The organism is Pseudomonas fluorescens, from assembly GCF_001307155.1.
Taxonomy (GTDB): Bacteria; Pseudomonadota; Gammaproteobacteria; order Pseudomonadales; family Pseudomonadaceae; genus Aquipseudomonas; species Aquipseudomonas helvetica.
Genome location: NZ_CP012830.1, coordinates 5,053,694 through 5,284,379, shown reverse-complemented (window position 1 = coordinate 5,284,379; position 230,686 = coordinate 5,053,694). Strand labels below are relative to the sequence as shown.

203 protein-coding genes and 5 pseudogenes (2 of these 208 cut by a window edge) are annotated in these 230,686 nt (G+C 59.3%); 115 read left to right on the top strand and 93 right to left on the bottom strand.

The features are described 5' to 3' along the window. Both AO353_RS24025 and AO353_RS24020 read right to left on the bottom strand, forming a co-directional pair. On the bottom strand, positions 1–1,108 hold the 5' portion of the coding sequence (locus tag AO353_RS24025; RefSeq protein ID WP_054597221.1) for an ABC transporter ATP-binding protein. It extends 683 nt beyond the left edge of the window; 1,108 of the gene's 1,791 nt are visible here — the first part of the coding sequence; the start codon lies at positions 1,106–1,108; the stop codon falls past the left edge of the window. Between the two features lie 160 nt (positions 1,109–1,268). Next, positions 1,269–1,787, bottom strand: a complete 519-nt coding sequence (locus AO353_RS24020) for a sigma-70 family RNA polymerase sigma factor (RefSeq protein ID WP_054597220.1) — start codon at positions 1,785–1,787, stop codon at positions 1,269–1,271. A 228-nt stretch (positions 1,788–2,015) separates the two neighbouring features. Between AO353_RS24020 and AO353_RS24015 the strand changes: the two genes are divergently transcribed. Continuing rightward, positions 2,016–4,184, top strand: a complete 2,169-nt coding sequence (locus AO353_RS24015; protein WP_054597219.1) for a condensation domain-containing protein — start codon at positions 2,016–2,018, stop codon at positions 4,182–4,184. A 58-nt stretch (positions 4,185–4,242) separates the two neighbouring features. On the opposite strand, the gene basC is transcribed toward AO353_RS24015, so the two are convergent. After that, positions 4,243–5,562 (bottom strand): putative histamine N-monooxygenase, encoded by a 1,320-nt coding sequence (basC, locus tag AO353_RS24010; protein ID WP_054597218.1) that lies wholly within the window; start codon positions 5,560–5,562, stop codon positions 4,243–4,245. 92 nt (positions 5,563–5,654) lie between these two features. After that, complete coding sequence (locus AO353_RS24005; RefSeq protein WP_237142921.1) at positions 5,655–9,989, bottom strand: amino acid adenylation domain-containing protein; 4,335 nt, start codon at positions 9,987–9,989, stop codon at positions 5,655–5,657. Positions 9,990–10,120: 131 nt separating this feature from the next. On the opposite strand from AO353_RS24005, the gene AO353_RS24000 reads away from it, so the two are divergent. From AO353_RS24000 to AO353_RS23975, 6 genes are all read left to right on the top strand, one after another. Further along, positions 10,121–11,296: an isochorismate synthase gene (locus tag AO353_RS24000; RefSeq protein WP_054597216.1), complete on the top strand. Its 1,176-nt coding sequence runs from the start codon at positions 10,121–10,123 to the stop codon at positions 11,294–11,296. A gap of 26 nt (positions 11,297–11,322) precedes the next feature. After that, entirely contained in the window at positions 11,323–13,158 is a 1,836-nt protein-coding gene (locus AO353_RS23995) for a (2,3-dihydroxybenzoyl)adenylate synthase (protein WP_054597215.1), read from the top strand. A gap of 27 nt (positions 13,159–13,185) precedes the next feature. Further along, the gene (locus tag AO353_RS23990; protein ID WP_054597214.1) at positions 13,186–14,412 is read left to right on the top strand and encodes a histidine decarboxylase; all 1,227 of its coding nucleotides are present in this window, start codon (positions 13,186–13,188) and stop codon (positions 14,410–14,412) included. 36 nt (positions 14,413–14,448) lie between these two features. Beyond that, positions 14,449–14,772 carry an isochorismate lyase gene (locus AO353_RS23985; RefSeq protein WP_054597213.1) on the top strand — a complete coding sequence of 108 codons (324 nt, stop codon included), beginning with the start codon at positions 14,449–14,451 and terminating at the stop codon, positions 14,770–14,772. Positions 14,773–15,162: 390 nt separating this feature from the next. Beyond that, complete coding sequence (locus tag AO353_RS23980; RefSeq protein ID WP_054598321.1) at positions 15,163–16,182, top strand: substrate-binding domain-containing protein; 1,020 nt, start codon at positions 15,163–15,165, stop codon at positions 16,180–16,182. Next, complete coding sequence (locus AO353_RS23975; RefSeq protein WP_054597212.1) at positions 16,170–19,190, top strand: EAL domain-containing protein; 3,021 nt, start codon at positions 16,170–16,172, stop codon at positions 19,188–19,190. The genes AO353_RS23980 and AO353_RS23975 overlap by 13 nt, the downstream gene beginning before the upstream one ends. A 54-nt stretch (positions 19,191–19,244) precedes the next feature. On the opposite strand, the gene AO353_RS23970 is transcribed toward AO353_RS23975, so the two are convergent. Beyond that, complete coding sequence (locus AO353_RS23970; RefSeq protein WP_054597211.1) at positions 19,245–20,531, bottom strand: MFS transporter; 1,287 nt, start codon at positions 20,529–20,531, stop codon at positions 19,245–19,247. 370 nt (positions 20,532–20,901) lie between these two features. Between AO353_RS23970 and mexE the strand changes: the two genes are divergently transcribed. From mexE to AO353_RS23955, 3 genes are read left to right on the top strand one after another with little or no spacing between them, the layout of a single operon-like run. Then, on the top strand, positions 20,902–22,155 hold the full coding sequence (gene mexE, locus AO353_RS23965; protein ID WP_054597210.1) for a multidrug efflux RND transporter periplasmic adaptor subunit MexE: 1,254 nt from the start codon (positions 20,902–20,904) through the stop codon (positions 22,153–22,155). Between the two features lie 15 nt (positions 22,156–22,170). Continuing rightward, entirely contained in the window at positions 22,171–25,350 is a 3,180-nt protein-coding gene (locus AO353_RS23960; protein ID WP_054597209.1) for an efflux RND transporter permease subunit, read from the top strand. Beyond that, on the top strand, positions 25,347–26,768 hold the full coding sequence (locus tag AO353_RS23955) for an efflux transporter outer membrane subunit (RefSeq protein ID WP_054597208.1): 1,422 nt from the start codon (positions 25,347–25,349) through the stop codon (positions 26,766–26,768). Before AO353_RS23960 ends, AO353_RS23955 begins: the two co-directional genes overlap by 4 nt. Positions 26,769–26,887: 119 nt before the next feature. Here the strand turns inward: AO353_RS23955 and AO353_RS23950 are convergent, their stop codons facing one another. Genes AO353_RS23950 through AO353_RS23940 form a run of 3 tightly spaced genes read right to left on the bottom strand, consistent with a single transcriptional unit; the run spans position 26,888 to position 30,183 of the window. Next, a complete protein-coding gene (locus AO353_RS23950) occupies positions 26,888–27,853 on the bottom strand; it encodes an HlyD family secretion protein (RefSeq protein ID WP_054597207.1) in 966 nt (321 codons plus the stop codon). A gap of 4 nt (positions 27,854–27,857) precedes the next feature. Further along, a complete protein-coding gene (locus tag AO353_RS23945) occupies positions 27,858–28,058 on the bottom strand; it encodes a DUF1656 domain-containing protein (protein ID WP_054597206.1) in 201 nt (66 codons plus the stop codon). After that, entirely contained in the window at positions 28,048–30,183 is a 2,136-nt protein-coding gene (locus tag AO353_RS23940) for an FUSC family protein (RefSeq protein WP_054597205.1), read from the bottom strand. Before AO353_RS23940 ends, AO353_RS23945 begins: the two co-directional genes overlap by 11 nt. Before the next feature lie 175 nt (positions 30,184–30,358). Here AO353_RS23940 and AO353_RS23935 point away from each other — a divergent pair, with 175 nt between their 5' ends. Continuing rightward, positions 30,359–31,414 (top strand): HEAT repeat domain-containing protein, encoded by a 1,056-nt coding sequence (locus AO353_RS23935; protein WP_054597204.1) that lies wholly within the window; start codon positions 30,359–30,361, stop codon positions 31,412–31,414. Positions 31,415–31,437: 23 nt separating this feature from the next. Here AO353_RS23935 and AO353_RS23930 read toward each other — a convergent pair whose 3' ends face one another. The 4 genes from AO353_RS23930 to AO353_RS23915 are packed head-to-tail and all read right to left on the bottom strand — an operon-like array spanning position 31,438 to position 37,353. After that, a complete protein-coding gene (locus AO353_RS23930) occupies positions 31,438–31,815 on the bottom strand; it encodes a response regulator (RefSeq protein WP_054597203.1) in 378 nt (125 codons plus the stop codon). A 44-nt stretch (positions 31,816–31,859) separates the two neighbouring features. Then, positions 31,860–33,074, bottom strand: a complete 1,215-nt coding sequence (locus AO353_RS23925; RefSeq protein ID WP_054597202.1) for a hybrid sensor histidine kinase/response regulator — start codon at positions 33,072–33,074, stop codon at positions 31,860–31,862. Next, positions 33,064–33,885 carry a CheR family methyltransferase gene (locus AO353_RS23920; protein WP_054597201.1) on the bottom strand — a complete coding sequence of 274 codons (822 nt, stop codon included), beginning with the start codon at positions 33,883–33,885 and terminating at the stop codon, positions 33,064–33,066. The genes AO353_RS23925 and AO353_RS23920 overlap by 11 nt, the downstream gene beginning before the upstream one ends. Beyond that, positions 33,886–37,353, bottom strand: coding sequence for a response regulator (locus AO353_RS23915; RefSeq protein WP_054597200.1), 3,468 nt, complete (start codon positions 37,351–37,353; stop codon positions 33,886–33,888). Positions 37,354–37,532: 179 nt separating this feature from the next. Here AO353_RS23915 and AO353_RS23910 point away from each other — a divergent pair, with 179 nt between their 5' ends. After that, positions 37,533–37,895 (top strand): response regulator, encoded by a 363-nt coding sequence (locus AO353_RS23910; protein ID WP_054597199.1) that lies wholly within the window; start codon positions 37,533–37,535, stop codon positions 37,893–37,895. 2 nt (positions 37,896–37,897) lie between these two features. Here AO353_RS23910 and AO353_RS23905 read toward each other — a convergent pair whose 3' ends face one another. Both AO353_RS23905 and AO353_RS31225 read right to left on the bottom strand, forming a co-directional pair. Next, a complete protein-coding gene (locus AO353_RS23905) occupies positions 37,898–38,776 on the bottom strand; it encodes a GntR family transcriptional regulator (RefSeq protein ID WP_054597198.1) in 879 nt (292 codons plus the stop codon). 17 nt (positions 38,777–38,793) lie between these two features. Next, the gene (locus AO353_RS31225; RefSeq protein WP_158246510.1) at positions 38,794–38,958 is read right to left on the bottom strand and encodes a hypothetical protein; all 165 of its coding nucleotides are present in this window, start codon (positions 38,956–38,958) and stop codon (positions 38,794–38,796) included. Between AO353_RS31225 and AO353_RS23900 the strand changes: the two genes are divergently transcribed. Then, positions 38,957–40,252, top strand: coding sequence for a glycosyltransferase (locus tag AO353_RS23900; RefSeq protein ID WP_054597197.1), 1,296 nt, complete (start codon positions 38,957–38,959; stop codon positions 40,250–40,252). The genes AO353_RS31225 and AO353_RS23900 overlap by 2 nt on opposite strands. Before the next feature lie 62 nt (positions 40,253–40,314). Here AO353_RS23900 and AO353_RS23895 read toward each other — a convergent pair whose 3' ends face one another. Continuing rightward, positions 40,315–41,151 (bottom strand): hypothetical protein, encoded by an 837-nt coding sequence (locus AO353_RS23895; RefSeq protein WP_054597196.1) that lies wholly within the window; start codon positions 41,149–41,151, stop codon positions 40,315–40,317. 304 nt (positions 41,152–41,455) lie between these two features. Between AO353_RS23895 and AO353_RS23890 the strand changes: the two genes are divergently transcribed. Further along, the gene (locus AO353_RS23890; RefSeq protein WP_054597195.1) at positions 41,456–42,319 is read left to right on the top strand and encodes a hypothetical protein; all 864 of its coding nucleotides are present in this window, start codon (positions 41,456–41,458) and stop codon (positions 42,317–42,319) included. 89 nt (positions 42,320–42,408) lie between these two features. After that, positions 42,409–43,314, top strand: a complete 906-nt coding sequence (locus tag AO353_RS23885) for an AraC family transcriptional regulator (protein WP_054597194.1) — start codon at positions 42,409–42,411, stop codon at positions 43,312–43,314. Between the two features lie 10 nt (positions 43,315–43,324). On the opposite strand, the gene zapE is transcribed toward AO353_RS23885, so the two are convergent. The 3 genes from zapE to AO353_RS23870 form a co-directional block, all read right to left on the bottom strand. Then, positions 43,325–44,443, bottom strand: coding sequence for a cell division protein ZapE (gene zapE / locus AO353_RS23880; RefSeq protein WP_054598320.1), 1,119 nt, complete (start codon positions 44,441–44,443; stop codon positions 43,325–43,327). 124 nt (positions 44,444–44,567) lie between these two features. Next, positions 44,568–44,909, bottom strand: a complete 342-nt coding sequence (locus tag AO353_RS23875) for a nuclear transport factor 2 family protein (protein ID WP_054597193.1) — start codon at positions 44,907–44,909, stop codon at positions 44,568–44,570. 51 nt (positions 44,910–44,960) lie between these two features. Further along, positions 44,961–45,677, bottom strand: a complete 717-nt coding sequence (locus AO353_RS23870) for a helix-turn-helix transcriptional regulator (RefSeq protein ID WP_054597192.1) — start codon at positions 45,675–45,677, stop codon at positions 44,961–44,963. 449 nt (positions 45,678–46,126) lie between these two features. On the opposite strand from AO353_RS23870, the gene AO353_RS23865 reads away from it, so the two are divergent. The 3 genes from AO353_RS23865 (at position 46,127) to AO353_RS23855 (ending at position 48,842) form a co-directional block, all read left to right on the top strand. After that, positions 46,127–46,501 (top strand): DUF6124 family protein, encoded by a 375-nt coding sequence (locus tag AO353_RS23865; RefSeq protein WP_054597191.1) that lies wholly within the window; start codon positions 46,127–46,129, stop codon positions 46,499–46,501. A gap of 336 nt (positions 46,502–46,837) precedes the next feature. Next, on the top strand, positions 46,838–48,310 hold the full coding sequence (locus AO353_RS23860) for a nucleobase:cation symporter-2 family protein (protein WP_054597190.1): 1,473 nt from the start codon (positions 46,838–46,840) through the stop codon (positions 48,308–48,310). Between the two features lie 58 nt (positions 48,311–48,368). Then, positions 48,369–48,842: an LEA type 2 family protein gene (locus AO353_RS23855; protein ID WP_054597189.1), complete on the top strand. Its 474-nt coding sequence runs from the start codon at positions 48,369–48,371 to the stop codon at positions 48,840–48,842. Between the two features lie 22 nt (positions 48,843–48,864). On the opposite strand, the gene AO353_RS23850 is transcribed toward AO353_RS23855, so the two are convergent. Further along, positions 48,865–49,785 (bottom strand): carbon-nitrogen hydrolase family protein, encoded by a 921-nt coding sequence (locus AO353_RS23850; RefSeq protein ID WP_054597188.1) that lies wholly within the window; start codon positions 49,783–49,785, stop codon positions 48,865–48,867. Positions 49,786–49,869: 84 nt separating this feature from the next. Here AO353_RS23850 and AO353_RS23845 point away from each other — a divergent pair, with 84 nt between their 5' ends. Further along, positions 49,870–50,793, top strand: coding sequence for a LysR family transcriptional regulator (locus AO353_RS23845; protein ID WP_054597187.1), 924 nt, complete (start codon positions 49,870–49,872; stop codon positions 50,791–50,793). 16 nt (positions 50,794–50,809) lie between these two features. On the opposite strand, the gene AO353_RS23840 is transcribed toward AO353_RS23845, so the two are convergent. Further along, on the bottom strand, positions 50,810–51,061 hold the full coding sequence (locus AO353_RS23840) for a hypothetical protein (protein WP_019690567.1): 252 nt from the start codon (positions 51,059–51,061) through the stop codon (positions 50,810–50,812). A 165-nt stretch (positions 51,062–51,226) separates the two neighbouring features. On the opposite strand from AO353_RS23840, the gene AO353_RS23835 reads away from it, so the two are divergent. Beyond that, complete coding sequence (locus tag AO353_RS23835; RefSeq protein ID WP_054597186.1) at positions 51,227–51,544, top strand: DUF883 family protein; 318 nt, start codon at positions 51,227–51,229, stop codon at positions 51,542–51,544. A gap of 111 nt (positions 51,545–51,655) precedes the next feature. Here AO353_RS23835 and AO353_RS23830 read toward each other — a convergent pair whose 3' ends face one another. Beyond that, complete coding sequence (locus tag AO353_RS23830; protein WP_054597185.1) at positions 51,656–52,696, bottom strand: Ldh family oxidoreductase; 1,041 nt, start codon at positions 52,694–52,696, stop codon at positions 51,656–51,658. A 252-nt stretch (positions 52,697–52,948) separates the two neighbouring features. Here AO353_RS23830 and AO353_RS31700 point away from each other — a divergent pair, with 252 nt between their 5' ends. Then, positions 52,949–57,778, top strand: coding sequence for a dermonecrotic toxin domain-containing protein (locus AO353_RS31700; protein ID WP_054597184.1), 4,830 nt, complete (start codon positions 52,949–52,951; stop codon positions 57,776–57,778). Between the two features lie 356 nt (positions 57,779–58,134). Beyond that, a complete protein-coding gene (locus tag AO353_RS23820; RefSeq protein WP_054597183.1) occupies positions 58,135–58,512 on the top strand; it encodes a hypothetical protein in 378 nt (125 codons plus the stop codon). 13 nt (positions 58,513–58,525) lie between these two features. Here the strand turns inward: AO353_RS23820 and AO353_RS23815 are convergent, their stop codons facing one another. Next, on the bottom strand, positions 58,526–58,714 hold the full coding sequence (locus AO353_RS23815) for a hypothetical protein (protein ID WP_019690573.1): 189 nt from the start codon (positions 58,712–58,714) through the stop codon (positions 58,526–58,528). A 157-nt stretch (positions 58,715–58,871) separates the two neighbouring features. Here AO353_RS23815 and AO353_RS31900 point away from each other — a divergent pair, with 157 nt between their 5' ends. Continuing rightward, positions 58,872–59,003, top strand: coding sequence for a hypothetical protein (locus AO353_RS31900; RefSeq protein ID WP_256583727.1), 132 nt, complete (start codon positions 58,872–58,874; stop codon positions 59,001–59,003). 308 nt (positions 59,004–59,311) lie between these two features. Then, a pseudogene (locus AO353_RS31695) lies at positions 59,312–59,686 on the top strand (MFS transporter); the annotation flags it as partial. Here the strand turns inward: AO353_RS31695 and AO353_RS31690 are convergent. Next, positions 59,679–60,605, bottom strand: coding sequence for a LysR family transcriptional regulator (locus tag AO353_RS31690; protein WP_054597182.1), 927 nt, complete (start codon positions 60,603–60,605; stop codon positions 59,679–59,681). The pseudogene AO353_RS31695 and the gene AO353_RS31690 overlap by 8 nt on opposite strands. Before the next feature lie 116 nt (positions 60,606–60,721). On the opposite strand from AO353_RS31690, the gene AO353_RS23805 reads away from it, so the two are divergent. Continuing rightward, positions 60,722–61,717 (top strand): aldo/keto reductase, encoded by a 996-nt coding sequence (locus tag AO353_RS23805; RefSeq protein ID WP_054597181.1) that lies wholly within the window; start codon positions 60,722–60,724, stop codon positions 61,715–61,717. Positions 61,718–61,774: 57 nt separating this feature from the next. Here the strand turns inward: AO353_RS23805 and AO353_RS23800 are convergent, their stop codons facing one another. Continuing rightward, positions 61,775–62,311 carry a hypothetical protein gene (locus AO353_RS23800; protein ID WP_054597180.1) on the bottom strand — a complete coding sequence of 179 codons (537 nt, stop codon included), beginning with the start codon at positions 62,309–62,311 and terminating at the stop codon, positions 61,775–61,777. A gap of 444 nt (positions 62,312–62,755) precedes the next feature. Between AO353_RS23800 and AO353_RS23795 the strand changes: the two genes are divergently transcribed. From AO353_RS23795 to AO353_RS23670, 26 genes are all read left to right on the top strand, one after another. Then, positions 62,756–64,750, top strand: a complete 1,995-nt coding sequence (locus AO353_RS23795; RefSeq protein ID WP_054597179.1) for a methyl-accepting chemotaxis protein — start codon at positions 62,756–62,758, stop codon at positions 64,748–64,750. A gap of 141 nt (positions 64,751–64,891) precedes the next feature. Further along, positions 64,892–65,335, top strand: coding sequence for a DUF411 domain-containing protein (locus AO353_RS23790; RefSeq protein WP_054597178.1), 444 nt, complete (start codon positions 64,892–64,894; stop codon positions 65,333–65,335). Further along, a complete protein-coding gene (locus AO353_RS23785) occupies positions 65,335–65,769 on the top strand; it encodes a YqaA family protein (RefSeq protein ID WP_054597177.1) in 435 nt (144 codons plus the stop codon). The genes AO353_RS23790 and AO353_RS23785 overlap by 1 nt, the downstream gene beginning before the upstream one ends. A 100-nt stretch (positions 65,770–65,869) precedes the next feature. After that, complete coding sequence (locus tag AO353_RS23780; protein ID WP_054598319.1) at positions 65,870–66,823, top strand: D-2-hydroxyacid dehydrogenase family protein; 954 nt, start codon at positions 65,870–65,872, stop codon at positions 66,821–66,823. A gap of 553 nt (positions 66,824–67,376) precedes the next feature. Further along, the gene (glgA, locus tag AO353_RS23775; protein ID WP_054597176.1) at positions 67,377–68,945 is read left to right on the top strand and encodes a glycogen synthase GlgA; all 1,569 of its coding nucleotides are present in this window, start codon (positions 67,377–67,379) and stop codon (positions 68,943–68,945) included. Between the two features lie 13 nt (positions 68,946–68,958). Next, positions 68,959–70,764 carry a malto-oligosyltrehalose trehalohydrolase gene (treZ, locus tag AO353_RS23770; RefSeq protein ID WP_054597175.1) on the top strand — a complete coding sequence of 602 codons (1,806 nt, stop codon included), beginning with the start codon at positions 68,959–68,961 and terminating at the stop codon, positions 70,762–70,764. Further along, positions 70,761–72,842, top strand: a complete 2,082-nt coding sequence (gene malQ, locus AO353_RS23765) for a 4-alpha-glucanotransferase (RefSeq protein ID WP_054597174.1) — start codon at positions 70,761–70,763, stop codon at positions 72,840–72,842. The genes treZ and malQ overlap by 4 nt, the downstream gene beginning before the upstream one ends. Beyond that, a complete protein-coding gene (locus AO353_RS23760; protein WP_054597173.1) occupies positions 72,839–75,625 on the top strand; it encodes a malto-oligosyltrehalose synthase in 2,787 nt (928 codons plus the stop codon). The genes malQ and AO353_RS23760 overlap by 4 nt, the downstream gene beginning before the upstream one ends. 21 nt (positions 75,626–75,646) lie before the next feature. After that, a complete protein-coding gene (locus AO353_RS23755; protein WP_054597172.1) occupies positions 75,647–75,949 on the top strand; it encodes a DUF2934 domain-containing protein in 303 nt (100 codons plus the stop codon). A 116-nt stretch (positions 75,950–76,065) separates the two neighbouring features. Next, complete coding sequence (glgX, locus tag AO353_RS23750) at positions 76,066–78,225, top strand: glycogen debranching protein GlgX (protein WP_054597171.1); 2,160 nt, start codon at positions 76,066–76,068, stop codon at positions 78,223–78,225. Positions 78,226–78,402: 177 nt separating this feature from the next. Then, positions 78,403–79,161, top strand: coding sequence for a PIG-L deacetylase family protein (locus AO353_RS23745; protein WP_054597170.1), 759 nt, complete (start codon positions 78,403–78,405; stop codon positions 79,159–79,161). Between the two features lie 335 nt (positions 79,162–79,496). Next, entirely contained in the window at positions 79,497–80,558 is a 1,062-nt protein-coding gene (locus AO353_RS23740) for an autotransporter outer membrane beta-barrel domain-containing protein (RefSeq protein WP_054597169.1), read from the top strand. Positions 80,559–80,838: 280 nt separating this feature from the next. After that, positions 80,839–81,798, top strand: coding sequence for an AAA family ATPase (locus AO353_RS23735; RefSeq protein WP_019690591.1), 960 nt, complete (start codon positions 80,839–80,841; stop codon positions 81,796–81,798). 5 nt (positions 81,799–81,803) lie between these two features. Further along, complete coding sequence (locus AO353_RS23730; RefSeq protein WP_054597168.1) at positions 81,804–82,748, top strand: DUF58 domain-containing protein; 945 nt, start codon at positions 81,804–81,806, stop codon at positions 82,746–82,748. After that, the gene (locus tag AO353_RS23725) at positions 82,745–83,239 is read left to right on the top strand and encodes a DUF4381 domain-containing protein (RefSeq protein ID WP_054597167.1); all 495 of its coding nucleotides are present in this window, start codon (positions 82,745–82,747) and stop codon (positions 83,237–83,239) included. The genes AO353_RS23730 and AO353_RS23725 overlap by 4 nt, the downstream gene beginning before the upstream one ends. Next, complete coding sequence (locus AO353_RS23720; RefSeq protein WP_054597166.1) at positions 83,232–84,308, top strand: vWA domain-containing protein; 1,077 nt, start codon at positions 83,232–83,234, stop codon at positions 84,306–84,308. Before AO353_RS23725 ends, AO353_RS23720 begins: the two co-directional genes overlap by 8 nt. Further along, positions 84,305–86,056, top strand: coding sequence for a VWA domain-containing protein (locus tag AO353_RS23715; RefSeq protein WP_054597165.1), 1,752 nt, complete (start codon positions 84,305–84,307; stop codon positions 86,054–86,056). Before AO353_RS23720 ends, AO353_RS23715 begins: the two co-directional genes overlap by 4 nt. Further along, complete coding sequence (locus AO353_RS23710) at positions 86,053–87,693, top strand: BatD family protein (protein ID WP_054597164.1); 1,641 nt, start codon at positions 86,053–86,055, stop codon at positions 87,691–87,693. Before AO353_RS23715 ends, AO353_RS23710 begins: the two co-directional genes overlap by 4 nt. A gap of 300 nt (positions 87,694–87,993) precedes the next feature. Then, on the top strand, positions 87,994–89,994 hold the full coding sequence (locus AO353_RS23705; protein ID WP_054597163.1) for a type VI secretion system tip protein VgrG: 2,001 nt from the start codon (positions 87,994–87,996) through the stop codon (positions 89,992–89,994). Beyond that, entirely contained in the window at positions 89,991–90,857 is an 867-nt protein-coding gene (locus AO353_RS23700) for a DUF4123 domain-containing protein (protein ID WP_054597162.1), read from the top strand. Before AO353_RS23705 ends, AO353_RS23700 begins: the two co-directional genes overlap by 4 nt. After that, entirely contained in the window at positions 90,854–94,480 is a 3,627-nt protein-coding gene (locus AO353_RS23695; RefSeq protein WP_054597161.1) for a toxin VasX, read from the top strand. The genes AO353_RS23700 and AO353_RS23695 overlap by 4 nt, the downstream gene beginning before the upstream one ends. Next, positions 94,464–95,594, top strand: coding sequence for a SoxR reducing system RseC family protein (locus AO353_RS23690; RefSeq protein WP_081013805.1), 1,131 nt, complete (start codon positions 94,464–94,466; stop codon positions 95,592–95,594). Before AO353_RS23695 ends, AO353_RS23690 begins: the two co-directional genes overlap by 17 nt. Before the next feature lie 558 nt (positions 95,595–96,152). Further along, the gene (locus AO353_RS23685) at positions 96,153–96,956 is read left to right on the top strand and encodes a hypothetical protein (protein ID WP_237142920.1); all 804 of its coding nucleotides are present in this window, start codon (positions 96,153–96,155) and stop codon (positions 96,954–96,956) included. A 200-nt stretch (positions 96,957–97,156) separates the two neighbouring features. Then, positions 97,157–98,401 (top strand): exonuclease SbcCD subunit D C-terminal domain-containing protein, encoded by a 1,245-nt coding sequence (locus AO353_RS23680; RefSeq protein ID WP_054597158.1) that lies wholly within the window; start codon positions 97,157–97,159, stop codon positions 98,399–98,401. Further along, positions 98,398–102,039 carry an AAA family ATPase gene (locus AO353_RS23675; protein WP_054597157.1) on the top strand — a complete coding sequence of 1,214 codons (3,642 nt, stop codon included), beginning with the start codon at positions 98,398–98,400 and terminating at the stop codon, positions 102,037–102,039. Before AO353_RS23680 ends, AO353_RS23675 begins: the two co-directional genes overlap by 4 nt. Further along, positions 102,036–102,647 carry a glutathione S-transferase gene (locus tag AO353_RS23670; protein WP_054597156.1) on the top strand — a complete coding sequence of 204 codons (612 nt, stop codon included), beginning with the start codon at positions 102,036–102,038 and terminating at the stop codon, positions 102,645–102,647. Before AO353_RS23675 ends, AO353_RS23670 begins: the two co-directional genes overlap by 4 nt. Positions 102,648–102,651: 4 nt before the next feature. Here the strand turns inward: AO353_RS23670 and AO353_RS23665 are convergent, their stop codons facing one another. The 14 genes from AO353_RS23665 to AO353_RS23605 form a co-directional block, all read right to left on the bottom strand. After that, positions 102,652–102,909 carry a hypothetical protein gene (locus AO353_RS23665; RefSeq protein WP_054597155.1) on the bottom strand — a complete coding sequence of 86 codons (258 nt, stop codon included), beginning with the start codon at positions 102,907–102,909 and terminating at the stop codon, positions 102,652–102,654. Then, positions 102,906–103,115, bottom strand: a complete 210-nt coding sequence (locus AO353_RS23660) for a hypothetical protein (RefSeq protein WP_054597154.1) — start codon at positions 103,113–103,115, stop codon at positions 102,906–102,908. Before AO353_RS23660 ends, AO353_RS23665 begins: the two co-directional genes overlap by 4 nt. A 115-nt stretch (positions 103,116–103,230) precedes the next feature. Beyond that, positions 103,231–103,356, bottom strand: coding sequence for a hypothetical protein (locus AO353_RS31895; RefSeq protein WP_019690602.1), 126 nt, complete (start codon positions 103,354–103,356; stop codon positions 103,231–103,233). Positions 103,357–103,567: 211 nt separating this feature from the next. Further along, the gene (locus tag AO353_RS23655) at positions 103,568–103,747 is read right to left on the bottom strand and encodes a hypothetical protein (protein ID WP_054597153.1); all 180 of its coding nucleotides are present in this window, start codon (positions 103,745–103,747) and stop codon (positions 103,568–103,570) included. Positions 103,748–103,905: 158 nt separating this feature from the next. Next, positions 103,906–105,081, bottom strand: a complete 1,176-nt coding sequence (locus AO353_RS23650; protein ID WP_054597152.1) for a lactonase family protein — start codon at positions 105,079–105,081, stop codon at positions 103,906–103,908. Continuing rightward, positions 105,068–105,358: a DUF5629 family protein gene (locus AO353_RS23645; RefSeq protein ID WP_054598318.1), complete on the bottom strand. Its 291-nt coding sequence runs from the start codon at positions 105,356–105,358 to the stop codon at positions 105,068–105,070. The genes AO353_RS23650 and AO353_RS23645 overlap by 14 nt, the downstream gene beginning before the upstream one ends. Before the next feature lie 156 nt (positions 105,359–105,514). Continuing rightward, the gene (locus AO353_RS23640) at positions 105,515–107,890 is read right to left on the bottom strand and encodes an efflux RND transporter permease subunit (protein ID WP_054598317.1); all 2,376 of its coding nucleotides are present in this window, start codon (positions 107,888–107,890) and stop codon (positions 105,515–105,517) included. 24 nt (positions 107,891–107,914) lie between these two features. Next, positions 107,915–108,967 (bottom strand): WD40/YVTN/BNR-like repeat-containing protein, encoded by a 1,053-nt coding sequence (locus tag AO353_RS23635; protein WP_054597151.1) that lies wholly within the window; start codon positions 108,965–108,967, stop codon positions 107,915–107,917. A gap of 693 nt (positions 108,968–109,660) precedes the next feature. Then, positions 109,661–112,318, bottom strand: coding sequence for an aminopeptidase N (pepN, locus tag AO353_RS23630; RefSeq protein ID WP_054597150.1), 2,658 nt, complete (start codon positions 112,316–112,318; stop codon positions 109,661–109,663). A 12-nt stretch (positions 112,319–112,330) separates the two neighbouring features. Further along, positions 112,331–113,161 (bottom strand): DUF2797 domain-containing protein, encoded by an 831-nt coding sequence (locus AO353_RS23625; protein WP_054597149.1) that lies wholly within the window; start codon positions 113,159–113,161, stop codon positions 112,331–112,333. Next, entirely contained in the window at positions 113,158–113,418 is a 261-nt protein-coding gene (locus AO353_RS23620; protein WP_019690610.1) for a YeaC family protein, read from the bottom strand. Before AO353_RS23620 ends, AO353_RS23625 begins: the two co-directional genes overlap by 4 nt. 44 nt (positions 113,419–113,462) lie before the next feature. Further along, positions 113,463–114,338 (bottom strand): rhomboid family intramembrane serine protease, encoded by an 876-nt coding sequence (locus AO353_RS23615; protein ID WP_054597148.1) that lies wholly within the window; start codon positions 114,336–114,338, stop codon positions 113,463–113,465. Next, entirely contained in the window at positions 114,335–115,309 is a 975-nt protein-coding gene (locus AO353_RS23610; RefSeq protein WP_173859957.1) for a metallophosphoesterase, read from the bottom strand. The genes AO353_RS23615 and AO353_RS23610 overlap by 4 nt, the downstream gene beginning before the upstream one ends. Then, positions 115,306–116,196, bottom strand: a complete 891-nt coding sequence (locus AO353_RS23605) for an NAD(+) kinase (RefSeq protein WP_054597146.1) — start codon at positions 116,194–116,196, stop codon at positions 115,306–115,308. The genes AO353_RS23610 and AO353_RS23605 overlap by 4 nt, the downstream gene beginning before the upstream one ends. 101 nt (positions 116,197–116,297) lie before the next feature. Here AO353_RS23605 and AO353_RS23600 point away from each other — a divergent pair, with 101 nt between their 5' ends. Beyond that, the gene (locus AO353_RS23600) at positions 116,298–117,248 is read left to right on the top strand and encodes a DUF1853 family protein (RefSeq protein WP_054597145.1); all 951 of its coding nucleotides are present in this window, start codon (positions 116,298–116,300) and stop codon (positions 117,246–117,248) included. A gap of 138 nt (positions 117,249–117,386) precedes the next feature. Here the strand turns inward: AO353_RS23600 and AO353_RS23595 are convergent, their stop codons facing one another. The 4 genes from AO353_RS23595 to AO353_RS23580 form a co-directional block, all read right to left on the bottom strand. Beyond that, the gene (locus AO353_RS23595) at positions 117,387–118,670 is read right to left on the bottom strand and encodes an arsenic transporter (RefSeq protein WP_054597144.1); all 1,284 of its coding nucleotides are present in this window, start codon (positions 118,668–118,670) and stop codon (positions 117,387–117,389) included. 34 nt (positions 118,671–118,704) lie between these two features. Continuing rightward, on the bottom strand, positions 118,705–119,052 hold the full coding sequence (locus AO353_RS23590; RefSeq protein WP_054597143.1) for a metalloregulator ArsR/SmtB family transcription factor: 348 nt from the start codon (positions 119,050–119,052) through the stop codon (positions 118,705–118,707). 96 nt (positions 119,053–119,148) lie between these two features. Further along, a complete protein-coding gene (locus AO353_RS23585) occupies positions 119,149–120,252 on the bottom strand; it encodes a DUF2855 family protein (RefSeq protein WP_054597142.1) in 1,104 nt (367 codons plus the stop codon). 98 nt (positions 120,253–120,350) lie between these two features. Next, positions 120,351–120,908 (bottom strand): NADPH-dependent FMN reductase, encoded by a 558-nt coding sequence (locus AO353_RS23580; RefSeq protein ID WP_054597141.1) that lies wholly within the window; start codon positions 120,906–120,908, stop codon positions 120,351–120,353. Between the two features lie 184 nt (positions 120,909–121,092). On the opposite strand from AO353_RS23580, the gene AO353_RS23575 reads away from it, so the two are divergent. Beyond that, entirely contained in the window at positions 121,093–121,329 is a 237-nt protein-coding gene (locus AO353_RS23575) for a hypothetical protein (protein ID WP_054597140.1), read from the top strand. An 89-nt stretch (positions 121,330–121,418) separates the two neighbouring features. Next, on the top strand, positions 121,419–122,312 hold the full coding sequence (locus tag AO353_RS23570; RefSeq protein WP_054597139.1) for a LysR substrate-binding domain-containing protein: 894 nt from the start codon (positions 121,419–121,421) through the stop codon (positions 122,310–122,312). Here AO353_RS23570 and AO353_RS23565 read toward each other — a convergent pair. The 11 genes from AO353_RS23565 to AO353_RS23515 form a co-directional block, all read right to left on the bottom strand. Continuing rightward, positions 122,278–122,892, bottom strand: coding sequence for a GNAT family N-acetyltransferase (locus AO353_RS23565; protein ID WP_054597138.1), 615 nt, complete (start codon positions 122,890–122,892; stop codon positions 122,278–122,280). The two genes, AO353_RS23570 and AO353_RS23565, sit on opposite strands and share 35 nt — an antisense overlap. A gap of 14 nt (positions 122,893–122,906) precedes the next feature. Continuing rightward, positions 122,907–125,162, bottom strand: a complete 2,256-nt coding sequence (locus AO353_RS23560; protein WP_054597137.1) for an Orn/Lys/Arg decarboxylase N-terminal domain-containing protein — start codon at positions 125,160–125,162, stop codon at positions 122,907–122,909. A gap of 334 nt (positions 125,163–125,496) precedes the next feature. Next, the gene (gene dnaQ / locus AO353_RS23555; protein WP_054597136.1) at positions 125,497–126,255 is read right to left on the bottom strand and encodes a DNA polymerase III subunit epsilon; all 759 of its coding nucleotides are present in this window, start codon (positions 126,253–126,255) and stop codon (positions 125,497–125,499) included. Positions 126,256–126,374: 119 nt separating this feature from the next. Further along, the gene (locus AO353_RS23550) at positions 126,375–127,148 is read right to left on the bottom strand and encodes a 1,6-dihydroxycyclohexa-2,4-diene-1-carboxylate dehydrogenase (RefSeq protein WP_054597135.1); all 774 of its coding nucleotides are present in this window, start codon (positions 127,146–127,148) and stop codon (positions 126,375–126,377) included. Between the two features lie 15 nt (positions 127,149–127,163). Beyond that, positions 127,164–128,177, bottom strand: a complete 1,014-nt coding sequence (gene benC, locus AO353_RS23545) for a benzoate 1,2-dioxygenase electron transfer component BenC (protein WP_054597134.1) — start codon at positions 128,175–128,177, stop codon at positions 127,164–127,166. Positions 128,178–128,187: 10 nt separating this feature from the next. Continuing rightward, positions 128,188–128,676 carry a benzoate 1,2-dioxygenase small subunit gene (gene benB / locus AO353_RS23540; protein WP_054597133.1) on the bottom strand — a complete coding sequence of 163 codons (489 nt, stop codon included), beginning with the start codon at positions 128,674–128,676 and terminating at the stop codon, positions 128,188–128,190. Beyond that, positions 128,673–130,037 carry a benzoate 1,2-dioxygenase large subunit gene (gene benA / locus AO353_RS23535; RefSeq protein WP_054597132.1) on the bottom strand — a complete coding sequence of 455 codons (1,365 nt, stop codon included), beginning with the start codon at positions 130,035–130,037 and terminating at the stop codon, positions 128,673–128,675. Before benA ends, benB begins: the two co-directional genes overlap by 4 nt. Before the next feature lie 218 nt (positions 130,038–130,255). Further along, positions 130,256–131,212 carry an AraC family transcriptional regulator gene (locus AO353_RS23530; RefSeq protein ID WP_054597131.1) on the bottom strand — a complete coding sequence of 319 codons (957 nt, stop codon included), beginning with the start codon at positions 131,210–131,212 and terminating at the stop codon, positions 130,256–130,258. 154 nt (positions 131,213–131,366) lie between these two features. Next, positions 131,367–132,296 carry a catechol 1,2-dioxygenase gene (gene catA / locus AO353_RS23525; protein WP_054597130.1) on the bottom strand — a complete coding sequence of 310 codons (930 nt, stop codon included), beginning with the start codon at positions 132,294–132,296 and terminating at the stop codon, positions 131,367–131,369. 51 nt (positions 132,297–132,347) lie between these two features. Next, complete coding sequence (gene catC / locus AO353_RS23520; protein ID WP_054597129.1) at positions 132,348–132,638, bottom strand: muconolactone Delta-isomerase; 291 nt, start codon at positions 132,636–132,638, stop codon at positions 132,348–132,350. A gap of 10 nt (positions 132,639–132,648) precedes the next feature. After that, the gene (locus AO353_RS23515; protein WP_054597128.1) at positions 132,649–133,797 is read right to left on the bottom strand and encodes a muconate cycloisomerase family protein; all 1,149 of its coding nucleotides are present in this window, start codon (positions 133,795–133,797) and stop codon (positions 132,649–132,651) included. A 127-nt stretch (positions 133,798–133,924) separates the two neighbouring features. Between AO353_RS23515 and AO353_RS23510 the strand changes: the two genes are divergently transcribed. Further along, on the top strand, positions 133,925–134,815 hold the full coding sequence (locus AO353_RS23510; protein ID WP_054597127.1) for a LysR family transcriptional regulator: 891 nt from the start codon (positions 133,925–133,927) through the stop codon (positions 134,813–134,815). Between the two features lie 107 nt (positions 134,816–134,922). Next, positions 134,923–135,237, top strand: a complete 315-nt coding sequence (locus AO353_RS23505) for a DUF2388 domain-containing protein (RefSeq protein ID WP_054597126.1) — start codon at positions 134,923–134,925, stop codon at positions 135,235–135,237. Positions 135,238–135,246: 9 nt separating this feature from the next. On the opposite strand, the gene rnhA is transcribed toward AO353_RS23505, so the two are convergent. After that, a complete protein-coding gene (gene rnhA, locus AO353_RS23500; RefSeq protein ID WP_019690633.1) occupies positions 135,247–135,699 on the bottom strand; it encodes a ribonuclease HI in 453 nt (150 codons plus the stop codon). Between the two features lie 91 nt (positions 135,700–135,790). Continuing rightward, entirely contained in the window at positions 135,791–136,549 is a 759-nt protein-coding gene (locus tag AO353_RS23495; RefSeq protein WP_054597125.1) for a class I SAM-dependent methyltransferase, read from the bottom strand. A gap of 65 nt (positions 136,550–136,614) precedes the next feature. Here AO353_RS23495 and gloB point away from each other — a divergent pair, with 65 nt between their 5' ends. The 8 genes from gloB (at position 136,615) to fabI (ending at position 147,358) form a co-directional block, all read left to right on the top strand. Beyond that, positions 136,615–137,382 (top strand): hydroxyacylglutathione hydrolase, encoded by a 768-nt coding sequence (gene gloB, locus AO353_RS23490; RefSeq protein WP_054597124.1) that lies wholly within the window; start codon positions 136,615–136,617, stop codon positions 137,380–137,382. Positions 137,383–137,481: 99 nt separating this feature from the next. Continuing rightward, on the top strand, positions 137,482–138,915 hold the full coding sequence (locus tag AO353_RS23485) for a transglycosylase SLT domain-containing protein (protein WP_054597123.1): 1,434 nt from the start codon (positions 137,482–137,484) through the stop codon (positions 138,913–138,915). Positions 138,916–139,171: 256 nt separating this feature from the next. Further along, positions 139,172–140,998, top strand: a complete 1,827-nt coding sequence (locus tag AO353_RS23480; protein WP_054598316.1) for an extracellular solute-binding protein — start codon at positions 139,172–139,174, stop codon at positions 140,996–140,998. Beyond that, positions 140,995–142,836, top strand: a complete 1,842-nt coding sequence (locus tag AO353_RS23475; RefSeq protein ID WP_054597122.1) for an extracellular solute-binding protein — start codon at positions 140,995–140,997, stop codon at positions 142,834–142,836. Before AO353_RS23480 ends, AO353_RS23475 begins: the two co-directional genes overlap by 4 nt. Before the next feature lies 1 nt (position 142,837). Next, on the top strand, positions 142,838–143,911 hold the full coding sequence (locus tag AO353_RS23470; RefSeq protein ID WP_054597121.1) for a microcin C ABC transporter permease YejB: 1,074 nt from the start codon (positions 142,838–142,840) through the stop codon (positions 143,909–143,911). 1 nt (position 143,912) lies between these two features. Next, positions 143,913–144,932 (top strand): ABC transporter permease, encoded by a 1,020-nt coding sequence (locus AO353_RS23465; protein WP_054597120.1) that lies wholly within the window; start codon positions 143,913–143,915, stop codon positions 144,930–144,932. Position 144,933: 1 nt separating this feature from the next. Then, positions 144,934–146,544, top strand: coding sequence for an ABC transporter ATP-binding protein (locus AO353_RS23460; protein WP_054597119.1), 1,611 nt, complete (start codon positions 144,934–144,936; stop codon positions 146,542–146,544). 19 nt (positions 146,545–146,563) lie between these two features. Further along, positions 146,564–147,358: an enoyl-ACP reductase FabI gene (gene fabI / locus AO353_RS23455; RefSeq protein WP_054597118.1), complete on the top strand. Its 795-nt coding sequence runs from the start codon at positions 146,564–146,566 to the stop codon at positions 147,356–147,358. Between the two features lie 131 nt (positions 147,359–147,489). Here the strand turns inward: fabI and AO353_RS23450 are convergent, their stop codons facing one another. Continuing rightward, positions 147,490–148,344, bottom strand: a complete 855-nt coding sequence (locus AO353_RS23450; protein WP_054597117.1) for a LysR family transcriptional regulator — start codon at positions 148,342–148,344, stop codon at positions 147,490–147,492. Between the two features lie 114 nt (positions 148,345–148,458). Here AO353_RS23450 and AO353_RS23445 point away from each other — a divergent pair, with 114 nt between their 5' ends. Then, on the top strand, positions 148,459–148,884 hold the full coding sequence (locus tag AO353_RS23445) for a VOC family protein (RefSeq protein ID WP_054597116.1): 426 nt from the start codon (positions 148,459–148,461) through the stop codon (positions 148,882–148,884). 36 nt (positions 148,885–148,920) lie between these two features. Here the strand turns inward: AO353_RS23445 and AO353_RS23440 are convergent, their stop codons facing one another. From AO353_RS23440 to AO353_RS23430, 3 genes are read right to left on the bottom strand one after another with little or no spacing between them, the layout of a single operon-like run. Next, entirely contained in the window at positions 148,921–149,499 is a 579-nt protein-coding gene (locus AO353_RS23440; protein ID WP_054597115.1) for a hypothetical protein, read from the bottom strand. Between the two features lies 1 nt (position 149,500). Then, the gene (locus tag AO353_RS23435) at positions 149,501–151,669 is read right to left on the bottom strand and encodes a xanthine dehydrogenase family protein molybdopterin-binding subunit (RefSeq protein ID WP_054597114.1); all 2,169 of its coding nucleotides are present in this window, start codon (positions 151,667–151,669) and stop codon (positions 149,501–149,503) included. A gap of 2 nt (positions 151,670–151,671) precedes the next feature. After that, on the bottom strand, positions 151,672–152,133 hold the full coding sequence (locus AO353_RS23430) for a (2Fe-2S)-binding protein (protein WP_054598315.1): 462 nt from the start codon (positions 152,131–152,133) through the stop codon (positions 151,672–151,674). Between the two features lie 281 nt (positions 152,134–152,414). Between AO353_RS23430 and AO353_RS23425 the strand changes: the two genes are divergently transcribed. After that, a complete protein-coding gene (locus tag AO353_RS23425) occupies positions 152,415–152,918 on the top strand; it encodes a VOC family protein (RefSeq protein ID WP_054597113.1) in 504 nt (167 codons plus the stop codon). 37 nt (positions 152,919–152,955) lie between these two features. Continuing rightward, a complete protein-coding gene (locus tag AO353_RS23420) occupies positions 152,956–153,789 on the top strand; it encodes an AraC family transcriptional regulator (protein ID WP_054597112.1) in 834 nt (277 codons plus the stop codon). 10 nt (positions 153,790–153,799) lie between these two features. Here the strand turns inward: AO353_RS23420 and AO353_RS23415 are convergent, their stop codons facing one another. Further along, a complete protein-coding gene (locus AO353_RS23415) occupies positions 153,800–154,387 on the bottom strand; it encodes a LysE family translocator (RefSeq protein ID WP_054597111.1) in 588 nt (195 codons plus the stop codon). 276 nt (positions 154,388–154,663) lie between these two features. Between AO353_RS23415 and AO353_RS23410 the strand changes: the two genes are divergently transcribed. Beyond that, positions 154,664–154,948, top strand: a complete 285-nt coding sequence (locus tag AO353_RS23410; RefSeq protein ID WP_054597110.1) for a hypothetical protein — start codon at positions 154,664–154,666, stop codon at positions 154,946–154,948. A 69-nt stretch (positions 154,949–155,017) separates the two neighbouring features. On the opposite strand, the gene AO353_RS23405 is transcribed toward AO353_RS23410, so the two are convergent. Continuing rightward, positions 155,018–155,218, bottom strand: coding sequence for a hypothetical protein (locus tag AO353_RS23405; protein WP_054597109.1), 201 nt, complete (start codon positions 155,216–155,218; stop codon positions 155,018–155,020). Between the two features lie 194 nt (positions 155,219–155,412). Between AO353_RS23405 and AO353_RS23400 the strand changes: the two genes are divergently transcribed. The 3 genes from AO353_RS23400 (at position 155,413) to AO353_RS23390 (ending at position 157,200) form a co-directional block, all read left to right on the top strand. Continuing rightward, positions 155,413–155,742, top strand: a complete 330-nt coding sequence (locus tag AO353_RS23400) for a DHCW motif cupin fold protein (protein ID WP_054597108.1) — start codon at positions 155,413–155,415, stop codon at positions 155,740–155,742. A 143-nt stretch (positions 155,743–155,885) separates the two neighbouring features. After that, positions 155,886–156,515, top strand: a complete 630-nt coding sequence (locus tag AO353_RS23395; RefSeq protein ID WP_054597107.1) for a hypothetical protein — start codon at positions 155,886–155,888, stop codon at positions 156,513–156,515. A gap of 19 nt (positions 156,516–156,534) precedes the next feature. After that, complete coding sequence (locus AO353_RS23390; RefSeq protein WP_054597106.1) at positions 156,535–157,200, top strand: helix-turn-helix transcriptional regulator; 666 nt, start codon at positions 156,535–156,537, stop codon at positions 157,198–157,200. 59 nt (positions 157,201–157,259) lie between these two features. On the opposite strand, the gene fabV is transcribed toward AO353_RS23390, so the two are convergent. Further along, positions 157,260–158,456, bottom strand: a complete 1,197-nt coding sequence (fabV, locus tag AO353_RS23385) for an enoyl-ACP reductase FabV (protein WP_054597105.1) — start codon at positions 158,454–158,456, stop codon at positions 157,260–157,262. A gap of 281 nt (positions 158,457–158,737) precedes the next feature. Here fabV and AO353_RS23380 point away from each other — a divergent pair, with 281 nt between their 5' ends. Further along, positions 158,738–160,105 (top strand): hypothetical protein, encoded by a 1,368-nt coding sequence (locus tag AO353_RS23380; RefSeq protein ID WP_203226130.1) that lies wholly within the window; start codon positions 158,738–158,740, stop codon positions 160,103–160,105. 14 nt (positions 160,106–160,119) lie between these two features. Here AO353_RS23380 and AO353_RS23375 read toward each other — a convergent pair whose 3' ends face one another. The 6 genes and pseudogenes from AO353_RS23375 to AO353_RS23355 all read right to left on the bottom strand — a co-directional run bounded on the left by AO353_RS23375 (position 160,120) and on the right by AO353_RS23355 (position 163,860). Then, positions 160,120–160,455: a hypothetical protein gene (locus AO353_RS23375; protein ID WP_102667264.1), complete on the bottom strand. Its 336-nt coding sequence runs from the start codon at positions 160,453–160,455 to the stop codon at positions 160,120–160,122. A gap of 111 nt (positions 160,456–160,566) precedes the next feature. Further along, a complete protein-coding gene (locus tag AO353_RS23370; protein WP_054597104.1) occupies positions 160,567–160,956 on the bottom strand; it encodes a c-type cytochrome in 390 nt (129 codons plus the stop codon). Positions 160,957–161,020: 64 nt separating this feature from the next. Next, positions 161,021–162,019: a LacI family DNA-binding transcriptional regulator gene (locus tag AO353_RS23365; protein ID WP_054597103.1), complete on the bottom strand. Its 999-nt coding sequence runs from the start codon at positions 162,017–162,019 to the stop codon at positions 161,021–161,023. A gap of 172 nt (positions 162,020–162,191) precedes the next feature. Beyond that, positions 162,192–162,347: pseudogene (locus AO353_RS31685) on the bottom strand (acyl-CoA thioesterase); the annotation flags it as partial. A gap of 22 nt (positions 162,348–162,369) precedes the next feature. Continuing rightward, positions 162,370–163,140, bottom strand: coding sequence for a phytanoyl-CoA dioxygenase family protein (locus AO353_RS23360; protein ID WP_054597102.1), 771 nt, complete (start codon positions 163,138–163,140; stop codon positions 162,370–162,372). Between the two features lie 99 nt (positions 163,141–163,239). Next, positions 163,240–163,860: a cell wall hydrolase gene (locus AO353_RS23355; RefSeq protein ID WP_054597101.1), complete on the bottom strand. Its 621-nt coding sequence runs from the start codon at positions 163,858–163,860 to the stop codon at positions 163,240–163,242. Positions 163,861–164,098: 238 nt separating this feature from the next. Between AO353_RS23355 and AO353_RS23350 the strand changes: the two genes are divergently transcribed. The 3 genes from AO353_RS23350 to AO353_RS23340 all read left to right on the top strand — a co-directional run bounded on the left by AO353_RS23350 (position 164,099) and on the right by AO353_RS23340 (position 166,811). Further along, the gene (locus tag AO353_RS23350) at positions 164,099–164,416 is read left to right on the top strand and encodes a DUF2388 domain-containing protein (RefSeq protein ID WP_054597100.1); all 318 of its coding nucleotides are present in this window, start codon (positions 164,099–164,101) and stop codon (positions 164,414–164,416) included. Between the two features lie 178 nt (positions 164,417–164,594). Next, on the top strand, positions 164,595–164,930 hold the full coding sequence (locus tag AO353_RS23345; protein WP_054597099.1) for a DUF2388 domain-containing protein: 336 nt from the start codon (positions 164,595–164,597) through the stop codon (positions 164,928–164,930). Positions 164,931–165,047: 117 nt separating this feature from the next. Then, positions 165,048–166,811 carry an L-lactate permease gene (locus AO353_RS23340; protein WP_054597098.1) on the top strand — a complete coding sequence of 588 codons (1,764 nt, stop codon included), beginning with the start codon at positions 165,048–165,050 and terminating at the stop codon, positions 166,809–166,811. 87 nt (positions 166,812–166,898) lie between these two features. Here AO353_RS23340 and AO353_RS23335 read toward each other — a convergent pair whose 3' ends face one another. Beyond that, on the bottom strand, positions 166,899–168,257 hold the full coding sequence (locus AO353_RS23335) for an MATE family efflux transporter (protein WP_054597097.1): 1,359 nt from the start codon (positions 168,255–168,257) through the stop codon (positions 166,899–166,901). Positions 168,258–168,454: 197 nt separating this feature from the next. Here AO353_RS23335 and AO353_RS23330 point away from each other — a divergent pair, with 197 nt between their 5' ends. Then, a complete protein-coding gene (locus AO353_RS23330; RefSeq protein WP_054597096.1) occupies positions 168,455–169,516 on the top strand; it encodes a beta family protein in 1,062 nt (353 codons plus the stop codon). Here the strand turns inward: AO353_RS23330 and AO353_RS23325 are convergent. Further along, complete coding sequence (locus AO353_RS23325) at positions 169,468–170,064, bottom strand: sce7726 family protein (protein WP_054597095.1); 597 nt, start codon at positions 170,062–170,064, stop codon at positions 169,468–169,470. The genes AO353_RS23330 and AO353_RS23325 overlap by 49 nt on opposite strands. A 231-nt stretch (positions 170,065–170,295) precedes the next feature. On the opposite strand from AO353_RS23325, the gene AO353_RS23320 reads away from it, so the two are divergent. Then, complete coding sequence (locus AO353_RS23320) at positions 170,296–170,568, top strand: hypothetical protein (RefSeq protein ID WP_054597094.1); 273 nt, start codon at positions 170,296–170,298, stop codon at positions 170,566–170,568. Positions 170,569–170,718: 150 nt separating this feature from the next. Here the strand turns inward: AO353_RS23320 and AO353_RS23315 are convergent, their stop codons facing one another. From AO353_RS23315 to AO353_RS23290, 6 genes and pseudogenes are all read right to left on the bottom strand, one after another. Next, entirely contained in the window at positions 170,719–171,009 is a 291-nt protein-coding gene (locus AO353_RS23315) for a hypothetical protein (RefSeq protein WP_054597093.1), read from the bottom strand. A 98-nt stretch (positions 171,010–171,107) separates the two neighbouring features. Beyond that, a complete protein-coding gene (locus tag AO353_RS23310) occupies positions 171,108–171,293 on the bottom strand; it encodes a TSUP family transporter (protein WP_237142919.1) in 186 nt (61 codons plus the stop codon). 133 nt (positions 171,294–171,426) lie between these two features. Next, complete coding sequence (locus tag AO353_RS23305; protein ID WP_054597092.1) at positions 171,427–171,954, bottom strand: hypothetical protein; 528 nt, start codon at positions 171,952–171,954, stop codon at positions 171,427–171,429. 44 nt (positions 171,955–171,998) lie between these two features. Beyond that, positions 171,999–173,759: pseudogene (gene arsA, locus AO353_RS32260) on the bottom strand (arsenical pump-driving ATPase). Between the two features lie 142 nt (positions 173,760–173,901). Beyond that, a complete protein-coding gene (locus AO353_RS23295; protein ID WP_054597091.1) occupies positions 173,902–175,080 on the bottom strand; it encodes a cystathionine gamma-synthase in 1,179 nt (392 codons plus the stop codon). After that, the gene (locus tag AO353_RS23290; protein WP_054597090.1) at positions 175,077–176,453 is read right to left on the bottom strand and encodes a pyridoxal-phosphate dependent enzyme; all 1,377 of its coding nucleotides are present in this window, start codon (positions 176,451–176,453) and stop codon (positions 175,077–175,079) included. The genes AO353_RS23295 and AO353_RS23290 overlap by 4 nt, the downstream gene beginning before the upstream one ends. Positions 176,454–176,751: 298 nt before the next feature. Here AO353_RS23290 and AO353_RS23285 point away from each other — a divergent pair, with 298 nt between their 5' ends. Continuing rightward, positions 176,752–177,111 carry a YciI family protein gene (locus AO353_RS23285; RefSeq protein ID WP_054597089.1) on the top strand — a complete coding sequence of 120 codons (360 nt, stop codon included), beginning with the start codon at positions 176,752–176,754 and terminating at the stop codon, positions 177,109–177,111. Positions 177,112–177,477: 366 nt separating this feature from the next. Here AO353_RS23285 and AO353_RS23280 read toward each other — a convergent pair whose 3' ends face one another. Further along, a complete protein-coding gene (locus tag AO353_RS23280) occupies positions 177,478–177,813 on the bottom strand; it encodes a hypothetical protein (RefSeq protein ID WP_054597088.1) in 336 nt (111 codons plus the stop codon). 149 nt (positions 177,814–177,962) lie between these two features. On the opposite strand from AO353_RS23280, the gene AO353_RS23275 reads away from it, so the two are divergent. From AO353_RS23275 to AO353_RS30105, 8 genes and pseudogenes are all read left to right on the top strand, one after another. Continuing rightward, on the top strand, positions 177,963–178,583 hold the full coding sequence (locus AO353_RS23275; protein WP_054597087.1) for a LysE family translocator: 621 nt from the start codon (positions 177,963–177,965) through the stop codon (positions 178,581–178,583). A gap of 271 nt (positions 178,584–178,854) precedes the next feature. Beyond that, complete coding sequence (locus AO353_RS23270; RefSeq protein WP_054597086.1) at positions 178,855–179,895, top strand: DMT family transporter; 1,041 nt, start codon at positions 178,855–178,857, stop codon at positions 179,893–179,895. A gap of 293 nt (positions 179,896–180,188) precedes the next feature. Then, positions 180,189–181,130, top strand: coding sequence for a chromate resistance protein ChrB domain-containing protein (locus AO353_RS23265; RefSeq protein ID WP_054598312.1), 942 nt, complete (start codon positions 180,189–180,191; stop codon positions 181,128–181,130). Next, positions 181,127–182,485, top strand: a complete 1,359-nt coding sequence (gene chrA, locus AO353_RS23260; RefSeq protein ID WP_054597085.1) for a chromate efflux transporter — start codon at positions 181,127–181,129, stop codon at positions 182,483–182,485. Before AO353_RS23265 ends, chrA begins: the two co-directional genes overlap by 4 nt. 84 nt (positions 182,486–182,569) lie before the next feature. Then, positions 182,570–183,022 (top strand): chromate resistance protein ChrB domain-containing protein, encoded by a 453-nt coding sequence (locus tag AO353_RS23255; RefSeq protein WP_054597084.1) that lies wholly within the window; start codon positions 182,570–182,572, stop codon positions 183,020–183,022. 46 nt (positions 183,023–183,068) lie between these two features. Next, positions 183,069–184,109 carry a YncE family protein gene (locus tag AO353_RS23250; RefSeq protein WP_054597083.1) on the top strand — a complete coding sequence of 347 codons (1,041 nt, stop codon included), beginning with the start codon at positions 183,069–183,071 and terminating at the stop codon, positions 184,107–184,109. A gap of 144 nt (positions 184,110–184,253) precedes the next feature. Beyond that, complete coding sequence (locus tag AO353_RS23245; RefSeq protein ID WP_054597082.1) at positions 184,254–184,865, top strand: DNA-3-methyladenine glycosylase family protein; 612 nt, start codon at positions 184,254–184,256, stop codon at positions 184,863–184,865. After that, a pseudogene (locus AO353_RS30105) lies at positions 184,862–185,110 on the top strand (Ada metal-binding domain-containing protein); the annotation flags it as partial. The gene AO353_RS23245 and the pseudogene AO353_RS30105, both read left to right, overlap by 4 nt. A 34-nt stretch (positions 185,111–185,144) precedes the next feature. On the opposite strand, the gene AO353_RS23240 reads toward AO353_RS30105, so the two are convergent. After that, entirely contained in the window at positions 185,145–186,038 is an 894-nt protein-coding gene (locus AO353_RS23240; protein ID WP_054598311.1) for a LysR family transcriptional regulator, read from the bottom strand. A gap of 103 nt (positions 186,039–186,141) precedes the next feature. On the opposite strand from AO353_RS23240, the gene AO353_RS23235 reads away from it, so the two are divergent. Next, entirely contained in the window at positions 186,142–186,804 is a 663-nt protein-coding gene (locus AO353_RS23235) for an NADPH-dependent F420 reductase (protein ID WP_054597081.1), read from the top strand. 55 nt (positions 186,805–186,859) lie between these two features. Here the strand turns inward: AO353_RS23235 and AO353_RS23230 are convergent, their stop codons facing one another. After that, a complete protein-coding gene (locus AO353_RS23230; RefSeq protein WP_305886840.1) occupies positions 186,860–187,555 on the bottom strand; it encodes a tRNA (adenine(22)-N(1))-methyltransferase in 696 nt (231 codons plus the stop codon). A 415-nt stretch (positions 187,556–187,970) separates the two neighbouring features. Here AO353_RS23230 and AO353_RS23225 point away from each other — a divergent pair, with 415 nt between their 5' ends. The 3 genes from AO353_RS23225 (at position 187,971) to AO353_RS23215 (ending at position 190,039) form a co-directional block, all read left to right on the top strand. Further along, positions 187,971–189,038, top strand: a complete 1,068-nt coding sequence (locus tag AO353_RS23225) for an alpha/beta fold hydrolase (protein ID WP_054597079.1) — start codon at positions 187,971–187,973, stop codon at positions 189,036–189,038. 235 nt (positions 189,039–189,273) lie between these two features. After that, the gene (locus AO353_RS23220; protein WP_054597078.1) at positions 189,274–189,573 is read left to right on the top strand and encodes a DUF4189 domain-containing protein; all 300 of its coding nucleotides are present in this window, start codon (positions 189,274–189,276) and stop codon (positions 189,571–189,573) included. Between the two features lie 40 nt (positions 189,574–189,613). After that, positions 189,614–190,039 carry a DUF1810 domain-containing protein gene (locus tag AO353_RS23215; protein WP_054597077.1) on the top strand — a complete coding sequence of 142 codons (426 nt, stop codon included), beginning with the start codon at positions 189,614–189,616 and terminating at the stop codon, positions 190,037–190,039. A gap of 187 nt (positions 190,040–190,226) precedes the next feature. Here AO353_RS23215 and katG read toward each other — a convergent pair whose 3' ends face one another. Further along, positions 190,227–192,461: a catalase/peroxidase HPI gene (katG, locus tag AO353_RS23210; RefSeq protein ID WP_081013803.1), complete on the bottom strand. Its 2,235-nt coding sequence runs from the start codon at positions 192,459–192,461 to the stop codon at positions 190,227–190,229. A gap of 358 nt (positions 192,462–192,819) precedes the next feature. Between katG and AO353_RS23205 the strand changes: the two genes are divergently transcribed. Further along, the gene (locus tag AO353_RS23205) at positions 192,820–193,500 is read left to right on the top strand and encodes a hypothetical protein (protein WP_054597076.1); all 681 of its coding nucleotides are present in this window, start codon (positions 192,820–192,822) and stop codon (positions 193,498–193,500) included. A 78-nt stretch (positions 193,501–193,578) separates the two neighbouring features. Here AO353_RS23205 and AO353_RS23200 read toward each other — a convergent pair whose 3' ends face one another. After that, positions 193,579–194,748 (bottom strand): Gfo/Idh/MocA family protein, encoded by a 1,170-nt coding sequence (locus AO353_RS23200; protein WP_054597075.1) that lies wholly within the window; start codon positions 194,746–194,748, stop codon positions 193,579–193,581. A gap of 25 nt (positions 194,749–194,773) precedes the next feature. Continuing rightward, a complete protein-coding gene (locus AO353_RS23195; RefSeq protein ID WP_054597074.1) occupies positions 194,774–195,697 on the bottom strand; it encodes a TIM barrel protein in 924 nt (307 codons plus the stop codon). 138 nt (positions 195,698–195,835) lie between these two features. Here AO353_RS23195 and AO353_RS23190 point away from each other — a divergent pair, with 138 nt between their 5' ends. The 18 genes from AO353_RS23190 (at position 195,836) to yghX (ending at position 213,830) form a co-directional block, all read left to right on the top strand. Beyond that, positions 195,836–196,894: a LacI family DNA-binding transcriptional regulator gene (locus AO353_RS23190; protein WP_054597073.1), complete on the top strand. Its 1,059-nt coding sequence runs from the start codon at positions 195,836–195,838 to the stop codon at positions 196,892–196,894. A gap of 350 nt (positions 196,895–197,244) precedes the next feature. Next, a complete protein-coding gene (locus AO353_RS23185) occupies positions 197,245–198,081 on the top strand; it encodes an ABC transporter ATP-binding protein (protein WP_054598309.1) in 837 nt (278 codons plus the stop codon). Positions 198,082–198,120: 39 nt separating this feature from the next. Continuing rightward, positions 198,121–199,122 (top strand): ABC transporter substrate-binding protein, encoded by a 1,002-nt coding sequence (locus AO353_RS23180; RefSeq protein WP_054597072.1) that lies wholly within the window; start codon positions 198,121–198,123, stop codon positions 199,120–199,122. A gap of 28 nt (positions 199,123–199,150) precedes the next feature. Continuing rightward, entirely contained in the window at positions 199,151–199,927 is a 777-nt protein-coding gene (locus tag AO353_RS23175) for an ABC transporter permease (RefSeq protein ID WP_054597071.1), read from the top strand. Continuing rightward, positions 199,924–200,691: an SDR family oxidoreductase gene (locus AO353_RS23170; RefSeq protein ID WP_173859995.1), complete on the top strand. Its 768-nt coding sequence runs from the start codon at positions 199,924–199,926 to the stop codon at positions 200,689–200,691. Before AO353_RS23175 ends, AO353_RS23170 begins: the two co-directional genes overlap by 4 nt. Positions 200,692–200,704: 13 nt before the next feature. Continuing rightward, complete coding sequence (locus AO353_RS23165; protein WP_054597070.1) at positions 200,705–201,268, top strand: cupin domain-containing protein; 564 nt, start codon at positions 200,705–200,707, stop codon at positions 201,266–201,268. Positions 201,269–201,272: 4 nt separating this feature from the next. Further along, complete coding sequence (locus AO353_RS23160; RefSeq protein ID WP_054597069.1) at positions 201,273–202,157, top strand: alpha/beta fold hydrolase; 885 nt, start codon at positions 201,273–201,275, stop codon at positions 202,155–202,157. Further along, the gene (locus tag AO353_RS23155) at positions 202,154–202,990 is read left to right on the top strand and encodes an IclR family transcriptional regulator (RefSeq protein WP_081013801.1); all 837 of its coding nucleotides are present in this window, start codon (positions 202,154–202,156) and stop codon (positions 202,988–202,990) included. The genes AO353_RS23160 and AO353_RS23155 overlap by 4 nt, the downstream gene beginning before the upstream one ends. A gap of 1 nt (position 202,991) precedes the next feature. After that, positions 202,992–203,789, top strand: coding sequence for an SDR family oxidoreductase (locus AO353_RS23150; RefSeq protein ID WP_054597068.1), 798 nt, complete (start codon positions 202,992–202,994; stop codon positions 203,787–203,789). Beyond that, a complete protein-coding gene (locus AO353_RS23145) occupies positions 203,782–205,464 on the top strand; it encodes a thiamine pyrophosphate-binding protein (protein ID WP_054597067.1) in 1,683 nt (560 codons plus the stop codon). The genes AO353_RS23150 and AO353_RS23145 overlap by 8 nt, the downstream gene beginning before the upstream one ends. Positions 205,465–205,474: 10 nt before the next feature. Beyond that, a complete protein-coding gene (locus tag AO353_RS23140) occupies positions 205,475–206,278 on the top strand; it encodes an aspartate dehydrogenase (protein WP_054597066.1) in 804 nt (267 codons plus the stop codon). A gap of 10 nt (positions 206,279–206,288) precedes the next feature. Then, positions 206,289–207,785 (top strand): aldehyde dehydrogenase, encoded by a 1,497-nt coding sequence (locus AO353_RS23135; RefSeq protein WP_054597065.1) that lies wholly within the window; start codon positions 206,289–206,291, stop codon positions 207,783–207,785. Continuing rightward, positions 207,782–208,747, top strand: coding sequence for a VOC family protein (locus AO353_RS23130; protein WP_054597064.1), 966 nt, complete (start codon positions 207,782–207,784; stop codon positions 208,745–208,747). Before AO353_RS23135 ends, AO353_RS23130 begins: the two co-directional genes overlap by 4 nt. Before the next feature lie 16 nt (positions 208,748–208,763). Further along, entirely contained in the window at positions 208,764–208,991 is a 228-nt protein-coding gene (locus tag AO353_RS23125) for a recombinase-like helix-turn-helix domain-containing protein (RefSeq protein ID WP_054597063.1), read from the top strand. A gap of 21 nt (positions 208,992–209,012) precedes the next feature. Continuing rightward, a complete protein-coding gene (locus AO353_RS23120; protein WP_054597062.1) occupies positions 209,013–210,047 on the top strand; it encodes an aromatic ring-hydroxylating oxygenase subunit alpha in 1,035 nt (344 codons plus the stop codon). 29 nt (positions 210,048–210,076) lie between these two features. After that, positions 210,077–211,036, top strand: coding sequence for a PDR/VanB family oxidoreductase (locus AO353_RS23115; RefSeq protein ID WP_054597061.1), 960 nt, complete (start codon positions 210,077–210,079; stop codon positions 211,034–211,036). A 389-nt stretch (positions 211,037–211,425) separates the two neighbouring features. Beyond that, entirely contained in the window at positions 211,426–212,655 is a 1,230-nt protein-coding gene (locus AO353_RS23110; RefSeq protein ID WP_054597060.1) for a hypothetical protein, read from the top strand. A 287-nt stretch (positions 212,656–212,942) separates the two neighbouring features. Then, positions 212,943–213,830: a YghX family hydrolase gene (gene yghX / locus AO353_RS23105; RefSeq protein WP_054597059.1), complete on the top strand. Its 888-nt coding sequence runs from the start codon at positions 212,943–212,945 to the stop codon at positions 213,828–213,830. 70 nt (positions 213,831–213,900) lie between these two features. Here yghX and AO353_RS23100 read toward each other — a convergent pair whose 3' ends face one another. Then, entirely contained in the window at positions 213,901–214,476 is a 576-nt protein-coding gene (locus tag AO353_RS23100) for an antibiotic biosynthesis monooxygenase (protein WP_054597058.1), read from the bottom strand. A gap of 77 nt (positions 214,477–214,553) precedes the next feature. Beyond that, positions 214,554–215,198: a hydrolase gene (locus AO353_RS23095; RefSeq protein WP_054597057.1), complete on the bottom strand. Its 645-nt coding sequence runs from the start codon at positions 215,196–215,198 to the stop codon at positions 214,554–214,556. 176 nt (positions 215,199–215,374) lie between these two features. Here AO353_RS23095 and AO353_RS23090 point away from each other — a divergent pair, with 176 nt between their 5' ends. Continuing rightward, a complete protein-coding gene (locus AO353_RS23090; RefSeq protein WP_054597056.1) occupies positions 215,375–216,268 on the top strand; it encodes a LysR family transcriptional regulator in 894 nt (297 codons plus the stop codon). A 236-nt stretch (positions 216,269–216,504) separates the two neighbouring features. On the opposite strand, the gene AO353_RS23085 is transcribed toward AO353_RS23090, so the two are convergent. Further along, entirely contained in the window at positions 216,505–217,119 is a 615-nt protein-coding gene (locus tag AO353_RS23085; protein WP_054597055.1) for a DJ-1/PfpI family protein, read from the bottom strand. Positions 217,120–217,231: 112 nt separating this feature from the next. Here AO353_RS23085 and AO353_RS23080 point away from each other — a divergent pair, with 112 nt between their 5' ends. Further along, positions 217,232–218,566 (top strand): PLP-dependent aminotransferase family protein, encoded by a 1,335-nt coding sequence (locus tag AO353_RS23080; RefSeq protein WP_054597054.1) that lies wholly within the window; start codon positions 217,232–217,234, stop codon positions 218,564–218,566. A 40-nt stretch (positions 218,567–218,606) separates the two neighbouring features. On the opposite strand, the pseudogene AO353_RS30100 reads toward AO353_RS23080, so the two are convergent. The 3 genes and pseudogenes from AO353_RS30100 to AO353_RS23070 form a co-directional block, all read right to left on the bottom strand. Beyond that, positions 218,607–218,774 (bottom strand): annotated as a pseudogene (locus AO353_RS30100) (IS66 family transposase); the annotation flags it as partial. A gap of 95 nt (positions 218,775–218,869) precedes the next feature. Then, positions 218,870–219,496, bottom strand: a complete 627-nt coding sequence (locus tag AO353_RS23075; protein WP_054598306.1) for a LysE family translocator — start codon at positions 219,494–219,496, stop codon at positions 218,870–218,872. Between the two features lie 207 nt (positions 219,497–219,703). Then, positions 219,704–220,636, bottom strand: coding sequence for a LysR substrate-binding domain-containing protein (locus AO353_RS23070; protein ID WP_237142918.1), 933 nt, complete (start codon positions 220,634–220,636; stop codon positions 219,704–219,706). A gap of 163 nt (positions 220,637–220,799) precedes the next feature. On the opposite strand from AO353_RS23070, the gene AO353_RS23065 reads away from it, so the two are divergent. Genes AO353_RS23065 through scpB form a run of 3 tightly spaced genes read left to right on the top strand, consistent with a single transcriptional unit; the run spans position 220,800 to position 224,210 of the window. Beyond that, positions 220,800–222,122 (top strand): MFS transporter, encoded by a 1,323-nt coding sequence (locus AO353_RS23065; protein ID WP_054597052.1) that lies wholly within the window; start codon positions 220,800–220,802, stop codon positions 222,120–222,122. Positions 222,123–222,156: 34 nt separating this feature from the next. After that, positions 222,157–223,413, top strand: a complete 1,257-nt coding sequence (locus AO353_RS23060; RefSeq protein WP_054597051.1) for a CaiB/BaiF CoA transferase family protein — start codon at positions 222,157–222,159, stop codon at positions 223,411–223,413. After that, entirely contained in the window at positions 223,410–224,210 is an 801-nt protein-coding gene (gene scpB, locus AO353_RS23055; RefSeq protein WP_054597050.1) for a methylmalonyl-CoA decarboxylase, read from the top strand. The genes AO353_RS23060 and scpB overlap by 4 nt, the downstream gene beginning before the upstream one ends. 537 nt (positions 224,211–224,747) lie before the next feature. Here scpB and AO353_RS23050 read toward each other — a convergent pair. From AO353_RS23050 to AO353_RS23040, 3 genes are all read right to left on the bottom strand, one after another. Continuing rightward, positions 224,748–225,464 (bottom strand): class I SAM-dependent methyltransferase, encoded by a 717-nt coding sequence (locus AO353_RS23050; protein WP_054597049.1) that lies wholly within the window; start codon positions 225,462–225,464, stop codon positions 224,748–224,750. Between the two features lie 171 nt (positions 225,465–225,635). Further along, a complete protein-coding gene (locus tag AO353_RS23045) occupies positions 225,636–226,127 on the bottom strand; it encodes a DUF2269 family protein (protein WP_054597048.1) in 492 nt (163 codons plus the stop codon). Between the two features lie 2 nt (positions 226,128–226,129). Beyond that, a complete protein-coding gene (locus AO353_RS23040) occupies positions 226,130–227,257 on the bottom strand; it encodes a saccharopine dehydrogenase family protein (protein ID WP_054597047.1) in 1,128 nt (375 codons plus the stop codon). A gap of 205 nt (positions 227,258–227,462) precedes the next feature. Here AO353_RS23040 and AO353_RS23035 point away from each other — a divergent pair, with 205 nt between their 5' ends. Then, a complete protein-coding gene (locus tag AO353_RS23035) occupies positions 227,463–228,881 on the top strand; it encodes a M15 family metallopeptidase (protein ID WP_054597046.1) in 1,419 nt (472 codons plus the stop codon). Positions 228,882–228,922: 41 nt separating this feature from the next. On the opposite strand, the gene AO353_RS23030 is transcribed toward AO353_RS23035, so the two are convergent. Together AO353_RS23030 and AO353_RS23025 are read right to left on the bottom strand one after the other, a co-directional pair. Beyond that, a complete protein-coding gene (locus AO353_RS23030; protein WP_054597045.1) occupies positions 228,923–230,368 on the bottom strand; it encodes a SulP family inorganic anion transporter in 1,446 nt (481 codons plus the stop codon). Between the two features lie 314 nt (positions 230,369–230,682). Then, positions 230,683–230,686, bottom strand: partial view of a DUF1289 domain-containing protein gene (locus tag AO353_RS23025; protein WP_019690716.1) — the final stretch only. It continues 170 nt past the right edge of the window; 4 of the gene's 174 nt are visible here — the last part of the coding sequence; its start codon lies beyond the right edge, outside the window; its stop codon occupies positions 230,683–230,685.

Here is a 230,686-nt window from a genome sequence, read left to right as displayed (position 1 = left end):
AGCCAATGTCCTTGAGCACCGGGTTCTGGCCGTCGTAGCTATAGCTGAGTTGCTCGACGCGAATTTCGGCATTTTCAGGTAACTGCTGGGATTCGCCCGCCAGGGTTTCCAGCACCGGCGTTTCCAGTAGCCCATGCACACGCTGGGCAGCGGCGGTCGCATTGTTCAGGTCGTGAGTGATGTAGCTCAACAGCAGCAGTGGCGCACAGATGCCCGGCGCCACCAAAGCGAAGGGCAAGACTTCTACCGGCGTGATCCAGCCCAGGCTCACCAACAAAGTGCCAAAGGCCAGCACCACCCCGAGTACCGCAACCGGGGTAACCATTGCATGGGCGTTGGCCATTGCACTGACCAGCGGCCGGGTGAAGTCGGTGAACGCTTCGGCGAAGGCATCCACCGCCTCACGGTAACTGCCATGGGCCTTGCCCTCGACACCGAAGGCCTTGACCACGGGAATGCCGTTGACGAACTCGACCACTGCGTTGTTGATACGTGCCATACCGGCACCGAACGATTGCATGTTCGCCCCACTGGCCTTGGTTGCCCTGGAGAAAAACAGGAAAAACAGCGGGAATGGCAGCAGGGAGACAATCGCCATGCGCCAGTCCATGGCAAACAGGTACAGGATGGCGATGAAAATCGCACCAACGGTACGGCCCAGCGTGGTAAAGAAGTGCGCAGTCAGGCTGTGCAGCGTACCGATGTCATCCTGCATTGCCTGTTTGACTTCACCCGAAGCCCGACTGGTAAACCAACCCAGCGGCACCTTGGCCAGTCGACGAGTAATCGCCAGACGCAAATGGCCGGTGATGTGATTGTCGGCCAGGTGCGCAACCATCTCGCCCACCGAAATCAACGTCATGCCGAGGAACAGGCACGCCAGGCTGACGCTGACAACCTGCCAGACCTGACTCTGCATCTGGACCCAGCCGGTAGCGACCTCGGCCTGCCCCATCGAGAGCTGTGCGATATAGGCGATGCCGGCCAGTGGCACCATCGTCAGCATGGTCCCGATGGCGGCCAGTACCGCGGCGACAATCAGCCGGCCGCGTACGGGTTTCAGTATCCGGGATACCGAGCCGGCGGCGGGTTTGTCTGTATCACTCATGAGCTCTCCTGAATTACCACTGGTGACAGCCTGAAGGCATGCCTGACTTCCTTTGTGTTCGAGCGTTTTGCGCGTTGCGTACCTTTATTCCGAACGGCGACGCAAAATCCTCAATCGAAATGCGGATTAATCCGTTCGCCGTCGTGAACCGAACGACCGGTCACAGGCCAGCCCCCGATGCAAATGGGTGACAGGCCCGAAGGCCCGCAGCGATGTATTTCTCGACGGAGGACACCGACACCTTCAACTCGGCCGCGATATCCCGGTGGCCCATGCCATGCAACTTGCACATCAGCAACGCTTCGCGGGCCTTGAGTGGCTTGTTATGCAAGGCAACATCGATCTGTGACAGGGCCTCGGATGCCAGCGCACGAACCTCTTCTGATGGCACCTGAGGCTCGGCTTGCTGCATCAGCCCTTCCAGATGGCTGGCCTCAAGATGCCGGCGGCGATACAGATCTATCACCATGCCTTTGGCGATTTGAGTCAGATGACGGCGTGAATTCTCGGTCGAGGGAACCCGGCCCTTCCTGATGAGATTGAGATAGACGTCATGGGCCAGGTCCGCGGCATCCACCGAATTGCCCAGCTTGCGACGCAACAAATTGCACAACCAGCGGTAATGGTCGACATACAGCTTTTCAAATTGCTCCTGGGACGCGAACGCTCCGTTGTCCACAACACCTCTCCTGAGACGATGGTCTTCGCGATCAGATTTTGACTAATGCGAATAGGTATGATTATTATTTAACATCATACGGTGTTCATAGAGCCCCTGCAATGCGACCTCATTGCAACTCCTTTGACGCCCGGAGCCTGGGCGTTACACCAGACCGAGGATCGGTCTGTCGGCACTCGGTGCCACCTCTACTTCTTACTGTTCAGTTTGATAAGGCGGGAAATTTCCATGATGGAACTCAGTCCAGATTCGTTACCGAAGCTATCTGTCAACGGTCACGAGGAACATATCTGGCTCTTGCAGCAGCAATACCCCGAACGCATTCTCAAACACCTCTGCGCCTGGCGGCTCGATGCTGATGTCGATCTTTCAAGGCTTGAGTTGGCGATCAAGGCCGTCATCGAAGCACTGCCTGATTTGAATGCACGCTATCAATTCAACGACGACGGCGAGGTGGACAAAATCCACGCCAGTGACTGGAAATCCTGTGTCGAACTCATTCGCTCACACTCCGACGCCGAAGCCACCGAGCAATTGCTCTCGCGGCAAGCGGCATCGTGGGACGCGCAAAGCCAGCCGCCATTCAAGGCGCTGATGATTCAAACCAGGCAGAACGTTATCCTGGCGTTCGTGATCCATCAGATCCTCGACCAGACCTGCCAGGAGATCGACCTGTATCGCGGGGTCCTGAACGCCTATGTCGGTCACTCGACCAGCGACACCCCGTGGTTGCGCCGTCAGGCCGATGGCAAGGATGCAGCGCCAGCAGCCAGCGCACCCAACGCCCGGCCAGTGGCCAACAGCAGTGAAGTGGCGGCGATTATCCTTGGCGAATTCCGTGGTGCCCTGGCTGAGCCCGACATGCAACTTACAGATGACTTCTTTGATTTCGGCGGCCACTCCCTGCTGGCCACCCGCATCATTGGCAAGCTATTGAGCAGCCACGGCATCGAAGTCCAGTTCAATGATTTTTTCAGCGCCCCTACCGCCGAGGCCCTGGCATCACGGGCCCACGTCATTGCGCATGACAACCCGGCAGCGTCTGCGCCTGGCCTGCCACAGGACGTGCAGCGGGCGCCTTTCGCGCTGGCCCAGGCCTCCCTCGGGCGGGCCTATGTCGCCTATGGGTTCGGGACGATTTTTAACCTGCCCTTTGCCTTGGATTTCCTCGACAACGTGGATGAAGCGCTGTTCGAGCAAGCCTTCCGCGACCTGCTCATCCGCCATGCCAGCCTGCGTACGACCTTCCACTTCCAGGACGCTGAGGCGTATCAGCAAATCGTGCCGGTCGCGCAACTGTCCCACTACAAATGGTTCTGGCCCAGCCATGAGAGCCGAGGGGCAACACTGGAAAGCGAAGCCGCTTATCAGTTCGACCTGGCCCGCGAACTGCCCCTCAGGGTTCGCTTCATTTACGACTCGCAGCGCAAGCGCCAAACCCTGTCTTTGCTGATCCATCACATGGCCATTGATGAATGGTCGCTCAACGTCATGATGGAAGAACTGGCCCAAGCCTACCTCGCCCGTGCCGCCGACAAAGCGCCGACCTGGGAAGCGCCTGCCCGCTCATTCCACGAGTTCGCCGTGCAAGAACAAAGTACCGGCGTCAATCAGCAGCATCTCGACTATTGGACGAGCCTGTTGCGTGATGCAACCCGCGGTTTGACACTGCCCTCCCCTGATCATCAGGCGAGCGCGCCTGCCGAAGCCGCTTCGACGAAGGCTCAATGGTTCGAAATCAAACCCGACCAGGACCTCACCGATAACCTGTATGCCTTCGCCAGACAGAACAACTCGTCGCTGTTCGGCGTGGTCTATACGGCCATCGCGCTGTCCCTGCACAAACTCGGTGACTTGCAGGACCTGGTGATCGGCACATCGGCTTCCGGGCGCACCGACCCCGGGTTTTACGAAACGGTCGGTTACTTCACCACCATGGTCGCGCACCGGGTGCAGTTCGATCCTCAGCAGACAGTGGGCACTCTGATCGAAAATGTCACCCACCTGATCAATGACTCCATGGCTTATGCCGATGTGCCGATGGAGACGATTCAACAAGCCTTGGGCATGACGGCTGCAGACGGCCTGCTGTTCGACGTTTATATCCAGATTCATGCCAACAACGCATTGAACGGCACCCTGAACACGCCAGACGCAGGAACGATCCGCTACCGACAGATTGACCCGGACAAGAACCAATCGATGTTCGGTATTCAGTTCGAGATCCTGGAAAACCTGATCGACGGCAAACGCTCACTGCGCCTGGTGATCACCTACCGTTCGGAGCGTTACAGCGCCGAACAGATGGCACGCCTCAGCGCAATGATCGATCACGTGTTTGCACGCTTCACAACGCCAGATGCAGCCGGCATCGCCCTGAATCATATCCACGCATAACCCTCAATCAGGGTCTTGGTAACGCCAAAAGTGTTAACAAGACCCTGCACATCAAGCTCTACGCTTCATGCATCCCGTAGCGCTGGAACGATGAGCGCTTGGGCAAGCGGTAGTGCGTTCGACCGAGTAGCCGGTTGGCAATTGTCGCATTGCGAATGGCCGCTACCCCGAGATCCGGCGAACCCACACCGTGCTGGAAGATCTCCGCGTTCTGCACAAAAATACGGCCCGTGCCTTCGTCGCAGCGGCGCGCCGTAAAATCTTCCTGGACGATACAGTCGCCGAATTCATCGGTTTCAAGCACAACGCCTTTGAGCCGTTCAAACCACTGTGGCCAGGCATGCCCGTAACCCGTCGCCGCAACAATGGCATCGGCCTCAAGGGTGCCGGTCTGGTCCAGTTCGCGGTGCCGGTAGACAATTCGCAGCGTGCCGTCGACATCCTCCACAGTCTCGACCTCGCAGTTGGAAAGCAACGTCAGACCTGTATCAGCGCCGCCAATCGAGCGTTCGTAGATCAGGTCGTAGATCTGGGCAATGGTCGAAAAACTGATGCCCTTGTACAGCAACCCCTGCCCCGCAACGATATCTCGGCGACGTTCCCGTGGAATACTGTGGAAGTACTCCATGTAGGATGGCGTAAAGCACTCCTGCCCAAGTTTTGAATACTCCATGGGATGGAAGCCTGGCGAACGCGTGATCCAGCGAATCGAAGCTCCGGCCGCAATCCGTTCGGGGGTCAACTCGTTGAACAATGCCAGCACGCACTCCGCCGCACTCTGCCCGGAGCCAATCACCGTGACCCGTCGGCACTGCGCCAACTGCTCCTGCCTTTTGCCGAACTCTGCCGAATGCATGACCGGCGGCGTGCTCTTGAGCTGGGCCCATTTCGGCAACAGCGGCACGGTGCCGACGCCAATCGCCAGGTCCCGGCTGTAGTAACGGCGTTTGAAGCCGGACACGGACTGGCTCTCAATCAGGAATCGGTCAACGCTCGCGTCATAGCTCACATCACAGATGTCTTCGCCGAAGTGGCAGACGGGCAACTGCTGCGACGCCCATCGGCAGTAATGGTCGTACTCGCGCCGCGGCACCTGAAAGTTCTCGTAGTAATAGAACTGATACAGGCGATCGTGCTGATGCAGGTAGTTCAGATAACTCAGTGGATGCGTGGGGTCAGCCATCGTCACCAGGTCCGCCAGGAAGGGAACCTGAAGCGTCGTGCCTGGCAAGAGAAGTCCTTCATGCCAGCGAAATTCCGCTTTGCGATCAAGGAAAATACCCGTCACGCCCGTGTGCCTGGACAGTAATGCAGCCAGCCCGAGATTAAAGGGCCCAATGCCAACACCGGCAATATCTACAGTGGGTATATCCGTCATCCGATCCATCTCCAAAGGGACTGCTTTTTGGATAGAAGGGAGCACGCTCTGTGGTGCCCCTCTCCATTCATTTCAATATTATTCAGAGGCGCTCACGAGCCTTCAGCCATGAGCAGCCGTTCGACGTCGTGTGCATTGCGGCAGCGCAGCAATTGCCCGGGTGAAAGCACCACCGAAAAGTCTTCCTGGAACCGCGCCGAAATGGCTTTCAAATGCTGGGGACGCAACCCCAGGCTGATGAAATCCACCGCGTCATTGACCCCGTCTTCCAACGGGCGGCCCAATACACTCAAGTAGAGGTCCAGCACCTTGTTTCTCTTGGTCGAGATGATTCTGGCGGCAGGCTCGGCCACTTCATTCGCCGGCGCAGTGAGCAGGCTGCGGGCACGCTGGCGATCAGGCTTGCCGTTTTGCGACAGCGGCAACTCATCCACGCTCAAGAACCGCGTGGGGACATGGGAATGCGGCAGATGTTGGCGGGCATAGTTGCGCAACTCGGTTGCCGTCAGCTCCGCGGCACCCTGCTGGCCGACATACAGCGCACCGATGCAGACCTCACCTCGACGCTGCTCGCCATAATCCACGACCAGCACGTGCCTGACCGATGGGTGATTGATCAATTCGATCTCGATATCCGGAAGCGATACCCGTACACCGCGAACTTTCACATAGCCGTTGACCCGACTGTCGAAGATCAAGGTGCCATCGCGACGGTAGCGACCACAGTCACCGGTGCGGAACGCACGAACGGCCTGGCCATGTTCATCGTTGACGGTCACGAACTCGCTCTGTGTCAGCTCGCCGTTTTCCAGATAGCCCAGTGCGAGATTGACACCGGCCGTGTGAATTCGGCCGACAACGCCCGCCGGGCAATGCTCACCCTGTGAATCAAGGGTGAAGTAACGGTTACCGGGCAAGGGCCTGCCGTAGGGGATCAGCGCTTGGTCATCAGCAGTGATTTCGTGCCAGATACTCCAGATGGTTGTCTCCGTCGGCCCCCCAAGGGAGATCAACCGGGAGTCCGGCAGCAGCGCGCGCAGCTCGGCGATCACAGCGGGCTTGATGTAGTCCCCCCCCTGCGCAATCAGGCGCAGGCTCTTCAAGTCATGAGCGGCGCGGCAAGAAAGAAGCATCTCCAGGATGGCGGGCACCGAACACCACAACGTCACCTGATGCAGGGCAATCAACTGATTCCAGCGCACCGCATCCTTTTCCTCGCCATGGCCAGGCAGTACCAGCGTCGCCCCCGCTGTCAGGCAGCCCAACACGTCGAAAACCGACATGTCATGGTGAAGCGGGGTTACGGACATGAACACATCGCGCTCGGTCACGGCCCAGCGCTCAAGGGTGCTGCCAATGACATTGGCGGTGGCTCGATTGCTCAGCACCACGCATTTGGGCTTTCCGGTGGTGCCCGAGGTATAGAGGTAATAGGCCGGCGCTTCGCTTGACGACAGGTCCTCCATCACCGGTGGAACCTCGGCTTGCGCTGCCAGCAGCTCATCGGGTGTCGCGCAAGGACGCTCGACAGACTCGCCCTGGGTGATCACCACCAGATCAGGTCGACAGTTTTCCAGCAGGAAAAGCCGTCGCTCCTCAGGTGCTGAAGCATCGATGGGGACCCAGATCAAGCCCGTCAGTGCACAGGCCAACGTCACCATCGTGTGCTCCGGGCTACGGGGCAGGCATATGGCAACCACATTGCCCCGAGAAAGCCCGCGCGCTCGCAAGGCAGCGATCACCCGGCATACGCCGTCGCCAAGCTCGGCATAACTGATTTGCCGGTCGCCGCTGATGAGGGCGATTCTGGCGTTGCTACGATCAAAGATATTGCTCGCGATCTGCCCGAGAAACGCTGCGTGGCACGCCTCGGTCACCGGGCTATTCAGCCGGTAGTGGCGCCTGTCGATAATCGCCGGGGTATCAATGGCAAAAACACCGTTTGCCGTGATCTGACCGATCGCCCTTTCGAAGGCACTCAAGATATCGCTGACCACCGCCGGATCCAGCACTTCGCGCGCATAGTCAATGTCGAACACCAAGGCACCCTCAGCATTCGCCGAGAAGCGGATATCCATCCCCACTTGAGGTGTCTGGGTCAGTCCGCCACACAGGCTCATGGGACTGTCCGCCGGCGAGACCGGCCAGGAAAAACCGTTGGTGATCACCACGGGCAGGACGGGGCCTGGACCGTGGGATTCGAACAGCAACCGGGCAAGGTCAACCCCTGAAAAGGCCAGATGTTGCAAACCTTCCAGCACATCGACTTGCAGCTGGGTAGCCCGCTGCGCAAAACCGTCTGGATCGGTGCTCCAATTGACCGCGATAAAGCTTGAGCGATTGGCGAAGGCACCACTCGTTTGCGGAGCAACAGGCACCGCGACACACACGCCCCCCTCATCGACCCAGTGGGAAAGCACTTCCAGTACCAGCGCCATCAGGGCGGAGTTCTTGAACAGCCGTTGCCGCGCGCCCAGTTTGCAGAACGCGCTGAACACCGCCTTGGGCACCAACAGGCTCTGCCGCTCATAGCGAGAAGCGCCCACCTGGTCCAGCGGGGTGATCCACGGCAAACGTGGAGCGCCGCTCACGCTGGCGAGTTTGTCTTTCCAATAAACGGCATCCGCCTTGCGTTGGCGGGCGAGGTCTTCTGGCTCGGGCATAACCTCGGTGAACGGTTCCTCGCCGACCACACCGTCGAACAGTTCAACCATGAGGGTTGCGATCGATCGCCCATCGAGAATCAATGCATCAAGGCGCACAAAAACCCTCAGATGACCTTCCGGGAGCAGGAAAACCGTAACATTCCAAGGCGAGCGATCCAGTTCGAACAGCGCATGCGCATAAGCCTCACGACGCGCCTCAACATAGCCAAGGGCATCGTCTGGCGACAGAGCCGTGAGGTCGACTTCCTGCAGGTTTATCTGCACCTCGTCACTGACAAACTGCACGAGTTTTTGCGCATCGATCCGTGTTCTCAGGCTTTCGTGGCGCCGGACCATTCCGGCCAAACGGCTTCGCAGCAGGGCAGGATCCAAAGAGCCGCGGTATTCGCGAAACTCCTGCATGGCCACGCCGCCCAGCGGCATCTGCGGGCTGCGCCCAAGCAGATAGGCCTGCTGAAGAGCGTTCAGCGGCAGCCCGCGCTGAGAGAACGGTAGATCCAGGACAGCGGAGCAGACTGACGCCTCACGCACGATCGCCACGAAGCGATCGAACAGATTCGACACCCAGGCTTCTGGCAGAGCATCAAGGCGAATGTCCCAATTGATCAATATGCCGCCGTCGGCGCACGCGATCTGCGCGTCGAGTGCAACCTGAGGCCCTTGGGAGATCACCCAGTTCATCGGCCCGAAGACCCGCCGGACGCGCTCCGAGAGAAGATCGCCGCCCGGCATGTCCAACGCTGCGGTAAACACCACCGGTGCCAGTTGCGGCGAACCATGATGACGAGATAGATCGCGCATCAGATTCACCCCGGGATAGGCGCTATGTTCGAGCAAGTCGAGCATTCTTTTCGCCATCTGCGTGCAAAGGGCAGCGGGGCTGCGGGCCGACTCGATATCCACATCGAGAATCAGCACGTTGGCAAAATCACCGACTACCCGCTCGACGTCATCCACCAGTGGCGGACGCCAGAACGAGGGCACGTTGAGACGGAATTTCCGGTCCCCTGTCTGCGCCCCGAGTACCACCGCGAAAAGCCCCATCATCAAGGTCGACAGGGTCATTCTTCGCTCACGGGCCAGACGCTGCAGCGCCTGACGCTCATCGGGGCCAAGCCATGTGCTCAATCGATGGCTGCGGGCTTGATCAGGCTGAACCTCGAGAAACGGCAATGTGGGCGCAGGAGCGATTTCAGCCAGGCGCTCACGCCACCAAATGCGGTCTCGTTCCCGGGCGACTTTGAGCGAGGTGTCGGTACGCGCCTTGTCATACCAATCGAAGAAAGAAGGCGTGTGTGGAACCGGTCCGTCGGGGTCGTCATAAAACCGTGCGAGGTCTTCGATTAACGTGCGAAAACTCGATGGGTCGATGGCGATCATGTCCGTATCGACGTGCAAGCGGAACTCATCGTCCGCCAGCAGGCTGACCGAGAAACGGACGCCCGGGCAATGGCCAAGATCAAGCTGCTGATGAGTCCATTCCTCGCGCTTGCAGAGCAGATGCCGCGCTACTTCCGACTCGATCATCGAGCGTAGATCTTCGACTTCCAGCTGCGGTGACTGGTCCATCGAAGCAATGGATTGCAGGCCATCCGCATTCAGCCGGACCCGCAGCATGGGATGCAGCCGGCATACCCGTTCAAGCGCCGTGCGCAGCCGTTCCAGGTCAATGGAACGACCATCGAACTCGGCATAAAGATGAGCCGAAACTCTCCCTAAAGACGCATGAGCAGCGCGCCCGATCCAACAGGCGGCTTGCATTGAAGTTAACTCTCTCATGGCTCACTCATGTGATTGACAAATCTAAATGATTAGCGTCCCATAATAGAAACGATAATGATTATATTTCAAGACTTAATTTTTTACCCACAGGCCACGGAGGCTTTCCCCCAATGAGATCGGGCACCCTAAGAGCGAATGACACGGATGAGGTGCAAGCTATTGATGAAAAAGAGAGTTTTTCATTTACCTCCGGCGATCGAGAACTAACAGTCGCCGGGATGCTTCAGCGAATCGAAACACCTGCCATTGGCGGCGAAAACGCCAATAGCCTGTTCCAGAAAACCGTGATGCAAGCCCTCGACCGGGCGCGCAAGGCCGGTCAGAGCAACCCGATAATCGTCGGCGCCATCCCCTTCGATCCTGCTGAAGCCTCTTGTCTCTACATTCCCGAACACGCCGAGTGGCGAACACGAAGCGCCACCGTACAGACAGACGTCGCAGCACTGCCTGAACTGATCGAGCAAAAAAACATACCGGACGAGCAAGGTTTCAAACGTGCGGTAGAGCACGCGATCGTCAACTTCCGCCACAGTGACGTGCGCAAGGCCGTGCTCTCGGTGCAACGTGAGTTGGTGTTTGCGCAGGACGTGGATGTGGGTGCCATGCAGAATAATCTGCGGGCCCAGAATCAAAGCGGCTATCACTTCCGTGTACCTATGCCGGACGGCGCTACGCTGATCGGCGTCAGCCCCGAACTGCTCGTTCACAAGGACGGTCTGAACTTCGTCTCCAACCCGCTGGCTGGCTCGGCCAAACGCATGAGCGATCCACAAGCGGATCGGCGTAACGCAGATTGGCTGTCAGCCTCGGAAAAGGATCACTACGAGCACCGCCTCGTGACCGAGGACATCGCCACTCAATTGGGAGAGCTGTGCACCCAGCTGGATGTGCCCCAGCGCCCTTCCCTCATCAGCACCCCCGCACTCTGGCATCTCTCCACCCGTATCGAAGGCACCTTGGCGGATCCGACCGTCTCGGCCTTGCAGCTTGCCTGTCGCCTGCATCCAACTCCTGCCGTCTGTGGCTTCCCCACCGAGCGCGCCCGGCGCCTGATCCGCTTCGTCGAACCCTTCGAGCGTGGCTTGTTCACCGGCATGGTTGGCTGGTGCGACGCCCAAGGCAATGGCGAGTGGGTGGTGACCATTCGCTGCGGCACCGTCAAGCGCAACAGGGTTCGCCTGTTTGCTGGCGCCGGCATCGTCGAAGCCTCGAGCCCCGACTCCGAATGGACAGAAGTCCAGACCAAACTCGGCACCATGCTGCGCGCATGCGGTTTGGCCCACTAATACGAACTTTTTCAGTAGTGACAATCATGACTATAGAATTCAATCACTGGCCCCTCGACAGAGCACAGCGCTATCGGGAAAAAGGCTACTGGATCGACCAACCACTCACACACATTCTCCAGGCACGCAGCCAGTCGCAACCTCACGCATCGGCGATCATTTGCGGTGATCGTCGTTTTAGCTATGCCGAGCTGGAGCAGCTGTCGTCCAACCTGGCTTCGCGCCTGGCCGCCAGCGGGCTGGGCAAAGGCGACACCGCCTTGGTGCAATTGCCCAATATTGCAGAGTTTTACATTGTCTTGTTCGCGCTGCTCAAGGCCGGGATTGCGCCCCTCAACGCGCTCTACAGCCATCGAAAACTCGAACTCAAAAGCTACGCCCAGCAAATCACGCCAAGGTTGCTGATCGCCTCTCGCGAGCATGAAGTCTTTCGCGACGACAGCTACATCACAGACCTCAAGGAAGTGGGTTCCAGCCCTGAAATCACCCTGCTGCTGGGCGAACCGCGTGACGAAAACAACCTTACCGCCTGGATCAAAACCCCAAGTGAGCACCCCGTGGACTTCTCCCCCAGCGAACCGGGCGAAGTGGCGCTATTCCAACTGTCGGGCGGCAGCACAGGCACCCCCAAACTCATCCCGCGCACCCATAACGACTATCACTACAACGCCCGGGCAAGTGCGCAAGTATGCGAGCTCACTGCACAAACGCGCTTTCTCTGCGCCCTGCCTGCGGCGCACAACTTCTTGCTCAGCTCGCCCGGCGCCCTGGGCGTCCTGTATGCCGGCGGCACTGTCGTCATGGCTCCGAGCCCGGAGCCGTCGACGTGCTTTTCGATCATTCAACGCCATGAAGTGAATACCGTGGCCCTGGTTCCAAGTGCGGTCGCCTTGTGGTTGCAGGCCGCGCCGGAGCACAAAGAGCAACTGCAATCGCTGGAGTTCCTCCAGGTCGGCGGCGCCTGTTTCGCCGACTCGCTCGCACGCCAGGTTCCCGCAGTGCTCGGCTGCACGTTGCAGCAGGTGTTCGGCATGGCCGAGGGCCTGATCAACTACACCCGCCTGGACGACTCTGATGAACAGATCTTCACCACTCAAGGCCGTCCGATCTGCCCGGATGACGAAATCAAAATAGTCGACGAACAAGGCCTTCCCGTCCCGCACGGCGAGCCTGGCATGCTCGCCACTCGCGGTCCTTACACGTTCTGCGGCTATTACCGAAGCCCCGAGCAGAATGCCCAGGCGTTTGACCATGAGGGTTACTACTATTCCGGCGACCTCGTTGAGCTCACACCGACAGGTGATTTGCGGGTCGTCGGCAGGGTCAAGGATCAGATCAACCGCGGTGGCGAAAAAGTCGCCTCGGAGGAAATCGAAAACCTCATCGTCCTCCACCCGGACGTGACCCACGCCGGTCTGGTGGCCATGCCCGACGACCGACTGGGGGAAAAGAGCTGCGCCTTCGTCGTCACCCGTAACCCCCATCTCAAACCACCCGCCTTGAGACGCCACTTGATGGAACTCGGCATCGCCGAATACAAACTGCCCGATCGCATTCGGCTCATCGAGACCATGCCCCTGACGGCTGTCGGCAAGATCGACAAAAAGCAACTACGCCAACTCCTGGCGGCGGAAACCACCCGCGCCTGGCTACACACCCGCGTACTGCAACTTGTCGAGGACTGTGAAGACCTGGACCCTGAGGAAAACCTGATTTTCTACGGCCTCGATTCCTTGCGGGTGATGAAGCTCGCTGCGGAGCTCAAAGAGCGCGGCATCGCTGTGAGCTTCGAAGAGCTGGCGGCCTCGCCCACGCTCGCCAGTTGGTGGTCGCTGGTAGACACCAAGCAAAAAGCCGCCTGACCGGGCGGCCTCTAAAAGGAGTTAGGTATGACTTTATCCACCGCCGACCAAAGCAGGCTTGAGCGCTTCTGGCAGCACTGCGTAACGAATCAGTACTTCAATATCGGGTACCCCGAATCAGCGGACTTCGATTACTCCCAGCTGCATCGTTTCCTGCGCTTTTCGATCAACAACTGCGGGGATTGGAACGAATACAGCAACTACCTGTTGAACTCATTCGACTTTGAGAAGGACGTCATGACGTACTTCTCCGAGCTGTTCAACATCGCGCTCGAAGACAGCTGGGGCTACGTCACGAACGGGGGGACCGAAGGCAACATGTTTGGCTGCTACCTGGGTCGCGAACTGTTCCCGAATGGCACCCTGTACTACTCGAAAGACACCCATTACTCCGTTGCGAAGATCGTCAAGTTGCTACGGATCAAATGTCGTGCAGTCGAGTCATTGGCCAATGGCGAAATCGACTACGACGACCTGATGGCAAAAATAACCGCCGACCAGGAACGCCACCCCATCATCTTCGCCAACATCGGCACCACCCTGCGCGGAGCCGTCGACAATATCGCCACCATTCAACAGCGTCTGCAGCAGGCGGGCATTGCCCGTCATGACTACTACCTGCACGCAGACGCAGCGCTGAGCGGGATGATCCTGCCTTTCGTCGATCACCCACAACCCTTCTCGTTCGCCGATGGCATCGACTCGATTTGCGTCTCCGGCCACAAGATGATCGGTTCACCCATTCCTTGCGGAATCGTCGTGGCCAAACGCAAGGACGTTGCGCGCATCTCGGTGGAAGTGGACTACATCCTGGCCCATGACAAGACCATCAGCGGCTCGCGCAATGGCCATACACCCTTGATGATGTGGGCGGCGCTACGCAGCCACTCGTTCGCTGACTGGCGCCAGCGTGTCCACCACAGCCTGGAAAAAGCCCAGTATGCAGTGGATCGATTCCAGGCTGCGGGGATTGATGCCTGGCGCAACGAGAACTCCATCACCGTAGTGTTCCCTTGTCCGTCGCAGAGGATTGCGAAGAAATATTGCCTGGCGGTATCTGGCGATACAGCGCACTTGATAACGACACCCCATCATCATGACAACGTAATGATCGACGCATTGATCGATGAGGTCATTACCGAACTTGAGACGGATGCCTGGCAATTCGGGGGCGCGCATGTCAAACAAGGAGGGAATGAGCGACGACCTTCAAACTCCGTCAGGGAAACGTGCCCCCGATTCGACGTCATCTGAAACTGGCTATTTTCAACACACCTTGAGACAAGCACCATGTCGCCACTTAAAACACCTGAAGCCTGCGAAAACCTCAATGATATTCGGGCAGGCATCGATTTTTATGATCGCCAGATCCTTGAGTCCTTGAAACTACGCCTGGGTTATGTAAAAGCCGCTGCGCAATTCAAAGCCAATGAGCGGGCTATCCCCGCTCCAGAGCGGGTCGCGGCGATGCTCGAAGACCGTCGCGAGTGGGCGGTCGCCGCCGGCTTCGAAGTGGCCTTCGTCGAGAAACTCTACAAGCACATTATTCATTGGAATATCCAACAGCAGATTCTGCACTGGCAAGAAACCTATTCCGACCGAAATACCGCATAAGCCCATAGATGAGCGTATGACCAGGTCTACTGTGTAGACGTTTCCGAGTTTATGGTTCTGAAAGGGCGCCAGAGAGAGGCGCCCTGCCCCTTTTCCTGAATGTTCAGGACTAAAGTTCACAGGCTTTACCCACAAAAGACCTGATGACAGCAGAACCGACTATCCTTGCGGATAGTGAACGCTGCACTCTCGGCAAAAAGGGACGCCATGCCAGACTATGATCGCGCCATCGGCTCCAGACCCGGCATCACATGCGGTGATCGAACCTGCCTGATCAGGCCTTGGTTACCCTGGATGACTTCAATTGCGGTTTTCTGTCTTTTCACGGCAACTCCCGGATACGGCCAGAACCTGCCAACTGCAGCGGGTGTCGAAAACGCCACGGTTACGGTGATTCAAGCGCAGGAAATCGTTTCCAGGGCCACCCTCGAAGCCGTTCGCTGGAGCGGCCCTGAATCCGGCCCGCAAGCCCTGCGGGGCAAGAGCATCGCCCTTGTCGCAGAAGATTTGCGTAACGGTGGAATTGTCGGTGTCGCACAGGGCGCTCGCGAGGCAGCCAAGGCGATGGGCTGGACGCTGAAAATATTCGATGGCGCTGGGTCATCGGTCGGGCGCGCAAAGGCCTTTTCCGATGCCCTGGCAGCGAAACCCGACGGCCTCATTCTGTGCGGTTCCGATGCCCTTGAGAACAATGCGGCGCTGATCCTCTTCGCCAACAGGGATGTGCCGGTGGTCGGCTGGCACGCAGGGGCACGCCCCGGGCCGATTGACGGCACGCCGGTGGCCATGAACGTCACGACCGATCCGCTCGAAGTGGCTCGCCTCACGGCCATGGCGGCAGTGGCACAGTCAAACGGACACGCCGGCGTGGTCATCCTGACCGACTCCAAATACAGCATCGCCATGGCGAAAGCCAACGCCATGGAAAACGTCATTCGGGCCTGCCGGGAATGTACATTGCTGGAAGTGCGCGATGTCGCGATCTCCGAAAGTGGCGAGAAGATGCCGACGATCACCAACGAGCTGCTTCAGCGCTATGGCAAGCGCTGGACCCACACCCTGGCCATCAACGATATCTATTTCGACTACTCGATTGCCTCATTGACCAACGCTGCAATACCCAGTGACAGCATCAGTCTGTTGTCCGCCGGTGATGGCAGCGCTTCGGCTTTCTTGCGCATACAGGCAAAAACCTACCAGACCGTCACCGTGGCCGAGCCGCTAAACCTGCATGGCTGGCAAGTGATGGATGAGTTGAACCGGCTGTTTGCAGGTCAGCCGGTGAGCGGCTTCGTAGCACCAATTCACCTGGTCAATGCCGACAATATCGCCTTCGACGGCGGGAAGAAATTCCAGTACGACCCTGACAATGGTTATCGAGACATCTATCGCCACCAATGGAACCCCTGACATTGGACGTCATTTCCCGGCTCGGACGCCAGCTGTTGCCGCAATCGCTACGCGCACAGTTCACACTGGCGTTTCTGACACTGGCGCTGCTGATCCTGGCGGGTGGTGCAACTGCGGTCTACGCGTTGCGCACATCAAACAGCGCCACCCGCCAGCTGACGGATGAACGACTGGTCCGCATGCAAAATGGGCAAGACATGCTGCATCGTACCTTGCTGATCGAACGCCAGACCGATCAGCTTCTGACAACCCGCTCCCCCGACACCCTGCGTTCAAGCTATGCAGCGACCGTCGAACAGCTTGAAGCCCTTGATCAGCTGGTGCAGCAGCTGACTGCCGCGAACAGTGGCGTGGCGATACTCGACATGTATCAGTCGAGTCAGATGTTCCGCAATACTGCCAACATCGTTGCGCAATTGCGCGAAAGCCTGCTGCAAACCGAGGTCACCTTCGAGCAAACCCTGGAGGATCACACTGCCCGGTTAACCGCGGCCCAGACCCGGGCCAGCCTGGAGCTGGCGGTGTTACTTTTCGATCTGCCGCAGGCTGTTGACAGTGATGCCGTGCAACGCCTGCAGATCCGGTATGAGCACCTGTCACGCACCACAGGCAAGTTACCCGACGCTGATGTCGAGATACCCAAGCTCTTCTCCCTGCGCCTGAAGCTCATCAATCAGCACAACGTCATACAGCGGTTCAATGAGGAGCTGAAGAATGAGGCCGGGGTTCTGGTCGCGTTGGCCCGTGCGCAATCCAGTGCTTACACCGAAGACTATCGCGAAGCCGTACAACGCCTGGTGGAGGCCTCAAACCGTAGCCAGCAATGGGTGTTGATCATGTTGGGCGCCAGCCTGGTGTTCGCCTGGTTTGTGACCCGGGTCTTCATGGGCCGTCATGTGCTCGTGCGCCTGAATGCAATAAGCCGGCAATTGCGTCAGGAACACACTGACAAAACGCATTTGATGATGGCGGAGCATGGGAAGGACGAGATCGCCAACATGGCTCGTGCGGTGAATCAATTCCTCAAAGACCGACTTCAGCTGGAAAAAAAATCGGTTCAATTGAGTATCGCCACAGAGCGACTCGCCGTGCAAAACAGTCGATTGGAGCAAGAAGCCATCATCCGTACCGGACAAGGTCATGTCCTGGAGCTGATCGCCAGGAGTACCGAGCTTGCAGAAGTCCTCGACAGCCTGGCTCACCTGGTCGAGTCCCAACTGGAGGGGATGATGGTGTCCATCCTGGTGCTGGATGAGGATGGCAAGCACCTGCTGCATGGGGCTGCGCCCAGTTTGCCGAAAGCCTATAACCAGCTCATTGACGGGATTGCAATCGGTCCGAACGTCGGTTCATGCGGCACCGCTGTGTATCGACGAGAACCGGTCATCGTCACGAATATCGAGCTGGATCCGCTGTGGGAGGATTACCGTTCAATTGCTGCGCCCTATGGGTTTCGCGCCTGCTGGTCGACGCCGATCCTGTCCCATGAGCGAAAGGTATTGGGTACGTTTGCCTTGTATTCCAACACTGTACGCAGCCCTGGCTCGACCGAGACGCGGCTGATCGACATGGCGACACCGCTTGCCGGCATTGCAATAGAACGCCAACTTACCGAGCAGCGCATTCGCTTTATGGGCGACCATGACGCACTGACCGGGCTGCCGAATCGCACACTGCTCGAAGACCGCCTCAAGCAGGCAATACTTTATGCTCAGCGCTACAACCGCCAGGTGACGGTGGCGTTTCTCGATCTGGACAAATTCAAACTGGTGAATGACAGTCTTGGGCACAGTGCTGGAGACGAACTGCTGAAAACCGTCGCCCAGCGCATGCTGGAATGTGTACGCCGCACCGACACCGTCGTGCGACTGGGTGGCGACGAGTTTGTGATCATCCTGTTCGACCAGCCCTCAGACCTCGACGGCGTTACCCCTGCCCTGCACAAAATCCAGGAAGCCATCCTGCGGCCGATTCAGCTAAGCGGACATACACTCCACGTCACCTGCAGCATGGGGTTGGCCACTTACCCTGCCGACGGCAGCGATACCGACACGTTGCTCAGCAACGCAGACGCCGCGATGTACCGGGCCAAGGAGCTGGGTCGCAACAGTTACCAGTTCTATACGAGCGAGATGAATAACAAGGTTCAGGGCAAGCTCGCCATGCAAGACGGGCTTCGAAATGCACTCAACCATGACGAGTTCCTGCTGCTGTACCAGCCACAGGTGGATTTGCAGTCAGGTCAGATTATCGGCGTAGAAGCACTGATCCGCTGGCAGCACCCCGAGCTCGGCATGGTGTCTCCAATCAAATTCATTCCGCAGGCCGAAGAAACCGGGTTGATCGTGCCCATCGGCGACTGGGTGATTCATACCGCGTGCAGACAGAACAAGGACTGGCAGGATGCGGGCTGGCCGCCGATCACCATGTCGGTGAATATTTCAGCACGCCAGTTTATCGAAAGGGACCTGATCGACCGAGTGAGGCATGCCTTGAAAGAAACCGGACTGGACCCGATGTACCTTGAGCTGGAGCTGACCGAAAGTCTGATCATGCAAGACCTTCAGCAAGCCATCAACAAAATGAAAGAACTGCAATCAATGGGGATCAGCCTCTCGATCGACGACTTCGGCACCGGCTACTCCAGCCTTGCAGCCTTGAAAAGCTTCCCGATTGCGAGACTCAAGATCGATCAGTCTTTCGTGCGCGATCTGCCCGACAACGAGAACGACAAAGCCATCGCCACCGCGGTGATTTCGTTGGGGCACACACTGAACCTCAGGGTCATTGCCGAAGGTGTCGAAACCCAGGAGCAGCAAACCTTCCTGCATGAAAACGGCTGCGATGAAATTCAGGGCCACTTTTTCAGCAGAGCGGTCAGTGCAGAGGAAATCAGCCTGTTACTGCGTACGCCCCGATTGCCTCAATCGAGCCGCATTGCGAGCCCTGACTCGGCAAGGCGAAAACGCGATGTAAAACGCCCAAGCAGCCCAATGCCCGGGCATTAATGACTCAGTGTGGCGTACGTTCGGCGTGGTCTTTCACATACTCATGAAAAGCGCTCATCGGGTGACCTCATTGCCATCCAACAGAGGCTCTTCCCCCGTGTTCGCGTAGACCGCTTCATTGTCCTTGGGGACGAGCAACACAATCGCACCGACGATGACTTCAAAAATCCCGCTGCCGACGATGACCATGCCGGTTTCGAACCGGGCATAAAGTGCCGCACCGCAGGCCCCGGCAATGAGAATGGAGGCCCCCAGCGCGGCATAGCGTAACCTTGCCAGCCCGGCAATCTCGCTTTGCCTGAACGTGGTTTGAATCAGCAGAATGAACGAGATGTCGATCAGCGGCCCGCCGAGCGCGGCCAGGCCTGCGCCGAACATCATCCCGACCAGGACGTACTCCGCTGGCAGGTACATCACCGCCGCACCGATGGTCGCAATGCCCAGGCCGTTGACCACCGAGCCGAAGGTAAAACCACCGTACAAGCGTCGGATATGCAGGTTGCCGACGACAAAAATAGAGATCAGGTTGCCGCAACCATAGGCGCCCATGATCAGGCCGTAGGCGGCAAAGCCCCGTACACCGAAACCCTGGATGTCGTACTTGACCACGGCCAGCGCCATGCCGATGGAAATGCCCAGGCTCCAGGCGACGTTGCCCAACCCCGCACACACATACACCACCTGCATCTGCCGACGACCGATCAGGCTGCGCCAACCGGCGGTGAAGGCGGCACGCCGGCTCGTCACCTTGACCGGTTGGCGAGGCAATGCCGTGCTCAGCTTCATCACCGCCCAGGCCGAGATCAGGAACGTCAGGCTATTGAGGGTAAACAGATGTTCAAGCGGAATCAGCAAGGTAATGGCCGCGGCCAGCATCGGCCCGATCACCCGGGCCACCCGGATAATTGCGTCGAACAGCGCGTTGACGGCCTGCAACTGGTCCGGCGCCGCGACAATGCGTGGCAGGCTGGCGCGCAAGGCCGGTTCGAACAAAGAGTTGACGATCATCATGAGCATGACCGGCACCGCCAGCATCCACAGGCTCAGGATGTCCAACGCCCAAGCCAGCATCGGAATCAGCGCGAGCCCGGCCCGCGCAAGGTCAGCGCCGATCATCGTGCGCCGATGGTCCCAGCGCTCGGCCCAGATCCCTCCCAGCAACGCGCCCGCCAGCGCCGCCCCGCCGCGCAACGCACTAAGCCAACTCGCATCGGTGCCGGCGATCTGCACCGCCATCCAGGCGACAGCGATCGCGAACAATTCGTCGCCGATCGAGGATAGCGCCAGCCCTCCCCATAGCAACGCCACAGGCCGCTGAAGCAACGGTCTAAACAACTTCATATCATCAATTCCGCACATGAAGACCCGTCATACAACGGACCTGTAAGCCCACTATTGGCCAGATTGACCAAGCGCAAGGTCGATCACCGAAAAAGCCGAAAGCTGGTAACGGCCCAGGCAGTTCGGGCACAGCAAGAAGCGAGCTTGCTCACGATGACCGCGACTCGGTTTTCAACCTGACCTTTGCACTCCCCGCAACACTGAATTGTCATCAGGCACATTGATAGCCGCCTAACGAAAGCCCCATGCTAGGGGGCTAACTCGGCGCTTATATCATTCCGAATGATAGTTACCTTTGCCTCATTCGATTCGTTTGATACAGCCCCGCCGAGCATCATCCGCCCATCTCAATACAGTGGCGGATGCATCCATGGAACAGTCATTCAAACATTTGCGCTTCCCCTTGGCCGTTTTGGCCATGCTGGTGATGAGCGCCTGCGGCAAGACCCCGGGCACCGCTGCCGCCATGCCTGCGGCCAAAGTCAGCGTGGCCAAGGTGCTGGAACAACCGGTCAACGAGTGGGACGATTTCACCGGCCGCCTCGAGGCACCGGAAACCGTCGAGATTCGTCCTCGGGTGTCAGGCCAGATCGACGAAGTCGCATTCACCGAAGGCGCCCTTGTGAAAAAGGGCGATTTGCTGTTCCAGATCGACCCTCGCCCCTTCCAGGCTGAGGTCCGCCGTCTTGAAGCCCTGGTTGCCCAGGGCCGCGCCAATGCTACCCGCAGCGAAAACGAAGCCCAACGCGGTGAGCGCCTGCGCACCAGCAATGCGATTTCCGCAGAACTGGCCGACTCGCGCAGCAGCGCCGCCCAAGAGGCCCGAGCCGCTGTCGGCGCCCTCCAGGCGCAACTGGACCTGGCCAAACTGAACCTCAGCTTTACCCGCGTCACCGCACCGATCAGTGGCCGCGTCAGCCGTGCGGAAATCACCGCCGGCAACCTGGTCACCGCCGATGTCACCGCGCTGACCAGCGTGGTCTCCACCGACAAGATTTACGCCTACTTCGACGCCGATGAGCGTGTGTACCTCAAGTACACCCAGCTCGCCCGCCAGGGCCAACGCGGTCAAACCACTCCGGTTTACCTTGGTCTGTCCAATGAAGAAGGCAACCCACACCTGGGCCAGATGAACTTCGTCGACAACCAGGTCAACCCGAAAACCGGCACCATCCGCGGTCGCGCCGTGTTTGACAACAGCAAGGGCGAATACACCCCCGGCCTCTACGCTCGCCTGAAACTGGTGGGCAGCGGGACCTATTCCGCTGTACTGATCAACGACGAAGCCGTCGGTACCGACCTGGGTAAAAAGTTTGTACTGGTGATGGACGCCGACAACAAGTCGGCTTATCGCGCCGTCGAACTGGGTCCGAAGATCGAAGGTTTGCGCATTGTGCGCAGCGGCCTGAACAAGGACGACACGATCATCGTCAAGGGTCTGCAACGGGTGCGTCCGGGTTCCCCGGTGACGCCTGAAGTGATCCCGATGGCCAGCCAGGAAACCCTCGCGGCCCTCGCTCAACAACGCCAAGCGCTTGAAGCCAGCAACCTGCCCCAAGTCGCACCTGCCAAGGTTGCGCCGGGTACGGCTGTGAAACTCGCCGCTGCGACTCCACGCGGTTAAGGGACGACAACTCCGATGAATTTTTCCCAATTCTTCATTTCACGGCCGATCTTCGCAGCGGTGCTCTCGCTGCTGATCCTGATCGCCGGCAGCATCTCGCTGTTCCAGCTACCGATCAGCGAATACCCGGAAGTCGTGCCACCGACCGTGGTGGTCCGCGCCAACTTCCCGGGTGCCAACCCTAAAGTCATCGGTGAAACCGTGGCCGCTCCGCTGGAGCAAGCCATCACCGGCGTCGAGAACATGCTGTACATGTCCTCGCAGTCCACCGCTGACGGCAAGATCACCCTGACCATCACCTTTGCGCTGGGCACCGACCTGGACAACGCACAGGTTCAGGTGCAGAACCGTGTCACCCGCTCCGAGCCCAAGCTGCCCGCCGAAGTGACCCGGATCGGTATCACGGTGGACAAGGCTTCGCCCGACCTGACCATGGTTGTGCACTTGACCTCGCCGGACAAGCGCTACGACATGCTCTACCTGTCCAACTACGCCTTGCTCAACATCAAGGATGAGCTGGCGCGGCTGGGCGGCGTCGGTGACGTGCAACTGTTCGGCATGGGCGACTATTCGCTGCGGGTCTGGCTCGATCCGAACAAGACCGCTTCGCGCAACCTGACCGCGACCGATGTGGTCAACGCGATTCGCGAACAGAACCGCCAGGTTGCCGCCGGTGCCCTGGGTGCGCCACCTGCACCGAACGCCACCGCGTTCCAGCTCTCGGTCAACACCCAAGGTCGCCTGGTCTCCGAGGAAGAGTTCGAGAACATCATTATTCGCTCTGGCGAAAACGGTGAAATCACTCGCCTCAAGGACATTGCTCGCGTCGAACTGGGCTCCAGCCAGTACGCCTTGCGTTCCTTGCTGAACAACCAACCGGCCGTGGCGATCCCGATCTTCCAGCGTCCAGGCTCCAACGCTATCGAGATCTCCAACGAAGTGCGCGCCAAAATGGCCGAGCTGAAGAAGAGCTTCCCCGAAGGCATGGACTTCAGCATCGTGTATGACCCGACGATCTTCGTTCGCGGTTCCATCGAAGCGGTGGTGCACACGCTGTTCGAAGCACTGATTCTGGTGGTGCTGGTGGTGATCCTGTTCCTGCAAACCTGGCGTGCCTCGATCATTCCGTTGGTGGCGGTACCGGTGTCGTTGATCGGTACGTTCGCCGTGATGCACCTGTTCGGCTTCTCGCTTAACGCGTTGTCATTGTTCGGATTGGTATTGGCCATCGGTATCGTGGTCGACGACGCCATCGTGGTGGTGGAAAACGTCGAACGGAATATCGGCCTCGGGCTGACACCGGTCGAAGCGACCAAACGCGCCATGCGTGAAGTAACCGGACCGATCATCGCCACCGCGCTGGTGCTGTGTGCCGTGTTTATCCCGGCGGCCTTCATCTCCGGGTTGACCGGGCAGTTCTACAAGCAGTTCGCGTTGACCATTGCGATCTCCACTGTGATCTCGGCCTTCAACTCGCTGACCCTGTCGCCAGCGTTGGCGGCCGTGTTGCTTAAAAGTCATGATGCGCCCAAGGACCGTTTCTCGAGGGTCCTCGACGGGATCTTCGGTGGCTGGCTGTTCCGTCCGTTCAACCGTTTCTTTGATCGTGCCAGCCATGGTTATGTCGGCACTGTGGCTCGTGTGATCCGCAGCAGCGGCATCGCCCTGCTGCTGTACGCCGGCCTGATGGCGCTGACGTTCCTCGGGTTCTCGAACACGCCAACCGGGTTCGTGCCTGGCCAGGACAAGCAATACCTGGTGGCTTTCGCCCAACTGCCGGACGCGGCGAGCCTCGACCGCACTGAAGATGTGATCAAGCGCATGTCCGACCTGGCCCTGAAACAGCCTGGCGTGGAAAGCGCAGTGGCCTTCCCTGGCCTGTCGATCAACGGCTTCACCAACAGCCCTAACGCCGGCATCGTGTTCGTCACCCTGAAACCGTTCGACCAACGCAAAGACCCAAGCCAATCGGCTGGTGCCATTGCCGGAGCCTTGAACGGCCAGTACGCCGGGATTCAGGAAGCCTACATGGCGATCTTCCCGCCGCCGCCGGTACAAGGCCTGGGCACCATCGGTGGTTTCCGCCTGCAGATCGAAGACCGGGGCAACCTGGGGTATGACGAGCTGTACAAAGAAACCATGAACATCATCACCAAGAGCCGCAGCGTGCCGGAACTGGCCGGGCTGTTCACCAGCTACACCGTGAACGTGCCACAGGTCGATGCCGCCATCGACCGCGAAAAAGCCAAGACCCACGGCGTGGCCGTCAGCGACATCTTCGACACCCTGCAGATCTACCTGGGTTCGTTGTATGCCAACGACTTCAACCGCTTTGGTCGCACCTATCAGGTCAACGTTCAGGCCGAGCAGCAGTTCCGCCTCGAACCGGACCAGATCGGCCAGCTGAAAGTGCGCAACAACAAAGGCGAGATGATCCCGCTGGCGACCTTCATCAAGGTCAGCGACACCTCGGGCCCGGACCGCGTGATGCACTACAACGGCTTTATCACCGCTGAAATCAACGGCGCCGCAGCCCCTGGCTACAGCTCCGGCCAAGCGCAACAGGCCATCGAAAAACTGCTCAAGGACGAACTGCCTAACGGCATGACCTACGAGTGGACAGACCTGACCTACCAGCAAATTCTGTCCGGCAACACCGCGCTGTTCGTGTTCCCGCTCTGCGTACTGCTGGCGTTCCTGGTACTGGCCGCGCAATACGAGAGCTGGAGCCTGCCGCTGGCGGTGATCCTGATCGTCCCGATGACCCTGTTGTCGGCGATTACCGGGGTGATTCTCTCCGGTGGCGACAACAACATCTTCACCCAGATCGGCTTGATCGTTCTGGTAGGACTGGCCTGCAAGAACGCGATCCTGATCGTCGAGTTCGCCAAGGACAAGCAAGAGGAAGGCCTGGACCCGCTCAGCGCGGTACTGGAAGCCTGCCGTCTGCGTCTGCGGCCGATCCTGATGACCTCCTTCGCCTTCATCATGGGCGTGGTGCCTCTGGTGTTCTCCAGCGGTGCCGGTGCAGAAATGCGTCACGCCATGGGTGTGGCGGTGTTCTCCGGGATGCTCGGGGTGACCTTCTTCGGTCTGTTGCTGACGCCGGTGTTCTACGTATTGATCCGTCGTTTTGTGGAACGCAGCGATGCCCGCAAAGCGGCCAAGGCCCTGAAACTGGAGGCGCAACAATGAGTCTGAAAGTCTTCCTGCCGAGCTTGCTGGTACTGGCCCTGAGTGCCTGTGCCGTCGGCCCGGACTACAAGACCCCGGCAACGGAGGCGGCCAACATCACGGCCGCCACCGATGGCGCCAACGGTCAGAAGAACTTCGACCGCGCACGCTTCGAAGGTGTCTGGTGGCAGCAGTTCGATGACCCGATCCTCAATCAGTTGGTGACCCAGTCGTTGCAGGGCAACCGTGATCTGCGAGTGGCGTATGCGCGCTTGAAGGCATCTCGGGCGTTCCGTGATGACGCGGCCACCCAGACCACACCCAACGTCACCAGCCGCGCCAGCAGTGATTTGGCCAAAGGCCAGATTCCCGGCCAGACCACTCAGCGCGTCAACAGCGAACGCTATGACCTGGGCCTGGACATGGCCTGGGAAGTGGATCTGTTCGGGCGCATCCAGCGCAATCTGGAAGCCGCCGATGCCGATCAACAAGCAGCCGAAGCCGATCTGCATCAACTGCAAGTCAGCATGATTGCCGAACTGGTGGACGCTTACGGTCAACTGCGCGGTGCGCAACTGCGGGAAAAAATCGCGCTGGCCAACCTGCAGAACCAGCAAGAGTCGAGCAAAATCACCGTGAGCCTGCGTGATGCCGGCGTCGGCGATCAGCTCGATGTGGTTCGCGCCGATGCCCGCCTTGCCTCCGTCGAAGCCAGCGTGCCGCAACTGCAAGAAGTGCAGGTGCGTCAACGCAACCGCATCGCCACCCTGCTGGGTGAACGACCGGACAAACTGACCGTCGACCTCAGCCCGGCCAACTTGCCGGCGATTGCCAAGTCCTTGCCGATTGGTGATCCGGGTGAGCTGCTGCAACGCCGTCCGGATATCCGCAGTGCCGAACGCAAGCTGGCCGCCGCCACCGCGCGAATTGGTGTGGCTAAGGCCGATCTGTTCCCACGGGTCAGCCTCAGCGGTTTCCTCGGCTTCACCGCTGGGCGTGGATCGCAGATCGGCTCGTCGGCAGCCAGCGCCTGGGCGCTCAGCCCAAGCATTACCTGGGCCGCCTTCGACCTGGGCAGCGTGCGCGCTCGTTTGCGGGCAGCCGATGCTAACGCCGAAGGCGCCCTGGCGACCTACGAGCAGCAAGTGTTGTTAGCGCTGGAAGAATCGGAGAACGCCTTCTCCGATTACGGTAAACGTCAACAGCGCCTGATCTCGCTGATTCGTCAGAGTGAGTCAAGCCGTGCTGCGGCTGACCTGGCGCAAATTCGCTACCGCGAAGGCACCGTGGATTTCCTGGTGCTGCTCGATGCACAACGTGAGCGCCTTGCCGCCGAGGATTCCCAGGCCCAGGCCGAGGTTGATCTTTACCGTGGCATCGTCGCCATCTACAAGGCCCTCGGCGGTGGCTGGCAACCCGAGACGGTCGCCAGCAGGTAACCCCTTTTCAAGAGCTCCTTTGGTTGGCCGCAACCAACCAAATTTTTTGCCCCGCGTCTCATTCGGTCGCGGGGCTTTTTTTGCCTGCAAACAATGGTGATTCCCCACATTCCCCCGTGTTAGCGGTGATCGTCGGATTTGCGGGTTTCCTGGACAGTCACCGTAGCCGTGGTCCCGGCACGCAGCGTGTTTTTGCCGGCATAGTCGGCGTCGATCTGAATCCGTACCGGCACCCGTTGCGCCAGTTTGACCCAGGTGTAGCTTGGGTTGATGTTGGCCAGCAAACGCCCGCCGGGCAGGTTCTCCCGGTCGGCAATGGCGAAAGCGATGCTTTGCACGGTGCCGCCAAAACGTTCGCCACTCATCAATTCGATGTCGACCCGGTCACCCTCCGCGATTCGCGGCAGTTTGGTTTCTTCGAAGTAGCCGCTGATATAAAACGAGTCGCTGTCCACCAGCGCCACCAGCGGCCCGCCCGCGGTCGCGTAATCGCCCTGCCGCGTCAGCAGATTGGTGACGTAGCCACTGACCGGCGATTCGACCCGAGTGCGCTGCAGATCGTGTTCAGCCTCGGCCAATGCGGCGATGGCCAGTTGCACGTTGGCCTGGGCAAAACCCAGGTTGGCCTGGTTGCGCAGCAAATCGGCCTGGGCCACCGACACCTCGGTACTGGACTTTTCCCACTCTTCGCCAGAAACCGCCATGCGTTCCTTGAGGGTCCGTCGACGCAGCTCCTCGCTTTGACGCTGCTTGAGCAGCGCCTGACTGGCAACGATGGTGGCTTGCGATTGCCCCAGCGAGGCCTTCGCCACTTCGACCGAACGCTTGGCATGTTCCACCGCCAGGGCGTAACGCGAGGGATCGATTTCCAACAGCAACTGCCCCTTCTCCACATGCTGGTTATCCTGCACACCCAGGCGGACGATGCGTCCCGCAACATCGGCGGACAAAGTCACCACATCGGCACGCACCCGTGCGTCCCGGGTCCACGGTGCGCGGGTGTAATGCTCCCAGGCAAACCAGCCGAGCACAAAAGCCAGCACGACCACTGCCAGTGTCGAGAATTGGGCAAGAATCTTCTTCAAGGCATCAGGCTCCCATCGCCAGTATCAACATCGCGCACACGCAGGCGTACAACGCGCCTTCGAACAAGGCTTCATGCCAGACGAATTGCAATACGCCGAGGCGCCGCAGGAACCAGTCCAGCACCAGGAAAATCGGCAAGCCCAGCAGCAGCGCCTGGGCAATCGGCGGCAGATAGACGCCGCCTATTTCCAGATCAATGGTCAAGCGCAGGTACTCCTTGCAAGGTGACAGGCTCAAAGTGGCCACGGTGGCGCTCCAGGAACGACACCACGATCAACAACGCCACACGCATGCGAAACACTGACCACAGGTGTTCATGGACGCTGCAGTGCAGCGCGTCCAGCTCATCGCCCAAGGCGTGCAGGCTGTCGATCACGCGATCCACTTCGATGTTCGGCCGACCGGCAACCAGCCGCCCGACTTCCTGAACGGTGGCAAACAACCGGGTTTGCGTCTGCGGGCTCAGTAGCAGGTTGTTCTGCCCCTGCTGCCTGAGCTGGTTCAAGGCAATGCCCAGGGCCAGACAGCCGAGGCTGACCTCGAACAGGTCACGCGCAGGCTTGTCCTGGATGGCTGGCAACAGCCCCAGCATCGTGGTCAGACGGTCGACCAGACGACTCTCGAAGGCAAACTGGTTTTCATCCGTGGCCGGTTTTTTCAGCAAGGCATAGACCTGCTCGCAATTTTCCTGGTGCAGCCGGCGAATACGCAGAACGGGCCTGAAGGGGAAGATCAAGGCATACACACTCAACGCCAGCACGGTGGCGCAGGTGTAAGCGCCAGCAAATTCAAACCACTGGATCGCGGTGTTCTGCCCCAATCCGGTGTTCTGCGGGCCCAATAACAGAAATGTCGACAATCCCAGCCCGATCCCCGTCCCCGTGGTTGGCGGGCTGGACAACCCCACCGCAACGGCATACAGCAATGGCGCCAGCAACAGGGCCAACAGCTCGAAGCTACTGATCATCGGCACCAGCGCAAATTCAAGCAGCGCCGACACCACCAGCGCCAGACCCAAGCCCCGGGCATAGCTCTGGGCAGCCAACAACGGGCGGGGAAACGTCGCCATCAACGAGCAGAGGATCCCCGCCACAATCATCCCGCCCCGGGCGCCGTCCCAACCGGTTTCGATCCATATCAGGCCAGCCACCATCAGTGCGCAGAACGCACGGATGGCGTTCATCGTCGCCAGGGTGAAATCCAGGTGCAGTGGATTGGCCTGACCGCGAAACACGCTACTGGCCTTGCGTCCGCTCTGGATCGCATCGCTCAATTCCAGAATCGTTTCAAGCTGCTGGAGCATTCGCGCCTGTTCCCAACGCAGTGACCATGACAGCGAGCGCAAGGTGGCCTTCAAGGGCTCGGTCAGTTGCTCCGAACGGTAGGCCAGTGCATCGAAGCGCTGTTGCAATGCCGCAAACTGGTGCCGCTGCTCGCTGGACAGCGCGCGCCCCTGCCGGGCCAGTTCATCGAGAAAGGTCAGCTCTTCGTTCAGCAAATGCTGGATTTCGGCAGGGATCTCGCCTTCCCAGCGTTCGAGCAACAGCTCGCGCTGATGGCGCAATGCGGTGAGCCGCGCGGTCAGCAACAGCAGTTGATTGCCAAGCAATTGCACCAGGTCGTCGGCACTGCGCAAACGCGGCGCGTCGTAATACAAATGCCGGCGTACCCCCTCCAGCGCGCTGATCTGCCCAAGCAGCTGCATTTGCCGACGGTGGAAGTCTTCCTCGCTTTCCTCGGTCCGAATGACCGCGCTGGCATGGGTTGCCAGCAGCTTGATCACCTGATCGATCCTGGCAAAGTAATCCTTGGCCACAGCCTCCGGACGCGCGGTCAGCAGGCTGACCACACAGACACAGGCAACCGCCAGCAACGTCTCGGTCACGCGGGTCACGGCCAACAGGAAGGTGCCCTCCAGATCAGGCACTGCCAGCAGCCCCACCACTACCGCCGTGTAGCCGCTGAGCACAAATGCCTGGGAACTGGTGTAGCGCAACAAGGTGCCACCGGCGGTGCACAGCGCCAGCCACAGGGACAACGTCATCACGAAAGGCACCGGCGCCTGGGGGAAGATCGCCATGATCACCACGGCCACGGCCGCGCCCAGCGTGGTGCCGATGACCTGGCCAAAACTGCGGGCTAGCGCCATCCCGGCCAGCGGCTGGCTGACGATGACCACGGCCATGATCGACCATTTGGGCTGGTCGAGGTCAAACACAAAGGCCAGGTACAGTGTCAGCAGCCCGGCGGTGATCGTTCTCAAGGCAAACAGCAACACCCCGGGACCGGGGTGGAGGATCGCCTTGAAGTACTGCAGCAACGCTTGCATGGAAACACTCGTCGAGTCGTCTCCAGCAAGCGTAGTCACTGCGACGACACGTGAGAGGTTTCAGCTCGACATGTGCCCATCAAGTATGGTTTTAACCACGTCCCGGGTTTGACTCGCAGCGCCAGCTGACCGATGCTGGCAGCTTTGCAAACACTGTCAGATTCCGGATTCCTGCATGCCCATGCCTCGCCGCTACCTGTACATCAGCCTGCTGGTCCTGTTTGCCGTCGGCATTGCCTGGTTTTCTCTGCGCAGTACGACGCCAGAGGTGCCCCCTGCGATCAAGCAGGGCTATCACGACGCCATGGAAAAGGCCCGCAACGGCCAACCCGGTGCGGCGCGAGTGCTCTATCAACAGTTGGCACGTCCGGACTTGTCGGACACGCGCCGTGTCCTGTTGCATGCCGAACTGGCGAATTACCCGAGCCCGCAGGCACTGAAGCTGGCTGACGCGGACCTGCAAAGCCCTGTGGTCGAGGTTCGCCAGGCGGCGATCAAAAGCATCGTCGGGCTGGTGCCCAATGGTCAACGCAGCCTGTTGCTCGGGCCATTGCTCGACGACCACGAGCAAGTCGTGCGTTTTGCCACCGCGAACGCGTTGCTGGGGCTTTCGCCGGATGATCTGGGGTTGTACTTCGGCCCTTTGCAGCAGGTCATCGATGAATACGAGCACTCGCTGAATAGTCAGCCTGAAAGCGCCGAGACCCAATACCAACTGGCTCGCCTGCACCTGCACAACGCTGAAGTGAAAGCAGCACAGCAGGCGCTCGATCAGACCTTGCGCCTGGACCCGGGCAACTTGCCGGCGCTGGTGATGCAGATCGAGGTGCTGGATAAACAGGGCCAGGCCGATGCTGCCCAACAAATGCTCGCCAGACAGTTGCAGGCCCAACCTGACTCCGCCTACCTGCAGCATGCTTTAGGGTTGTGGTTGCTGCATCACGGACAAAACGAGCTGGCCTTGCTCGGCCTTTCAAAAGCGGTAGAACTTGCGCCCGACAACAGGGAATACCGCTACGACCTGGCAACCACCTTGCACGGCCAGGAAGAACTCGAAGCCGCACAAAAGCAGCTTCAGGAAATCGTTCAGCGTCACCCGGCCGATCGCAAGGCGCGAGTCACGTTGATCAACTACTGGAAGGAAAGTGGCCAGCTGCAGAATGTTCAGGTGCTGCTGGCACAACTTGAGCAGATGAATCCGGATGACCCGGCGTTGCAGCAGGGCCTGTAAACGATAGACCGCAGGAGCGGAGCTTACGAAAGCATTTCGTGCATCAAGACCTGCAACTCGTCGAGATCGAACGGCTTGGCCAGGATCGGCGCCTTTTGCGCGATCGGGCTGCCGGACTCACGAATTTCCTGCGGGTAACCGCTGATGAAAATCACCTTGAGTTCAGGTCGCAGCTTCACCGCGGGTTCGGCAATCTGTACGCCGGAGATGCCACCGGGCAGACGGTAATCGGTGATCATCATATCCAGGTGCGGTTTGCTCGCGAGAATTTCGAAAGCCTGCTCGCCATCTACAGCCTGCAAAACCCGATAGCCCTCACCCGACAGATAGGCGACCAGTACCATCAGGATCGAGGGGTCATCTTCAACAATCAATACGACGTCTTGTGCATCTTCACTCATGGGAAGCCTTTGTTCGGTCAATAGCTGCTGATACGACCCTTCGGTCACGCAGAGGTTGCGTTGCTTTGTCTGTTTTCCTGCAGCGGTAGGCAAACACGAAATAACGAACCTTGATTAATCTTGCTCTCAACGGTGATGGATCCGCCATGGGCGGCGACGATTTGCTCGGAAATAAATAGCCCTAAACCCAGTCCGGCCACCACGGTTTTCGCTGACACACGCTCGAACTGCTGAAAAATACGTTTCTGGTTTTCCTCACTGATGCCAATCCCCTGATCCCTGATCTCCATCCGCGCTTCACCGTCCTGGCTGTACACGCGAACCTCGATCGGACGCTTGGCACCGTAACGCAGGGCGTTGGTCAGCAGGTTGGACACCACCTGCTCGATGCGAAACTCATCCCAATTGCCTTCCACCGGTAGCGGAGCGACAAACGTCACCGACGACTCGGCAGACTCCACCTGCGGTGCAAAACTCTGCAACAGGTTACCCGTCAACTGCGCCAGGTCAAAACGGCTGGGGCGAATCGACAGCTTGCCGGTGCGAATCCGCGAAACATCGAGCATGTCCTCGATCAAGCGAATCAGGCTCTTAATCTGCCGCTCATCGCGATCGACCATCGCGTGCATCTTGTCCAGGGTAAACGCCGCAGCATTGTCCCGGGCCAGATGCATCTTGCGCAGCTGGGTTTCGAGGATCAGCCCGTTCAACGGTGTACGGACCTCGTGAGCGACGATCGACATGAAGTCATCACGCATGCGCACGGCCTGCTCCAGCTCGCTCTGCGTGGCCTGCAATTGCTTGAGTAACGCCTCCTGCTCACGACGGCCTTGCTCCAGGGCTTCGACCTGCAGATTCATTGCCTTGCGCTGCCGGTACAGGTCGACAAACACGTTGACCTTGCTTTTCACCGCGTGGATATCCAGCGGTTTATGCAAAAAGTCCACGGCGCCACTTTCGTAACCCTTGAACGCGTAATGACTCTCTCGCCCGGCCGCACTGACGAAAATAATCGGAATGCTCCGGGTTTTCTCGGTACCGCGCATCAGTTCGGCCAGTTCGAAGCCGTTCATGCCGGGCATCTGCACATCGAGAATGGCGATGGCGAACTCGTGTTGCAGCAGCAATGACAAGGCTTCGTCCGCGGATAGCGCCTTGTACACCGTACGGTCTTCACGGGTGATCAGCGCTTCGAGCGCCAGCAGGTTCTCTGGCAGATCGTCGACGATCAGCAATTTGGCCTGGATATTACTCAGCATGCTTGCGGTAGATCCGTTCTTGTTTGACCAAAGGTTCGAACTGCTTGCCATAGGTCGAGAAGTCCAGGGTCTCCTTACTGCCCAGCACCAGGAAACCACGATGACACAGCGACTCATGAAACAGCCCGAAGGCACGATCCTGTAATTTTTTATTGAAATAAATCAATACATTGCGACATGAAATTAATTGAGTTTCTGAAAAGACACTGTCAGTCGCCAGGCTGTGATCGGCGAAAGTCACGTTCTCACACAGGGTCTTGTCGAAAATCGCGTGGTCATACGCCGCCGTATAGTAGTTGGCGAACGAGCACTGACCACCGGCCTGCTGGTAGTTATGGGTGTAGGCGCGGATGTTCGCCAGCGAAAAGATCCCCTGTTTGGCCTTTTCTAGCGAGCGTGGGTTGATGTCAGTGGCGTAAATGATGGTGCGCTCCAGCAAGCCCTCTTCGCGCAGCAGAATGGCCATCGAATAGACCTCTTCGCCCGTGCTGCACCCGGCAATCCAGATCTTGATCGAAGGATAGGTCTTGAGCAGCGGCACCACTTCCTGACGAATGGCCTGGAAGTGTGCCGGGTCGCGAAACATCTCGCTGACCGGAATCGTCAGCAATTGCAGCAACTGCATGAACGCCGTCGGGTCGTGCAGCACCCGCTCCTGCAGCGCGGAAATGGTCTTGCATTCGAGTTGATGCAAGGCGTGATTGACCCGACGCTTGATCGAAGCGCCGGAGTAATCACGAAAGTCGTAGCTGTATTTGAGGTAGATCGCTTCGACCAGCAACCGCAGCTCAATGTCGGTATTTCTCTCCACTTAGATACGTTCCATCTTCGGTAACCACACGCGAATCAGCGAGAACAGGCGGTCCAGGTCGATGGGCTTGGCCAGGTAATCGTTGGAACCTGCTTGCAGGCAGCGCTCCTGATCGTCCTTCATGGCCTTGGCCGTCACCGCAATGATCGGCAACTTGCGCCAGCGCGGGTCCTTGCGGATCTCGAGGGTGGCTTCAAAACCGTCCATCTCCGGCATCATCACGTCCATCAGCACCAGGTCGATGTCATCCACCTCATTGAGTTTCTCGATCGCTTCACGACCGTTACGGCCAATCACCACGATAGCGCCCTTGTGCTCCAGCGCGCTGGTGAGGGAAAAGATATTGCGCACATCATCATCCACCAACAGCACCTTGCGGCCTTCGAAGACCCTGTCGCGGCTGCGGGCAGTCTTGAGCATCGTTTGCCGCTCATGGGACAACCGCGATTCGACTTTGTGCAGGAACAGTGTCACCTCGTCGAGCAGGCGCTCTGGCGAGCGCGCGCCCTTGATGATGATCGAGCGTGAATACTTGCGCAGATCCGCCTCTTCATCACGGGTCAAGTTACGCCCGGTATAGACGATCACCGGCGGGAACGAGCAGATATCTTCGGTGGACATGCGCTTGAGCAAGTCATTGCCGAGCATGTCCGGCAGTTTCAGGTCGATGATCATGCAGTCATAGATCGTCTCGCGCAGCAGGTCCAGTGCTTCCTGGGCCAGTCCGACAGCGGTGATCTCGATGTCATCGTCACCGATCAGCCGGGCAATGCTGTCGCGTTGCAGGTCATCGTCTTCCACCAGCAGCACGCGCTTGACCTTTTGCGTCAATTTGGCTTCCAGTCGCGCGAATACGTCCTTGAGCTCTTCGCGGGTGGTCGGCTTGAGCGCATAACCGATGGCGCCCATGTGCATGGCGGCCTCGACACGGTCCTCGACGGAAATCACGTGAACCGGGATGTGGCGGGTTTCGGCATGTTCTTTCAGGCGCTGTAACACCGTCAGCCCGGAATGGTCCGGCAGGCGCATGTCCAGCAGAATCGCATCCGGCATGAAGCGTTTCGCCAGGTCGTACCCTTCATCGGCGCCGTGAGCCACCAGGCATTGATAGCCCAGCTCGTGAGCCAGGTCGAAGAGGATGTGTGCGAAGTTCACTTCATCTTCCACTACCAGCATGCAACGGCGAGTGAACGGCGCTTTGTCACGGTCATCCGCAAAGCGCGGAATCTTCGCTTCGACGATCAGCGGTGCAGGCGCGGCAGTCACCTTGGGAGCTGCGACGACCGGTACGATCTTCAGCAGCTCACGCGGCTCATCGCCGAGGTCGACATACTGCACAGGCAACACCAGCGTGAATGAGCTGCCCTGCCCCGGTTCACTGATGACGCTGATCGAACCGCCGAGCAACGCTGCCAGGTCACGCGAAATCGACAAGCCCAGCCCCGTGCCACCGTAACGACGGTTGGTACTGCCATCGGCCTGACGGAAGGCCTCGAAAATACTTTCCTGCTGATCACTGGCAATACCGATGCCCGAGTCACGAACGATAAAAGCAATGCCCTCGCCCGCCTGCCTGGCCACCGTCAGGCTGACGCTACCCTTTTCGGTAAACTTGATAGCGTTCGACAAGAGGTTCTTGAGCACCTGCTCCAGACGCTGACGATCGGTGAACACCATCAACGGCGCATCCGTTTGCAGTTCGAGGTTGAACGCCAGATGTTTGTCCGCTGCCAACGGTTCAAACATGCCGCGCAAGCCATCGACCAGCCGCGCGACACTGGTGTTCTCCGGGCGTATTACAAGCTTGCCGGCCTCGACCTTGGAAATATCGAGAATGTCGTTGATCAGGTTGAGCAAATCGTTGCCAGCCGAATAAATCGACTCGGCAAATGTCACCTGTTCGGCGCTGAGGTTTTGTTGTGGGTTCTCTGCCAGCAACCTGGCAAGAATCAACGAACTGTTCAACGGCGTACGCAGTTCATGGGACATATTGGCGAGGAATTCGGATTTGTACTGGCTGGAACGCTGCAACTCTTGCGCACGCTCCTCAAGTTGTACCTGGGCCTGATTCAACTCACCGTTCTTGCGATCCATCGCATCGCGCTGTTCGGCGAGCTGTTCGTTGGTCTGCTCAAGCTCGGCCTGCTGAGTCTCCAGGTGCCATTGCGACTCTTTGAGCACCCGCGACTGTTCTTCCAGCTCTTCGTTGGCAGTCTTCAGTTCTTCTTGCTGCACCTGTAACTCTTCATTGAGTTGCTGGGTCTGGGCGAGTACTTCCTGCAATCGTTGGCGATAACGTGCCGCTTCGATGGAGGTGCCGATATTCCCGGCTATCAGCTCCAGCAACTCGACATCGCGCTCGGTCAGGGCATGCAGAAACCCCAGTTCGATGACCCCGTTGACCCGATCGTCATCACGGGTCGGCACCACCAGCACACTGCACGGCACGCCCTCACCCAACCCCGAGCTGACTTTGAAATAACCGGCGGGTACTTCATCCAGACGAATCAGCCGACCTTGTTGTGCCACCTGGCCGGTAATGCCCTCGCCACTGTTGATCGCTTGCTCGCGCCCTTCCTGCTCGCGGGAGAAACCATAAGAGGCGATGCGCGTGAGGCCTCCGTGCTCTTCTTTGGCGTAAATCGCGCCGACGGCGCTGCCGAGGTATTGCGCGCAAAACTGCAGAATATTGCGTCCCAACCGATTTAACGTCAGTTGCCCAAGCACCTGTTCCGCCAATTCGGTCTGGCCATTGCGCAGCCAGGCTTGTTGTTCCAGACGTTGCGCGCTGCTCTGTTGCGCCGCGAGGTTGGCGCTGTACTTTTGCGACAGGCTGAGCAAATCGCGACGACCGACGTAGGCCAGCAAACCACTGATACCGGCAACCAACAGCAGATACAGGGAAATGCTCCAGATCGTCGTGCGTCGAACCCCTTCGTTGCGCGTGATACGCAACTGTTGCTCCATGTCGATGACATCTTCGTACTGCTTGCGGATTTCATCGGTCAGTCGCTTACCGCGGCCGGATTTCACGGCCGCCCGGTAATCACCACTGCGGTGCTGCAAGTCGATCATGGTCTGCGCGTAATCGTTCCACTCCACCTGCAACGCCTCGAGTCTGCGCAGGCGATCAACCTGCGGCGGGTTATCGGCCGTCAGTTCCTGCAAGGTCTTGAGCGCAGCGATGATTCTCGGTTTGGCTGTTTCGTAGGGATCGAGAAAATGCTCGTCACCGGACAACAGAAAACCACGCATCCCGGTTTCCAGGTCGACGGTCAGCGTTAACGCTTCGTTGGCGTTATTGATCACCCGGTCCGTGTGCTCGAGCCATTGGATCACCGACAACAGATAAGTGATCAAAGAGACAAAAAACACCGCGCTCAGCACGCCCATACCCAGCGGCAAGCTGACATTGCGGCTCAACAGTTTGCGAAAACCTTGCTCATCAACCGAAGACGAAGAAGTCATTGGATGGCCTTGGTGAACCGTCGTAAGTGAAGGAGTTTGCTCCATAAACGCCCCTTGGATCTTTTATTTGAATTTCTTGCGTCGCTCAGCATGATTCAGAGAGAACGGTTACCCTGTCGACTCACGCCGGTAACTACAATCAACCTGTGACCGACCGTCTTCTTCCGAGAGCCACCACCATGTCCGCCACAGCGCCCACCATCCTTGTAGTCGAAGACGATAGCATTGTGCGCATGCTGATCGTCGACGTACTGGAAGAACTCAAGTTCAAGGTGCTGGAGGCCGACACGGGTAACGCAGCGCTTGCCCTGCTCAACGATAGCGCGCAAATCATCGATCTGCTGATGACCGACGTGGGATTGCCGGAGATGGATGGCCGGGAGCTGGCCGCTCAGGCGCGGGTACTGCACCCGGCATTGCCGATACTGTTTGCCAGTGGCTATGCGGAAAGTATTGAAGTGCCGGAGGGCATGTCGGTGATTGGCAAGCCGTTCTCTATCGAGCAGTTGCGCGACAAGGTCCTGAGCATGCTTACGGCTTGAGCTCAGCTTTTCTTGCGCACTTCATTCAAGGTACTGGCCACTTTCAAGTGCCGGTACAGCAAGGTCGACGCCCATTCCCGATCGCCCTGCTCCAGCGCATCGATAATTTCCAGGTGTTCACGGCAGGAGGTGCGAACCCGTTCCAGGTTCGACACGGTATGAAATTCGGTCAGCCGGCGCAGGCGGTTTTGCTGCTGCACGGTTTGCAGGATGAAGCTATTGCCGGACGCTGCAGCCAGTAACTCGTGAAATTCGGCGTTGGCTTCGAAAAAGCTCAGGCTGTCGGGAGTGCCTTCGAGCAGTGCCTGCTGCTTCTCACGGCAACGCTGCAAGCGTTCACGCGGCAGATTGAAGGTCGGTTCGAGCAAGCCCGCGGGTTCCAGGAGCATGCGGAAGCGATAGCTTTCGAAGCGCTTTTCGGCCGAGCCCAAGGTGGGCAAAAACATCCAGCCGTGCCCGTGTTTGCGCTGCATCACACCTTCGTCGGACAACCGCAGCAAGCAACGGCGCAATACCGCTTTGCTGGCACCGTAACGACGCAACAGATCACTCTCCATCACCTGATCGGGAATCGCCTGAGCCAGTCGATCATCAATCAGCCGCTGATACAGCTCCTCATCCTCACCGATCGGCAGACTGACCTTGGCCAGCTCATCGCTGAGCGGTGTATCCAGCACGCAATAACCCTGATGGGGCAAGCGTCCGATCACCTGCTCTTGCGCCAGGTAGACCAGCGCCCCGCGAATCGGCGAGCGAGACACGCCGAAGCGCTCGGCCAGTTCGACCTCTTTGAGGTGACTGCCGGGGGTTAACTCACCAGACCGGATCGCCATGAGAATCTGCGAAGCGACTTTGGTCTGGAGTGCGGTGGGTTGGGTCATCGAAAAACGTCCATGAATCAGCTGTCAGACGCTAACTCATGAATCGGCAAACTTCCAGTCAATACAAGCGCATAAGGCACCGTTGGGCGATTGCCGGGCACAATAAACATCATCAGCTGTGGTTTAATTGCGCCCCGCGTTTCTCTCCAGTCTTCTGCCTGCATCAAGGAAATCCCGTTCATGAGTCAGCCCCGCGCAACCAAAGTCCTGGTCATTGGTTACGTCTGGCCCGAGCCGCGCTCGTCCGCAGCCAGCGGACACGTGATGCAAATCCTTGAAACGTTTTTACAGCAAGGCTGGGACATCACGTTCAGCAGCCCGGCCGGTGCGGGCGAACACAAGGCCGACCTGGCGGAATTGGGCATTCGTGAAGTCCCCATCGAGCTGAACAACAGCAGCTTCGATACCTTCGTCAGCGATCTGGCTCCGGATATCGTGCTGTTCGATCAGTTCATGATGGAAGAACAGTTCGGCTGGCGTGTCGAGAAACATTGCCCCGACGCCTTGCGCGTACTTGAGACCTCTGATCTGCAGAGCTTGCGACATGCCCGCCACCAGCGGCTCAAGGACCGCCTGAAGGCCAGTGACGACGCCAATGACTTCAGCGAGTTGTTCGCCCCGGCATTGCGTGAAGAGTTCGAGCTCATGGCCGAAACCGACCTGGCCAAGCGTGAAATTGCCGCGCTGTTCCGTTGCGACCTGAACCTGATGATCTCGGAGGTCGAGATTGAGTTGCTGGTCAAACAGTTCAAACTGCCGCGCCAGGTGCTGCACTGGTGCCCACTGATGATCGACCCGCTCACTCAGCCGTTCACCCCCTTCGAGGACCGTGCGCACTTCCTGAGCATCGGCAATTTCCGTCACGCGCCGAACTGGGACGCCGTGCTCTGGATGAAAACCACCCTCTGGCCACTGATCCGGCAACAACTGCCCGGTGCGCAACTGCATATTTATGGCGCTTATACGCCGCCAAAGGCGACCGCGCTGCACAACCCGAGCCAGGGATTTCACGTGATGAACTGGGCCGAAGACGCCTTGCAGGTCATGTCCGCGGCACGCATCTGCCTGGCTCCGCTGCGCTTCGGCGCTGGCATCAAGGGCAAGATTGTCGACGCCATGCTGTGCGGCACACCGAATGTCACCACGCCGGTCGGTGCCGAAAGTATGTCCGGGGACATGCCTTGGCCGGGTGCGATCGCCGAAAGCGCCCAGAGCCTTGCCGATGCAGCTGTGCGCCTGTATCAAGACAAGACGCAGTGGACCCTTGCTCAAACCGCCGGCATCAAACTATTGGCCGATCGTTACCAGCAGCGCGTTCATGGCCCGGCATTGATTGATCGACTGATGGGTTGCCGCGAAAACCTGTTGAAACAGCGCAACGATAACTTTATCGGCAGTATGCTGCGGCATCATCAGCACAAGAGCACTCAATATATGTCGCAGTGGATTGAAGAAAAAAACCGCAATAACGGATAAGCATTCGTTAACCCGCGGGTCGTTCATGCTGACTTTTCAGTCGAGCCCGAAACAAAAGGCCATCACTTTTGTTTCGCTTTCGCCTTCATAAGATTGGCTTTCATGCAATGAGCAACCAGCGCCGACTCTTCAAAGAAATCGACATTGATCACACTGCAATTCAACACCCTCTCATTGCGAGCCGGGTCAAACCACTCGTTCAAATGAGTGGTTATATTCACAGGTCCTTGTGCCAAACCGTAACTCGTGGCGGACAATGACCATGGTATCCCAACACCATTTGGATACGCTATGGTCTTGGTAATAAACACCTTCACATCAGCGACACTGGCGAAGTCTATCCCCGTCCATTCACCTCTGAGTCCCCAATTGAAGTAACTGCGATCAACGTCCCCATAAGACGCCAGCATGACACGTTGAAATGGACTGGTTCTTTTTAGTTCCCCCAACGTCAAATAACGATTTTCGGGGGGGATCACCCGCCCTCCCAAGTGTTGCGTCAGCAGTCGGGAAAATTCCTTTACGTCGAATGGACTGCTATCGGAGCTTAGTTGCTGGAAGTTCAAGACAATGAACTCAGCGGGATTTTGCTCAAGGAACCTGTCCACGGCCATGATCAGATCTTCCAGGGCCCGAGAAGATCGATATCCATTGTGCTGAAACCAGAAGCCGCCCTTGCCGTCATACTCAAGCCTGAGATCAAGTGCCCGGGCACCATTGACCAGTTGATAGTAAAAACTATTATTCTGGCAGGCTGCCCAGTGGCTGACGCCCGGAACGGCATAAGAAGCCTTTTTGTCGACGCCCGAATTGTGAGCGCCTGGCAATACCAACTCCCCCACTGTCAAGCCGTCGAGGGCGGGCATGCCGGTCATCCATTTATAAAATTCGTTAGCCATATTTCTTCCATTACGTAGGTGTTTTTGCGCGCAGCATGACAATGTGCTCTTCGCAACTTTCGCTGTCTTTATATCCGCATACACGCCCGCTAACCACTCACCCAACAACATCAAGATTGACAATATATTACTGTGCCGCCAGCGTATTCCTACGCAACAAAAGGATCGTAGTAGCTGTCACCCGGCACACACTGCACTTATCTTGTTATGTGCAGCCTGCGTCCGCAAAGGCTCAGCACTCAACACCCAAAATACATACCGCGCGTCTACGGATTGACACGTGTAACAGAAAGCAGGAGCACACATGCCACGAAACACTGCAGGACATTTAAACAAACAGACCTGGATGAACGAAGTCCTGGATATCGACACCCTGAAGTTAACCGACATTATCTGGCCAGGCGCCCACAATTGCGGCATGGATAAAAAGGCCCCTAACTACGACGTCGTTATCGGCCATTGGACAACCTGTCAAAACGATACATTTTCCTGGCAACTGGCCCAGGGCGTCAGAGCGTTCGATATACGCCTGGGGTATAAGCCGGGGCACGATCAGGATATCTTTTATTTTCACCACAATGGCCTGGAGTCTCATCGCGTCCTGGATGAGCTTATCGACGCCGTTCTGGCGTTTCTTCAACGCAATCCCAACGAGTTCATCGTGCTTGATTTTCACCTTCTGGCGGGTGGCAAGCACGCCTTCGACTATAAAAAGTTCAACGCCTTGCTCTTGAGGCGGCTGGGACACACAACCATTCCATTTTCACAATCGCACCTCTCCATCGGGCAACTGAAGCGAGCCAGCCCTCATCGCAGGCTAGTGCTGGCCGCCCACGGGCCGGATGATCTTGATGAAACCACGTTCTGGCCGAGAGTCATTCACAAGTGGAGCGACGAGGCATTCACTGATATCGACGATTTGCGCAGCCACATTGCCAACACCTTGAGTGCTGAGCATTCCGGCAATTTTCTATGGTCCCTGTCAGCCACCAGTTATTCGTTTCTTGGAGGTCCCGTGGACATCAAGCACTCTATCAACGACTGGTTTCATCAATCCCGGGACTGGGTGAGTCGCTGCTGCATTATCAACACCGACTTTGTCGAAGAGTCTGAAATTGTTCGTTATTGCTGGATAGCCAACAGTATGAAGGCCGTCAGCATGCACTGATCGCGCTCGCACCGGGCGCGTATCTCAAGACTGGTGTCCCTTTCTTGAAGAAGGCATTATCGGCTGCAGTTACTCACAAGCGTGCAGCCATGACCCGAGCGGCAAGAGTCACCGACCCCGCATACGAATTGATGGACGACCACAATGGGTTGTCCATCATTTATCGCCAGCACGGATTCCCCTGCCCGCTGGTGCGTTGGCATTTCCATAAGGAATACGAACTGCACCTGATTGTCGCCAGCTCAGGCAAGGTGTTCATCGGCGATTACATCGGCAATTTTTACCCCGAAACACTGTTTCTGACCGGCCCTAACCTGCCCCACAACTGGATCAGCCAGGTCGCCGAAGACGAAGTGGTGCCCAAGCGCGACATGCTGGTGAACTTCACCGATGAGCTGTTCGAAAGCGGCCATCAGGTGTTCACCGAGCTCAAGAGCCTGACGCCCCTGCTGGAGCGTGCGCAGTACGGCATCGAGTTTCGCTGTAAACACACGATCCGCCAGGCCATGGACCTGATGCAGCGAATTGCCGACGCCAAAGGCGTTACCCGCCTCGGGTACTTTTTCATTCTGCTGGAGTTGCTGGCGGCCACCGACGATTACCAGTTGCTGTCCGGTGCCACCACGCCGCAATTGGCCGACGAACACAACATCGACCGCACCAACAGGGCAGTGGATTACATCTTTGCCCACTACGCTCGCGAACTGCCTCTGGAAGAAGTCGCCGAACACCTGGGCATGAAACCGACCTACTTCTCGCGAGTCTTCAAGCAGGCGACCGGGCGCTGTTTCATCGAGTTCGTCAATCGCTTGCGCATCAGCAAATCCTGCGAGCTGCTGGCCGATGGCGATAAACCGGTGACCGAGGTGTGCTTTGAGTCGGGCTTCAACAATATTTCCAACTTCAACCGGCGCTTTCAGCAACTCAAAGGCATGACCCCTTCCCATTACCGTCGGCTGGCGGTCCAGCGTTTGACTGAACAAAATCTCGGTTAGCCTAATGGTTTCAGGCTTCGGCAAAGCGCCGTAATTGCATTTCCTTCAACCGGCTGTGGGTCCGGCGAAACGGGAACTCCAGGTAACCCTCGGTATACAGCTCATCCATCGGCACCTGCGCGTCGAGGTACAGCGGCACTTTGCGGTCGTAGCACTCGTCAACCAGCGCGATGAAGCGCCGCACGCTGTCGTCGTGAACCGATAATTGCGGCAGTTCGCGGTCGCCGGCCTCGACGCGTTCGGCACCATCCTCGGTGCCTCGGGCAATGCGACCGGGGCGTTGATGGGCGCTGAGATTGGGCACTTCGCTCAACAAAATGGCGCTAAAGCGATCACACAACGCCATGAAATCCATCGCCGCGAACGGTTGCTCGCACAGGTCCGCGTAACGGCACCAGAGTACGGTTTCACTGGCCTTGACGACCGTCACCGAGCGATAGCCGATGATCACCGGATCGCTGGATACCGGCTGTCCTTCGGTCAGTTGTTTGAACACCTCACTCATCGGATCGGGCTGACCGGATGCGCTGACCCAATAACGCTGCAGCGCTGCGCCAGGATGCAATCGGTGATCTTCGCCACCGTCCACCGCCACCACATGCATGTGGCCTTTGATCGCGGCAATCCCCGGCAAAAACCGGTCACGGTTGAAACCGTCTGCGTAGAGCTGATCTGGTGGTTGGTTGGAGGTGCAGACCATCACCACGCCTTCGTCGAACATCACCTGAAACAATCGCCCGAGGATGATCGCGTCACCGATGTCATTGACAAACAATTCGTCGAAACACAGCACCCGCACATCCCGGGCCAACTCACGGGCCAGAGCCCGCAACGGGTCGGCGGTGCCGGTCAATTGAAACGAGCGCTGATGCACCCAGCCCATGAAATGGTGAAAGTGCTGACGCCGTGCCGGCACCCGCAGGCTTTGGTAAAACTGATCCATCAACCAGGTCTTGCCACGCCCGACCGGCCCCCAGAGGTAAACCCCGGTGACCGGCGTTCGGCCCTGATGCAAGGCTTCGTGACACTGCTGCAACGCCAGAACGGCATGTTCTTGCGCGGCATCCGGCACGAAGCCTTTTTGCTTGATTGCGTAGTGGTAAGCGCTGAGGGGCGAATCGAAAGTCATATCGGCCATGGGTCAGTGCACAAAACGCCAAGTATGGCACGCTCAGCGCAGGAGCACGGCTTGCCGGCGATGGCGATCTCACGGACGCCATCGCTGGCAAGCCAGGCTCCCACAGGGAATGTGGTTAGAGCGAGATGTCGAGTCGGGTGATTTTGCCTTGCTCGTTCAGACGGAACACGTAGCGCAATTCCAGCGGGCTGCCGGGGAACGTGCCGGAAATCAGGTTACTGACCAATACTTTGCCGGTGCGTTGCTGCACGTCCAGCACCTCGACCCGAGGTTGGTAACGGCGTGCAGTGTCTTCCATCCATTGGGCGATGGCCTGGGTGCCGACCTGATGGGCGCCCTCATCGAAAACATTCGCATCCTCGGCGAAAAAACTGGCGACCGCCGAACTGTCACGGGCATTGGCGGCAGCGATATAAGCGGCAATGGCAGGTGCAAGTGAAACGGCTGGGTTCGACATGGTACGGCTCCTTGTTGATTGATTCTGGAGCCATGCTAAAACAACGCTGTGTCAATTCATGTCAGGAGTGAATCGCCCTGCTTCATCCAGTTGCATCGCCTTGCGCCAGGCTCGCAACAGGTCGCTGCGACGACCCGGATAGCGTTCACCCAGCTCTTGGGCGGCGGCAATCCGGTCGGTACGAAACGTTCGATAATCCCCGCGCAACTCGCACCAGGCAACGATCACCCGCGCCTCATTCAAAAAACCCAGCGCCAACGGCCAGATCAACCGCTGGCTGGGGGTTTTGTTCACGTCCGCGTAATCGATATGCAACTTGGCCTGCGCACGAATCGCCTGGCGAAATACGTTCAATTCCACAGCGTTTTGCGGATAACCGCAGCCCGGCGGCCCCGGCAAAACCGTCGGGTTGCGCAAGGCTTCCTGAGCGTCCGGCGCCAATACGGCGGCAATCTTCGCCAACGCATCGGCAGCGGCTTTGCTCAACACCTCATCACCACGCTGATCGACATAACGCAAACCCAGCACCACCGCTTCCGTCTCGTCGGCATTGAGCATCAGCGGCGGCAGAAACAAACCGCTGCGCAACACATAGCCGATACCCGCCTCGCCAAAGATCGGCGCGCCGAGGGCCGTCAGTTCGGCGATATCGCGGTACAGCGTGCGCTCCGAGATCTCCAGCTCACTGGCCAGTGTCGCCGCCGTCACCGGACGACTTTTACCGCGCAGCACTTGCAACAAGGTCAACAAACGACTGGTACGCGACACGATCCGCCTGCTCTGTGGAATGAAGGTCGGCGGAGCTTAGCAGAGGCCACTGTCAGAAACTGTCAGCAGCAAATACACCTTGTGAGCGCATGGGCACGATCAAAGTGTTTATTCGTATCGCGAAACTTCTGCTACAGGCTACAACGCCTTGCGCCACGGCCTACACCTACGCCAGAATCCGCCGGCTTGTGCGCTTTGGTCCCCGCCTCTATCGTTTCCGCGTCGCTGATTATCAGCGATCGGGTTTGGTAGCCCGGGTAAGGCGCACAGCTCCGGCATTTCCATTCAGTGACGTTTTTTTGTCGTCTGCTGTTTGTTATGGCGGCTGTGCGCAGGGCGCCTTCGGGTGCGCCGGTTTCCTTACCCGGTCTACCAACCTGCGTTCAGTCGCCACCCTATCGTTTGGTAGCAATAGGTTGCGACTCCACTGTTAAGTAAGGAGATCCGCCATGTTCAAAGCCACGCCCAATCCGCCCGAAACCGATCCGGTTTCCCCCTACGCCTCCCTCAACTCAAAAGAACTCCACGCCGCCGCGCACCGTGCGCTCGATCACTACCTGGTGCTGCCTGAGACCAAGACATTGTTAGCCGACCGACGCCCCGGCTGCATTTTTGTCATTGCCCCCGACGTCGACAGCGAAACTCTATTGGCTCATGCCTGCGAGACCCTCGCCTCGGCCAATGTCATGGCCAGCGATCTGGCGTTCGAACTCGAAGGCCCCAAACGCAATACCGCACTGGCGATTCAGCAGATGATTTCCCTGGCCGAGTTGGCGGTGAATCGCGCCCTGGACCACCTCGATCCACCTGATTCACCGCAGTAACCAGCAACACCGGGTGGGCCCCTTGTGGCGAGGGAGCTTGCTCCCGCGGGTCGGTCCGCGCTCGGGCGAAGCGACCCTAAAATCAGTCACCGCGAGTATCCAGAGGGATCGCGATTACCGGATTACGACCGCTTCGCGGCCGAGCGGGAGCAAGCTCCCTCGCCACAGGTTCTCGGGCTTGTCTGCGCACAACACAAAACCCGCCACCTTTTCACAAGGCTGGCGGGTTTGTCGTTCCAGCCCAGTCCGTTTTAAACAACCGCGCGTTGCCCTCAATGCCCGCGGCTGGCATCCTGCGCCTCCCTTTTCTGACCTGGCCTTTTTGGCGCCCTCCCCGTGACCTCATCTGACCACTCGAAAACTGCGCTTCGTTCCGACCTGATCTACGGCCTCAACGACCGCCCGCATTTCACCGCGACCCTCTTCGCCGCCCTGCAACACGTACTGGCGAGCTTCGTCGGGATCATCACACCGACCCTGATCATGGGCAGCGCCCTGGGCCTGCAAAGCGAAATCCCCTACCTGATCAGCATGGCGCTGTTCGTCTCGGGCCTGGGCACTTTCGTTCAGGCGCGGCGCTTCGGGCCGATCGGTTCCGGCCTGCTGTGCCTGCAAGGCACCAGTTTCTCGTTCATCAGCGTGATTCTCAGCGCCGGCTTCATGGTCAAGGCGCGTGGTGGCGGCACCGATGAAATCCTCTCGACGATTTTCGGTGTGTGCTTCTTTGCCGCGTTCATTGAAGTGGTGCTGAGCCAGTTCATTGGCAAGTTGCGAATGCTGATCACCCCGGTAGTCACCGGCACCATCATCACCCTGATGGGCTTGTCGCTGGTCAAGGTCGCCATGACCGACATCGCCGGCGGCTTTGGCGCTGCGGACCTGGGCGCCGCAAGCCACCTGGCTCTAGCCTCATTGGTGCTGGGCACCATCGTTGTGCTGAATCGGGTCGATGTACCGTTCTTGCGTCTGGGCGCCATTGTCATTGGCCTGACCCTCGGTTACGTCGTCGCGTGGCTGATGGGCGATGTCGATTTCACCAACATGACTGCTGTGCCGCTGATGAGCGTGCCGGTGCCGTTCAAGTACGGCTTCAACTTCGATTGGGTGGCGTTCGTTCCGGTGGCGGTGATTTTCCTGGTCTCGCCGCTGGAAGCAGCCGGCGACCTGACCGCCAACTCGATGATTTCCCAGCAACCGGTCAAAGGCCCGATCTACATTCGGCGGATCAAGTCCGGTTTGCTGGCCGACGGTCTCAACTCGGCAATGGCGGCGGTCTTCAACAGCATGCCGATGGTGACCTTCGCGCAGAACAACGGGGTGATCCAACTGACCGGCGTGGCCAGCCGTTACGTCGCGTTCTTTATCGCCGGACTGCTGGTAGTGCTCGGGCTGTTCCCGATGATTGGCGCCGTGCTGCAACTGATGCCCAAACCGGTGCTGGGCGGTGCTGAGCTGGTGATGTTCGGTACCGTGGCGGTGGCCGGGATCAAGATCCTCGCCGAGGCCGGCCTGCATCGGCGCAACATGCTGATCGTCGCCATTTCGCTGGGCATGGGGCTAGGTGTTGCGGCCGTACCGGAAGTGCTGCGCGAATTGCCCAAGGCGTTGCACAACATCTTCGAGTCGCCGATCACCGTCGGCGCATTGTGCGCTATCGTGCTGAATATCTTCCTGCCCGAAGAATTCATCGAGCTGGAAGAAGACGATTTCGATCCGGAAGCTTCGATCCTCACGGTCATGGAGAACCCGGATGTCACGCCCCACGGCGAACCACTCAAGCCTTCCGTGGTCGCACAGGTGAACCGCTAACGCCGCTCGAGGGTCGAGCCGCCGGCGGTTCGACCCTTATCTTTACGAGAGCTCGTTCATGCGCAGATTCCTCGCCTTAAGCCTTTCCCTGCTATTGCTCAGCCTGAGCGCCTGCGCACTGTTCCCCAACCGTGATCCGCTGAATATCAACGTGGTCGGCATTGAACCGCTGCAAAACCAGGACCTGGAAGTGCGCTTTGCAGTGAAACTGCGTCTGCAAAACCCCAACGAAACGCCGATTAATTACAACGGCGTGGCCCTGAGCCTGGAGGTCAACGGCCAACCCCTCGCCACTGGCGTGAGCGATCAAACGGGATCGATCCCGCGTTACTCGGAAGCGATCATCAGCGTCCCCGTGAGTATTTCGGCGTTCTCCGTGCTGCGCCAGACCCTTGGCCTGAGCCAGACACAATCCCTCAACAACCTGCCTTATGTATTACGCGGCAAACTGTCTGGCGGCGTGTCAGGCACCATCCGTTTTGTCGACAAAGGCACTCTCAACCTGCCGGGCTCGACAGCCGGCATCTGGTAAATCAGCCGCAGGGCACAGCGTCTCAGATAAACCGCACACCGGGTTTGGCCCGTTCATCCACGGTCAGCTCGAACACGTCCGGGCGCGCATAGTGCCCGACCACGTCGTAGTCGTAGCGCGCACGCACCAGTTCATCGGTGTCGATCTCGGCCGTGAGCAGCCCCGCACCGCCCAACAACGGCCCGGCCAGCACGTCGCCCATCGGGCCGATGATCAGACTGCCGCCGGCAATCAACGGGCGCTCGGCCGGCCAGTTGGCAATTTCCAACCCCAAGGCTTGTGGCGATAGCTGGACCTGGCAGGCGCTGACCACGAAACAGCGGCCTTCATGAGCGATGTGGCGCATGCTGACTTGCCACATTTCGCGCTCGTCGACCGTTGGCGCGCACCAGACTTCCACACCTTTGGCGTACATCGCCGTGCGCAGCAGCGGCATCATGTTTTCCCAGCACACGGCGGCGCCAATGCGCCCGACCTGGCTGTCGATCGCCGCCAGTGTCGAGCCGTCGCCCTTGCCCCAGATCAACCGCTCGGTGCCGGTGGGCATCAGTTTACGGTGCTTGGCGACCAACCCGGCTTGCGGTTCAAAGAACAACGCGGTGCAGTACAAGGTGCTGCCTGAACGCTCGATCACCCCCAACACCAGATTCGCACCGGTGCGCGCAGACAATCCCGCCAAGGCTTCGGTTTCAGCGCCCGGCACATCGATGGCATTGGCGAAATAGCGCGCAAACGCCTCACGACCTTCCGGTAGTCGGTAGCCCAACTGCGTGCCGAAGCCTTCGCCTTTGGGGTAACCGCCGAGCAACGCCTCAGGCATGACCACCAGCCCGGCGCCGGACTCGATGATCGCCTGTTCATAAGAAAGTATCTGTTCCAGGGTCTCGCCCTTGCCACCTGGCAGCGAACCGATTTGCAGTGCAGCAACAATGGATTTTGGCATCGCGGTAACTCCTGAGCAGTGAGGTATTGCTCATTCTCCGGCCACCGCCGATCATGAATAAAGCCCCGTTCACTGCTGAAAGATATGAGCCAAATGAATATCGCCGATATCGACCTCAACTTGCTCAAAGTCTTCGAAGCGCTGCACGACGAGTCCAGCGCCAGCCGCGCCGCGTTACGCCTGGGCGTCACGCAATCCGCGGTCAGTGCAGCATTGCGTCGGCTGCGTGATGTATACGCCGATCAACTGTTCGTACGCACCGGTCGCGGCCTGGCACCGACATTGCGCGCCAATCAATTGAAACCGGTCATCAGCGATGCGCTGAACAAATGCCGACAAAGCCTGGCAATGGTCGATCCGGCGGCCAACCAGTACGAAGGTCGTTCAGTGATTGTCGGTTTATCGGATGATTTCGAGATTGCCTACGGTCGACGATTGATCGAAGAAATCGCCCAACGAGCGCCAAAGCTGCGGCTGATCTTTCGTCAGACCCACAGCCAGATCGTGGCTCAGGCCTTGATGGAGCGCAGCGTTGATCTGGCAATCACCGCCGGCGGTTTTGCCGAACGCTTGCTCAGCCGTCAGGTGTTGGGTGAAGGCGGCTATCAGTGCCTGGTCGACCCCGGCAGCCTGGCTGACGGGCAACAGGCAATAGGCCTCGACGAGTTTGTCGCTCGCGAGCACATTCTGGTGTCGTCTGGAGGGTTTATCGGTATTACCGATGAGGGTTTGGCGGGGCTGGGGCTGAGTCGGAGGGTGTGCGCATCAACCACGCATTTTGCTGCATTGCCGTTCCTGCTCAAGGGCAGCCAGGCGGTGGCGACGATCCCCGCCCATGCGGCGCAGAGCATCGCCGCAGTCAGCGGGTTGACAGTGCTGCCCTGCCCGCTGGCACTGCCGCGCTATCCGATTGAACTGGGCTGGCGGACCAACAGCCAGCTGGATCCGCTGTTGCTGAAGGTCCGCGAAGCAATCGTCGCCAGCTTCCTACAAACACCGCCCGTGTAGGAGCTGTCGCAGGTTCCTACTTGGCAGCCATCAAGCGATTGACTTCGCTGCGGACCATATTTGCGTATTCCGGCGGTGACATGGCGTCCAGTTCAGAGCGCACCCACTCGGCCCATTTGCCTTTACGCTTGGAGCGCTCGCCGAACAAGCGTGCCGCTTCACCTTTGGATTTACCCAGGTTGCTCTGCCAGAGATCGAACAGACGGGACTTTTCATCTTCAAGCGCAGCGCGCTCGGCAAGGGGCTTGTCGGCCAGATTGAAGCTCATGGGAGTTACCTGCTGCATAAAATTGGCAACATCTTACACTGTAGGTGGAAATCTCCGGAGGCAGATTTTCCATTGGCGTTGAGTTTCAGGGCAAAAAGCCTGCAACTTTTCCGCCGCGCCTACACTCCATTGATCACTGTCCCAAAACCAGCAAGGAGTCACCTGATGGCCCGAAAAACCCCGGTGCAAGCAAACGATGAGCAAATCAAGGATCAGGTCTTCAGCGAGCTGCAAGCGTTGATCGAAGAATCGGAGAAACTGCTCAAAAGCAGTGCCTCGCTGGTCGGTGAGGAAGCTGAAAACCTGCGCGAACAAGTCGCGCTGAAACTGCGCCAGGCACGCGACTCCGTCTCCAGCGTACGTGAGCGGACCCGCCCGGTGGTCGAGGCGACCGAAACCTACATCGGCGGTCACCCTTGGCAAACCGTCGCAATCTCAGCCGGGCTCGGTGTGGTGGTGGGATTGCTGCTGGGGCGGCGCTGAACAAACATGCTCTAAAAGATCACAGCCTACGGTGCACGCAGCCCCTGTAGGAGCTGCCGCAGGCTGCGATCTTGGCGATCCCGCATGCGTCGATGGGCTCGCCTTTCTACATCAATTACCCGCCAGTTCGTGCAATTGCGCCAGGGTCTGCGCATCGAGCGCTATACCTTCGGTTTGTGACTTGGCCCGCTCGCGGTGACGGCGGTCACCCGGCAAACGCCGCAGTCCCACAGCATGCATCTGCCTGACCAGTTCTTCACTGCGTTCGGCGAAGTTCTGCCCGGCGGCTTTGCTCGGGTCGATCACAATCAGTAACTGGCCGGTCCACGGGGTTTTCGCCCCGGGATGATTCGACCAGTCGAACTCGAACGAGAAGTTGCCACCGGTCAACGCCGCCGCCAGCAGTTCGACCATCATCGACAGCGCCGAGCCTTTATGTCCGCCAAACGGCAGCAATGCGCCGCCCTCCAGAATCGCTTTCGGGTCCTGCGTTGGCTGGCCCAGGCTGTCGACACCCATGCCCGGTGGCAGACGCTCGCCCTTGCGCGCAGCGATCTGCACGTCGCCATGGGCGATGGCGCTGGTGGCCAGGTCGAACACGATCGGGTCTGCACCCGCACGGGGTGCCGCGAACGCAATCGGGTTGGTGCCAAACAGCGGGCGATCAGCACCGTGCGGCACCACGCAGGTCATGCTGTTGACCACGCTCAGCGCCACCAGGCCTTCATAGGCAAAGGGTTCGACGTCTGGCCAAAGTGCAGCGAAATGATGGGAGTTGCGGATCGCCATGACCGCGATGCCGGCGCTGCGGGCTTTCGCCACCAACAGTTCGCGGCCTGCAGCCAACGCCGGTTGGGCGAAGCCGTTGCCGGCATCCACCCGGACAAAACCCGAGGCCACATCCTCGACCACTGGAACGGCCTTGCCATTGACCCAACCGCTGTTCAGCGTCGAGACATAGCCGGGCATCCGGAACACGCCATGGCTGTGGGCACCATCACGTTCGGCGCCCGCACAGTTTTGCGCCAGCACCCGGGCAACCTCGGGGCTTGTGCCATGCCTTAGAAATATCGATTCCAGTAGGCCAACCAACTCTTCGTACGACAAGTGTTGCGAGACTGCATTGACGGCATGATCGTGTGGCACAGACATCTGAAGCTCCAGGTTTTTTATTGGAGGGGGCAACAGCGTACGGGGACCTTACGGGCTGATTAAACACCGTTTTGCGAGCCCTCTGTCAACCTTCGTCGTTCAACGACGCCGAGACCTGCAACGGGCCTGATCATCAACGACTCAGGCGCCGCGCATGCACTAACTATCTACCACCGTTTGACGCTGCCACGACTCTAGCCTTGGGCTTTCTTCCTGCGACGTAGAACCGTCGCTTCAGCTGAGGCAAAAACAATGACTGACGATTCGTTACCACTCTTTTTTCCTGAAGCATTACGCGACACCCGAATATTGAGCCCACGCATCAGGGCCATGGGCTTCACACTCGCGGACCTGTCCTGGCTGCGTAACGTTGAACTGGCGACCCACGCGCTTCGTTCGGCGCAAACATCGCCAATGACCGTCGAGAACGTCATGCTGAAGGCCGCTGGGTCAGACGCCGAGCCCCTTGCGGGCAGCTTCGTGATGCATCCGGTGCCCAACGGCACACAGGCCATCCTCTACACACCCTATGGCGGGCTGCAAAAGTTCGATGACCGACAAGCATTGTTGAAGGCGCTGGACGACAAACTGAAAAATGCTGCAGAGCGCAAGGACCTGTTGTGCTTTCTCCCCATCTCCCGACGCAATGCGCTAAGTACCGACAACGCATTCACCTTGGCAGGCCAAGTCATTGACGGCCTGGTATTCGAAGATCAGGCCCGTATTCTGAAACAGTGCCATCGTGAGAATGTCGAGCTCATGCTCCAGGAGCTGAGTGCAATACCGACACTGACGGCCATGCTCAATCAATTGCTCAACAACGCGCTGCGCAAGTCCTTTCCCAGGCTCGATCAAAGCGCCACCCATGTCAGCTTTTTCGTTGAAAGCCGGGCCGCCGGAACGACGAACACCGCCATCGCTCGACACCAGGTGGACTCCATGCCCCTGAGTGATGCGCTACTGCGTTTTTACCTGCATCAGACATGGCCTTCGGGACAGGTTCGCGAGTTCACCAATCCTCTACAGCCTTCCTCCCCCGTTAACCCGGTACATCAGTATCAGTGGGAGCAGGCCACAAAGGAGCTTGCAGCGAGTTTGATGCCCATGCTGGCAAGTCTGCTGCAGGTCTATTGGGCAACAGACGTGCATACAGGTGTTTCTCGCCGGGACTTCTTTGCTCAAGCCATGAGTGACAAGGCCCGAACGGATCTGTTGTTGAAGCGCCAGAGCGCAATCATCAGCCCTGAGCAAAGCCTGGCATTAACCGCACTCCTCGACCGCGAAAGCGCTATACGCAACAACGCTGCCAGCGACCTGAAACCGGAAAAAATCCGCATTTGGGAACACCGCGAGCATTTCGTCGAACTTGCTGGCGCCATGATGCTGAACAGCGACTCCACGGCTTATCTGTATACCCAGTCCAATGGCTTGCAGGTCCTGAAAGATTACGCAGACCTGAAAGCGATCATACAAACCATGGTCACGTCGGCCGGACACGACGACGAGCTATACAGCTTGCTGACACGGCAACAGCGTGATGTATTTCTGGGCTTCGACAAGCCTGAGGTGTCGGGAGTACCGATGTTCGGTCCAGTCTTTCACGACATGCTCGACGACATCATCGCCAAGCAACAACACAGCATCACCGATGCACTGGACACCTGCCGACACAGCGATGGTGTCATCGATGTCCAGGCCTTGTTCGACCGTGCGCTGGATGTGCGTGGCATGCTCGACAATCAGCTACTGGCGACAGCAATCACGGAGCGCTGGAGCACGCGCCCGCTGATTTCCGGCGACAATCGCCCTTCGGTCGTATTGGCTGACAAGGCCGCCCTGTCGCTAAAAACAATACGCAGCGTTCAATCCTCCCTTGAGGTGAAAACAGCCGCTCAACCTTCGGGAAGTGTTGAACAACAAGGCACTTTTCTGGAGACCATCAAGACCGATCTCGCCCATGCAATGTCGGTGGGAATCCGCGGTGAGGCCGCACTTCGTGTGAGCACCAAGACGCTCCATGCGGACGAAAAGGCCATCATCGATACCGTACTCAACCCCGACAAACCGACCCGAAGGCAAAGGCAAGCGCTGCACGGATTTCGGCCAGATGCCTGGTCGTTGACGCTTGAGTGCTCGAACGAGCCGGATCTGCTGCCGCTGGCCAACTGCTTTTTGCTGACCGAGCGTGGCGGGCTTGACCCGTCACACTCCGGTCGGGCGATCCTGTGGACGCCCGGGCGCGGGCTCGAAACCTTCAGCTCCGTCACCAGTGTCAAGGTCGAGTTGGGCAGGCGCCTCCTGGATGACGAGCAACGAATGCTGCTCCTGGAAAATATCCCTCGCACGCAATATCGCCCACACCGAACCTACACGCTTGGGCCGTTTCGATTGATTGAAAGAAATATGCTTCAGGAGTGCCAACAGTCAGCCATCAAACAGTATCTGGACGCCCGAAGGCATACCCATTCACTTGAGTTGCCGAGTTCGGTGGTACGGGCTGATTTCGAGCAACACAAACAGACTCCCACCCCACTCAACCTTCAGCGTGCGATGCAGATTGCCGAGGGGATCGTTACGCAACAATCACTCCCCGTCTGGCTCGGGGCGGCACCCGAGAGTGAAGTGCTGCGACACGTGGAAATACTGGAGCAATTACGCCACAGCATAGAGAGCGGAAAAGACTACCTGCATGATGTCAAACCGCTGACGGACTATGCCCGCGAACAACTGAAAGCGCTAATGACCAGGCAATTTCCGGGAGCCAGTCTCGATCCGGATCAACTGTGGGTGACGCCCAATCTGGCGCTGGCCGGTCCTGCGCGTACATTGACCGATTTTGCGCTGAGCCCTACCAATACATTGCAAAACACCGGGTTCAGCATTGCCTCGAAAATCGCCCAGACGCTCCCGACGGCCCTTGATGCCAGCGCAGTCAAAAGGCTTTTGCTGCAGCTGGACATCAAGGCGACCTATCGTCAATTTCTTTCGGATACATTGGCGAGCGACGCGCCAGGTGTCGCGACCCGACTGCTTCGATTCATCAAGCAGCTGCCCTGGCAACTGCTGTTGCATGCCCACACGCTGAAGCTTCAGGGAAAACTTTCCGAACGTGGCTTCGGCTTGGTTCAGCAAGTTCTGGACATGCCGGATGCCCTGGCACGCGCAGCGGTAACGGGCGCCAACGCAATCGTGCGTCCCCTGGAGCTGATCGCAACCGAAGGCGCCGCGGCCGTCAAGACACTAGGGCTCTACCTGATAGGAGAGCCCGCTGCCGGACCACAAATTCTGTACGCGCCATACGACAAGCATCTGGGGATCACCGAGTATGAAAACGAAGCCAGCGTCCTGAGCGCAATCAACCTTCCGGGAGCTTTGCAGGATCTGTTGATCAGACGCCTGCCGGACCCGTATCAGGCGACCTACAAAAATTTGCTGGCCGGCAGCGGCACGTCTGATATCCGACTCGCGTCCAGTCCTATCGAAGGAAATCTGTTGCATCAACTGTTTATCGATAACAAAACGCTGCTGTCACACATGCTCGACAGTCAATCGCAACCTGCCGGGCAGTCCGACTGGGAGGCGCTCAAGGCATTGTTTAGCAAAGGCCTCAGGTACGGCATAGAGTTTCTGCCAGGCAAACTGGCGCTCCCGCGCCTTCTATGGGAAAGCTATACGTCATTCAAACAGTCGGCCGAGGCCCTACAGGACCATCATTGGAGGACTGCGCTCAAGACCTTTATCAACGGGGTGTCACAAATGGCGACACTGGGCCAGTTGTTGCATCAACCTGGCGCTTCGACCGTTGAGCCGGTTGTGCACAACGGACCTGTCGTCGAAAAGCCTTTCGTTGCCACCGAGATTACCAAGGTCGATCTCACCTCTCCTTCTCGCACTGTGCTGCAATCCTTTGAAGCCAGCGCCATCGAGTTGAAAAAAACGGGTACCAAGGCTGTCGACGGCTCTTACCGTGACTCGACAACCAGACGCAAGTACGCCCCGGTCGACGGCAAGGTGTATCAAATCGAAAAGTTTGGTGTGGCAACTCGCATCGTCGATGATCAACGCCAGGGCCCGTATCTGCAGAACAGGGGAACGCAGTGGGTGCTGGATCCCGACCTGCATAGCGTTCATTTCGGTAAAGCCATGTCACGACTGCACAACAAGTACCAGTCTGACCTTGATGCGCGAAAGCAGATAAGCATTGAGGCCCAGGGCATGGAGGCCATCAGACAGCTCTACCCGGAAAGGGCCCGGATGATTGTCCAGTCGCTGGATCTGGCACGGTTCTACGCATTTAACAGCCTGCATAATCTGGCTCAATTGAAAGTGGCCACATCCGGAACACGACTGGATGGTTTTCTCAAAGCGTTCTTTGATGTGCCGACGATCGATAGAGCCATTCTGGATAAAATCAAGGCAACCATCGTTCCGCTCTGCAAAGCACTGGTAGATCCGACACTGGACAGGCTCGACAGCAAGCGTTTTGTCGTCGGTTCAAACCGTTATCCCGAAGACGGCTTGATTGCCTTTGTACTCGACGATGACCAGCAACAGAAAGTGCACTTTACAGAGAAGTTCTTCGATCAAAATCTACACCACTACAACCATGTGCTGACAGAGCCCTTTGATGTCGTTGCCCATGCGCAGGCGGCAACGCTTATCCATGAGTTCTCGCACCTGTTTTCAAGTACGCTGGATATCGCGTACCTGGAAGCGAGAAGACCCTTCAGCGACCTGATCTCGACGATCACCACTCAAGCCAGCCAGTTGAAACAGGATCAAGAGCAATTTCAGCGCGAGGCATTGTCGATGCACACCCCCGTCGATGAATTGTTCGCCTACTGGAACAGCACGCAGAAAACCTGGCAGGACCTCGATGACATTCCTGCCGCCAAACATCTGAGTGGCCAGATCAAGACCATCACCGGCACCAGCAATCTGAGCGAAGCCCGCCGAGTGTTTCGCGACCGGGCTTCAGCGGATCGGCGGATCGACACCATCCTTCGCAATGCCGATTCTGTCGCACGTCTGGTCTGTGAAATGGGACGTCAACTCGACCCGGTACCTTTGGCCGAAAATTGATGCCCGTGAATCAAACGTAAAGGGTAATGCTCGCGGACACGGCCACCGGCATGCTTCACGTTGGCGGCATTTACAACATCAACGAGCTTAAAACGCTGAAGGCCGCAACCCTGATGAGGGTCGCGGCCTTCATTTGGCCTGACTGCACGTGAATGTGCCTTGCCGAGTAACGAGTCAACATGAAAAAAATTTAATGGTTTAGACCCCGATAAAACAGCACATCTCACCTTGCACTGACGTGGTTCCGACAAATTTTCTACATCCGAGCCCTCATGATTTGCGCAGCTCATTCGTCATTAATCAATGAGAGCACCCATCACTTTTTTACTGATCAAGCTCTGAAAAGGAGTTTTTGCATGTACAACTCGCAACTGCCAACGGATGGCACCCCTGCGGCAAACGGTTCGCTGAACCTGGACGCTCGCGCGCTCACCAAAAACGCTGAACGCCACAACAACGAGCGCATCAGGCAGCTGCTCAAAAGCTTTGGCCTGCGAACCAGCCTGATTCGCCTGAAAGTGATCGACGCGCTACTGACCGCCGCCGAAAACGATCGTCCGCAGGGAGTACGCGGGGTGCACAGCCACTTGCTGGACCTGGGTATTCCCCTGTCCTTTCTCAGCGTTCGCGAAGTGTTGAAGCGACTGTGCAGCGAAGGCCTGATTGTCTTGAACGAAGACAAGAGCTACAGCCTGCACCCGCAAGCCGCAGCCGTGCTCTACGGCAACCGATAATGTCCCGCGTCGCTTAAGGCTTGACCTTGCGACGCATCACCCCATTGATCACCACGACGATCACCGCAACGCCAATAGCGATGTACTGGAACAGCTTCTCGCTGATCATTCCGGCGTTCTGCATGTACGACAGACCAAGCATGATCCCCAATACGACAAGGGAGATCAGAATCGAATATTTCAAACGTTGCGACTGGGTCATTGCGGGTTCCTGAACCTGAAGATATGTATCCGGTTTGTATCGTGATGCATGCCAAGCCCATACGCTTCTTCGGGGATGAGCAGCTGCAAGCGGGGTCTCATGTTACAGCCCATGAAGCATTTTGGCTGCATGCGGTTCAAACGATGAGGATTGAGAAATGTACCGTCGAATCACACTGCTGATTCCCCTGCTGATTATCCTGACCATGAGCGGTTGTGTATGTTTCCCATGCGGAGGTGGCTGGCATGGCGACCACCGCTATCACCATGATGGCTACTACCGTCGTTGACCTTTATTAAGCAGGGGCAACTTGCATCATTAAGTTCCCCCGGTTCTCAACAATTGACAGCGTTTGAGAACACCACGAAAAAAGCCCGCCTCCCCGCGGGCTTTTTCATACAAGGGTATTACACTTTGGCCTGCAAGATAATACCTGAAACATGCATCAGCACATTCACCTGACATTCCCGCCAGAAATAACGCGACAACTATTACTACCAGCAAAACAATATTTTGGCTTGGCTTATTACTATTCCAGACTACTCTCACCCCTATCGCGATACTTCTATATAAATAAGCACTACACCCTGGAATTTTATGCTCAAGCCCATTATAAAAATCGGATCCTTTCGAGCGCTAGGTTTTTGCCTGGCGATTACAGCTTTTGAGTTACTGACCTACTTGGCCAGCGACATGATAATGCCTGCCATGTTGACAGTAACCGATGACTTGAACGCCAGTACTCGGCATATTCCATCGGCCTTCAATCTCTACTTGCTGGGGGGTGTTCTTCTGCAATGGCTGATTGGCCCGCTCGCGGATTGTTTTGGACGCCGAAAAGTTCTCTTGGTCGGCTGTGCAGTCTTTGCCATGACCTGCGTCATGACCCTCTGGGTGCAGAGTATTTTTGCATTCAACCTGCTGCGCCTGCTTCAGGGCATGGGCTTGGGGTTTGTCATCGCCGTCAGTTACCTGAGTATCTGCGCAGCAGCCCGTTGCCCGGCTGAGCGCAAAGTTGCACCAGCCAGTCGACAAACACCCGCACCCGCAGAGACAACTGGCGGTGCGGAGGATAGAGCGCCGTCAGGGGCAACCCCGGCGGCGGCAGATGCTCTAACACCTCGCACAACGTGCCCTCGCGCAACTGCCGTGCAACGTGATAATACGGCGTTTGGACCAGGCCATAACCCGCTTCACAAGAGGCCAGATAACCATCTGCGCTGTTGACCGCCACCAGTTTGGGCAGGTTCACCGGGTGCACGTGTCCGTCTATGTCAAATTCCAGGCCGAAACGCCTGCCGGTGGTGCTGGAGAAATACTCGACCATCTGATGCCCCACCAGGTCTTCCAGGCAGTGCGGCGTGCCCTGGCGTCGCAAGTAGTCGGGGCTGGCGCAGGTGACCTGATCGAGCATCGCCAGCGGTCGCGCTACCAGCGAATCATCCAGAGACGAGCCGCCGCGCAGCACACAATCGACGCCCTCGCGAATCAGGTCGACCGGGCGATCGTTCAAGCCGATTTCCAACTCGATCAGCGGGTAACGCCGGGTAAATTCCGGCAAGGCCGGGATCACCAGCAAACGCCCGATGCCGGCAGGCATGTCGATACGCAAAAGCCCGCGTGGATTTTGCCGAGAGCTGGAAAACGCTGCCTCGGTCTCGTCCAGATCAGCCAGCAATCGCACGCAACGTTGGTAATACGCCGAGCCATCGGCGGTTGGACTGACGTGCCGTGTGGTGCGCTGCAAGAGTTGCACGCCCAAATGCGCCTCAAGCTGCTTGATCAGGATGGTTACCGAAGCCCGGGGCATTTGCAGGCTGTCCGCGGCCTTGGCAAATCCTTCCAGTTCGACAATGCGAGTGAATACTCGCATGGCATTAAAACGGTCCATTGCTCTTGGTTACCCGGGGATTATTTAGAAATTACAAACAGTGATAGCGTTTTTAGCCGGTTTATCTTGTTTTTGTCGAGCGCAACAATGGGGCCACATCAAAAAGGAGCAACACCATGCACACTCGTCAATTGGGCAAAAACGGCCCTCAGGTTTCTGCGATCGGTCTGGGCTGCATGGGCATGACCGACTTCTACACCACGGGCGGCGATACGTCCGAGGCATTGGCAACATTGCATCGTGCCATGGAGTTGGGCATCAATTTGCTCGACACCGCCGACATGTATGGCCCGCACACCAACGAAGCGCTGATTGGCAAAGCGATTGCAGGCAAGCGCGACCAGGTGTTCCTGGCCAGTAAATTCGGCATCGTGCGTGATCCGTCCAACCCCACTGCACGCGGAGTCGATGGCCGGCCGCAGTACATCCGTGCTGCCATCGACGGCACGCTGAAACGTCTGGGCGTGGACACTCTGGATTTGTATTACCAGCATCGCGTCGATCCGGAGGTGGCCATCGAAGAGACCGTGGGCGCCATGGCCGAACTGGTCCAGGCCGGTAAAGTGCGCTACCTCGGCTTGAGCGAAGCCTCGGCGATAACCCTTGAACGAGCGCATAAGGTTCACCCGATCAGCGCGCTGCAAAGTGAATACTCGCTGTGGAGCCGCGATCAGGAGCACAACGATTGCCTGGCCACCTGTCAGCGCCTGGGGATTGCCTTTGTGCCGTACAGCCCGCTCGGCCGAGGCTTTCTGACCGGTGCCCTGAAAAGTCCCGACGATTTTGCAGCGGACGATTACCGGCGCTTCAGCCCGCGCTTTCAGGGCGAAAACTTCAACAGGAATTTGCAGTTGGTCCAACAGGTGCAAACGCTGGCAGCAGAAAAAGGTGTGACCGCAGGGCAACTGGCGTTGGCCTGGGTACTCGCGCAAGGCGATTACCTGATCCCCATTCCGGGTACCAAGCAACGCAAGTATCTGGAGGAGAATGTCGCCGCGCTGGACGTTGTATTAAGTCCAGAAGACTTGTCGGCGCTGGAGGCGATTTTTCCGGATGACGCGGTGCTCGGGGCGCGTTACCCGCAAGCCGTCATGCAGATGCTCGATCGATAACACTGAGCGTCGCAGGCCCGTTCATGCCGTGTATGACGGGCCTGTTGCACTTGAAGATCAGGCTTTGCCAGTGACCCCCTTGGTGTTCGGAACGGCGGGGCCATTGCCCGTGCCATACGCCTTCAGGTTCTGCAGTACGTAAATCGCCTTCTTGTACTCGGGAATCAGGTGGTTGGCGTACTTGTTGCCTTTGAGGTCGTTGCTCTGGATGTTATCCAGTTGCGTGGCGAAGTACTCCAGCGCATTGAATTTTTCGTCGAGGTTTTTCGGCCCCCCAAAGCGGTCGAACTTGTCGCCGGCGTTGAGCAGTGTCAGGGCTGTCACATCGCTGATCAAACCGCGATCGCGCAAAAAGGCGCTGATGTTTCCGGGCTGTTTGACCGTGACGGTCTCGGGGTCGAATCCCTTGAAATTCTTGTAGAGCTTCTGCTCGCTCATTTTCGCGGTGTTGAGCGCCAATGGATCGTTGCCCACCAGCGCGAGCATCTGCTTGACCTTGACGCTCTGCGGTACGGGTTTACTGCTACTCGTCTCGCCCTCGCGAGTCAGTAATCCGGCCTTGCTGGTCCAGCCTCCGACATAACCGATGGTCATGAGAGTGCTCCTGTGCGCGGCGAGAGCCAGACCGGGAACTGCCCCGAAGCGCGGAGACGTCCTTGTAAGGTGACCATAAAAAGTCCTTGTTCAACAGACGAACTGGTATGCGAGCACCAATGCGCCAGCGTCCCTCGGACTACAAATATTTCAGACTTTTACCATTCTTGTAGATTGCGGATACAAATCACCAACCCCCTTGAATTCATTGACTTGAAATAATTGTTTAACAATCAGACCGTCAATGAATCAGGCTTGAAAACCACGAAAGAAACCACGTCGTCAGCCCGGGATGAAACCGCACATGACTCATGTCGATGACCAGCCGGTCGTCCGTAAAAACCCTTTTTTAGGACCATGGTACTAAAGCCAGCCTGCCGCAGGCCGATAGCTGCTAAACGCCGCAATAAATCAACAAGAGCGCTTAGCACAAGGACCGGTTCAATGCCCGCATTCCGTACCATTCAAGCCCGTTACACGCTGTTTCTGGTGCTGTTCATCCTGTTGTTGTTCGCCTTGACGGTGGCGGGCATCAGCCAGTTGGTCGCGCCGAAACTTCGGCACACGGAAGAACAGGTCGCACTGAACCGCATCGCCGAAGTGGCCGAACAGATCCAGGGCGAACTGAACAAGGTTCAAGCGCAACAACGCAGCATCACCCAAACCATTCCCCTGCTCGACAGCGCAACCATCGACACCGTGTTGCCTGGCCTGGTGGACCAGTACGGTGAACTGAAAGTGTTTGGTGGCGGGATCTGGCCGTTGCCTGGCCAGCGCGAAGCCGGACGCAACAAATTCAGTACCTTCTGGCACCGGGATGCGTCGGGCAAACTGGCTGTCAACACCTTCTGGAACAGCGACGCGGCGCCCAACTATTACGATCAGCCCTGGTACAAGGGCGGCATGCAGACACCTCGCGGTCAATGTGCCTGGGCCGCGGCCTATAAGGACGACGCCAGCGCCGAACCGCGCACCAACTGCGCCATGGCGATAGCGCGCAATGGCGTGCCGTACGGAGTCGCGACCATTGACGTCACTCTGGGCTTCTTCAATGACCTGGTCGCGCGCAAGGAAAAAGACTTGGGTGCCGAAATGTTGATCGTCGAGGCCGACGGCAAGATCATCAGCAACAGCTCGCGCATCAGTGCTCCGATTGTCCTGAAAAACATCAGTGAACTGGCAAGCAACTCGCCTTTTGCCGCGCAGATCAAAACCGCGCTTGAGCGCCGTGATGCTTCGCTGCAACGCGTCGAGTTCGACAATCAAGGCGTGGCGAACACTTTCTTCATGCGTCCGATCGAAGGCACACCGTGGTTCCTTGCCACCGCCCTGCCGACCCACCTGATCACCGCTCAACGCGACGATGTCTTGAGCACCTTGAGCCTGTTGCAGATCCCGATGGTTTTGCTGCTGGTGCTGCTGCAAATCTATGCAATCCGCCAACTGATCCAGCGCATGAAAGCCTTGAAAGCCAACATCGACGCGCTGTCCACCGGCGACGCCGACCTGACCCGGCGCATCACCATTCGCGCCGAGGATGAACTGGGCGCGATCGGCCATTCGGTCAACACCTTTATCGCCTACCTGCAAAACATGATCGGCGAAGTCACCCAGGCCACGGGCGCCATGGCCTCAAGCCTGGAAAACCTGCAACAGACCTCGGCGCATACCAACCAGATACTGCAGCGTCACGCCTCGGAGACCGACCAGACCGTCACCGCCATCACCGAGATGAGTTCGACCGCCGACAGCGTCGCCGAGAACGCCGCACAAACCGCCGCGTTTACCCAGCGCGCCAACGAACACGCCGACCGCTCGCGGGTGGTGGTGGGCGAAGCCTCAAGCAGCGTGAGCGCATTGATCGGCGAAGTGGCCAGTGCCACCCACAAAGTCGAAAGCATGCAGCAGGACGCCCAGCGCATCACCGAAATTCTCGGGGTGATCGGCGCCATTGCCGGGCAAACCAACCTGCTGGCACTCAACGCCGCGATTGAGGCCGCGCGAGCCGGTGAACAAGGTCGAGGCTTTGCCGTGGTCGCCGATGAAGTCCGCGCCCTCGCCGCCCGCACCCAGACCAGCACCTCGGAGATCAACGAGATGCTCAGTCGTTTGACCCAGGGTGTCAGCTCTTCGGTGGCGGCAATGGAAAACACCCAGGCCAGCTGTCAGTCCGCCGCCGATGCGACAGCGCGAGTCAACGCAGGTCTGGACGAAATGGCCGGCTCGGTCAGCCACATCAACAGCCTCAGCACCCAGATCGCCACGGCCGCCGAACAACAGAGCGCGGTGACCGAGGAGATCAACCGCAGCATGGTGCAAATCCGCCATATGGTCGAAGAGCTGGTGCAAAGCGGTCACGCCACCGACCTCAACACGCGCCAGCTGCTGGACGCCAATAGCCGGGTCAGTTCGATCATGGGGCGCTTCAAGGTCAAGTGACCCCGTGAATGCCGCCCGCGCGTTTCGCGTGGGCATCACCTTCAAGGGATATCCATGAATAACTTTGAAACATAAGCACTCTTTTTCATCGGCGAAAACGGTCAAAATGCGCGGCGTGAAATGATCAACGAGAGATAACCGATGAAAACCACGCTGCGTCTGGCCGCCCTTGGCGCCCTGTTCATCAGCTCCCTGGCCCAGGCCGCCGAGCTGATTCCGATTGATGTCCACCGCGATGCCAATTGCGGTTGCTGCAAAAAGTGGATCGCGCACCTTGAAGCCAATGGCTTCAAGGTCAACGATCACGTTGAAACCAACATGAGCGAAGTCAAGCAGCGCCTCGGCGTCCCGCCGCGACTGGCGTCGTGCCACACCGCGGTGATCAACGGCAAATTCGTCGAAGGCCATGTCCCCGCCGAACAGGTACTGGCGTTGAGTCAATCCGACCTGCTTGGCGCAGCTGCGCCGGGTATGCCCATGGGCTCGCCAGGCATGGAAATGGACGGCATGGCCGATGCTTATCAGGTCATTGGGTTGACTAAAAATGGCACCGATAAAGTGATCGCCGACTACCCGGCCCGGTAATGCTCGCTGGCTATCTCGGGCTATTCTTCGCGGCATTCGGTGCCGCGACGTTGTTACCGTTGCAGTCCGAGGCCGTGCTGGTGGGGTTGCTGCTCAACGGCGAGCATGGATTGTGGTGGCTGCTCGCCGTCGCCACGCTCGGCAACGTGCTGGGTTCGTTGCTGAACTGGTGGCTGGGACGCAGCGTCGAGCGCTTCAGGGAGCGTCGCTGGTTTCCGGTCAGCCCTGCTCATCTGGAAAAAGCCCGCACTCACTATCAACGTTATGGCCATTGGTCACTGCTGCTGAGCTGGGTGCCGATCATTGGCGACCCGCTGACACTGGTGGCCGGCGTGATGCGAGAACCCGTGGGGCGTTTTTTGCTGATCGTGACCTTTGCCAAAGGCGCGCGTTATGGTGTGCTGGCGCTGGCGACACTGGGCTGGATGCCTTGAGCCCTTGGTGCTGCCACGTTGTTAATGTCGCCATAATCGCGACGTTACAGCCTCAGCCAACGGTTAAATCCACGTCCCCCCCTTTGAAGAGACAATGCTCATGACTGTGCAGATTGCGGTGATCGATGACTGGCAGGGCGTGGCCCGTCATGTGGTGGATTGGTCGGTGCTGGACGGTATCGGCAAAGTCAGCTTTTTACATGACTACCCTGCCGACCACCCCACACTGAGCGACCGATTGCAGTCCTTCGAGGTGATTTGCGTCATGCGCGAGCGCACGCTGTTCGACGAAGCACTCCTGCGTAACCTGCCCAAACTCAAATTGCTGGTCACCGGAGGCATGCGCAATGCCGCCATCGACCTCAAGGCCGCCGCGGCGTTGGGGATTCAGGTTTGCGGGACCGACAGCTACAAACAGGCGGCGCCCGAATTGACCTGGACACTGATTATGGCCCTGACCCGCAATCTGCTTGCAGAAGCCAACGCCCTGCGTGCCGGCCACTGGCAACAAGGCCTGGGTGGCGACCTGTACGGCAAGACCCTGGGTATTCTGGGTCTGGGCAGCATTGGAAAACGGATCGCCGAGTTCGGTCAGGTGTTCGGAATGCGCGTTATCGCCTGGAGCGAGAACCTCACCGCCGAGCGCGCAGCCGAAGCCGGGGTTACTTTTGTCAGCAAGCGCGAGCTGTTCGAGCAAGCCGATGTGCTGTCAATCCACCTGGTGCTCAGCGAGCGCAGCCGGGGCCTGGTCGATGAGCAGGCACTCGGCTGGATGAAACCATCAGCGTTGCTGATCAATACCGCGCGCGGACCGATCGTCGATGAAGCCGCATTGATCCAGGCCCTTGAACAGAACCGTTTGAAGGGCGCAGCACTGGATGTCTTCGAGCGCGAGCCATTAGCCGCCGACCATCCGTTTCGGACATTGCCCAACGTACTGGCCACGCCGCATGTCGGCTATGTCAGCGAGCAAAACTACCGGCTGTTCTTTTCACAGATGATTGAAGATATTCAAGCCTGGACAACCGGCCATTCGATCCGGCTGTTGAATTAGGCCACACCGTCCTGACACACACTCTGTAGCAGCTGGCGTAGCCTGCGTTCGGCAACTGCTACAGGGTTGGTGGTGTCTGCTTTTGCAAGTTGCACGCACCAATAGAGTGCGAACGGCGCTTTGCCACGCCCCACTCTCTGGCAACTCTCTCCCCTTTTTTGTGCTTCGGCGACGAAAGAACCTGCACTTCGTCGGTGCGGGCGCGGCTCATTGAGCGCGGAAATCGTGACGTCAGACCGATTGTCGAACAATTTCAAAACGTCACACACCCCGCTCTAAGTTCTGACCTAGACTCCATTTCGTGACTGGAAACCGGCCGGTCATTTTGTGGGGAAAAAATCGAAACTTTCTGCCGAAGCAACAGGTCAGGTTAAAGGTGGGGCCGCAGCGACTGGTGCAATCCTTGCAATGACTACTACAGCCTTTGAGATTCAGCGCATCGACCAGCGTTTGCTGTTCATTGCGTAGCGCTTTTGCGCCCGGCCACGGGAACTGGCCGCCTGCATCATTGGGGTGAGATGCCTGAAACAGATCAATAAAACGGGAGAAACACATGAACAGTGCCGCTTTAGAAATCCAGGGAGAGCGTTCTCACCAGCAAATCGGCGAGCCGACATCGATGTCGGTTCTTGCCCCGGGTGCGAAAACGGTACTGCCCGCTCCACGTCAGAATCCAAACAAGAAAAAAGTGTTGTTTGTCACCTCGGAAATCGCCGACCTGGTGAAAACCGGTGGCCTGGGTGACGTTTCTGCCGCATTGCCCCGAGCCATGGCCCATCTGCACGATGTCCGGGTACTGATTCCCGGTTATCCGCAAGTGATGCACAGCGAAAACCCGATCCATATCATCGGCGAGCTGGGCGGACACGCCGCATTGCCCCCCTGCAAGATCGGCCGCATGGACATGCCGGACGGGCTGGTCATCTACGTCCTGATCTGCCCCGAACTGTACGAACGCGAGGGCTCGCCCTACGGCGCCAACAATGGCCGCGACTGGCCGGACAACCACATCCGTTTTGCCCGTCTTGGCCTGGCTGCCGCCGACCTCGCCGCCAACCTGGCACACATCCACTGGCGCCCGGATCTGGTGCATGCTCACGACTGGCCTGCCGGCCTGGCCCCGGCCTACATGCACTGGCGTGGTCAGCGCACGCCGACCCTGTTCACCATTCATAACCTGGCTTACCAAGGCGTGGTCAGCCTCGCGTCTTGCCCCGAGCTGGGTATTCCCGAACATGCCCTGCAACAGGAAGGCATGGAGTTCTACGGCAAACTGTCGTTTCTCAAGGCAGGCATGGCCTATTCGAGTCATATCACCACCGTCAGCGCGACCTACGCCCAGGAAATCACTACTCCGGCCTTCGGCTGCGGTCTCGACGGTTTCCTTGCCAGCAAGACCCAGCAAGGCCTGCTCAGCGGCATCCCGAATGGCATCGACGAAAGTTGGGATGCGGCGACCGACCCCCACCTGTTTTGCCCGTTCAGCATCGGCGACTGGGACGGCAAAGCGGTGAATGCCGCCCACGTGCGCAAACTGTTCGGCCTGAAGGACTCCAAGGGTCCGCTGTTCGCCGTGGTTTCGCGACTGGTCTACCAAAAAGGCCTGGACCTGACTGAAGCCGTGTCCGAGTTCATCGTCTCTTCGGGTGGGCAAATCGCGATCATCGGCCGTGGCGAACCGGAAGAAGAACAAGCCATGCGCGCCCTCGCCCTGCGTTTTCCGGGGCAGATCGGTGTACGCATCGGGTTTAACGAAACCGATGCGCGACGGATGTTCGCCGGCAGTGATTTCCTGTTGATGCCTTCACGCTATGAACCATGCGGCTTGAGCCAGATGTATGCGCAACGTTTCGGCTCGTTGCCGGTCGCGCGCAACACCGGCGGTCTGGCCGACACCATCGACAATGGCGTCACCGGTTTTCTCTTCGACGAGTCGACTGTTGCCAGCTATGAGGAAGCCTTGAGCCGGGCGTTCAAGGTGTTCGCCCACCCGCCCCTGTTGAACGCCATGCGTTGCCGGGCCATGGCTGCGCCATTCAATTGGTGCAAAGCGGTCGAACCCTACGCTGAACTCTATGAACAACTGGTCGCCAAGGCGTTGGGTCAGTCGGTCAAGCAGTGAGAGGGATTCTTGAATGCCGTTACGGACTCCGGAAACCTGGCCCCACGGCGCCGTCATGCTGGATGCCGAACACACCCGTTTCGCCCTGTGGGCGCCAGACGCGTTTTATGTGAGTGTCGAGCTTGAAGGCGGGCAATCACTGCCGATGTTGCCCCAGGCGGACGGCTGGTTCGTGATTGAGACCCGCTGCCCGGCCGGAACTCGCTATCGCTACAACATCGATGGCGAACGCGACGTGCCGGACCCCGCGTCCCGGGCGCAAGCCGGCGGTCTTGCGTCACCCAGTGTGGTGGTTGACCCCCACGCTTACCGTTGGCAGCACCTCTTGTGGCAAGGCCGCCCCTGGCATGAAGCGGTGATCTACGAATTGCATGTGGGTGTGTTGGGCGGTTTTGCCGAAGTCGAAAAGCACCTGCCACGGCTGGCCGAACTGGGCGTTACCGCGATCGAACTGATGCCCCTGGCGCAGTTTCCCGGCGAGCGTAACTGGGGCTACGACGGCGTGCTGCCTTACGCGCCCCAGTCGTCATATGGCACGCCTGATGCGCTCAAGCACCTGATCGATAGCGCCCACGGTCTGGGTCTGGCGGTGATCATCGACGTGGTTTACAACCATTTCGGCCCTGACGGCAATTACCTGCACCACTATGCCAAGGGCTTTTTCCGCGAAGACCTGCACACGCCTTGGGGCGCGGCCATCGATTTCCGTCGGCGCGAGGTGCGCGACTTCTTTATCGACAACGCGCTGATGTGGCTCCTTGAGTACCGCTTTGACGGTTTGCGTCTGGATGCGGTACACGCCATCGAAGACCCGGATTTCCTTCAGGAACTGGCGGCGACGGTGCGCGAGCACATCGACCCACCCCGTCATGTCTGGCTCACCCTGGAAAACGAGCACAACCAGGCCAGCCTGCTGGAGCAAGGCTTCGACGCGCAGTGGAACGACGATGGGCACAACGCGCTGCACGTCTTGCTGACCGGAGAAACCGAGGCCTATTACGCTGACTTTGCCGAGCGCCCCAGCGAAAAACTGGCCCGCTGCCTGAGCCAGGGCTTCGCCTATCAGGGCCATACCAATCGCCATGGCCGTGCCCGCGGCGAACCCAGCGGACATTTGCCGCCCAGCGCCTTCGTGCTGTTTCTGCAGAACCATGACCAGATCGGCAACCGTGCCTTTGGCGAGCGTCTCCACCAGTTGACTGCACCTCAGGCGTTGCATGCGGCGACGGTCCTTATGTTGTTGTCACCGATGATCCCGTTGCTGTTCATGGGCGACGAATACGCCGCTGACGAGCCGTTTCTGTTTTTCACCAGCCACCATGGCGTCTTGGCCAGGCAGGTGCGAGAAGGTCGACGCAATGAGTTCGCGGCGTTCAGCGCCTTTGCCGATCCGCACACCCGCGAGCAGATTCCCGACCCGAATGCGTTGCACACGTTCACCGCTTCGCGGCCGACACTGACCTCATCTGAACCGCTGACACAGCAAGCAACCCTGACGCTGTATCGACAGTTGCTGCTGATCCGTCATCGCGAAATCATCCCGCGCCTGCCCGGTGCTCACGCGCTGGGCGCCACGGTGCTGGCAACGGGGGCGATAAGTGCGCGCTGGCATATGGGCGATGGCAGCCTGCTGTGCATCGACCTGAACCTCACCGCGGAGCCCGTGTCCCATTCATCACACGCCCATTCCCGGTTGCTGTTCGAGTACCCGCAGCGGTCCTTCGAAGCCCTGCAACAAGGCACCCTCGCCCCCTACTGCGCGCTGGTCAGTCTGACGGCAGCGGCACCTTTGCTACCCACCACTGGAGAGCGTCCATGAGCGATGCGCAACTGGAAATCCTCGCCAGCCGGGCTGGCCTGGCGGTTGACTGGATCGACGCCAACGGTCGGCCACAAAAAGTCGCTCCGGCGGCATTACGAGCGATCCTCACCGGGCTCGGCCACCCGGCAGGCAGTACTCAGGAAATCGACGCCAGCCTGCAGGAACTGCAACAGAACCAACAAAACAAACGCTTGCCGCCATTGATGACCGTTGACGTTGGCACCGGGCTCGACCTCGCGCTTCACTTTGCCCCTGAAACGCCCTGCGAGATTCATCTGGAAGACGGCGCGATCCTCCACCTCAGACTAGATGACGAAGCGGTTCTACCAGGGCTGATCCCGATCGGCTATCAGGACGTTCGCATCGCTGGCCAACGCTTCACACTCGCGGTCGCCCCCTTGCAGTGCCATAGCGTGGCCGCTGCCGTTGACAACCCGATCCCCCGGGCCTGGGGCCTGAGCGTCCAGTTATATTCACTGCGGCGCCCCGGCGACGGCGGCTTCGGCGACCTGCAGGCACTGGAAAACCTCGCCCGCGTTGCCGGTGAGCGCGGCGCCGATGCGTTAGCGATCAGCCCGTTGCACGCGATGTTCAGTAACGACACACAACGCTACAGCCCTTACTCGCCTTCCAGCCGTTTGTTTCTCAACAGCCTGTACGCCTCACCTGAGGAAATTCTCGGCGAACGCGCCCTGCGCCTGGCCATCGACGCCACTGAATTGGCCGACGAGTTCAAACACCTCGAAGAGCAACCGCTGATTGACTGGCCCGCCGCTGCCAAAGCCAAGCAGCAATTGTTGCAAGCGCTGTATGAAGGGTTCTCCCAGGGTGATCATCCCTTGCACGCGGACTTCAGCAGCTTTCGTCACGACGGTGGCGAGGCCCTGGAAAACCACTGCCGTTTCGAGGCGCTCCAGGAGGCCTGTGCCGCCCTTGGCGAAAGCCTCGATTGGCGCCAGTGGCCTGAGCACTGGCGCGATCCGCGCAGTGTCGAACTGACGGTATTTGCCGAGAAAAATGCAGATCGCATCGGCTTCTACGCCTTTTGCCAATGGTTGATCGCCCGCAGTTTGCAACGCGCACAAACCGTTGCGCGTAGCAGTGGCATGGGCATCGGCTTGATCGCCGACCTGGCGGTCGGTGCGGATGGCGGTGGCAGCCAGGCCTGGAGTCGTCAGGACGAATTACTCGCGGCCCTCACCGTCGGCGCGCCCCCGGACATTCTCAACCGCACGGGGCAAGGTTGGGGGATTTCTGCGTTTTCCCCCGAAGGGCTGATACGCAATGGGTTTCGCGCGTTTATCGAAATGCTGCGGGCCAATTTTGCCCATACCGGCGGTCTGCGCATCGACCATGTCATGGGTTTGCAGCGGCTGTGGGTGATCCCCCTCGGCGCGCCGCCGAGTGACGGCGCGTATCTGTATTACCCAGTGGACGACCTGTTGCGTCTGGTGACGCTGGAGTCCCATCGACATCAGGCGATCGTGCTTGGCGAAGACCTCGGCACCGTGCCCGATGGCCTGCGCGACAAACTCATCGCCCGCTCGATCCTGGGAATGCGCGTACTGCTGTTCGAGCAGGAGCACGGGACACACTTCAAACCGATTCTTGATTGGCCGGATAACGCACTCGCCACCACCAGCACCCATGACCTGCCAACGCTCAACGGTTGGTGGCATGGTCGCGACATCGAATGGAGTGTCCGCTTGGGGCTGGTCGACAGCCACGGTGAACAGCAATGGCGTGAACACCGTCAGCGCGAGCGTGAAGGTTTGCGTCGGGCCTTGAGTCAGGACCCGCAAAACTTCCGCGAGGAGACCCACGAGACCGACCAGGTGCTCGACGCCAGCGTGCGCTTCCTGGGTCACACCCGCGCCCCTTTGGTGTTGCTGCCGCTGGAAGATGCGCTGGGCATTGATGAGCAGGCCAACCTCCCCGGCACCACCGACAGTCATCCGAACTGGCGCCGGCGTTTTGCCGATGAAAGCGATGTGCTGCTGGACGATACGGATGCAGCACGAAGGCTGGAACTGCTTGCTTGCGCGCGCCTTCAGGCAGCCGAGCGTGATCAATGAGTGAAATGCCATTCGTCCCGGTACGGGCGACGTTGCGCGTGCAGTTTCATCACGGATTCACCCTGGATGACGCTGTACCGCTGGTGCCGTATTTCTGCGGCTTGGGCATCAGCCACCTCTATGCCTCGCCGCTGTTGAGTGCGCGGGCCGGGTCGATGCATGGCTACGACGTGGTCGACCCCAGCCGGGTCAATCCCGAGCTCGGCGGCGAGGCAGCCCTGCGGCGACTGGTCAGCGCGCTGCGCGCCCAGGACATGGGGCTGATCCTGGACATCGTGTCCAACCACATGGCCGTCGGTGGTGCCGACAATCCCTGGTGGCTGGACTTGCTGGAATGGGGGCGACTGAGTCCTTATGGTGAGTTTTTCGACATTCAATGGCATTCGCCAGACCCATTGCTCGAAGGCCAGCTATTGCTGCCGTTCCTGGGCAGCGATTACGGCAGCGCCTTGCAGGACGGCACGCTGACGCTGCACTTCGATCCCGGACGGGGCAGCTTCCATGTCGAACACCATGAGCACCACTTTCCGATCTGCCCCACCGACTACGCTGAACTGCTCAAGCCTGACGACTCGCTCGACGTTGAACGGGCACTGCAACTCAAGGTATTGGCCGATCAGTTCACCACCCTGCACTACCAGAGCGATGCCCATTCCCTTGCGCGCCCCTTGCAACAAGCGCTTATCACATTGGCGTCTGACCCGGCGATCTTGCGCTGCATCGAGCACAACCTCAGCCGCCATGACTCCCGCCAACCCGAAGGTTTCAGCCGTCTGCACGAGCTGCTCGAACGCCAAAGCTATCGCCTGGCCAGTTGGCGCACGGCGGCCGATGACATCAACTGGCGGCGCTTCTTCGACATCAATGAACTGGCCGGGCTGCGGGTCGAACGCCCGGCCGTGTTCGAAGCTACCCATGCAAAAATTTTCGAGCTGATTGCCGAGGGACTGGTGGACGGATTGCGTATCGACCACATCGACGGGCTCGCCGACCCGCGGGGTTACTGCCGCAAACTCAGGCGCAGGGTGAACGCCCTGTCACCGTTGCGACACGTACCGATCTATATTGAAAAAATCCTCGGCGACGGTGAAACGCTGCGTCGCGATTGGCAGGTCGATGGCACCACGGGCTATGAGTTCATGAATCAGTTGTCGCTGCTGCAACACGACCCGCAGGGCGAGCAAGTCCTTGGCGAACTGTGGAGCCGACACACCGAACGGCCCGCAGCGTTCATCGAGGAAGCACAACTGGCACGCCAGCAGATTCTCAACGGTTCGCTGGCCGGCGACTTCGAAAGTGTCGCGCAGGCCTTGCTGCAAGTAGCTCGCGATGACCTGATGAGCCGAGACCTGACCCTTGGTGCGATTCGTCGGGCATTGCAGGAACTGATCGTGCATTTCCCGGTGTACCGAACATACATCGGCCCGTGCGGGCGCTCGGCGCAAGACCAGGTGTTTTTTCAGCACGCGATGAACGGCGCGCGCCAGACCTTGGGCGAAGCCGACTGGCCGGTGCTCGACTATCTGGCGCTGTGGCTGGGTGGGCAACCCTGGCGCGAGCGCCCGGTGGGCCGTCAACGCAAGATCCTCAAGCACGCCTGCGTGCGCTTTCAGCAACTGACCTCGCCGACCGCCGCCAAAGCCGTGGAAGACACCGCGCTCTATCGCTCAGGCGTGCTGCTGTCGCGTAATGATGTCGGCTTCAACACCGAGCGGTTCAGCGCCCCACTCGCCGACTTCCACACGGCGTGCAGCCGGCGCCTCGACGAATTCCCGGATACGCTGCTGGCCAGCGCCACCCATGACCACAAACGCGGTGAAGACAGCCGTGCACGCCTGGCATTACTCAGCGAACGCAGTACCTGGTATGCCGAAACAGTCGAAGGCTGGCGGACACAGAGTGCCGCCCTGCGCCGCGATCCGTCGATGCCCTCACCCGCGGACGAACTGCTGCTCTACCAGACCTTGCTCGCCAGTTGGCCGCTGGAGCTGCATTGCGAAGACGCGCAGTCGATGACGGCCTACACCGAACGACTGTGGCAGTGGCAGCAAAAAGCCCTGCGCGAAGCCAAACTCCAGAGCAGTTGGAGCGCACCGAACGAGCCTTATGAGCAGGCCACGCGGGCCTTCCTCGAGCGCCTTCTGCTCAGCCCCGAAGGCCTGCCTTTACGCAGTGCCATCGCCGATGCTGCGCAAGCGATCGCCTGCGGCGGTGCGCTCAATGGATTGGCGCAAACCTTGCTGCGCATGACGGTGCCGGGGGTTGCGGATCTGTATCAGGGCAATGAGTTCTGGGATTTCAGCCTGGTGGATCCGGACAATCGGCGAGCGGTTGATTTCAGCGTCCGCCAGCAGGCATTGCACACCCCGGTGGACACTCGACAGTTGCTGCACACCTGGCGTGACGGGCGCATCAAGCAGGCGTTGATCGCCCACACGTTGGCGTTACGCGCGCGATACCCGCAACTGTTTCAGCGGGGCCGTTATCAAGCGTTGCAGGTGGTGGGCAGTCAGGCCGGGCGGGTGTTGGCTTTCGCCCGTGAACTCGACGGCCAACGGGCGATTGTTCTGGTGCCGGTGCGGGTTGCGTCGCTGCTGGAAAGCAGTGCCACGCCGCAGGTGCCTGCCCTGCTCTGGGGCGACACCCGGGTCAAACTGCCGTTCACCGCCGCCGAAGAAAAGCTGAAGGGACTTTTTACAACAGGTGCAGTCACACACCACAAGGAATTGCTGATCAGCGCCGCGCTGGGAGATTTCCCGGTCAATCTGTTTATCCAGACTTGAGTTCAACTCAGGAGCATTGCGATGAGTACCGATGACAAACGCATTCGTGAATTTGCCTATCTGATCTGGGAGTCCGAGGGGAAACCCGAAGGCCAGGAGACACGACACTGGGAAATGGCGTGCAAGCTGGCGGAAGCCGAAGCCCTGGCCCCGACCAAGCCTGCCCGAACCGCCAAACCCAATAGCGGCAAAACAGCAGCCAGCAAACCCACGGCGACCAAGCCCAAAACCAAAGCCGCTACTACCGCCAAGGTCGTAACGCCACCCGGCGATAAGCCTGTGGCTGCAAAAAAGCCTCGAGCACCGCGTAAGCCAGCCGGTTGAGAGTACCAGGCTCTGATTGACCGCGTGGCGAGCAGATTCGCCACTTCGGGGATGGCGCGGCCTTGAGAGGCCAGCAATGCCGGCGCCATCACCCAAGCCCAATTGCAGGAGCAATGATGACCACGCCAAAAAAGACCGCGCCAGAACCTCACGTCGAGGCCTCGCGAATCCGTGAAGGCTTGCCCTTCCCGCTCGGTGCAACCTGGGATGGTCTGGGGGTCAACTTCGCGATATTTTCGGCTAACGCCACCAAGGTCGAACTGTGTTTGTTCGACGATGCCGGCGAAGTCGAGCTCGAACGTATCGAACTGCCGGAATACACCGACGAAATCTTTCACGGCTACTTGCCGGACGCTCATCCGGGGCTGATCTACGGCTACCGGGTGTATGGGCCTTACGACCCGCAAAACGGTCACCGCTTCAACCACCACAAATTGCTGATCGACCCCTACGCCAAACAGTTGGTGGGAAAATTGAAGTGGTCCGAAGCCTTGTTCGGCTACACCATCGGCCACCCCGACGCCGACCTCAGTTTCGATGAGCGCGACAGTGCGCCCTTCGTGCCCAAGTGCAAGGTCATCGACCCGGCGCACACCTGGGGCCATGACCATCGGGTCAATGTGCCGTGGGATCGAACGATCATTTATGAGGCTCACGTACGCGGCATCAGCATGCGTCACCCGTCCGTCCCGCAAGCGCTGCGCGGGACCTTCGCCGGGTTGATGGTCGATGACCTGCTGGAACATATCCGCAAACTTGGCGTGTCGTCGGTGGAGCTGATGCCGATACACGCCTTCGTTAATGACCAGCACCTGCTGCATAAGGGCATGACCAATTACTGGGGCTACAACAGCATCGCCTTCTTCGCCCCCGATCCGCGTTACCTGGCCAGCGGCAAGATCGCCGAATTCAAGGAAATGGTCGCGCACCTGCACGAAGCCAATCTTGAAGTGATTCTGGACGTGGTCTACAACCACACCGCCGAGGGCAACGAACAAGGCCCGACCCTGTCGATGCGCGGCATCGACAATGTCTCCTACTATCGACTGAAGCCCGATGACAAACGCTTCTATATCAACGACTCCGGTACCGGCAACACCCTCGACCTGAGCCATCCCTGTGTGCTGCAGATGGTCACCGATTCGCTGCGTTACTGGGCCTCGGAAATGCACGTCGACGGTTTCCGCTTCGACCTGGCGACCATCCTCGGGCGTTACCACGACGGTTTCGACGAGCGTCACAGTTTCCTCGTTGCCTGCCGCCAGGACCCGATTCTGCGCCAGGTAAAACTGATTGCCGAGCCTTGGGACATTGGCCCTGGTGGCTATCAGGTCGGCCACTTTCCGCCGGGCTGGGTCGAGTGGAACGACCGCTTCCGCGACACCGTACGCGCCTTCTGGAAAGGCGATGACGGCCAGCTCGCCGACTTCGCCGCCCGCATGACGGCATCGGGGGAGATGTTCAATCAACGCGGCCGCCGTCCCTACGCCTCGATGAACTTCGTCACCGCCCATGACGGCTTCACCTTGAATGACCTCGTTTCCTACAACGAAAAGCACAACGAAGCCAACGACGAAGAAAATCAGGACGGTAGTAATCACAACCTGTCCTGGAATCACGGCGTTGAGGGCCCCACCGTCGATCCCGAGATCAATGCGCTGCGCCAGCGGCAGTTGCGTAATTTCTTCGCCACCCTGCTGTTGGCCCAAGGCACACCGATGCTGGTGGCCGGTGACGAATTTGCCCGAACCCAATATGGCAACAACAACGCCTACTGTCAGGACAGCGAAATTGGCTGGGTCAACTGGGACCTGAGCGAAGACGGCAAGGCCTTGCTCAAATTCGTCAAACGCCTGATCAAGCTGCGCCTGGCCTATCCGATCCTGCGGCGCGGACGTTTTCTGGTGGGCAATTACAACGAGGATATTGGCGTCAAGGACGTCACCTGGCTGGCGCCCGACGGCAGCGAAATGTCCACCGAGCAATGGCAGGATAGCCACGGGCGATGCCTGGGCATGTTACTCGATGGACGCGCCCAGGAAACCGGAATCCGTCGCAAAGGCGCCGACGCTACCTTGCTGCTGGTGGTTAACGCGCATCACGACATTGTCAATTTTCGGCTACCGGAAGTGCCTGACGGCGGATTCTGGACCTGCATGATTGACACCAACCAACCCTCGATTCAGGGCCAGGAGCGATTCGACTTCAATCATCAATATTCGGTGACCGGCCGCTCGTTGCTGTTGTTCGAGTTGCAGCATGAGGAGCAAGACTGAGACGCAATTGCCCGCCTCATCAGCAGTGCTTTAGCAAGCCACTTCATAAAAAACGCTCGTCAGGGAGGTGACGGGGCGACGAATGGTGATCTATGAGCAATACTCTGCTCGCAGCAACCCAGGGTTTGGAGCGCTGCGCCCTAGTGTGACGGCATACCAGAACAAGGACGTATCGCCATGAAATCCAGCACCCTCGTCGACAGCAGCTTGCCTGTGCAGATCTGGAACACTGCCCGGCAACTGGACAATATTCCCGTTATCAGCACATCTACCCTTATCCCTGCCGGCGCTCGCGCGGTGGTGATCGCACCACATCCGGGTGATGAAGTCGTGACCTGTGGTGGCCTGCTGCAATTGTTCGCCACCCTCGGCCACCCCCTGCAATTGATCTCGATCACCGATGGCAGCGCCGGTCATCCAGGCTCGAACCTGTGGTCGGAGAAGCGCCTGAGTGTGTTCCGCCCACAGGAAAGCGTCGAAGCCCTGCGTCGCCTCGGTTTGCCCATGCATAGCCTGAAATGGATTCGCGGCGGTTTCACCGACAACGGGCTGGCCGAACGTGAACTTCAATTGACGCAATTCATCGCACGTTACCTGCGACCGGGTGATGTGGTGTTCAGCACCTGGTGCGAGGACGGCATCATCGACCATGACACGGTAGGTCGAGCCAGCGCAAAAGCCGCCCTCATGGTGGGCGCGAGTTTCAATGAAGTGCCGGTCTGGGCCTGGCACTGGCCCGCACGCGATCATGGGCTGATTCCCTGGCACCGCGCCCGCAAGGTTCGCCTCGACACCTGGACCGTCGCACGCAAATGCCACGCCACCCATGCGTACGCCAGCCAGCTGAACGGTGAACCGGAGATCGGCATCGCGCCGAAGCTGACCAGGGTTTTCCTGGAGCGGATGCGTCAGCCCTATGAAATAGTTTTTGTGTGAATGCGAAAGAAGTGATGCCTTGGCCCCGTTCAAAATGCTGATTTTCAGCCGATGCATCCGTCTCCCTCTAATAAACAACAACTTAGATAATTGCTAAAAATCAGTCAGTTGCAACGTCTAAATTATTCATACCACTCATCGTTCAATTTCTTGACGCAACGCCAACGGTCTTCTTAGCTAAACGTTACTACCCCCGGAATTACCTTCTGGGGCAAGCCTCGGAAACCCGCTCAAGCGGGCCGGAGGGGTTTGCCTCAATGAAATCGGTCGCCCCTCATTCGGGGTAGGAGAGACGCCAAACAGAGTCATGGCATGCGATTGCAAGGTAGACCTCCATGAACACCTCCCTCATCCAACACGAGATCAAAATCACCCTGTACACCGTTTCCACTTCGTTGTTGCTGTGCACATCCATGGAGGTTCAGGCGTCCCCCACCGAGAACGAGGCGATGCCCTGGTATCAGCAAGATGTCCCGGCGCTCGCCCTGCCGACGCCTGATACGAGTAACAGCATCCGCTTCATCCGCAATCCCGGTCTTGATAACCAGTTGCTGACAGTCGAGCAAGCCGCTCCTTCTGCCTGGGATCGGGTTTATGGCCAGCCTGCCAGGAGTGCAGAGCACGACGTCCTCGGCTCACCGTTTTCTGGCATGAGCGGTTCGGAACTCAAGGGCCCGGCGTTGATTACCCTGCAAAGCAGCGGCGGCAGCACTCAGCGTGTTGGCCTGATGGGCGGTACAAACCAGTTTCAGGGCAATGGCAATGGCCTGGTCAACTCTGCCATTGTCGACCCGAATAACACCCTCAACGTGCAAGGCCCCAATCTTGGCGCCTATTGGAGCCTGACCGGCGCAAACGGCTGGCACGTGGATTTGACCGCCAGCGGTGGTCGGGTCAATGGCTACAGCCTCAATGATCAGGGCCAGCGCCAAGCTGCCGAGGGCAGCGCAATGACCCTCTCGGTGCAAGGCGGATTCCCCATCGGCATCAGCGAGAACTGGGTAATCGAACCTCAGGCCGAATTGATCAACCAGCGTATTAGTCTGGACACCCCGTATGCCGGTAGCGGCAATGCCTCATCCACCGACCTGACGTCCTGGAGCGGCAGGGTCGGTGCAAGCTTGAAAGGCAGTTATGACATCAAGGGACTGCCGATCGAACCCTATGTTCGTACCAACTTCTGGCATACGGTCAATACCTCCGACACTGTGACCCTCGGTCAGGTCGACAAGCTCAGCAGCAGCCGGAACGCGTCCTCGATAGAACTGGGACTGGGCCTGGTGGCCAGAGTTACGCCCTCTGTCAGCCTGTATGTCAGCGGCGATTACAACAGCGCGAGCGTCAACAACGACTTGTATGGATTGATCGGCAGCCTCGGGGTGCGGATGCGTTGGTGACTGTCAGGAAGATTTGCGAACCGTAGGCGCACGGTTTGCCAGCGATGGCAGCCGTAAGATCCCCATCGCCGGCAAACCATGCGCCCACAGGTCGCGCGCAAAACAGCGCTGATTCAGGCTCTGCACAGCAAAAAACCTGAATATCCCCCAAACCAACCCACAAAACCCAAAAAATCCCTGATCGCCGTTAGTCTCCACCCCCTGCGATGGATTAAAGTAACGCCCCCAGCCCTGGCGTTATTCGAACGCCTTTGCTCACCCTCTCCAGGAACAGTCATCGATGGAACATCGTGAAGCGCTGCTTGCGCTGCGAACCTTTCTTTCAACGCAGATTCTCGGCCAGGAAAAACTCATCGAGCGGTTGCTCATCGCTCTGCTCGCTGACGGCCACATGCTGGTCGAAGGCGCCCCTGGCCTGGCCAAGACCAAGGCCATCAAAGAGCTTGCCGAAGGTATCGAAGCACAATTCCATCGCATCCAGTTCACCCCCGACCTGCTGCCTGCCGACATCACCGGCACAGAGATCTACCGTCCGGAAACCGGCAGCTTCGTGTTCCAGCAGGGACCGATCTTCCATAACCTGGTGCTGGCCGACGAAATCAACCGGGCACCGGCCAAGGTCCAGTCGGCCTTGCTCGAAGCCATGGGCGAGCGGCAGGTCAGCGTCGGGCGCAGTACGTATGAGCTGTCGCCGCTGTTTCTGGTCATGGCGACCCAGAACCCGATCGAGCAGGAAGGCACCTACCCACTGCCTGAAGCCCAGCTCGACCGTTTCCTGATGCACGTCAAAATCGGCTTCCCGGACGCGGCCGTCGAGCGGCGCATCCTGCAACAGGCCCGCGGTGAAGCGCTGCACGGCGAAACCAAGCCAGAGCGGCGGATCAGCCAGCAAGCGATATTTGCCGCGCGCAAGGAAATCCTCGGTTTGTACATGGCCGACGCCGTGGAGGAATACCTGGTGCAGTTGGTCATGGCGACCCGCACGCCGGGCAAGTTCGACCCGGAAATGTCCGAGTGGATTGCCTATGGCGCCAGCCCACGCGGCTCCATCGCCCTCGACCGCTGCGCCCGCGCTCACGCCTGGCTGGCCGGTCGCGACTTCGTCAGCCCCGAAGACATTCAAGCGGTGCTGTTCGACGTGTTGCGCCATCGCATCATTCTTTCCTTCGAAGCCGAAGCCGCTGGTATCGACCAGGACCGTGTGGTCCAGCGGATTCTCGACGTCGTTGCCGTCGCTTGACCCCGATGACCAAGCCGCTTGCGCCCGAACCGGGTATCCGTGTCAGCCTCTCCGAGCTGATCGAGATGCGCCATCGCGTGCGCGAAGTGCAATTGTTTTCCACCCCGAGCCAGCGCAGCCCGCTGATTGGCCTGCACCATTCCAAGTTGCGCGGACGTGGCGTGGACTTCGATCAGGTGCGGGTCTATCAGGCTGGCGACGATGTGCGAACCATCGACTGGCGTGTCACCGCACGCACCCAGGAACCGCACACCAAGCTGTTTCACGAAGAGCGCGAGCGGCCGATTTTCATCATGGTCGAGCAAAGTCGCCGGCTGTTTTTCGGCTCGGGGCTGATGTTCAAATCGGTGTTGGCCGCACAAGCCGCGAGCCTGATCGGTTGGGCTGCGCTGGGACACAACGACCGTGTTGGCGGGCTGGTGTACGGTGACAACGAGCACTACGAAATCAAACCCCGGCGCAGCAAGCAAAGCCTGCTGCAATTGCTCAACCGCATGGTACGCGTCAACCAGTCCCTCACGACCGAAAGCGAGCCGGATCGCGACAGTCTGGGCATGGCTCTGCGCCGCGCGCGCGAGGTGCTGCGCCCGGGGAGCCTGGTGATCGTGATCTGCGACGAGCGCGCCTTGTCCGAGGGCGCGGAGCAGCAACTGAGCCTGCTGTCGCGGCACTGTGACTTGCTGTTGTTGCCAGTCTCCGACCCTCTGGACCACGCCCTGCCCGCTGCCGGTTTGCTGCGTTTTGCCGAGCGCGGGGCTCAACTTGAACTCGATACGCTGAACGTCGACCTGCGCCAAAGTTATCGCGCCCAGGCCGAAGCCCGCATCGCCCGCTGGGAATTGCTGGCGCAGAAACTGCGTGTGCTGTTAATGCCGCTGAGTACTCAAAGCGAGATGGTCGAACAATTGCGTGAATACCTGAACCCGAAACGTCCGGGTAAAAGCCAATGAACAGCCTCGATCAACTGCAACCGCTGATGACGCCGCCGCCCATCGAGTTCTGGCCGCCGGCGCCGGGTTGGTGGCTGCTATTGGTGCTGCTGCCACTGATCGGCTTTGGCCTGTGGCAACTGCGTCGCTTTATTCCCGTCAAGCGCTCTATCGTGCGCGCCGAACAGCCGCTGGACCCGGTGCGACTGGCGGCGCTGGCGGAACTGGCGCAAATGCCCAAACCCTATGACGGTGCGCCCGCCGGTGCCTGGTTGCAGCAACTCAACGGGCTGCTCAAGCGCCTGTGTCGCAACCATTACCCCTACAGCCAGAGCCACACCCTGAACGGTCGTAAATGGCTGGCGTTTCTCGACAACCGTTGCCCGGCTGCCGGCCTGACCCGCTGGATGATTCTGGTTGAAGGTGCTTACAAACCGGAATGCAAACTCGACGACAAGGCCATCGCCGGCCTGACACAAGCCGTCGACACCTGGATTCGCAAGCATGTTTGAGTTCGCCTGGCCATGGATCTTCGCCCTGCTGCCACTGCCGTGGCTGATGCGGATTGTGCTGCCGGTCGCCGACAGCGGCGAACCGGCGCTCAAGGTCAGCTTTCTGTCCGACCTTGAAGGCCTGGCCCGGCGTCGCGCGCGTGCCAACCTGCCGACCTGGCGCCAGCAAGCACCGTTCATCCTGCTCTGGCTGCTGCTGTTGATCGCCGCCGCACGCCCGCAATGGCTCGGCGAACCGCTGCCGATTGCCGCCAGTGGGCGCGACTTGCTGGTGGCCGTCGACGTTTCCGGCTCCATGGATTTCCCCGACATGGAGTGGCAAGACGAAGACGTCAGCCGCCTGACACTGGTCAAACACTTGCTCGGTGACTTCCTTGAAGGGCGCGATGGCGATCGCGTCGGCCTGATCCTGTTCGGCAGCCAGGCGTATCTGCAAGCACCGCTGACGTTCGACCGGCGCACCGTGCGTATCTGGCTTGACGAAGCGCGGATCGGCATTGCCGGCAAGAACACCGCCATTGGCGACGCCATCGGCCTGGCCTTGAAGCGCTTGCGCCAACGTCCGGCGCAGAGCCGCGTGCTGATTCTGGTCACCGACGGCGCCAACAATGGCGGTGAAATCGATCCGCTGACCGCGGCAAGACTGGCTGCCGAAGAAGGCGTGAAAATCTACCCGATCGGCATTGGTGCCGATCCGGAGCAAGCCGGCCCTCTGGCTTTTCTGGCGGGAAACCCGACCATGGACCTCGATGAACCCGCCTTGAAAGCCATCGCCGAAGCTACCGGCGGGCGCTACTTCCGTGCACGTGACGGCAAGGAATTGCTGGAGATCAAGAAGACCCTTGATCAACTGGAGCCTGTGACTCAACAACCCACCCAGGCTCGCCCGGCACAAGCGTTGTACAGCTGGCCGCTGGCCGCCGCGTTGCTGATGAGCCTGTTGCTGGTGATCCGCGAACGCTGGCCAGACAACCCGATGCAACGCTTTTTCACCCGGTCGAATTTTCTGCAACAGCACCCTGACTGGCGCCAGCGGCTTAAACGCCTGCGTCTGCGGAGGCGCCGATGATCGCACTCTGGCCGCATTGGTTCCGTCCCTGGTGGCTGCTGCTGTTGCCACTATTGGGCTGGTTGCTGTGGCAACTCTGGCACCGGCAGAAACGCGCGGGTCGCTGGCAGATGATCCTGCCGCCGGCCTTCCACGCCACCCTGCTCAGCGGTGGCAACGGGCGTGAAAGCAAGTTGCCGTGGGTCGCCCTGGGCCTGGCCTGGGTTCTGGCGGTATTGGCGCTGTTGGGGCCCAGTTGGGAACGGGTCGAACAATCCGCGCAGAAACCTGCCGACCCCTTGGTGGTCCTGTTTGAATTGACCCCGGAAATGCTCGCCACCGACGTGCCGTCGACGCGCCTTGAACAAGCCCGGCGCAAGCTGCTCGATCTATTGCAAGCCCGCAGCGACGCACAGACCGCCATCGTCGTCTATGCCGGCAGCGCGCACACGCTGGTGCCGCTCTCGGACGACCTGGCCACCAGCAGCAACCTGCTGGAAGCGCTGAAACCTTCGATCATGCCCGAGGCCGGTCATCGCGCCGATCTGGCCGTGACCAAGGCACTGACATTACTCAACCGCGGCGCCCTCGGCCAGGGCCGGATTCTGCTGATTGGCTCATCCCTCAGCGAACAGGAGCGCCAGGGTATTCGTCAGGCTCTGCGCGGTCAGGCACCGCAATGGTTGATGCTCGGCATCGGCACCCCGCAAGGCGCACCGATCGCTGACGAACACGGCAGCTTCCTCAAGGATGCGCAAGGCGCGATCCTCGTGCCGCGTCTCGACGGGCCAAGCCTTAAAACCTTTGCCAGCGAAATGGAGGGGAGTTACCGGCAAGCGCAGCTGGACGACAGCGACCTGCGCGGTCTCGGGCTGCTCGATAGCCCGCATAGCGTGCGTAACGATGGCCAGACCCTGCGCCTCGATACCTGGGCCGACCAGGGCTATTGGCTGTTACTGCCGCTGTTGCTGCTGACGGCCTGCGCCGGACGTCGAGGCTGGCTGTTTTGCCTGCCATTGCTGTTCATGCTGCCGCAACCGAGTTACGCCTTCGAGTTCAACGATCTTTGGCTGCGCCCCGACCAACAGGGCCTGCACTTGCTCAAGCAACACCAGCCCGCGGAGGCCGCGCAGCGTTTTCAGGATCGGCAATGGCAAGGCGTTGCGCTGTATGAGGCCGGTGAGTATGCCGCTGCCGCCGAGCGTTTCGCCGAAGGCAACGACGCCCGTGCGAACTACAATCGCGGCAACGCCCTGGCTAAAAGCGCTGAACTGGAAGCTGCCGTCGATGCCTATGAACAAGCCCTTGAGCTGCAACCTGATTTACGCCCGGCGCAGACCAACAAAGCGCTGGTAGAAGCGTTGATCAAACAGAAAGCCTCCACTTCATCCAATGAGCCCGATAAAACCGACGGCGAAGAGCACCTGCAAACCCAGCAACCCCCGCCACCGGGTGCGTCGACACAGCCCTCGACCGGTGACGAGCAAAAGACCGACACGCAAACCGCGCAATCGCACGTCGACGCCAACAGCGAAAACCAGACCGACAGCCCGCCACAACCGGGCAATAATGAAGTGCCGGGCAGTGAGTTGGGCGATGAACAACACAGCACACCGCCGATCCGCACCGCCGACACCAATTTCGACGGCGAGCGCCGCCAGGCCCTGGAGCAATGGCTGCGTAAAATCCCGGATGAGCCGGGCGAACTGCTTAAACGTAAATTCTGGTACGAACAGCAACAACATCAGGATCAGGGAAAAACTCGATGACCCGCTTCACCGCTCTATTGCTCAGCCTTTCGCTCTGGACCGTCGGTGCCCAGGCTGCGGGGCTGGTTGCCAGCATCGATCGCAGCCGCGTGAATTCCGGCGAGACGGTCGAACTGACCCTCGAATCCAGTGATGTCACGCAGTTCGGCAAACCTGACCTGAGCGCACTTGACCCACTGTTCGAGGTTCGCGGCACCCGCCAGGTCAACCAGCCCACAACCCTGGGCGACGACAGCCACGCCACCACCCGCTGGATCATCACCCTTCTGCCCCGCCACAACGGCACACTGGTCATCCCGTCCCTGGCGCTGGGTGAGTACAAAAGCCAGCCGATCAACTTGCAGGTGGTCGAAAGCGAGAAGCAGGACAGCGCCGACAAACTGGCCCCCGTATTCATCGAGACCAGCCTCGATCAGGACACGGTGTACGTGCAGGCCCAGGCGATTCTGACCTTGCGCATCTATCACTCGGTGTCGCTGTATGACGACAGCAGCCTTACTCCGCTGCAAATCCCCGATGCGCGCGTCGAACAACTCGGCGAGTCGCGCACTTACGAAAAAGTCATCAATGACCTGCGCCACGGTGTGATCGAACGGCGCTACGCAATTTACCCGCAACACAGTGGCCTGCTGACGATACCCGCGCAGATGTTCAGCGCCACCCTGGTGGAGACGCAACCCTCCCAGGAGTCGGCCCCGCAAGGGCCAAAAGCGGGAAAACTGATTCGCGTGAGCTCCACCGGGCTCAACCTGACCGTCAAGCCCAAACCGGCCGATTATCCCGCCGATGCTCCTTGGCTGCCAGCACGCAGCCTGAGTCTCAGTGAAAGCTGGAACCCTACGCCTGATCACGTTCAAGTGGGCGACTCCATGACCCGCAGCCTGACCCTGAAAGCCGAAGGCCTGGCCAGTTCGCAACTGCCGCCCCTGCCCGCCACTGAAACCAGCGGATTGCGGCGTTATCCCGATCAGCCACAATTGAGCAATCAGCCCAGTGACCGAGGGTTGACCGGCATCCGCGAAGACCGCGAAGCACTGGTGCCCACTCGTATCGGGCAGATCGAATTGCCGCCCGTGGAAGTGGTCTGGTGGAACACCCTTGAAGATCATCTGGAGCGCAGCAGCCTGCCCGCTCGCACCCTGAACACCGTGAGCAACCCGAGCCTGATGGTCGACACTCCAGCGGGCAACGTGCCGGCTACCGTAGCGCTCGGCAGTGAAGCGCTCTGGTACTGGAAGCTCAGCACCTTGATCCTCGCCTGCACCACCTTGCTTGGCTTCGGCCTGTGGTGGCGTGCGCGTTGGCAGCCGGCGATTCTGCGCGCCACGCAAACGGGCCCGAGCCCGCGCACCCTACTCGACGACCTCAAGCGTGCGTGCCAGGCCAACGACCCTCAAGCCACCCGTCAGGCGCTCGACGCCTGGGCCCGTCAACAGCCGGAAACCTTGGCCGACATGGCCGCACGCTTCGTACCGCTGTCCGACGCCCTCGATGGCTTGAATGGCGCGCTCTACAGCGAAACCGGGCATTACTGGCAAGGCGAAGAACTCTGGCGCGCGATCCGCGCCATCCCGATTGCCGAACGGGTCCATGACCCGGTGGGCGACAGTGGCTTGCCGCCGTTGTATCCGAAGTAGCGCAAAAGATCGCAGCCTTCGGCAGCGCCGACAGGGAAATGGTGTACATCCCGAAGGCTGCGATCTTTTCTGCCTTTCTGCATTCCCGACCTTTTGCCATTAACCCCACCCTTTCGCCGCTATTATTTTCCCCGCGGCCATCACTTTGTTTCCTACGGAGTACGTCCCGTAAGGTCAGGGCCCTCGACAGCGATCCGGCTTAACGGATCCGTCCTACTCTAAATATCGATCCGTCTGACTGCGCCGGTTCGTCGCTCCACGCAAAGTCCTGTGACTTGAAATAGACACAAGGAAACGTGGATGTTCAGCGCCGTCAACCCCATCACTTTCAGACTCGATATTGAAGGTTTTTCCGACGACCTTCAGGTACTCGAATTCCGCGCCAAGGAAGCGCTCAACCAGCCTTACGAAGTCAAACTGGAACTGGTCAGCGAACGCCCCGACCTGGACCTCGATTCACTCCTGCATCGCTCGGCTTTTCTGAGCTTCGGTCCTGACGGCGCCGGCCTTCACGGGCAGATCTATCAAATCGCGCAAGGCGACTCGGGCAAACGCCTGACCCGCTATCAAATGACCCTGGCACCGCAGCTCGTCTATCTAACCCATTGCCACAACCAGCGCATTTTTCAGCACCAGAGCGTGCCGCAAATCATTGCAAAAGTGCTGAAAGACCAGGGAATCCAGTCCGATGCCTGGCGCTTCCAACTGAGCGCCGAGTACCGGCCACGACGCTATTGCGTGCAGTACGAGACCGATCTGCATTTTCTTCAACGGTTGTGTGAGGAAGAAGGCCTGCACTTTCATTTCCAGCACAGTGCCGATGGGCATGTGCTGGTATTCGGCGACGATCAAAGCGTTTTTTCGAAACCCGAGCAGTCAACCGCGTACAGGCAAGACAGCGGCATGATTACCGAAGCGCCGGTGATTGACCGTTTCAAGCTGCGACTGGAACCGCGCCCCACGCACGTCAGCCGCCGTGATTACGACTTCGAGAAACCGCGCCTGCAACTTGACAGCGAGACCAGACACCCGTTGCTGCCTCACCTGGAGGACTACGCCTTTCCAGGCCAGTTCACCCATCGAGACCACGGCAAACATCTGGCCAATCGGGCATTGGAGCGCCACCGCGCCGATTACCGGCAAGCGAATGGGCATAGCGATCAAAGCGCGATGCGCAGCGGCTATTTTTTCGAGATGACCGAACACCCTCGCGCTGACTGGAATGGACTGTGGTTGTTGACTGAAGTGGAGCACACCGGTTTTCAACCTGGAGTGCTGGAAGAGTCGATCACCGACAGTCGTTCGCAGGATGGCTTCAGTCAGGGCTACCGCAACCTCTTTGTCGCCACACCTTGGGACGTGATATTCCGACCGGCCCTTGAACACCCCAAGCCCCGGATGATGGGCAACCAGCATGCAGTCGTCACGGGCCCGCCCGGTGAAGAGATTTATTGTGATCAATATGGTCGAGTCAAAGTCCAACTGCCCTGGGACCGCGACGGGCAGCACGATGAACAATCGAGTTGCTGGCTGCGTGTCGCCGCTGCCTGGGCCCATGACAGTTACGGCAGCGTGCAGATCCCGCGAGTCGGCATGGAAGTGTTGGTGGGATTCACTGATGGCGATCCCGATAAACCCGTCGTCGTTGCCTGCCTGGCCAACGCCGCGACACCGGTACCACTGGATTTGCCGGCCGAGCACACCCGTAGCATTTTCCGCAGTCAGAGCAGCCCCGGTGGGGGCGGTTACAACGAGCTGCGCATCGAGGACAAAAAAGGTGCCGAAGAGATAGCCCTGCGTGCCCAGCGCGATTTTGTCCAGCTCGTTCTCAATGACGAACGCATTCAGGTCGACAACCAACGAACCGTGGTGATCGGCGGCCTCGCCAGCCACGAACTGCGCGGCGAAGAACAGCGCCTGACCCGCGGCAACCGTTTGACTGAAGTCAAACAGGACGATCACCTGCTGGTTCAGGGCGATCAACATCTTCGCGTCACCAGTCAGCGACTCAGCGCCATGCAGCAGATTCAGCTCAGCGCCGGACAACGAGTCGTCATCAACGGTGGAACTCACCTGGGGCTCATGGCTGGCGGTCAATGGCTGACGCTGGGCCCGGAAGGAATTTTCAGCAGCGTGCCGATTCTGCAGGGCGGCACTGCGCCCGTGAGCATGCCGGCGGAGCCTCTGATGCCGGGGGACTTGCCTTCGCTGAAAGTGGCTTTCCACGCGGCGCAGCAACGCCATGCACTGATTTCATCCCGCGCCTCGCGTTGCCTGATTTGTGAGGCCACCCCAGCATGAAACTCTCGACTTGCCTGCCTGAAGACCTGCCCTGGAACGAGCAACAGGCTTTCCTGTTGCTGGACGGCACGACCTTCAGCGATTTGCCACAGCGCTTGAAAACACTCAATCCCGCCGTAAGCACTGTTGCACTGTATGACAGTGCGCCCTTCACCTCCCTGCGGGATATCTCACCGCTGCTGGTAGCGATTCCACATCCTGACGAAGCGGTTTTTCAGTTCTATCTGCAACAGGCGCATGAAGAGTGGGGAGTGCTGTTGTTCAGCACCTCCCCCGTGCATGACGTGGCTCTACATTTACGCAAACTGCTGACCGTCGAGTTGCCCGAAGGCCTGCCAGTGGTATTGCGCCTGGCCGATGCGGCCGTGGCGCAGGCGCTGTTCGGCAGCGGCGATCAACGTTTGTTCGGCCCCCTTTTTTGCGCAGTAATGGCCGATAGCGTCGATGGTCATTGGCATCGTCATCAATCCCGATTGACTGAATGCCCTGAGTTGTCGACGCCCTATCGCCTGAGCCCTGAACAGAATGCAGCGCTGGACCGTGTTGACCGACGCCGCGCACTGCTCGAACTCGACACGCATTTGCTCAGTTTTTTCCCCCAGTATCCGGTCGGCAAAACCGCGGGTGAGCGCTGGCCAATGCTCGAACAGCTGGAGTCCGAGGCCAGTGCCTTGGGTTTATGCAGCCAATCCGAGCTTTTCTATTACGCCAACGTCATGGCCTGGCTGAACGGCTCGACGCTCGAACAGCATCCGCACATCGCCCAATTGCTCCATACGCCATCGCTGCAATCGCCCGGCGATCGCGTTGCGCTGGCCGCAGATCTGGCCCACCGCTGGGCCACTGAAGGAGAACGCTCATGACCGCTGCTGCCAACCTCGCTGCCGCGGCAGCGTCCAAAACCGCCATCGGCTCTCCCGGTGCCTGCCCCTTGCGGCAAACCCACGTTCAGCTGTTGCCCTTGCGTTATGGACTGGTGGAAAAGCTCCTCGACCCCAGCGCCGAACTGAAACTGCCCTACGCCCTGACTACCCGCCCGCTGGGCATTCGCATGCTGCGCGACGGTTGGTTGTATGTCATCGACAGCGTTACCGGCTATCTCCACGAATATCAGGTACTCAACGGAATGGTCAGCGCCCTGTTACACAAGGGCGCCAAGGTTACCGGTGATCGGCGCACGCCCATCGAAGAGCTTCCGGCCCTGGTGTTTTCAAGGCGCAGCACCCTGCACGTGACCTTTGCTGAAGTGCAATGGACAGTGGCCAAATGCGCGCAAGTACTCGACAGCAGGGACGAACGCGAGCACTTCATGCAGGTCGTCGATCTCGGCCCGGTGGATTGCCAAACCGGTGGCACGCACTTGCTGACGGTCAAGCAAGGCCAACGCTGGTTGGCGGAGATTGCTACGGTGCCGGCCCAGCTGGCGCAAGCCGTCAAGGATCGCGCCGAGCTGGAAGCCGAGCTCGCGGCCAACCCGCTGCCGGAGGCCGTTCTATTACCGTCGGTGCTGGTCAGTGACGCTCCCGAACACGAACGCGAGCCTTATTTATGGGAGAACCCCCGACGCTTTCGCGAGGCGCATATCGGCGAGTTTCTGGGGCAGGTTCGCGGGCCTTATCAGGACGACACACTGTTCCTGCTGGTGAATGACGACCTCGGCGTACTGCGCGACCTGGCCGAGTATCAGGACACTGTCGTCGGCTGGGTCGACGACTGGAGCAATGCCGACCACAACGAACGCGATTACTTGCTGGCCTGCTACATCGAATCCTTGAGCCAACTCAGCCCCGATGATGCCGGCGGTCTGGCCAACGCCAGCGACGACCCCGCAGTCAAGGCCTTGTTTGCCGATCTGCAACAGTTGCCGGAGCCGACCCAGGAACGCACCCGAAAAGCCTTGCTGGAGTACCTGAACAAGGGCGGTAAGGTCGAGCAGGTAGACGTACCGGCGCCCCCGGAGCTGGAGCGATTGCGCAAGGAAGCCTTTGCCAAAATCTTCGTGATGGGTAAGCACCAGGGCACCGCCGTCCACCGCGCTGCGATTGAGGATGCAGACCGCAATTATTACACTCGCCAACATTTCAAGGTTGCCCCTGCGGACTTCGTTGAACGTCACCTCAGAGCCTTGGTCAAGCTCGGCAGGGAGCAAAACACACGCATCGAAGACGTGCTCGAGGGCTCCTGGTTCTCAGGCACACGCGGGATCAATGATTTCATCGACCGCCCGGCCATGGACAACTCGCTGTTTCAGCAGCGTGCCGACCTTGGCCGCTGGAACCGCTTGCTTGGCCGCATCACCGCTGACCGCACGCAACTGGTGTGTGCCGGTCGCTACCATCGCTCGGCCTGGTACTACGACGCGCAGGATCCGCAGCAACTGGGCGAGGCCTTCAACGCCGAGTACGCCTGCCTCAAAGACATTTGCCGCAGCGACCACGCCAGTGAAGAGATGCTTGGCTACCTGGAAAAACACCCGGAGCTGACGCGACGGCTGTTCTATACCTTGCCGCTGCGCATTCGGCCCGAACTGCTGGTGCAATACAGCGTGTTGTCCAACGCCGGCATGGGCCTGTTCAACAACCTGCCGCACTGGCTGGAAGCCCTGCAGAAAATCGAACAACCGCACCTGCCCGCCCTCGACGATTTACCCGACCACACCCGTGCCGTCGCCGACGCGACCCAGCACAGCCTGAGCCCCGCGCTGAACCTGGGCCTGAGCCGCGCATTGGAAGGTTTCGATCTGGCAGCAGGGAAAGTCCCCGACCTCGACGAATTGTTCCGTCACCTGCCCAAAGCGCTGCCGGCGCGGATCCTCGACGCGGCGAAAACCACTGGCGTGACCTTCACCATCGCCATCCCGGGGGAACACGCGGCGCTGCAAACCGACATCAAGGACGTGCTCAGGGAACGCGGTTACCTCAAGGACCTGACCGTCGAACGCAAGCAGCTCACCCACAACAAAAACCAGGCCGGCCACAAGCAGCCACGGGCGATCGAGTTGCAGACCGAGATCGTTCGGGTGCGTGCGCAATTGACGCAACTCGAAGGCCGACTGGCGGGTGCACTGAGCCCGATTGCCGAACTGCCGGATCATTCGGTGCGCACCTATGGCGCCACGCCGGCTCGGGCGGGAGTGACCGTGGTGTTTCCACCGGCGCAGCAGCAGGAGGTGAGGAGTTTGTTGAAGAACGTTCGGCTGGGGATTCAGGGGGTGCCGAATGCGGATCTGATTAAAAGCGAAGGGGTCGGGTTGTTGGTGTTTTTGGTGCAGGCGGTGAATTTGCTGTCGACTTTTCGAGAAATGATGAGTCAGACCAAAGACGAAAAGAAACGGGCCGTTTTTTTTGCGGCACTGGCTTCAACCGGCGCGGCTGGATTCACTGCCGCTCAAAGCTTGGCAGATACCGCGCTGAAAGCACGCAGCGATAAGTTAGTCGAGGCGCTTCAATCTCACGCATTGCAGAATGTACATGTGCAGATGGGGAAGCTGCATGTTGGTCTGGGTCTTTTTACCTACGGCGTTGGTCTCTTTTCTTCACGGTCCAGCCTATCTACACAACACCAGAATTGGCAACAGGCGACGCGTAGCGGCAATCGCGCAGCGCAGAGTAGCGCTGCTCTTGCCGCGGTGGGTGCTGCCGGCATGGCCGCCGTCAATGCCTATGGCCTTGGTCACACATTACACGCGGGGGCCACCGTACTGCTTGCAAAAAGCACCGCCGCAAGAACAGCCGCCTGGGCCGCCGCCGGCACACGCCTTTCAACAGTGTTTTTCCGGGTCAACCTGGCCGGCTTCTTGTTTACCATGTTGGAGTTTGGCGGCACCTGGCTGTTCAATCGCTACAACATCAGCGCTCACGACAAGTGGCTAAAAACCACGCCATGGAGCCTGGACTCCGATGAACGCGGCAACTACACCCTGGATGAGTACCAACGTTACCTAGGTGATTTACTTCACGCCCCTTCTGCAAAACTTGGTCTGAACGAGCATGACTCATTGCTGAAGAACTTGTTTTTGCGCGCTAAACCCAGTGACATTCATCTGAAACTACCGGGGCTCAAACTCAGTGACTTCCAGCCCCCCTTGAGCGGTAAACCGTCTAAGCGATTGGGCATTGGCGCCCATCGTCTTTTCCGCCCGCTCGACAGCCGCGGCACCGCGCGTGAGCGCAAGGACGCCATCAGCGATGAAGTATTGGACAGCCTGCAGGTTGTGCAAGCAGACCCATTGATTCTATGCCTTCAATATCCGCTGAATCGTGATGCCCCCCTGACGCCTGTGGCCGAGACACTGGAGCTGGCAGTGTGCGTGCAATCACTGAACGCCAAAGGAGAGTGGATATCTCGCACCCACGTCATTCACCTCAACCCTCGGGGTGAGGGTGACTTTCCTTCTCTGCCCCCCAAAACAGTCACCGAGCACCCGCCACTGTTGCTGGTTGAAACCCATTTGCTGGAGTTCGCCGACCATGCCCAACAACCTTGATAGCCCCATGCCCGCGCCGCACCTGGAGCACTCCCGCAAAGCCGGAGATGTTGAACCGTTTCCAAGCGGGAAGATCACCTATCTCGCGCCGTTACCACTGCCGACACCGATACCGCCTCATGGACCTCATATTGGTGAGTTAAATGAGCTGTACATGGACTTTGGGTTGGGATCGCCGGAGGTATTTTCGTGGCAGGTTATATTAGGTGGGCCATTCAGTGTTGCCTTTATGATTGCATTTCTGTTTCCCCTCATCACTGGATGCTTTGGTCTCATATTCGGATATGACCTTGCTTACACATGGGAGTTTGTCATTGATTACTTCTTCGCCATCTACGGATACGCCATATATGGGGGGCTTTTTGGTTTAACCATCGGCCTCTGCGTCTGGCTCCACAACCACAATAAACGCGCCGAAATCATCCCCACCCGCTTCAACCGCCAGCGCCGTGAAGTCTGCTTCATGCCCGAGGACGCTACCGAACCGCTCTTCGTCCCCTGGGAATCCCTTTCCGCCTGGGTCATCGAAGCCCAGGGCGCCACCCAGTACGGCATCCGTCGCCAATACGGCATGGGCATCGGCTTCCAGCACGGCGAGACCCTGACCAGCGTCGAATTCCCCTGCGCCGGCCTGCCCTTGGCCATCAGTCACTGGGAAGCGATCCGCGGTTACATGGAATATGAAGTCAACGACCTCAAATCGATCCAGGACTTGCAAGACCTGCAAGGCCCCGACGACCCGCCCCACGAAGGCCTGCACACCTTCCGCAACGCCCGGGCGCGCATGCACCAACAAATTCGCGATGGCGAACGCGGTCGGGTTTCAGGGTTTTTCTGGTACCTGTACCACGTCATGACCCTCTGGACCCTGCCCAACCACCTCACCGAATGGGAAATCCGCCGCATCAAGACCATGGGCCAACATGTCCTGCCCGAGGTGATGCGCCAATGGTCCGAGCCGCTGCCGAAGGAACAATGGGCCAAACCCAGCGCAGAACTGCTGCGCATGAGCCAACAGGTGCGCGAGCTACACAAACGCCAGCCACGGCGGCCGATTACCGAGATTTTTGCCGAGGTGTCTCGGGGCGACAGCACCGGTAAACGACGCGCATGACGTGTCCTGACTGGACGAGCCGCGTCGTTCACACAGCCGTCATCGCGGGCAAGCCTTGCTCCTACAGTCCGGCGCCGTCCTTGGTGGCCAAAGGAGAGTGGGTCTCTCGCACCCACGTCATTCACCTCAATCCTCGGGGCGAAGGCCATTTTCCTTCACTCCCCCGTCAATCCGTAACCGAGCATCCACCGTTGCTGCTGGTTGAAACCCACTTGCTGGAGTTGGCCGAGCATGCCCAACAACCTTGATAGCCCCATACCCGTGCCGCACCTTGAGCAATCCCGCAAAGCTGGAGATGTTGAACCCTTTCCTAGCGGGAGGATCACCTATCTCGCGCCGTTGCCGCTTCCGACACCGTTGCCGCCTCATGGCCCTCATATCGGGGAGTTAAATGACGTGTACATGGACTTCGGGTTGGGATCACCTCAAGTGTTTATGTGGCAGATGACACTGGGTGGGCCATTCAGTGTCACCTTCTCAGTGATATTTCTGTTCCCGCTATTTACTGGATTTCTAGGAATTATTTTTGGCTATGGCTGGGAAGATATATGGGACTCAATGATCGGTATGTTTGATGAGGGCCGTGGGAATGCCCTCGTAGTCAGCCCCTTGATACTGCTCATCTGCCTCGGCGTCTGGCTCCACAACCACAACAAACGTGCCGAAATCGTCCCCACCCGCTTCAACCGTCAGCGCCGCGAAGTCTGCTTCATGCCCGAGGACGCCACCGAACCGCTCTTCGTCCCCTGGGAATCCCTGTCCGCCTGGGTCATCGAAGCCCAGGGCGCCACCCAGTACGGCATCCGTCGCCAGTACGGCATGGGCATCGGCTTCCAGCACGGCGAGACCCTGACCAGCGTCGAATTCCCCTGCGCCGGTCTGCCCTTGGCCATCAGTCACTGGGAAGCGATCCGCGGTTACATGGAATATGAAGTCAACGACCTCAAATCGATCCAGGACTTGCAAGAGCTGCAAGGCCCCGACGACCCGCCCCATGAAGGCCTGCACACCTTCCGCAACGCCCGGGCGCGCATGCACCAGCAAATTCGCGATGGCGAACGTGGTCGGGTATCCGGGTTTTTCTGGTACCTGTACCACGTCATGACCCTCTGGACCCTGCCCAACCACCTCACCGAATGGGAAATCCGCCGCATCAAGACCATGGGCCAACACGCCTTGCCCGAGGTGATGCGTCAGTGGTCCGAACCGCTGCCGAGGGAACAATGGGCCAAACCCAGTGCAGAACTGCTGCGCATGAGCCAACAGGTGCGCGAGCTACACAAACGCCAGCCACGGCGGCCGATTACCGAGATTTTTGCCGAAGTGTCTCGGGGCGACAGCACCGGTAAACGACGCGCATGAAGTGTCCTGACCGGACGAGCCGAGTCGTTCACACAGCCGTCATCGCGGGCAAGCCTTGCGCCTACAGGCGGCGCCGACCTATGGACACGCACGACAGGTGATTGAACAAGGCACGCTCGGTTTTTTGCCAGTAAACTCCCTCCCCTTTAGCCGCCATCATTTTCCCTGCGGCCATCACCTTATTTCCTACGGAGTTTGCCTTGCGTCTGTTCCACACCTCCGACTGGCACCTTGGGCAAAACCTGCATGGCCAGGAACGCGACTTTGAACACGGCTGTTTCCTCGATTGGCTGCTGCGTCAGCTGGCGCTCGAAAAGCCCGATGTGCTGCTGATCGCAGGCGATATCTTTGACACCGTCAATCCGCCAGTCAAAGCCCAGGAACGTCTCTACGACTTCATCGTCAGCGCACACGAGCAGCAGCCATCGCTGACCATCGTGATGATCGCCGGCAACCATGACTCCGGCTCGCGGATCGAATTGCCCGCGCCGTTGATGCGCCGTTTGCGCACTCATGCACTGGGTCGGGTGTTGTGGCTCGATGACGGGCAACTGGACGCCGAACGCTTGCTGATTCCGCTGCCCGATGCCTCGGGTGAAATCGCCGGCTGGTGCCTGGCGCTACCGTTTCTGCGCCCCGCCGAAGTGACCGGCGCGCACCTGGGTGACAACTACCTGCGCGGCATCGGCCAGGTGCATGAATGGCTGATCGAAGCCGCCAATGCCAAGCGCCAACCCGGTCAGGCATTGATCGCCATCAGCCACGCGCACATGGCCGGTGGGTCGGTGTCCGAGGACTCCGAGCGCAGCCTGATCATTGGCAACGCCGAAGCCCTGCCCGCCAGCCTGTTCGGGCCGAGTATCAGCTACGTTGCCCTTGGCCATTTGCACAAGCCGCAGAAGGTCAACGGCGAGGAGCGCATTCGCTACAGCGGCTCACCGATCCCGTTGTCGTTTTCCGAAATCGGCTATCAGCATCAGATTCTCGACATCACGCTCGACGGCGAGACGCTGCTCAGCGTCGAACCCCGGTTGATCCCCCGCGCGGTCAACCTGCAGCGCCTGGGCCCTGCTCCGCTCAGTGAAATCCTGACGCAGCTCGCGGATTTGCCGAACATCGACCTATTGGCCGATCTCCAGCGCCAACCGTGGCTCGAAGTCCGCGTGCGCCTCGATGAACCGCAGCCGGACTTGCGCCAACAAATCGAAACCGCGCTGCAAGGCAAAGCCGTGCGGCTGGTGCGAATCGCTGCCGAATACGCCGGCAATGGCGGTCGAGACGGCGCGGATGACACGGGTCAGCTGGTCGAACTGGACCAGCTCACGCCACAGGAATTATTCAGCCGTGCCTGGCTCGATAACTACGGCAGCGCCGTCGACGAACAGACACTCCAGGACTTTGCGGTGCTGCTGCAAGACGTTCAGCAGGAGAGCGAACAGCCATGAAAATCCTCGCGATCCGCCTGAAAAACCTCGCCTCGCTGGCGGGCCCCTTTGAAATCGACTTCACCGCCGAACCCCTGGCCAGTTCCGGCCTGTTTGCGATTACCGGGCCGACCGGCGCCGGCAAAAGCACCTTGCTCGATGCGTTGTGCCTGGCGCTGTTTGGCGCAGTGCCGCGCCTCAACAACACCGGACGCGACGCCAAGGTACCGGATGCAGACGGCGAGATCGCCACCGGCGACCCGCGCACCCTGCTGCGCCGTGGCACCGGTGACGGCTATGCCGAGGTCGACTTTGTCGGCATCGACGGTCGTCGCTACCGTGCACGCTGGGAGGCCAATCGCGCCCGTGAAAAAGCCAACGGCAAGCTGCAAGCCAGCCGTCAAAGCCTGCGCGACCTCGACACCGATCAACTGCTGGCCAGCCAGAAAGGCGAATACAAGACTCAACTGGAAGCCGTGCTGGGCCTGAACTTCGAACAGTTCACCCGCGCGGTGATGCTCGCTCAAAGCGAGTTCAGCGCTTTTCTCAAGGCCGATGACAACGACCGCAGCGAACTGCTGGAAAAGCTCACCGACACCGCGCTCTACACGCGCCTGGGCAAGCGTGCTTTCGATAAAAGCAAGGAAACCCGCGAAGCCCACAAGTTGCTGCAAGATCAGGCCACTGGCGTAACGCCCCTTGAACCCGAGGCCCGCGCCGAACTCGATCAGCGCTTCAACGACGCTCAGCAACAACTCAAAAACCAGCAAGCACAGCTCAAGCAACTTGAACTCCAGAACACCTGGCTCAAAGAACTGCAGCAGTTGCAGGACCAGCAACAGGCCGCCGCCGAGCAATTGCAACAGGCTCAACAGTCGTGGGACGCCCAGACTGGCGAACGGCTGAACCTGGCGCGCCTGGAACAACTGGCGCCGCAGCGGCATCAGTTTGCCCGGCAAACCGAGCTGAGCGCGCAACTGAGCCCGTTGGCCGCGCTGATTCAGCAACACGCTCAACAACAGAACGAGTTGCAAACCCGTCAGGTTCAACTAGAACACAGCCTGGAATCCGCAAAAACCGCGCTGACCCAAGCCCAAAGCCAGCACAGCAACAACGCCCCACTGCTGCGTCAGGCCTTCGAAGAACAGAGCAACCTGGCGCGCCTGACCCAGACCATCAACGCCTCAGCCGAACTCAAGCACAACGCCGAACTGGCCAGCTCCGAAGGCCAGCAAGCCATCGCGCAAATGCTCGAACAGCAACAACGGGTTGCCGAACGCCTGGCGACGATTGCGACGCAGCTGGAACTGAGCCTCCAACTGGCTCCCGTCAGTGACGCCTGGAACGCTTACCGCGAACGCTTGCAGCAACTGATGCTGGTCGGTAATCGCCTGAAAAAGGGTCAGGCCGAACTGCTCCAAATGGAACAACGGGCGGCGGACACCGCCGCCCAGTTCAGCGCGCAACGGCAAAGCCTGGAGCTGCTCTACAGCGAAGCCGGCGCTGAACCTGCAGCTGTTGCCGAACAGATTCAGATCCTCGGCAGCCTGCTGCAAGACAACCGCAAGCAGCAGCGCGCCATCGAAGAGCTCGCGCGATTGTGGGCTCGTCAGCAGGAGCTGGACACGCGCACGCAGGACCTGCAACAGCGCCTGCAAACCGTCCAGACAGAACGTGAACGCCTGACCCGCGAAGGCGTCCAGGCCAAGGCCGAACTGACTGTTGCCGAGCAAACCCTGACAGTCACTCGGGAACTGCTGGAGCGTCAGCGCCTGGCGCGCAGTGCCAGCGTCGAAGAGTTGCGCGGGCAGTTGCAGGACGATCAACCGTGCCCGGTCTGCGGCAGCGTCGAGCATCCTTATCATCAGCCAGAAGCATTGCTGCAAAGCCTCGGCCGGCACGATGAAAGCGAACAGGCCAATGCACAAAAAGCCGTTGACCTGCTCAAGGAAAAACTCGCAGACCTGCGCACCGAAGTCGGCGGGCTGATTGCCCAGCAAAAAGAACTGCTGCAACAACAGGAACAGCTGGCAACCCAGCAGCAGAGCCTGACACCGAGCCTTGAAGCGCATCCACTGGCCGCCCAGTTGCTGACCCAGGAAACCGCCAAACGCGACGCCTGGCTGAATCAGCAAAGTGCTCAGCTGAATCAGAGCATTGCCCAGGACGAACAGCGACAAAGCGCCCTGCTCACCTTGCAGCAAGACGCCGCACGTCTTCAGCAACAACTGCAAGCCGCCGACCAGGCCAGCCAACAGGCTGCCCAGCAACTGGCGATCCAGCAGCGCGAGTTGAGCAATGACAGCCAGCGCCTTGAAGAAGAACTCGCAGCGTTCAGCGCCCTGCTGCCGGCGGCGACCCTTGACGGTTTGCGCAACGAGCCCGCTGCGACCTTCATGCAACTCGATCAGCAGGTCGCCCAGCGGCTGGAACAGCTGGAATTGCAACGCGAAGAACTCAGCGAACAACAACAGCGTCAGCAAACCCTCGAGAAAGAACAAGACCGGCAACTGACACGCGTGCAGCAATTGCAAGCCGCACAGCTGCAATTCAGCGCACTCGCCGAGCAGCAACACGCCGCCCAACAAAAACTCGCCGAACTGCTGGGCGAGCAGCCGAGCGCCGAGCAGTGGCAGCAGCAACTGGATCAGGCCGTCGAACAGGCTCGACAGGCCGAAGCGATGGCCAATCAAGAGCTGCAAGAAGTCCGCAGCCAGCAGATTCAACTGGCCGCCGAGCTCAGGGCGGAGCAACAACGCCAGCACGCGCTGGAAGCCGAAAGTCATGAGCTGAGCGGCAAGATTGCCGAATGGCGAGCCCTTCATCCGGAACTCGACGATGGCGGCCTGGAGCAGTTACTGGCGTTCAGCGACGAGCAGGTCAGCCAGTTGCGCCAACAGCTACAGCTCGGCGAAAAAGCCATCGAGCAAGCCAAGGTGCTAGTGCATGAACGCGAACAGCGCCTGCACATCCATCAGGCGCAGCACAACGGCAACCTCGATGCCGAACAACTGGCCACAGCCCTTGGCGAGCTGCAAAACCAGTTCGGGATCAGCGAACAGCTCTGCGCCGAACTACGTGCGCAACAAGCCGAGGATCAACGCCGTCAGGACGCCAATCAGGCGCTGGCACAACGCATTGGCGATGCCTACAACGAGTGGCAGCGCTGGGCACGGCTGAATGCCTTGATCGGCTCGGCCACCGGAGACACTTTCCGCAAGATCGCCCAGGCCTACAACCTCGATTTGCTGGTGCATCACGCCAACGCCCAGTTGCGCCAACTGGTGCGCCGCTACCGGCTCAAGCGCGGCGGCAGCATGCTCGGCTTGCTGGTGATGGACACGGAGATGGGCGACGAACTGCGCTCGGTGCATTCGCTGTCGGGCGGCGAAACCTTCCTGGTGTCGCTGGCACTGGCGCTGGGCCTGGCCTCAATGGCGTCGAGCACGCTGAAAATCGAATCGCTGTTCATCGATGAAGGCTTCGGCAGCCTCGATCCCGAGTCACTGCAATTGGCGATGGACGCCCTCGATGGCCTGCAAGCGCAGGGGCGCAAGGTCGGCGTAATCTCCCACGTACAGGAAATGCACGAGCGAATCCCGGTGCAGATCCAGGTTCATCGCCAAGGCAATGGCCTGAGCACGCTGGAGGTCAAATGAGCACGCCGACGCTCTACTCCTTCCGCCGCTGCCCCTATGCCATGCGCGCACGCATGGCGCTGCGTTACAGTTCAGTGGCGGTGGACATTGTCGAGGTCAGCCTGAAAGCCAAACCGCCGCAGATGCTCGCGTTGTCGAGCAAAGGCACCGTGCCGGTGCTCAGCCTTGACGGTCGGGTGATCGAGGAAAGCCTGGAGATCATGCAGTGGGTGCTGGAACAGAACGACCCGCAGGATTGGTTGCTCAAGGACGATCCTGCAGCGCAGCAACGTGGCGCGGCGCTGATCGAAGCAAACGATCAGACGTTCAAGCTGCACCTCAATCGCTACAAATACGCTGAACGCTACCCGGAACACCCCATGGAGCATTACCGCGCGGAAGGCGAAGTGTTTTTGCGCGAACTGGATGAGTTGCTGCAACAGCGAGTGTATCTGGTGGCCGATCATCTGAGCCTGGCGGATATCGCCCTGGCACCGTTCATACGCCAGTTCGCACATGTCGACCGCGAGTGGTTTGCGCAGACGCCGTATCGGCATCTTCAGGCCTGGTTGCAGGGGATTCTTGAGTCAGCGTTGTTCGCCGCCATCATGGCCAAACAACCAACCTGACTTCCTACGCCAACGCGCTGCACATTTTAAGCGCCGAGCAATCAACCTCAAACGGCCCCAGAACCACTGCTTTGGGTTTGGCTGGCGGATTACCCGCCAACAATCCCAGCGCCTTGGCGGTCTGGATGTTGTGGGCGATGTTGTGATTGCACTCGATGGCCCGTGCCAGCGAGCCCGCCGAGCCTTGGCCGATGCCGAGCAGTGAAGATCCATTGGTCAGGAATGCCAGGAAGGCGACGACCATCAGTTTGCGCCCTTTCATACCCCCACGGCTCCCGCGACATCGGAATGCTCAGCGCTGGCGTGCTGCACGTGCTCAAACTGGATGGCGGGATAAGCGACCTGAATCGGTGCTTGCGTGATGCGCTGCGACTGGGCCGAAAGACTGACCACCAGAACCATCGCCACGTATAAACCAATGGCGACGTACGCGCCGTGTTTGGCAGAAGAAAGGATTGTGCTGGCCATGGGATTCTCCGTGGGCATGTTTCAGTGCCCACAGGATCAATCAAACAACCGGCCATGAATAGCGACCTTTATGCATAGTAGCTATCAGTTTAATTGATCGAAAATCCGACGATTTTCAGTCCTGCAACACGCTCATCAAACGCTCGCGTGCGGCTTCAGGCTCGCCGTCAACCGGGCGGGCAGCCGAGAGAATCGGGGTGGAGTAGAGAAACAGCAGCACCACAGCCAGACGCATCGCCATGTCATCGATCCTTGGGAAAGATTGAGTCAATAAATTAGCGTCAAATTTAAACACATGGCCATGTGATATTACACGAGATATTTGTGCTGATTGAGGTGCGGAGTCGCAAATGCTTTATGCAGGAGCGACATCACACTGGTCTTTCCAGCGAAAGGATCGCTGATCGGATCAAGTGACTTCGCTCCTGCATAAAGTCGGCAGGGCTTGAATCTCAGTGTTGGATCTTGTGATCCAGCGCGGCATAGAAGTTGGCGCTTTGTTGCAGGTATTTCTGGGTGTAGCTGTGGGTGCCGGATTTTTTCGAGCTGATCTCAGTGTTGGCACTGGCTGGCAGAGCAACGCTGGCGGAGATGGCGGATGCGGCAATCACGGAGAAGAGATTGAAGTTCATGGCGGTAACCCTCGTAGATTCAGTTGGCTTGCTTGCCTGTTCAGGCCGTGAAGCAAACTTACGCCCGAGGGTTGGCGCTCTTGAAATCTTTTGTAGCAGTAGCGGATATCACTCAGATTAATAGAACCACGCAGGCCCCGGCACACGGGGCCTGCGGCTTATTGACGCAGGAAGAACTTGATGTCGCTGGGTGAGTCGAACGGCAGTTTTTGAACGGTTTTGCCCAGCAGACCGGTCTTCACATCACGCGCAATGATAACGATCTGGTTGCTCTTCTGGTTGGCGACCAGCACGAACTTGCCGCTCGGGTCGAGGCTGAACTCACGCGGGTGATCACCCTCCACCGGACGGCGCTGAAGCTCCTTGAGCTCACCACTGGCCGGATCGATGGCGAACACCAGCAACTCGTTAGTGGTGCCCCGGTTGCTGACGTAGAGGAATTTGCCATCCGACGAGGCATGCAGCGCAGCAGCGGCTTTCTGCGCCGCAGGTTTGCCGGCAGCCAGGTCGACCATTTGCCGTTGGGTCAGTTTGCCGGCCTGATAATCGAACACCGCGACTTGCGCGCTCATTTCCAGGGTCAGGTACGCGTGCTTGCCGTCGGCACTGAACAGCAAATGCCGCGGCCCGCTGCCGGGCGGCAACTGAACCGAGGCTGGTGTGGCTGCGGTCAGCGGTCGCTCTGGATTGGCCTTGGGGTCATAGCGATAGACAAAGACCTTGTCGGCGCCCAGGTCATTGGCAAACACGTACTGACCGTCCGGCGAGGACACTGTCGAATGCACGTGCGCCGACATCTGCCGCTCGGGATTGACCCGACTCGGCTGATGGCTGCTCAGTTGCACCGGCGGCGCCAGCTTGCCATCGGTGCTCACCGGCAATGCCGCCAGGTTGCCACCCGGGTCTTCGGCCACCGAGTAATTACTGACAAACAGGTACTTGCCATCAGCGCTCAGGCTGGAATGGGTCGGCTCGTTGCCCAGGCTCTGCACCTGATTGATCAGGCTCAGCGCATGGGTGTTCGGCTCGACGGCGAAACTGCTGACGCGCCCTACCGGGTCGGCTTGCCCCGGACCATTCTCGTTGACCACAAACAGTCGACGCTGATCGCTGGACAAGGTCAGCCACGACGGGTTGGCACTCTTGACCACCTGCAACGGCGTCGCGTCGAGTTGACCGCTCTGGCTATCGAATTTGAGTCGGTAGATCCCCTGGCTCTGGCCTTGGGTGTAGGTGCCGACCAGCAACTGGAAGCTCTCGGCGGATGCGCTGGAAAGGCCCATCGCCCCGACACTGCCGGCCATCAGCAGCGGCCAGAGTTTACGCATCTTCATTGGTTTCGTCTTCGTCGTCGCTACCGCCGAACGCGTCCAGGCAGACCAGACGATGCTCGCCGGAATCACCGATGATCAACCAGCTCTGCAGACCTTGATCGAAGGTCGCAGCCTCAACCTGAGCCGGGGTGAATTCCCAATGTTTGGCCGCTCGGCCGTCCATGCATTCGATGTGCAAATTGTCGTCTTCGTCGAGAGCGAATTCGAAGGCGTGCAAGCCGTCGATTTCGACCATGGCGCAGTGTTCAAGGGCGTTGAGAAGGGTTTCGGCAGTCATGGCAATCATGTCTTTCAGGGGAAAACAGCAATAATAGCGCATTGTTACCGCAAACCCTGTGGGAGCGAGCAGGCTCGCACACAGGGGGCGGTGTGAAATCCGAGAAATAAAAAAGCCGCAGCCCGAAGGTTGCGGCTTTGTTATTTTCAACCTCGATCAGTGAGCGAACAACGAGTTGCCCTTCTGTCCCGCGAGCTTCTCAGGCTTGATCAGGAAACGCGCCAGGGCCGGCAACAGCCACAGTGCACCGAACATGTTCCAGAGCAGCATGAAGGTCAGCATCAGGCCCATGTCGGCCTGGAACTTGATCGCCGAGAAGATCCAGGTGCACACGCCAATGGCCAGGCACAGACCGGTGAACAGCACCGCTTTACCGGTGGACTTGAGCGTCTGGTAGTACGCCTCTTGCAGCGGCAAGCCAGCACGCAGGAAGCTTTCGAGGCGGCTGTAAATGTAGATGCCGTAGTCCACGCCAATCCCCACCCCAAGCGCCACCACCGGCAAGGTCGCGACTTTCACGCCGATGCCCATGAACGCCATCAGCGCGTTACCGAGCACCGAGGTCAGCACCAGCGGCAACACGATGCACAAGGTCGCCGCCCAGGAACGGAAGGTGATCATGCACATGGTGGCCACGCAGATGTACACCAGCACCAGGATGGTCAGTTCCGATTCCTTGATCACCTCGTTGGTAGCCGCCTCGATCCCGGCGTTACCGGCAGCCAGAATGAACTCCAGGCCGTCCTTGTTGTTTTCCTTGGCGAAGTCCTGCACCGCATGCACCGCACGGTCGAGGGTTTCGGCCTTGTGGTCGTTGAGGAACACCAGCACCGGCGCCAGCGAACAACTGTTGTTGTACAGGCCGTCGGCGCGGGCGATGGAGTTGTTCAGCACATCCGGGTTACGCGACAGGGTTTCCCACTTCAGGTTGCCCTCGTTCATGCCCTTGATCATCTGCTTGGAGACGGTCACCAGGGAAATCGCCGACTGCACGCCCTCGGTGTTCTGCATTTTCCACATCAGCTCATCGATTGGCGCCATGGCTTCGTAACGCGAACAGCCTTCCGCCTTGGTCTTGACCATCACTACCAGCACATCGGAGCTGGTGGAGTAGTTCTTGATGATGAAATTGTTGTCCTGGTTGTAGCGCGAGTCCGGACGCAGCTCCGGTGCACCTTGGTCGAGGTCGCCGATTTTCAGGTTCTGGCTGTACCAGAGGCCTCCACCGAAGGCGATCAGCGCCAGGAGAATAGAAACCGGGGCGACTTTCGAGCTGGCAAAATTCGACAGCAGACGCCAGAACCTATGCTCACGGATTGCATCTTTCTTGCTGCGTTCGACAGCGCGTTTGCTGATGCCGACGTAGGAAATCGCTACCGGCAGCAGGATCAGGTTGGTGAACACGATCACCGCCACGCCAATGGACGCGCCGATGGCCAGTTCACGAATCACCCCGATATCGATGATCAGCAAAGTAATGAAGCCCACCGCATCCGCGAGGATCGCAATCATCCCCGGCAGAAACAGCTGACGGAACGTGCGCCGGGCAGCAGTCAAGGCGTTGTCCGCATCGCTGGACTGCAAGGCAATCCCGTTGATCTTCTGTACGCCGTGGGAAATACCAATGGCGAAGATCAGGAACGGCACCAGCATCGAGTACGGGTCCAGACCAAAGCCGAACGCGTGCATCAACCCGAGTTGCCAGACCACCGCCACCAAGGTAGTGCTCAACACTGCCACAGTGCTGCGCAGGCAGTTGGTGAACCACAGCAACAGGATCAGGGTGATGACGAACGCCACGCCGAAGAACATGACCACCATGATCAGGCCATCAATCAGGTCACCGACCTTCTTGGCAAAACCGACGATGTGAATCTGTACGTTGGGGTTCTGTTTTTCGAACTTGTCGCGGATCTTGTCTTCAAGTTCGTGGGAGAACTTCTGGTAGTCCAGCGCCAGCAACTTGCCCTGGTCCTGCGGGTCCGGGTAGGACTCCAGCAGCGGGATATCAACGATGCTCGACTTGAAATCGTTGGCCACCAACCGACCGACCTGACCGGACTTGAGCACGTTGTTGCGCAACTGATCGAGGCTGTCGGCCGAGCCGTTGTAGCTCTGCGGGATGACTTCACCGCCGGCAAAACCCTCCTCGGTCACTTCGGTCCAGCGCACGCTCGGACTCCACAGCGACTTCAGGCCGGAACGGTCGACACCGGATATGTAGAACACCTCGTCGTTGATCTGGCGCAGGGTCTCCATGTACTCCCTGGAGAAGATGTCGCCATCGGTGGCTTCCACGGAAATACGCACGGTATTGCCAAGGTTGGCCAGGTCATTGCGGTGTTCAAGCATCTTCTCGATGAACGGATGCTTGAGCGGGATCATTTTTTCGAAGCTGGTAGACGGCCGGATCAGCGTCGCCTGCCAGAACAGGAAAATGCTGACCAGCAGGCAGATGACGATCACTGCCGGACGGTTGTTGAAAATCAGGCGCTCGAGAAACGTCGCCTTGTCCTGATGATGACTGCTCATGGATGTCATAGCTCCGCCTTCTTATTATTTGCCCAGCTCGGCGCCGATTGGCGAAGTAGCGCGAACGCCGCCCTGTCCTACCAGAATCAAGTTGCCATTGCCCGCTGCCGTGACCGCCGAAACGGAAATGCGGTCGGGACGGTTGAATACGCTGAAGGTCACGCCGTCGTCACTGCTGCGCACCACGCTGCCGCCGTTGCCAACGATCACGATGCTGCCGTCGTCGAGCAAGGTCGCACCGGACAGACCGAACTCCAACGCGCCGCGCGCAGCCTTGAGCTCGACCTGCTCCCAAGTGCTGCCAAAGTCAGTTGAACGGAACAGATTGCCGCGCAGACCGTAGGCCAGCAAAGTCGCCGGTTTGGCGGTACCGATCACCCCAAACAGCGAACCCTGGTACGGACCTTGAAGGCGCTCCCAGGTCTGGCCCCAGTCCGGGGAACGGAACATGCTGCCCTGCTCGCCCACGATGAACAGCCCGGAATCCTTTACCGCTGCGATCGCGTTGAGGTGGTATTGATCCGGGTTATCGAGGCGATCGCCGACATCTGCCCAGTTCTTTCCACCGTCAGTGGTTTCCAGCAGAGCGCCGTAAGCACCCACGGCAAAACCGCTGCTGACATCCTTGAACCAGACAGCCAGCAGCGGCGCTTCGCGCTTCAAGTCTTCGAATTGTTTGATCCAGGTAACGCCGCCGTCTTCACTGGCGAGAATTTGCGCGTCATGACCGACAGCCCAGCCGTGCTTGTCATCGACGAAATAGACCGCGGTCAGCAGTTGCCGACTGGGCACCTTGGCCTGGGTCCAGGTCTGGCCCTGGTCATCGGAATACAGAATATGGCCACGATCGCCGACCGCCACCAGTCGCTTGCCTGCATGCGCAACATCAAGCATCAGACCCTTGGCGGACTTGGCGGACTCAATCGAATAGACCGTATTGGACGCCGGTGCGTCAGCGGCCAAAACGGGTGCCGACAGCACGGCAGAACCCAACAGCGAGAGCGCTGTAGCCAGCAACGCGAATCTGCGTAGCGCTGGCGGGCGGCATAAACCCACACCCATGACAGGCTCACTCATAGACCTTTCCCCCATTATTATTGTTAGGTCATTCAACCTTTCAGGGCGCCGCAGGGTTGCTCGTAGCGATTGACGGTTTTTGGAGCATAGTCCTGAAACGCGCAATCTAGAGCCCCTTCGGAAGCTGGCCTATCCTATCCAGCTTTCGAAAGGTCTGACAATCAACGCCACGTTATCTTTTGTTAACTGGGGGGAATTACGGACGGTCGCTGAATGACCAGGCATTCGCAGGGATGATCAAAAACCAGCGATTGAGCGGAAATTTCCGACACAAAGGTTTGAGCTTTGGCTTTGGACTTTGATCTTGATCTTGATCCGGCTCTTGATCCACCCGCCCCTTCGGAAGGCCGAACGCAGGTGTTCATCAGGGGGTGGGCGCGCAGCGCCGTACGGCGCAGCCGGACACATCGAGAGGAGGTCGTCGCGAAGCAGACCGTAGGCGATGCCCCCTGATGAATGCCGGAGTGAGGGGACGCCGAGCCTAGGCGAGGTGCCGTACGCTTGGGGCGAAGCCTTTTGCTTACTTTTTGGCGTCTGAAAAAGTGAGTCGCTGTAAGAGCGAAACCGCCAGCCGCCGTTACCGCAGCAACGGATATGTACACCTGCAAGAGATTGGTCGGCTGTCAGGCCGCCTTCGCGAGCAAGCCCGCTCCCGCAGGGTTCGAGTGAACACCTGCGGGAGCGGAGGTCAGGTCACGCCAGACTCTTGCTGACCACTTCAAACACATCGCTGGACAGCTGGCCCGAGCCGCGAATGCGCTCCAGCTCTGCCTTCATCAACGCCTGACGGGCGCTGTCGTATTTACGCCAGCGCGTCAACGGCGCCAATTGACGCGAAGCGATCTGCGGATTGAAGCCATTCAGCTCGATCACCAGATCCGCAAGGAAGCGATAACCCGAACCATCGGCCGCATGGAAGTTGATCAGGTTCTGCCCGGCAAACGCACCGACCAGCGCCCGCACCTTGTTCGGGTTCTTGATGTTGAACGCCGGGTGCTTCATCAACTGCTGAACCCGCTGCAAGCCACCCGGCAACGTGCTGCCAGCCTGTACGCTGAACCATTGGTCCATGACCAATGGATTGTCCTTGAAGTGCTCGGCAAAACTGGCCAGTGCCTTGGCCTTATCGGCCTCGAACGGTGAATTCACCAGCACCGCCAACGACGTCAAGCGCTCGGTCATGTTGTCGCAGGCATCGAACTGCTCAAGGGCCGCTGCCAGCACTTCTGGCTTGCCACTGAGCATCAGGTAGGACAACGCAATGTTTTGCAGGCTACGACGGGCGAAGTGCTCGGCTTCGGCAACGTAAGCAGTTTGCTTCGACAGCTCGCGATTGGCCTGATAACGCAGCCACAGCGCATCGAACAAGCTGTCCGCCAGTTGCTTGCGGGCGAATTCACGGGCTGCGTGAATCGCATCGACATCCGCCACTTCGCTGATTTCGGTCAGGTAGGCCTCGCTTGGCAGCGAGAGCATTTCGGCGACCATGGCCTGATCCAGGCTTTCGTCCGCCAGCACCGTGCGCAATGCGCTGATCAGTCGCTGATCCAGCACCAACGCCTGACCCGCTTGATGCTGAGCGATCAGTTCCTGCAACACCTGCACCGACAATTGCTGGCCGGCTTCCCAACGGTTAAAACCGTCGCTGTCGTGCTGCATCAGGAACATCAGCTGATCGCGGTTGTACGGGAAGCTCAGTTTCACCGGCGCCGAGAAGCCGCGCAACAGCGAGGGCAACGGTTGTTCAGCAATATCGACGAAAGTGAAGGTTTGCTCAGCCTCAGTCACCGACAGCACGCGGGAAGTCCCGTCAGCGGCCGCTTCATCGGCCAACCGCAGAGCAATCGCCGCACCTTTGCTGTCCAGCAGGCCCAGTTCGACCGGAATCACGAACGGCAGTTTTTCAACCTTGTCCGGGGTCGCCGGGCAGCTCTGGCGGAAGGTCAGGCTGTAGGTTTTCGCCGCCGCATCGTAAGACTCGCTCACCGCCAGACGCGGTGTACCGGCCTGGCTGTACCAGCGTTTGAACTGGGTCAGGTCGACGCCGTTGGCATCTTCCATGGCCTTGATGAAATCGTCGCAGGTGACCGCCTGGCCATCGTGACGTTCGAAATACAGGTCGCTGCCTTTACGGAAACCTTCGGCACCGAGCAAGGTGCGGATCATGCGCACCACTTCCGAACCTTTCTCGTAGACGGTCAAGGTGTAGAAGTTGGAAATCTCGATGAACGCATCCGGGCGTACCGCATGGGCCATCGGGCCGGCATCTTCGGCGAACTGGTGCGTACGCAGGTAGGCCACGTCCTCGATGCGCTTGACGGTGCGCGAGTGCATGTCGGCGGAGAACTCGGCGTCACGGAACACCGTGAAACCTTCCTTGAGCGACAGCTGGAACCAGTCGCGGCAGGTCACGCGGTTGCCTGACCAGTTGTGGAAGTATTCGTGGGCCACCACCGCTTCAACCCGCTGGTGCGCGGCATCGGTCGCGGTTTCGGCACGGGCCAGCACGCAGCTGGAGTTGAAGATATTGAGACCCTTGTTCTCCATGGCGCCCATGTTGAAGTCGTTGACCGCAACGATCATGAAGATGTCCAGGTCGTACTCGCGACCATAGACTTCTTCGTCCCAGCGCATGGACTTCTTCAGGCTGTTCATGGCGTGCTGGCACTTGTCGATGTTTTCCGGCTCGACGTAAATGCGCAGCGCCACACTGCGCTGGGTCATGGTGGTGAAAGTGTCTTCAACGCACCACAAGTCACCGGCGACCAGCGCGAACAGGTAGGCCGGTTTCATGAACGGATCTTCCCAGGTCGCCCAGTGCCGACCGTCTTCACCGGGACCGGAGGCAATCGGGTTGCCGTTGGACAGCAGTACCGGATAGCTGTGCTGCTCGGCGACCACCGTGGTGGTGAACTTGCTCATCACATCCGGGCGGTCGAGGTAATAGGTGATCTTGCGAAAGCCCTCGGCCTCGCACTGGGTGCAGAACATCCCGCTGGACTTGTACAGGCCTTCCAGCGCGGTATTGGTTTCCGGATGAATCCGCACGCTGGTATCGACCGTGAAACTGGTGCTGGTCGGGTGCAGGGTCAGGTGGTTCTCCGTCAACTGATAGTCACCGGCAGTGAGATCGCTGTCACCCAAGGCTACTGACAGCAGCTCGAGTTGCTGGCCATCCAGGACAAGCGGCGGCAGGCCCGGGCCACGCGCCGGATTGCGGCGCATCACCAGTTGCGCATGGACCAGGCTGTGGTCCTCGTACAACTCGAAGGTCAGGTGCGTCTCGTCGATCAGGTACTCGGGCGCCTGATAGTCCTTCAGGTAGATCATCTTCGGTTGTTCGGTGCGCATGCTGGAGTCCTTTTACTGATGCACGGCGAGCTGGTAGGCCGTGTATTTACGAATATTGATAACGCCGGTATCGAAGATCAGGTATTGACCCTTGATCCCCAACAGCGTGCCTTCGGCAATCGGGTTCTTGTCCAGATTGAAGCTGACAATCTTGGCCGGGTACTGCTCGACCGGGTAACGGATTTCAATCGGCTCGACATCAAATACCGGTTGAATCGCTTGCAGACCGAAGCGCTCCTGCAGTCCTTGCATGCCCTCGGCACAGCTTGCGAACAGTTGATCACGAATCTGTTTCAGGTCAACCGGTGCCGCATCACCCTTGAGCAAGGCGCGCCAGTTGGTCTTGTCGGCCACCTGACTGCGGAACAGGTCTTCGACGAAACCGGATTGCTGACGGGTCGACACGCGCATGATCGGCAATGCCTGGCTGGCGCCCTGGTCGAGCCAGCGGGTTGGCAGCTGTGTAGCGCGGGTGATCCCGACCTTGACGCCCGACGAGTTGGCCAGATACACCACGTGGTCGGTCATGCAGAACTGCTCGCCCCAGGCCGGCTCACGGCAGGTCCCGGCGTCATAGTGGCAACGCTCCGGACTCATGATGCAGACATCGCACTGCGCCAGTTTGGTCATGCACGGGTAGCAGTAACCCTGGCTGAAGCTGGTTTTGGTTTTGCGTCCGCAATGGATGCAGTGGATCGCACCCAGGTATTCCAGGCGAACCGTGCTGCCGATCAGGGGATTGACCGGCACCTCGGTATCGCCCAGGCGAAAAGCGTATTGCACGGTCGACGCTTCGAGGCGTGCCGACATCTTGCTGATTGCACCGCGGCCGATCTCGATCAATGGATGGCATCCGACTTGAACAGGATATTCGGCACCGTAATCGACTTCGAACTGCATTCCTGCGGGCCCATGTAGCCGGTGCGTTGTTCCTCGGGCAGGTTCTGCACTTCCCAGGCGATCATCGCCTGCAACGACAGTTCGCGTTGCTCGGCAGTCAGTTTGCCGCCGTCGGACCACTTACCGATCTCTACCGCCAGTTTCAGGCTCTGGTAGATCTCTGGCGTGATGTTTTTGATCATTTCGTTAAAAGAGGACATCAGGTCTCCGCGCTCGTTATTCACAGCACAATTTAGACGGCAGTTTATTGGACAGAGAGTCTACGGCGACTGTACAAGCCGCCCAACAAACCGGTGAGGCATCCGACGAGTAACCCGCCGACGTGCGCCGCATTGGCAATTTCGCCGAAACCGATCATCGAGATCAGCCCCGACATACACAGCAGCAACCACACCAGCATCATCACCAATACCCCGCGAGGCAGGCGATATGCCGGGTTCGGCGACAGCAACTGGTAGATCCAGCAATGCCCGAGCAGGCCGTAAAGCACCCCGGACAGGCCGCCGAACAAGGTCGCGCCGCCGTAATAATATTGGGCGTAGTTCGACACCAGGCTGAACAGCAACGTCAGCCCCAGCAGGTTGACACTGCCCTGACGCGACTCGATACGCCGCCCCAGCTCCCAGTACCACATGCCGTTCATGGCCAGGTGGAGAACGCCGAAGTGAATCAGCATTGGCGTCACCAGACGCCACCACTGCCCCGCTGCCAGACTGTCGGCCAACGGCGTGAAGTGGATGTACTCGCCCACCACCCGAAAATCGAGGAACGTCAGCCAGCGCATCGTGTCGAGGTTCTCGCCGAGCAATGTCACCGCGCCGACGATCATGCTCAGCAGCAGAATCAGCGCCGTCACCGGGCTGTGGCGCAGTTGCTCGACGAACCCTGGACGCTGGATATTCGCTTGTGCAGCCGGGATATCCAGTTGATGCTCGGGATCGCCCGCAGGAAACCGTTCGTACAGCGAGCGCACGTCTTCGCTGATCGCGTCCGGCACCCACAGCACCTGTTCACCGGCTTCTTCGCTGACCCGATGCGGCACGTGCATGCGTTGCAGCAATTTGACAAAACCACTCAGGTCCACCGCCAGCGGCAGACGTAAAACAGCCACAACACTCATCGCAATACCTCTGGCCGGTCAACATCGACCCAGACAAACTTGTGTGGATCGAGACGGGTTTCCTGATCCAGCCGATAGGCAACCAGCTTGCCGTACAACACCGCGCTGTAATCCAGGCAGGCCAGGTTCGGGCGGATCGGCGCCGGTTTGCCGCTACGCCAGTAGTGCCCGACAAACAACAGCGGTTCGTCGATGCCGTAGCGCAACAGGTTATCTTTTTCTACCGGCGACAGCGGCGTGCGAGCCACGGACTCGGGCAAGGCATCTGGCTGGAACACAATATCGCCATAGGTTTGCGGGTTGTCTTCCCAGAACTTGGTGCGGAAGAACGAACGCGTCAGACCGTCGCCGCTGGTCATGGTCAAGCCGTGCGGCAGGCGCATGTCGGTGCCGCGCAGCAAGCGGTCGAAAGCCATGCAGGCGAAACTGCCGGAAACCGCCGCCGCCTGGACGAAGTGTTCATCGATGCAGCCATCGGCATACTGCGCACGCAGCACGTCGATCAGGCCACCGTCCCAGCAGGCGTGGACGACCCGGAAGCGTCCGGCGTCGACGAACAGTGGCATCTCGTAGAACCAGGCAAGAAAGTCGTGCCAGTCCGCCGGGTGATCGGCAAATTGAGTCAGGGTTTCGTCGAGCAGGCGCGCATGCCGAGGCGTGTGTTCACGCACATACTGCTTACCGCTGCCGGGCGGCGCCGGCGTGCTCCAGCCGAGTGCGTTGAATTCATGGTTGCCCATGATGCACAGCGCCTGACCGGCCTCGACCATGTCGTGAACGATGTGCAGCGCTTCGCGAATCCGCGGGCCGCGGTCGATGATGTCACCGAGAAACACGGCCATGCGTGACGGATGGCGCCAGACGCCGGCTTGCTTGTGATACCCGAGTCGGTCCAGCAAATGCTCAAGGGTATGAGCGCAACCGTGCACGTCACCGATCAGGTCGTAGCTACGCGCGGGATCGAGCATCAGTCGCCTCCAGCGCCCAACCGGCTGCCCCAGCCCAGCTTGGTCCGGCAGACTTCGTAGTAGTTATGGTCCAGCGGATGAATCAACCGCAGTTTCTGCGCCTTCTTGCTCACAGTGATGGTGTCACCGGGGGCGCAGGTGAAGTGGTTCTGCCCGTCACAGGAGACTTGCGGGTAAATCTGCATATCCTTCGACACGACGATTTTCAGCTCGCTATTGCCATCGACCACAATCGGCCTTCCTGACAAGGTATGGGGGTACATTGGCACAATCACAATGGCATCGAGCTTGGGATGCATGATCGGGCCGCCCGCCGAGAGCGCATAGGCCGTGGAACCTGTAGGTGTGGCGACGATCAGGCCGTCGGCTTTTTGACTGCAAACGAACTGGCCGTCGATGTACAACTCGAACTCGATCATCCGCGTCGACTTGCCCGGGTGCAGCACCACGTCGTTCAGCGCATCGCCCTGGCCGATGGCCTCGGCGTGACGGCGAACTTCGGCCTGCAACAGGAAGCGGTTTTCGACCAGATAGTGCCCGTCGAGCACTTCGGCGACTTTGACTTCCAGCTCATCCGGGCGGATGTCGGTCAGAAAGCCCAGGTTGCCACGGTTGATCCCCAGCACCGGAATATTGTGCCGTGCCAATGCCCGAGCGGCGCCCAGCAGGCTGCCGTCACCGCCCACCACAATCACCATGTCACAGACTTCGCCGAGCATCTTGCGCGATGAGGTTTGCAGGCCATGGCCTGGCAGGACTTCGGCGATGGTGTCCTCGAGAATCACGTGCAAGTGCCGGTCAAGCAGGAATCTTTTCAGTCGGCGAACGGTATCCAGCACCTGCGAACTGCCCAGGCGACCGATGATGCCGATATTACGAAATTGCTCCATGGGACTCCGAGGGTCTACGACGGCGAAAAACACGATTATGGGCGAAAGCGCGCCGCAGACAAAATCCTTTCAGCCGCGAACCAAAGCGCTATGCTCGCAAGATGACCTTATTTCCTGACTTGCTGGCTTTACCTCGTCAGTTGCGCCATCCCGAAGTGCGCGACCTGGCCTGGGTCATCCTCGCGCCACCGATGCTCTGCGAAACACCCTGGCCACAACGCCATCCACTGGCCGGCAGCGACTGGGTACAAGCCCCCGAACGACTGCAACACTGGTTGCTTCAGCTCGATCAGGACAGCCGCGAGCTGCAGCGCTGGCTGGCGCTCGGCCCGACTCGTCGCCTGGGCCTGTATTACGAACGCCTCTGGCAGTTTGCCGTGCAGCACGCGCCGGGCGTCGAGTTGATTGCCGCCAACCTGCCGATCCGCCGCGACGGCCATACGCTGGGCGAGCTGGACATGCTGCTGCGTGACCGCGACGGCGTGCATCACCTGGAATTGGCGATCAAATTGTATCTGGGCCCCCAGAACGGCGAAGGCCACGACACTGCCCAGTGGCTCGGACCGGGCTGCCATGACCGACTGGACCGCAAGCTGGCGCACCTGACCCACCATCAACTGCCGATCTCCGCGCGCTCCGAAAGCCGCGATGCGTTGGCCGCGCTGGATATCCTGGGGTTCAGCGCACACTTGTGGCTGGGTGGTTATCTGCTGTACCCATGGCCCGGCAAAACCCAGTCACCCGACTGTGCCCATCCGCAACACCTCAAAGGACGCTGGCTGCATCAGCGAGACTGGGCACACTTTATCGCCCAGAGCCCGCCCGGTCGCTGGCAACCCTTGCCACGGCACGCCTGGCTCGCGCCCGCCCATTATCTTGCCGAGCACACCTGGGAGCGCACGCAACTGGAGACCTGGCTGAGCGGGCTCGACCCTCAGGCACCTGCGCAGTTGCTGGTACGCCTGACTGAAAACGTCGACGGTGACTGGGAAGAAGCCGAGCGGCTGTTTCTGGTGGCGGATCTGTGGCCGAACGTGCCGGGCCAGGGTTGAGCCTTGTGGCGTCTGGTCCGGCCCCATCGCGAGCAGGCTCCCACACACTGGACCCTAACCCTGTAGGAGCAAAGCTTGCTCGCGATGGCGATCTCAAGGACACCATCGCCGGCAAGCCGTGCTCCTGCAGGAAGCTATTTAGATGGACAGGCGCAACGCCAACGCCGCCAGGGTCACCAGCAACACCGGCACCGTCAGCACGATCCCGACCTTGAAGTAATACCCCCAACCAATCTGAATATTCTTGCGCGCCAGCACGTGCAACCAAAGCAAGGTCGCCAGGCTACCGATCGGGGTGATTTTCGGCCCCAGGTCGCTGCCGATCACGTTGGCGTAGATCATTGCCTCTTTCACCACCCCGGTAGCCTGGCTGGCATCGATCGACAACGCACCGATCAGCACCGTCGGCAGGTTATTCATCATCGACGACAACAGCGCGGTCAGCAGCCCGGTGCCCATGGCGGCCCCCCACACGCCGTAGTCCGCGAACACGTCCAGCCAGCCGGCCAGGTACGTGGTCAACCCGGCATTACGCAAGCCGTAAACCACCAGGTACATGCCCAAGGAGAAAATCACGATATGCCACGGTGCTTCTTTCATCACCTTGCGCGTGGAAATCTTGTGCCCACGGGCGGCAATCGCCAACAGCAATGCCGCGCATACCGCCGAGATCGCGCTGATGGGAATCCCCAACGGCTCCAGGGCAAAACAGCCAAGCAGCAAAATCACCAGCACACACCAACCGGCAATGAACGTTGGCTTGTCGCGAATCGCGGTCTTCGGGTCTTCCAGTTGTTCCAGGTCGTAATCGGCAGGAACGTCCCGTCGGAAGAACCACAGCAACACCGCCAGCGTCGCCGCGACGGCCACCAGGTTGACCGGCACCATGACCGCCGCATAACGGTTGAACCCAATGTGGAAGAAGTCCGCGGAGACTATGTTCACCAGGTTCGACACCACCAGCGGCAGGCTCGCGGTATCGGCGATAAACCCGGCGCCCATCACGAACGCCAGTGTCGCCGCCGGAGAAAATCGCAAGGCCAGCAGCATCGAAATGACGATGGGCGTGAGGATCAACGCCGCGCCATCATTGGCGAACAGCGCCGATACCAGCGCCCCGAGCAAAATCATGTAAGCGAATAGCTTGCGCCCGTTACCGTGCCCCCAGCGAGCCACGTGCAACGCCGCCCAGGCAAAGAAACCCGCTTCATCCAGCAGCAGGCTGATGATGATCAGCGCCACAAACGTCCCGGTGGCGTTCCAGATGATGTCCCATACCAGCGGAATGTCGCTGACCTGGACCACCCCGCAGAGTAACGCCAAGACGGCGCCCAGCACCGCACTCCAGCCGACGCCGAGGCCTTTGGGTTGCCAGATCACCAGGGTAATGGTCTGGAGGAAAATCAACGACGCTACGAGCATGCGAAACAGCCTTGAAGAAGAAGGAGGGGGAGAATCAGCAGCAACGGACCGGACGGTCGCCCATCGCCTGTAGTCGCGCGACATCAGCGCCAAGCCATGCACCGTTGGCTGCCAGCGCGCCGTGCAACAACGTCATGACCCACGGGGATAATTGCGGGTGCAGGCGATAAAACACCCATTGCCCCTGACGACGGTCCGCCAGCAATCCATGGCTGCGCAATTGCGCCAGGTGACGGGAGATTTTCGGCTGGCTCAGGTCCAGCGCCGCCGTCAGCTCGCACACGCACAGCTCACCCTCTTTGGCGATGAGCAAAGCGATACGACTGCGGGTGTCGTCGGCCAACGCCTTGAACACATCGACGGGATTGCAGGGATCGGACATGGAAGTGAATGCGCCTGAACAAACGAAGCGCGAATATATGGAATTTCGAATATAGGGTAAAGCGAATAAACCACATTGCACGCAACCCGTAGAGCCTTACAAACGGATCACATGTCCCTCGATCGGCGCGATCTGCCCATGAAACAGCCGCGAAATCACCGTTTGTGCCGCTTCAAGCCCATCACTCTCCACCACCCTGAGCAATGGATTGGCCGGTGCCATCACTCGCCGATAAAACTTCTGCCCGCCCTCACCGATGTACTCGATAAGCCGCTGCGATCCCCATTCGGCGTTGCGTTTGCGAATCTGGATCGGTGCAAAGAAAAACGCCGGCTGCGGCCCTGTTATAGCGTTCAGTTGCGCCTCATCCGTGTTCTGGGTCGAACCTACAGCGCAGCTGTAAACCAATTGCCCGGCGAAATGCTGATGCACCTGATTGCGTAAATCCAGACGGCCAGAGAAATCCACGTACAAGGTCGGACGGTCAGCGGGCAACGACGCCAACTCGGCGTACCCGAGCGTGCGCTCGTAACACCCGAGTTGTTCAACAAACGCCTGGTTCCCGGTCGATGTCAGCGCCACTCGCTCCAGATTCGACTGGTCCTCCAGGCAAATGGCAGTGCCGAAAGCGGTTTTGCTCGAAGCGCTGGAGAACACCACACGGGTGGCACCGAAGAACTGATTGTCCTGTAGGAAATCCGCCAACATCAATGACGTCAAAAACAGCGGGTTAAGCAGCATTTGCAGGTTTTCATTCGCAGGGATGTAGTACCGATCCCAACTGCAACGGGTGTACTGGTTGTAAACCGAATTCAGTGTTTGACGGTGCGGGGCGGCGTCATGAAAACCGCGCTCGGTCACCCGCTCTGGATGCACCCAGAGATGGCTGGCCAGTGGAAAGTACCCGTAAAAGCGCTCCCCGACCGCAATGCCTTCGACTGCGCAGGCAAGCACATCGGCAAAACCCCAGGCCGGGATATGGCCCCATTCCGCTTGCCCGGTCGGGAAAAACTCCCAGTAATGCATCAAGTCGCCATAGGCTGCGTAGGTAATGTTATTGCTGGTCAGCGCGCAGCGATCAATCTTCAGAATCACGTCACCAACCGACGGAATCAGGCTGCGCTGCTCACGCTCGATACGACTCTCGGCGATGGCGTTTTTACGGGTTATCAACCGTGTGACCGTGCCTTGGCTTTGCATCGTTCAGACTCCCTGTCGTGTCGCTGTCCACTATCCAATGGTTCGATCATCAGTCGACGGGCCAGCGCTTCCTTAGCGCAGCACTGGCCCCCGATCGATCAATCCTTTTTAAATTGCTCGACCCACTCGGCATAGGCGTTGATGAAACTCTGCAAAAACGGCCGGACCGACTCGGACACCTTCCCCGACTCGTCGAACGCCGTACCGGCGTTGCTCAGGTAGGCTTCCGGTTGCTGCATGCAAGGCACATTGAGAAACACCATGGATTGACGCAAGTGATGGTTAGCACCGAAACCACCAATAGCGCCGGGGGATGCGCTGATCACCGCACCCGGCTTACCGCCCCAGACACTCTTGCCATAAGGCCGGGAACCGACATCGATGGCGTTCTTCAGGGGGGCAGGCACCGAGCGGTTATATTCCGGTGTCACGAACAGCACCGCGTCGGATGAGCTCACCTGTTGACGGAAAGTGCTGTAGGCTGCCGGCGGTGTTACGTCGATGTCTTCGTTGTAGAGCGGCAGGTCGCCAATCTCGACGATGTTCAGCCTGAGGTTTGCCGGAGCCAGTTCAGCCAGCGCCAGCGCGACTTTGCGGTTGATCGACTGTTTTCTCAAGCTGCCAACCAGGACAGCAATCGTATAGACCTTGCTCATTGGGAATTCCCGACTATCTGGCTAAAGGAGCCTGTAGTTATAGATGATTCGGCAGCACTTAACGTGCTCCGTGTCGCGGAATAGCGGTTAAATACTATTTTTTTCCTGTAGGAAAACTTACCAAGCTTATCGACGGTCTACAGAACCGCAAATTGAGTGACTTATCTCCAGAGGTTCTAAGCAGATGGCAGCAGTACTCGTCGGACAATTCCATGCAAGAGACGCGGAAGGCCGTGTTTATTCAGTGCATGAGTTCCAGGAATCCACCCCGTCGCAGGACGGTATCGCCGGCCTTGCGCCTGTCACCACCTATAAACTGGCGATTGGCGATCGCATCAACAAACTCGATGACAACGAATTTGTATTGGTTCAATCGGGCGTTACCATCACCCGCGAGCCTGAATCAAGCGTCGCCTCATAAGCCTCCGTTATGAGCTGAAGTCATAGGCACGGACTTGGGTTAGGATTCAGTCACTGACCCCCCTCACCTGCTGAACATGGACTTCACGCATGCGTTTACGTCATATCGAAGTGATCCAGGCGCTCCTGCAAACCGGTCATCTGGGCACCGCTGCCGAGATGCTGCAACTGCCGGTGGCCGGGGTCGAGGGGATTTTGCGCGAGGCCGAGGATCAACTCGGCTTCATGCTGTTTGCCAGCGTACGCGGGCGATTGCAGGCTACCCGTGAGGCGCGGGAGTTGCAGGTCGAGATTGCCCACGTCTACGAAGCGCTCGAACCGCTGCAGCGGCTGGCCAACAGCCTAAAACAATACCTGGCGCCGCCGTTGCGGATCATTTGCACGCCCCCCTTGGCGCAGCACTTGTTGCCACAGGGCATTGCCACCCTGCGTCGACGTTTTCCAGATGCGCCCTGCTCGCTGCTCAGCCAACCCACGCGTGACATCGTCAGAAGCCTGCTGCTGCGTGAAAGCGATCTCGGCTTGAGCCTGCACGATCCTGACCACCCCGACATTCAGTGCCAGATCATTGCCCAAGGCAAACTCCAGCTCCTGGCGCCTCATGGCTGGCTGCAACCCAAGCAAAAATACATTTCCGTGCAGGACCTGGCCGGCCAGTCGATGGTCGGGCTGGAAGGTCACGACCCGCTCAGCGTGATGTTCGAGAGCAAACTGCAGGCCTTGCGCCCGGCACCGGTGGTGCAAACCCGGGTTCAGACCCATCAGATGATGCGCAGCATGGTCGAGGCCGGCGAAGGCCTGGCCGTTGTCGATCCGTTTACTGCGATCGGCGCCAAGGCCAGCGGACTGGACGTTTGCCCCGTCTCGCCGGCCGTCCCGATCAGTCTTTACGCCTTGACCCTGAACAATGCCGAGATAGCGCCTGCGACCCAGGCGTTACTGGAGATTATCAAGGAACAAGCCGAGGCGATGCTGGCGAGCTGATCGGACTTTCCAACGGATTATCGAACAGCCGATACCAGAACAACGCCACCTCTGCGGTTTGCGGATCGATGCCACGATAACGCAGGTGATCGATGCCACCCATGACATAGCCGCAACGCTCGTACAGCCGACAGGCTCCCAGGTTGTTATTCTGGGTTTCCAGCATGATGCCCGGCAGCTTCTTCTTGCGGCTCCAGAACTGCGCGACATCCAGCAACGCCTTGGCCACCCCGTGGCGACGCGCCGGGGCGTGCACTGCCAGCTCGTCGATATGGGCAAAGCCGTTCCAGTTAGTGCTGATCACGATGTGCCCCACCGGGTGATCGTCGAGAAACGCCATGAAAATCGCACTGTCGACCGCGTTCCGGTAACTGGCGAACTCCTCCGGGTCGATGCCATAACACTTGCGGTAGGGCGTGATGGTTTCCAGCGACCACTGATCCACCGGCTTATCGAGCTCTGCGGCCGCGTAGGCCCGGACCTCAAAACTGAAGTCACTGCCCCAGATATACGCAGCGAATCCCTGATCGGCGACACGTACCGCTAAACCCGGATACTTGGGATTGATGACCGGCTGCATACTCGGAAAAGTCCTCAAATTTTTATGCAATCGACGGTGTAACACCGCCCATTGCCCTCGTCTTCATGCTGCAGGCCGTGCACATCGGCGACAAAGCCCGGGAAGCTGCTGTTGAATGTGCGGGCAAACGCCAGGTAATCGATGATCGAGCGCGTCGACTCGGTAAAACGTTCGCCGGGCATGATCAGCGGAATCCCCGGCGGATATGGCACCAGCATTACCGCAGCGATTCGCCCCTGCAAATTGTCGATTGACACCGCCTCGACCTCGCCACGGACCAATTGATCGTAGGCGTCGGCCGGTTTCATCGCGATTTCCGGGAGTACCGTGTACATCCGTTTAAGGTGCTTGGCGGTGGCATTGCTGCGGTAGCAGGCGTGCAATTGATCACACAGGTCGCGCAGCCCCATGCCCTGGTAACGCGCCACGTCTCGTTGCGCGACACACGGCAGGCACGTCGCCAGGCTGACGTTGGCGTCGTAGCTGCGTTTGAATTCGAGCAACTCGGTGAGCAAGGTGCTCCATTTACCCTTGGTAATGCCCATGGAAAACAGCACCAGGAATGAATACAGACCGGTTTTTTCAACCACCAGCCCGCGCTCCCAGAGGAACTTGCTGACCACTGCCGCCGGAATCCCCCGCTCGCTCAGCGCGCCGCCGGCCGTCAGGCCGGGCATCACCAGCGTCACTTTGATCGGGTCCAGCAGCACGTAATCTTCGGCAATGTCGCCAAAGCCGTGCCAGTCGGCTTCGGGCTGCAACAGCCAGTCGGAGGTGGTGACCTTGTCTATACCCTCCACCAGCGGTGGCTGCCAGATCGAGAACCACCAGTCGTCGGTGGCGATGTGCTGGCGCAGGTTAGCCAGTGCCCGGCGAAAACTCAGGGCTTCATCGAACATTTCCTGCAACAGCGAACGGCCGGCCGGGCCTTCCATCATCGCCGACGCCACGTCCAGCGAGGCGATGATGCTGTATTGCGGCGAGGTGGAGATGTGCATCATGAACGCTTCATTGAAACGGTCGCGGTCCAGTTGCCGAGCGCCGCCATCCTGCACGTGGATCATCGACGCCTGGCTGAAGGCCGCCAGCAGTTTGTGGGTGGAATGGGTGGTGAACACCAGCGGGCTGTCGTCAGTGCGCGAAGTGCCCATGCCATAACGCCCGGCAAAGAACTCGTGAAACGCCGCATAGGCGTACCAGGCTTCGTCGAAGTGCAAGACTTCGACGCTGTTGCCCAATGTTTGCTTGATCAGCTCGGCGTTGTAACAGAGGCCGTCGTACGTCGAGTTGGTCACCACCGCCAGCTTGACCTTGGGCGTTCGGCCCTTGGTCAACGGGCTCGCATCGATCTTGGCCTGGATCGATTCACGGCTGAATTCGCTCAGTGGAATCGGCCCGATGATCCCCAGTTCATTGCGCTCCGGACACAGGTACAAAGGGATCGCCCCGGTCATGATGATCGAGTGCAACACCGATTTGTGGCAGTTGCGGTCCACCAGCACCAGGTCGTCACGCGCGACCATGGCTTGCCAGACAATCTTGTTGGCCGTCGAGGTGCCATTGATCACGAAAAACGTGTGATCGGCGCCAAAATTACGTGCGGCACGGGCCTCGGCTTCCGCCAATGGCCCGGTGTGGTCGAGCAACGAGCCGAGTTCCGGCACCGAGACCGACAGGTCCGAACGCAGGGTATTTTCCCCAAAAAACTGGTGGAACGCCTGCCCTACCGGGCTTTTGTGATAAGCCACACCCCCACCATGCCCTGGGGTGTGCCAGGAGTAGTTGGAGTCGGCGGTGTGTTGCACCAAGGCCTTGAAAAACGGTGGCAGCAAGCCATCGAGGTAGCTGCGCGCCGCCCGGGCGACCTGGCGCGCCAGAAACGGCACGGTGTCTTCGAACAAATAAAGGATGCCGCGCAACTGGTTCAGTTCGCTCATGGCATCGGCCGGGGCGTTTTCCAGGGTGACTTGCTCGCCCAGGGCGAAGATCGGCAAATTCGGCGCACGGGCGCGGGCCACACGAATCAATTCGGCCATGTTCTGTAAAAGGTGGATGTTTTCCCCGGCGCCTTCGGCGGCAATCAACATGCACGCGAGGCCGTGGTGAGTCGAAGCGACCAGTCGGCCTTCGGTGTAATCCACCGCCGAAAGGACGCTGAAACCTTCCTGTGAAAGCTCCGTGGCGATGCCGCGCACGCGATCACCGGCGACCGTATCGGCCTTGATGTCGCGGTGAACAATTAGGACCGGGAACTTCAAGTCTTTATACATGGGGCTCGGCGTCCTGAGGCAGCAGACCGTAGTCTGCCAATACACTCAGGGTAGAGGGTTGCGGCCCGTGTGGCGAGCGGATGCCCCAAAACAGGTCACGCCCCATCCGATACTGTGGCGAGGGGACTTGCCCTGACGCCCGTCAGTTAAGGAAAAACTCGCCGAGCACATACCTTGTGGCGAGGGAGCTTGCTCCCGCTCGGCCGCGAAGCGGTCGTAATCCGGCAATCGCATTCCATCTGGGTACTCGCGGTGCCTGATTTTAGGGTCGCTTCGCGACCCAGCGGGAGCAAGCTCCCTCGCCACAGGAGGCAGACCCATTCACGCTTGGTGGTTATGCTTGTGCCTCAGCCTCGGCCAGTTGGGTCCAGAGCGCCGGGGCACCGGCAGACTTGGCGATCACTTCAAGGCGCGAGGCGTGCTCGGCCAGCTCCGCTTCACTGGCGCGGATAATCCGTGCCGGCGTGCGATCCGCTGGTAGACGACGGATCTCGCTCGCCTGATTGCCCGAGCCTTCGCCCGAACCGTTGCCGTCAGTCGCGTTACCGGCCAGCGACAGACTGGTCTGGCCGCCGGTCATGGTCAGGTAAACGTCAGCAAGAATCTCGGAGTCGAGCAAGGCGCCGTGCAGCTCACGGCCGGAGTTGTCGACGCCATAGCGTTTGCACAAGGCATCGAGGCTGTTGCGCTGCCCCGGGTGACGCTCACGCGCCATCATCAGGGTATCGAGGATCGAGCAATGCTGGGTGATATCCGCCCGATCCTGCTGGCCCATCAGCGCGAATTCGTTGTTGATGAAGCCAACGTCGAACGCCGCGTTATGGATGATCAGTTGCGCGCCCTTGATGAACTCGAAGAACTCATCGGCCACTTCAGCAAAACGCGGCTTGCCTACCAGAAACTCGTTGGTGATGCCGTGGACGCCAATCGCGCCCTCGTCACTTTCCCGGTCTGGTTGCAAATAAACGTGGAAATGCCGGCCCGTCAGGCGTCGACCGATCAACTCGACGCAACCGATCTCGATAATCCGGTGGCCGTCGGTCACCGGCATACCGGTGGTTTCGGTGTCGAGCACCACCATCCTCTGAGCCATCTTCTTTCAACCCCTCTTCGTGCCGTTTTGCATAAGGCGGCGATGTTAACACAGAGCTTGAAAGTGCCGCCGATACCCGGCAGTTGTCCCGTCGGGTATCGGCTCGAAACCTGCGCGGCTCAGCCCTGATCACCGCCGCCAACCGGCATCACCAGCCCGGTGATGTAAGCCGCGTCGTCAGAGGCCAGAAACAGGATCGCCCCGACTTGCTCGTCAATCGTGCCGTAGCGTTTCATCAGGCTGCTGTCGACGGTTTGATCGACAATCTGCTGATACCAGACCTTCTCCTGCGGGCTCTGCTCGGCACTGTTGCGCGGAATCCGCCGTGGTGGCGCTTCGGTGCCGCCCGGCGCGGTGGCATTGACCCGCACGCCCCGCTCGGCGGTTTCAAACGCCAGGCACGCGGTGAGCGCATTGACCCCGCCCTTGGCTGCGCCGTAAGGCACACGATTGACCCCGCGCGTGGCAACCGATGACACGTTGACGATGGCGCCGCTGCCCTGCTCCAGCATGAACGGCAATGCGGCATGGCAGCACCACAGTGTCGGAAACAGCGAACGGCGGACTTCCGCTTCGATCTGATGCTCTTCGTAATGCTCGAAAGGCTTGGCCCAGATGGTCCCGCCGACATTGTTGACCAATATATCCAGACGGCCGAAACGCTCGATGGCCGCCGTCATCACGCGATGGCACTCGGCGTACTGTTCGAGGTCGGCGGTGAGGATCAGCACTTCACTGGTTTGACCCAGCTGCTCTTGCAGCTCAAACACCAGTTCGGAACGGTCGACCAGAATCAGCCGCGCACCTTCGGCGGCCATACGCTCGGCGACGCGGCGGCCAATCCCTTGGGCCGCGCCGGTAATCAGCGCGACTTTTTCATGATATCTGTTCATCAAACCCTCCCGCGCTTACGCAGCACTGGCCGCGAATTTTTCGTAGTAGAAATTTTTCGGTGAAACACCCTGCTCCCGGATGAACTGGCTCACGGCCTCAACCATCGGCGGCGGGCCGCAGAGGTAGACGTCGACATCACCGTCGTTCAAGTGTTTGGGCTCGATGTGCTGGGTCACATAACCCTTGAGCGGGTGCGCGCTTTGCGGGTTGGCCACGCAGGCGCTGAAACTGAAGTTCGGGATCCGTGCGGCCAAGGCTTGCAGCCGGTCCAGTTCCACCAGGTCAAAGTCGTTGGTCACGCCGTAGATCAAGTGCAACGGATACTCACTGCCCTGCTCGGCAATTTTCTCCAGCATGGCGGTGAACGGCGCCAGCCCCGTGCCGCCGGCCAGCAACAACAACGGACGCTGAATGTCGCGCAGGTAAAAGCTGCCCAACGGCCCGGCCAGGCTCATGCTGTCACCGGCCTTGGCGATACCGGTGAGGAAGCTGCTCATCAACCCGCCGGGCACATTGCGGATCAGGAAGCTGACTTCACCGTCACGTTGCAACGAGCTGAACGAATAGGCACGAGTCTGCTCACTGCCGGGAATGCCCAGGTTGACGTATTGCCCCGGCAGGAACGCCAGTTTGCTCAGGGCTTCACCCTTGATCGACAGCGCAATCGTGCTGTCGGACAGCTGACGCACCTGGCTGATGGCCGCGCTGTAGTGGGCCTTTTGCGTGCGGCAGACGTCCGATGACACCGGCACGCGCACCACGCAGTCGCTGAGAGCGCGCATCTGGCAGGTCAGCACAAAGCCTTTTTCGGCCTCGTCGCTGCTCAGGGCGTCTTCGATGTATTCCTCGCCCAGATCGTAACGCCCAGCCTCGGCAAAGCATTTGCAGGTGCCGCAGGCGCCGTCGCGGCAATCCAGAGGGATGTTGATGCCCTGGCGATATGCGGCGTCGGCTACGGTTTCGCCGGGATTGGCGTCAACGAAACGGGTGACACCGTCTTCAAAATTGAGTGCGATGGAATGAGTCATGACGGCTGCCTCACAGGTGGTAGACATCGATGACCTGACGAACGTAATCGTTCTTCAGGATCACTTTCTTGGCCTTGATCAGCGGGCTGTCGCCGCGCACGTCGAGGGTGTAGAAGCTGCTGCCGAAATAGCTGTCGACGGTCTTGTAGCGAAAGCTCAGGGTGTGCCAGTTGAAGCGCACCTTGCACAGCCCGTCGGCCTGTTCGAGCAGCTCGATGTTGCTGATGTTGTGCGAGGTCCGAGTGTCCGGCACGCTGGCACTGGAACGCTCGGTCTTGATCCGGAAGATGCGGTCTTCCAGGCCCGTGCGGTTGCCGTACCAGATCAGCGAGATTTCCCGTTGCGGGTCCTCGGTCAACTCGTCGTTGTCGTCCCAGGACGGCATCCAGAAGGACGCATCGGCGGCATACAGTTCCAGCCAGTTGTCCCACTCTTTGTCATCGAGGTAGCGCGCTTCGCGGTAGAGAAAATCGCGCACGGCGTCGTAAGTGATGCTCATGACAGCGCCTCCACCTTGATCAATTCCGACTGTTCTTCGCTCAAGGCCTTGAGCATGGTTTCCTGCCAGTACTTGTGTTGCAGCACAAACAGGCCTTCGTCTTCGGTGCGCACACCGCTGAGCAACGGGTGCAGGTCGATCTCCTTGGCCGCCTCATCGGCACCTTCAACCCAGTGCTCGGCGCCACGGGACATGTCGTTCCAGGTGGTGACGCTGCCCTGGTAGCCGGTCTGGCAGGAGCGGAACTCTTCGAGGTCGTCCGGAGTGGCCATGCCGCTGACGTTGAAAAAGTCTTCGTACTGACGAATCCGGCTTGAACGCGCGCTGTCGCTTTCGCCTTTGGGAGCGATGCAATAAATGGTGATTTCGGTGCGGTTGACCGAGATCGGCCGGGCGATGCGGATCTGTGAACTGAACTGATCCATCAGGTACACGTTGGGGTACAGGCAGAGGTTGCGCGAGTTCTCGATCATCCAGTCGGCGCGGGCCTGGCCAAAGTCCTTGGCCAGTTCGTCACGGCGCTCGTACAGTGGCCGGTCTTCCGGGTTCGACCAACGGGTCCAAAGCAGCATGTGGCCCTTGTCGAAGGAGTAGAAACCACCGCCTTGCTTGGCCCAGGTGCCGGCGCTCATGGTCGGGTTCTCGTCACCGCATTCGCGCTGCTTGCGCTGGTTCTGGGTGGCGGCATAGTTCCAGTGCACGGAACTGACGTGATAGCCGTCGGCACCGTTCTCGGCAGTGAGTTTCCAGTTGCCTTCGTAGATATAGCTGGATGATCCACGCAGTACTTCAAGGCCATCGGCGGACTGATCGACGATCATGTCGATGATCTTCGCCGACTCGCCCAGGTGCTCGACCAGCGGCACCACATCGGCCTTGAGGCTGCCGAACAGGAAGCCACGATAGGATTCGAAGCGCGCGACTTTGGTCAGGTCGTGGGAGCCTTCGCAGTTGAAGCTCGCCGGGTAGCCGGCCGCCGCCGGGTCCTTGACCTTGAGCAGCTTGCCGGAGTTGTTGAAGGTCCAGCCGTGAAACGGGCAGGTGTAGGAAGACTTGTTGCCGGTCTTGTGTCGGCAGAGCATCGCGCCACGGTGGCTGCAGGCGTTGATGAACGCGTTGAGCTCGCCGTCCTTGTTGCGCGCAATGAAGATCGACTGCCGGCCCATGGTGGTGGTGTAGAAATCATTCTTGTTCGGAATCTGGCTCTCGTGGGCGAGGTACAGCCAGTTGCCTTCGAAGATGTGCTGCATCTCGAGATCGAACAAGCGTGGGTCGGTAAACATCTCCCGCTTGCAGCGGTAGATGCCCTGGTCTTTGTCTTCTTCAAGCAGGGAGTGAAGGTATTCGGGTCGCAGGGACATGGCCGCCGCCTCCATTGTTTTTATTCAGGCAGGCTCATGCTAGGCCGGGCGACTACTGGGCAATATCCGCTGGGTGCAGACCTTTATCCGTTTTGTGCAAAGGAAACGATCAACAGTTCAGGCCGAGTACGGAGCGCTTTTCGTAGGAGCAAGGCTTGCCCGCGATGGCGATCTCTCGGACGCCATCGCGGGCAAGCCTTGCTCCTACAGGTTATGTATCAGTGACGGCGCTTGAGGGTGTCCGACGGCAATTCGCCGAACTGCTTGCGGTAGCTTTCGGAGAATCGTCCCAGGTGCAGGAAGCCGTAATCCATGGCCAGTTCGGTCACGTTACGTACTGTGCAGGTCGGGTCGCTGAGACAGGCGTTGACCCGCTCGAGCTTCTTCTGCCGGATATAGTTTTTCGGGGTGGTCGCCGCATTGCGCTCGAACAAGCCATACAACGAACGCAGGCTCATCTGTGCCTGACGCGCCAGTTCTTCGCTGCAAATGTCCTGCTTGAGGTTGCGTTCGATGTAGTCGGCGATCAACTCGAAGTTCGCTGACTGCGAACCGAGACCGAGGCGCCTGACGTTGGTTTTCATCAGGCTGAGCATCTTGCTCACGACAATCTGCGCGTAATGTTCCTGAACACGCGGCATGCGCTCGGTCGCTTCAGCCTCCTGGCAAACCATGCCCAGCAGATTGACGAAACCTTCAAGCTCATCCAGCTGGTAGCGGTTCTCGAGAAACCGCACGCCCTGCCCCGGGTGCAACCAGCGTTGCTCCTGGCACACCGACTCCAGCAGGCTGGCGGGCATTTTCACGATGAATTTTTCGCAGTCGTCGGAATACGTCAGGTCCACCGGATCGTCCGGATTGATCAACAACAGCTCACCGGGCGCAAAGTAGTGTTCCTGCCGATGACCACGCCACAGGCAGTTTCCGCGTAGCAGCACTTGCAGGTGATAGATGGTTTCGAGCGCCGGCGAAGTCACCCGAACACTGCCGCCATAGCTGATTCGGCACAGGTCGAGACTGGCGAATTTGCTGTGATTGAGACTGGCCTGAGGGCTGCCACTTCCGGGCAAGCGGATGCAATGGTTCCCCACGTGCTGATTGACGTAGCCCGACACCGCATAGGGATCGGCCTGCTCAAACACTCTGCTGCGCTCACTCAATAGATGCGCTTGCATAACCGCTCACTCTGGTTGTGATTATCGGCTGCGGTGCGGGTGCTCTTGGGCACGCACCCCGGAAAATCGGGCCTGACCATTCTATGCGAGCCGCCGCAAAGCGGAAGGCCACGAGATAAACGGTCTGTTATCCCGTGGCCTGGGCCAGCGCTGATCAGTCTTCCAGTGCGCGCACTCGCTCGTGACGGTGTTGCTCTTCTGGTTGCGCAGACGACTGCAGGGTGAAATCGAATTCGATCTCGGCAAAGCGGCCGCTGACACCATGCTCACGTGCACGCTGCTGATCGTCACTGAAGGTGATTTTGGCGATCAGTTCGTCGCGGGTGGCGTAGGCAAAATCGTCGTGCAGGTACTTGTCACCGTCCAGGTTGATCTGGGTGGTCAGGTGGCGATGGTCATCCGCCGAAATGAAGAAGTGGATGTGCGCCGGGCGCTGGCCATGACGACCCAATTGATCAAGCAGCTGCTGGGTCGGACCGTCCGGTGGGCAACCGTAGCCCGACGGCACGATGCTGCGGAAGCGATAGCGACCCTCGGCATCGGTGACGATTCGGCGACGCAGGTTGAACTCGGACTGGCTGCCATCGAAGTACGAATAGGTGCCGCCGGTATTGGCGTGCCAGACATCCACCACGGCGCCGGCCAGCGGCTTGCCATCGGTATTCTTGACCTGGCCCTGCATGAACAGCACCACGCCCGGATCAACGCCGTCGTCCAGCCGTGCTTCGCCGTTGGACAGCGGTGCACCGGCGACATACAGCGGGCCTTCGATGGTGCGCGGGGTGCCACCGGTTTTACCGGCCTGCGCGTCTTCGGCATCCATCAACAGGTCGAGGTAGTGTTCCAGGCCCAAGCCGGCAACCAACAGGCCCGCCTCTTGGCGCGCGCCCAGTTCGTTCAGGTAGTTGACGGCTTTCCAGAACTCTTCCGGGGTCACTTCGAGGTCTTCGATGATGTTCACCGAGTCACGCAGGATGCGGTAGATCAGCGCTTTGGCGCGCGGGTTGCCAGCGTCGTTGAGCAGGCCACTGGCTTCTTCGAGAAACTTCTGGGCGCTGGCAGTGTGGGAAATTTTGGCGTTCATGATTAATCCTCATCTTGTATTTATTAGAGTACAGAACTGGCAGGCAACGGCTCAGCGATCATCCTCATGAATAGAGGAAGGATGCCTGCACATCGCGTTCACTTCGATAGCCATGTAGGGGTAAAGCGGCAGTTGCATCAACAGGTCGTGCAATTCCTGCACGCTGTCGACATCGAACACGCTGTAGTTGGCGTAAAGCCCGGCGATGCGCCACAAATGGCGCCACTTGCCCTGCTGTTGCAGGCGCTGGGCCAGGGCCTTTTCGTCGGACTTGAGCCGAGCGGCGCGCTCCGGGTCCATATCGACCGGCAGGTTCACGGTCATCTTTACGTGAAACAACATGCTGTTCTCCTCAGGCGGAATGAATGGCAGTGGAGGTTTTGTCGCGGCGGAAAAACGCCAGCCGCTCTTCGTCCAGGCTCAGGCCAAGGCCGGGTGCCTGCGAAACATGCAAATGGAAATCGCAGTAAACCGGCGGCTCGCTGAGGATGTCTTCGGTCAGCAACAGCGGGCCGAACAGCTCGGTGTCCCAACTCAGCTCGTTCAACGTGAGGAAGGCATGGGCCGAGGCCAGCGTGCCGATCCCGCCCTCAAGCATGGTGCCGCCGTACAGGCCGATACCTGCCGCTTCGGCAATCGCCGCGGTGCGCAGCACTGCACGGGGGCCGCCGTTCTTGGCGATTTTCAGTGCGAACACCGAGGCCGCGCCTTCGCGTGCCAGGTTGAACGCATCTTCCACGCACTCGATCGACTCGTCCGCCATGATCGGCGCCGGGCTCATGGCGTTCAGGCGCACCATGCCAGCACGGTTGTTGCGCGAAATCGGCTGTTCGATCAGGTCGATGCCGTTGCCGCCGAGAATCCTGCAAGCCCGCAGTGCGACCGCTTCATCCCACGCCTGATTAACGTCAACGCGCACGCTGGCGCGGTCACCCAAGGCTTTTTTGATCGCAATGACGTGAGCCAGGTCGCGGTCGACTTCGCCGGCACCGATCTTCAACTTGAAGATCCGGTGGCGACGCAGATCGAGCATCTGCTCGGCTTCGGCGATGTCCTTGGCGGTATCACCGCTGGCCAGCGTCCAGGCCACTGGCAGCGAGTCGCGTACACGGCCACCGAGCAACTCACTGACCGGCAGCCCAAGGCGTTTACCGTGAGCATCAAGCAAAGCAGTTTCGATGCCGGATTTAGCAAAGGTATTGCCGCGAATACTGCGCTCCAGGCGCAACATCGCCGCATTGATGTTACAAGCATCCTGCCCCAGCAGCAGCGGCGCAAAGTGCTTGTCGATGTTGGTCTTGATGCTGTCCGGGCTTTCATTACCGTAGGCCAGGCCACCGATGGTGGTCGATTCGCCGATGCCTTCGATACCGTCGGCGCAACGTACGCGGATGATCACCAGCGTCTGATTCTGCATGGTGTGCATCGCCAGCTTGTGCGGGCGGATAGTCGGCAGATCGACGATGATCGTCTCGATCGATTCAATGGCAGAAGAAAGCATGTCGATACCCGTCAGGTTCTTGAAGTTCTGTGACGGATTCTCGTACGGCTTTTTTCAAGGTTCCAATATAGAATTGGTCTGGATCGATACCTTAAAGGTATTCACCATCGCCGACTGTGGAGGGCTCATGGAGCTGCGTCATCTGCGTTACTTCCAGGTGCTGGGTCAAACCCTGAATTTCACCCGCGCCGCCGAACGCCTGCACATCGCCCAGCCACCGTTGAGCCGGCAAATCCAGCAACTGGAAGATGAACTTGGGGTGGTGTTGCTGGAACGCGGCAGGCCATTGCGTCTGACCGAAGCCGGGCGGTTTTTCCTTGAGCACTCCAGCGCCCTGCTTGAGCAATTGAGCAAGGTCTGCGACAACACCCGACGTATCGGCCTGGGCGAAAAGACCTGGCTGGGTATCGGTTTTGCCCCTTCGACCCTGTATGGCGTGCTGCCCGAACTGATTCGCCGACTGCGCAGCAACGAGTCGCTGGAACTGGAGCTCGGCCTGTCGGAAATGACCACGCTGCAACAGGTGCAAGCGCTCAAGGCCGGACGTATCGACGTTGGCTTCGGGCGGATTCGTATCGATGACCCGGCAATCATTCAAACCGTATTGAATGAAGACCGTCTGGTGGCTGCCCTGCCCGCTGGTCATCCACTCCTGGCCGGCCCCATCAGCCTCACCGAGTTGGCCAATGAACCATTTGTGCTGTATCCCGGCAATCCCCGCCCCAGCTATGCCGACCATGTGATCGCGCTGTTCGAGTCCTACGGGGTGAGCATCAAGGTCGCGCAATGGACCAACGAGCTGCAAACCGCCATTGGCCTGGTGGGCGCCGGTATCGGCGTCACGCTGGTGCCGGCCTCGGTACAGTTGCTGCATCGCGACGACATTGGTTTCACGCCGGTACTGGAAACCAATGCCACCTCGCCGATCATCCTGAGCCGACGCGTCGGCGATGTCTCACCGGGATTGAATCATTGCCTGAAAATGATCGAAGCGTTGCGACTGCGCAAGCCGGTGTAACGGCCTTGCGCAGTTTTTAACATTCATTCGCAAAGCTCATAAAGATGGCTGAGCGGCCCCCCTGTTAGCGTGCGCCCCGAGTATTTCCCACAGGAATCGCGCACGTCATGACGACAACCTCCACCCTTATAACCCTGCTGATTGTCGGCAGTCTGTTCAGCACAGCGGTGCGAGCCACCAGTTTTGTGATGAGCACCGACATCACCCTGAGCATGAGCATGAGTCCCACCAAAGGTACCAGCAGCTCATTCAAGGATGACAAGATCGTGCTGGCTGCAAAATCCGATGCGGCGGCGTTTGTCGCCAGTCGTGGCGACATTCGCGGCGTTCAGCTGGAGGCCGCATTTGAACGGATCCGTAGCATGCTCGCCGGTCAGGTCTACTCGGATGAGCAACTGGCCGCGGCGATTCTGGTGCTGTGATTTGAGGCGTCAGTCCTGCTTGTAACCCCGGACGTCGTCGACACCACGGTTGGCCAACTGGTCGGCGCGTTCGTTACCGGGATGCCCGACGTGGCCGCGCACCCACTTCCAGGTAACGTTGTGGCGGTTAACCTGCTCGTCGAGCTGCTTCCACAGATCAGCGTTCTTCACTGGCTCTTTCGCCGCAGTTTTCCAGCCGCGCTTCTTCCAGTTGACCATCCATTCGTTGATGCCTTTCATCACGTATTGCGAGTCGGTGACCAGCAATACGTCGCAAGAACGCTTGAGCTCTTCAAGGCCACGAATGGCGCCCATCAGTTCCATACGGTTATTGGTGGTATTGGCTTCGCCGCCCCAGAGTTCCTTTTCAACGCCCTTGCACACCAGCAGTGCGCCCCAGCCGCCGGGGCCAGGATTGCCCTTGCAGGCGCCGTCGGTGAAGAGTTCTACGCTATCGCTCATGCCAACCTATCCAGAAAATGTCTGTGGCTGCCGATCAATGATCGACAACGCCCAAGGCCGGGCAAGCCCGGCCGGGAAAATAAAGTGTTTATTACGGCTCGCTGTGGCGTCGATTGACCTTGGCCATCGGCAGCGGGATCAACTTGCCCATAGGCTCGCGGCGCACCTGGCGGACCGGTCGCAAGCCGACGACGATCTTGCGCGCCACCAATAAATAGAAACCGCCACCGGACAGCTGCCAGTCACCGGCCTTGCGTTCCCAACCGGCCAAGCGGGCTTGCCACGCCGGGGACGCAAGCGGCGGACGATAGCACCCGAAGCGGCGTTTCTCCAGCGCGAACCCCAGCAGGTTGAGCCAGTCGGCGACCCGCGACGGCGAAATGCAACGCGCCTTGCGCATGGCGTCGCTCGCAAACATGTGGCGCAACCCCCAACTGCTCCAGGGGTTGATCCCGACAATCAACAGGTGCCCGCCGGGACGCACCGCGCTGGCTGCCTCGCGCAGCAGGCCATGCGGCGACAGGCAGAAATCCAGCCCGTGCTGCATCACCACCACGTCGGCGGCGTGCTCACTGATCGGCCAGGCCTGTTCTTCGCAGACTATTTCCACCCCCGGCAGCGGCGCTCCCAGACGGACATTGCGCTGCACCTGCTTCGCCGCCGGTGGCGTTTCGGCCGAAGGGCCGTAATGCACCAGGTAGCCGCCAAAGAAACGCCCCAGTTCGTCTTCGAGCATCCGGCGTTCTTCATTCAACAAAAATTGGCCGATGGGACCTGACAGCCACTCGCGAGCGGCACTGATCAATGCCAGCCAGTCAGGATCAGCCTGAGCGAACGCTTTATCGGTCATTGCATTCTCCAACTCGCCAAGAAGCTCTAAGATGCACCATTGTTTTCCGCTTGGCGAATCCTGCGATGATACAGATCAGTGCCCTTCCCGCCTTCACCGACAACTACATCTGGTTGTTACAGGATCACCGCAGCCAGCGCTGCGCCGTGGTCGATCCGGGTGATGCCGCCCCCGTGCAGGCCTGGTTGGCCATGCATCCGGGATGGCAGCTCAGCGACATCCTGGTCACCCATCACCACCATGATCACGTCGGCGGCGTCGAGCAACTCAAAAAAGCGACGGGCGCCACGGTCTACGGCCCGGCCAGCGAAAACATCCCCGGACGCGACATCGCCCTGAACGATAATGATCGCGTCAGCGTACTCGGCCGGGAGTTCGACGTGTATGCGGTGCCGGGCCACACACTGGGTCATATCGCTTACTACCATCAGGGGCTGCTGTTCTGTGGCGACACCCTGTTCGCCGCCGGTTGCGGACGCCTGTTCGAAGGTACGCCGGCACAAATGCACCACTCCCTCAGCCGCCTGGCCGCGTTGCCCGAAGACACGCTGGTGTACTGCACCCACGAGTACACCCTGAGCAATCTGCGCTTCGCTGCGGCTGTCGAGCCGAACAACCCGGACATTGCCGAGCGTCTCGAGAAAGTCTCCCAATTACGCGAGTCAGGTGGCATGTCGCTACCGTCGACCCTGGCGCTGGAGAAACTTACCAACCCTTTTCTACGTACTGGCGAAACATCCGTTAAAGAAAAAGTAGACGAACGGAATGGCCAGGATAACCGGGCTCCGAGTGAGGTTTTTGCGGCTCTTCGGGCATGGAAAGATACGTTCTAGAGAGGGCCACTATTGGTACAAAAATTCTGAATGGTTGACCGCACCCCGTACGCTTTCTAGAATCGCCCGACATTTTTGCCCGGAACTAACTTCCAGCCAATGTCGTCATCTATTCGTAAATCCATCAATTCAGACGCATTGACCCGCTTGGCTCAAGCCATCGCGGTGGCTGTGTCCGCCACCCTGGCGGGCTGCCAAAGCACCAGTCAGGTGCCACAAACCGACGTGGCACATACGCTTTCTACCCGGACCAAACAAAAACCTATCTGGATCAACGAGAAGCCAAGCCCACAAGCCGCGCAGGACGTCTGGGAGCGCATGCGCCAGGGCTTCCAGTTGCAGGACGGGCTGGGCGTCAACCCGCGCATCGAGCAACAGCGCCTGTGGTTCGCCAGCAATCCATCGTTTCTGCAAGGCGCCAGCGAACGTGGCAGCCTGTACATCCACTACATCGTCGAACGCCTTGAAGAACGCAACATGCCGCTGGAACTGGCGCTGTTACCGGTGATTGAAAGCGCCTACAACCCGATGGCCTATTCGCGCGCCGATGCGGTCGGCCTATGGCAGTTCATCCCGTCCACCGGGCGTTACTTCAACCTGCGTCAAACCCGCTTCTATGACGGTCGCCGCGACATCACCGCGTCGACCATCGCGGCGATGGACTACCTAACCCGCCTGCACGACATGTTCAACGGTGACTGGCTGCTGGCCCTGGCGGCCTACAACGCCGGTGAAGGCACGGTCAGCCGGGCCATCGAGCGCAACGAAAAGCTCGGCCTGCCAACCGACTACTGGAACCTGCCACTGCCGGCGGAAACCCAGGCCTATGTGCCCAAGCTACTGGCCTTGTCACAAGTCGTGCTGTCGCCAGAAGCCTATGGCGTGAACCTCAACCCGATCGCCAACCAACCCTATTTTGAAGTCGTCGAAATCAACCAGCGCATGGACCTGTCCAAGGTTGCCGCGGTGGCCAATATCGACGAAGACGAACTGTTCCAGCTCAACCCGGCCTTCAAGCAACGCACCACCATCGACGGTCCCCAGCACCTGCTGGTGCCGACGTCCAAGGCGCAGTTGCTGACCGCCAGCCTGTCGACCATGAAACCCGAAGAGCTGATCAGCCAGCGTCCGCTCAAACCGGTTTTCGAAGGTGCAGACGACCGCGAGCTGGCAACGCTCAAGCGCAGCTACCGGGTCAAACGCGGCGACAACCTGACGCAGATCGCCAAGGCCAACAAAGTCGAGGTCAAGGACCTGCAACACTGGAACAAGCTGAACGGCAAGGACCTCAAGGTTGGCCAGACCCTGGTGATGCGAGACACCAGCAAGAGCAAGCGCAGCGGTGGACGCATCAGCACAGTGGTTGCAGCCAACAGCAAGAAGCAGACCCAATACAAGGTCAAGCAAGGCGACTCGCTGTACATCGTTGCCAAGCGCTTCAACGTTGAGATGCAACACCTCAAGCGCTGGAATCCACGTGTTGGCCAGGCCCTCAAGCCTGGACAGGTGCTGACGGTTTCTTCCCCGCGTTAAGACCCGCCCTGGGCATTGGGGCTTTTTGTGGCGAGGGAGCTTGCTCCCGCTGGGCTGCGAAGCGGCCCCAAAACGTGTCATCCGGTTCTTTCAGGCACATCACATACACGGGGTTCACGCCTGCTGCGCAGGCGAGCGGGAGCAAGCTCCCTCGCCACAAAAAGCCCTACCTTAGCCCCTACCTTTTTCCTGTCGATACAAGCTGTTACTGTACGGTCCACAAAGCCCAAGCCGCCTGGACCGGATCTCTGCCTTGATACGTCCCCTCCTGCTCCTAATCAGTCTGGCCTTGAGCTTCCCCGCAAGCGCAACGATCAGCGAAAGCCATGGTTATGCGCAGTTCGGCACACTCAAGTACCCGGCCAAATTCACCCACTTCGACTGGGTCAATCCGCAAGCGCCCAAGGGCGGTACATTGCGGGTCATGGCATTTGGCACCTTCGATACGCTCAACCCCTACACCTTCAAGGGCACCAGCCCGGTCGCGACCCCGAACTTTCTGCAGTACGGCATCAACGAGCTGAACGAACCGTTGATGGTCGGTACGGGGCAGTACGCGCCGTCCGGCGATGAACCTGCCTCCAGTTACGGGTTGATCGCCCAGTCTGTCGAATACAGCGAAGACCGCAGCTGGGTCGTGTTCAACCTGCGCCCGCAAGCACGCTTTCACGACGGCACACCGATCACCGCCTACGACGTCGCGTTTTCCTATCGCTTGTTGCTCAAGGAAGGTCATCCGCAATACCGCACCAATCTTCAGGAAGTGCAGCGGGTCGACATCCTCAACCCACAGCGCATCCGTTTCGTGTTCAAGCGTGCCGGTAATCCGTTGCTGATCCAGCGCCTGGGCGAGTTGCCGGTGTTGCCGCAGCATTACTGGGAAGGTCGCGACTTCAAGGCGACCACCTTCGAACCGCCGCTGGGCAGTGGCCCTTACCGCATCACCGAGGTTCAGCCGGGGCGGCAACTGGTGTTCGAGCGGGTCAAGGATTACTGGGGCAAGGACCTGCCGGTCAACCGCGGCAAGTACAACTATGATCGCGTCGAGGTCGAGTTTTATCGCGACAGCGACGTGGCGTTCGAGGCATTCAAGGCCGGCGAGTTCGATATCTACATCGAGCACCAGGCCAAGAACTGGGCCAATGGCTACAGCTTCCCGGCCGTGCGGCGTGGCGAGGTGATCAAGGCGCAGATCGACCACCAGATTCCAACCCAGACCCAGGGCCTGTTCATGAACACCCGGCGCAGTACGTTCGCCGACGACAAGGTGCGTGAAGCCCTGGGCTTGATGTTCGACTTCGAATGGACCAACCGCGCCCTGTTCAGCGGCGCCTACAAACGGGCCATGAGTTATTACCCCAACAGCGAATTCACAGCCACAGGCGTTCCGGTCGGCCATGAATGGCTGATGCTCTCGCCCTACCGCGATCAGCTCCCCGCCAAGCTGTTCACCGAGCCCTTCAGCCTGCCGCAGACCGACGGCCGCGGCATCCCCCGGGAAACGCTGCGCCGGGCGCTGGGTTTGCTCGCCGAGGCTGGCTGGAAGCTCAATGGCCAGCGCCTGCAGAATGCGGCCGGGCAGCCACTGCGTTTCGAGATCCTGCTGGTCAATCCGAACCTGGAACGCATTCTCCAGCCCTACGCCGAGAACCTCGCCAGTATCGGCATTGACGCGCACCTGCGCACCGTCGACCGTGCCCAATACAAACAGCGTCTGGACCAGTTCGATTTCGACATGATCCTGATGACCCTCGACCAGACCCTCAGCCCCGGACTTGAGCAGTGGCAGTACTTCCACTCGAGCCAGGCCTCGGTCAAGGGCAGCAAGAATTACGCGGGCGTTGCCAACCCGGTGGTCGATCATTTGCTCGAACAGCTGCTCGCGGCAAAATCCCGTGACGAGCAATTGGCGGCCGGCAAAGCGCTGGATCGGGTGCTGCTGTGGCAGCACTACTGCATCCCCAACTGGTATATCAATTATCATCGCCTGGCGTACCGCAACCGGTTCGCCTTCGTCACCACGCCGCCCTACACCCTGGGGCTGAATGCGTGGTGGCTGAAGACTTCGGAGAAAGCCCAATGATGCGTTTGCGTACCCTGCTGGGTCTGGTCTTTGCAGGGCTTGCCTGCACGGCCCACGCTGCCCCGCAGCACGCCCTGACCCTGTACAACGAGCCGCCGAAATACCCGGCTGATTTCAAGCATTTCGACTACGTGAACCCGGACGCGCCCAAGGGCGGGATCTTCCGTCAGGCCGGCTTCGGTGGCTTCGACAGCCTCAACCCGTTCATCAGCAAAGGCGTGGCCGCCGATGACATTAGCCTGATCTACGACACCCTGGCCAAACACGGGCTGGATGAGCCATTTACCGAATACGGCTTGATCGCCGGCAAAATCGAAAAGGCCCCGGACAACAGTTGGGTGCGCTTCTACTTGCGCCCCGAGGCGCGTTTTAATGACGGCCATCCGGTGCGTGCCGAAGACGTGGTGTTCAGCTTCCAGACCCTGATGAAAAGCGGCTCGCCGCTGTATCGCGATTACTACAGCGACGTCGACAACGTGATCGCCGAGGACCCGTTGCGGGTGCTGTTCACCTTCAAGCACACCAGCAACCGCGAGCTGCCGCTGATCCTTGGACAGCTCTCGGTATTACCCAAGCACTGGTGGGAACACCGCGACTTCAGCAAGGGCAATCTGGAGATTCCGCTGGGCAGCGGCCCGTACAAGGTCAGCGAGGTCAAGGCCGGACGTTCGATCCGCTATGAGCGGGTCAAGGACTACTGGGGCAAGGACCTGCCGGTCAATCGGGGCTTTTACAACTTCGACAACATGACCATCGATTACTACCGCGACAACACCGTCGCACTGGAAGCGCTGAAGGCCGGACAGTTCGATTACTGGCAGGAGATGAGCGCGAAAAACTGGGCCAACGCCTACAACACGCCGTCCGTTACCGAGGGTCGCCTGATCAAGGAACAGATCCCTAACGGTAACCCCACCGGCATGCAGGGTTTTGTCTTCAACCTGCGCCGCCCGATGTTCCAGGACGTGCGTGTGCGCCAGGCCCTGAGCCTGTTGCTGGATTTTGAATGGACCAACAAGCAGCTGTTCAACGGAGCCTACGCGCGCACCCGCAGCTACTTCGAAAACTCGGAAATGGCCGCCACCGGTCTGCCGGATCAGGATCAACTGGCGATCCTCGATCCGTTCCGGGGCAAAATCCCCGAGCAGGTCTTCAGCGAAGCGTTCCAGAACCCGGCGACCGATGCCAGCGGAATGATCCGCACCCAGCAGCGCAAGGCCTATCAACTGTTGCAGGAAGCCGGCTGGCGAATCGTCGACGACAAGATGGTCGATACCACCGGCAAACCGGTCAGCATCGAATTCCTGCTGGCGCAGACCGAGTTCGAGCGGGTGCTGTTGCCGTTCAAACGCAACATGAGCGACCTGGGGATCGACCTGGTGATTCGTCGGGTCGACGTGTCGCAGTACATCAACCGCGTGCGCTCGCGCGACTTCGACATGGTGGTTGGCAGCTTCCCGCAATCCAGCTCACCGGGTAACGAACAGCGCGAATTCTGGAAGTCCGAAAGCGCCGACAAACCCGGCAGCCGAAACTATATGGGCCTGAAAGACCCGGTAGTCGATGAACTGGTCGAAGAGCTGATCAACGCCGACTCGCGCAAAAGCCTGGTGGCCCACGCCCGGGCGCTCGACAGGGTGTTGCAATGGGGCTATTACGTGATCCCCAACTGGCACATCAAGACTTGGCGCGTTGCGTACTGGAATCACATTGGCCACCCGAAAGTCTCACCGACCAATGACGTGGGCATTTCTACCTGGTGGATCAAACCCGACGCTAAACCTGCGATCGAAGTGCTGACCAAAGAACAAGCCGATCCTGCGGGCATGGAGCAATAAGATGCTGGCGTATATTTTTCGGCGACTGTTGCTGATCATCCCAACCCTGTTCGGCATTCTGCTGATCAACTTCGTGATCATCCAGGCCGCGCCCGGCGGCCCGGTGGAACAGATGATCGCCAAGCTCGAAGGCTTCGAAGGCGCTACCAGCCGCATCGCCGGCGGCGGTGCCGAAGTCTCGGTGGCCGGTTCCAGCTATCGCGGCGCGCAGGGCCTGGACCCGGCGCTGGTCAAGGAAATCGAGCACATGTACGGCTTCGACAAGTCGGCGCCGGAACGCTTGTGGATCATGATCAAGAACTACGCCACCCTGGATTTCGGCGACAGCTTCTTCCGTGACGCCAAGGTCATCGACCTGATCAAGGAAAAGATGCCGGTGTCGATTTCCCTCGGGCTCTGGAGCACGCTGATCATGTACCTGGTATCGATCCCGCTGGGGATCGCCAAGGCCACCCGGCACGGCAGCCACTTCGACGTCTGGACCAGTTCGGCGATCATCGTCGGCTATGCGATCCCGGCGTTCCTGTTTGCGATCCTGCTGATCGTGGTATTTGCCGGCGGCAGCTACCTGGACTGGTTCCCCCTGCGCGGCCTGACCTCGAATAACTTCAGTGAATTGAGCTGGATGGGCAAGATCCGCGATTACTTCTGGCACATCGCGCTGCCGGTGACGGCACTGGTGATCGGTAACTTCGCGACCATGACCCTGTTGACCAAAAACAGCTTCCTCGACGAGATCAACAAACAGTACGTCGTCACCGCCAAGGCCAAGGGCCTGACCCGCCATCGCGTGCTCTATGGCCATGTGTTTCGCAACGCCATGCTGCTGGTGATCGCCGGCTTCCCTTCGGCCTTCATCGGGATTTTCTTCACCGGTTCGTTGCTGGTGGAAGTGATCTTCTCGCTCGACGGCATGGGCCTGATGAGTTTTGAAGCAGCGATCAACCGCGACTACCCGGTGGTGTTCGGCACCCTGTTCATCTTCACCCTGCTGGGGCTGGTGGTGAAACTGATCGGCGACCTCACCTACACCCTGGTCGATCCACGGATCGACTTCGAACACCGGGAGCATTGAGATGAACCTGTCCCCTCTCAATCGCCGACGTTTCGAACGGTTCAAGGCCAACAAGCGTGGCTGGTGGTCGCTGTGGCTGTTTTTGATCCTGTTTGGCGCGAGCCTCGGTGCCGAACTAATCGCCAACGACAAGCCGTTGGCGGTGCATTACGACGGCCAATGGTATTTCCCGGCACTCAAGCGTTACCCGGAAACCACCTTCGGCGGCGAATTCCCGCTGGAAGCCAACTACAAGAGCCCGTACATCCGCGAACTGCTCAAGGCCAAGGACGCCTGGACTTTGTGGGCGCCGATCCCGTTCAGCTACCAAAGCATCAACTACGACCTGAAAGTCCCAGCACCGGCACCGCCCTCGGCAGACAACCTGCTGGGCACCGACGATCAAGGCCGCGACGTGCTGGCGCGGGTGATTTACGGCTTCCGGGTGTCGGTGCTGTTTGCGCTGACGCTGACCATTCTCAGTTCGATCATCGGCGTGATTGCCGGTGCCTTGCAGGGTTTCTATGGCGGCTGGGTCGATCTGGCCGGGCAGCGCTTCCTGGAGATCTGGTCGGGTTTACCGGTGTTGTACCTGCTAATCATCCTCGCCAGTTTCGTGCAGCCAAACTTCTGGTGGTTGCTGGGGATCATGCTGCTGTTTTCCTGGATGAGCCTGGTCGACGTGGTCCGCGCCGAGTTCCTGCGTGGGCGTAACCTGGAATACGTACGCGCCGCCCGCGCGCTGGGGATGCAGAACGGCGCAATCATGTTCCAGCACATCCTGCCCAACGCCATGGTCTCGACCATGACCTTCATGCCGTTCATCCTCACGGGCGCTATCGGCACCCTGACCGCGCTGGACTTCCTCGGCTTCGGCCTGCCGGCAGGCAGTGCATCGCTGGGTGAACTGGTGGCTCAGGGCAAATCCAACCTGCAAGCGCCGTGGCTGGGCATGAGCGCCTTTGCGGTGCTGGCGCTGATGTTGAGTTTGCTGGTGTTTATCGGCGAGTCCGCTCGCGATGCCTTCGACCCGAGGAAGTGAAATGAATCAGGACAATCTGATCGAAGTGCGCAACCTCTCTGTCGAGTTTGTGGTCGGCGAAAGCGTGCAACGGGTGGTGGAAGGCGTCAGCTTCGACATCAAGCGCGGTGAAACCCTGGCGCTGGTCGGCGAAAGCGGCTCCGGCAAATCGGTGACGGCGCACTCGATCCTGCGTCTGCTGCCCTACCCCTTGGCGCGCCACCCCACCGGCACCATCACCTACTCCGGGCATGACCTGCTGTCGCTGAAAGAGAAAACCATCCGGCACATTCGTGGCAACCGGATTGCGATGATCTTTCAGGAGCCAATGACCTCGCTGAACCCGCTGCACTCGATCGAGAAACAGATCAACGAGGTACTGGGCATTCACAAAGGCCTGACCGGCAAGGTCGCGACCCAGCGCACCCTGGAGCTGCTGGAACTGGTGGGAATTCCCGAGCCGCACAAACGGCTCAGGGCCCTGCCCCATGAATTGTCCGGTGGCCAGCGTCAGCGCGTGATGATCGCCATGGCCCTGGCCAACGAACCGGAACTGCTGATCGCCGACGAACCGACCACCGCACTGGACGTGACGGTTCAGCTGAAAATCCTTGAGCTGCTCAAGGAGCTGCAGGCCCGTCTGGGCATGGCGCTGCTGCTGATCAGCCACGATTTGAACCTGGTCCAAAGAGTCGCGCATCGCGTATGTGTCATGCAGAAGGGTTGCATCGTCGAACAGGCATCGTGCGAAGAGCTGTTCCGCGCGCCGCAGCATCCTTACACCCGGGAGCTGCTGGCAGCGGAGCCTCGTGGCAACCCGGCAACCAATGTCATCGGCCCGCCATTGCTGCAAGTCGAGGACCTGAAAGTCTGGTTCCCGATCAAAAAAGGCTTTTTGCGCAACACCGTCGATTACGTCAAAGCCGTGGACGGAATCAACTTCAGCCTGCCCCAGGGGCAGACCCTGGGCATTGTCGGCGAGAGCGGTTCGGGCAAGTCCACGCTGGGTCTGGCGATTTTGCGGTTGATTGCCAGCAAAGGCGCGATCCGTTTTGAAGGCAAGTCGTTGGATTGCCTTTCGCAACAACAGGTAAGGCCGCTACGGCGGGAAATGCAGGTGGTGTTTCAGGACCCCTTCGGGAGCCTGAGCCCACGGATGAGCGTGAGCCAGATCGTCGGCGAAGGCCTGCGGATACACCGGATCGGTACAGAGACCGAGCAGGAGCTGGCGATTATCGCGGTACTCAAGGAAGTCGGTCTGGACCCGGCAACCCGGCACCGCTATCCCCACGAGTTTTCCGGCGGGCAACGGCAGAGAATCGCCATTGCCCGAGCCCTGGTACTGAAACCGGCGTTGATCTTGCTGGACGAGCCGACCTCGGCCCTCGACCGCACCGTGCAACGCCAAGTGGTTGAACTGCTGCGCTCACTGCAAAGCAAGTACAACCTGACGTATCTGTTCATCAGCCATGACCTGGCGGTGGTTAAAGCGCTGAGTCACCAGTTGATGGTGATCAAGCACGGCCAAGTGGTCGAACAAGGTGACGCGCAAGGTATCTTTGCCGCACCGCAACATCCTTATACACAGCAGTTGCTGGAGGCCGCTTTCCTGGCACCAGCCACTGCGCAATAACCTGAAAGAGGAGCAACACATGGGTTTTCTCGCCGGTAAGCGCGTACTGATCGTCGGTGTCGCCAGCAAGCTGTCCATCGCATCCGGTATCGCTGCCGCCATGCATCGCGAGGGCGCTGAGCTTGCCTTCACTTATCAGAACGACAAACTCAAGGGTCGTGTCGAAGAGTTCGCACAAGGCTGGGGTTCGAGCCCTGAGCTGTGCTTCCCGTGCGACGTGGCCAGCGATGAAGAAATCGCCAGGGTTTTCGAAGAACTGAGCAAAAAATGGGACGGCCTGGACTGCATCGTGCACTCCGTTGGCTTCGCTCCGGGCGACCAACTGGACGGCGACTTCACCGAAGCCACCACCCGTGAAGGTTTCCGTATCGCTCACGACATCAGCGCCTACAGCTTCGTGGCCCTGGCCAAAGCGGGCCGCGAGATGATGAAAGGCCGCAATGGCAGCCTGCTGACCCTGTCGTACCTGGGCGCCGAGCGCACCATGCCGAACTACAACGTAATGGGCATGGCCAAGGCTTCGCTGGAAGCTGGCGTACGTTACCTGGCCGGCTCCCTGGGCCCGGAAGGCACCCGCGTCAACGCCGTATCGGCTGGCCCGATCCGCACCCTGGCCGCTTCCGGCATCAAGAACTTCCGTAAAATGCTGGCCGCCAACGAAGCGCAAACGCCGCTGCGTCGCAACGTCACCATTGACGAAGTCGGCAATGCCGGCGCCTTCCTGTGCTCGGACCTGGCGTCCGGCATCAGCGGCGAAATCATGTACGTGGACGGCGGCTTCAACACCACCGCCATGGGCAACATCGAAGAGTGATCTTCACGCGTTAACAAGAAACCCGCCGATGGCGGGTTTCTTGTACCTTGTGCAAGTCCTGTAGGAACCTGGCTTGCCAGCGATAGCGTCCGCTAGATCGCCATCGCTGGCAAGCCAGGCTCCTACAGAACCTAAACCAGGCATCGCGCAAACAACTGCTGGATCGGTTGTGTACGCTGGCTGTAGCGCTGCAACAGCACGATCTCCCGATAGAACGTCAGTTCGCCCAGCGAGATGATCCTGACCTTTGCGCCATAGTCCAGCCAAAGCCCCGCCCGGGGAATCAACGCCACCCCCAGCCCGCACTCGACCATTTTCACAATCGCTTCCAGCTCATCCAGCTCCAGCGCGACTTTAACCTCGATCTGCTGCTCGCGCAGAAAGCCTGTCACCAGCCGGCCACCGAACGAGTTGCGGTCATAACGCACCTGTGGATGTGTGCTGAGTATCTGCAAAGGATCCTCGCCCTCAAGGTTCGGCGGCACGATCAACACAAACGGCTCCTGCCGGATCACCTGGGCCGACAGTTCCTTGGGCAGTTCAAAGGGTGGCTTGATCAGGATCGCCAGATCAAGCTCGCCAGCGTCGACCTGACTCAACAGGTTGAGTGACACGCCAGGTACCAGTTTCGGCTCGAGCAACGGCGCCTGCTGCCGCAAACGTAGCAACGCCTGAGGCAGCAAACCGGTTTGGGCGGTCGCCACAGCGCCGACTCTCAATTCGCCGCGAAACTCGCTAACGTCGTCACTGACGGCCATGCGCTGAAAGGTTTCGAGGATTTCCCGGGCCATCGGCAACGCTCGCTGCCCGGCCGCGTTGAGGATGGCCTGACGCCCGGTGCGGTCAAACAGGCGAATACCCAGCGCCCGCTCCAGGTTGCGCATTTGCGCGCTGACGGCCGATTGCGTGAGGCCAATGTGCATGCCGGCTGCGGCGAACGTGCCATAGCGAGTCACGGCGATGAAGGTTTTCAGTTCACGCAGCATGAGCGCCTCGATTGATCGATTTTATTTGAGCTGAAGGCAAAAATTATCGTCTTTTAATCAAAAATCACAAGACTAGAATCAGCTCAACTCTCCTGTCATCGAGGCTTGAACACCATGCGTCTCTCCCCTTTTCATCTGGCCATTCCAGTGTATGACCTTGCAGCGGCGCGGCTTTTCTATGGACAGGTGTTCGGCCTGGAGGAAGGACGCTCCAGCGAGCACTGGGTGGACTTCAACTTTTTCGGCCACCAATTGGTTATCCATGAACACCCGAAAACCGCCACCCAGGAATCCGCCCACACCAATGCCGTGGACGGTCACGACGTGCCGGTCCCGCATTTCGGCGTGGTGCTGTCGATGGAAGAATGGGAGTCCCTGGCCGAACGGCTCACATCACTGGGCACGCGTTTCGTGATCGAGCCCGGCATTCGCTTCAAAGGACTGGTGGGCGAACAGGCGACGATGTTTCTGTTCGACCCCTGCGGCAACGCGCTGGAGTTCAAGGCGTTCAAGGACATCGGCCAGTTGTTCGCCAAGTAACCTTCAGCATCATGCCGGCCTGCGAGCGGATCCCGTCTAGCTCCCCGCCACCGGACATGGCCCACCCGCGTCTGCCCACAGCTTGAACTGGGTGACAAAAATATCGTGAGGCACCGGCACCGGGGCCCTGTTGCCTCCGGGATTCCAGCCCCAGAGCACCAGTTTGTCGTCGCTGACATGAGTGATCAGCGCGGCAAAATCACGGTCGCCGTTGCTCGAACGGTCCTTGATCATCTGGCACAGCCGATCGGCCGGCAGACCGATCCAGGCCATTTTATGGGCAGCTGAAGGCAAGCCCCAACGCGGCGCACCGGGTGGTGCGTGGGGGCCATAACTGGCGGGCGGGTTGGTGTCGGCGTGGCAGGTTGCACAGGGCAGGCCCGCCGCCCCCTTGCCGTCAGTGCCGCGAACCACGTTCATGGCATGCGGTTTCCCGGCGTCGAACTGCAAGGGCGAGTCATCGGGGATATGGCAGTTCTGGCAACGCGGGCTCTGGAACACCTTCTGCACCGTGGCAAACGCCGCCAGTGCGGCTTGATCGTCGGCAAACAGCTCAGAGGTGTAACCACCGCCCCCGAGCAACAGCAGCGCGCCCAGAAACAGATGCCGTCTCATTTCACACCCCCGCCAGTTGCAGCGGCAGTTCACGCAAGCGTTGCCCGGTCAGGGCGAACACCGCATTGGCCACCGCCGGTGCCGTCGGTGGTACCCCGGTCTCGCCGATACCGCCCGGTTTTTCGGTGCTGGGGACGATGTGCACTTCGACCACAGGCATTTCATTCAGGCGCAACACCTGAAAGTCATGGTAATTGGACTGCACCACTTTCCCGTCCTTGAAGGTCAGCTTGCTGTGCAAGGTGAACCCCAAGCCAAAGGTGATGCCCGATTCCATCTGCGCGGCGATGCTCGCCGGGTTCACCACGACACCGCAATCGACCGCACAGACCACGCGGTGCACACGAATCTTCAGGTTGTCCTGGGACACCTCGGCCACCTGCGCGACGTAACTGCCAAAAGACTCATGCACCGCCACGCCCAACGCGTGCCCCGCAGGCAGCGGCGCCTTCCAGTTGGCCTTCTCCACCGCCAGGTTCAGCACCCCGAGATGGCGCGGATGCTCCTTGAGCAAGGTCCGTCGATATTCCACTGGATCCTTGCCGGCCGCCGTGGCCAGTTCATCGATCAGTGACTCGACGACAAATGCGGTGTGCGTGTGCCCCACAGAACGCATCCACAACACGCTGATGCCAGTTTTCGGCGAATGCAGATCGACCAGGTGGTTGGCCAGGCCCTTGATATACGGACTGTCGGCCACGCCTTCGACCGAGGTCGCATCGACGCCATTCTTGACCATCGTCGCCTCGAATGGGGTGCCGTCCATGATCGACTGCCCGACCAGTACGTGCTGCCAGGCCTGGGGCATGCCCTTGGCATCCAGGCCAATGCGCGCGTGATGGAGGAACGCCGAGCGGTAGTAACCACCGCGTATGTCATCCTCCCGCGACCAGACGGTTTTCACTGGCGCAACGGCCGCCTTCGCGACTTGCACCGCCTCGCTGACAAAGTCCGAGGTCGGATTGGCTCGACGGCCAAAACCACCCCCGAGGAATTCGGTATGAATCTCGACCTGCTCGGGTTTGAGCCCGGTGATTTTCGCCGCGATCATTTGGTCCAGCGTCTGGAATTGGGTGCCGGTCCAGATCTCGCATTTGTCCGGGGTGATTTTCACCGTGCAGTTGAGCGGCTCCATCGGTGCATGGGCCAGATAGGGAACGCTGTATTCAACATCAATCGTCTTCACCGCCTTGCTCAGCGCGGCGCTGATGTCGCCCGCCTGGCTGGCCGGAGTGCCGGGGATCGCGGCGAGCTTGCGGAAATTTTGCAGCAAGGCATCACTGTCGAGCCCGGCATTGGGTCCCAGGTCCCAGTCGATTTTCAACGCATCGCGACCGAGTTTGGCGGCCCAATAATGATCGGCCACCACCGCAATGCCTGTTGGCACCTGCACGACTTTATGCACGCCCGGCAGCGCCAATGCCGCCGCGCCATCGAATGATTTGACACTGCCACCAAACACCGGCGGGCGTGCAACCACGGCCGTCAGCAATCCATCGAACTGCACATCCATGCCGAATTTCGCCTGGCCGGTGATTTTTTCCGGGGTATCCAGGCGCTTGGTCGGTTTGCCGATGATCTTCCAGTCCTTGGCGTCCTTGAGCTTGATCGACGCCGGATCGGGCACCGGCAGTTGGCCGGCGTCATTGGCCAACTCACCGTAAGTGGCGCGCTGATCGCCGGCAATCACCACGCCCGGTTCGGTTTGTATCTTCGAGGGTGCGACGTTGAAGCGCTTGGCGGCGGCCTCGATCAACATCAAGCGTGCGGCAGCGCCAGCCTGACGGTAGCGGTCGAATTCCATCCAGGTCGAGGTCGAGCCACCGGTGATCTGCATGCCGCCAAAGGCCGGCAAACCATAATCGGCTGCCGATGCCGGTGCATGCTCGACGCGGATTTTCGTCCAGTCGGCATCCAGCTCTTCGGCGATCAACATGGTCAGGCCCGTCCAGATCCCCTGCCCCATTTCGGAGTGCCCCAACAGAATGGTCACGCTGCCATCGGGCGCGATGCGCAAAAAGGCATTGGGGGCGAACACCGCGTCCGGCGTCGATGCCGCCTGGGCAAAGCGATTGGCTCCCGGAATGACAAACGCCACCACCAGCCCTGCACCGAGCACGGCAGTGCTTTTCAAAAAATCCCGTCGAGAAGTCTCGATCTTCGCATTCATCGTTATGCCTCCCCGATTTGCGCAGCACGTTTGACCGCCGCACGAATGCGCGGGTAGGTCCCGCACCGACAGATATTGCCCGACAGCGCCTGATCGATATCGCTGTCGCTCGGCGACGGGATTTTCGCCAATAAAGCCGCCGCCGACATGATCTGCCCCGACTGACAATAACCGCATTGCACCACGTCGATCTCAGCCCAGGCGCGTTGCACCGGGTGCGAACCGTCGCTCGACAAGCCTTCGATGGTGAGGATTTTTTGCCCGTTGGCGACGGCCGCCGCCGGAGTGATGCAGGAGCGCAACGGCGCGCCGTCGACATGAACCGTGCAGGCGCCGCACTGGGCCATGCCGCAGCCGAACTTGGTGCCGGTCAAGTGCGCGACATCGCGCAATACCCACAACAGCGGCATGTCGCCGGGCACGTCCAGGGATTGGTCTTTGCCATTGATATTGAGCGTCAGCACGGCGGTCTCCTCAGTCACTCACGATGTCCTTTCATGGCGTCACTGTGGCAACGACTGCCTACGCGCGCCTCGGTTTATCCATTGAGCTAAGCGCAATTTTCCCGAAGCCTTGGTTTGCGCGACCACCGGTCACAAAAAAGGGCCACTTCCCAGGAAGCAGCCCTGTGTTTCAAAGCATCAACCGACCTACACCCGCAGCTTGTCGATTGACGGTTACGCCTGACGATCACCGGCTGACTACGCTAATAGTCCAGCCTGATCATTCCTGGAGGAGAACCTTCATGTCGCGCATTCAGAAGCTCACACCCTGCCTGTGGTTCGACGATCAGGCCGAAGCCGCTGCACAGTTCTACTGTTCGGTGTTCGAGCACTCGACCATTACCGCCATCACTCACTATGGCAAGGTCGGTTTCGAGCTCCATGGCCGGCCCGAGGGTTCAGTGATGACTGTCAGCTTCATGCTCGATGGCCAGACCTTTACCGCACTCAATGGCGGCCCGGTGTTTCGCTTTAACGAGGCCGTCTCGTTCCAGGTCAACTGCCATACCCAATATGAAATCGACCACTTCTGGAACGCGCTGTCTGCCGGTGGCGACAAACAGGCCCAGCAATGCGGCTGGCTCAAGGACAAGTTCGGCCTGTCCTGGCAAATCGTGCCGGTGGTGATGATGGAAATGATGACCGACAGGGACACCGCCAAATCCCAGCGCGTCATGCAGGCGATGTTGCAGATGGAGAAACTCGACATCGCCACACTCGAGCGAGCCTTTAATGGCGAGAGCTAATACACTCCCCAACTGAACTGCCAAAGGACGCTCGCGGATGAAACACGCCATCGCCAAAAATGCCGACAAAGCCCCTCGCTTCTGGCGCGATGACGCACTGCCCTTCATCGAAGCGCGCTCCATCGCTGATGGCCGCGAAGTCTGTTACGCCCGACATTCCCACGAGTTTTTTTCCATCGGTGCGATCACCGCCGGGCGCAGCACCTATCTCCATGAACACGCCGCGTTTGAAGTCGGCAGCGGCACCGTGGTGCTGATGAACCCCGGCGATGTCCATGCCTGTAACCCGATCGACAATCAGCCCTGGTCTTATCGCATGCTGTATGTCGATACACCGTGGTTGAACGACCTTCAGCATCAACTGGGGTTCAGCAAAGAGCTGGACTTTCGGCGCTTTTCAACCACCCACTGCAACGACGCCGGGCTGTTTAGCGGGCTCAATCAGCTGTATGACATATTGCTCGACGAACAGCTGGAGACGCTGCAAAAACACAGTGCCGCCGTAGCGTTTTTTACTCAAGTGCAGCAAACGCTCAATCCGGCTGAATTGAGCGTTCGCGAACCCAACCTCAAGCTGGAGCGAGCGGCCGAGTACATCCGCGACAACTGCACCCTGTCGCTGAAACTCGAAGACATCTGCGAGGCGGCAGATCTGTCTGCGTCGTACCTGATCCGTGCTTTCAAGCAGCATTACGGCATGACACCCCACGCGTTTCTGGTCAACCATCGCATCCAGTTCGCCCGCAGCCAACTGCGTCGAGGCAAGTTGATTGCCGACGTGGCGCTGGAAGCCGGGTTCTCTGATCAGGCGCATTTTCAGCGAGCGTTCAAACAGCATTTGGCCGCGACGCCGGGGCAGTATCGCGGTTAAAGCCCGAGATTTATGGCAACAGCAAGTAACCCGCACTCACCGCCAGCAACGACGCCATGAACCGATTAAACAACCGCATGCCGCCGGCATTGCTCAGGTACTGTCGCAGAAAGGTCCCGGCATAAGCCCAGCAGGCCACCGACAGGTAGCAGACCACCAGATACACCGCGGCAAACTGCCAGACCAGCTGCGCTTCGCCGTCGGCAACAAAAGCCCCCATCCCCGCGACACAGGCCAGCCAGGCTTTCGGGTTTAGCCATTGCATCAGCGCGCCGTAGAACATCGTCGGCGCTTGTCCTGAATCACCTGCACTGAGCCGACCATCGTCAGTGGCGAGCTTCCAGGCCATGAACAACAGGAACGCCACCCCGAACAACTGCACCGCCCGTGTCAGCGATGGCCAGAGTTTTAGCAGTTCATGCAGACCCAACCCCATCAACACCAGTAACAGCACAAACCCCAGCGTTGCACCCGCTACATGCCGTTGGCTGGCACGAAAGCCGTACTGCGCGCCGGAGCTCAGTGCAACGATGTTCACCGGCCCAGGGGTGATCGACGACGCCAGCGCAAACGCGGCCATGGAAATGATCAGACTCATTGCGCACCTTCTTCAATAACTTCGGGACATCCCGGCGCTCAAAGTAGGAGAACGCTGATAGACCTGTATTGAAGAAAAACACCCCCGTGCAGTCCTCGACATTTCAGATCGAACGCGTCGGTCACCCAGGTGTCATTAATAGTAATGGGATCGCGGTCTCTGCCCCCCCACACCGTTGAACGGGCAGCGAGTCCAGACAGAAGAGCAGAGTCACCGACAGGGATGTGGCAAGTGACCCTTGCGCTACGCCGAAATCATTGCAAAGGAGATCCTCCGATGGTGACTCACTATAAAACTGCCGGGCACCTGGCTTGCGGCCGCCATGGCAGCAATCTTCCGTCTACGACTGAATTTGCCCGCGTCAAATGCCGCAGCTGCCGCAATACCGACGCGTTCAAGGACGCCCGAAAAGACGCTCGCAACGCCGCACGTCGAGCGGCGCGTAGAGCCAAAGTCGCCCACGCCTCGATTGACTGGCGCGCGTCCTGGATCAAAAGGCTCAGCGAGATGCCGGGCCAGCAACGACTCCCACGGGGATTCAGCGGCCAGCCGTACGTTTAGGATTGTGGGAACACAGAGATCAGTACGCCGATGATTGCCATCGGCGTATGCGGTTTGCAAATGGCCGAATCAGTCGTGCTGCAACAGCCCCGAACTGTATTGATTGAAGCTGTTGCCGATCGGGCTTCCACCAAAACTCATCTTGTTGGCACTACGACCGTCGAATTGATGGCAATCGTCTGAAAAACAGCTGCTGGTTGTCACGCCAGAGCACGCGCTCAACAACAACGTGCCGGTGATCAAAAAGATTTTGACAAGGTTCAACTTCATTGTTCAGTTCCCCTTGGCTGGAAACGAGGCGATGCACGATCCGAGTCAAGCATCCTACGCCGCCAGATTAGCTGAAACATAATGAAACATTGCAGGCTGACAGTCTGGGTTCAGCTTCTGGAGATATCCCATCAATTGACAACCTGCCACCAGCTGCGTAAATCGGTTCTCTCTCCTGACTTCAAGAGCTCGCCATGGATATAGCAGCCATCCCGTTCGGCACCACCGACTGGTCGACCGTCGAACCCACCGTCCACGCCGGCGAACGCGGCAGCGCCTATTGGCGCACACAACAGTTCGGCGCAATTCGCGTCCGAATGATCGAATACACCGCCGGTTATCTGGCAGACCACTGGTGCTTGAAGGGCCACATCCTGCTGTGTCTTGAAGGCGAGCTGCACACTGAACTCGAAGATGGGCGCCAGTTCGTGCTGAAACCCGGCATGAGCTATCAAGTGGCGGATAATGCGGAGTCTCACCGGTCGTCGACGGAGACGGGGGCGAAGCTGTTTGTGGTTGATTGACCTCGCCTCGCTGGGCCGTAAACGCAGGGGTAACGAGGCACAAGACGACCATTGATCTGCAAATCCGGCCCACATCCAATAAAAACATATTTATATGCTTCAATTGATATTGTTGGACAATCCCACGACAAGAGGGTGCCGTCATGAATATCAAAACCTTGGCTTTACTGCTGTTGGCGCTCTGCGCCCAGCCCGTCTGGAGTCAAACTCCCCCCGCCTCGCCTGCACCAGCCGAAAGCGCCGCGCTCACCACACGCCTGTCGTTGCGCGGCCTTTGGATCGAGCATATTTTCTGGACCAGAAATTACGCGATAGCCAACCAGAGTGCTAACCATCAACAAGCCCAGGTCGCCGCCGCTCAGGTGGTAGACAACGCAACCCGCATCGCCAACAGCCTTGCTCCGCTGTATGGCCAGCCCGCTGCCGATCAACTGCTCAAGCTGCTTGCCGGTCACTGGGGCGCGGTGAAACATTACAGCGACGCCACGGTCGCCAAAGACAAGAAGGGCCAGCAGGCCGCTGTCGCAGAACTGACGAGCAATGCCAAGGCCATTGCGGCATTTCTCGCCAGCGCCAACCCCAACTTGCCTGAAAGCACGCTGGTGACGATGTTGGCAGCTCACGGCGGCCACCACGTCGCCCAGATCGACCAGCTCGCCGCGCACGACTATGCCGCTGAAGCGAAGACCTGGCAGATGATGCGCGTCCATATACTGGCGCTGGCTGACACGCTGACGGCGGCACTGGTCAAACAGTTCCCGGACAAGTTCTGATACCGAGCGAGCGCAGACCATGCTTGAAGGATTGGGTCGTACGCAGCAGGACCTGCTCAATGCACTGCTGCACCACGCGGGCGGTATGAGCATTGACGAGTTGGCTGAGCAACTGGCTGTCACACGCACCGCGATTCGCCAGCATCTGGCGGCTCTGGAGCGTGACGGACTGGTGCTGCGCGGCGAAACCCGTCCGACAGGCCGGCGACCGGAGCAGCTGTATCAGCTCACCGACCATGCGCGGGAGCAGTTCCCTCGCCACTATCAGTTACTGGCCAGTGTGCTGATTGAAGAAGTGGCCGACATCATCGGCCCCGTCGAACTGGCTTCGCTGATGCGCCGTATGGGCCGCAAAATGGCCTTGGACCGTGAACGTCAGGTGGTTGACGAAACAAAAATCGTGCAGCACATGAACCAGGCGGGATACGAAGCGGAGGTGTTCTTTCGCTCATCCGACGACAAGGAAATCGTCGCGCACAACTGCGTCTTCCACCGCTTGGCCGCGGCCTATCCGGTGGTGTGTGAGCTGGATCTGGCGTTGATCGGGACGTTGGGGGGAGCCGAAGTCGACCATACGGAGTGCATGGTACGGGGCGGTAATGTCTGCCGATTCAAGCTTCGGCCGATCGAGCATCAAGCCGAGGCTGGAAAGGATGCAGCACCCGATCCAGCAACGGCCCGATGATCGGCAAACAGCAGCTGCCTCGCGTTCACGACGTCGAGGCAGCTGTTTACCCTTGAGACTTAAGCCTGGACCAAGTTGGCGATCTTGACGTCCGGATCGACGTCAGCCTCGTAGTCCACCCCTTCGATCCCGAAGCCGAACAGGCGCAGGAACTCTGCCTTGTAACCGGCAAAGTCGGTGAGTTCGTAAAGGTTTTCATTGCTGACCTGATCCCAGAGTAGCTTGACGCGCTCCTGGACTTCAGGCGCCAGCTCCTTGTAATCCGCGCGCAGACGCCCTTCTTCGTCCATGACCGGAGGATGACCGAACAAGCTGTCCTTGTAGAGCGCGTAGACCTGCTCGATGCAGCCTTCGTGTGTGCCCTGCTCTTTCATGACCTTGAACAGCAAGGACAGGTACAGCGGCATGATCGGGATTGCCGAGCTTGCCTGGGTCACTACCGCTTTCAATACCGAAACCCGTGCATCGCCGCCCAGGTCCGCCAGTCGCTCGCGAATGCTCAGGACTTTCTGGTCCAGGTCTTTCTTCGCCGCGCCGATGGAGCCATTCCAGTAAATGTCGTGGGTCAGCTTTTCGCCCAGGTACGTGAATGCCGTGGTTTTCGCCCCCTCGGCCAGAACGCCGGCTTCGTGCAGGGCGTCGATCCACATCTGCCAGTCTTCGCCACCCATGACCTTGACGGTACCGTCGATTTCTTCCTGGGTCGCTTCGGCCAAGGTGGTCACATTGACCTCTTCCTTGTCGGTGTTCAGGCCGCGCTGGGTAACCGACTTGCCGACCGGCTTGAGCGTCGAGCTGTAGACTTCACCGGTTTTCGGATCGGTACGACGCGGTGCGGCGAGGCTGTAGACCACCAGGTCGATCTTGCCCAGGTCGCGCTTGATGGTCTCGATGGTCAGGCGCTTGACTTCATCGGAGAACGCATCACCGTTGATGCTTTTGGCGTAGAGACCTTCCGCTTCGGCGAACGTGTGGAAGGCCGCAGTGTTGTACCAGCCGGCGGTGCCGAGCTTGCCCTCGACGCTTTCACGTTCGAAGAACACACCCAGCGTCTTGGCGCCGCAACCAAAGGCCGCGGTGATGCGCGCAGCCAGTCCGTAACCGGTCGATGCGCCGAGCACCAGGACATTCTTTGGCCCATCGGTGATCTGTCCTTGCGCACGGACGTAGTCGATCTGATTCTTGACGTTGGCTTTGCAGCCAGTGGGGTGGGTAGTCACACAAACAAAACCACGAACGCGCGGTTTAACGATCATAAATATCTCCCTCTTCCAAGATGCCGAGAGCCAATACTGGCTATAAAAGTCATAGACGCTGGGAAAACGGAAGCGTCACGGTGGCGGGCCGATTCATTGACCTCACTGTCCGGGCCTGTCGCAAATCCAGCGCATACCCTCGATGATTTGAGCCGCTGTTTCCAGTCCGAGAGTGGCGTTATTCAAAAACAACCTAACACGCGGTGATGACATTCTGGACGAACCCGTTTCCATTGCTAGCGTTATCCGTAGAAACACCTCAGGTCGTCAGGAGCAATCCGGTGAACAAGCCCATGGAAGAGCCTTATGGCGGTAGGCGCAGGACCTATCTGTTCAAGGAATCGCACCTGAGACCACGGCAACGGGCCCTGCTCCTTGCACTGATTCTGTTGCTCATCAACGGTGTCGGTCGATTGTTCATGGTGGACGTGGTCGGACTTGATGGCGCAATCCTCCAGCTGGTGGTGATCCTCACTGCCTTCGCCACGGTGATCTGTGGCGCCCCACTCATTATGTTTCTGAGCATGGGCTGGTTTACCCGCTACAGCGAATTCCAGAACAGTTTGAAGGGCGGCGCCCTGGCGGCCTATCTGCAACGCTTCTGGTCGACCAGCCTCATCCATTCACTCCAGGACGAAGGAAAGCTGGGTCAGACCGGTTCCGTCGATGATTGGCGAACCTGCTCCGACAAGAACCCGGAACTGTGCGAGCGTTTGTTTGCACGTATCTACCATGAGCAATATGGATTGGTGCCGTTCATTGTGCCTTTCATCATTCTCTTGTTGGTGGCTTATGCCGCGGCAGCCTTGGTCGCCTCCAACTATGTCATCCCCAACTGCGACAACACGCTTAAAGTGGCGTGCGTGTACAAGCTCGGGATTCCACTGCTGGTCAGCTCGCTGGCGGGGGCTTTCATGTTTATCGTGAGCGACTCCGTCCTCAGTATCCGCCGCAAGTCACTGAACATTTCCGATGTGTATTGGTACTCCCTGCGCCTGTTTCTGGCCATTCCGCTGGCAATGGTGATCATGAATGCCGGCGCTGGAGATGGCCCGCATATCGTCACAGCCTTTGCCTTGGGTACCTTGCCGATCGATCCGCTGATGAAGATCGTGCGAAGACTGGGCTTTCCCCAACTCACCGATCAGGACAAGAGGGACGGCAGTTCAGACAAGTTGCTGGTCCTGGAAGGCGTGACCCTGCCCGTGGTTGCGACGCTGGAGTCAGAGGGCATCAACTCGATCGAGCAGGTGGCTGCGGCGGATCCGGTTTTGCTTTCAATCCGTACCGGATTCCCCTTCAGGTTCACTTTGCGCCTGGGCTCCCAGGCTATCGTGCGGCGCCATCTCGGGGAAAACGCGGCCAGGCTACTTCCGGTGGGGCTGGCTGATGTCGTCCCGGTATTCCTGCTGGTGCGGGCACTCGATACCCCGGCGGTGCCCACCAGTGATTCGCCCGACAAGTACGACGGACCGTTTCCGCGGATCGAGACACCCGATGCGGTCGTCCAGAACGCGGCCGTCCGCCTTTTCCCCGATGACAATGACCTGCAACGCCAGGCCATCACCCGAATGAAATTCCGGCAAATTGCCGCCGAAGAATATACGGTGATGCTGGCACGGATAACGCCGCCTGATACCGGGTTGTAACTACAGGGCGAAGGTCATTTACGCGCCAACTTATACTTGACGCACTCATTATAGAAACTCTGCCGGACAGCCTCGGGCTTGAACTTCGATTGACTGTCGTAGGTTTGCTCGGTAATGCCCATGGCCATCATCCGCATCCAGCCCTTGCTGAATTTGTATGCCTGGATCTTCTGGCGAGCGGCATACAGCGAGACCCCGGACAGCTTGAGCTCCTGGGCCCTTGCCGCTGTACCCGCGCCCCAGCTGCACATAAACCGATCATTGGGCATCAACTCTCTTGCCTGGACAGAGACCGCAATGCTCGCCAGTACCAGCGAGATCGGCACGATCAACACATTGCGCATTTGCATTCCGCCTAACCACCTGAAAATGAAGCGATTTTGGCGGTAATTTTGAGGCTTCGGGGCCAGCAAAATGCCTTCTGTCCGGCTTTACGAGGATGACGTTTGCCGAGCTTCGGTTTATTGCGGCTGAAATGTCTGAAGGTAGGCCAACAGGTTTTCGATCTTTTCCGGATCGCTGATACCCCAGAAAATCATGCGCGTCCCGGGGACTACTTTTTTTGGCGCTTCGATGTAGGCGGCCAGCGTTTCGCGGGTCCAGACCACGTCTGACGATTTCATCGCGGTAGAGTACTGGTAGTCCGTCGTGCTGCCGGCATGGCGCCCAAAAATGCCATTGAGTTGCGGACCAAAAGAACCTCGGGCTGAATCACCCACTTGATGGCAACCGCCGCATATTCGGTTAAAGAGTTTCCCTCCCGCTTCAGCATCGCCGGCCGCGTCTGCTGGTGTGCTGAATACGCCTGTATTGAGCATCAAGGCGACGGTTAGTACTGCGGCTTTCTTCAAGTTCTGCTCCTCATCAGGTGTTACTTACCGCTTTGAAGATCTACAGCGTGCTCTGTGGCAGCGATCACCAGGATTTACGCTCCACGAGGGGACATGAAACCCTATGAATAGAAGGCTCATTCCTGCTTTCGATCAAGTGCTGAGCGGCACGCCGGCCCATTTCGTAATACGGGAGTTGCACGGTGCTCAGCGGTGGATAGAACAACTCGGCAACGCCGATCATATTGTCGTAGCCAAGTACGGCCACCTCGGCGGGAATACGCAGGCCACGACTGAGCAGGTATTGATAAGCGACCAACGCAATGCGGTCGTTGCCACAAATAAGCAGATCGAAGGTCGGCTTTCCATCCGACTCACGCAATTGCTGCTCCAGCGCTACAACCGTTTCCTCATAGGCGTCATCGGTCGACAGGTTGTATTGGGGAACACTGTCCAGGGACACACCGCCTTCTGCCAGGGCGCGAACCAATCCCTGCTGGCGCAACTCCCAAGCGAGGCTGCTTTGCGGCAGGTTGATGCACAACGGATGCCGGTAGCCACGCTTCAATGCTTGCCGCACGGCCTGGTACTGACCGTCTTCGTCATCGGGGACGTAACAGGCCACGCCTGGCTCTGAACTCATGCAGTTGCTGAGTACCAGCGGCAGGCTGCGGAGCACCTGGGGAATCTCGACGGTACGAAGCTGCATGGCGCTGAAGATGATCCCGTCGGGCTGATGCGACAGCATCAGGTCGATGGTTTGCTGACTCGGCGGAGCCTCGAACACGTTGAGAATAAAGACGTTCCAGCCGTTTTCTCGTGCCGTGCGCTCCATTGAAAGCAGCATTTCTACAGCGAAGGGGGTTGTCGCGGTATCCAGCGCGAAGACGCCAATAGTCTTGCCACTGGAGTGACCGCCACGGATCTTGCGCGCAGAAAGACTGGGGACGTATCCCAGGGCCTCGACCGCTTGACGAACTTTCGCCAGCGTTTCCTGGTTGAGCTTTTCCGGGGTGTTGAGCGCCCTGGATACGGTCATGAGGGAAACCCCCGCCAGCCGTGCGACATCTTTAACTGAAGCCATTCGCGGGTGCCATTGCTTGTCTGGCCGGGCATCATGTCATGCTTGGCAAAAGCATGACAACACGATGCCCGGCAGCAGGCGGCACGAATGGTCTGCCAGGGGTGCTCAGAGCTTGAGATCGGCCGGGTTCCAGACAGAAATCTCCCCGAACACCCCTGCCCCGTTGACTGCAAATCAGCGTTCTGAGTCCGGGCGCTCCCAGCCATCTATCAAGCGCCGTATAAATGGCTTCCACTGCAAAATATGAAAATCGCGGGGTGTAAACCACACCTGCCGGGTCGCAATCTCCAAATAGAATGGTTCTGCTGACGAAAACTGCTTTAGGCATCAGTCTGTTCTTCCTTGAAATGTCAGTCATATTCCGCTTCCCGATGCTCCCCCAGCAGGCGCCGTTGACGCGGTGTCGCGGCAGCCAGCACGTCGGGGTTGAAGCACCAGTGCAGGTAAGGCGAGAACTTCTGCGCCACCATTCGCCGGCCGTAGTGTACCTGCAACAGGTAGCGCACACGGTCGGTGGTTCGGTTGTCGCTACCGGCGTGCCACAGCTCACTGCGAAACATCAGAGCGTCCCCGGCCTGACACAGCACTGGTTTCGCCATACTGCCGTGCCACTGGTTTTCACCACGAGCTGGCGGCCGCCCTGCTCGGTGGCTACCGGGGATCACCCGAGTGGGACTGAGGTCGGCATCGATATCGTCGAGGTAGAATTGCGCGGTGCAGATCTGCATCGGCAACTCGAAGGCCGGGTTGGCCAGCAGGCTTCGCGGCAACTCCATCACCAGGTAATCCAGATGCAATGGAGCGCCGATGAAGCCGGGATGGCAGCGCCAGGCGGTCTGGCCAATGATATGACAATCTTCTCCCAAGGCTGCTTCGGCCAGTTCGATGACCCCATCCAGATCGAGAAACGTCAGCCAAAACGGGTCGCGGTTGAACACGCACTTGTAATGGTCAAGCAAGCCACTGTAGTCCCAGTGCTGAGGTTTCAGGCCATCTATTGCATGGCGCAGCGCACTGATTTGGGCGCTATCCAGCACGCCGGGCAGCACCACAAAACCGTCCTGATGCAAGGCTAGAAGGTGGTTGGCAGTCAGTGATGACAAGCGCTCGGTGGTGTCCATGTTGCGCACCCGGAGAAATGCCGATAATTCCTATTCATACTGGCACTGCGCGGGGTGCTTCGCCACGTTTGCATCCTGACGGAGTCTGAGCAAACGCGTCTATCGTGCGGTACCGTCGTGAGGCTTATAGAAGACAAATTTTCGGGTCTCGGCGGTCTTGATGTATTCCCTGGCCCATTCGGGTTTCACGTGTTTACTATGGAAATACATGGCGCCATGGGTTCGGTCAGTGAGTTGGTGATTGAGCGCTTTTCGCGCTATTTCCGTAGCAGCCGCATAGGGAGCGTCTTCGTCGGCATGATCCGAACGTCGATCACACCACCACGAAAACTGGCAGGCATGCTTTTGCGAACCTTGCTTGACCACCTCGCACACCGTACCTGGAAAACCTTCATGGCCTAGCCGGTTCAACACCACATTGGCAACCGCTTCCATGTCGGCCAATTCCCCACCTTTGGCCTCCCAGAAAATAGTGCGTGAAAGGCAAGTTATTGCATCCTTCAAGGGTGCTTTGCCTGCCGGATCGACCGCCTGCGCTTCAGAGGGGGTAATCGCCTCGGCTTTGGGCACCGGTGCCACACTGCCCTTCTCTGCAGTCTTCTGTTCCAGGACTTGCGCCTTGTCCACCGCCACCTCCTTGTTTTGCGCTTGGTCAGCCGCGCTCACCTGCCCCCCGAGAAGGGTTATTGAGAGACAAGTAGCAATCCAGATCAGACGCATGACGAACCTGCTGACCAAGTCATGTTGGCGACTCCGCTTATTGCGGTCGACACCGTAGCGGCCCAATCATTCCAACAGACTGACAGCTGGCAACTATTGCCGCTGCGTATCACCCGACCGGCCGCTCCCCCTTCTGCTTTGCGTGTAGATATGCCGACGCAGGGGAACTCCTGACTGCCGCCACACCTCCAAATTTAAGTAGCACATCCGTTGCTTCATCCATTCGGAGGACGCCGTCATGCGTCGCACACTTGTCATCTCTTCGCTAATCCTTTGTCTGCCCTTTGGTTCGGCCTTTGCCCGTGTAGATGCACGCGATGTCGCCACCTCGGCAGGTGTTTCCGCATCCCTTTACTCAACGTTCAAGGACCACAAACTGGTCGTTTCCGCCCGCGATGACGCTTCCAGCTTCGTAGCGAGTGGAGGTGCCATTCGCGGTGCCTATCTGGAGTCGGAGTTGAAACGGATTCGACTTGAACACCCAGGCCTCAAGGCCAGCGACGAAGATCTGGCCCAAGCAATCCTCATTCAAGCCGAGGCACCTGCCGATCACTAGAGGCATACGCACGTCAGTGACAAACTTCGAGGTTCACCGGGATGATGACGTTGGCCTAACGTCCCGGTCCTCGGCCTCTGTGCTGACATGCACCACCGACCAGGAACTCCTGTCCGACAGCGCGGATCAAAAAACATAAGACCAGTCATTCAGGTCTCATGTTTTCGGAGGACTCGCCATGCGACGTATATTCCTCATTCCATTGCTGGTGCTTTGCCTGCCCTTCGGTTCGGCCATGGCCCACAGGCGCCATATGCCCGATATTGATGCGCGCGAAGTTGCAACGTCGGCAGGGCTCTCCGTGTCGCTGTACTCGACATTCAGAGACGACAAAATCGTCACGCCAGCCCGCGAAGACCTCTCCAGCTTCGTCGCGAGCGGCGGCGCCATTCGCGACGCCAATCTGGAGTCGATGTTGATGCAGGCTCGACACGATCATCCTGGCCTCCAGGCCAGTGACGAAGAGTTGGCCCAGGCGCTGCTCGTTCAAGATCAACTGCCTGCCGGTCAATAGCGGTCGATGCACGCTAGCGGCGGGCGGGCCAGCCCGCCGCGTAATGCCACCTATACTCAATTTCACCTCCCCCCTCTCGGGGCCTGCACTGCCAACAATAAGTAGCAGAGGTGGAACATGGTCTGGCAGCAAGTCTACGATCCCTTCGGTAACCCGCTGGTCTCGACTCTCATGGCGGCGTTACCGGTGGTGGTGATGCTCACGTCCCTGGCGTTTTTCCATCTCAAGGCGCATATCGCGGCCTTGCTGGCGCTGAGCACGGCCTTGCTGATCGCCATCTTCGCCTTCGGCATGCCGGCGAACATGGCCGGTTCCGCCGCTCTCCTGGGTGCCGCGACGGGTCTGGTTCCGATTGGCTGGATCGTGCTCAACATCATTTATCTGCATCGGCTGACCACTGAGAACGGCTCGTTCAAAGTCCTGCAGGATTCCCTGGCGCGCATTACCGACGATCGCCGCCTGCAATTGCTGCTGATCGCTTTTTGCTTCGGCGCGTTCTTCGAAGGCGCGGCGGGGTTTGGCACGCCGGTGGCGGTGACCGGGGCCATCCTGATCGGGCTGGGTTTCTCGCCCCTGGCCGCGTCCGGCCTGGCGTTGATCGCCAACACCGCGCCAGTGGCGTTCGGGGCCTTGGGCACCCCCATCATCACTTTGGCCAAGGTCACCGGGCTGGACGAAATGCAACTGTCGATGATGGTCGGCCGGCAGTTGCCGTTCTTCTCGGTGCTCGTGCCGTTCTGGTTGATCTGGGCCTTCGCCGGTTGGCGCAAGATGCTGGAAATCTGGCCGGCGATTCTGGTGGCCGGGGTCAGCTTCGCGGTGCCGCAGTTCTTCGTGTCCAACTACCATGGGCCGATGTTGGTGGACGTGATTGCCGCACTGATTTCCATGGCTTGCCTGACCGGTTTTCTCAAGGTCTGGAAACCCGCCCGCGTACACACCTCCGCCGCCTTGTCGGGGCGAGTCGACGACTCAAAAGTTGAGGAATCGCCAGACGAAAAAACGGCGGCCAGTGCAACCTTTGCCAGCGATGCCCGACCCACCGTAATGCGTGCGTGGATGCCCTGGATCATCCTCACGGTTTTCGTCTTTGCGTGGGGCACTCAAGGCTTCAAAAACATGTTCGACATCCGTCCAGCCATGGACCCGCAAACCCACTCGGCCAAGCTCGACCCCCAGGGTAAGCCAGTGAGCGAGGCGAACCCGATCTTCGCACCGGCCCTGACCTTCACTACCCTGCACTTGCAGGTCGAAAAAGTTCCGCCCGTGGTGCCGCAACCGAAACCTGAGGAAGCTATCTATAAATTCACCTGGCTCACCAGCACCGGCAGCGGCATCTTGCTGGCGGCGATCTTCGGTGGGTTGCTGATGGGTTATTCAATCCCGCAACTGGTGAGCCAATACCTGCGAACGCTGTGGGTGGTGCGCTATTCGCTGACCACCATCGCGGCGATGCTCGCCCTCGGTTTCATCACCCGCTATTCCGGTCTGGACGCAACCATGGGCCTGGCCTTCGCCGCCACCGGGATCTTCTACCCGATGTTCGGCACCTTGCTCGGCTGGCTCGGCGTCGCCTTGACCGGCTCGGACACGGCGTCCAACGTGCTGTTCGGCGGCTTGCAACGAGTGACCTCGGAACAACTGGGCATCAGCCCGATCTTGATGGCCGCGGCCAACAGTTCCGGCGGGGTCATGGGCAAGATGGTCGACGCGCAGTCGATCGTGGTGGCCTCCACCGCCACCCGCTGGTATGGGCATGAAGGGGAAATCCTGCGCTATGTGTTTTTCCACTCCATCGTGCTGGCGATACTGGTCGGTGGGCTGGTCACGTTGCAGGCGTATGTGGTGCCGTTCAGCCACTTGGTGGTCGGCGGGCATTGATCAACATCAGGCGGGTTGTTTTCGTTTAGCTCCATGCCCGGGTTCTTCGCCCGGGCGTGGGGCTTGGCAGCCGGCATCGCCCTCCTCTTACACCAGCCGCTCGATCTTCTGATGCTGCCAGACCATTGTGTAATACGCCGTCTGCAACGCCAGCATGCTCAGGTAAGCCAGCGGAAACGCCATCCACACGCCTTGCAATCCGAATTGCGCATCCAGTAAATACGCCATAGGCAACTGCACCCCGACCACGCACACGATCGCAATCGCCACCGGCACCATCACCGTGCCGCTGGCGCGCATGATGCCGCCGATGACCGCCTGGAAACCGAACACCAGCAGGCTCCAGAGCATGATGTGCAGCAGGTGTTCAGCCATGGCCTGGGTGGACGGATCGGTGAGGAACAACCCCAGCAACCAATGCGACAGCAAATACCCCAACACCACCAGGCCACCGGTCAGCCACACATTGATCAACAACCCGGTGCGCAGGATCAGCCCGATCCGTTCGATGCGCCCTGCCCCGATGGCCTGGGCGCCGAGGATCGACGCCGTGATCGCAATCGACAGCGCCGGGAACTGCACGTAATTGACGATCTGCGTCACCGCCCCGTACGCCGCCGTCGCCTGGGAACCGTGCTGGTTGACCAGCGCCAGAATCACCAGCTCCGACAGCGACAGCACCACCATCTGCAACCCCGTGGGCAGGCCGATGCGCAGCACTTTGCCAAGGATCTCCAGGTCCAGTCGCATCGCCGCAAAAAACGCCCGGTCCGGCGCCAACGGATGCCCCTTGCGAATCAACCGCCAGGCCAGCCAGGCCATCGCCGACAAGTTACCCGCCAACCCGGCAAACGCCGCACTCTGAATGCCCATTGGCGGCAAGCCGAACCAACCGCGAATCAACGCCGGCGTCAGCGCCAGCCCGATACACGTCGACACCAGCAACGCCACCAGTGGCGACAGCGTATCGCTGACCCCACGCAACAACTGGGTAAACAGCACATAAACCAACAGCGACGGCAGAGTCCACATCATCACATGCGCATACGCCACCGCATCGTCCAGCACATCCGCCGGCGTCCCCAACCCCTGCAACGCCGGCCGCGCAAACACACTCCCCACCACCGCCGCCACCAAGCCGATCATCGCCCCCAACAGCAACGTCGTCCCGGCAATCGCCTTGACCATCTGCGGCTCCCGCGCGCCCCACGCCTGACCGATCAACACCCCTGCCCCCGCACCGAGGCCAATGACCAGCGCGATGAAGAAAAACACGATCGGGAACATCCCGGACACAGCCGCCAGGGCTTGAGTGCCGAGCATTTGGCCGATGTAGATGCTGTTGATCGTGCCTGACATGGATTGCAGGAAGTTCGACAGGACCATGGGGGCCAGGAACAGGAGGTAGGTTTGCCAGAGGGGGCGTTGGGTGGAGGGGGTTTGCATGGAGGTTCCGTCTCGGATGGGGATGCCGTGACGGGATTCTACGGAGGGTGGAATGAGTAATAAACACAATTAAATGAGGACCGACCCTCTACATCTCGTCCGGATAAACCAATCAGAAATACGCAGATACATCACTGAGAGTTCGGTTACGGAAAAGAGATCTACGCTCAATCCACACCCACCAAAGGAAGGTACGCATGCTTTACATACCGTGTATGAAAGTTGGCCAGAACGATGTAAAAGCACTGATCAATCTGGAAGATGCTCGTAAGGAATTAGTGTCCCCTCTGCTCAACATGAGAGGCATAGAACGCCACCTTAATGATTTTCTCGCAGACTGGGGTGACTACGCTTATTTGATGGACATATCCAGATCTGCGCTAGACATTGCCAATGACGTGATAGGTGAAAGAGATCTACACAACCCCAACAATCACTTCGAAAACAAACGCAATTGGTTTGTAGAGGTAAAAGCTAAAAACAGTTCATTGATACCGGTCGTCTCCTGGTTAGACACCGACAACGCCCGAGACATCATACAACAGGCAAGGCTACTGCTAGCTGAGTTTGACACCATCGCAATAAGGGTTGCTTGCCCCTCTGAAATCGCGGGCCCAAGCTGGGACAGAGCCATGAGCATTCTGGATGCCATACCCGATCCAGAAAATATACTTGTGATTCTGGACTTTGGAGATAGATCTCCAATATCCACCATAAATGGCGGCACACTCGACCACAGTTTATCCGCCCTGGATAACTACGAGGTGTATGGCGTGGCGCTTGTCAGCTCGTCTTTTCCAAGTCAAAAGCCTCAATCCGGCAGCTCCAGCACCGCCCTATGTCACGACATTGTCTGGCAAGCTGAAGCCAGACAACTCAACGACTCAATAAACCTCATTTATGGCGATTATGCGGGCACCAACCCTGGCGCCGCAGTCGAGTATATTCAAGGCATGGCCGTCATACCCTTCGCCAGTTATTACGTACCTAACGAATGGTGGTTGAAGCGATTGGGAAGAGATAAAGAATTTGAAAACTACGTCCAGCTAGCCAGAGAAATCCGTCAACTACCCGATTACCATGGTGACGATTTTTGCTGGGCAACCAGGGAATATGGTCGGATAAGTCAAACCAATGAACGATATGGCAACAATGGAGTATGGAACGGCTTTAGAGCCAACCAGCACATTTGCGCAACGCTACAGTTTCTTCAATACGAAGATGATGGCGACATACTTTCCATTGACGACATGCTCTGACCTACCGAGTAACGAGCTTTAAGCCTGCTTAAAACCTTATCTCGGATCAACTCCCACTCCAGCGCCTCTGCGACTTCGAGGCGCACTTCCTTTATTTTCATCGCGCTTTTCGTTTCTACTTGAAATTCTTTACAAATCTCATCCAGCTCGGACCGCCACAAAAGCCCCGTCAGCGTGAATTTATCGCGCAATTTATTGTGCGTGGCCTTCCTGACCACGGCGATAGATCCCAGATCGTCAACCACCAGAATCCCAACGCTTTTATGAGTGACGCCAAAGGCTTTTTCCAGGTGTTTGGAATGACAGCAAAGCCAAACCTGATCAAAGCACGTGAGATAAGCTTCCTGCTGCCCTTCCCACCTGGACAGGCTATCTGATGCGGACTTTATTTCGAATGCCGTTAGCTGGCCATTAGCATGTACAAGGTCCGCACGTCTTGCTTTGTTGATGAAGCAAAGCTCGCCGATGAAAACATCGTCTTCAGCATGAGGCATGGTCTTGGCGACCCATGTTTTGAGCAATTCGCGGATATGATCTGGAGTGTGCATGGCGCAGGAGTATAGCTTCTCTGCCCTGCGAAACCTATGCGCGATGTGGCTCTATCTGTGGACATGAAAGGTCCAGGGCCACATCAATACAGATCCTACAGCAGCCTCGGAATCCCTCACCTTCCCCCCTGATTGGATGAAGCTTATAGTCCTCCCGTCGCCCATATGGCGACCAGGTTTGGCGACCTGCTGATCGGATCAGCCCTTTAAATCTGATTCGGAGCTCCACCCATGGATAGATACATGCCCCTCACCGGAATCGACCTGATCCCGGCCTCCCTGCTTATCGACACCCAAGCCCCCCTCGACGTGCTGCAAGCCACCGCCGACTACCGCATCCGAACCGTCACCCAAGTTCTCGAAAATATCGCTTTCCGTGCCGACATCGAAAGCGACACGGTGGTGCTGGCCGACTTCGCCAAGCTGCTGGCCATTCCGTTGCGCGATGGGTGCGATTTGATGGATGTGATCGGCAGACGCTTGCGGGCGCAGGCGTCGAAGTGAGTGTAAACGGGGGTTCTGAAGACGTAATGCCAGCCCGTTAAGCGTTTAAAAGATCGCAGCCTGCGGCAGCTCCTACGGATTGGCGTAGGAGCTGCCGCAGGCTGCGATCCTAGCTATGCAAACATATCGTGAGATTATCGGAACAGCGCGCTATTTGATCTGCACAATGACCGGACCTTCCGTGACAATCGGCGGGCTTGCGTGGATATGCGAGGCATTTTTCTGAATCCACTCGCGCGCGACTTTCAAGCTCGCATCGCTGCCGGCCTTGTCCGTGCAAACAGTCACCGCCGTAACACCATCACCCGTATTCAGCAGCGTGTAGCTGACGAGGCCAGGCACTTTCCGCAGGGCCGCTTCGACATCGGCCTTGCGCTCTTCTAAAAGTTTGAAAAGCTGCTTTGCTCCCGTACCCAGGTAGGTTCTTATCACCGCATACATAGTCGTCTCCTTTGGGAGTCCCGTCTTGATGCCAAGCCAGATCCGATGATCGCTGCTATCACTCAGGTTTCAGTTCACTCCCGACTTATTAAGTTTAGTCAATCGCCAGTGGCAAACGAGATGCAATGACTACCGGCCAGGGAGGTTCCAGTTGCCATGTGTTGCGAGAACCCCGCCCAGTAGATGAGTGCCGGCACGATGACAATGCCCCCACCAATACCAAAAAAACCGGCAGTAACCCCTCCCAAAGCTCCGATGACTGCGAACAAGAGCCATGCTGGCATGGGAACCTCCTCTTGATGGAACGACCCATTTCGGGTCTCAGCAATAAGGTTTGGACACTCTCTAAACGGTAGCAGGAACGCTGGGGCGTCGCGGCATCAATCGCCAACCGCCTCTGTGGTCAGCACTTGGCACTCACTTGTTCATCATCTCGCCATGATGGGCGTCGCCTTCCATAGCGTCCTTGCCATGGTCGGAAAGCTGGGCGTCGAACCACTGGTGAAGGGCGGTTACCAAGGCTGCATCCGAGGTCGTATAGATCAATTGGGCTCCACCTTCGATGTTCTTGTAAGCGATCGCAATTTGCCCAGGCCTGGCGGCTTTCAGGTCCGCCAGGCCCGGCATGTCCTGGCCATGAATGTGAGCCGGGCCCGAGAAATCGCCCTTGAGAAATCGCTCGCGAATGGCCTGAAGGTGCTGGCGAACCAATTTCACCTGAGTAGCGTCCGCAGGCTTATTGGCGACCACTTGCTGAATGCCACCTTCAGCGGTCTTGGTGAAGATATGGGTCGTCGCCGCAAGGCTGAACGGCATGACGTCCGCGCTGCGACCTGCAACCTCGGCTTGCCGTTGTGCCTCGGCGTTCGAATGATCCAGGGTCTGAGCGTGAAGACTTCCCCCGAGAGCCAGGAGAACGATCGAGGCGCAGGCAGTTTTGAACACGGCGTTTCTCCGAGGTAGGCATGGCGTCGAGCGACGCTACTGCGTCAATCCAACAGGCCGGTTAGCGCAGCGACGCCAACCGGCGGCTGCGCTGTCCATGGCACCACAATGACCGGATGGCTGGTTTGGCCGGCTACCCTCTCCATCTGCTTTCGCTCGCTCTCCAAACGCGCTCGCAACAGCGGGTCTTCGGTGCCCGTGGCCAGTAGAGACTTATTGACCACCCATGCAAACGGTTCGATTTTTGCCCTGCGCAAGTCATCCTGAAGGGCTGCCGCCTGAGACACGGGCGTCGCTTCGGGCAGTGTCACCAAGACGATTTTCGTGTAGTCAGGGTCTTGCAGACGCATCAATGGAGTGACGATTTGGCCCGAGCCCTTGTCTTTAAATTCCCGAACCATCTGGCGGTGATAGGCGCCTGTAGCGTCCATCAGTAGCAGCGAGTGACCTGTGGGAGCGGTGTCCAGCACCACGAACGAGCTTCTGGCTTGAGCAACCACACGGGAGAAAGCATGGAAGACCGCGACCTCTTCGGTACAGGGAGAGCGCAGATCCTCTATGAGCAAGGCTCTTTCATCCTCCGTCAGGGTCGCGGCGCGGGAGCTCACGATCTTGTCCACGTATTTTTGGGTCTCGACGTTGGGGTCGATGCGACCTACGCTGAGTCCTTGCACATTTCCATGGAGGGTGACCGCCAGATGCGCCGCCGGATCGGTCGTGCTCAGATGCACCGACTTGCCGTGCCGGACCAGGCCCAATGCAATGGCAGCCGCAATCGTAGTCTTGCCAACCCCTCCCTTGCCCATCACCATGATCAACCCGCGCTCGCCATTCGCAAGCTCGCTAACCAGTTCCGCGAGTGTGTGATGTTCGAAGCGTGATGGCTCGTGGGTTGCAGCGCCCGCGGTCCGCGGAGGTTCCGGGGTGAGCAGCCCGCGTAACGCGGGCAAGCCAACGGAATCCACGGCTTTGAGCGGAATGTAGTCGACGGCAAGCTGGCGCAGCGAAGCCGGCATCTCGTCGAGCGCCTTCTGGCCAACGGCTTCGATGGCTGCGGCGATCGGGTCATTCAAGTTGCTGCGTTTGAACACCGCATTCACAACCAGACGCTGGTTTTGCAGACCCAACTCACGCAGCTCGTCGGAAGATCGCGCCGCCTCGTCGAGCGTGCTTTTATCAGGCCGTACCACCAGCACGACGGTGGTAAGGGCCGGATCGTTGAGCACAGCCAAAGCCTGATTGAAAAGCTGCTCCTGCATTTTCAAACCCGAGTGCGGCCCCAGACATGACGCACCACGATCATTGCCCTCCAGAAATCCGCTCCACGCCTTGGGCAGGCTTAACAGCCTGAGTGTATGCCCCGTGGGAGCGGTGTCGAACACGACGTGGTCATAGGCCGCGCCACCTCGCGACAGGAGGTGGGAGAACTCATCGAAGGTCGCAATTTCAGTCGTGCATGCCCCCGAGAGTTACTCGCGCACGATAGCGATGTCTTGATCGCTGACCTGCGGCCCCATTTGTTCAACCACTCTGGCTCGGTAGCTGATTGCTGCGGCATCCGGGTCGATGCTGAGCACGGACATTCCTGGTACGTCCGGTACCGCTACAGGCTTGTTGCTCAGCTCGACGCCCAGCATCTCATCAAGGTTGGAGGCGGCGTCCGTGCTGACCAGCAGCACTTTCTTGCCGGCATCCGCCAGCGCGATTGACACCGCCGTGGAGACCGACGTTTTGCCGACCCCGCCCTTACCCGCGAAGAACATATATTGAGTGGGCTGATCGAGCAGCTTGATGGATGGCAGCATGGCACTCAAACCTCCCTTGCGGAGCACATTGTTAACCGGCACACAGTGTTTGGACTGATGTTCAAAACCCTGATTTTAGCCTATGCCTCAAGCGGATTATTTAGCCTTCAAGTGACTGAGCTTGGCCGTTTCTGCCCATTGCTCAGATCTGCGCCAGCGCCTGGGCCAGGTCGGCGCGCAGGTCTTCGACATCTTCGATCCCCACTGACAACCGTATCAATGCATCGCCGATGCCAAGCTCTGCGCGGGTTTCGGCGGGGATGCTGGCGTGCGTCATGATCGCCGGGTGCTCGATCAGGCTTTCGACCCCGCCCAGGCTCTCGGCCAGGGCGAAGATCTGCACACTCTCGAGGAAACGCTTGGCACCCGCCAGGTCAGTGTCCAGGTCGAGGGAAATCATCCCGCCGAAACCGTGCATCTGCCGTTGCGCCAGTTCGTGCTGCGGGTGCGACGGCAGGCCCGGATAATAGACCCGCGCCACCTGCGGCTGATGCGAAAGCCAGCGTGCCAGCTCCAGCGCGTTGCTGCAGTGGCGCTCCATGCGCAGCGCCAGGGTCTTCACCCCGCGCAGGGTGAGAAAAGCGTCAAACGGCCCGGCGATAGCCCCCACCGCGTTCTGCAGAAAGCCCAGGCGCTCGCGCAGTTCTGCATTCTGCCCGACCACGGCAATGCCACCGATCACGTCGGAGTGGCCGTTCAGGTATTTGGTCGTCGAGTGCAGCACGATATCGAAGCCCAGCTCCAGCGGCCGCTGTATCCGCGGACTGGCAAAGGTGTTATCAGCCACACAGATGATGCCCCGCTCGCGGCAGGTACGCGCGACCGCGGCGAGGTCGGTGATGCGCAGCAAGGGATTGCTCGGCGTCTCGACCCAGACCATTCGCGTGTCGTCCTGCAGCGCCGCTTCGAAGGCCGTCAGGTCGGTCAGGTCGACGAAGCTGAAGCGATGCCCGGCACTGCGCCGACGCACCTTGTCGAACAACCTGAAAGTGCCGCCATACAGGTCGTTGCCAGAGACGATATGCGAACCGGTATCGAGCAGTTCGAGCACGGTGGAGATCGCCGCCAGCCCGGAGGCGAAGGCAAATGCCTGGGTGCCGCCCTCGAGGTCTGCCACACAGCGCTCCAGCGCAAAGCGCGTCGGGTTGTGCGAGCGCCCATAGTCGAAGCCCTTGTGTACGCCGGGGCTCTGCTGCAAGTAGGTGGAGTTCGCATAAATCGGCGGCATCAACGCCCCGGTGGTAGGGTCCGGCGTCTGGCCGGCATGGATCACACGGGTGGCGAAGGCCCGTGGCGTGGCGTTTTCATCGTGTTGACTCATGTAAGGGATCTCCGCAAGTGATTGAGCATGTCGACGCGAGTGATCAGGCCGTGGAAGCCCGAGGCGTCGGCAATGACCGCCACCAGCCCACGGTCGAGTTCCGCCTGCAGTTCAGCCAGGCTGGCGCCGGGAGGCAGGGTTTCGACCTTGTCGGTCATCGCGCTGGCCACGGTCATACGAAAGTGCGAAGCGTCTTTGTGCACGCCCAGCAGAATATCCGACTCGTCGATCACCCCCACCAGCCGCTTTCCGCCCACCAGCACCGGCAGTTGCGACACATCCGCCAGGCGCATGCGCTGGAAGGCGGTCAGCAACGTGTCGTCCGGGCCGACGCTGATCACCCGACCATCCTCGAAACGCCGCGCGATCAAGTCGCGCAGGTCGCCGTAGCGCTTGCGCGCAAGCAGGCCCTGATCGGTCATCCACTGATCGTTGTAGATCTTCGACAGGTAACGGGTGCCGGTGTCGCAAACGAAGCTGACCACCCGCTTCGGCTCGGTTTGCTCGCGGCAGTAGCGCAATGCGGCCGCCAGCAATGTACCGGTCGAAGAGCCACCGAGAATGCCTTCGGCGCGCAGCAGTTGGCGCGCGTGATCGAAGCTTTCCTCGTCGCTGATCGAATAGGCCTGGCGCACGCTGGACAGGTCGGCAATCGACGGAATGAAATCTTCACCGATGCCTTCCACCGCCCACGAACCGGGTGTGCCAAGGGTGCCGCTGCGGCTGTATTCGGCCATCACCGAGCCGACCGGGTCGGCCAGCACCATTTCCAGGTCAGGCTGCACACGGCGAAAGAAACGGGTCAGCCCGGTCAGCGTGCCGGCCGAACCGACGCCGACGACGATGGCATCCAGATCATGCTCGGCCTGCGCCCAGATCTCCGGAGCGGTGCTGCACTCATGGGCCAGCGGGTTGGCCGGGTTGTTGAACTGATCGGCGAAGAACGCGTCGGGAATCTCCTGCGCCAACCGTGCGGCAACATCCTGGTAATACTCGGGATGGCCCTTGCCGACATCGGAGCGAGTGATGTGCACCTCGGCGCCCATCGCCTTGAGGTGAAGGACTTTCTCGGTAGACATCTTGTCCGGCACCACCAGCACCACTCGGTATCCCTTGGCGCGGCCGACCAGGGCCAGGCCGAGGCCGGTGTTGCCAGCAGTGGCCTCGACGATGGTGCCGCCAGGTTGCAGGCGACCATCGCGCTCGGCGGCGTCGATCATCGCCAGGCCGATGCGGTCCTTGATCGACCCTCCAGGGTTCTGCGATTCAAGTTTGAGGAACAATGTGCACGGGCCAGTATCAAAGCGGCTGACGCGCACCAGCGGCGTATTGCCGATCAGCCCGAGCACAGCCGGGCGAGAGTTGTTCGGCATGTCTTCACCTCCTTGCGGACGATCACATTGGATGGGCTGCAACCGACGGTGAGTCAACGTGCGCCCATCACAGGAAATGTCTCGCTTGGACCATAGGCCGGGATCCTGTCGCCCGCAACTTTGCGCAGCCAATTGGTAGCGTCGCCGTCGGAACGGCAAGGTCGTCATGACCTTGAAGTAGCCATTCGCACCTGCGCCCCAACCGTCGAAAAATTTTGCAGTACGATATCGATTTCCGGAACCCCGTTCGTCATTCCGATGCCAGGCCGATGAGGCCGGCTCAAACAAGGAGAAGACGATGCGTGTCATTGTGTTCGTGAAAGCTACCGACGACAGTGAAAAGGGCATTCTGCCCACGACCGCGATGTTCGAGGCGATGCGCCGATATAACGAGGAACTGGTCAACGCCGGCATCATGCTTGCCGCCGACGGCCTCAAGCCCTCCTCGCAAGGCAAGCGTATTGCGTTCGATGGTCCCGGCCGTACGGTCATCGACGGACCTTTCTCCGAGACCCGCGAGCTGGTCGCCGGCTTCTGGCTCTGGAAAGTCAAGGACATGGATGAAGCAGTCGCCTGGGCAAAGCGCTGCCCCAACCCCATGCCGGGACCGAGCGAGATCGAGATCCGGCCGCTGTACGAGATGGCTGATTTGCGCTGAAAGTCTGATGCAGATGCTTGCCGAAGGTGATCCCGGCGATGGCGCAGCGGCCCTCTCGCTGGCCCTCCCACAACATTAAATACGCCGCCATTTCGCGCAACGAGCACAGACGAAAAAGCCCGGCTAAACCGCAATGCTTTCTCTTAAGGAGGTCTGGAGGCCTGAGAAGTATCTGTGGCGAGGGAGCTTGCTCCCGCTGGACTGCGTAGCAGGCCCAATTCAGGGCCGCTTCGCGCCCCAGCAGGAGCAAGCTCCCTCGCCACAACTGCGGTTGTGCCTGAAACATCGGCTTAAGTGAACAGCATTGCGGCTAAACCGGGCTTTTTTCACGTCAGCGCGTACTTGCCCGCAGGCTCGGTACCGCGCTTACTGAACGTTTTTCAACTTGATCACATCACCAGAGATCTTGGTGGTGTAACCGGTCAGGACCCAAGCCCAGAACCATTTTTCCTGCACCTGGGTGTTGATCATTGCATCGCCGCCCTTGGCCTTGATCGCCGCGTCCTGAGCACGAACAAAACGGCTGTTCTGCTGGATCGGGATGCAGCCAAACAGCATGAGGCCTGTGGCACTCGCTTCACTGTGACCCAGAACGGTGTATTGGGTGCTGTCATAGTGCTGGGTTTTCATCGAGGTGCCGGTGCAACCCGCCAGAACCAGGCCGAACAGTACAACGGCAACAACTTTGCTGAGGTGCTTCACTGAATTACTCCATGAGAAAAAGCCCGGGATCCATCTCTCGAGCGGCGCATACTTTAATGGATGAGATATCAAAATGGTATCGCTCGCGAAACCCGTTAAACCGCCCGACACCGGTGATAAAAATACCGGTCCCGCTTTTGGAGGCTGCCATGGATCTCGCCACGCTTACGTTGTTTCTTCCCGCCTGTTTCGCCCTGAACATGGCGCCTGGCCCGAACAATCTGCTCTCGGTCAGTAACTCGACCCGATACGGCTACCGCACGTCCTGTGTGGCCGGGCTTGGGCGTTTGCTGGCGTTCGCCGGCATGATTGCGCTGGCCTCAGCCGGGCTGGCGGTAGTACTGCAAACGTCGGAACTGCTGTTTTACGCAATAAAGATTCTGGGGGCGGCGTATCTGTTCTACCTCGCGGTTCAACTCTGGCAAGCCAATCCGCAGGCTGAAAGCGCAGTCGCGAGTGCGCCGATTGGCATCATGGCATTGGCCCGGCAGGAATTTCTGGTGGCGGCCGGGAACCCGAAAGCGATTTTGATCTTCACCGCATTCCTCCCACAGTTCGTCGATCCGACGAAAGCCGTGACGCCGCAGTTTGCGGTGCTGGGTGCGTTGTTTCTGGGGCTGGAATGGATCGCCATCAGTGCCTACGCCTACATGGGTTTGCACATGCGGCGCTGGTTTGCCGAGCCACGTGGCAAGCGGATTTTCAATCGCTGTTGCGCCGGGTTGTTGTCAGCGGCGGCATCCGTGCTGCTGATGGCTCGCCGAGTCTGACGCTTGGGCTTCAGGGGCCATTTCTCTGGCCCCTTTTGCCTTTTAAATCCTCACTCTGCCCCGCGCCCGCCTCGCACCAGCGCAAAGTTGATCATTGCTAATGCACCGCGACAGCCTGCCTCTCCTACTCGCCCGGAATGCCGAAGTAAGTGCCTGAAATGAACGCCAAACAGGCATCATGCTCGAGTAGCGCGATATCATTGGCAGTATTGGCATTTCTGATGGCCCACAGGGCCTGAATCTCCTTGAACGTTAAGACACTGAGCCCCCCATGAACCTGAGTATTTTCTACGCCTTGAGCGCAGCCGCACTGTTTGGTGCCAGCACCCCGCTGGCCAAACTGCTGGGTGTGGAGGTCTCGCCGATTTTATTGGCGGGGCTGCTGTACCTGGGCAGCGGCCTCGGCTTGACCCTGGTCAGGTTTATCCGCGACCGCGGCTGGCAGGCAACCGGCCTGACAGCCGGCGAGTGGCCGTGGCTGATCGGTGCCATCGCCTTCGGCGGTGTGCTTGGGCCGGTGGCATTGATGTTCGGCTTGACCCTGACGTCAGGGGCGACGGCCTCGCTGATGCTCAATCTGGAATCGGTACTGACCGCGCTGCTGGCCTGGCTGGTGTTCAAGGAGAATGCTGATCGGCGAATCGTTGCGGGGATGTTGGCCATCGTCGCTGGCGGAGTGTTCCTGGCCTGGCCGCAAGACTCGACACACGCACAAGGCTGGATCGGCCCGCTGGCCGTCGCGCTGGCCTGTGCCTGCTGGGCCATCGATAACAACCTGACCCGCAAGATCTCGGCGTCCGATGCCCTGTTCATTGCCGGTATCAAGGGGCTGGTCGCGGGGGCGGTCAACTGTACGCTGGCGTTATCGTTGGGGGCCAAACTACCGAACATTGCCACGCTCGCGCCGATACTCCTGGTCGGTTTTCTCGGTTACGGCATTAGCCTGGTGCTGTTCGTGCTCGCCCTTCGCGGCCTCGGCACGGCACGCACCGGCGCGTACTTTTCGACCGCGCCGTTTCTGGGGGCGGCGATAGCGATTCTGATCCTCGGCGAGCCTGCTTCACTGACGTTCTGGATCGCCGCCCTGCTGATGGGCATTGGCGTCTGGATTCACCTCACTGAAAGCCACGCGCACGACCACCAGCACGAGCCGCTCATCCATGGTCACCGGCATGTTCACGATGAACACCATCAGCATGAGCATGACTTTGAATGGGATGGCAGCGAACCTCACAGTCACGTTCACCAGCATCAGGCGATCCGCCACAGCCACCCGCATTACCCCGACATTCATCACCGGCACAAGCATTGATGGGCTGTTCATTTAAGCCGTAATGCAATCTGTAGCAGCTGCCGAAGGCTGCGTTCGGCTCGGTCCGCGTTCGGGCGTAGCAGTCGTGAGTCCGGCTGCCGTGGTGTACCTGACACACTGCAATTGCTGATTTTACGACTGCTTCGCAGCCGAACGCAGCCTTCGGCAGCTGCTACAAAGAGTGTCTCGCGGCTGAAATTGCTTCAGTGAACAGCATTGTTGCCCGGGGGCTTTTCAATCGGACCAAAGACGAATATTGTAGAGATACAAACTTTTTTTGAATGTACCTCTACATGAAAAATTGGCTCGCTTTAATCCTTGGTCTACCGACCGCCAATGCCACCGAGCGCATGCGAGCCTGGCGCGCACTGAAAGCCTCTGGAGCGGCGGTGTTACGCGATGGCGCCTATCTGCTGCCGGACACGGTCGCCTGTCGTGAAGCACTGTCCTCGGTCGAACGCGATATTCTGGCCATCAATGGCACCGCCTATGTCCTGCCTGTCGTCGACCCAAATGGCGAACGCTTCGTAGCGTTGTTCGACCGTAGCGATGAGTACAGCAAGCTCGGCGCCGAGATCGATGCCTGCCGTGCACAGCTCAATACCGAGAATGCACTGGCGACCACCAAGCAGATTCGCAAGCTGCGCAAAGCCTACGAACAGCTGACCACTATCGATTATTTTCCTGGCAAGCCGAAGCAGCAGATCGACGCGGTTTTGCAAGAACTTGAGACCGCCGTCAGTCGCGCATTGTCGGCAGACGAACCCCATAGCCGCGACCAGCCAATCGTGCCGCTGAGTCTTGCGGACTTTCAGGGTCGCGTATGGGCAACACGCAAGCGACCCTGGGTTGATCGACTGGCCTGTGCCTGGCTGATTCGACGCTTCATCGATCCACACGCTCGGATCCTCTGGCTGAACAGCCCGCAGGACTGCCCAGCCGATGCCCTGGGTTTTGATTTTGATGAGGCGACCTTCAGTCATGTCGGCAACCGTGTGACCTTCGAAACCCTGCAAGCCAGCTTTGAAATCCAGGAACCCGGTCTGGAGCGCATTGCCGCCCTCGTGCATTACCTCGACATCGGCGGCATTCAGCCGGTCGAGGCTGCCGGCCTCGAGCGGGTGCTGGCCGGACTACGCGAAACCATGACTGATGATGACCACTTGTTGGCTGCTGCGAGCGCCATCTTCGACGGCCTGCTTGCCGCGTTTGTGAAAGAGGAACACCCCCAATGAGTAAGGTTTCTCCATCGCTCGTTGAAGCGGAACTGCCAAGGCCTGAGGCGATCAGTTTGCGTGAGGCATTCTGGTTCTGGCTCAAGTTGGGTTTCATCAGTTTCGGCGGGCCGGCAGGACAGATTTCGATCATGCACCAGGAGCTGGTCGAACGACGGCGCTGGATTTCCGAGCGGCGATTCCTGCATGCCCTCAACTACTGCATGTTGCTGCCAGGGCCGGAAGCCCAGCAGCTGGCAACCTACATCGGCTGGCTGATGCATCGAACCTGGGGCGGCGTCATCGCCGGCGGGCTGTTTGTGCTGCCCTCGCTGTTCATCCTGATTGCCTTGTCCTGGATGTATATCGCCTTCGACGACGTGCCAATGGTCGCCGGGCTTTTCTATGGCATCAAACCAGCCGTGACCGCCATTGTCGTACAGGCGGCTCATCGAATCGGTTCGCGAGCGCTGAAGAACAATTGGCTGTGGGCCATCGCGGCGGCGTCGTTCGCGGCGATATTTGCATTCAATGTGCCCTTTCCACTGATCGTGCTCAGTGCGGCCTTGATCGGCTATCTGGGTGGCCGTTTTGCTCCGGAAAAGTTCCGGATCGGAGGCCACAGCGCTGCCCAAAAATCCTACGGCCCGGCATTGATCGATGACGACACCCCTTCCCCCGACCATGCCCGGTTCAGTTGGTTGAAACTGGCGCTGCTGACACTCATCGGTGCGGTGTTATGGGCGTTGCCAATGGCGATCCTGACCACACTCTTTGGCTGGGAAGGCACCTTGACCCAAATGGCCTGGTTCTTCACCAAGGCGGCACTGCTGACATTTGGTGGCGCCTACGCGGTGCTCCCGTATGTCTACCAGGGCGCAGTCGGGCACTATGGCTGGCTGACCCCGACACAAATGATCGACGGCTTGGCGCTGGGGGAAACCACGCCGGGGCCGCTGATTATGGTGGTGGCTTTCGTCGGCTTTGTCGGGGCCTATGTTTCGCAGGTGTTCGGCGCCGACCAGGTGTTTCTCGGCGGCGCCGTCGCGGCGACGCTGGTGACCTGGTTCACCTTCCTGCCTTCGTTCCTGTTCATCCTCGCCGGCGGCCCGCTGGTGGAGACGACGCACAACGAACTCAAGTTCACCGCGCCGCTCACCGGGATTACCGCCGCTGTGGTTGGGGTGATTCTTAATCTGGCAGTGTTCTTCGGCTATCACGTGCTGTGGCCCAAAGGGTTCGGCGACACCCTCGACTGGCCCTCTGCGCTGATCGCCATTGCCGCAGCAATTGCCTTGTTTCGCTTCAAGCGTGGCGTCATTCAAGTATTGATGGCCTGTGCACTCATTGGATTGGCAGTGCATCTGCTGCGCTAGAAAGCGTGCGGCGATCAAACGTTTCCTGGCAGGCATCGGGCCTGCCGGATCATCCAGCCTGTCGAACCAGGCAGGAGGTGTTGCATGAGGTGGATTACCCGTGAACGACCCAAGATTGATCGCATCGCTTGTCCTTGGCTGATCACTCGTTTTATCGATCCTCAGGCCGAGTTCCTCTACGTACCCAGCAAAGACGTTCCGCAGCTTGCCGCTGAGAAAGATGCAACGCCTTACGATATTCCGGGCGTCGAGCTTTCCCACGTAGGTGAGATGTGCAGCTTCGATGCGTTCCTGAAGAAGTACCAGCTCAGTGATCCCGCCTTGCAGCATTTGGCCGAAATCGTGCGTGGAGCAGATACCTCCCACCTTGATCTGACGCCGCAATCGGCTGGGCTGTACGCGATTTCGCTGGGATTGTCGCAACGCTTTGCCGATGACCAGGAAATGCTGTCGCACGGTTTGATCATGTATGACGCGCTGTACGCCTGGTGCAAGGAGTGTCAAGGCGAGACGCATAACTGGCCTCCGCAGATGTGATGAGGCCTGCTCACACTGAAGCCCGGCCCAAGCAGAAGAGGACCTCATGACCCTACGGCACAAACGACGTTTTGCTCTGCCAGTCTTCGCCGTCCTGTTGATGGCGCTAGCCGTCATCAACGTCGCGAACCTTCGCGACGTTCAGGCTGCAGACAAACCATCGACCAACGACCTGCCACTGAAACATGTCACCGACATTCCGTTGCCCGGTGGCGCTACTCGGCTTGACTACGAGAGCTACGATCCAGCGCGCAACCTGTTGTTCATCGCCCATTTGGGCGACAGCGAAGTGATCGTCTTTGACCTGCGTGAATCCCGCGTCGTTGGACGCATTGCGAACGTTTCGTCGGTGCACGGTGTGCTGGTTATTCCTGAACTGTCGCGTGTCTACGCGTCGGCGACGGGCACCAACGAAATCGTGGCGATTGACGAAACGACCCTGGCCGTTGTCAGTCGTATTCCCGGCGGTGTCTACCCAGACGGAATGGCTTATGTGCCCGACCTTCACAAGCTTTACGTATCGAACGAAAACGGCAAGACCGAAACGGTAATCGACGTGCGCACCAACACTCGCGTCGCAACGATTCCCCTCGGAGGCGAAGTCGGCAATACACAATATGACCCTGTATCACGGCACATTTTCGTTAATGTCCAGACACGCGGGCAACTGATCGAGATCGATCCCGCAACCGACCGGATCGTTGCGCGCATTGATTTGCCGGGGGCAAGAGGCAACCATGGCTTGTTGATCACCCCGCGTGACCGGCTGGCCTTTATCGCATGCGAAGGTAACGACAAACTCCTGGTACTGGACATGCGCACGATGCAGGTTATCCAGGCGTTCGATACTGGAGGAACCCCTGACGTGCTCGCGTTTGACCCCGTACCGGGCACGCTTTATGTGGCTGCAGAGGCCGGCATGGTGTCGATGTTCCACGTCAAGGACAGCGTCGTCACGAACATCGGCAGTGGCCGCGTAGGCCCGCATGCGCACGTCGTTGCTGTGGATACAGCGACACACCGCTCGTATTTTCCACTCAAGGATATCGACGGGCACCCGGTACTGCGGATTATGGAACCCCGGTAGCGCATCCGTGCTGCGGCACTGTCGGCAGCTGGAGCTTTATGGCGCTGCAACCTACGCGAAAGTTTGAGCGCAAGAGACCGGGTGCTATCCTGCGGGCAGAGCTTTAATCTGCCTGAAGTCCCCGAACTTCTGCCTGGAATTTCCATGCCCTATCACCCCGCCAGCCACTACCTGGCAGCCATCGACCCGGACTGGGCGCGACACATCGCCGCCATCGGCCCGTGCCTGCATCAGCCAAAACCGGCTCGCAATCCCTACGAAGCGCTGGTTCGGGCCATTGCTTATCAGCAACTCCATGCCAAGGCCGGCGATGCCATTCTCGGGCGTTTGATTGCGTTGTTTCCCGACTCGCTGTTCCCGACGCCCGAGCAATTGCTGGCCTGCGAATTCGAGGTGCTGCGCAGCTGTGGTTTCTCCGGCAGCAAGATCGCCACGCTTCACGGTATCGCCCAAGGCGCGCTGGAGGGGCTGGTGCCGGATCGTTCAAATGCGCTGGCGATGAGCGACGACGAATTGATCGAACGCCTGACCCGGTTACGCGGTGTCGGTCGCTGGACTGTCGAGATGCTGCTGATCTACACCCTCGAACGCATGGACATCCTGCCCGCCGACGACTTTGGCGTGCGCGACGGCTACCGCCGACTCAAGGGCCTGGAGCAACAGCCAAGCCGCAAGCAGATGATCGATATCGGTCAGGCATGGAGCCCCTATAGAACCGTCGCGGCCTGGTATTTGTGGCGAGTGCCGAACCGATGAAACGCTTTGTGTTGATCAATGCTCAGGGCGAACCGCTAGACAGCGCCGAACCCGGACAAATGGGCGGCCATCGACGATCCCGAATCTACGGTCGACTGGACTGCCCTGCTGCACTGCGGGCCATTGCCCGTGGTGGCTATGTCGCGCACCGGGTGTTTTTCGCCGATGAAACCACGGCCCGCGCCGCGGGTTATCGACCGTGTGCGGTGTGTTTGCCGCTGGCGTATAGGGAATGGAAAAAAGCATCCAGTCTGCGGCTTGGACAACTCAAAAACCTGCTCAATTCGCACCAAAGCGGACTAGTGCTGCATCGATAAATCGTCGGAGTTTGGCCGTTCTCTGGCGATTTGCTGTGTAGAGCAAATGCATGTGTCGGCTCGGCGCTTCGAAATCAGTTAACAGCCGCACCAACTCGCCGCTTTGCAGCGCCGGCTGAAGAAAGTCTTCGGGGCCAAGGACAATTCCAAACCCGTCAAGCGCGGCTGACAACAGTGCTTTGCTCTCGTTGACCTGCAAACGACTGGTGACCTGCACCTTATGAACGGTGGAGCCTTTGCAGAACTGCCATTCGCGGTCGGCCGGGCGGGACCAATAGGCATACCCCAAACATTCATGGTTCTCGAGATCAGCCGGTGTTTGTGGCGTTCCGCGTTCCATCAGGTAGCTCGGTGCTGCGCAGGCCACCAACCGATAAGGCGCCAACGGTCTGGCGGTCAAACTGGAGTTGGCCAGGGGACCGATCCGGAAAGCCACTTCATACCCCTCCTCCACCAGATCGACGAAGCGGTCCGTCAAATGCAGATCGATTTCTACTTCAGGGTGCTGACGCAAAAAATCCGTCATGAACGGCATGAGGCTATAGGAACCGAAAGTCACGGGAGCACTGATTTTCAGTTTGCCACGAGGGGTGTCATTCATGATCTGCGCAAGGGAGTCGGCAGCCTGGGCTTCGCTCACAATATGCTTGCAGCGCTCATAGTAAGCACTCCCCAGTTCAGTCAGGCTCTGCCGCCGGGTGGTACGGTTCAGTAGCCGCGCGCCCAGACGGTGCTCAAGAGCGGCAACATGCTTGGCCACCATCTGCGGCGACATGCCCAAGCGCTCTGCGGCACGGGCATAGGAGCCTGATTCCGCAGCCATCACAAAAGCGCTCATGCTCGTCAAGCGATCCATCATTCAACACTCCTGGTAACGAGACTAATTAGCCGATGATTATTTATCTGCCATTGGTTGGCAATCATCATGGTTTCTTCTTACCAACCAGCGGAGCAAGGACATGCGTATCGGCATTATTGGGGCAGGTTTCATAGGACGTTCAGTGGCGCAATTGGTCATCGCAGCGGGACACGAGGCGATGCTCAGCAATTCACGTGGGCCACAGACCATGAGCAGCGTGCTCAGTGGCATTCCTGGCAGTCAGGTCGGCACTGTCGAAGAGGCAGCACGATTCGGCGAAGTTGTACTTGTGGCAATCCCCCTGGCGCATTACCGAAGCGTGCCGGCCAAGTGGCTAGAGGGCAAAACCGTCCTGGATGCCAACAACTACTACCCGGAACGAGACGGCCACATTCCCATCCTGGACCGATTCGAAACCACCACCAGCCGCCTGCTTGCCGAGCATCTGCCCGACTCCAGGGTGGTCAAGGTCTTTAACGCAATCCTCGCTCAAGACCTGGTTCAGGACTCGCGCCCGAAAGCGGCACCCGACCGACGCGCACTGCCGATCGCTGCGGATGACCCGGTCGCGAAAGCCTTGGTGATCACATTGCTGGACGAGATTGGGTTCGACGCTGTCGATGCTGGCAATCTTGATGAAAGCTGGCGATTCGAACGGGCTAAACCCGCCTACTGCATCCCATTGGATAAACAGGGGCTGAAGGTTGCCCTGGCAGCGGCTCAGCGGCAGGTTGAATTGCCTGATGGATCGTGGCGCCGCTGAATAGCCCGCAACATCGCCGCTCGGTGGCTTTCCGTACAAACCCCTGGACCGAGGCTCAAGCCAGCAGGTCGCTAATCCACCGTACTTGCCGGACGATGTCCTGCACCTTCTCCTCGGGCACGGCCTGCCGCGCCCGGGCGAAGGTGCTCAGGGTCTTGTGCTTCTCGCGCAGTATGCGCTGCCACTTGGCCAGGAACGCCGGACTGCGGGCCTGCATCTGCAGCGGGCCGAAGTACAGCTCCTCGGCGCTGTACATCACCGGCCCGGCGCGCTCGGCGACGATGATTTCGTAGTCGAAGCGGTTTTCCCGTAGCAGTTCCTCACAGAGGATGCAGTAACCATTTTCCATCAGCCATTGGCGCAGTGGCTGCTCGCCGCCGTTGGGCTGCAGGATCAGGCGCTCCTGGCCGCTCAGGCGCGCTTTGCCACTGTCGAGGATGTCGCGGATCGTCTCGCCGCCCATCCCGCAGATGCTGATCGCCGTGATCCCGTCTCCCGGCTCGATCGCCGCTAGGCCGTTGGCCAGGCGCACGCTGATCCGCTGGTCCAGGCCGTTCTCGCGCACGGTGCGTTCGGCCGAGCAGAACGGCGTCAATGCCACCTCGCCGGCCACCGCCGCCGCGATAGCGCCACGGCGCATCAACGCCACCGGCAGGTAGCCATGATCCGAGCCGATATCGGCCAGCCGTGCACCTTCTGGCACATGCCCCGCCACGCGCTCCAGGCGCATGGACAATGTCTGTTCGTTCAACTGCTGCCCCTTTTCACCACGAACGTCCGGCACCTTTGGCTGGATCGGGGCGCGATTCTGTCGGGCAACGCCGTGCATTTCAACTTTATGCGATCAAGACCATGGCTCGCCCCAAACCTGGCGCTTGCGCATCGGCCCAAAGCGAACCCTGGTTATGGGCTGCTTTTGGCCGATCTTCGCAAGGACGCGGCCTGCCAGGATGATCCGCCTCATGACGAATGCAGGGGGTCATCCCATAGCAAATCTGCTGATACGCTGTGCATGGCAGTGTTTCTGAATAACATCTCGACATGCAGGCTTTCATCTGGCCTGCGATTCGACACAGGCCCGATACGTCACCGCCTTCAAATGCAAGCAAGGTTTGAAGGGAATCAGCCAGACTCTGCAGTCAACAACTTGTAACGGAGACATCACCATGAAGATGGCAGTGCAAAAAAACAAAACCGGTAAAACACGCCACCGTCTGGTCGGCTCGTCAGTCCTCGCGCTCAGCCTGTTTGGCACTCTCGGCGCGGCCCACGCGCAAACGACCGCAACCGCACAGCCAGCCGTGATCAATGCTAGTACCGCTCATGCGGCACCCTCTCCGTTCGGCCCACTGAAGCATGTCAACGCCGGACTACTGAACGTGGCATACGCCGAAACAGGCCCGGCCAATGGACCGGTGGTGATTCTTCTGCACGGCTGGCCGTACGACATTCACAGCTATGACGAGGTCGCACCCTTACTTGCAGCAAAGGGCTATCGAGTGCTGATGCCGTATGCGCGCGGCTACGGCGATACGCATTTTCTATCCGAAAAAACCCTTCGCAATGGCCAACCGACCGCGCTGGCAAGTGACGTCATCGACTTCATGGATGCACTGAAGATCAAGCAAGCCGTGCTCGGTGGCTATGATTGGGGCGCGCGGTCGGCTGACATCGTCTCGGCGCTATGGCCAGAACGGGTCAAGGCACTGGTCTCGGTCAGCGGCTATCTGATCGGTAACCAGGCGGCCGGCAAGAACCCGCTGCCGCCGAAGGCTGAATTGCAGTGGTGGTATCAGTTTTACTTCGCCACTGACCGCGGTCGCGCCGGGTACGAGAAAAACACCCACGACTTCGCCAAGTTGATATGGCAAACGGCTTCGCCGAAATGGGCGTTCGATGACGCCACCTACGATCGCAGCGCCAAGGCACTGGACAACCCCGACCATGTCGACATCACCGTGTTCAACTACCGCTGGCGCCTGGGCCTGATTCAAGGCGAGCCCCAATACGAAGCTTTAGAGCAGAAACTGGCCAAGGCGCCGTCCATCAGCGTGCCGACCATCACCCTTGAAGGCGACGCCAACGGCGCGCCACACCCTGCCCCCGAGGATTACGCCAAGCGCTTCACCGGTAAATACGAGTTCCGGTTGATCAGCGGCGGCATCGGCCACAACCTGCCGCAGGAGGCTCCGCAGGCGTTCGCCAAGGCGGTGATTGATGCGGATCACCTTTGAGGCCGATCCGACATTCGTGAACTTCCCCCGATAAGCACGTTCTCAACAGCGGCTCGTGATATCTGACGAGCCGTTATTCTTTGCGCGGCTCTTTTGGACAATCACCAACTGAAAAGAGCCAGCCCGGCAAAAACGCCCCCAAATGCACTCGGTCCGCTGAACCGGCCCAAGGGCAGGCGCAACACTGTCTAATCTGAATAGAACACGACCACACTCTTGATACAGGGGAAACGGCATGACCAGAATCACAGCACGTCAATACTCGTCATGGGCCCTGATCTCCCTGCTCGCCATCAACCTGGCGCTGACAGCCGGATGCTCAAGCAAAACTGCCGCAAACCGCTATTCGACCTCAAGCACAGCCTCGAACTGCTACGCAAAAGCGCTACCCTCTGCCGGCGAAGGCGGCTTGGCCTGGGGCTCCACCTTGGGCATCGCTCGGCAAAAATCCCTGGATAATTGCAAACGCTATGCAGGCCAATCCGGTGGCACGCCGAGTACCTGCCATGTGGTGACAGCGGAGTGCAAAAAGTAATAGCGCGTTTGCAGTGTTTGCCAATTGAGGGAGTACACGCATGCACGATCCCTTCAATCTTCTTCGTTTCGTCGAGGCCCAGCGCCCGGTTTTCAGCCGAGTCATGGAAGAGTTGCGCGCCGGGCGCAAGACCAGCCACTGGATGTGGTTCATCTTCCCGCAACTGCAAGGTCTCGGGCATAGCGAGATGGCCCGGCGCTTTGCCATTTCTGGTGCTGCCGAAGCCCGGGCCTATCTGCTGCATGATGTGTTGGGGCCACGGCTGGAGGAAAGCGTCAGTACCCTCCTGCAACACCGTGACAAGAGTGCGCTGGCCATCCTTGGCCACCCCGATGACCTGAAGTTGCGCTCCTGTCTCACGCTATTCGCCAGTATCAAGCCCGAACAGCCCCTGTTCCAGCAGGCCCTCGACCAGTTTTTCGCCGGTGAGCCAGACGCCAGGACCCTGTCCCTTCTTGAAGAATAAGGTCGACGCGAGCTACATCGCGACGAAACGCCGTGATCGGCGCACAGAGCTACCGATGTCTCGCGCCGGCTGATTGTCCCATCGTGTAGACGATGCTTCTCATTTTGTCGATTGTTCCCGGAGCCCCCCCGACCTGAACGATCAGGTCGAGGTGGCCCACTCCGGGATCCAGGGTCCAACGCTCGCGTTACCTGAGGTCGAAACGGTCGAGATTCATCACCTTGGTCCAGGCTGCCACGAAGTCTTTCACGAACTTCTCCTGCGCATCGCTACTGGCATAGACTTCGGCCAAGGCCCGCAGTTGCGAGTTAGAGCCGAAGACGAGATCGACACGAGTGCCTGTCCATTTGAGGTCGCCGGTTTTGCGATCGCGTCCTTCAAACTCTTCATTGGCGTCCGAGACCGGCTTCCATTCCACGCCCATGTCGAGCAGGTTGGTGAAGAAGTCGTTGGTCAACGCTTCAGTTCTCTTGGTGAAGACCCCGTGCGAGGTTTGTCCGACGTTGGTGTTCAACACGCGCAGGCCGCCAATCAGCACCGTCATTTCTGGCGCGGTGAGAGTCAGCAGTTGCGCCTTGTCGATCAGTAACGCCTCGGCCGGTACGCGGTATCGGGTCTTGAGGTAATTGCGGAAGCCATCGGCGATGGGTTCGAGAAACCCGAAGGATTCGACATCCGTCTGCTCTTGGCTCGCGTCCATCCGCCCTGGAGTGAAAGGCACCGTGACGGTGTGACCGGCATTTTTCGCCGCCTGTTCGACACCAGCACAGCCGGCCAGCACGATCAGGTCCGCCAGCGAGATCTTCTTGCCGCCAGTCTGCGCGCTGTTGAACTCGCTCTGGATTTTCTCGAGGGTCGCCAGCACGCTCGCCAGTTTCGCAGGCTGGTTGGCCGGCCAGTCCTTCTGCGGGGCCAGGCGCAGGCGCCCACCGTTGGCGCCACCGCGCTTGTCGGAGCCACGGAAGGTGGACGCCGCCGCCCAGGCAGTTGATACAAGCTGCGAGACTGTCAGGCCACAGGACTGAAGCTTACTTTTGAGTGAGGCGATGTCGCTGTCGTTGACCAAGGCATGGTCGACCGCTGGAATAGGGTCTTGCCAAATGAGCTCTTCGTTCGGCATTTCCGGACCGAGGTAGCGCGAGAGCGGCCCCATGTCGCGGTGGATCAGCTTGAACCAGGCGCGGGCGAACGCGTCGGCCAACTGATCCGGATTGGCCAGGAAGCGCCGTGAAATCGGTTCATAGATCGGGTCGAATCGCAGGGACAGGTCCGTGGTCAGCATGGTCGGATTACGCCGCTTGGACGGGTCGTGAGCATCGGGAATTATGCCCGCGCCAGCGCCGTTTTTCGCTGTCCACTGGTTCGCACCGGCCGGGCTCTTGGTCAGTTCCCACTCGAAACCGAACAGGTTCTCCAGGTAGTTGTTGCTCCACTTCGTGGGCGTAGTGGTCCAGGTCACTTCCAGGCCGCTGGCGATCGTGTCGCCACCTTTGCCAGTGCCAAAGCTGCTCTTCCAGCCCAGGCCCTGCTGTTCGAGGCCAGCGGCTTCGGGGGCGGCGCCGACATGGGTTGCGGGCCCGGCACCGTGGGCCTTGCCGAAGGCGTGGCCGCCGGCGATCAATGCCACGGTTTCTTCGTCATTCATCGCCATGCGAGCGAAGGTTTCGCGGATATCCACCGCAGCAGCGACCGGGTCCGGGTTGCCCTCAGGGCCTTCCGGGTTGACGTAGATCAGGCCCATTTGCACCGCAGCAAGCGGTTTCTCCAGGTTGCGCTCCTGGACAGTAGGGCTCTCATCTTTGCCATAGCGCACGTCGCCCCCAAGCCAGGTTTTTTCGGAGCCCCAGTAGACGTCCTCATCCGGTCCCCAGACGTCCGGACGGCCGCCGGAAAAACCAAAGGTCTTGAAGCCCATGGACTCCAGCGCGACGTTGCCGGTGAGGACGATCAGGTCGGCCCAGGAGATGTTACGACCATACTTTTGCTTGATCGGCCAGAGCAGTCGGCGTGCCTTGTCGAGGCTGACGTTATCCGGCCAACTGTTGAGCGGCGCGAAGCGTTGCTGGCCGGAGCCGGCACCACCACGCCCATCACCGGTGCGGTAGGTGCCTGCGGCGTGCCAGGCCATGCGAATAAAGAACGGCCCATAGTGACCGAAATCCGCAGGCCACCAGTCTTGCGAATCGGTCATCAGCGCATGCAGGTCTTTCTTGAGCGCTGCAAAGTCCAGTTTTTTGAACGCTTCAGCGTAGTTGAAGCCCTCGTCCATGGGGTCGGACATGGATGAGTGTTGGTGCAGGATCTTCAGATTGAGTTGGTTCGGCCACCAGTCGCGGTTCGACGGGCCACCGCCCGCGGCGGCGTGATTGAACGGGCATTTCGATTCAGTTGCCATGTGTGAGCTACCTTTGGTCGTGTTCATCCGGCTATCCGGCCCCGCGTGGGCGCGCGATAGCGACGAGCGAAATCAATGACATAAGCTGCAGGGCCAACAATTCGATCCATTGATCGTCGTGGTCACACGGGCAATCCGGATAGCGGCAATCGAGTTGCCAGCACGGTGGCCCACGGCAAGCCTAGTACGCTTCTGACTTATTCGTATCTCTTATCAGGTCTCAACCGGCCAGTTTTCACCGGCGCTCCGTTAAGGTTAGCCCCCTATAAAGCACTCAGCTAATAGGTGGCGTATTCGGTGCTGATAGGCCTAGTCTTTTACCTGACACCCAAGGATGGAATAGACCGGTTACGCGACGTACGCCTGTACGGGAGAGGACCAGACCATGAATAAGTGCCGGCGCTGCACGGCCGTCCACGAAGCTGGCCACGCCCTGGCTTTTTGGTGGAATGGTCAGCACATCGAGCGCATCACTGTGCGCACCAGGACAGAAGCCTGCACCGGCCCAATGATTGATCTGCGCGGCAACCCGCAAAACGTAGAGGGGTTGGTCGAGGCTGATTACCTGGTCCCGCACCCATCCTTCGACGCGCCCGGGATTGCTGAATACCTGCCCTCAATGGTCGATTCTATTGAGCGTGACCTTCTCGACTGCTTCGCTGGCCCCGTGGCCGAAGCCGTCTACAGGCGCACCAAATCGGACAAATTCACCTGGGCCAGCGGCAGGGGGGACCGGTACCGGGGTTACGAATTGATCAGTTTGCTGCCTGCACGAAAGCTACTCGACGCCGAATCCCGGGCAATCGCCCGCTCCTGCTGTCTGGTACGTCGTTACTGGCCCGCGGTCATCGCTGTCGCGGATCTTCTACAAGAGCACGGCACGCTTAACGGAGAAGCTATAACAGCGCTGTTGTGCGAAGTCACCGGGGAATCACCTGCGCGGCTCACTAATGACCTGGTAACCCTCGATATGCGATGCAATCGGCGGCGGACTGCAGCCCACTCGAAGCTACTGTTCAGCAAAGCCCGGCAATCGTCTGACCGAACTGACTTCGATCGCCGGTGATTTCGTTCAGTAGTCTTTTAGCTGGCGGCGAGTTAATCCCTTTGTTTTTATGGAGGGTGACACACCGCTGAACTCGTCTCAGTAATCGACCCAGACCCCGCCTTTGTCCGCAGACTGGACACAGCGCTCGACCCAGCGAACGCCTTCGACTCCGGCATGGATATCCGGATAGCGCAACGTCGCCAAGCGCTCATGATTGCCGCGGTTGGCGGCGTCCATAGCCACGGCGAAACGGTAGTAAAGGTTGGACCACGCGTCGAAGAGCCCTTCCGGGTGCCCCGCACCGATTCGGTCATCGAGCACTGCATCGGGATGCAAATACCCCATGCCGCGCTCCAGCACTTGCGCGGGTTTGCCCTGGACTTCGAATGACAGCTGGTTTGGCCGCTCGTCCCACCACTCGAGGCTGGCTTTAGAGCCGATCACGCGAATTTTCTGGCCGTGCATGGAGCCGGCGTTCACGGCGCTTGACCACACACAGCCCATTGCCCCGCCTTCGTATTCCATCAGCGTGTAGGCATTGTCCTCAAGCGGTGCACGGCTTTTGACAAAGCTCTGACGTGTACACAGCAGCCTTTTGATCTTGAGTTCGGGCAGCATGACTTCCGACAGGTACAGCGGATGGGTGCCGACATCTCCCAGCACATAGCTGGGGCCGGCGAAGCGCGGATCGACTCGCCATTGGGTCGCCTCGCTTTGCGCCTCCACCGGCTCGCAATGGAAACCATGGGCAAACTGCATGTGCACCATGCGAATCTCGCCCAGTTCGCCCTGGGCAATCATGTGCCGGGCCTGTTCGATCAGTTGATGTCCGGCGTAGCCGTAGGTCACCCCCACTACCCTGTTGTTCGACACGGCAATTTCCCGCAGCGTCTGCGCCTCCTCGAGGGTGAAGCACAGCGGCTTTTCGCAGACCACGTGCAACCCTGCTTCCAGGGCGGCCTTGGTGATTGCGAAATGGGTGCCATTGGGCGTCGCCACCGAAACCGCCTGAATGCCATCCGGCCGCCCTGCCTCACCTTCAAACAGGCTGCGATAGTCGGCATAGCAGCGTTCGGGGTCGACTCCCAGTTCCACGCCGAAGGCCCGACCGCGCTCCGGATTCAGGTCGAAGGCGCCGGCGACCAGCACAAACGACTGGTCACGCAATGCCGCGCTGCGGTGGATGTAGCCAATCTGACTGTCGCGTCCACCGCCAACCATGGCCCAACGAAGAGGTTCGGGAATACGCTTGCTGCCATTGATCATCGATAAGTCCTTTGCGTGAGAGAAATCAGAAACCTGCCTGAGAGAGGTAGGCGCGGCTGGCAGCAACGTCGCGCAGACTGCCACGGGCGTTACGTGGATCGCGTTCTTGCTCGACCGTGATGTAGCCCTGGTAACCGAGCTCGGTGATCAGCTCGCGCAAGGCGCGATAGTCGATGACACCCTGGCCGATCGGGCACATCACGCCCCTGGCGCAGGCCCCGAAAAAGCTGATGTGCTCACCCAATACCTGATCGAACACCGCCTGATCAATGTCTTTGAAATGCAGGTAATCCAGACGATCCGCGTACTGGCGCAGGGTCTGAACCGGGTCCATGCCGGCGTAGTAGAGATGGCCGGTGTCCAGGCATAGACCGGCCACTTCGTAGGGAATGTCGGCAACCAATTGCGCCAGCTCGTCGGCGAACTCGATGTAGCCGCCGGCATGCGGGTGAATCACCGTACGAACGCCGAACTCCAGCCAGGCCAGATCAGCAATGGCCCGGATGTGGTTCATCATGCCCCGCCAGGCGTCAGGTGCCAGACGCGGTGCTCGTTCGGAGTGTCCGGCCGCGTAGTCACGTTCCTCATGCCCCCAGTCGATAACCACCAGGCAAGGCATGGCGAAGCGCTGCCCCGGTTCCTGCGGCACTGCTGGCAGTTGCTTGAGCAAGGCACAAATATTTCGGGTTTGTGTCAGCACGTTCGGCAGATTGGCCGGATCGACCAGATTGTCGAATACAGTGCCGGCCACCACATGCAGGCCCTGCTCGGCGAGCACCGTGCCGACTGCCGCAGCGTCTAGCGGCAGGTAGCCATACGGCCCCAGTTCGATGCCGCGATACCCGGCTTGCGCGGCTTCGCTGAGCACCTGTTGCCACGCTGGCAGATGAGGATTGTTGACGTCGTCTACGCCCCAGCAACAGGGTGCAGTGGAGATATGGAGGGTCATGTCAGGTTCCGATGATTGTTGTTATGAGTGGTGCTGTTTCGCTCGGAGAAATCCTAAGTTGCCAGGGTGCACGACTGCTATAGTCCTGCAGCCATACCTGTCAGAACCCGTCAAAAACATTAAAGAGCCTTTCATTTCATGTCAGAGATCCATCACCCGGCCGGCCGTCGTTCAACCATGGAAGATGTCGCCGAGGCCGCCGGCGTTAGCCTATCCACCGTGGATCGGGTGATGAATCTGCGTGCCAACGTTCGCGCCGATACTGCGCGGCGCATTGCCGAAGCCGCTGCCCGGCTGGGCTTCTACGGTCGCAATGTGATCGAGCAACGCCTGCTTCAGCAGCGACCGACCGTACGCCTGGGGTTTCTGCTGCAAAAGCGTGGTGTGGCGTTTTATCAAGGGCTGGCCAAGGCCTTGGCCGAGGCAGCGGCATCCAGCGTCCGCGCCCAGGTTCGGGTGATGATCCATTACATCGATGACCTCGCCCCGGCTGCCACTGCACAACGCATCCTCAAGCTGCAAGGAGAGGTTGACGCTCTGGGTGTGGTGGCGGCAGATCATCCCGCCGTGCGCGAAGCGATGGCGCAGTTGCGTGCCGCCGGCATCCCCGTTGTTGCCCTGGTTTCCGAGCTGAGTGCGTCGGCCGGTGCCAGCTATGTCGGTGTCGACAACCGGTCAATGGGGCGCACGGCTGGTTGGTTCATCAAGAACCTGGCGCCCCACGCGGGGCCTGTGGCGGTGATGGTAGGAACGCAGCGTTTTCAGTGCCAGGAACTGTGCGAAATGAGCGTGCGCTCCTTTCTTGCGGAGCAATCCCAAGACTGGGAGCTATTGGCAACACGCCTCACCCTGGAGGACGAAGAGTTCGCCTATGCCGGCACGCTCGACCTCCTGAGCAGTCAGCCCGACCTTGTCGGCTTGTACGTGGCCGGCGGCGGTATCGAGGGCGTCATCAACGCCCTGCGCGAGCTGAAAGCCCAGAACGTCGCGCTTCCCACAGTTGTATGCCACGACCTGACACCCATCACCCAAGCGGCCCTGCGTGACGGCATTGTTCAAGCCGTACTGTCGCATCCCGTCGTGGCACTGGCGCAGACTGCCGTGAACGTGATGGTGGATGCAGCGATAGACCCATCGTCAGCCATCGCCACGAAGCTCATGCTTGCACTTCAGATTGACGTGTCTGAAAGCGTTTAGAGAGCAAGCGATAACAGGAACGAAACTCTCAACTGCACAACGCACATTCAGCAGTTCGTTTCATATTTAAAACAAATCCGTCATTTCCTCGCATCCGGCGTTACCTATAAAAGCGCCCCCTTCTCGTAATTCCCCCTGCCCTACACATTCAACGTGCAATTTCGTGCCATATAAGAAACCACGTTTTATATATGAAACATCCAATAAATACTGAATTTTCAGTAACTCATTAATAAGAAAGGGGTTTTAAACAAAAAACCAACTTGGCAAGTCTCTGGCATTGTTCATGCACTAAACAACGTATCACCTATAAAACAGACCAGAGACCCTTTCCAATGGCTGTGAACGAGATGTACGCCATCGCCCCTCAATGGAATAAGCCCGCTCCCAAGGAAGATCAGGAGCCCACCGAAATTGAATTTCGCAATGTCGGCAAATGTTTCCCGGCCAAAGGAAAGTCCGAAGCGCCATTTGCCATTCGCGAGGTCAACTTCAAGATTCGCCGCGGTGAAGTGGTGTCGATCATCGGCCCTTCCGGTTGCGGCAAGAGCACCATTCTCAATATGGGCTCCGGGCTGTATCGGCCGACCGAAGGCGAGGTCTTCGTCGCTGGTGAAGCGGTCACCGGCCCGGTCCGTCAGGTCGCGTTCATGCTGCAAAAAGACCTGCTGATGCCGTGGCGCAGCATTCGTCGCAATGTCGAACTGGGTCTGGAAATTCAAGGTGTGCCGGCGGCCAAGCGTCAGGCCGTAGCCAAAGATCTGCTCGATCGTTGCCACCTGCAAGGCTTTGCCGACCACTACCCGTTCCAGCTGTCGGGTGGCATGCGTCAACGCGCTGCCCTGGCTCGCACCCTGGCCATCGACCCGCAAGTGCTGTTCCTCGACGAACCGTTCTCGGCCCTCGATGCGCAGACCAAGATGATCCTGCAGCAGGACATGGCGCGGATGCTGTTCGATGAAAAGAAAACCGCTCTGTTCATTACCCATGACCTGATCGAAGCCATTGCCATGTCCGACCGGCTGCTGGTCATGAGTGCCCGCCCGGGCACCATCATCGAAGAGATCACTGTCGATTTGCCGTTTCGTGACAACCCGTTGGAGCGCCGCAAGCTGCCGGAAATCGGCCCGCTGGTCGGTCGCCTGATGGAGTTGCTGCAAGTCGGCGAAGACACCGAACTGCATTGATCAACGCCGTTGTGGCCATCAACCGAATCAGGAGTACGCATGTTCAAGTCTCTGTTTCAACGCTTCAGCCAGGTCACCGGTATCGCGCTCGGCCTGGGCATGGCTTTCGCCGCCCAGGCGCAGTCGACCGACGTGACTTACTTGTTGCCGGCGCCGCCGAACCTGCCGGCGTTCGCCCCGTGGATCATTGCGCAGCAGAAGGGTTACTACGCCGCCCAGAACCTGAACATGACCTTCATCGCTGCCAAGGGCGGTGTGGATGTGGCGAAACAGATCGGTGCCGGTAACGCCATGCTCGGCGGTGCTCTGGGCGATACCCCGATTGTGGTGCGGGCCAACGGTATTCCAGTGCGCGCCGTCGCGGTGCTGGGCGCCGGCGGCGTGACGATGATTGCCACCAATGCTGCCGAAAACATCAACTCGATCACCGACCTCAAAGGCAAGACGATGACCGTGATGTCCTACTCGGACACCACCTACTACGCCTTGCTCGCCTCTCTACGCCGAGCCGGCCTGAGCAAAAACGATGTGAACATTCAGGCAGCCGGGCCTTCGGGCGTCTGGCAGTTGTTCTCGGCCGACAAAGCCCAGGCAATGGCCGGCGTGCCGGACTGGGTGGTCAATGCCGAAGAAGCCGGCGCGAAGATCAAGCTGATCCCTCAATCGCAGATTTTCGAGAGCATGGCCCAGGCGATCCTCGCTTCCGACGATGCCATCGAGCATCACCCCGAGATTGTTCGCGGCGTGGTCCAGGCCACCCTGCAAGGCATGCGCGACATCATTCAGGACCCCAAAGCCGCCGCGGTCACCTTCGCCAAGGCTGTCCCCGCCTATGCCGGCAAGGAAGCGTCGCTGGAGAAAATCTTCAGGCTCTACGTCGAGCATGTCTATGCCAATCAGGCCGTTCTGGGCCGAATCGATCCGGCACGACTCGAAGCGGTCCGTCAGTTCTATGTCAGCGAAGGCATCGTCAGCCATGAGCCAAAACTCGACGAGCTGTACACCAATCAATTCATCGACACCCAAACAGCCGCGCAATAACGGCGAGTGACAACAAGGTACCGACACGATGAAAAACCTTAATAACTCCGTGCTGGGCAGCGTTGCACTGCTGATCCTGTTCCTGGTGCTCTGGCAGTGGGGCCCGGGACTGCTCGGCATGCCCGAATTCGTCATGCCGCAACTGAGCCGTGTGGCCCAGGAAAGCCTGGTGATGTGGCAAACCGGAGGTCTGCTGCAACACACTCTGATTACCGCGTTCGAAATCATTGTCGGCTTCGGTCTGGGAGCCCTGCTCGGCGTGGCCATCGGTGTCTCGCTGGGACTCTCGCCCGCCGCCGAAGCCATGCTGTCGCCCTACATTCTGGCGCTGCAAATCGCCCCGAAAGTCGCCTTCGCTCCGCTATTTGTCATGTGGCTGGGCTACACCATCTATCCGAAGATCCTGATCGCCATCCTGATCGTGTTCTTCCCGGTGATGATCAACGTACTGTCGGCGATCCGCACCGTTGACCCGGACATGATCAACCTCGTCCGGACGATGAACGCCAGCCGCTGGCAGATCTTTCGCCTGGTGGAATTCCCTTCGGCCATGGCCGCACTGTTCTCCGGCCTGCGCATAGCGTCGACCCTGGCCGTGATCGGCGTCACCGTCGGTGAACTGGTCGGTGGCAACCAGGGCCTGGGCTTCCTGCTGGTCGATGCCGAAGGCCAGGGCAATACCGCGGGTGTGTTCGTGGCCATCGTCATGCTCACGCTGATCGGTGTACTCGCTTATGGCGCGGTGGTCTGGACCGAGAAACGCGTCCTGCACTACATGCCCAAAGCCATGCTGAGTACCCAATGATGACGACCCTCAATCGTTTGCTCGAAGGCCGTCGGGTGCTGGTCACCGGTGGCGCCCGCGGATTGGGTTATGCCTTTGCCCAGGCCATCGGCCGGGCCGGCGCCCACGTGGTGATCGCCGACATTCTCGCCGAGCGTGTTCAGCAATCGGCCGCCGAACTGGTCGCCGAAGGCCTGACCGTTCATGGCGTGGCCGTCGATCTGGCGCAACCCGACTCGATCGACACCTGCGTGGCTGAAACCACCCGGCTGCTGGGTGGCCTCGACGGTCTGGTGAACAACGCCTCGATCACCAATTCCGGTGGCAAGACGTGCGAAGAGCTGAGCCTCGATACCTGGGATCAGGTCATGCACGTCAATGTCCGCGGCACTTGGCTGATGACCAAGGCGTGCCTGCCGGCCCTGCGCGCCAGCGGTCATGGCGCCATCGTCAACCTGGCATCCGACACGCCGCTGTGGGGCGCGCCGAACCTGCTGGCGTATGTCGCAAGCAAGGGCGCAATCATCGCCATGACCCGCAGCCTGGCCCGCGAACTGGGTACCGACAACATCACCGTCAACGCCATCGCGCCTGGCCTGGTGCTGGTCGAAGCCACCGCCTACGTGCCTGAAGCACGTCACCGTTTGTACAACGAGCAGCGGGCCATTCAACGCCCGCAACTCCCCGAGGACGTCAGCGGCGCCGTGCTCTTCGCGCTGTCCGACCTCGCCCGTTTCATCACTGGACAAACCCTGCCGGTCAACGGCGGGTTCGTAATGCCTTGATCAGGAGACTGCCATGACTAATCTATCTGCACACTCATCTGCACATTCATCTGAGCAGCAAGACGCCCCGAAAAGCTGGGAACAGCCGGCCGGCAGTGACCTCGAAAGCTGGATGAACACCCGTATCGCCCGCTACGAAACGCGTCAGTACGATTGGAACGCGCTGAAATTCCAGGCCGACTACGACCCGAAATTCCGCCGCGCACAAATGCGTTACATCGGTACCGGCGGCACCGGTATCAGCACCGACATGAACACCATTCCCTCGGAGAACTTCACGTTCTCCACCATGGTGATTCCGGCCGGTCACGAAGGCCCGCCGCACCTGCACACCGACGTTGAAGAAGTGTTCTTCGTGCTGCGCGGCAAACTCAAAGTGGTGATCGAAAAGGACGGTGAGCGCTTCGAAACGATCCTGACCGACCGTGACGTCATTTCCGTGCCACCGGGCGTGTACCGCGAAGAGATCAACATCGGCGATGAAGATGCGCTGATGTGCGTGATGCTCGGTGCGAAAAAACCGCTGACCCCGACCTACCCGCCAGAACACCCTCTGGCCTCGATCAAGCGCGGATAAGCCCATGTCGTACGCCATCGATAATCTCGTCCCGCCGCTCACGGCTGACCTCCAGGCGCAGCTGGCCCTGCACTTTCCTTTGCGTACGCTGGGGATCGCTGGCGGTCGCCAGGCCTTTCGCGAATGTGGAACCGGGCCGGCGATTGTGTTGTTGCACGGGATCGGCTCGGGCTCGGCGTCGTGGTTAGAGGTGGCGCAAGCGCTTGGCCAGAGCGCACATGTGATTGCCTGGGACGCTCCCGGCTACGGTGACTCCACGCCGCTGAGATCGTTGGCCCCCGACGCTTCGGACTACGCCGAACGACTGCTGCAGATGCTCGATGCGCTAGGCATCCAGCGCTGTGTGCTGGTCGGTCACTCGCTCGGGGCGATTACTGCCACAGCGTTCGCCAGCGGCGTGCACCAACAGCGGATCAGCCGGCTGGTGTTGATCAGTCCGGCCCGGGGCTACGGTCATCCATCGCGCGCCTTGCAGCGCCAGGAAGTGCGCAGCAAACGCCTGCAAGCCCTGGAACAACTGGGCATTCAACGCATGGCCGAACAACGCAGCGCCTACATGCTTTCGCCCACTGCCAGCCCCAAGGCACACGCCTGGGTGCAGTGGAACATGGCCCGGCTCAATCCCGATGGCTATCGCCAGGCCATAGAACTGCTGTGCAGCGAGGACCTGCTGCGGCACGCGCCACTGTCGATGCCTTGCGAAGTGCATTGCGGCGAAGCCGACGGCATCACCGCGCCCGAAAACTGCCTGACCCTGGCCAAGGCCTTGGGAGGCACGTTCAACCTGATTACCGATGCCGGGCATGCCAGCCCCATCGAACAACCTTGTGTGGTGGCGGGCCGCTTGGCCTTTGCCATCAAAGAATCCCTGACAGGTGCATCGCTATGAACGATTCAGATCTGCTGAAGGATGCTCAGGACAAGTACATCGTGCCGGGCCTGGAGCGCGGATTGCTGCTGCTCTGCGAGTTCAGCCGGCGCAATCGCACGTTGACCGCGCCGGAACTGGCCCGGCGCCTGGCACTGCCGCGCTCGACGATCTTTCGCCTGCTGACGACACTGGAAACCATGGGGTTTGTCACCCGCAGCGGCAATGAATACCGCCTTGGCATGTCGGTGCTGCGCCTGGGCTTCGAGTACCTGGCCTCGCTGGAGCTGACCGAACTCGGCCAACCGCTGCTGGCCCGTTTGTGCGACCGCCTCAACTACCCGAGCAATCTGGTGGTGCGCGATGGCCGCTCGATCGTCTACGTGGCCAAAGTCTCGCCGCCCTCGGTGTTCTCCAACGCGGTGAATGTCGGCACTCGCCTCCCCGCCCACGCCACTGTCCTGGGGCGCATTCTGCTCGAAGACCTGTCGCTGGCCGAATTGCGTGAACTGTACCCGGAAGATCACCTGGAGCAGTTTTCGCCCTGCACGCCGAAAACCGTGCTGGAGCTGTTTGACATGGTTCAAGCCGACCGTCAGCGCGGTTTCGTCAGTAGCGAAGGTTTCTTCGAGTCAGCGATTTCGACCGTCGCCGCCCCGGTGCGCGATCAGACCGGGCATATCGTCGCTGCACTGGGCGTGACGATTCCGACCGTTCAGATCGGTCACGTCAACTTCAACGAATTGCTCCTGCAGGTGCGTCGCAGTGCCGACGAGCTGTCGCGGTTGCTCGACTACAACAGCGCTGCCGCCCACGACGGCCAGAACCGCGTAACAGCCTTGATGAGGGATTGAGATGAGTCTCTATCAACTGCAAGACAGCACCGCAATCGTCACCGGCGGCTCTTCGGGGATTGGCCTGGCCTGTGTCGAGCTGTTGCTCGAAGCCGGCGCAGCCGTGGCCTTCTGCGGTCGCGACGAAAATCGCCTGCGCAGTGCCGAAGCCGGATTGCGTCAACGCTTCCCCGAGGCACGGTTGCTGGCCCACGTGTGCAATGTGCTCGACGCGGACTCGGTCAACGCCTTTGCCGCCGCCAGCCTGGCCGCACTGGGGCCGGCCAGCGTGCTGATCAACAACGCCGGACAAGGTCGGGTGTCGACCTTCGCCGACACCACCGATAGCGCCTGGACCGAAGAGTTGCACTTGAAATTCTTCTCGGTGATCAACCCGGTCCGCGCATTCAAGACACAGCTTGAAAGCCAAGCGAACGCGGCCATCGTCTGCGTCAATTCGCTACTGGCCAGCCAGCCGGAACCGCACATGGTCGCCACCTCGGCCGCTCGCGCCGGGGTCATGAATCTGGTGCGTTCGATGGCCACCGAATTTGCCGGTGAAGGCATTCGGGTCAACGGCATTCTCATTGGCCTGGTCGAGTCCGGGCAATGGCGCCGACGTTTTGAAGCCCGCGAAGAGCGGGATCTTGACTGGACCCAATGGACCGCCCAACTGGCGCAACGCAAACACATTCCCTTGGGGCGTCTGGGCCTGCCGATTGAAGCGGCCCGCGCGATCCTGTTTCTGGCCTCGCCTCTGTCGGCTTACACCACAGGCAGCCATATCGATGTTTCTGGAGGCCTGTCCCGCCATGCGTAATGAAAATACTGTCACCGTTGGCGCTGCCATCACCGCGTTTCTCGAACAATGCGACGTCAAAGCCGCATTCGGCGTGATCTCGATCCACAACATGCCGATCCTCGATGCGTTCGCCGTTCGGGGCAACATCCGCTTCGTCATGGCCCGTGGTGAAGCCGGCGCCACCAACATGGCAGACGCCTATGCCCGCACCACCGGTGGTCTGGGCGTCTGCCTGACGTCCACCGGTACCGCGGCCGGTAACGCCGCCGGGGCCATGGTCGAAGCTCTGACCGCCGGCACGCCGCTGCTGCACATTACCGGACAGATCGAAACGCCGTACCTGGATCAAGAGTTCGCGTACATCCACGAAGCGCGTGACCAATTGACCATGCTCAAGGCCGTCTCGAAGGCCGCGTTCCGTGTGCGCAGCGTCGAAACCGCCATCAGCACCCTGAAGCTGGCCGTGCAAACCGCGTTGACCGCGCCTACCGGGCCGGTCAGCGTGGAAATCCCGATCGATATCCAGTCGACCTTTATCCCGATGCCGACCGACCTGTCTCCCCTGCCGATTCCGGTTGCCGTGCCCGCGCCCGAAGCGCTGGACCTGGTCGCCGAGCGTCTGGTCACGGCCACACGTCCACTGCTGTGGCTTGGCGGCGGCGCGCGGCATGCAGGCCCCCAAGTCAAGCGCCTGCTGGACATGGGCGTCGGCGTGATCACCTCGACCCAGGGCCGCGGTGTGGTCAATGAAGATGACGAACGCTGCCTTGGCGCGTTCTCGCAAAACAAACGGGTCGAGCAGTTCCTGCAAAGCTGCGATGCCCTGCTGATCGCCGGTTCGCGCCTGCGCAGCAACGAGACGTTCAAGTACGCACTGAAATTGCCCCGCAATACCCTGCGTATCGACGCCAACCCGGCCATCGAAGGTCGCAGCTACAACAGCGAGCTGTTCATCTGCGGTGATTCGGCGCTGGCCCTCGAAGGCCTGGCCGACCGTCTCGAAGGTCGCCTGCAGATCGACCCGACGTTCCTCGCCGAACTCAAGGACGTCCGCGAAAAGTCCCGCACCCAACTGATGGCCGACCTTGGCCCGTACTCGGCCATGGTCGAGCAACTGCAAGCCCTTACCGGGCGCAATTTTTCCTGGGTTCGCGACGTCACGCTGTCCAACAGCATCTGGGGCAATCGCCTGCTGACCCTGTTCCATCCGCGCGCAGGCGTGCATGCGCTGGGCGGCGGCATTGGCCAGGGCCTGTCGATGGGTATTGGTGCCGCGGTGGCTGCTGCGCAAACGGCGCCTGAACGCAAGGTCTTCGCCCTGGCCGGTGACGGCGGTTTCATTCTCAACCTCGGCGAGCTGGCGACGCTGGTGCAGGAAAAGGCCAACGTGGTGATTCTGCTGATGAACGATCAGCGTTACGGCGTGATCCGCAACATTCAGGACGCGGTCTATGGCAGCCGTCACTGCTACGTCGACCTGCACACGCCGGACTATTCCAAGCTGTCTGAATCGCTGAACCTGCGCCACGGCCTCGTGACCGACCTGAAGGATTTCGGCAACGTCGTCGACAGCGCACTGGCTCAACCCGGGCCGTTCCTGCTGGAAGTCGACATGCTCAGCGTCGGCAGCTTCGCCACCCAGTTTGCCGGTCCGCCCAACAGCGAAACCAAAGCGCAGAAAGCCACGGCTTGAGGACTTCGTCATGTTGCATATCACCATGATCGGCTGCGGCGCCATTGGCGTCGGCGTGCTCGAGTTACTGGAGAAGGACCCGCAGCTGTGCGTTGATTACGTCATTGCCTCGGCCGGATCCGAAGAACTGGTGCGCCAGCGGCTGGCGTGTTTCAAACAGCCGCCGCAGGTGCTGACCGCGTTGCCGGCCGACGCCCGCCCCGACCTGCTGGTCGAGTGCGCCGGCCACCGCGCCATCGAAGAACATGTGCTGCCAGCGCTGGAGCGTGGCATTGCGTGCCTGATCGTCTCGGTCGGTGCGCTGTCCGAAGTCGGCCTGGTCGAACGCCTTGAAGCAGCGGCAGAACGTGGCCAGACCCGCATCGAATTGCTGCCTGGTGCCATCGGTGGCATCGACGCCTTGTCCGCGGCCAAGGTCGGCGGACTGGATTCGGTCAATTACACCGGTCGCAAACCGGCACGCGCCTGGAAAAACACCCCCGCCGAACAGGCCTGTGATCTGGACAGCATTACCGAAGCCACGGTGATTTTTCAGGGCAGCGCCCGCGAAGCGGCACGCCTTTATCCAAAAAACGCCAACGTCGCCGCAACCTTGTCGCTGGCCGGGCTCGGTCTCGATCGCACCCACGTGACGCTGATCGCCGACCCACTGAGCGAGGAAAACGTCCATCACTTCGAAGCGCGCGGCGCCTTTGGCGGTTTCGAATTGAGTTTGCGTGGCAAGCCGCTGCTGGCCAACCCGAAGACCTCGGCGCTGACCGTCTACAGCGTCGTCCGCGCCTTGGGCAACCACGCCCATGCAATTTCGATTTAGGGGACCGTCGATGACTCTCGAACAGACTTTACCGATCTGCATTGCCGGCGAATGGCGACTGGGTCGCGGCGAGCGCTACGCCACACGCTACCCCGCCACCGGCGAAGCGGTTGCCTGGCTCAATGCCGCCAGTGTCGAAGACGTCGAGGACGCCGTGCACGGCGCCCACCAGGCGTTTTTGCACAGCGGCTGGGCACAGCGCAAACCCCACGAACGGGCCAGCGTGCTGTATCGCATTGCCGAGCTGATCCGTCAGCGCAGCGAAGAACTGGCGCAATTGCAGCGTCAGGACAACGGCAAACCGATCAACGAAACCCGTGCTCTGGTCGCCAGCGCCGCCGGAACTTTCCAGTTCTTCGCCGCCGCCTGTGAAACCCTCGAAGAAACCATCACGCCATCGCGGGGTGATTTCGTCAGCATGAGTGTTTACGAGCCGATGGGTGTCATCGCCGCGATCACGCCGTGGAACTCACCGATTGCCAGCGAAGCGCAGAAAGTCGCTCCGGCACTCGCTGCCGGCAATGCGGTGGTGATCAAACCGGCGGAAATCACCCCGTTGATGGCCTTGCAACTGGCGCGCATCTGCGAAGACGCCGGATTGCCGAAAGGTCTGCTCAGTGTGCTGCCTGGCAAGGGCTCGCTGCTCGGCGATGCGTTGACCCGTCATCCTCTGGTCAAGCGCGTGTCGTTCACCGGCGGCACTAAAACCGGCAAACACATAGCCCACATCGCCGCAGACAAGATGATGCCGGTGTCGCTGGAGCTGGGCGGTAAATCACCGACCATCGTTCTCGATGACGCCGACCTCGACCATGCCGTGGCGGGTGTGCTGTACGGCATCTTCAGTTCTTCGGGCGAAGCCTGTATCGCCGGTTCGCGGTTATTCGTCGCCCGTGCTCTGTACGAGCCGTTCATGGCGCGTCTGGTAGCGGCGGCAGCCGAACTGCGTGTCGGTGATCCGGCGGATGAGCGCACGCAAATGGGCCCGCTGATCAGCGCAGGCCACCGTGAGTCGGTCGAGCGCTACGTCGCGCTGGGGCTGGCCGAAGGTGGACGTTTGCTGCTCGGTGGGCAACGCCCGAGCGGTGGTGTTTACGACCAGGGCTATTACTACCCGCCGACCATCCTCGAAGGTTTGAACAACAGCCAACAGGTCTGCCAGGAAGAAATCTTCGGACCGGTGCTGGTGGCCATGCCGTTTGATGACGAAGCGCAATTAATCGAACAGGCCAACGACAGTTTGTATGCCCTCGCCGCCGGGATCTGGACGCGCGATTACAAACGCGCCTGGGCGCTGGGTCGAAAAATCCAGGCCGGCACGGTGTGGATCAACACCTACAAACAATTCTCGATTTCCACCCCCTTCGGCGGCTGGCGCGACAGTGGCCTGGGCCGAGAAAAAGGTCGCCTCGGCATCCTGCAATACATGGAACAGAAGAGCCTTTATTGGGGCATGAATGAACAGCCACTGGCCTGGGCCGGTGTGCAACAAGAGGTAGGGTTATGAGCGTCTTAGGCATTGATGAAGTCACTTACGGCGTCGAGGACCTCGACACCAGTGCGCGTTTTTTCAGCGATTGGGGCCTGACAAAAGTCAGCGAGCAAGCCGACGAGGTGATCTTCGAAACCCTCAACGGCTGCCGAGTGGTGCTCGCCGACATCAACAAGGCAGGCCTGCCGCCCGCCATCGAAGCCGGTTCGACGGTACGCGAAGTGGTCTGGGGGGTTGAAAGCGCGGCTGATCTTGCGCTCTACAGCCAGCGCATCGCTCAGGATCCGGGTTTCATCAATGCCAATGGCCGTATCGGTTGCACCGACCCCAATGGCCTGGCGATCCGCCTGCAAGTGACCCGCAAGCGTGAACTGGAGATCGAGTGCAGCGGCCACAACACCTGGCAAACCAAAGGCCGAATCAACAAGGCCGCGCCGATCTACGAGCGCGCCACGCCGATTGAAGTCGGTCATGTGGTGTTTTTCGTCAAAGACGTGAACGCCTGCGAAGCTTTCTATCACGAGCGTTTCGGCTTCCAGGCCTCCGACCGCTATCCGGATCGCGGAGCCTTCCTGCGCACTGCCGAAGAAGGCGGTCACCACGACCTGTTCATGCTGCAACTGCCCGCCCCTCGTGCAGGCCTGAACCACGTCGCCTTCACCGTGCGCGACGTGCACGAAGTATTCGGCGGCGGCATGCACATCTCCCGCAGCGGCTGGGCAACGGAAATCGGCCCCGGTCGGCACCCGGTGTCTTCGGCGTTTTTCTGGTACTTCAAGAACCCGGCCGGCGCGCTGGTCGAGTACTACGCCGATGAAGACCAATTGACCGGCGAATGGCAGCCGCGCGCCTTTGAGCCTGGCCCGACGATGTTTGCCGAATGGGCGATTGCCGGCGGCATCGATGGCAATACCCGACGCCAGCAACATGTCGAAGCGCCGCAAGGCAAGTTCCTTACCGACAAACCGAAACCTTAAGCCGGAGGTCAATGAGATGAGCAATACCGAACCCTACCTGGAGCCACATCAGGCCCGTAAACGGCCCAACACCCAATTCGAAGAGTTGCTCGGCGACTCCATCGAACGCGCCTTTGGCAATGGGGTGACCGAGTTGCCCGACCTGCTCGCGCACCTGAACCTGGCCGGGCCGCCCTGCCCGCTGACCACCGGAGAGTGGACCGCGGACGCCTATAAAACCCTGATGGTTCGGCTGGGCGAATGACCCACCGGAGGTAAATAAGAAATGACTATGAATACAACCGTCGATCCTGCCGAAAACCTCTTGGCCAATGGTTTGAAGAACCTTTGGTTCCCGGTCCTGCCATCCGATCAGTTGGGCGAAAAACCAGTGTCGATCCGCCGACTGGGCTACAAAATCGCCTTGTGGCGCGACAACGACGGCAGCGTCCACGCCCTCGAAGATCACTGCCCGCATCGCGGCGCGCCATTGTCCCAGGGCCCGGTGCTGGGCGATCGCCTGCAATGCCCTTATCACGGCGTCGAAGTACGCTGCGACGGCACCGTCACCAAAGTCCCCGGCAGCCCGGGATGCAAGCTCGAAGGCAGCCGCCCGACGCGGATGTTCCACACCCGTGAAGCCGCCGGCGCAATCTTTCTCTACAACGCTGCCGAACCGCACGTCGACACTCCGCCGGAACTGGTCCTGCCCGAGCAACTGACCTCCCCTGAATGGAGCAGCTTCGTTTGCTACACAGAGTGGAAAGGCGACTACCGCTACGTCATCGATAACGTCATGGACCCGATGCACGGCACCTACCTGCACAAGATGTCGCACTCCATGAGCGAAGGCGAAGCTACTGCCAAGTTCGTCACCCGCGACACGGACAATGGTTTCTTCTTCGAGAAGGAAGGCCAGCGCGGGGTGAATTTCGACTGGACCGAGTTCATGGACAATGGCTGCCATTGGCTGCGTCTGGAAATCCCTTATCCGAAAACCGGTGGCCCGGGCGGCAACTTCACCATCATCGGCAGCTACACGCCGAGCAGCCGTTCGTTGTCGGCGGTGTTCCACTGGCGTTGCCGTCCGCTGACCGGCTGGCAGCGCGACACCTGGCGCTTCCTCTACAGGAATCGTCTGGAAGCACGGCACTGGGCAGTGCTGGAACAGGATCGGGTGTTGCTCGAATTCATGGAGCCGGACGCCAACCAGCGGGAAAACCTCTACCAGCATGACCTCGGTGTGGTGCGTCTGCGTCGCTACCTGAAAAACGCTGCCAAGGCCCAACTGGAGTTGATCGACGCGAAGCAGTTGCCATGAATCTGCCTATTGTCGAAAAGAGGTGAACGATGTCCCATTCCTCCCCCCTCACCGCGCTCGTGCATACCCTGCGCTACGAAGCCGAAGGCATCATCAGTGTCGAGTTGCGGCCGTTTGGCGACACGGTGTTCGCCCCGTTCGACGCCGGCTCGCACATTGACCTGCATCTGCCCAATGGTTTGGTGCGCAGTTATTCGCTGCTCAACTCGCCGACCGATCAAGGCCGTTATGTGATCGGTATCCTGCGCGACCGCAACAGCCGTGGCGGCTCCGAATACGTACACGGGCACTTGCGAGTCGGCATGCAACTGCCGATTTCATCCCCGCGCAATAACTTCCAGCTCGACCTGAGCGCCAGGCACAGCGTACTGGTGGCCGGCGGTATCGGCATCACGCCGATCTACTGCATGCTCCGCCAGCTGCTGGCACTGGGAAAATCCGCCGAGCTGATCTACTGCGCCCGGTCGCGGCAGGAGGCCGCGCTGGTGGAAGAGCTCAGTGGCCTGAGCGCCAACGTGCTTTACCACTTCAACGACGAAAAGGGCATGCCGCCAGACCTGAGCGTCTATCTGGCGGATCAGCCCAGCGACACGCACTTCTATTGCTGCGGTCCAACGCCGATGCTCGATGCGTTCGAAAGCACCTGCGAAGGCCTCGGCTATCCCCATGCGCATATAGAGCGCTTCGCGGCGGCCGAACTGCCGCCGTCCGAAGACGCGCAGAGCAGTTACAGCGTCGAGCTGAAAAAATCCGGCAAGACGCTTTCGATTGAGCCGGGTTTGAGTTTGCTCGACGTGTTGCTTGAGGCGGGCTGCGACATTGAGCACAGCTGTCGCGAAGGGGTTTGCGGTTCGTGCGAAACACGGGTTCTGGAGGGCGATATCGACCACCGCGATGGCGTACTGACCAAAGCCGAGCGCGCGGCGAATAAATCGATGATGGTGTGTGTATCGGGATGCAAGAGTCGGCGACTGGTACTTGATCTATAACACCGGGTTCAATTTTATCGAATAAACAGGCCGACATTTTTGTCGGCCTTTTTTATGGGCGTGAAATAAAGACGCACAACAATGTGCAGTTTCGTTACCCCCTGAGGCCTACGTTTCACGGGCAACACAAAAAAACATGTTCCAAGTATAAACAATTGTTTTTATTGAAATTATTACCTGCAACGGGAGAAATCGGCAGTTGGCATAATTTCTGCTCTATCACCCATAAGTTTATAGGCTATACGCCGTATTACCCATGAAACAGTAAAACAAAAAAAACGCACTCACTACCGCAACACTCGACGTCATCCGCCCATTGCCACATTAAAGGCAAGCGGGAAAGTGTTGCCGATCATTGTGCAGTGCTCAACTTTGCAGGGGAGTTCAATATGAAGAATTACGTTATATGCCTGGGGTTGATGATGACCAGTTGCGTCAGTTTCGCAGGCGAACCCGGTCCTGCCTCGCCGGAGACGTCGAGTACCGCTAAAAAGCCGTTTCCGCATATCGCCTGGCATAGCGATGATGGCGAAAGTAGCCTGGATATCGGCGGTGCCCTGCGGACCAACTACCGCGACGAACATTGGACCACCACTGAAAACAATGGCCGGTTTCTCTTCGACACGTTCCGCCTCGATGTGCAAGCGACCTACAAGAACCTCTTCAGTGATGTCGGCTACTGGTTCCAGGATGACGGCAAACGCTCCGTCGATCGTGGCTTCGTCGGCTATCGCCTGAACAGTAATTCAAACCTGCAAGTGGGCGCACCGTTCAAGCCGTTTGGCCTGGAACCGTATCCGCAGTTTGGCTGGAGTTATCACCTGCCCTTTTTCATGGGCTATGGCGTAAGCGCCGGCTCGGGTTTGAAGTACAGCTACAAGGATAAGGACTGGGATGTGCAACTCGCGTATTTCCCACGGATGTTGCCTTCCGACATTCGTTACTCGCCGGAAATCGGGCGTTTCGCCGACCTCAAGGACAATGCGATTCCCGCCATCCAGTCACGCCAGGACAACGAAAAACACAACCAGGTCAACGCCCGCGTCGCGCGCACCTTTGTCAACGATGGCTGGAAAACCGAAATCGGCGCGTCACTAGCTGCCGCCCAGCTGTACAACGCCACCACCAAAGAAGACGGCGACTACTGGGCCGGCGGCATTCACGCCATCATCAACGCAGGCCAATGGACCGTCTCCACCCAGGGCATCCGCTACGAGTACGATCCGAAAAACCCGGCCGGTGTCAGTAACGACTCAGTGCTGATGGGCGGTAACGGCCTGACACCCGCGTACCTGATTGCCGCCAAAGCCACCATTGCTTCGCTGAACGTCAGCTACGACATCCTCACGCCCAAACTGGGTCAGTTGAAAAAGATCAAGCTGTACAACGACTACAGTCGCCTGATGAAAGACCAGAAAGGTTGGGACGACTCGCAGATGTACACCGTCGGTGCGCAGTTCCTGGCCATGCCGATCATGGCCTGGGTCGACCTGACCTGGGCGAAAAATGCCAACCCCTATGGCGGTGCGGAAAACGGCTCCGGCTTTACCAACACCAGTTCGATCGGCAGCAATGCCTGGTATTACCGGACCAATGTCAACATCGGGTATTACTTCTGACTATTACTGCATCTGCTGCAGCAATGAACTGCAACTGCCCTGACTAGTGCTTGTGCATTGACTCTTTAGACTCCCGATACGACCAATGTGTATCTGGAGTTCCAAATGGCTAGCACCGTGACAACTCAGGAAACTGGCGGGCCTCAGGTTATTTGCGCAAGGCGCGCCATGGCAGTTGCTCGAACCGTAGGGTTTGATTGCCGAGCTGCAACATGGGCGAATTATTGTCTACGCTGCATTGCTGGACATCACACTGGCAACCCGGTTGATGCAAAGGGAGCGCACAGATGAACCGTCTTACTGCAAAAGATTTTGCCCCTGAACTGCTGGAACTCTACGACTACTACGCCCACGGCATGATCAACAGGCGAGAGTTTCTGGATCGGGCGGTATTGTTCACGTTAGGTGGTTTGACGGCCAGCGCACTCCTCGCCGCCCTGAGCCCCAACTATGCGCTCGCCGAGCAGGTGCCCATTACCGACCCGGACATCATCGCCGAATACCTCACCTATCCCTCACCCAAGGGACACGGGCAAGTCCGTGGCTATCGGGTGCGCCCGGCGAAAGCCAGCGGCAAGGTGCCGGCAGTGGTGGTCGTGCATGAAAATCGCGGGCTCAATCCCTACATCGAGGATGTCGCCCGACGGCTGGCCAAGGCAGGATTCATCGCCCTCGCCCCCGACGGCCTGACATCGGTCGGAGGTTATCCCGGCAACGATGAAAAGGGTCAGGAACTGCAGCAGACTGTCGACCCTGAAAAGCTCATGAATGACTTTTTCGCCGCCATCGAGTGGCTGATGAAGGATGACTCGACTACTGGAAAAATCGGCATCGTCGGGTTCTGTTATGGCGGTGGCGTCGCCAATGCCGCGGCCGTGGCCTATCCAGAATTGGGTGCTGCCGTGTCCTTTTATGGCCGCCAGCCGAAGGCTGAAGAGGTCATCCGTATTCAAGCACCTCTGCTACTGCACTATGCCGAACTGGACACGCGGACCAATGAAGGATGGCCCGCCTTTGAGCAGGCGTTGAAAGCTGCCGGCAAGACTTACGAAGCCTACATCTACCCTGGCGCTAACCATGGTTTCCATAACGACTCCACGCCTCGATACGATGAAGCCGCCGCCAGGCTTGCCTGGAGCAGGACGCTGGATTGGTTCCGGCGGTACCTGGCTTAGCGTTGAAAACGTCCGCAACACGAGAACTTGCGCACGGTCAGTGAGGCGTTGCACCCGGCAGGAACCTCGCTCAGGAACCGGATCGCGGCTGCAGCCACTTTCCAAACAGACGTGTCACCCGAGGCATGAACACGTAGACCACCAACAGCACAATGCTGGCCGTGATCAGCACATTGCCTTGCACATAGCCGCCCAGCCAGGGCACCCAGCCAAACAACGGTTTGAACAACATCGGCACCAGAAAGCTCAGGGGCAGGATGACCAAAAAGGTCACGCAGGCCTGCTTCCAGCGCGGAGGGGGCGGCGCAGCCTCATCAGTCGGAGTAAACCAGAACTCACGGTCGGCCTTGACCTCGGTCTGGTCGCCATCGGCGAGCAATGGCCGCGCCTCTTCTACCAGCTTGCGGCGATCCTCGGAATCGAGCCAATGCTGCAATTGTTCGGTCGTGGCGAAGCGCAGCACACTGGTGAACTGGGCCAGCCCCTGGCTTTGTCCGCGCATCACATCAATGCCCAGATGCCCTGGATACGTGCGCGCTATGGCGATGGTGTGACGCAACCAGTTTTCATACGCCTCATCCCCACCCTTTTTGACCCGATGGCGCACCAGCAGTGTGACCACGCCTTCCGACAATTCGATGTTCATGACTGACTCTCCGAGCAGGCCCGTTGGCAGTGACGGCGCAGCGAACTGCGCCGTTGAGCAACGGTATTTTTCGCGGCTCACTTGACCTGACGTTGCGGCGCCTTGTGCACCATGGTGTAAGCGTAATCCACGCCCATGCCGTAGGCACCACTGTGCTCGCGCACCAGGTCCATCACTGCATCGTAAGTCTCTTTGTGTGCCCAGTCGCGCTGGTACTCGAGCAACACTTGCTGCCAGGTCACCGGCACCGCACCGGCCTGGATCATCCGCTGCACCGACATGTCGTGAGCTTCTTTGGTCGTCCCGCCCGATGCGTCGGTGACGATGTACACCTCGTAGCCTTCGGCCAGCGCTTCCAGAGCCGGGAAGTTCAAGCACACCTCAGTCCAGAGCGCGGCCATGATCAGCTTTTTGCGACCGGTGGCCTTCACCGCTTCTACCAGTTTTTTATCTTCCCAGGAGTTCATCGAGGTGCGCTCGATGGGCTGATGATCGGGAAACACACTAAGCAATTCCGGCCAGATGTAGCCGCTGAAGCTTTCGGTTTCGACCGACGTCAAAATGGTCGGCACGTTGAAGATCTTCGCAGCTTTGGCCAGTGCAACGGTGTTGTTCTTCAGGGTTTGACGATCGATCGATTGCACGCCGAAGGACATTTGTGGCTGGTGGTCGATCAGGATCAGAGCGGAGTTGGTTGGGTTGAGCAATTCACGAATAGACATGGCGTGTTCCTTTTGATGTCGCTGTTCTGGATAGATGAGTTCGTTTGGCTACAAGGCTCGGTGCGTACTCCGGTTGGAGGTGATGTGCTACCGGCTTGGAACCTAATGTAGTTTCTGGATAAAACCGAAACAATTACCTAAAATGCATAATCATTATTTCCAAAATAGGGACAGTCTTGGACCGGATCGAATGCATGCGTGCTTTTGTCGCCACCGTCGGAGCAAACGGCTTTGCCGCCGCAGCCCGAGCGATGGATGTGCCACGCTCAAAAGTCAGCAAACAGATTCAGGCGCTGGAAGAGGCCATCGGTGTGCAGTTGCTGCAGCGCACGACGCGCAGCCTGCACCTGACCGAGGCCGGCGCGGAGTACTACGAAGCGGCCCGCGAAGTGATCGCGTCCGTGGACGAAGCCGAGCAACGGGCGCGTAACGGCATTGGCGAGCTACGCGGCGTGCTGCGGGTCAACGCGCCGATGTCGTTCGGTCTGCGGCGGCTCGGGCCGCTGATCCCGTTGTTTCATGAGCAGCATCCGAACATTGAGCTGCAACTGGTCCTGAGCGACCAGCAGGTCGACCCGGTACGCGGCGGCTTCGATGTGACCATCCGCATCGCGAGCCTGCCGGACTCCTCCCTGGTGGCCCGACTGCTGGCGCCCGCTCCGCGGATCATGGTCGCCTCCCCGGCTTATCTTGAGCGTGCGGGCACACCGCAATCGCCAAAGGACCTGAGCACCCACCAATGCCTGAATTATGGCTACCTGCAGAGTGGCGTCAGCCTGCAATTGAGCAACGGCCACGAGACGCAGCGCGTACACGTCACCGGTCCTCTGCATGCCAACAATGGCGACCTGCTGGCCCAGGCCGCAGAAGCCGGCATGGGGATCGCCTTGCTGCCGAGCTTCATTGTCGAAGAGGCTTTGGCGGCCGGCAGGCTGGTCGCCGTGTTGTGCGAATGGCAGGCCCCACCGATCAGCATCAACGCGGTCTACTCGTCTGCACGTCGGGTTCCGCAGAAGACCCGGGCGTTTATCGAGTTTTTGGTGGCGCAGCTTGCGCAAAAGCCGAGTTGAGTCGTAATGCTTCACTTAAGCCGTAATGCGATCTGTAGCAGCTGCCGAAGGCTGCGTTCGGCTGCGCAGCAGTCGTAAAATCAGCAATTGCGGTGTGTCAGGTACACCACGGCAGCCGGACTCACGACTGCTCCGCAGCCGAACGCAGCCTTCGGCAGCTGCTACAAAGAATGCCGCGCGGCTGAAATTGCTTAAATGAACAGCATTACGAGTTGAGTCGGCGCCTTGGCTCTCCCTCAAGCAACCTGCCCATCGGGCAGATACGCGGCGATATTGCGCATTGCGCGCTCAACGTACTGTTCTTTCTCCCCGACTGGCGCGACGTAGTGCAATGCGCTTTCTGCCGCTTCGACGCCTTTCAGGCGGGCGATGATCCAGGCCGCAAGATAGACCGAAGCGAGGCATCCACCGGCGGTGGCGATGTTGCCTTTGGCGAAGAACGGCTGGTTAAGGACATCGATGCCAGCCGCCTGGACCCACGGTTTCGTCGTCAAGTCCGTGCAGGCTGGTACACCCTCCAGCAAGCCAAGCTTGGCCAGCACCAGCGTGCCGGAACATTGCGCACCCAGGAGCTGCTTCGAGGGATCAAGTTGCAACTGCGCCATAAGGGCGGTGTCCGCCACGACTTCGCGAGTCTGCATGCCGCTCCCGACAATCACCGCATCGGCTTCGCTCGCCTCGCGAAGCGTTGCCTGGGAATCGATCACCACTCCGTTCATTGAACGGACACGGGCCGCAGGGCTGGCAATCGACACGCGCCAGCCAGGTTTCTTGATGCAGTTAAGCACGCCGAGTGCGATCAGGGAGTCGAGTTCGTTGTAGCCTTCGAAGGTGAGAATGGCGATATGCATGGTTGAGCCTTCCTGCAAATGTGGCTGGTATCCGCCTGAGGGAGGCGGTTGTACAGGCGCAGGCTATGGCGAATAATTAGTACAATCAAATTATTGTAATGGATACATCTCCATGGCTCGCTCCCGGTATAAATCGTTGGTAGATGCGTTCGCGGCCGACATTCGCGCAGGACGCCTGTCACCTGGAACGCGCCTGCCCACGCACCGGGAGCTTGCGGCCAACGAAGGCCTCGCCTTGGCCACGGCGACCCGTGTCTACGCAGAGCTTGAAACAATGGGCCTGGTCAACGGCGAAACCGGGAGAGGTACGTTTGTCCGGGAGACCTCGTTGCCATCAGGATTAGGCATCGATCAGCAAGCGGTCGCCACCGGTGTTCTGGACCTTAACTTCAACTACCCTTCTCTACCAGGCCAGGCAGAACTGCTGCGTGGCGCCTTGCGCCAACTGGCGTCTTCGGGCGATCTGGAGGCATTGCTCCGTTATCAGCCCCATGGCGGGCGACAGCATGAGCGTGCGTCAGTTGCCCGGCATCTCCAGTGCCGAGGCTTGAGCGTCAGCGACGAGCACGTACTGATCGTCAACGGGGCTCAACACGGGCTGGCAGTGACTGTCATGGGGCTGCTGCGCCCAGGCGATGTCGTCGCGACGGATGCCTTGACCTATCCCGGTTTCAAAGTCCTCGCGGATACCCAGCGCCTGGAACTGACCCCCCTCCCTGCTGCAGGCGGTGAACCTGATCTGGATGCCCTGGTTCGACTGTGCCAGAGCCGAAAGGTCCGTGCCGTCTACACCATGCCAACCTTGCACAATCCACTGGGGTGGGTCGCCAGCCAAAGCTGGCGGCAACGCTTGGTGAGCATCGCCCGCGAGCATGACTTGCTGATCATCGAGGACGCCGCCTATGCGTTCCTCGCAGAGGACGCACCGCCCCCCTTGGCAGCGCTTGCACCGGAAAGAACCGTGTACGTGACAGGCCTCTCGAAAAATGTCGCCACCGGGCTGCGCGTCGGATTTGTCGCGGCACCCTCCACCTGGATACCCGCTATCGAGAGAGCCATACGCGCGACCATTTGGAACACGCCCGGGGTGATGACTTCAATCGCCTGTCACTGGCTCGACGACGGCACGGTCAATCGCCTGGAGCGCGAAAAGCGTCAGGACGCCGCAAAGCGACAGGCCATGGCCAGGGCCACGTTGACCGACTTGAAGTACATCGGCCATCCCTCCTCCTATTTTCTCTGGCTGCCGTTGGGTGAAGAGGTTCGCGCCGACCAGGTGGCGATGGCACTGATGCGCGAGCAGGTTTCGGTGTCGACTTCGGAGCCCTTTGCGACTTCTACACCTATTCCTCACGCGATCAGGCTTGCGCTCGGCTCGCTGGAACTGGATGCCCTGCAAATTGCCCTCGACACGGTGAAGCGCGTGGTTGATGCTCACTCTTATTGAGGTGGCCGACAATCACTAAACGATGAGCAAGCAGGCCTTATACGGCGCCGTCTTCAAGGTAGCGCGACAGCGCTGCACAGCGTTTCAGGCTGTAATCCAGCGCTCTACTGATAGCTGAACCTTCGGGCACTAAATTCCGCTGGAAGATCATCCAGGTGTGCAGCATCCCCATCACCGGCATGGCTTTTTCTTGCCGTATTCGATGCCGTAAATTCGGTTCCAGGTCTTAAAGTCGTCAGCTTTCATAATCACCGAGGCTCAGCGAGGCTGGAATCTTGGCCCCGCGACGCCAATACACGGATCCTATTTTTGGCTGAGCGCCGCTATCGATACTCCCGAAGCAACGAAGGTGAGTCCTGCCCCTACGTTCAGGCCATTTACCAGCCGTGGCCTCTGACGCAAAAATCGGGACAGTGCAGTGGCAAATACGCCCATAAGTGCGAATCCCACTGCCGTAAGTGCCGCGAACCATATGCCGTACACCAGCATCTGCACGCTCACTGAGCCGCGTTGTGGGTCTACGAACTGCGGGATAAACGCAAGGACGAAAAAACCAGGCTTCGGATTGAGTGCAGCCGAGAGTAATCCCGTGAGGAAAATGCTCGGCAGTGATTGCCGAGTCGCTGGCTGGAAGCTAATCAGGCTACGAGAGCGTAGGACTTTTATGCCAAGCCATAGTAAATAACCGGCGCCGATAAGCTTGACGACCCAGAAGGCAACTGCGGACGTCTGCATAAGCAAAGTCAGTCCCAGCGAAGCGGTTGCCACATGAAACAGAATTCCCGCCCCAGATGCCATACCCGATACGATAGCGGCTACCCTGCCCTGACTGAGTCCTCGGCCTACGGCCAGCAGATTGTCCGGGCCTGGTGCGAGAACCAATAGCAAGCACGCGGCAGTATAGGCAAGCCAAATATTGATCGGAAACACGGCATTCTCCTTAAGCCTCACCGAGGCATCCATCCTCATGTAGCGCTAAACTCTGCCCGTACCCGGCGGCAAAGTCAAAGCCACTGCATTTGACAATATGTGCTTGCCGAACGGTTACCGAAATACGTTTGTTTTCCCGCAAAGGACACATGCTCTAAGTCGATCACGACTTCAGGTTATTGCCCGAATCCCACGCAACCGGACTCATCATTGTCCGTCCGCCCACCCCGGGTGGCGTCCAAACGCCTCGAACAGTTCGAAAATGGTCGCCTTGACCTTTTGCACCGCGTTGCTCTGCACGGCGGTGTCTGGCCAGCACAAAGACAGCTCACGGGTGAACAGCCGATGATCGATCCTGGCGAGCTTGAGTTTATGTTGATCCAGTTCAGCATGGGCAGCTGCCCAAGGCAGGATCGTCACGCCCAGCTTTGCCAGGACCGCTGAGAACAGCAAGTCCGTGGAGTTGGCTTCGAACTCGACCTCACAGTGCAGACCAGCCTCTTGCAATGCCGACTCGACTCGACTGCGAATGGTGTTCGGGGCACAGGGCAGCACCAGCGGCATCTTCGCCAGGGCGTCGATCGTCACCGGTCCCTCGGGTAACGGAAACTCCGGCCACGCAATCAGGTACAGCGTTTCGGTGAGCAGTCGCTGCGAGATCATCCCGCGGGTTTCGACCACGTCGACATTCACCGCGAGCGCCACCCGCCCGACCGTGATCAGGCCGCCCAACTCGGCACTCGGGGCGTCGATCAATTCCAGCTTGATGCCCGGGTAGCGACTGCGGATCGTGCGTGCGAGCGGAATCGCCAACATCCGCGCCGTACTCGACGGCATGCCGACCGAGACCTTGCCCTGCGGGAGTTCGGCGTCCTGACGCAGCAGTTCACGGGTGCCGTCGGCCTGGCGCAGCAGCTCGATGGCATGCCGGTACAGCGTCTGCCCGGCCGCGGTGGGCACCACGCCCTGCACGCTGCGCTCGAGCAATTGCGTGTCCATGTCCCGTTCCAGATTGCGCATCTGCTGGCTGATCGCGGGCTGCGCGATATGCAGTGCCTCGCTAGCGCGGGTGATGTTGCCGCACTCAACCACCTTGATGAAATACCGCAACTGGCGCAGGTCCATGGGGGGGGCGTCCAAAGAATCTGACTCTATATAAAAATCCGATGGGACCAAAGGAATTTCATATTTGTAGCTTATGAGATGCGCTGCCTAGACTGATTTCACAATAAACGAAGCGCTGACGGCGTCCCCCGCCTCGTAGCGCCTCAATAGGCCTGATCAAGGTCAATGGGAGATCTTAATGTCCAGAGCATTAACCGCATCAGCAACGAGTGTGAAGCCGATCAAAACGCCCCTGACCCGCGAGCAGATTCGCGGCTTCTGGACGGTCTACCTGGGATGGGTGCTGGATGGCGTGGATTCGGTGATCTTCGCCCTGGTGTTGATTCCCGCCCTGACCGAGTTGCTGCCCAACTCGGGCATCACCCCAACCCCCGCCAATATCGCCATGTACGGATCTCTGCTGTTCGGGCTGTTTCTAATCGGCTGGGGAATGTCGTTTATCTGGGGGCCGCTTGCCGACCGTTTTGGCCGGGTGAAGATGCTGGCGGCCAGTATCCTGGTGTACTCGCTGTTTACCGGGGCCGCGGCGTTCTCGGAAAACATCTGGCAATTGGCGGCGTTTCGACTGATCGCCGGGATCGGCGTCGGTGGCGAATGGGCACTGGCCGGCACCTATGTGGCCGAGAGCTGGCCGGAGGACCGGCGCAAGATGGGCGCGGGCTATCTGCAAACCGGCTACTACTTCGGATTTTTCATTGCCGCGTTGCTGAACTACACCGTCGGTGCAACCTACGGCTGGCGCGTGATGTTTCTGTGCGGCCTAGCACCGGCGGCGGTGGCGATCTACACCGCGTTGAAGGTCAAGGAGCCTGCCCAGACGCACAAGGTGGCGCACCCTGTCGCACATTCCCCTATCACTTCTGCACGCAGTTCGTGGTGGGAAATCTTTGCCCCGGCCTTTCGCCGACGCACGCTGACCAGCTCGGCCCTGGTCGGAGTTGCGATCGTCGGTTTGTGGGCCGGCTCGGTTTATGAAGCAACGGCCGTGGTGACCCTCGCGACTCGCGCAGGCATCGACCATGTCGGCGCTGTGCACCTGGCTTCCATTGGCGCGGCGGTGCTGTCGCTCAGCACTATCCTCGGCTGCCTTGTCGCGCCGTGGCTGGCCGAGCGGCTTGGGCGACGGCTTGCGCTGGGCATCTACTTCGCGGGTATGGCGACGTCGATCGTGGTCGCCTTTGGCTGGGTCTTCTACATGGACGACGGCCTGCACCTGTTCATGGTGTCGCTGGTGTTTCTCGGCTTCTTCGGCGGCAACTTCGCGATTTTCTCGCTCTGGCTGCCCGAGCAGTATCCGACCCGGATCCGCGCCACGGCGTTCGCCTTCAACGCCTCGGTCGGCCGCTTCATCGGCGCCGGGGTCAACTTCCTGCTGGCCGCCGCGATCCACTGGCACGGCTCGCTCGGCGCCCCCATCGCCTGGACCGCTGCGGCCTTCGTGGCCGGCATGCTGATCCTGCCGTTTGCCGTCGAAACCCGCGATCAACCATTGCCGCAATAAAACCGCAGCGCTCAAACATTCAGTGGAGAACCGTATGCAAGCTTTGCAAGGCGTGAAGATCGTCGACTTGAGTCGCGCACTGTCGGGGCCGTTCTGCACCATGGTGCTGGCGGACCTTGGCGCCGATGTGATCAAGATCGAGCCCGGCCCAACCGGCGACATGAGCCGGACCTGGGGGCCGTTCGACCGTGGCGTGAGCACCTACTATCTGTCGTGTAATCGCAATAAGCGCGGCATCTGCATCGACTTCCGCAATCCCCAGGGGCTGGCCGCGATCCAGCGGCTGATCGATGAGGCCGACGTGGTGATCGAGAACTTCAAACCCGGCACCCTCGATAGCATGGGCCTGAGCTATGAGGTGCTCAGTGCACGCAATCCGCGGCTGATCATGGGCAGCATCAACGCCTTTGGCAGTGACGGACCGATGAGCAGCTGGCCAGGTTTCGACCAGATCGCCCAGGGTTACTCGGGGCTGATGAGCCTGACGGGGTTTGTCGATGGCGACCCGACCCGCACCGGCACGGCCATCGGCGACCTGACCTCGGGCATGTGGCTGGTGACTGCGGTAATGGCCGCCCTGCTGGAGCGCGAACGCAGCGGTTGCGGCCAGCACGTCAGCACCTCGTTGCTGGCCAGCCTGGTCGGGTTGCTGAGCGTGCACGGGCAACGCTACCTAAGCCTCGGCGATGTCCCCCGCCGCACGGGCAACGCCCACTCGGTCATTGCGCCTTACGGGGTGTTCCAGACGCAGGACGGCCCGCTCAATCTGGCGCCGATCACCTCGGCCATGTGGGGACGTTTATGCACGCTGCTTGATTTACCCGCGCTGCCGGACGACCCGCGCTTCGCCACCAATGAAGCCCGGGTCGAGCGACGTGACGAGTTGAAAGCTATTCTGGAAAGCCGCTTGAAAACCCGCAGCAAACGCGTGTGGACCGAGCTGTTCATCGAGGCTGGTTTACCCGCAGGCCCGATCAATACACTCGACGAAGTGTTCGACGATCCGCAGGTGCTGCATAGCCAGCTGACCCGGACACTCATGCACCCGACACTCGGCGCGCTGCGCCAGGTCGTGACCCCGGTGTTCAGCGCGACCGACGCCGCAGAACCTGCGCCCGGTGTCAGTCAGCGACCACCGCCGCTGCTCGGTGAACACACCCTCGAAGTCCTGCGCGAAGCAGGTTTCAACACGGCGTCGATCAACGCGCTGCTGGCCGCGAAAGCCGTGTATCAGGACACCAGTGATTCGCCAGCAATGGCATCCGCACAATCAACAGGAACCGCACAATGATCCCGACGCAAACCTCTTCCGCCACCGTGACCGTCAACATGGTCGATGAACGAATCGGTCGGCTGGTCTTCAGCAACCCCACCCACCGCAACGCCCTCAGCGCACAACTGCTGAACGCCCTCGACGAAAGCCTCGCCGCACTGGCGTCACAACGTATACCGGTGGTGATACTCGGCAGCGAAATCGGCCAGCCCGTCTGGAGCGCCGGCCATGACATCCGCGAACTGCAACACGACCACGACCCGGTTGCCTACGGCAAGCCACTCGAAAAAGTCTTGCGCCGCATCCGCGCCTACCCCGGTGTGGTAATCGCCATGATCTCCGGCTCGGTATGGGGTGGCGCGGTCGACCTGGCGATGAGTTGCGACCTGGTGGTCGCGGATCGCAGTGCGAGCTTTTCGATGACGCCGGCAAACATCGGTTTGCCCTACACCACCAGCGGGCTGCTGCGCTTCTTCAACAACCTGCCGATTCACGTATTGAAGGAAATGTTTTTCTGCGCGCACAAGCTCGATGCAGAACGCGCTGAACACTTCGGTGTAGTGAACCGGCTGGTCGATAGCGACGTGCTGGAAGCGACTGCGCTGGAACTGGCACGCACGATTGCCGGCAAAGCACCGTTGGCCATTGCCGCGGTCAAGGAGCAATTGCGCATCCTCGAAGACCTGCAACCGATGCCCGTCCAGGCGATGGAACAAATCGCAGAACTGCGTCGACTGGCGTGCGAGAGCAGCGACTTTGATGAGGGGCTGGCGGCGTTTGCAGAGCGCAGGCCAGCGGTGTTTGGCGGTCAGTAGGACGCTCCGAGGCAGACAATCAAGCCTGGTGAACTACGCGCATCATACGGTTGATTCCCGATGAAAATCACGAGAGCCGACACCCATCGGGAACACCGGTAAAAAACCGAACTCAAGCCATACCGCTGCTTCCAATATACAGGCCAATGGAGGTAGCGAATGAACAACGGTGCTATGTGTGCTGCCGAACGGAATTTCGAACAACAGTGCCGTACCTTGTATTGGCAATACCCTGGTGTCGCAATCCCGTTCAGTATGAGAGGTGGATTTCATGAGCAGCATCGTCTACATCGTCGGGGCAGTTGTGATCGCCCTGTTTGTCCTGTCGGTCCTCGGGCTTCGATAGATTCGAAGATCATCTTTATTCATCGTTTGTGTTTTATTTCCCTGACGTGGGCGTTCGCCTCATCACCCTTCCTTCGATGATGGCACGGGCGTCACTCGCCACACGACGTTACCGATATCGTCCGCAATCACCATCCAATGCTCCCGTTGGCGAGATACGCCTATCGGCCAATAACCGACAATCGGCTCCATTCAGACAGTTTTACACGTCACCCAAGCACCCCAGAAAAGGCTGCTGAAAAAACGAGTAGCGTCTCCGAATCCCGAGTCATGCAGCAGTTTTTGAACTGCCGCCTCGGAGTGTGGAGGGTCTGCGCCTTGAAGGATTTTCCCAAGCTTGACCTTCACTTCATCCGGGCTCGCACCCTGCTGTCGCCACCGTTGCCCCCAGGCAGCAAGCAACAATGGTTGACTGGCATAGGCATATTGATTGCCCGCGACAATCAACGGCGCACCCGGCTTTAGATGAGTCCGAATGGAACGTAGAAGTTGTCGTTTGGCGTCGTCTCCAGCGAGATGATGGAGTACACCGATCAGCGTCGCCGCGTCGTATGACGCGTCCGGTGGCAGGTCGTCAACCTGACCAAGATGCACGTCCGTTCTCTCAAGTAAGTCGTTTGCCTCCAGCTGCTGCGTCGCGGCCTCGATCATCGGCTGAGAGGGATCGACGGCAGTGAAACGCCAACTCGGCTCCAACCTTGCCATTGCAATAATCTCCTGAGCCGTACCGCCTGCGCCAACGACCAGTATTCTCGCCGAGTTTGTGTCACCGAGGATTGCCGCCAGCATGCACGCTGCAAGATCGTGGCAGGCGTCATAGCCTGCCAATGCAATACGGCTCTGTCGTCCGTACTCATTGGCCCGTGAGGTATCAAATTTTTCAGCTGCGTTCAGAGGCGATGATTTCAAGGCGATTCTCCATGTCCTCAAATCAAGCTACGCCATGCTCAGCGATAATTAAAATTCATTAATTTTATGCTATCCATTCCCACCAGGAATGTAACGCTTGAGTGATTGCTCGTCTGCCTGGGTTGGTTGCGTCGTTTGGTGATAGCCCGCGTCCGGCATTGCCTCACCCTCCTACCCCATCACTTCAATCAAGTCCCTCGGCGTCATCTTCGTCACCATAATCATCACAATCACGAACATTCCCAAAAACCCCAGTACGCCCATCCAGAACCATTTCCTGTAAACGGATCTGTACTCCTCAGCAAGCCCCACCCCCGTCTCAACCGCGCTCAAGGCCATCATCTGCAGCCGCTTCTGAAGCACCAACACCGGAAGCCACAGCGAGCCCACACACAGGAAGATGATCAGCGACGTCAGAACCCATTCCGTGGTCAGGGGAAGTCCGGCAAGCCTCACCAACAGATAGCCTGTCACGATCTGAATGAAACCTGCCGGTGTGGTAATCCAGGTGTCGAACCGCACGACCATTCTCGCCACATGCGCGATCACTTGAGGATTGGCCGTGCGGCTGGCGGCGATCAAGTAGAGGTAAGACCCCATGCCGAATCCGAACAGGAAAATGGCGGCGATGACGTGGATGTACTTCAGACACAGGTAGAGCATGGTCAGCCCTGCTCGTCAGAGAATTTTACCGACAAGTGTAGATTCGCCGGGTCGTTGATCGCAGCCATGTACTCATCAACGGTGATCTCGCCCACGCAAGCTCGGGCACCGGGCTCGGGCAAGTACCCCTGGACGATTTTTGCGGCCAAGGCAACCGCTGCGCAGCTGGGGATTTCCGGCCCCTTGTCATTCATAGCCGTCAGTTGCACCGTCATGGACAGCGGCTTTGCATCAACATCGATGCCCTGGACGTCGATGTACATTGCACTTTTACCATCACCGAATCGCTCGAACCTCCGGCCCCAGCGATGCAATCTTGCAGCCCATGGCGCAGGGGCCCGAACCAGCCCCGCTCTCATCGCCTGAGCCAGAAGATAGTTGGCCAAACCGCCGAGTTTCAGGCCTGATCCTGCTTTGAAACTCAGGGTTTTGGCACCATAACGCTGGGCGAATATATCGATGTCCGGCACGTCGACATTGGCCAGGACCCGGGTACCCAGTTGTGGCATCTTGCGAAGCGTCAGGTCCTGCCAGCCCAACACTTCATGCACCTGTCCATTCCTGAGTTGCTTGATCGGTTTACCTGCGTAGGCGAGCACGCCTTCGACGGTCGACAGTCCCGGCATCTTTGCCGAAGATGAAATGCCATGGTCGATCGAGTCGATACGTTTGAAGCGATGTCGGTGTTGGTCGATTATTGCCGACGATAAGGTCGGCACCGAACTGCAACCGCTGAGGATAGCCACTCCTGCACGCTTGGCTTGTGCGTCGAGCGCGCCAATTCCAGTGACGAAAGTACGGCAGTCAGACAGGTCGCAATAATTCACGCCCGCATCGATACAGCCCTGCGCAACGGCATAGGTCTGTCCCTGGAACGGGCCGCCGGTATGAATGACCAACTGAATACCCATCGAGTCCAGGACGGACTTGAATGCAGTGTCCATGGCATCGCCGCACCAGCTTTCACAGGTTGTGCCCGATTGGGCTTTCAGCTCATCGACTTTGCGCAACAACTTCTGTGAGTCGCGCCCCGAAATCACCAGCGATACACCTGGCATCGCAATTAAATGCCGGCAAACGATGCTGCCAAAGTTTCCGTAGCCACCGATTACCATCACCCTGAGCGTCATTCATCTCTTCCCTAAACCATTCGATCATGTGGCTAATTCGCCCTGAACATGGACTGGCGCGGAGCTTCTCTGATATCAGATGGCCAGGCAAGCGGCAATGCCATCTACCCAACCAGGCGACTCACCCCGCTAACCCTGATTGAGAAAAAAGGGTACAACCATTAGCCTGCTCTGGATTGAAATCCGGCATCTTTGGAGGCATCGCATGCGCCTGCTGTGCAGAATCAAACCGCTGTGCCTCTCGATGCTAGCCATCATCGCGCCCTGCCTGGCGAGCGCCGAGCCAAGACCCGAGCATATGGTCTATCTGCGGGCGATTGATCCGGGTATCGAGCAAGACATCCGCTATGCCAGCGCCCACAACTTCACCGGACACCCGCTCGACGGCTACGGCGCTGCGGAGTGTCTGTTGTCGCTGGACGCCGCCAAGGCGCTTGCCCGGGTACAAGCGGCGTTGCGCACGCAAGGCTACGGTTTGAAGGTATTCGACTGCTATCGACCCAGCCGTGCTGTTGCCGACATGGGGCGCTTTGCGACGCAACCGGGTGACCCGCGCAAGGCCGAGTTTTATCCCCGCGTAGACAAGCAAGACTTCTGGCATTTGGGCTATGTGGCCCGGGTTTCGAATCACTCCAAGGGCGGCACGGTGGATCTGACGCTGACCGGGCCGGAGGCTCTGCCCGCCCAGACATGGAGCCCCTCGGCGAAGCAAGTCGACTGCGCTGCGCCCTATGAACAGCGTTGGCATGATGGTGCCGTCGACATGGGAACAGGGTTCGATTGCTTCGATGAGCGAGCGCATACCGACAGTTCAACGATCAACGCGACCGCCAAAGCGAATCGCCAGCGGCTCAGCAACGCCATGCAGAAAGAGGGATTTTCCGGGTACTCGAAAGAATGGTGGCACTTCACCTACACCAGGAATGATGCGTTGAAGAACGTCATGGATTTCCCTATTACGGCTCAGGCGCTGGACACCAGCAACCAGTTGATTGTGGTCACGACAAAACACTGGACTGATGTCCAGGGGACCGCCCAACGCTACGAGCGGCAAGGGAAAACATTTCAGAAATACGGCGCGCCGTTTCCGGTGGTTGTCGGCAAAAGCGGGCTGGCCTGGGGCAAGGGTCTCGGTGTCGTCGAGCAACGCGAAGGGCCGGTCAAACGTGAAGGCGACGGGAAAGCGCCTGCTGGCCTATTCAAATTGGGAACCGCCTTTGGCTACGACAGCACGGCCGACACCAGGCTGCCTTACCTACCGCTGACACCGACCACCGAATGCGTGGATGACAGCCATTCCAAGCGCTATAACGAGCTTGTCGACGGGTCGACGATTGCCAAGGACTGGAACAGCTCCGAACACATGCGTCGCGATGACGACATGTATCGACAAGGCATTGTCATCGAGCACAACACGCCGGCGTCCGCCGACGCAGGCTCGTGCATTTTCTTCCACATCTGGCGTGCCCCCACGTCCCCGACGCTTGGCTGCACAGCCATGGACCCGGCAGATATTGCTCGCTTGTTCGGCTGGCTGGATCCGCGTCAGTCGCCCCTACTGGTTCAACTGCCCGAAGCGGAGTACGAGCACTTTCGCGAACGCTGGAACCTTCCCCAGCGTTGATATCGCAAACTCAAACTCGAGCTGCGCCCATGGCGCCGACCTCAGTCGTGGTCCACGCCAGCGCGCTTGAGCATTTTCTTGCAGCGTTCGGACAAGTGATACACGCGCAACTGTTTGCCGGTCTTGACGTAGCGCTCACGCAGCGTCTTCAGCGCAGCGACGGCCGAGTAGTCGACAAAGCTCAGGTGACGACAGTCGAGGGTCACCTGAGGCGGGTCGTTGGCGGGGTCGAACTGGTTGAGGAACGGTGCAGTAGAGGCGAAGAACAGCGTGCCATGCAGGCGGTAGAGCTTGCTGCCGTCGGCTTCCAGGTAACTGTCGGCGTATAGCTCGCGGGCCTGCTGCCAGGCGAAGTTCAGCGCGGCAATGACAATCCCGCAGAGCACAGCGATGGCCAGATCGGTGAACACCGTGATGATCGTTACGGCAATGATCACCAATACGTCGTTCAACGGTACTTTGTTGAGCACCCGCAGCGAGGCCCAGGCGAAGGTCTGCTGCGCCACGACGAACATCACCCCGACCAGCGCGGCCAGCGGGATGCGCTCGATCTGCGGTGAAAGGAACAGGATGAACAGCAAGATCATCACTCCGGCGACCACACCAGAAAGGCGACCGCGGCCGCTGGAACTGAGGTTGATCACGGTTTGACCGATCATGGCGCATCCGCCCATCCCACCGAACAGACCGGAGACCATATTGGCCGCGCCCAAGGCCACGCATTCGCGATCCGGGTAGCCACGGCTCTCGGTGATCTCGTCAGTAAGGTTGAGCGTCAGGAGCGTTTCCAGCAGGCCGACCAGAGCCATCAATACCGCATAAGGGGCAACGATGCGCAGGGTTTCCAGGTTCCAGGGCACCTGAGGCAGGGCCAGGCCAGGCAGGCCGCCGGCAATGTGCGCCATGTCGCCAAGGGTGCGAGTCGGCAGGCCGAGCAGATAGACCGCCAGACCGACGCCGAGGATCGCCACCAACGCCGGTGGCACGGCTCGGGTCAGGCGCGGTAATACGTAGACGATGGCCATCGTCAGCGCCACCAGCCCGATCATCAGATACAGCGCTGTGCCGCTCAGCCAGGTCCCGCCACTTTTGAAATGCTCCAGTTGCGCCAGGGCAATGACAATCGCCAGGCCATTGACGAAACCGAGCATCACCGGGTACGGCACCATGCGCACCAGCTTGCCCAGCCGTAGCAGACCGAACGCCATCATCAACAGTCCACCCATCAACACCGTGGCGAGCAAATACTGCACGCCGTGCTGCACCACCAGCGCGACGATCACCACGGCCATTGATCCGGCGGCCCCGGAAATCATTCCCGGCCGCCCCCCGAACAATGCGGTCAGGGTGCAGATGATGAAGGCTCCGTACAAACCCATCAGCGGATTCAGGTGCGCGACCAGGGCGAAGGCGATGCATTCGGGCAGCAGAGCAAAAGAGGTGGTGAGTCCGGCCAGGGCATCAGCGCGCAGACGTTTGGATTTCATGGCTTACCTAAAAAACAGGCCGACGGAACAAGCCGCAGGGCGTGGCGGGAAAAGACGGCTGCGGATATTACGGAATTGAAGGCTGACCGGCCAGTTATCGGTCGACCAGTGGCTCACGCGTAATGCCGCGTAGCAGCTGGCGAAGCCTGCGTTCGGCTGCGAAGCAGTCGTAAAATCAGACGCCACGTTTTTTCAGGTTAACCGTGTAGGCAGGATTTACGGCCGCTTCGCAGCCGAACGCAGGCTTCGCCAGCTGCTACAGGGAATGTGTCGTGCCTTAAGTCTCTTAACTGACAGGCATTAGGGCTCACGCGTTAT

What these genes read in the sequence shown, in the direction of transcription:
- pepN (WP_054597150.1), bottom strand. Translation starts at nt 112,318, where the DNA reads ATGCGCACCGAACAACCGAAGATGATCTACCTGAAGGACTATCAGGCG.
- AO353_RS23475 (WP_054597122.1), top strand. Translation starts at nt 140,995, where the DNA reads ATGATGCGTTTGCGTACCCTGCTGGGTCTGGTCTTTGCAGGGCTTGCC.
- catC (WP_054597129.1), bottom strand. Translation starts at nt 132,638, where the DNA reads ATGTTGTTTCACGTAAAGATGACCGTGAACCTGCCGGTCGATATGGAC.
- AO353_RS23710 (WP_054597164.1), top strand. Translation starts at nt 86,053, where the DNA reads ATGACCCGCTTCACCGCTCTATTGCTCAGCCTTTCGCTCTGGACCGTC.
- AO353_RS23170 (WP_173859995.1), top strand. Translation starts at nt 199,924, where the DNA reads ATGATGACGACCCTCAATCGTTTGCTCGAAGGCCGTCGGGTGCTGGTC.
- AO353_RS24000 (WP_054597216.1), top strand. Translation starts at nt 10,121, where the DNA reads ATGAGATCGGGCACCCTAAGAGCGAATGACACGGATGAGGTGCAAGCT.
- AO353_RS23035 (WP_054597046.1), top strand. Translation starts at nt 227,463, where the DNA reads ATGCGCCTGCTGTGCAGAATCAAACCGCTGTGCCTCTCGATGCTAGCC.
- AO353_RS23175 (WP_054597071.1), top strand. Translation starts at nt 199,151, where the DNA reads ATGAAAAACCTTAATAACTCCGTGCTGGGCAGCGTTGCACTGCTGATC.
- AO353_RS23890 (WP_054597195.1), top strand. Translation starts at nt 41,456, where the DNA reads ATGCCACGAAACACTGCAGGACATTTAAACAAACAGACCTGGATGAAC.
- AO353_RS23785 (WP_054597177.1), top strand. Translation starts at nt 65,335, where the DNA reads ATGCTCGCTGGCTATCTCGGGCTATTCTTCGCGGCATTCGGTGCCGCG.
- AO353_RS23795 (WP_054597179.1), top strand. Translation starts at nt 62,756, where the DNA reads ATGCCCGCATTCCGTACCATTCAAGCCCGTTACACGCTGTTTCTGGTG.
- AO353_RS23925 (WP_054597202.1), bottom strand. Translation starts at nt 33,074, where the DNA reads ATGCTGAGTAATATCCAGGCCAAATTGCTGATCGTCGACGATCTGCCA.
- AO353_RS23205 (WP_054597076.1), top strand. Translation starts at nt 192,820, where the DNA reads ATGAATAAGTGCCGGCGCTGCACGGCCGTCCACGAAGCTGGCCACGCC.
- AO353_RS23200 (WP_054597075.1), bottom strand. Translation starts at nt 194,748, where the DNA reads ATGATCAATGGCAGCAAGCGTATTCCCGAACCTCTTCGTTGGGCCATG.
- AO353_RS23685 (WP_237142920.1), top strand. Translation starts at nt 96,153, where the DNA reads ATGATCGGTATGTTTGATGAGGGCCGTGGGAATGCCCTCGTAGTCAGC.
- AO353_RS23865 (WP_054597191.1), top strand. Translation starts at nt 46,127, where the DNA reads ATGTTCAAAGCCACGCCCAATCCGCCCGAAACCGATCCGGTTTCCCCC.
- AO353_RS23790 (WP_054597178.1), top strand. Translation starts at nt 64,892, where the DNA reads ATGAAAACCACGCTGCGTCTGGCCGCCCTTGGCGCCCTGTTCATCAGC.
- AO353_RS23700 (WP_054597162.1), top strand. Translation starts at nt 89,991, where the DNA reads ATGAAACTCTCGACTTGCCTGCCTGAAGACCTGCCCTGGAACGAGCAA.
- AO353_RS23135 (WP_054597065.1), top strand. Translation starts at nt 206,289, where the DNA reads ATGACTCTCGAACAGACTTTACCGATCTGCATTGCCGGCGAATGGCGA.
- AO353_RS23695 (WP_054597161.1), top strand. Translation starts at nt 90,854, where the DNA reads ATGACCGCTGCTGCCAACCTCGCTGCCGCGGCAGCGTCCAAAACCGCC.
- AO353_RS23845 (WP_054597187.1), top strand. Translation starts at nt 49,870, where the DNA reads ATGAGCCAAATGAATATCGCCGATATCGACCTCAACTTGCTCAAAGTC.
- AO353_RS23435 (WP_054597114.1), bottom strand. Translation starts at nt 151,669, where the DNA reads ATGAATGCGAAGATCGAGACTTCTCGACGGGATTTTTTGAAAAGCACT.
- AO353_RS23355 (WP_054597101.1), bottom strand. Translation starts at nt 163,860, where the DNA reads ATGCGTCTGATCTGGATTGCTACTTGTCTCTCAATAACCCTTCTCGGG.
- AO353_RS23640 (WP_054598317.1), bottom strand. Translation starts at nt 107,890, where the DNA reads ATGAGCAGTCATCATCAGGACAAGGCGACGTTTCTCGAGCGCCTGATT.
- AO353_RS23440 (WP_054597115.1), bottom strand. Translation starts at nt 149,499, where the DNA reads ATGAGACGGCATCTGTTTCTGGGCGCGCTGCTGTTGCTCGGGGGCGGT.
- AO353_RS23290 (WP_054597090.1), bottom strand. Translation starts at nt 176,453, where the DNA reads ATGCCGAACAACTCTCGCCCGGCTGTGCTCGGGCTGATCGGCAATACG.
- AO353_RS23955 (WP_054597208.1), top strand. Translation starts at nt 25,347, where the DNA reads ATGAGTCTGAAAGTCTTCCTGCCGAGCTTGCTGGTACTGGCCCTGAGT.
- AO353_RS23120 (WP_054597062.1), top strand. Translation starts at nt 209,013, where the DNA reads ATGACTATGAATACAACCGTCGATCCTGCCGAAAACCTCTTGGCCAAT.
- AO353_RS23820 (WP_054597183.1), top strand. Translation starts at nt 58,135, where the DNA reads ATGTACAACTCGCAACTGCCAACGGATGGCACCCCTGCGGCAAACGGT.
- AO353_RS23650 (WP_054597152.1), bottom strand. Translation starts at nt 105,081, where the DNA reads ATGAAGATGCGTAAACTCTGGCCGCTGCTGATGGCCGGCAGTGTCGGG.
- AO353_RS23085 (WP_054597055.1), bottom strand. Translation starts at nt 217,119, where the DNA reads ATGCATATCGCCATTCTCACCTTCGAAGGCTACAACGAACTCGACTCC.
- AO353_RS31700 (WP_054597184.1), top strand. Translation starts at nt 52,949, where the DNA reads ATGACTGACGATTCGTTACCACTCTTTTTTCCTGAAGCATTACGCGAC.
- AO353_RS23760 (WP_054597173.1), top strand. Translation starts at nt 72,839, where the DNA reads ATGAGTGAAATGCCATTCGTCCCGGTACGGGCGACGTTGCGCGTGCAG.
- AO353_RS23030 (WP_054597045.1), bottom strand. Translation starts at nt 230,368, where the DNA reads ATGAAATCCAAACGTCTGCGCGCTGATGCCCTGGCCGGACTCACCACC.
- AO353_RS23995 (WP_054597215.1), top strand. Translation starts at nt 11,323, where the DNA reads ATGACTATAGAATTCAATCACTGGCCCCTCGACAGAGCACAGCGCTAT.
- AO353_RS23180 (WP_054597072.1), top strand. Translation starts at nt 198,121, where the DNA reads ATGTTCAAGTCTCTGTTTCAACGCTTCAGCCAGGTCACCGGTATCGCG.
- AO353_RS23620 (WP_019690610.1), bottom strand. Translation starts at nt 113,418, where the DNA reads ATGTCCTCTTTTAACGAAATGATCAAAAACATCACGCCAGAGATCTAC.
- AO353_RS23375 (WP_102667264.1), bottom strand. Translation starts at nt 160,455, where the DNA reads ATGCAAATGCGCAATGTGTTGATCGTGCCGATCTCGCTGGTACTGGCG.
- katG (WP_081013803.1), bottom strand. Translation starts at nt 192,461, where the DNA reads ATGAACACGACCAAAGGTAGCTCACACATGGCAACTGAATCGAAATGC.
- benA (WP_054597132.1), bottom strand. Translation starts at nt 130,037, where the DNA reads ATGTCCCTGCGACCCGAATACCTTCACTCCCTGCTTGAAGAAGACAAA.
- AO353_RS23110 (WP_054597060.1), top strand. Translation starts at nt 211,426, where the DNA reads ATGAAGAATTACGTTATATGCCTGGGGTTGATGATGACCAGTTGCGTC.
- AO353_RS23560 (WP_054597137.1), bottom strand. Translation starts at nt 125,162, where the DNA reads ATGTATAAAGACTTGAAGTTCCCGGTCCTAATTGTTCACCGCGACATC.
- AO353_RS23255 (WP_054597084.1), top strand. Translation starts at nt 182,570, where the DNA reads ATGAGGTGGATTACCCGTGAACGACCCAAGATTGATCGCATCGCTTGT.
- AO353_RS23190 (WP_054597073.1), top strand. Translation starts at nt 195,836, where the DNA reads ATGTCAGAGATCCATCACCCGGCCGGCCGTCGTTCAACCATGGAAGAT.
- AO353_RS23350 (WP_054597100.1), top strand. Translation starts at nt 164,099, where the DNA reads ATGCGTCGCACACTTGTCATCTCTTCGCTAATCCTTTGTCTGCCCTTT.
- AO353_RS23595 (WP_054597144.1), bottom strand. Translation starts at nt 118,670, where the DNA reads ATGCTCGTAGCGTCGTTGATTTTCCTCCAGACCATTACCCTGGTGATC.
- AO353_RS23615 (WP_054597148.1), bottom strand. Translation starts at nt 114,338, where the DNA reads ATGAGTGTTGTGGCTGTTTTACGTCTGCCGCTGGCGGTGGACCTGAGT.
- AO353_RS23585 (WP_054597142.1), bottom strand. Translation starts at nt 120,252, where the DNA reads ATGCAAAGCCAAGGCACGGTCACACGGTTGATAACCCGTAAAAACGCC.
- AO353_RS23270 (WP_054597086.1), top strand. Translation starts at nt 178,855, where the DNA reads ATGAACCTGAGTATTTTCTACGCCTTGAGCGCAGCCGCACTGTTTGGT.
- AO353_RS23275 (WP_054597087.1), top strand. Translation starts at nt 177,963, where the DNA reads ATGGATCTCGCCACGCTTACGTTGTTTCTTCCCGCCTGTTTCGCCCTG.
- benC (WP_054597134.1), bottom strand. Translation starts at nt 128,177, where the DNA reads ATGACTCATTCCATCGCACTCAATTTTGAAGACGGTGTCACCCGTTTC.
- AO353_RS23655 (WP_054597153.1), bottom strand. Translation starts at nt 103,747, where the DNA reads ATGAACTTCAATCTCTTCTCCGTGATTGCCGCATCCGCCATCTCCGCC.
- AO353_RS23045 (WP_054597048.1), bottom strand. Translation starts at nt 226,127, where the DNA reads ATGCTCTACCTGTGTCTGAAGTACATCCACGTCATCGCCGCCATTTTC.
- AO353_RS23505 (WP_054597126.1), top strand. Translation starts at nt 134,923, where the DNA reads ATGACGACAACCTCCACCCTTATAACCCTGCTGATTGTCGGCAGTCTG.
- AO353_RS23330 (WP_054597096.1), top strand. Translation starts at nt 168,455, where the DNA reads ATGCTTTACATACCGTGTATGAAAGTTGGCCAGAACGATGTAAAAGCA.
- AO353_RS23670 (WP_054597156.1), top strand. Translation starts at nt 102,036, where the DNA reads ATGAGCACGCCGACGCTCTACTCCTTCCGCCGCTGCCCCTATGCCATG.
- AO353_RS23985 (WP_054597213.1), top strand. Translation starts at nt 14,449, where the DNA reads ATGTCGCCACTTAAAACACCTGAAGCCTGCGAAAACCTCAATGATATT.
- AO353_RS23265 (WP_054598312.1), top strand. Translation starts at nt 180,189, where the DNA reads ATGAAAAATTGGCTCGCTTTAATCCTTGGTCTACCGACCGCCAATGCC.
- AO353_RS23900 (WP_054597197.1), top strand. Translation starts at nt 38,957, where the DNA reads ATGAGTCAGCCCCGCGCAACCAAAGTCCTGGTCATTGGTTACGTCTGG.
- gloB (WP_054597124.1), top strand. Translation starts at nt 136,615, where the DNA reads ATGATACAGATCAGTGCCCTTCCCGCCTTCACCGACAACTACATCTGG.
- AO353_RS31225 (WP_158246510.1), bottom strand. Translation starts at nt 38,958, where the DNA reads ATGAACGGGATTTCCTTGATGCAGGCAGAAGACTGGAGAGAAACGCGG.
- AO353_RS23565 (WP_054597138.1), bottom strand. Translation starts at nt 122,892, where the DNA reads ATGCAGCCGGTCATCAATCCCAAGTATCCGGGTTTAGCGGTACGTGTC.
- AO353_RS23420 (WP_054597112.1), top strand. Translation starts at nt 152,956, where the DNA reads ATGAAACACGCCATCGCCAAAAATGCCGACAAAGCCCCTCGCTTCTGG.
- AO353_RS23720 (WP_054597166.1), top strand. Translation starts at nt 83,232, where the DNA reads ATGTTTGAGTTCGCCTGGCCATGGATCTTCGCCCTGCTGCCACTGCCG.
- AO353_RS23450 (WP_054597117.1), bottom strand. Translation starts at nt 148,344, where the DNA reads ATGCTGCGTGAACTGAAAACCTTCATCGCCGTGACTCGCTATGGCACG.
- AO353_RS23115 (WP_054597061.1), top strand. Translation starts at nt 210,077, where the DNA reads ATGTCCCATTCCTCCCCCCTCACCGCGCTCGTGCATACCCTGCGCTAC.
- AO353_RS23970 (WP_054597211.1), bottom strand. Translation starts at nt 20,531, where the DNA reads ATGAAGTTGTTTAGACCGTTGCTTCAGCGGCCTGTGGCGTTGCTATGG.
- AO353_RS23315 (WP_054597093.1), bottom strand. Translation starts at nt 171,009, where the DNA reads ATGTATGCGGTGATAAGAACCTACCTGGGTACGGGAGCAAAGCAGCTT.
- AO353_RS23060 (WP_054597051.1), top strand. Translation starts at nt 222,157, where the DNA reads ATGCAAGCTTTGCAAGGCGTGAAGATCGTCGACTTGAGTCGCGCACTG.
- AO353_RS23635 (WP_054597151.1), bottom strand. Translation starts at nt 108,967, where the DNA reads ATGAGTGAGCCTGTCATGGGTGTGGGTTTATGCCGCCCGCCAGCGCTA.
- AO353_RS23605 (WP_054597146.1), bottom strand. Translation starts at nt 116,196, where the DNA reads ATGGAGCAATTTCGTAATATCGGCATCATCGGTCGCCTGGGCAGTTCG.
- AO353_RS23975 (WP_054597212.1), top strand. Translation starts at nt 16,170, where the DNA reads ATGGAACCCCTGACATTGGACGTCATTTCCCGGCTCGGACGCCAGCTG.
- AO353_RS23530 (WP_054597131.1), bottom strand. Translation starts at nt 131,212, where the DNA reads ATGCAAGCGCATCTATTGAGTGAGCGCAGCAGAGTGTTTGAGCAGGCC.
- AO353_RS23365 (WP_054597103.1), bottom strand. Translation starts at nt 162,019, where the DNA reads ATGGCTTCAGTTAAAGATGTCGCACGGCTGGCGGGGGTTTCCCTCATG.
- treZ (WP_054597175.1), top strand. Translation starts at nt 68,959, where the DNA reads ATGCCGTTACGGACTCCGGAAACCTGGCCCCACGGCGCCGTCATGCTG.
- scpB (WP_054597050.1), top strand. Translation starts at nt 223,410, where the DNA reads ATGATCCCGACGCAAACCTCTTCCGCCACCGTGACCGTCAACATGGTC.
- AO353_RS23220 (WP_054597078.1), top strand. Translation starts at nt 189,274, where the DNA reads ATGACCAGAATCACAGCACGTCAATACTCGTCATGGGCCCTGATCTCC.
- AO353_RS23755 (WP_054597172.1), top strand. Translation starts at nt 75,647, where the DNA reads ATGAGTACCGATGACAAACGCATTCGTGAATTTGCCTATCTGATCTGG.
- catA (WP_054597130.1), bottom strand. Translation starts at nt 132,296, where the DNA reads ATGAACGCCAAAATTTCCCACACTGCCAGCGCCCAGAAGTTTCTCGAA.
- AO353_RS23895 (WP_054597196.1), bottom strand. Translation starts at nt 41,151, where the DNA reads ATGGCTAACGAATTTTATAAATGGATGACCGGCATGCCCGCCCTCGAC.
- AO353_RS23345 (WP_054597099.1), top strand. Translation starts at nt 164,595, where the DNA reads ATGCGACGTATATTCCTCATTCCATTGCTGGTGCTTTGCCTGCCCTTC.
- AO353_RS23510 (WP_054597127.1), top strand. Translation starts at nt 133,925, where the DNA reads ATGGAGCTGCGTCATCTGCGTTACTTCCAGGTGCTGGGTCAAACCCTG.
- AO353_RS23125 (WP_054597063.1), top strand. Translation starts at nt 208,764, where the DNA reads ATGAGCAATACCGAACCCTACCTGGAGCCACATCAGGCCCGTAAACGG.
- basC (WP_054597218.1), bottom strand. Translation starts at nt 5,562, where the DNA reads ATGACGGATATACCCACTGTAGATATTGCCGGTGTTGGCATTGGGCCC.
- AO353_RS23225 (WP_054597079.1), top strand. Translation starts at nt 187,971, where the DNA reads ATGAAGATGGCAGTGCAAAAAAACAAAACCGGTAAAACACGCCACCGT.
- dnaQ (WP_054597136.1), bottom strand. Translation starts at nt 126,255, where the DNA reads ATGGCTCAGAGGATGGTGGTGCTCGACACCGAAACCACCGGTATGCCG.
- AO353_RS23325 (WP_054597095.1), bottom strand. Translation starts at nt 170,064, where the DNA reads ATGCACACTCCAGATCATATCCGCGAATTGCTCAAAACATGGGTCGCC.
- AO353_RS23410 (WP_054597110.1), top strand. Translation starts at nt 154,664, where the DNA reads ATGGTGACTCACTATAAAACTGCCGGGCACCTGGCTTGCGGCCGCCAT.
- AO353_RS23660 (WP_054597154.1), bottom strand. Translation starts at nt 103,115, where the DNA reads ATGGCCAGCACAATCCTTTCTTCTGCCAAACACGGCGCGTACGTCGCC.
- AO353_RS23715 (WP_054597165.1), top strand. Translation starts at nt 84,305, where the DNA reads ATGATCGCACTCTGGCCGCATTGGTTCCGTCCCTGGTGGCTGCTGCTG.
- AO353_RS23735 (WP_019690591.1), top strand. Translation starts at nt 80,839, where the DNA reads ATGGAACATCGTGAAGCGCTGCTTGCGCTGCGAACCTTTCTTTCAACG.
- AO353_RS23340 (WP_054597098.1), top strand. Translation starts at nt 165,048, where the DNA reads ATGGTCTGGCAGCAAGTCTACGATCCCTTCGGTAACCCGCTGGTCTCG.
- mexE (WP_054597210.1), top strand. Translation starts at nt 20,902, where the DNA reads ATGGAACAGTCATTCAAACATTTGCGCTTCCCCTTGGCCGTTTTGGCC.
- glgX (WP_054597171.1), top strand. Translation starts at nt 76,066, where the DNA reads ATGACCACGCCAAAAAAGACCGCGCCAGAACCTCACGTCGAGGCCTCG.
- AO353_RS24005 (WP_237142921.1), bottom strand. Translation starts at nt 9,989, where the DNA reads ATGCAAGCCGCCTGTTGGATCGGGCGCGCTGCTCATGCGTCTTTAGGG.
- AO353_RS23935 (WP_054597204.1), top strand. Translation starts at nt 30,359, where the DNA reads ATGCCCATGCCTCGCCGCTACCTGTACATCAGCCTGCTGGTCCTGTTT.
- AO353_RS23550 (WP_054597135.1), bottom strand. Translation starts at nt 127,148, where the DNA reads ATGAACAGATATCATGAAAAAGTCGCGCTGATTACCGGCGCGGCCCAA.
- AO353_RS23855 (WP_054597189.1), top strand. Translation starts at nt 48,369, where the DNA reads ATGCGCAGATTCCTCGCCTTAAGCCTTTCCCTGCTATTGCTCAGCCTG.
- AO353_RS23830 (WP_054597185.1), bottom strand. Translation starts at nt 52,696, where the DNA reads ATGTCTGTGCCACACGATCATGCCGTCAATGCAGTCTCGCAACACTTG.
- AO353_RS23850 (WP_054597188.1), bottom strand. Translation starts at nt 49,785, where the DNA reads ATGCCAAAATCCATTGTTGCTGCACTGCAAATCGGTTCGCTGCCAGGT.
- AO353_RS23960 (WP_054597209.1), top strand. Translation starts at nt 22,171, where the DNA reads ATGAATTTTTCCCAATTCTTCATTTCACGGCCGATCTTCGCAGCGGTG.
- AO353_RS23600 (WP_054597145.1), top strand. Translation starts at nt 116,298, where the DNA reads ATGACCTTATTTCCTGACTTGCTGGCTTTACCTCGTCAGTTGCGCCAT.
- AO353_RS23185 (WP_054598309.1), top strand. Translation starts at nt 197,245, where the DNA reads ATGTACGCCATCGCCCCTCAATGGAATAAGCCCGCTCCCAAGGAAGAT.
- AO353_RS23335 (WP_054597097.1), bottom strand. Translation starts at nt 168,257, where the DNA reads ATGCAAACCCCCTCCACCCAACGCCCCCTCTGGCAAACCTACCTCCTG.
- yghX (WP_054597059.1), top strand. Translation starts at nt 212,943, where the DNA reads ATGAACCGTCTTACTGCAAAAGATTTTGCCCCTGAACTGCTGGAACTC.
- fabI (WP_054597118.1), top strand. Translation starts at nt 146,564, where the DNA reads ATGGGTTTTCTCGCCGGTAAGCGCGTACTGATCGTCGGTGTCGCCAGC.
- AO353_RS23915 (WP_054597200.1), bottom strand. Translation starts at nt 37,353, where the DNA reads ATGACTTCTTCGTCTTCGGTTGATGAGCAAGGTTTTCGCAAACTGTTG.
- AO353_RS23815 (WP_019690573.1), bottom strand. Translation starts at nt 58,714, where the DNA reads ATGACCCAGTCGCAACGTTTGAAATATTCGATTCTGATCTCCCTTGTC.
- AO353_RS23840 (WP_019690567.1), bottom strand. Translation starts at nt 51,061, where the DNA reads ATGAGCTTCAATCTGGCCGACAAGCCCCTTGCCGAGCGCGCTGCGCTT.
- AO353_RS23730 (WP_054597168.1), top strand. Translation starts at nt 81,804, where the DNA reads ATGACCAAGCCGCTTGCGCCCGAACCGGGTATCCGTGTCAGCCTCTCC.
- AO353_RS23905 (WP_054597198.1), bottom strand. Translation starts at nt 38,776, where the DNA reads ATGACCCAACCCACCGCACTCCAGACCAAAGTCGCTTCGCAGATTCTC.
- AO353_RS23705 (WP_054597163.1), top strand. Translation starts at nt 87,994, where the DNA reads ATGTTCAGCGCCGTCAACCCCATCACTTTCAGACTCGATATTGAAGGT.
- AO353_RS23575 (WP_054597140.1), top strand. Translation starts at nt 121,093, where the DNA reads ATGGCAGCAGTACTCGTCGGACAATTCCATGCAAGAGACGCGGAAGGC.
- AO353_RS23360 (WP_054597102.1), bottom strand. Translation starts at nt 163,140, where the DNA reads ATGGACACCACCGAGCGCTTGTCATCACTGACTGCCAACCACCTTCTA.
- AO353_RS23495 (WP_054597125.1), bottom strand. Translation starts at nt 136,549, where the DNA reads ATGACCGATAAAGCGTTCGCTCAGGCTGATCCTGACTGGCTGGCATTG.
- AO353_RS23295 (WP_054597091.1), bottom strand. Translation starts at nt 175,080, where the DNA reads ATGAGTCAACACGATGAAAACGCCACGCCACGGGCCTTCGCCACCCGT.
- AO353_RS23080 (WP_054597054.1), top strand. Translation starts at nt 217,232, where the DNA reads ATGGCTCGCTCCCGGTATAAATCGTTGGTAGATGCGTTCGCGGCCGAC.
- AO353_RS23930 (WP_054597203.1), bottom strand. Translation starts at nt 31,815, where the DNA reads ATGAGTGAAGATGCACAAGACGTCGTATTGATTGTTGAAGATGACCCC.
- fabV (WP_054597105.1), bottom strand. Translation starts at nt 158,456, where the DNA reads ATGATCGTTAAACCGCGCGTTCGTGGTTTTGTTTGTGTGACTACCCAC.
- AO353_RS23725 (WP_054597167.1), top strand. Translation starts at nt 82,745, where the DNA reads ATGAACAGCCTCGATCAACTGCAACCGCTGATGACGCCGCCGCCCATC.
- AO353_RS23065 (WP_054597052.1), top strand. Translation starts at nt 220,800, where the DNA reads ATGTCCAGAGCATTAACCGCATCAGCAACGAGTGTGAAGCCGATCAAA.
- AO353_RS23675 (WP_054597157.1), top strand. Translation starts at nt 98,398, where the DNA reads ATGAAAATCCTCGCGATCCGCCTGAAAAACCTCGCCTCGCTGGCGGGC.
- AO353_RS23400 (WP_054597108.1), top strand. Translation starts at nt 155,413, where the DNA reads ATGGATATAGCAGCCATCCCGTTCGGCACCACCGACTGGTCGACCGTC.
- AO353_RS23040 (WP_054597047.1), bottom strand. Translation starts at nt 227,257, where the DNA reads ATGACGCTCAGGGTGATGGTAATCGGTGGCTACGGAAACTTTGGCAGC.
- AO353_RS23835 (WP_054597186.1), top strand. Translation starts at nt 51,227, where the DNA reads ATGGCCCGAAAAACCCCGGTGCAAGCAAACGATGAGCAAATCAAGGAT.
- malQ (WP_054597174.1), top strand. Translation starts at nt 70,761, where the DNA reads ATGAGCGATGCGCAACTGGAAATCCTCGCCAGCCGGGCTGGCCTGGCG.
- AO353_RS23415 (WP_054597111.1), bottom strand. Translation starts at nt 154,387, where the DNA reads ATGAGTCTGATCATTTCCATGGCCGCGTTTGCGCTGGCGTCGTCGATC.
- AO353_RS23235 (WP_054597081.1), top strand. Translation starts at nt 186,142, where the DNA reads ATGCGTATCGGCATTATTGGGGCAGGTTTCATAGGACGTTCAGTGGCG.
- AO353_RS23940 (WP_054597205.1), bottom strand. Translation starts at nt 30,183, where the DNA reads ATGCAAGCGTTGCTGCAGTACTTCAAGGCGATCCTCCACCCCGGTCCC.
- chrA (WP_054597085.1), top strand. Translation starts at nt 181,127, where the DNA reads ATGAGTAAGGTTTCTCCATCGCTCGTTGAAGCGGAACTGCCAAGGCCT.
- AO353_RS31900 (WP_256583727.1), top strand. Translation starts at nt 58,872, where the DNA reads ATGTACCGTCGAATCACACTGCTGATTCCCCTGCTGATTATCCTGACC.
- AO353_RS23425 (WP_054597113.1), top strand. Translation starts at nt 152,415, where the DNA reads ATGTCGCGCATTCAGAAGCTCACACCCTGCCTGTGGTTCGACGATCAG.
- AO353_RS23130 (WP_054597064.1), top strand. Translation starts at nt 207,782, where the DNA reads ATGAGCGTCTTAGGCATTGATGAAGTCACTTACGGCGTCGAGGACCTC.
- AO353_RS23485 (WP_054597123.1), top strand. Translation starts at nt 137,482, where the DNA reads ATGTCGTCATCTATTCGTAAATCCATCAATTCAGACGCATTGACCCGC.
- zapE (WP_054598320.1), bottom strand. Translation starts at nt 44,443, where the DNA reads ATGACTTTCGATTCGCCCCTCAGCGCTTACCACTACGCAATCAAGCAA.
- AO353_RS23580 (WP_054597141.1), bottom strand. Translation starts at nt 120,908, where the DNA reads ATGAGCAAGGTCTATACGATTGCTGTCCTGGTTGGCAGCTTGAGAAAA.
- AO353_RS23160 (WP_054597069.1), top strand. Translation starts at nt 201,273, where the DNA reads ATGTCGTACGCCATCGATAATCTCGTCCCGCCGCTCACGGCTGACCTC.
- AO353_RS23690 (WP_081013805.1), top strand. Translation starts at nt 94,464, where the DNA reads ATGCCCAACAACCTTGATAGCCCCATGCCCGCGCCGCACCTGGAGCAC.
- AO353_RS23250 (WP_054597083.1), top strand. Translation starts at nt 183,069, where the DNA reads ATGACCCTACGGCACAAACGACGTTTTGCTCTGCCAGTCTTCGCCGTC.
- AO353_RS23320 (WP_054597094.1), top strand. Translation starts at nt 170,296, where the DNA reads ATGGATAGATACATGCCCCTCACCGGAATCGACCTGATCCCGGCCTCC.
- AO353_RS23740 (WP_054597169.1), top strand. Translation starts at nt 79,497, where the DNA reads ATGAACACCTCCCTCATCCAACACGAGATCAAAATCACCCTGTACACC.
- AO353_RS23875 (WP_054597193.1), bottom strand. Translation starts at nt 44,909, where the DNA reads ATGTCGAACCCAGCCGTTTCACTTGCACCTGCCATTGCCGCTTATATC.
- AO353_RS23245 (WP_054597082.1), top strand. Translation starts at nt 184,254, where the DNA reads ATGCCCTATCACCCCGCCAGCCACTACCTGGCAGCCATCGACCCGGAC.
- AO353_RS23665 (WP_054597155.1), bottom strand. Translation starts at nt 102,909, where the DNA reads ATGAAAGGGCGCAAACTGATGGTCGTCGCCTTCCTGGCATTCCTGACC.
- rnhA (WP_019690633.1), bottom strand. Translation starts at nt 135,699, where the DNA reads ATGAGCGATAGCGTAGAACTCTTCACCGACGGCGCCTGCAAGGGCAAT.
- AO353_RS23515 (WP_054597128.1), bottom strand. Translation starts at nt 133,797, where the DNA reads ATGCTTTCTTCTGCCATTGAATCGATCGAGACGATCATCGTCGATCTG.
- AO353_RS23910 (WP_054597199.1), top strand. Translation starts at nt 37,533, where the DNA reads ATGTCCGCCACAGCGCCCACCATCCTTGTAGTCGAAGACGATAGCATT.
- AO353_RS23445 (WP_054597116.1), top strand. Translation starts at nt 148,459, where the DNA reads ATGCGTCTCTCCCCTTTTCATCTGGCCATTCCAGTGTATGACCTTGCA.
- AO353_RS23405 (WP_054597109.1), bottom strand. Translation starts at nt 155,218, where the DNA reads ATGAAGTTGAACCTTGTCAAAATCTTTTTGATCACCGGCACGTTGTTG.
- AO353_RS23155 (WP_081013801.1), top strand. Translation starts at nt 202,154, where the DNA reads ATGAACGATTCAGATCTGCTGAAGGATGCTCAGGACAAGTACATCGTG.
- AO353_RS23470 (WP_054597121.1), top strand. Translation starts at nt 142,838, where the DNA reads ATGCTGGCGTATATTTTTCGGCGACTGTTGCTGATCATCCCAACCCTG.
- AO353_RS23150 (WP_054597068.1), top strand. Translation starts at nt 202,992, where the DNA reads ATGAGTCTCTATCAACTGCAAGACAGCACCGCAATCGTCACCGGCGGC.
- AO353_RS23285 (WP_054597089.1), top strand. Translation starts at nt 176,752, where the DNA reads ATGCGTGTCATTGTGTTCGTGAAAGCTACCGACGACAGTGAAAAGGGC.
- AO353_RS23145 (WP_054597067.1), top strand. Translation starts at nt 203,782, where the DNA reads ATGCGTAATGAAAATACTGTCACCGTTGGCGCTGCCATCACCGCGTTT.
- AO353_RS23095 (WP_054597057.1), bottom strand. Translation starts at nt 215,198, where the DNA reads ATGTCTATTCGTGAATTGCTCAACCCAACCAACTCCGCTCTGATCCTG.
- AO353_RS23645 (WP_054598318.1), bottom strand. Translation starts at nt 105,358, where the DNA reads ATGACTGCCGAAACCCTTCTCAACGCCCTTGAACACTGCGCCATGGTC.
- AO353_RS23460 (WP_054597119.1), top strand. Translation starts at nt 144,934, where the DNA reads ATGAATCAGGACAATCTGATCGAAGTGCGCAACCTCTCTGTCGAGTTT.
- AO353_RS23590 (WP_054597143.1), bottom strand. Translation starts at nt 119,052, where the DNA reads ATGTCCGATCCCTGCAATCCCGTCGATGTGTTCAAGGCGTTGGCCGAC.
- AO353_RS23780 (WP_054598319.1), top strand. Translation starts at nt 65,870, where the DNA reads ATGACTGTGCAGATTGCGGTGATCGATGACTGGCAGGGCGTGGCCCGT.
- AO353_RS23885 (WP_054597194.1), top strand. Translation starts at nt 42,409, where the DNA reads ATGACCCGAGCGGCAAGAGTCACCGACCCCGCATACGAATTGATGGAC.
- AO353_RS23990 (WP_054597214.1), top strand. Translation starts at nt 13,186, where the DNA reads ATGACTTTATCCACCGCCGACCAAAGCAGGCTTGAGCGCTTCTGGCAG.
- AO353_RS23465 (WP_054597120.1), top strand. Translation starts at nt 143,913, where the DNA reads ATGAACCTGTCCCCTCTCAATCGCCGACGTTTCGAACGGTTCAAGGCC.
- AO353_RS23165 (WP_054597070.1), top strand. Translation starts at nt 200,705, where the DNA reads ATGACTAATCTATCTGCACACTCATCTGCACATTCATCTGAGCAGCAA.
- AO353_RS23570 (WP_054597139.1), top strand. Translation starts at nt 121,419, where the DNA reads ATGCGTTTACGTCATATCGAAGTGATCCAGGCGCTCCTGCAAACCGGT.
- glgA (WP_054597176.1), top strand. Translation starts at nt 67,377, where the DNA reads ATGAACAGTGCCGCTTTAGAAATCCAGGGAGAGCGTTCTCACCAGCAA.
- AO353_RS23390 (WP_054597106.1), top strand. Translation starts at nt 156,535, where the DNA reads ATGCTTGAAGGATTGGGTCGTACGCAGCAGGACCTGCTCAATGCACTG.
- AO353_RS23805 (WP_054597181.1), top strand. Translation starts at nt 60,722, where the DNA reads ATGCACACTCGTCAATTGGGCAAAAACGGCCCTCAGGTTTCTGCGATC.
- AO353_RS23310 (WP_237142919.1), bottom strand. Translation starts at nt 171,293, where the DNA reads ATGCCAGCATGGCTCTTGTTCGCAGTCATCGGAGCTTTGGGAGGGGTT.
- AO353_RS23395 (WP_054597107.1), top strand. Translation starts at nt 155,886, where the DNA reads ATGAATATCAAAACCTTGGCTTTACTGCTGTTGGCGCTCTGCGCCCAG.
- AO353_RS23800 (WP_054597180.1), bottom strand. Translation starts at nt 62,311, where the DNA reads ATGACCATCGGTTATGTCGGAGGCTGGACCAGCAAGGCCGGATTACTG.
- AO353_RS23140 (WP_054597066.1), top strand. Translation starts at nt 205,475, where the DNA reads ATGTTGCATATCACCATGATCGGCTGCGGCGCCATTGGCGTCGGCGTG.
- AO353_RS23745 (WP_054597170.1), top strand. Translation starts at nt 78,403, where the DNA reads ATGAAATCCAGCACCCTCGTCGACAGCAGCTTGCCTGTGCAGATCTGG.
- AO353_RS23240 (WP_054598311.1), bottom strand. Translation starts at nt 186,038, where the DNA reads ATGGATCGCTTGACGAGCATGAGCGCTTTTGTGATGGCTGCGGAATCA.
- AO353_RS24015 (WP_054597219.1), top strand. Translation starts at nt 2,016, where the DNA reads ATGATGGAACTCAGTCCAGATTCGTTACCGAAGCTATCTGTCAACGGT.
- AO353_RS23100 (WP_054597058.1), bottom strand. Translation starts at nt 214,476, where the DNA reads ATGAACATCGAATTGTCGGAAGGCGTGGTCACACTGCTGGTGCGCCAT.
- AO353_RS31690 (WP_054597182.1), bottom strand. Translation starts at nt 60,605, where the DNA reads ATGGACCGTTTTAATGCCATGCGAGTATTCACTCGCATTGTCGAACTG.
- AO353_RS31895 (WP_019690602.1), bottom strand. Translation starts at nt 103,356, where the DNA reads ATGGCGATGCGTCTGGCTGTGGTGCTGCTGTTTCTCTACTCCACCCCG.
- AO353_RS23195 (WP_054597074.1), bottom strand. Translation starts at nt 195,697, where the DNA reads ATGACCCTCCATATCTCCACTGCACCCTGTTGCTGGGGCGTAGACGAC.
- benB (WP_054597133.1), bottom strand. Translation starts at nt 128,676, where the DNA reads ATGAGCATCACTTACGACGCCGTGCGCGATTTTCTCTACCGCGAAGCG.
- AO353_RS23215 (WP_054597077.1), top strand. Translation starts at nt 189,614, where the DNA reads ATGCACGATCCCTTCAATCTTCTTCGTTTCGTCGAGGCCCAGCGCCCG.